This is a genomic window from Streptomyces sp. NBC_01707 (genome assembly GCF_041438805.1).
Lineage (GTDB): Bacteria > Actinomycetota > Actinomycetes > Streptomycetales > Streptomycetaceae > Streptomyces.
Genome location: NZ_CP109190.1, coordinates 2,352,894 through 2,583,579, shown reverse-complemented (window position 1 = coordinate 2,583,579; position 230,686 = coordinate 2,352,894). Strand labels below are relative to the sequence as shown.

The 230,686-nt window shown below is 70.0% G+C and carries 196 protein-coding genes and 2 pseudogenes (1 of these 198 running past the window's edge); 124 read left to right on the top strand and 74 right to left on the bottom strand.

Features of this window, described 5'->3' with window-relative positions; all coding sequences use genetic code 11:
• Window positions 1-63: 63 nt before the first annotated feature.
• From gcl to OG963_RS11595, 5 genes are all read left to right on the top strand, one after another.
• On the top strand, window positions 64-1,848 hold the full coding sequence (gcl, locus tag OG963_RS11615) for a glyoxylate carboligase (RefSeq protein WP_093775818.1): 1,785 nt from the start codon (window positions 64-66) through the stop codon (window positions 1,846-1,848).
• Between the two features lie 235 nt (window positions 1,849-2,083).
• A complete protein-coding gene (locus tag OG963_RS11610) occupies window positions 2,084-3,073 on the top strand; it encodes an alpha/beta hydrolase (RefSeq protein ID WP_093930153.1) in 990 nt (329 codons plus the stop codon).
• Window positions 3,066-4,229, top strand: coding sequence for an acyltransferase (locus OG963_RS11605; protein ID WP_371798852.1), 1,164 nt, complete (start codon window positions 3,066-3,068; stop codon window positions 4,227-4,229). Before OG963_RS11610 ends, OG963_RS11605 begins: the two co-directional genes overlap by 8 nt.
• Window positions 4,230-4,418: 189 nt before the next feature.
• Window positions 4,419-5,726 (top strand): sensor histidine kinase, encoded by a 1,308-nt coding sequence (locus OG963_RS11600; RefSeq protein WP_371798851.1) that lies wholly within the window; start codon window positions 4,419-4,421, stop codon window positions 5,724-5,726.
• Window positions 5,723-6,394, top strand: coding sequence for a response regulator transcription factor (locus OG963_RS11595; protein WP_093775826.1), 672 nt, complete (start codon window positions 5,723-5,725; stop codon window positions 6,392-6,394). The genes OG963_RS11600 and OG963_RS11595 overlap by 4 nt, the downstream gene beginning before the upstream one ends.
• A gap of 450 nt (window positions 6,395-6,844) precedes the next feature.
• On the opposite strand, the gene OG963_RS11590 is transcribed toward OG963_RS11595, so the two are convergent.
• The 3 genes from OG963_RS11590 to OG963_RS11580 all read right to left on the bottom strand — a co-directional run bounded on the left by OG963_RS11590 (window position 6,845) and on the right by OG963_RS11580 (window position 10,283).
• Window positions 6,845-8,302 carry a catalase gene (locus tag OG963_RS11590; RefSeq protein WP_319329694.1) on the bottom strand — a complete coding sequence of 486 codons (1,458 nt, stop codon included), beginning with the start codon at window positions 8,300-8,302 and terminating at the stop codon, window positions 6,845-6,847.
• Between the two features lie 196 nt (window positions 8,303-8,498).
• The gene (locus OG963_RS11585; protein WP_093775830.1) at window positions 8,499-9,398 is read right to left on the bottom strand and encodes a 2-hydroxy-3-oxopropionate reductase; all 900 of its coding nucleotides are present in this window, start codon (window positions 9,396-9,398) and stop codon (window positions 8,499-8,501) included.
• 45 nt (window positions 9,399-9,443) lie between these two features.
• Window positions 9,444-10,283 (bottom strand): TIM barrel protein, encoded by an 840-nt coding sequence (locus OG963_RS11580; RefSeq protein ID WP_093930157.1) that lies wholly within the window; start codon window positions 10,281-10,283, stop codon window positions 9,444-9,446.
• Between the two features lie 236 nt (window positions 10,284-10,519).
• On the opposite strand from OG963_RS11580, the gene OG963_RS11575 reads away from it, so the two are divergent.
• From OG963_RS11575 to OG963_RS11565, 3 genes are read left to right on the top strand one after another with little or no spacing between them, the layout of a single operon-like run.
• Entirely contained in the window at window positions 10,520-11,716 is a 1,197-nt protein-coding gene (locus OG963_RS11575) for a lactonase family protein (protein ID WP_319739292.1), read from the top strand.
• 55 nt (window positions 11,717-11,771) lie between these two features.
• Window positions 11,772-12,023: a hypothetical protein gene (locus OG963_RS11570; RefSeq protein ID WP_078878704.1), complete on the top strand. Its 252-nt coding sequence runs from the start codon at window positions 11,772-11,774 to the stop codon at window positions 12,021-12,023.
• A 53-nt stretch (window positions 12,024-12,076) separates the two neighbouring features.
• A complete protein-coding gene (locus OG963_RS11565; protein ID WP_176902270.1) occupies window positions 12,077-12,388 on the top strand; it encodes a helix-turn-helix domain-containing protein in 312 nt (103 codons plus the stop codon).
• Between the two features lie 172 nt (window positions 12,389-12,560).
• Here the strand turns inward: OG963_RS11565 and OG963_RS11560 are convergent, their stop codons facing one another.
• On the bottom strand, window positions 12,561-13,676 hold the full coding sequence (locus OG963_RS11560) for a chemotaxis protein (RefSeq protein ID WP_093775836.1): 1,116 nt from the start codon (window positions 13,674-13,676) through the stop codon (window positions 12,561-12,563).
• Between the two features lie 894 nt (window positions 13,677-14,570).
• On the opposite strand from OG963_RS11560, the gene uraD reads away from it, so the two are divergent.
• The 6 genes from uraD (at window position 14,571) to OG963_RS11530 (ending at window position 19,862) form a co-directional block, all read left to right on the top strand.
• The gene (gene uraD / locus OG963_RS11555) at window positions 14,571-15,080 is read left to right on the top strand and encodes a 2-oxo-4-hydroxy-4-carboxy-5-ureidoimidazoline decarboxylase (protein WP_030916901.1); all 510 of its coding nucleotides are present in this window, start codon (window positions 14,571-14,573) and stop codon (window positions 15,078-15,080) included.
• Between the two features lie 5 nt (window positions 15,081-15,085).
• A complete protein-coding gene (gene uraH, locus OG963_RS11550; protein WP_093776188.1) occupies window positions 15,086-15,478 on the top strand; it encodes a hydroxyisourate hydrolase in 393 nt (130 codons plus the stop codon).
• Window positions 15,479-15,485: 7 nt separating this feature from the next.
• On the top strand, window positions 15,486-16,409 hold the full coding sequence (pucL, locus tag OG963_RS11545) for a factor-independent urate hydroxylase (protein ID WP_093775838.1): 924 nt from the start codon (window positions 15,486-15,488) through the stop codon (window positions 16,407-16,409).
• Between the two features lie 66 nt (window positions 16,410-16,475).
• Window positions 16,476-16,748, top strand: a complete 273-nt coding sequence (locus OG963_RS11540; RefSeq protein ID WP_093775840.1) for a hypothetical protein — start codon at window positions 16,476-16,478, stop codon at window positions 16,746-16,748.
• A gap of 45 nt (window positions 16,749-16,793) precedes the next feature.
• Window positions 16,794-18,182 (top strand): 8-oxoguanine deaminase, encoded by a 1,389-nt coding sequence (locus OG963_RS11535; RefSeq protein ID WP_371798850.1) that lies wholly within the window; start codon window positions 16,794-16,796, stop codon window positions 18,180-18,182.
• Between the two features lie 237 nt (window positions 18,183-18,419).
• Window positions 18,420-19,862, top strand: a complete 1,443-nt coding sequence (locus OG963_RS11530) for a nucleobase:cation symporter-2 family protein (RefSeq protein WP_078878702.1) — start codon at window positions 18,420-18,422, stop codon at window positions 19,860-19,862.
• Window positions 19,863-19,932: 70 nt separating this feature from the next.
• Here the strand turns inward: OG963_RS11530 and OG963_RS11525 are convergent, their stop codons facing one another.
• Window positions 19,933-20,811 (bottom strand): chitosanase, encoded by an 879-nt coding sequence (locus tag OG963_RS11525; RefSeq protein ID WP_371798849.1) that lies wholly within the window; start codon window positions 20,809-20,811, stop codon window positions 19,933-19,935.
• A 255-nt stretch (window positions 20,812-21,066) separates the two neighbouring features.
• Window positions 21,067-21,840 carry a chitosanase gene (locus OG963_RS11520; RefSeq protein ID WP_093776190.1) on the bottom strand — a complete coding sequence of 258 codons (774 nt, stop codon included), beginning with the start codon at window positions 21,838-21,840 and terminating at the stop codon, window positions 21,067-21,069.
• 132 nt (window positions 21,841-21,972) lie between these two features.
• Between OG963_RS11520 and OG963_RS11515 the strand changes: the two genes are divergently transcribed.
• Window positions 21,973-22,656 carry an alpha/beta fold hydrolase gene (locus tag OG963_RS11515; RefSeq protein WP_093775846.1) on the top strand — a complete coding sequence of 228 codons (684 nt, stop codon included), beginning with the start codon at window positions 21,973-21,975 and terminating at the stop codon, window positions 22,654-22,656.
• 161 nt (window positions 22,657-22,817) lie between these two features.
• Entirely contained in the window at window positions 22,818-24,959 is a 2,142-nt protein-coding gene (locus tag OG963_RS11510; RefSeq protein WP_371798848.1) for a hypothetical protein, read from the top strand.
• 233 nt (window positions 24,960-25,192) lie between these two features.
• On the opposite strand, the gene OG963_RS11505 is transcribed toward OG963_RS11510, so the two are convergent.
• Entirely contained in the window at window positions 25,193-25,798 is a 606-nt protein-coding gene (locus OG963_RS11505; RefSeq protein ID WP_093775850.1) for a TIGR03086 family metal-binding protein, read from the bottom strand.
• A gap of 164 nt (window positions 25,799-25,962) precedes the next feature.
• Between OG963_RS11505 and OG963_RS11500 the strand changes: the two genes are divergently transcribed.
• Together OG963_RS11500 and OG963_RS11495 are read left to right on the top strand one after the other, a co-directional pair.
• On the top strand, window positions 25,963-26,943 hold the full coding sequence (locus tag OG963_RS11500) for a fibronectin type III domain-containing protein (protein WP_371798847.1): 981 nt from the start codon (window positions 25,963-25,965) through the stop codon (window positions 26,941-26,943).
• A gap of 104 nt (window positions 26,944-27,047) precedes the next feature.
• Window positions 27,048-28,412, top strand: coding sequence for a M20/M25/M40 family metallo-hydrolase (locus OG963_RS11495; RefSeq protein WP_371127927.1), 1,365 nt, complete (start codon window positions 27,048-27,050; stop codon window positions 28,410-28,412).
• 86 nt (window positions 28,413-28,498) lie between these two features.
• On the opposite strand, the gene aceB is transcribed toward OG963_RS11495, so the two are convergent.
• Window positions 28,499-30,118, bottom strand: coding sequence for a malate synthase A (gene aceB / locus OG963_RS11490; protein WP_093775854.1), 1,620 nt, complete (start codon window positions 30,116-30,118; stop codon window positions 28,499-28,501).
• Between the two features lie 246 nt (window positions 30,119-30,364).
• Window positions 30,365-30,934 carry an NTP transferase domain-containing protein gene (locus tag OG963_RS11485; RefSeq protein WP_256223641.1) on the bottom strand — a complete coding sequence of 190 codons (570 nt, stop codon included), beginning with the start codon at window positions 30,932-30,934 and terminating at the stop codon, window positions 30,365-30,367.
• A 305-nt stretch (window positions 30,935-31,239) separates the two neighbouring features.
• On the opposite strand from OG963_RS11485, the gene OG963_RS11480 reads away from it, so the two are divergent.
• Complete coding sequence (locus tag OG963_RS11480; protein WP_176902260.1) at window positions 31,240-31,542, top strand: DUF5955 family protein; 303 nt, start codon at window positions 31,240-31,242, stop codon at window positions 31,540-31,542.
• Between the two features lie 89 nt (window positions 31,543-31,631).
• Here the strand turns inward: OG963_RS11480 and OG963_RS11475 are convergent, their stop codons facing one another.
• Entirely contained in the window at window positions 31,632-32,432 is an 801-nt protein-coding gene (locus OG963_RS11475; protein WP_093775858.1) for an IclR family transcriptional regulator, read from the bottom strand.
• 332 nt (window positions 32,433-32,764) lie between these two features.
• On the opposite strand from OG963_RS11475, the gene allB reads away from it, so the two are divergent.
• The 3 genes from allB to OG963_RS11460 all read left to right on the top strand — a co-directional run bounded on the left by allB (window position 32,765) and on the right by OG963_RS11460 (window position 35,678).
• Window positions 32,765-34,108, top strand: a complete 1,344-nt coding sequence (gene allB, locus OG963_RS11470) for an allantoinase AllB (RefSeq protein WP_371798846.1) — start codon at window positions 32,765-32,767, stop codon at window positions 34,106-34,108.
• A gap of 2 nt (window positions 34,109-34,110) precedes the next feature.
• On the top strand, window positions 34,111-35,241 hold the full coding sequence (gene alc / locus OG963_RS11465; RefSeq protein ID WP_093775862.1) for an allantoicase: 1,131 nt from the start codon (window positions 34,111-34,113) through the stop codon (window positions 35,239-35,241).
• 107 nt (window positions 35,242-35,348) lie between these two features.
• The gene (locus OG963_RS11460; RefSeq protein WP_371798845.1) at window positions 35,349-35,678 is read left to right on the top strand and encodes a putative quinol monooxygenase; all 330 of its coding nucleotides are present in this window, start codon (window positions 35,349-35,351) and stop codon (window positions 35,676-35,678) included.
• 122 nt (window positions 35,679-35,800) lie between these two features.
• On the opposite strand, the gene OG963_RS11455 is transcribed toward OG963_RS11460, so the two are convergent.
• A complete protein-coding gene (locus OG963_RS11455) occupies window positions 35,801-36,631 on the bottom strand; it encodes an aldo/keto reductase (protein ID WP_093775864.1) in 831 nt (276 codons plus the stop codon).
• A 210-nt stretch (window positions 36,632-36,841) separates the two neighbouring features.
• On the opposite strand from OG963_RS11455, the gene OG963_RS11450 reads away from it, so the two are divergent.
• Window positions 36,842-37,765 carry a DMT family transporter gene (locus tag OG963_RS11450; RefSeq protein ID WP_319327791.1) on the top strand — a complete coding sequence of 308 codons (924 nt, stop codon included), beginning with the start codon at window positions 36,842-36,844 and terminating at the stop codon, window positions 37,763-37,765.
• 5 nt (window positions 37,766-37,770) lie between these two features.
• Here OG963_RS11450 and OG963_RS11445 read toward each other — a convergent pair whose 3' ends face one another.
• On the bottom strand, window positions 37,771-37,974 hold the full coding sequence (locus tag OG963_RS11445; RefSeq protein WP_030916835.1) for a hypothetical protein: 204 nt from the start codon (window positions 37,972-37,974) through the stop codon (window positions 37,771-37,773).
• A 168-nt stretch (window positions 37,975-38,142) separates the two neighbouring features.
• Between OG963_RS11445 and OG963_RS11440 the strand changes: the two genes are divergently transcribed.
• The 4 genes from OG963_RS11440 to OG963_RS11425 all read left to right on the top strand — a co-directional run bounded on the left by OG963_RS11440 (window position 38,143) and on the right by OG963_RS11425 (window position 41,746).
• On the top strand, window positions 38,143-39,369 hold the full coding sequence (locus tag OG963_RS11440) for a sensor histidine kinase (protein ID WP_371798844.1): 1,227 nt from the start codon (window positions 38,143-38,145) through the stop codon (window positions 39,367-39,369).
• Entirely contained in the window at window positions 39,366-40,085 is a 720-nt protein-coding gene (locus OG963_RS11435; RefSeq protein ID WP_093775868.1) for a response regulator transcription factor, read from the top strand. Before OG963_RS11440 ends, OG963_RS11435 begins: the two co-directional genes overlap by 4 nt.
• A gap of 121 nt (window positions 40,086-40,206) precedes the next feature.
• Window positions 40,207-41,313: a cytochrome P450 gene (locus tag OG963_RS11430; RefSeq protein WP_093776194.1), complete on the top strand. Its 1,107-nt coding sequence runs from the start codon at window positions 40,207-40,209 to the stop codon at window positions 41,311-41,313.
• Between the two features lie 16 nt (window positions 41,314-41,329).
• Complete coding sequence (locus OG963_RS11425) at window positions 41,330-41,746, top strand: PaaI family thioesterase (RefSeq protein ID WP_093775870.1); 417 nt, start codon at window positions 41,330-41,332, stop codon at window positions 41,744-41,746.
• Window positions 41,747-41,761: 15 nt separating this feature from the next.
• On the opposite strand, the gene OG963_RS11420 is transcribed toward OG963_RS11425, so the two are convergent.
• Window positions 41,762-42,766, bottom strand: coding sequence for a Gfo/Idh/MocA family oxidoreductase (locus tag OG963_RS11420; RefSeq protein WP_093775872.1), 1,005 nt, complete (start codon window positions 42,764-42,766; stop codon window positions 41,762-41,764).
• Between the two features lie 347 nt (window positions 42,767-43,113).
• Here OG963_RS11420 and OG963_RS11415 point away from each other — a divergent pair, with 347 nt between their 5' ends.
• On the top strand, window positions 43,114-44,244 hold the full coding sequence (locus OG963_RS11415) for an N-acetylmuramoyl-L-alanine amidase (protein WP_093775874.1): 1,131 nt from the start codon (window positions 43,114-43,116) through the stop codon (window positions 44,242-44,244).
• Between the two features lie 90 nt (window positions 44,245-44,334).
• Here OG963_RS11415 and OG963_RS11410 read toward each other — a convergent pair whose 3' ends face one another.
• The gene (locus OG963_RS11410) at window positions 44,335-44,754 is read right to left on the bottom strand and encodes a PPOX class F420-dependent oxidoreductase (RefSeq protein ID WP_093775876.1); all 420 of its coding nucleotides are present in this window, start codon (window positions 44,752-44,754) and stop codon (window positions 44,335-44,337) included.
• Window positions 44,755-44,970: 216 nt separating this feature from the next.
• On the opposite strand from OG963_RS11410, the gene OG963_RS11405 reads away from it, so the two are divergent.
• The 13 genes and pseudogenes from OG963_RS11405 to OG963_RS11345 form a co-directional block, all read left to right on the top strand.
• Window positions 44,971-45,729, top strand: coding sequence for a GntR family transcriptional regulator (locus OG963_RS11405; protein ID WP_093775878.1), 759 nt, complete (start codon window positions 44,971-44,973; stop codon window positions 45,727-45,729).
• Between the two features lie 92 nt (window positions 45,730-45,821).
• Complete coding sequence (locus OG963_RS11400; protein WP_093775880.1) at window positions 45,822-46,835, top strand: sugar ABC transporter substrate-binding protein; 1,014 nt, start codon at window positions 45,822-45,824, stop codon at window positions 46,833-46,835.
• A gap of 194 nt (window positions 46,836-47,029) precedes the next feature.
• Complete coding sequence (locus OG963_RS11395; RefSeq protein WP_093775882.1) at window positions 47,030-48,013, top strand: sugar ABC transporter substrate-binding protein; 984 nt, start codon at window positions 47,030-47,032, stop codon at window positions 48,011-48,013.
• Complete coding sequence (locus OG963_RS11390) at window positions 48,010-49,065, top strand: ABC transporter permease (protein WP_093775884.1); 1,056 nt, start codon at window positions 48,010-48,012, stop codon at window positions 49,063-49,065. The genes OG963_RS11395 and OG963_RS11390 overlap by 4 nt, the downstream gene beginning before the upstream one ends.
• Window positions 49,032-49,898 (top strand): ATP-binding cassette domain-containing protein, encoded by an 867-nt coding sequence (locus OG963_RS11385; protein ID WP_176902261.1) that lies wholly within the window; start codon window positions 49,032-49,034, stop codon window positions 49,896-49,898. Before OG963_RS11390 ends, OG963_RS11385 begins: the two co-directional genes overlap by 34 nt.
• Window positions 49,899-50,035: 137 nt before the next feature.
• Window positions 50,036-51,199 (top strand): ROK family glucokinase, encoded by a 1,164-nt coding sequence (locus OG963_RS11380; protein ID WP_030916796.1) that lies wholly within the window; start codon window positions 50,036-50,038, stop codon window positions 51,197-51,199.
• Window positions 51,200-51,212: 13 nt separating this feature from the next.
• Window positions 51,213-51,809 carry a hypothetical protein gene (locus tag OG963_RS11375; protein ID WP_093775886.1) on the top strand — a complete coding sequence of 199 codons (597 nt, stop codon included), beginning with the start codon at window positions 51,213-51,215 and terminating at the stop codon, window positions 51,807-51,809.
• A 336-nt stretch (window positions 51,810-52,145) separates the two neighbouring features.
• The gene (locus tag OG963_RS11370; protein ID WP_371800283.1) at window positions 52,146-53,408 is read left to right on the top strand and encodes an alpha/beta fold hydrolase; all 1,263 of its coding nucleotides are present in this window, start codon (window positions 52,146-52,148) and stop codon (window positions 53,406-53,408) included.
• 13 nt (window positions 53,409-53,421) lie between these two features.
• Entirely contained in the window at window positions 53,422-54,078 is a 657-nt protein-coding gene (locus OG963_RS11365; protein WP_093775888.1) for an MBL fold metallo-hydrolase, read from the top strand.
• 48 nt (window positions 54,079-54,126) lie between these two features.
• Window positions 54,127-54,906 (top strand): exodeoxyribonuclease III, encoded by a 780-nt coding sequence (locus tag OG963_RS11360; protein WP_093775890.1) that lies wholly within the window; start codon window positions 54,127-54,129, stop codon window positions 54,904-54,906.
• 222 nt (window positions 54,907-55,128) lie between these two features.
• Entirely contained in the window at window positions 55,129-56,535 is a 1,407-nt protein-coding gene (locus OG963_RS11355) for an amidase (protein ID WP_093776198.1), read from the top strand.
• Between the two features lie 290 nt (window positions 56,536-56,825).
• On the top strand, window positions 56,826-57,374 hold the full coding sequence (locus tag OG963_RS11350; RefSeq protein ID WP_371798843.1) for a hypothetical protein: 549 nt from the start codon (window positions 56,826-56,828) through the stop codon (window positions 57,372-57,374).
• 125 nt (window positions 57,375-57,499) lie between these two features.
• Window positions 57,500-57,867: pseudogene (locus OG963_RS11345) on the top strand (transposase); the annotation flags it as partial.
• A gap of 105 nt (window positions 57,868-57,972) precedes the next feature.
• Here OG963_RS11345 and OG963_RS11340 read toward each other — a convergent pair.
• Window positions 57,973-58,245 (bottom strand): mycoredoxin, encoded by a 273-nt coding sequence (locus OG963_RS11340; RefSeq protein WP_093775896.1) that lies wholly within the window; start codon window positions 58,243-58,245, stop codon window positions 57,973-57,975.
• A 291-nt stretch (window positions 58,246-58,536) separates the two neighbouring features.
• Here OG963_RS11340 and OG963_RS11335 point away from each other — a divergent pair, with 291 nt between their 5' ends.
• The 5 genes from OG963_RS11335 (at window position 58,537) to OG963_RS11315 (ending at window position 62,295) form a co-directional block, all read left to right on the top strand.
• Window positions 58,537-58,977, top strand: a complete 441-nt coding sequence (locus tag OG963_RS11335) for a DUF6278 family protein (protein ID WP_030978075.1) — start codon at window positions 58,537-58,539, stop codon at window positions 58,975-58,977.
• Window positions 58,978-59,099: 122 nt separating this feature from the next.
• Entirely contained in the window at window positions 59,100-59,843 is a 744-nt protein-coding gene (locus OG963_RS11330; RefSeq protein ID WP_030916773.1) for an amino acid ABC transporter ATP-binding protein, read from the top strand.
• A gap of 13 nt (window positions 59,844-59,856) precedes the next feature.
• Complete coding sequence (locus OG963_RS11325; RefSeq protein WP_030916770.1) at window positions 59,857-60,768, top strand: glutamate ABC transporter substrate-binding protein; 912 nt, start codon at window positions 59,857-59,859, stop codon at window positions 60,766-60,768.
• Window positions 60,769-60,784: 16 nt separating this feature from the next.
• Window positions 60,785-61,429 (top strand): amino acid ABC transporter permease, encoded by a 645-nt coding sequence (locus OG963_RS11320; protein ID WP_030916767.1) that lies wholly within the window; start codon window positions 60,785-60,787, stop codon window positions 61,427-61,429.
• A complete protein-coding gene (locus OG963_RS11315; protein WP_030916763.1) occupies window positions 61,426-62,295 on the top strand; it encodes an amino acid ABC transporter permease in 870 nt (289 codons plus the stop codon). Before OG963_RS11320 ends, OG963_RS11315 begins: the two co-directional genes overlap by 4 nt.
• A gap of 58 nt (window positions 62,296-62,353) precedes the next feature.
• Here OG963_RS11315 and OG963_RS11310 read toward each other — a convergent pair whose 3' ends face one another.
• Entirely contained in the window at window positions 62,354-63,949 is a 1,596-nt protein-coding gene (locus OG963_RS11310; RefSeq protein ID WP_371798842.1) for an alpha/beta fold hydrolase, read from the bottom strand.
• 169 nt (window positions 63,950-64,118) lie between these two features.
• Window positions 64,119-65,357 carry an Ig-like domain-containing protein gene (locus OG963_RS11305; protein ID WP_371798841.1) on the bottom strand — a complete coding sequence of 413 codons (1,239 nt, stop codon included), beginning with the start codon at window positions 65,355-65,357 and terminating at the stop codon, window positions 64,119-64,121.
• A 212-nt stretch (window positions 65,358-65,569) separates the two neighbouring features.
• On the opposite strand from OG963_RS11305, the gene OG963_RS11300 reads away from it, so the two are divergent.
• The 5 genes from OG963_RS11300 to OG963_RS11280 all read left to right on the top strand — a co-directional run bounded on the left by OG963_RS11300 (window position 65,570) and on the right by OG963_RS11280 (window position 71,161).
• A complete protein-coding gene (locus tag OG963_RS11300) occupies window positions 65,570-66,742 on the top strand; it encodes a lipid II:glycine glycyltransferase FemX (RefSeq protein WP_371798840.1) in 1,173 nt (390 codons plus the stop codon).
• Window positions 66,739-68,418 carry a murein biosynthesis integral membrane protein MurJ gene (murJ, locus tag OG963_RS11295; RefSeq protein WP_371798839.1) on the top strand — a complete coding sequence of 560 codons (1,680 nt, stop codon included), beginning with the start codon at window positions 66,739-66,741 and terminating at the stop codon, window positions 68,416-68,418. Before OG963_RS11300 ends, murJ begins: the two co-directional genes overlap by 4 nt.
• A 99-nt stretch (window positions 68,419-68,517) precedes the next feature.
• A complete protein-coding gene (locus OG963_RS11290) occupies window positions 68,518-69,201 on the top strand; it encodes a response regulator (RefSeq protein ID WP_371798838.1) in 684 nt (227 codons plus the stop codon).
• Window positions 69,198-70,634 carry a HAMP domain-containing sensor histidine kinase gene (locus OG963_RS11285; protein ID WP_319739243.1) on the top strand — a complete coding sequence of 479 codons (1,437 nt, stop codon included), beginning with the start codon at window positions 69,198-69,200 and terminating at the stop codon, window positions 70,632-70,634. The genes OG963_RS11290 and OG963_RS11285 overlap by 4 nt, the downstream gene beginning before the upstream one ends.
• Window positions 70,631-71,161: a hypothetical protein gene (locus tag OG963_RS11280; RefSeq protein ID WP_319327702.1), complete on the top strand. Its 531-nt coding sequence runs from the start codon at window positions 70,631-70,633 to the stop codon at window positions 71,159-71,161. Before OG963_RS11285 ends, OG963_RS11280 begins: the two co-directional genes overlap by 4 nt.
• A 70-nt stretch (window positions 71,162-71,231) precedes the next feature.
• On the opposite strand, the gene OG963_RS11275 is transcribed toward OG963_RS11280, so the two are convergent.
• Window positions 71,232-71,975, bottom strand: a complete 744-nt coding sequence (locus OG963_RS11275) for a hypothetical protein (RefSeq protein WP_319327704.1) — start codon at window positions 71,973-71,975, stop codon at window positions 71,232-71,234.
• A 103-nt stretch (window positions 71,976-72,078) separates the two neighbouring features.
• Between OG963_RS11275 and ggt the strand changes: the two genes are divergently transcribed.
• Window positions 72,079-73,887 carry a gamma-glutamyltransferase gene (ggt, locus tag OG963_RS11270; RefSeq protein ID WP_319327707.1) on the top strand — a complete coding sequence of 603 codons (1,809 nt, stop codon included), beginning with the start codon at window positions 72,079-72,081 and terminating at the stop codon, window positions 73,885-73,887.
• Between the two features lie 56 nt (window positions 73,888-73,943).
• On the opposite strand, the gene map is transcribed toward ggt, so the two are convergent.
• Window positions 73,944-74,711, bottom strand: coding sequence for a type I methionyl aminopeptidase (gene map / locus OG963_RS11265; protein ID WP_319739242.1), 768 nt, complete (start codon window positions 74,709-74,711; stop codon window positions 73,944-73,946).
• Window positions 74,712-74,786: 75 nt separating this feature from the next.
• Between map and OG963_RS11260 the strand changes: the two genes are divergently transcribed.
• The 8 genes from OG963_RS11260 (at window position 74,787) to OG963_RS11225 (ending at window position 84,016) form a co-directional block, all read left to right on the top strand.
• Window positions 74,787-75,059 carry a helix-turn-helix domain-containing protein gene (locus OG963_RS11260; RefSeq protein ID WP_030916728.1) on the top strand — a complete coding sequence of 91 codons (273 nt, stop codon included), beginning with the start codon at window positions 74,787-74,789 and terminating at the stop codon, window positions 75,057-75,059.
• A gap of 107 nt (window positions 75,060-75,166) precedes the next feature.
• Window positions 75,167-75,556 carry a PPOX class F420-dependent oxidoreductase gene (locus tag OG963_RS11255; protein ID WP_093930177.1) on the top strand — a complete coding sequence of 130 codons (390 nt, stop codon included), beginning with the start codon at window positions 75,167-75,169 and terminating at the stop codon, window positions 75,554-75,556.
• Window positions 75,557-75,701: 145 nt separating this feature from the next.
• Complete coding sequence (locus tag OG963_RS11250; protein ID WP_371798837.1) at window positions 75,702-77,087, top strand: hypothetical protein; 1,386 nt, start codon at window positions 75,702-75,704, stop codon at window positions 77,085-77,087.
• A gap of 276 nt (window positions 77,088-77,363) precedes the next feature.
• Window positions 77,364-78,206 carry a nitrilase-related carbon-nitrogen hydrolase gene (locus OG963_RS11245; protein WP_030916717.1) on the top strand — a complete coding sequence of 281 codons (843 nt, stop codon included), beginning with the start codon at window positions 77,364-77,366 and terminating at the stop codon, window positions 78,204-78,206.
• Window positions 78,203-79,486 carry an aspartate aminotransferase family protein gene (locus tag OG963_RS11240; protein WP_093775924.1) on the top strand — a complete coding sequence of 428 codons (1,284 nt, stop codon included), beginning with the start codon at window positions 78,203-78,205 and terminating at the stop codon, window positions 79,484-79,486. The genes OG963_RS11245 and OG963_RS11240 overlap by 4 nt, the downstream gene beginning before the upstream one ends.
• 464 nt (window positions 79,487-79,950) lie before the next feature.
• Window positions 79,951-81,351 (top strand): dihydropyrimidinase, encoded by a 1,401-nt coding sequence (gene hydA / locus OG963_RS11235; RefSeq protein WP_371798836.1) that lies wholly within the window; start codon window positions 79,951-79,953, stop codon window positions 81,349-81,351.
• 11 nt (window positions 81,352-81,362) lie between these two features.
• Window positions 81,363-82,361: a TIGR03842 family LLM class F420-dependent oxidoreductase gene (locus OG963_RS11230; protein WP_030916709.1), complete on the top strand. Its 999-nt coding sequence runs from the start codon at window positions 81,363-81,365 to the stop codon at window positions 82,359-82,361.
• Window positions 82,362-82,456: 95 nt separating this feature from the next.
• The gene (locus OG963_RS11225) at window positions 82,457-84,016 is read left to right on the top strand and encodes an NCS1 family nucleobase:cation symporter-1 (protein WP_371798835.1); all 1,560 of its coding nucleotides are present in this window, start codon (window positions 82,457-82,459) and stop codon (window positions 84,014-84,016) included.
• Here the strand turns inward: OG963_RS11225 and OG963_RS11220 are convergent.
• Entirely contained in the window at window positions 83,988-84,761 is a 774-nt protein-coding gene (locus OG963_RS11220; protein WP_093775930.1) for a hypothetical protein, read from the bottom strand. The genes OG963_RS11225 and OG963_RS11220 overlap by 29 nt on opposite strands.
• A 221-nt stretch (window positions 84,762-84,982) precedes the next feature.
• On the opposite strand from OG963_RS11220, the gene OG963_RS11215 reads away from it, so the two are divergent.
• A complete protein-coding gene (locus OG963_RS11215) occupies window positions 84,983-85,336 on the top strand; it encodes a hypothetical protein (protein ID WP_093776200.1) in 354 nt (117 codons plus the stop codon).
• A 101-nt stretch (window positions 85,337-85,437) separates the two neighbouring features.
• On the opposite strand, the gene OG963_RS11210 is transcribed toward OG963_RS11215, so the two are convergent.
• Entirely contained in the window at window positions 85,438-86,466 is a 1,029-nt protein-coding gene (locus tag OG963_RS11210; RefSeq protein ID WP_371798834.1) for a nucleotidyl transferase AbiEii/AbiGii toxin family protein, read from the bottom strand.
• Window positions 86,463-87,164 (bottom strand): hypothetical protein, encoded by a 702-nt coding sequence (locus OG963_RS11205; RefSeq protein WP_093930179.1) that lies wholly within the window; start codon window positions 87,162-87,164, stop codon window positions 86,463-86,465. The genes OG963_RS11210 and OG963_RS11205 overlap by 4 nt, the downstream gene beginning before the upstream one ends.
• Window positions 87,165-87,367: 203 nt before the next feature.
• Here OG963_RS11205 and OG963_RS11200 point away from each other — a divergent pair, with 203 nt between their 5' ends.
• Complete coding sequence (locus tag OG963_RS11200) at window positions 87,368-88,822, top strand: amidase (RefSeq protein ID WP_319327726.1); 1,455 nt, start codon at window positions 87,368-87,370, stop codon at window positions 88,820-88,822.
• Window positions 88,823-88,833: 11 nt separating this feature from the next.
• Here OG963_RS11200 and OG963_RS11195 read toward each other — a convergent pair whose 3' ends face one another.
• Together OG963_RS11195 and OG963_RS11190 are read right to left on the bottom strand one after the other, a co-directional pair.
• Complete coding sequence (locus tag OG963_RS11195; protein WP_362269079.1) at window positions 88,834-89,643, bottom strand: class I SAM-dependent methyltransferase; 810 nt, start codon at window positions 89,641-89,643, stop codon at window positions 88,834-88,836.
• Complete coding sequence (locus tag OG963_RS11190; protein WP_093775940.1) at window positions 89,640-90,623, bottom strand: carboxymuconolactone decarboxylase family protein; 984 nt, start codon at window positions 90,621-90,623, stop codon at window positions 89,640-89,642. Before OG963_RS11190 ends, OG963_RS11195 begins: the two co-directional genes overlap by 4 nt.
• A gap of 168 nt (window positions 90,624-90,791) precedes the next feature.
• Here OG963_RS11190 and OG963_RS11185 point away from each other — a divergent pair, with 168 nt between their 5' ends.
• Together OG963_RS11185 and OG963_RS11180 are read left to right on the top strand one after the other, a co-directional pair.
• Window positions 90,792-91,931 (top strand): sensor histidine kinase, encoded by a 1,140-nt coding sequence (locus OG963_RS11185; protein ID WP_371798833.1) that lies wholly within the window; start codon window positions 90,792-90,794, stop codon window positions 91,929-91,931.
• Complete coding sequence (locus OG963_RS11180) at window positions 91,928-92,608, top strand: response regulator transcription factor (RefSeq protein ID WP_319327736.1); 681 nt, start codon at window positions 91,928-91,930, stop codon at window positions 92,606-92,608. Before OG963_RS11185 ends, OG963_RS11180 begins: the two co-directional genes overlap by 4 nt.
• A gap of 210 nt (window positions 92,609-92,818) precedes the next feature.
• On the opposite strand, the gene OG963_RS11175 is transcribed toward OG963_RS11180, so the two are convergent.
• Both OG963_RS11175 and pyrE read right to left on the bottom strand, forming a co-directional pair.
• Entirely contained in the window at window positions 92,819-93,883 is a 1,065-nt protein-coding gene (locus OG963_RS11175; RefSeq protein ID WP_093776204.1) for a biotin/lipoate A/B protein ligase family protein, read from the bottom strand.
• 530 nt (window positions 93,884-94,413) lie between these two features.
• Window positions 94,414-95,016 (bottom strand): orotate phosphoribosyltransferase, encoded by a 603-nt coding sequence (pyrE, locus tag OG963_RS11170; protein ID WP_256223625.1) that lies wholly within the window; start codon window positions 95,014-95,016, stop codon window positions 94,414-94,416.
• A gap of 395 nt (window positions 95,017-95,411) precedes the next feature.
• Between pyrE and OG963_RS11165 the strand changes: the two genes are divergently transcribed.
• Entirely contained in the window at window positions 95,412-95,696 is a 285-nt protein-coding gene (locus tag OG963_RS11165; protein WP_093775944.1) for a hypothetical protein, read from the top strand.
• A gap of 624 nt (window positions 95,697-96,320) precedes the next feature.
• Here the strand turns inward: OG963_RS11165 and OG963_RS11160 are convergent.
• The 7 genes from OG963_RS11160 to OG963_RS11130 all read right to left on the bottom strand — a co-directional run bounded on the left by OG963_RS11160 (window position 96,321) and on the right by OG963_RS11130 (window position 106,989).
• Complete coding sequence (locus OG963_RS11160) at window positions 96,321-99,071, bottom strand: phosphoesterase (RefSeq protein ID WP_371798832.1); 2,751 nt, start codon at window positions 99,069-99,071, stop codon at window positions 96,321-96,323.
• Between the two features lie 4 nt (window positions 99,072-99,075).
• Window positions 99,076-100,431: an ABC transporter permease gene (locus OG963_RS11155; RefSeq protein WP_371798831.1), complete on the bottom strand. Its 1,356-nt coding sequence runs from the start codon at window positions 100,429-100,431 to the stop codon at window positions 99,076-99,078.
• Window positions 100,428-101,369: an ABC transporter ATP-binding protein gene (locus OG963_RS11150; RefSeq protein ID WP_371798830.1), complete on the bottom strand. Its 942-nt coding sequence runs from the start codon at window positions 101,367-101,369 to the stop codon at window positions 100,428-100,430. Before OG963_RS11150 ends, OG963_RS11155 begins: the two co-directional genes overlap by 4 nt.
• A 963-nt stretch (window positions 101,370-102,332) precedes the next feature.
• Window positions 102,333-102,767 (bottom strand): VOC family protein, encoded by a 435-nt coding sequence (locus tag OG963_RS11145; protein ID WP_030916660.1) that lies wholly within the window; start codon window positions 102,765-102,767, stop codon window positions 102,333-102,335.
• A 149-nt stretch (window positions 102,768-102,916) separates the two neighbouring features.
• A complete protein-coding gene (locus OG963_RS11140; protein WP_093775952.1) occupies window positions 102,917-104,884 on the bottom strand; it encodes a hypothetical protein in 1,968 nt (655 codons plus the stop codon).
• Window positions 104,885-105,271: 387 nt separating this feature from the next.
• Entirely contained in the window at window positions 105,272-105,802 is a 531-nt protein-coding gene (locus OG963_RS11135) for a nucleoside-triphosphatase (protein WP_093775954.1), read from the bottom strand.
• A gap of 89 nt (window positions 105,803-105,891) precedes the next feature.
• The gene (locus tag OG963_RS11130) at window positions 105,892-106,989 is read right to left on the bottom strand and encodes a hypothetical protein (RefSeq protein WP_093775956.1); all 1,098 of its coding nucleotides are present in this window, start codon (window positions 106,987-106,989) and stop codon (window positions 105,892-105,894) included.
• Between the two features lie 194 nt (window positions 106,990-107,183).
• Between OG963_RS11130 and OG963_RS11125 the strand changes: the two genes are divergently transcribed.
• The gene (locus OG963_RS11125; RefSeq protein ID WP_256223626.1) at window positions 107,184-108,446 is read left to right on the top strand and encodes an MFS transporter; all 1,263 of its coding nucleotides are present in this window, start codon (window positions 107,184-107,186) and stop codon (window positions 108,444-108,446) included.
• A gap of 584 nt (window positions 108,447-109,030) precedes the next feature.
• Complete coding sequence (locus OG963_RS11120) at window positions 109,031-110,035, top strand: helix-turn-helix domain-containing protein (protein ID WP_093775961.1); 1,005 nt, start codon at window positions 109,031-109,033, stop codon at window positions 110,033-110,035.
• A gap of 78 nt (window positions 110,036-110,113) precedes the next feature.
• On the opposite strand, the gene OG963_RS11115 is transcribed toward OG963_RS11120, so the two are convergent.
• Both OG963_RS11115 and OG963_RS11110 read right to left on the bottom strand, forming a co-directional pair.
• Window positions 110,114-110,551 (bottom strand): hypothetical protein, encoded by a 438-nt coding sequence (locus OG963_RS11115; protein WP_093775963.1) that lies wholly within the window; start codon window positions 110,549-110,551, stop codon window positions 110,114-110,116.
• Window positions 110,552-110,943: 392 nt separating this feature from the next.
• Complete coding sequence (locus tag OG963_RS11110) at window positions 110,944-111,597, bottom strand: response regulator transcription factor (protein ID WP_093775965.1); 654 nt, start codon at window positions 111,595-111,597, stop codon at window positions 110,944-110,946.
• A 506-nt stretch (window positions 111,598-112,103) separates the two neighbouring features.
• Between OG963_RS11110 and OG963_RS11105 the strand changes: the two genes are divergently transcribed.
• A complete protein-coding gene (locus OG963_RS11105) occupies window positions 112,104-112,490 on the top strand; it encodes an ATP-binding protein (RefSeq protein ID WP_176902262.1) in 387 nt (128 codons plus the stop codon).
• 131 nt (window positions 112,491-112,621) lie between these two features.
• On the opposite strand, the gene OG963_RS11100 is transcribed toward OG963_RS11105, so the two are convergent.
• Both OG963_RS11100 and OG963_RS11095 read right to left on the bottom strand, forming a co-directional pair.
• A complete protein-coding gene (locus OG963_RS11100; protein ID WP_371800282.1) occupies window positions 112,622-113,752 on the bottom strand; it encodes a PP2C family protein-serine/threonine phosphatase in 1,131 nt (376 codons plus the stop codon).
• A gap of 142 nt (window positions 113,753-113,894) precedes the next feature.
• Window positions 113,895-114,917 (bottom strand): LacI family DNA-binding transcriptional regulator, encoded by a 1,023-nt coding sequence (locus OG963_RS11095; protein WP_093776208.1) that lies wholly within the window; start codon window positions 114,915-114,917, stop codon window positions 113,895-113,897.
• A gap of 397 nt (window positions 114,918-115,314) precedes the next feature.
• Here OG963_RS11095 and OG963_RS11090 point away from each other — a divergent pair, with 397 nt between their 5' ends.
• The 12 genes from OG963_RS11090 to OG963_RS11035 all read left to right on the top strand — a co-directional run bounded on the left by OG963_RS11090 (window position 115,315) and on the right by OG963_RS11035 (window position 131,474).
• On the top strand, window positions 115,315-116,601 hold the full coding sequence (locus OG963_RS11090) for a sugar ABC transporter substrate-binding protein (protein ID WP_093776210.1): 1,287 nt from the start codon (window positions 115,315-115,317) through the stop codon (window positions 116,599-116,601).
• A gap of 34 nt (window positions 116,602-116,635) precedes the next feature.
• The gene (locus tag OG963_RS11085; protein WP_256223628.1) at window positions 116,636-117,604 is read left to right on the top strand and encodes a carbohydrate ABC transporter permease; all 969 of its coding nucleotides are present in this window, start codon (window positions 116,636-116,638) and stop codon (window positions 117,602-117,604) included.
• The gene (locus OG963_RS11080) at window positions 117,601-118,461 is read left to right on the top strand and encodes a carbohydrate ABC transporter permease (RefSeq protein ID WP_093775971.1); all 861 of its coding nucleotides are present in this window, start codon (window positions 117,601-117,603) and stop codon (window positions 118,459-118,461) included. Before OG963_RS11085 ends, OG963_RS11080 begins: the two co-directional genes overlap by 4 nt.
• Before the next feature lie 53 nt (window positions 118,462-118,514).
• Window positions 118,515-119,768 carry a glycosyl hydrolase gene (locus OG963_RS11075; RefSeq protein ID WP_371798829.1) on the top strand — a complete coding sequence of 418 codons (1,254 nt, stop codon included), beginning with the start codon at window positions 118,515-118,517 and terminating at the stop codon, window positions 119,766-119,768.
• A gap of 53 nt (window positions 119,769-119,821) precedes the next feature.
• On the top strand, window positions 119,822-122,851 hold the full coding sequence (locus tag OG963_RS11070) for a glycoside hydrolase family 38 C-terminal domain-containing protein (RefSeq protein WP_093930183.1): 3,030 nt from the start codon (window positions 119,822-119,824) through the stop codon (window positions 122,849-122,851).
• Window positions 122,852-123,101: 250 nt separating this feature from the next.
• A complete protein-coding gene (locus OG963_RS11065) occupies window positions 123,102-124,709 on the top strand; it encodes an ABC transporter substrate-binding protein (RefSeq protein WP_093775977.1) in 1,608 nt (535 codons plus the stop codon).
• Window positions 124,706-125,659: an ABC transporter permease gene (locus OG963_RS11060; RefSeq protein WP_030916611.1), complete on the top strand. Its 954-nt coding sequence runs from the start codon at window positions 124,706-124,708 to the stop codon at window positions 125,657-125,659. The genes OG963_RS11065 and OG963_RS11060 overlap by 4 nt, the downstream gene beginning before the upstream one ends.
• Entirely contained in the window at window positions 125,656-126,546 is an 891-nt protein-coding gene (locus tag OG963_RS11055) for an ABC transporter permease (RefSeq protein WP_093775979.1), read from the top strand. Before OG963_RS11060 ends, OG963_RS11055 begins: the two co-directional genes overlap by 4 nt.
• A complete protein-coding gene (locus OG963_RS11050; protein WP_093775981.1) occupies window positions 126,543-127,646 on the top strand; it encodes an ABC transporter ATP-binding protein in 1,104 nt (367 codons plus the stop codon). The genes OG963_RS11055 and OG963_RS11050 overlap by 4 nt, the downstream gene beginning before the upstream one ends.
• A gap of 80 nt (window positions 127,647-127,726) precedes the next feature.
• On the top strand, window positions 127,727-128,683 hold the full coding sequence (locus tag OG963_RS11045; protein WP_093776212.1) for an ABC transporter ATP-binding protein: 957 nt from the start codon (window positions 127,727-127,729) through the stop codon (window positions 128,681-128,683).
• 58 nt (window positions 128,684-128,741) lie between these two features.
• Window positions 128,742-130,583, top strand: coding sequence for a gamma-glutamyltransferase family protein (locus OG963_RS11040; RefSeq protein ID WP_371798828.1), 1,842 nt, complete (start codon window positions 128,742-128,744; stop codon window positions 130,581-130,583).
• 63 nt (window positions 130,584-130,646) lie between these two features.
• A complete protein-coding gene (locus tag OG963_RS11035) occupies window positions 130,647-131,474 on the top strand; it encodes an inositol monophosphatase family protein (protein WP_030916593.1) in 828 nt (275 codons plus the stop codon).
• Between the two features lie 69 nt (window positions 131,475-131,543).
• Here the strand turns inward: OG963_RS11035 and OG963_RS11030 are convergent, their stop codons facing one another.
• On the bottom strand, window positions 131,544-131,969 hold the full coding sequence (locus tag OG963_RS11030; protein WP_093775985.1) for a VOC family protein: 426 nt from the start codon (window positions 131,967-131,969) through the stop codon (window positions 131,544-131,546).
• A gap of 40 nt (window positions 131,970-132,009) precedes the next feature.
• Window positions 132,010-132,783 carry a nucleotidyltransferase domain-containing protein gene (locus OG963_RS11025; RefSeq protein WP_176902274.1) on the bottom strand — a complete coding sequence of 258 codons (774 nt, stop codon included), beginning with the start codon at window positions 132,781-132,783 and terminating at the stop codon, window positions 132,010-132,012.
• Window positions 132,784-132,909: 126 nt separating this feature from the next.
• Between OG963_RS11025 and OG963_RS11020 the strand changes: the two genes are divergently transcribed.
• The 12 genes from OG963_RS11020 to OG963_RS10965 all read left to right on the top strand — a co-directional run bounded on the left by OG963_RS11020 (window position 132,910) and on the right by OG963_RS10965 (window position 148,538).
• Window positions 132,910-134,325, top strand: a complete 1,416-nt coding sequence (locus OG963_RS11020; protein ID WP_030916585.1) for an NAD(P)/FAD-dependent oxidoreductase — start codon at window positions 132,910-132,912, stop codon at window positions 134,323-134,325.
• 490 nt (window positions 134,326-134,815) lie between these two features.
• A complete protein-coding gene (locus tag OG963_RS11015) occupies window positions 134,816-135,751 on the top strand; it encodes a sugar phosphate isomerase/epimerase family protein (protein ID WP_371798827.1) in 936 nt (311 codons plus the stop codon).
• Window positions 135,752-136,074: 323 nt separating this feature from the next.
• Window positions 136,075-137,787 carry a dihydroxyacetone kinase family protein gene (locus OG963_RS11010; RefSeq protein WP_371798826.1) on the top strand — a complete coding sequence of 571 codons (1,713 nt, stop codon included), beginning with the start codon at window positions 136,075-136,077 and terminating at the stop codon, window positions 137,785-137,787.
• 58 nt (window positions 137,788-137,845) lie between these two features.
• Window positions 137,846-138,358, top strand: coding sequence for a ribose-5-phosphate isomerase (locus OG963_RS11005; RefSeq protein WP_093775993.1), 513 nt, complete (start codon window positions 137,846-137,848; stop codon window positions 138,356-138,358).
• A 95-nt stretch (window positions 138,359-138,453) separates the two neighbouring features.
• On the top strand, window positions 138,454-139,878 hold the full coding sequence (locus OG963_RS11000) for a gluconate:H+ symporter (protein WP_371798825.1): 1,425 nt from the start codon (window positions 138,454-138,456) through the stop codon (window positions 139,876-139,878).
• Window positions 139,879-140,054: 176 nt separating this feature from the next.
• Window positions 140,055-140,993 carry an NAD(P)-dependent oxidoreductase gene (locus tag OG963_RS10995; RefSeq protein WP_093775997.1) on the top strand — a complete coding sequence of 313 codons (939 nt, stop codon included), beginning with the start codon at window positions 140,055-140,057 and terminating at the stop codon, window positions 140,991-140,993.
• A 91-nt stretch (window positions 140,994-141,084) separates the two neighbouring features.
• Complete coding sequence (locus OG963_RS10990; protein WP_093775999.1) at window positions 141,085-141,765, top strand: GntR family transcriptional regulator; 681 nt, start codon at window positions 141,085-141,087, stop codon at window positions 141,763-141,765.
• Window positions 141,766-142,031: 266 nt separating this feature from the next.
• Window positions 142,032-144,350: a glycoside hydrolase family 3 N-terminal domain-containing protein gene (locus OG963_RS10985; RefSeq protein ID WP_093776001.1), complete on the top strand. Its 2,319-nt coding sequence runs from the start codon at window positions 142,032-142,034 to the stop codon at window positions 144,348-144,350.
• Between the two features lie 166 nt (window positions 144,351-144,516).
• Complete coding sequence (locus OG963_RS10980; RefSeq protein WP_218133099.1) at window positions 144,517-145,803, top strand: MFS transporter; 1,287 nt, start codon at window positions 144,517-144,519, stop codon at window positions 145,801-145,803.
• 145 nt (window positions 145,804-145,948) lie between these two features.
• Complete coding sequence (locus OG963_RS10975; RefSeq protein ID WP_093776003.1) at window positions 145,949-146,485, top strand: O-acetyl-ADP-ribose deacetylase; 537 nt, start codon at window positions 145,949-145,951, stop codon at window positions 146,483-146,485.
• A 49-nt stretch (window positions 146,486-146,534) separates the two neighbouring features.
• Window positions 146,535-148,007, top strand: a complete 1,473-nt coding sequence (locus OG963_RS10970; RefSeq protein WP_093930185.1) for an AlkA N-terminal domain-containing protein — start codon at window positions 146,535-146,537, stop codon at window positions 148,005-148,007.
• A gap of 12 nt (window positions 148,008-148,019) precedes the next feature.
• Window positions 148,020-148,538, top strand: coding sequence for a methylated-DNA--[protein]-cysteine S-methyltransferase (locus tag OG963_RS10965; protein ID WP_362269047.1), 519 nt, complete (start codon window positions 148,020-148,022; stop codon window positions 148,536-148,538).
• Between the two features lie 87 nt (window positions 148,539-148,625).
• On the opposite strand, the gene OG963_RS10960 is transcribed toward OG963_RS10965, so the two are convergent.
• The gene (locus OG963_RS10960; RefSeq protein WP_030916578.1) at window positions 148,626-149,210 is read right to left on the bottom strand and encodes a TMEM165/GDT1 family protein; all 585 of its coding nucleotides are present in this window, start codon (window positions 149,208-149,210) and stop codon (window positions 148,626-148,628) included.
• A 361-nt stretch (window positions 149,211-149,571) separates the two neighbouring features.
• Here OG963_RS10960 and OG963_RS10955 point away from each other — a divergent pair, with 361 nt between their 5' ends.
• On the top strand, window positions 149,572-149,982 hold the full coding sequence (locus OG963_RS10955) for a (2Fe-2S) ferredoxin domain-containing protein (RefSeq protein WP_093776009.1): 411 nt from the start codon (window positions 149,572-149,574) through the stop codon (window positions 149,980-149,982).
• A gap of 110 nt (window positions 149,983-150,092) precedes the next feature.
• Here OG963_RS10955 and OG963_RS10950 read toward each other — a convergent pair whose 3' ends face one another.
• Together OG963_RS10950 and OG963_RS10945 are read right to left on the bottom strand one after the other, a co-directional pair.
• Window positions 150,093-150,836, bottom strand: coding sequence for a Sir2 family NAD-dependent protein deacetylase (locus tag OG963_RS10950; RefSeq protein ID WP_093776011.1), 744 nt, complete (start codon window positions 150,834-150,836; stop codon window positions 150,093-150,095).
• A 153-nt stretch (window positions 150,837-150,989) separates the two neighbouring features.
• Entirely contained in the window at window positions 150,990-151,484 is a 495-nt protein-coding gene (locus OG963_RS10945; protein ID WP_093776013.1) for an NUDIX hydrolase, read from the bottom strand.
• A 153-nt stretch (window positions 151,485-151,637) separates the two neighbouring features.
• Between OG963_RS10945 and OG963_RS10940 the strand changes: the two genes are divergently transcribed.
• Entirely contained in the window at window positions 151,638-152,753 is a 1,116-nt protein-coding gene (locus tag OG963_RS10940; RefSeq protein ID WP_371800281.1) for a glycerate kinase, read from the top strand.
• 111 nt (window positions 152,754-152,864) lie between these two features.
• Here the strand turns inward: OG963_RS10940 and OG963_RS10935 are convergent, their stop codons facing one another.
• Window positions 152,865-155,213 (bottom strand): discoidin domain-containing protein, encoded by a 2,349-nt coding sequence (locus tag OG963_RS10935; RefSeq protein ID WP_093930189.1) that lies wholly within the window; start codon window positions 155,211-155,213, stop codon window positions 152,865-152,867.
• Between the two features lie 416 nt (window positions 155,214-155,629).
• Here OG963_RS10935 and OG963_RS10930 point away from each other — a divergent pair, with 416 nt between their 5' ends.
• Entirely contained in the window at window positions 155,630-158,050 is a 2,421-nt protein-coding gene (locus OG963_RS10930) for a SpoIIE family protein phosphatase (protein ID WP_256223647.1), read from the top strand.
• Window positions 158,051-158,231: 181 nt separating this feature from the next.
• On the opposite strand, the gene pssA is transcribed toward OG963_RS10930, so the two are convergent.
• The 10 genes from pssA to OG963_RS10880 all read right to left on the bottom strand — a co-directional run bounded on the left by pssA (window position 158,232) and on the right by OG963_RS10880 (window position 170,078).
• Window positions 158,232-159,050, bottom strand: a complete 819-nt coding sequence (pssA, locus tag OG963_RS10925) for a CDP-diacylglycerol--serine O-phosphatidyltransferase (protein WP_176902275.1) — start codon at window positions 159,048-159,050, stop codon at window positions 158,232-158,234.
• Window positions 159,051-159,072: 22 nt separating this feature from the next.
• Window positions 159,073-159,720, bottom strand: coding sequence for a phosphatidylserine decarboxylase (locus OG963_RS10920; protein ID WP_030916556.1), 648 nt, complete (start codon window positions 159,718-159,720; stop codon window positions 159,073-159,075).
• Between the two features lie 181 nt (window positions 159,721-159,901).
• Window positions 159,902-161,107 carry an acyl-CoA dehydrogenase family protein gene (locus OG963_RS10915; RefSeq protein ID WP_030916553.1) on the bottom strand — a complete coding sequence of 402 codons (1,206 nt, stop codon included), beginning with the start codon at window positions 161,105-161,107 and terminating at the stop codon, window positions 159,902-159,904.
• 2 nt (window positions 161,108-161,109) lie between these two features.
• Entirely contained in the window at window positions 161,110-161,637 is a 528-nt protein-coding gene (locus tag OG963_RS10910; protein ID WP_030916550.1) for a MaoC family dehydratase, read from the bottom strand.
• A 2-nt stretch (window positions 161,638-161,639) separates the two neighbouring features.
• Complete coding sequence (locus OG963_RS10905; protein ID WP_030916547.1) at window positions 161,640-162,605, bottom strand: CoA ester lyase; 966 nt, start codon at window positions 162,603-162,605, stop codon at window positions 161,640-161,642.
• The gene (locus OG963_RS10900) at window positions 162,602-164,614 is read right to left on the bottom strand and encodes a protein meaA (protein ID WP_093930190.1); all 2,013 of its coding nucleotides are present in this window, start codon (window positions 164,612-164,614) and stop codon (window positions 162,602-162,604) included. Before OG963_RS10900 ends, OG963_RS10905 begins: the two co-directional genes overlap by 4 nt.
• Window position 164,615: 1 nt before the next feature.
• Window positions 164,616-165,953, bottom strand: a complete 1,338-nt coding sequence (gene ccrA / locus OG963_RS10895) for a crotonyl-CoA carboxylase/reductase (RefSeq protein ID WP_371798824.1) — start codon at window positions 165,951-165,953, stop codon at window positions 164,616-164,618.
• 391 nt (window positions 165,954-166,344) lie between these two features.
• Complete coding sequence (locus OG963_RS10890; protein ID WP_093776027.1) at window positions 166,345-167,142, bottom strand: GNAT family N-acetyltransferase; 798 nt, start codon at window positions 167,140-167,142, stop codon at window positions 166,345-166,347.
• Window positions 167,143-167,278: 136 nt separating this feature from the next.
• Window positions 167,279-168,097, bottom strand: a complete 819-nt coding sequence (locus OG963_RS10885; protein ID WP_093776216.1) for a TetR family transcriptional regulator — start codon at window positions 168,095-168,097, stop codon at window positions 167,279-167,281.
• Window positions 168,098-168,296: 199 nt separating this feature from the next.
• Window positions 168,297-170,078 (bottom strand): 3-hydroxyacyl-CoA dehydrogenase family protein, encoded by a 1,782-nt coding sequence (locus OG963_RS10880; protein ID WP_093776029.1) that lies wholly within the window; start codon window positions 170,076-170,078, stop codon window positions 168,297-168,299.
• A 356-nt stretch (window positions 170,079-170,434) separates the two neighbouring features.
• Between OG963_RS10880 and OG963_RS10875 the strand changes: the two genes are divergently transcribed.
• A complete protein-coding gene (locus OG963_RS10875; RefSeq protein ID WP_093776218.1) occupies window positions 170,435-171,007 on the top strand; it encodes an adenylosuccinate lyase in 573 nt (190 codons plus the stop codon).
• On the opposite strand, the gene OG963_RS10870 is transcribed toward OG963_RS10875, so the two are convergent.
• The 3 genes from OG963_RS10870 to OG963_RS10860 form a co-directional block, all read right to left on the bottom strand.
• A complete protein-coding gene (locus OG963_RS10870; protein ID WP_256223631.1) occupies window positions 170,985-171,548 on the bottom strand; it encodes a GNAT family N-acetyltransferase in 564 nt (187 codons plus the stop codon). The two genes, OG963_RS10875 and OG963_RS10870, sit on opposite strands and share 23 nt — an antisense overlap.
• Before the next feature lie 72 nt (window positions 171,549-171,620).
• Window positions 171,621-173,219, bottom strand: a complete 1,599-nt coding sequence (locus OG963_RS10865; protein ID WP_093930191.1) for an alpha/beta hydrolase — start codon at window positions 173,217-173,219, stop codon at window positions 171,621-171,623.
• A gap of 177 nt (window positions 173,220-173,396) precedes the next feature.
• Complete coding sequence (locus OG963_RS10860; RefSeq protein ID WP_093776035.1) at window positions 173,397-174,437, bottom strand: Rv2578c family radical SAM protein; 1,041 nt, start codon at window positions 174,435-174,437, stop codon at window positions 173,397-173,399.
• Window positions 174,438-174,585: 148 nt separating this feature from the next.
• Here OG963_RS10860 and OG963_RS10855 point away from each other — a divergent pair, with 148 nt between their 5' ends.
• The 4 genes from OG963_RS10855 (at window position 174,586) to OG963_RS10840 (ending at window position 181,190) form a co-directional block, all read left to right on the top strand.
• Window positions 174,586-175,029 (top strand): SRPBCC family protein, encoded by a 444-nt coding sequence (locus OG963_RS10855; RefSeq protein ID WP_093776037.1) that lies wholly within the window; start codon window positions 174,586-174,588, stop codon window positions 175,027-175,029.
• A 187-nt stretch (window positions 175,030-175,216) separates the two neighbouring features.
• Window positions 175,217-177,691 carry an MFS transporter gene (locus tag OG963_RS10850; RefSeq protein WP_093930192.1) on the top strand — a complete coding sequence of 825 codons (2,475 nt, stop codon included), beginning with the start codon at window positions 175,217-175,219 and terminating at the stop codon, window positions 177,689-177,691.
• 219 nt (window positions 177,692-177,910) lie between these two features.
• Window positions 177,911-180,358 (top strand): SpoIIE family protein phosphatase, encoded by a 2,448-nt coding sequence (locus tag OG963_RS10845; protein ID WP_319739226.1) that lies wholly within the window; start codon window positions 177,911-177,913, stop codon window positions 180,356-180,358.
• Between the two features lie 112 nt (window positions 180,359-180,470).
• Entirely contained in the window at window positions 180,471-181,190 is a 720-nt protein-coding gene (locus OG963_RS10840; protein ID WP_362269038.1) for a class I SAM-dependent methyltransferase, read from the top strand.
• A gap of 8 nt (window positions 181,191-181,198) precedes the next feature.
• On the opposite strand, the gene OG963_RS10835 is transcribed toward OG963_RS10840, so the two are convergent.
• Genes OG963_RS10835 through OG963_RS10825 form a run of 3 tightly spaced genes read right to left on the bottom strand, consistent with a single transcriptional unit; the run spans window position 181,199 to window position 184,980 of the window.
• Complete coding sequence (locus tag OG963_RS10835; protein WP_093776045.1) at window positions 181,199-182,305, bottom strand: acyltransferase; 1,107 nt, start codon at window positions 182,303-182,305, stop codon at window positions 181,199-181,201.
• Window positions 182,305-184,569 carry a bifunctional polysaccharide deacetylase/glycosyltransferase family 2 protein gene (locus OG963_RS10830; protein ID WP_371798823.1) on the bottom strand — a complete coding sequence of 755 codons (2,265 nt, stop codon included), beginning with the start codon at window positions 184,567-184,569 and terminating at the stop codon, window positions 182,305-182,307. Before OG963_RS10830 ends, OG963_RS10835 begins: the two co-directional genes overlap by 1 nt.
• A 6-nt stretch (window positions 184,570-184,575) precedes the next feature.
• Window positions 184,576-184,980, bottom strand: coding sequence for a hypothetical protein (locus OG963_RS10825; RefSeq protein ID WP_093776049.1), 405 nt, complete (start codon window positions 184,978-184,980; stop codon window positions 184,576-184,578).
• A gap of 309 nt (window positions 184,981-185,289) precedes the next feature.
• Here OG963_RS10825 and OG963_RS10820 point away from each other — a divergent pair, with 309 nt between their 5' ends.
• On the top strand, window positions 185,290-186,330 hold the full coding sequence (locus OG963_RS10820) for a hydrolase (RefSeq protein ID WP_362269034.1): 1,041 nt from the start codon (window positions 185,290-185,292) through the stop codon (window positions 186,328-186,330).
• 7 nt (window positions 186,331-186,337) lie between these two features.
• Here the strand turns inward: OG963_RS10820 and OG963_RS10815 are convergent, their stop codons facing one another.
• On the bottom strand, window positions 186,338-187,240 hold the full coding sequence (locus OG963_RS10815; RefSeq protein ID WP_093776053.1) for a LysR family transcriptional regulator: 903 nt from the start codon (window positions 187,238-187,240) through the stop codon (window positions 186,338-186,340).
• A gap of 118 nt (window positions 187,241-187,358) precedes the next feature.
• On the opposite strand from OG963_RS10815, the gene OG963_RS10810 reads away from it, so the two are divergent.
• The 9 genes from OG963_RS10810 to OG963_RS10770 all read left to right on the top strand — a co-directional run bounded on the left by OG963_RS10810 (window position 187,359) and on the right by OG963_RS10770 (window position 197,872).
• The gene (locus OG963_RS10810; protein WP_093776054.1) at window positions 187,359-188,351 is read left to right on the top strand and encodes an aldo/keto reductase; all 993 of its coding nucleotides are present in this window, start codon (window positions 187,359-187,361) and stop codon (window positions 188,349-188,351) included.
• Between the two features lie 230 nt (window positions 188,352-188,581).
• Window positions 188,582-189,583 carry an alpha/beta fold hydrolase gene (locus OG963_RS10805; protein ID WP_371798822.1) on the top strand — a complete coding sequence of 334 codons (1,002 nt, stop codon included), beginning with the start codon at window positions 188,582-188,584 and terminating at the stop codon, window positions 189,581-189,583.
• Window positions 189,584-189,796: 213 nt separating this feature from the next.
• The gene (locus OG963_RS10800; protein WP_030916488.1) at window positions 189,797-190,630 is read left to right on the top strand and encodes a M55 family metallopeptidase; all 834 of its coding nucleotides are present in this window, start codon (window positions 189,797-189,799) and stop codon (window positions 190,628-190,630) included.
• Window positions 190,623-191,966 (top strand): M20/M25/M40 family metallo-hydrolase, encoded by a 1,344-nt coding sequence (locus OG963_RS10795; RefSeq protein ID WP_093776059.1) that lies wholly within the window; start codon window positions 190,623-190,625, stop codon window positions 191,964-191,966. Before OG963_RS10800 ends, OG963_RS10795 begins: the two co-directional genes overlap by 8 nt.
• Window positions 191,967-191,988: 22 nt before the next feature.
• Entirely contained in the window at window positions 191,989-193,977 is a 1,989-nt protein-coding gene (locus tag OG963_RS10790) for a S9 family peptidase (protein WP_371798821.1), read from the top strand.
• On the top strand, window positions 193,974-194,918 hold the full coding sequence (locus OG963_RS10785; RefSeq protein ID WP_371798820.1) for an LD-carboxypeptidase: 945 nt from the start codon (window positions 193,974-193,976) through the stop codon (window positions 194,916-194,918). Before OG963_RS10790 ends, OG963_RS10785 begins: the two co-directional genes overlap by 4 nt.
• Window positions 194,919-195,057: 139 nt before the next feature.
• A complete protein-coding gene (locus OG963_RS10780) occupies window positions 195,058-196,860 on the top strand; it encodes a CocE/NonD family hydrolase (protein WP_371798819.1) in 1,803 nt (600 codons plus the stop codon).
• A 134-nt stretch (window positions 196,861-196,994) separates the two neighbouring features.
• Entirely contained in the window at window positions 196,995-197,234 is a 240-nt protein-coding gene (locus tag OG963_RS10775) for a lipopolysaccharide assembly protein LapA domain-containing protein (RefSeq protein WP_030916474.1), read from the top strand.
• A 17-nt stretch (window positions 197,235-197,251) separates the two neighbouring features.
• The gene (locus tag OG963_RS10770) at window positions 197,252-197,872 is read left to right on the top strand and encodes a GNAT family N-acetyltransferase (RefSeq protein WP_093776067.1); all 621 of its coding nucleotides are present in this window, start codon (window positions 197,252-197,254) and stop codon (window positions 197,870-197,872) included.
• Here the strand turns inward: OG963_RS10770 and OG963_RS10765 are convergent.
• The 4 genes from OG963_RS10765 to OG963_RS10750 all read right to left on the bottom strand — a co-directional run bounded on the left by OG963_RS10765 (window position 197,818) and on the right by OG963_RS10750 (window position 201,872).
• Window positions 197,818-198,531 (bottom strand): carbon-nitrogen hydrolase family protein, encoded by a 714-nt coding sequence (locus OG963_RS10765; RefSeq protein ID WP_093776069.1) that lies wholly within the window; start codon window positions 198,529-198,531, stop codon window positions 197,818-197,820. The genes OG963_RS10770 and OG963_RS10765 overlap by 55 nt on opposite strands.
• Window positions 198,532-198,808: 277 nt before the next feature.
• A complete protein-coding gene (locus OG963_RS10760) occupies window positions 198,809-201,031 on the bottom strand; it encodes an NADP-dependent isocitrate dehydrogenase (protein WP_093776071.1) in 2,223 nt (740 codons plus the stop codon).
• 97 nt (window positions 201,032-201,128) lie between these two features.
• Window positions 201,129-201,332 carry a hypothetical protein gene (locus OG963_RS10755; protein WP_177309261.1) on the bottom strand — a complete coding sequence of 68 codons (204 nt, stop codon included), beginning with the start codon at window positions 201,330-201,332 and terminating at the stop codon, window positions 201,129-201,131.
• A gap of 231 nt (window positions 201,333-201,563) precedes the next feature.
• Entirely contained in the window at window positions 201,564-201,872 is a 309-nt protein-coding gene (locus OG963_RS10750; RefSeq protein ID WP_030916460.1) for a hypothetical protein, read from the bottom strand.
• Between the two features lie 459 nt (window positions 201,873-202,331).
• On the opposite strand from OG963_RS10750, the gene OG963_RS10745 reads away from it, so the two are divergent.
• From OG963_RS10745 to OG963_RS10725, 5 genes are all read left to right on the top strand, one after another.
• Window positions 202,332-202,739, top strand: a complete 408-nt coding sequence (locus OG963_RS10745; protein WP_030916458.1) for a DUF2795 domain-containing protein — start codon at window positions 202,332-202,334, stop codon at window positions 202,737-202,739.
• A 220-nt stretch (window positions 202,740-202,959) separates the two neighbouring features.
• The gene (locus tag OG963_RS10740) at window positions 202,960-203,286 is read left to right on the top strand and encodes a hypothetical protein (protein WP_030916455.1); all 327 of its coding nucleotides are present in this window, start codon (window positions 202,960-202,962) and stop codon (window positions 203,284-203,286) included.
• A gap of 34 nt (window positions 203,287-203,320) precedes the next feature.
• Window positions 203,321-204,157 carry a VOC family protein gene (locus OG963_RS10735; RefSeq protein WP_093776073.1) on the top strand — a complete coding sequence of 279 codons (837 nt, stop codon included), beginning with the start codon at window positions 203,321-203,323 and terminating at the stop codon, window positions 204,155-204,157.
• Window positions 204,158-204,228: 71 nt separating this feature from the next.
• Window positions 204,229-206,682, top strand: a complete 2,454-nt coding sequence (locus OG963_RS10730) for a SpoIIE family protein phosphatase (protein WP_371798818.1) — start codon at window positions 204,229-204,231, stop codon at window positions 206,680-206,682.
• Between the two features lie 253 nt (window positions 206,683-206,935).
• Window positions 206,936-208,084, top strand: coding sequence for a PP2C family protein-serine/threonine phosphatase (locus OG963_RS10725; RefSeq protein WP_093776077.1), 1,149 nt, complete (start codon window positions 206,936-206,938; stop codon window positions 208,082-208,084).
• A gap of 157 nt (window positions 208,085-208,241) precedes the next feature.
• Here OG963_RS10725 and OG963_RS10720 read toward each other — a convergent pair whose 3' ends face one another.
• On the bottom strand, window positions 208,242-209,030 hold the full coding sequence (locus OG963_RS10720) for a VOC family protein (RefSeq protein ID WP_319739215.1): 789 nt from the start codon (window positions 209,028-209,030) through the stop codon (window positions 208,242-208,244).
• Window positions 209,031-209,516: 486 nt separating this feature from the next.
• Between OG963_RS10720 and OG963_RS10715 the strand changes: the two genes are divergently transcribed.
• A complete protein-coding gene (locus tag OG963_RS10715; protein WP_256223632.1) occupies window positions 209,517-211,604 on the top strand; it encodes a SpoIIE family protein phosphatase in 2,088 nt (695 codons plus the stop codon).
• A gap of 323 nt (window positions 211,605-211,927) precedes the next feature.
• On the opposite strand, the gene OG963_RS10710 is transcribed toward OG963_RS10715, so the two are convergent.
• The gene (locus tag OG963_RS10710; protein WP_371798817.1) at window positions 211,928-214,126 is read right to left on the bottom strand and encodes a phosphocholine-specific phospholipase C; all 2,199 of its coding nucleotides are present in this window, start codon (window positions 214,124-214,126) and stop codon (window positions 211,928-211,930) included.
• Between the two features lie 425 nt (window positions 214,127-214,551).
• Window positions 214,552-215,454, bottom strand: coding sequence for a DUF3626 domain-containing protein (locus tag OG963_RS10705; protein ID WP_371798816.1), 903 nt, complete (start codon window positions 215,452-215,454; stop codon window positions 214,552-214,554).
• A 1,208-nt stretch (window positions 215,455-216,662) separates the two neighbouring features.
• On the opposite strand from OG963_RS10705, the gene OG963_RS10700 reads away from it, so the two are divergent.
• The 3 genes from OG963_RS10700 (at window position 216,663) to OG963_RS10690 (ending at window position 218,161) form a co-directional block, all read left to right on the top strand.
• Window positions 216,663-217,211 (top strand): 2'-5' RNA ligase family protein, encoded by a 549-nt coding sequence (locus tag OG963_RS10700; protein WP_371798815.1) that lies wholly within the window; start codon window positions 216,663-216,665, stop codon window positions 217,209-217,211.
• An 81-nt stretch (window positions 217,212-217,292) separates the two neighbouring features.
• Entirely contained in the window at window positions 217,293-217,799 is a 507-nt protein-coding gene (locus OG963_RS10695; protein WP_093776089.1) for a hypothetical protein, read from the top strand.
• A gap of 77 nt (window positions 217,800-217,876) precedes the next feature.
• Entirely contained in the window at window positions 217,877-218,161 is a 285-nt protein-coding gene (locus OG963_RS10690; RefSeq protein WP_371798814.1) for a hypothetical protein, read from the top strand.
• A gap of 353 nt (window positions 218,162-218,514) precedes the next feature.
• On the opposite strand, the gene OG963_RS10685 is transcribed toward OG963_RS10690, so the two are convergent.
• From OG963_RS10685 to OG963_RS10670, 4 genes and pseudogenes are all read right to left on the bottom strand, one after another.
• Window positions 218,515-218,943 (bottom strand): DUF2750 domain-containing protein, encoded by a 429-nt coding sequence (locus OG963_RS10685; RefSeq protein WP_371798813.1) that lies wholly within the window; start codon window positions 218,941-218,943, stop codon window positions 218,515-218,517.
• A gap of 119 nt (window positions 218,944-219,062) precedes the next feature.
• Complete coding sequence (locus OG963_RS10680; protein WP_371798812.1) at window positions 219,063-219,521, bottom strand: hypothetical protein; 459 nt, start codon at window positions 219,519-219,521, stop codon at window positions 219,063-219,065.
• Between the two features lie 619 nt (window positions 219,522-220,140).
• A pseudogene (locus OG963_RS10675) lies at window positions 220,141-220,254 on the bottom strand (NUDIX hydrolase); the annotation flags it as partial.
• Window positions 220,255-220,698: 444 nt separating this feature from the next.
• Window positions 220,699-220,860, bottom strand: a complete 162-nt coding sequence (locus OG963_RS10670) for a hypothetical protein (protein WP_371798811.1) — start codon at window positions 220,858-220,860, stop codon at window positions 220,699-220,701.
• Between the two features lie 1,233 nt (window positions 220,861-222,093).
• Between OG963_RS10670 and OG963_RS10665 the strand changes: the two genes are divergently transcribed.
• The 5 genes from OG963_RS10665 to OG963_RS10645 all read left to right on the top strand — a co-directional run bounded on the left by OG963_RS10665 (window position 222,094) and on the right by OG963_RS10645 (window position 229,213).
• Window positions 222,094-223,578 (top strand): aldehyde dehydrogenase family protein, encoded by a 1,485-nt coding sequence (locus OG963_RS10665; RefSeq protein ID WP_093776104.1) that lies wholly within the window; start codon window positions 222,094-222,096, stop codon window positions 223,576-223,578.
• Between the two features lie 21 nt (window positions 223,579-223,599).
• Window positions 223,600-225,126: a GMC family oxidoreductase gene (locus tag OG963_RS10660; RefSeq protein WP_093776106.1), complete on the top strand. Its 1,527-nt coding sequence runs from the start codon at window positions 223,600-223,602 to the stop codon at window positions 225,124-225,126.
• Entirely contained in the window at window positions 225,126-226,175 is a 1,050-nt protein-coding gene (locus OG963_RS10655) for a glycine betaine/L-proline ABC transporter ATP-binding protein (protein ID WP_093930212.1), read from the top strand. The genes OG963_RS10660 and OG963_RS10655 overlap by 1 nt, the downstream gene beginning before the upstream one ends.
• A gap of 112 nt (window positions 226,176-226,287) precedes the next feature.
• On the top strand, window positions 226,288-228,246 hold the full coding sequence (locus tag OG963_RS10650) for a proline/glycine betaine ABC transporter permease (protein WP_093776222.1): 1,959 nt from the start codon (window positions 226,288-226,290) through the stop codon (window positions 228,244-228,246).
• Between the two features lies 1 nt (window position 228,247).
• Complete coding sequence (locus OG963_RS10645) at window positions 228,248-229,213, top strand: ABC transporter substrate-binding protein (RefSeq protein ID WP_093776110.1); 966 nt, start codon at window positions 228,248-228,250, stop codon at window positions 229,211-229,213.
• A 97-nt stretch (window positions 229,214-229,310) separates the two neighbouring features.
• On the opposite strand, the gene OG963_RS10640 is transcribed toward OG963_RS10645, so the two are convergent.
• The 3 genes from OG963_RS10640 to OG963_RS10630 all read right to left on the bottom strand — a co-directional run.
• The gene (locus tag OG963_RS10640; RefSeq protein ID WP_371798810.1) at window positions 229,311-229,982 is read right to left on the bottom strand and encodes a hypothetical protein; all 672 of its coding nucleotides are present in this window, start codon (window positions 229,980-229,982) and stop codon (window positions 229,311-229,313) included.
• Window positions 229,983-230,286: 304 nt separating this feature from the next.
• Window positions 230,287-230,478, bottom strand: a complete 192-nt coding sequence (locus OG963_RS10635; RefSeq protein ID WP_143020004.1) for a hypothetical protein — start codon at window positions 230,476-230,478, stop codon at window positions 230,287-230,289.
• Window positions 230,479-230,562: 84 nt separating this feature from the next.
• A protein-coding gene (locus OG963_RS10630; RefSeq protein WP_256223633.1) for a ferric reductase-like transmembrane domain-containing protein crosses the window boundary here: on the bottom strand, window positions 230,563-230,686 show its 3' end. The gene runs 1,232 nt beyond the window's last position; only the last 124 of its 1,356 coding nucleotides appear in the window; its start codon lies off the right edge, out of view — the gene reads right to left on this strand; its stop codon occupies window positions 230,563-230,565.

The window sequence follows — 230,686 nt, the reverse complement described above, 5'->3', positions numbered from 1 at the left end:
GGAATAGGTGCTCTCAGGTGGCGCGACAGAGCCCGACTCCACCCGTCCGAGCAGGAGTACTCCATGACTCGAATGACCGCTGCCCGAGCGGCAGTTGAGATCCTCAAGCTGGAAGGCGTCACCAACGCGTTCGGCGTGCCGGGCGCAGCGATCAACCCGTTCTACGCGGCGCTCAAGGCCGGCGGTGGCATCGACCACACGCTCGCCCGGCATGTCGAGGGCGCGTCCCACATGGCCGAGGGCTACACCCGGAGCAGGGCGGGGAACATCGGCGTCTGCATCGGTACGTCGGGGCCCGCCGGGACCGACATGATCACCGGGCTCTACTCGGCGATCGCCGACTCCGTGCCGATCCTCTGCATCACCGGCCAGGCGCCGGTGGCCAAGCTCCACAAGGAGGACTTCCAGGCCGTCGACATCGCCTCGATCGCCAAGCCGGTGACCAAGGCCGCGACGACCGTCCTGGAAGCCGCACAGGTGCCCGGCGTCTTTCAGCAGGCGTTCCATCTGATGCGGTCCGGCCGCCCCGGACCGGTCCTCATCGACCTGCCGATCGACGTCCAGCTGACGGAGATCGAATTCGACCCGGAGACGTACCAGCCGCTGCCGGTCTACAAGCCGGCCGCGTCCCGTGCCCAGATCGAGAAGGCGATCGGGCTCCTGCTGGCATCCGAGCGTCCGGTGATCGTCGCCGGTGGCGGCATCATCAACGCCGACGCCTGCGAACTCCTGGTCGAGTTCGCCGAGCTGACGGGCACCCCGGTCATCCCGACCCTGATGGGCTGGGGCGTCATCGCCGACGACCACGAGCTGAACGCCGGCATGGTCGGCCTGCAGACCTCGCATCGCTACGGCAACGCGAACTTCCTGGAGTCGGACCTGGTCCTGGGCATCGGCAACCGCTGGGCCAACCGGCACACCGGTGACCTGGCCGTCTACACCAAGGGCCGTACGTTCGTCCATGTCGACATCGAGCCCACCCAGCTCGGCAAGATCTTCGCGCCGGACCTCGGCATCGCCTCCGACGCCAAGGCCGCGCTGGAGCTCTTCGTCGAAGTGGCGAAGGAGCTCAAGGCCGCCGGCAGGCTCCCGGACCGCAGCGAGTGGGCCGCCTCCACCCAGGAGCGCAAGGCCCGGCTGCAGCGACGTACCCACTTCGACGACGTGCCGCTGAAGCCGCAGCGCGTGTACGAGGAGATGAACCGTGCCTTCGGGCCGGAGACGCGCTACGTCACCACGATCGGCCTCTCCCAGATCGCCGGTGCGCAGATGCTGCACGTCTACCGGCCGCGCCACTGGATCAACTGCGGCCAGGCCGGTCCGCTCGGCTGGACCATCCCGGCCGCGCTGGGCGTCGCCACCGCCGACCCCGAGGGCCAGGTCGTCGCGCTCTCCGGCGACTACGACTTCCAGTTCATGCTGGAGGAGCTGGCGGTCGGCGCACAGCACAACATCCCGTACGTGCATGTCCTGGTGAACAACTCCTACCTGGGGCTGATCCGCCAGGCGCAGCGCAACCTGGACATCAACTTCCAGGTCAACCTGGAGTTCGAGAACATCAACTCCCCGGAGCTGGGCGTCTACGGCGTCGACCACGTCAAGGTCGTCGAGGGCCTGGGGTGCAAGGCGATCCGGGTCACCGAGCCGGACCGGCTGCTGCCCGCGTTCGAGGAGGCCAAGAAGCTGGCCGCCGAGTTCCGGGTCCCGGTGGTCGTCGAGGCGATCCTGGAGCGTGTCACCAACATCTCGATGGGCGCCGCGGGCATCGACGCCGTCAACGAGTGGGAGGACATCGCCACCGAGCCGGGCCACGCCCCGACGTCGATCCGCCCCTTCGTCGCGAGCTGACGACCCTCTCCTGCGTCTCCTGTGCGGGGCGGACCGCCGGAACCCGGTGGTCCGCCCCCACATGTGTGTCCGGGCCCCGCGAAAGCGCCAACGCCCCCTACCCGTAGTACTTCAGGGTTAGCCGGAAGGTGACCTCCCCGGGTGGACGCCGACCACAGGGTCCGCTCCCTAGCTTCTGTACCGGAAGCACCACTGACCGTCTCCACGGACATCCGGTACGGAAGGAACATCCCTCATGGCGCCCAGTCCGCCCAGGAGCCACCCGCGCAGGAACCTTCCGCGCGCTGTCCGGACGCTGCTCGCCTCCCTCGTCATCACCGCGGTGGCCGTGCCCATGGCGGGTGCGGCCCGGCCCTCGGCCGTTCCGGCGCCGGCCCCGGCCGCCCTTGCCCCGCTGCGGGCTGCGACCGCCGCGGATCTTGCCGACCGGTACGCAGTCAACCGCGGCTCCGTCCTCGCGGCCGAGCGGATGGCCACCCGACACGGCGACGGCAAGCGGGCCGCATCGCTGCGCGGTCTCGCCGACCCGGCGCGCCACCTCTTCTCCTTCGACGGCCGCGACGGCGGCCGCAGCGTCGAGGTCTTCGGCGACCTCTCCAGGGCGCGCCGGATCGCCGTGCTGGTCCCGGGGGCGGGCATCAGCCTCGACCGGTACTGGCGGCTGCGGGCCGGTGCCGTCGCCCTGCGCCGGGAGCTGGGCGAGGGGTCGGCGGTCATCGGCTGGCTCGGCTACGAAACGCCGGACACCGTGAGCGGGGCATCGGTGACCACGGGCCGGGCCGACGGCGCCGCATCCGAACTGCGTACGTTTCTCGCAGAGTTGAAACGAGCCGAGCCGACCGCCCGGACCTCGCTGCTGTGCCACTCCTACGGATCCGTGGTCTGCGCCGAGGCGGCGCCAGGGCTGGCGGTCGCCGACATCGTCCTGTACGGCAGCCCCGGCACCGGATTCGACGACGTCGCCGCACTCCACACCCCGGCCACCGTCTGGGCGGGACGGGGCCGCGACGACTGGATCGCCGACGTGCCCCACATGCGGCTCCGACTGCCTTTCGTCACCCTCGGGTTCGGAACGGACCCGGTCTCCGTGGCGTTCGGCGCCCGGTACTTCGCGGCGGGCGGCGGTGGCCACAGCGACTACCTGAAGCCCGGCTCCCTGTCGCTGGAGAACATCGCCCGGATCGTCTCCGGCCGGGACCCCGCCGAGGAAGGCCGTCATGCGTGAACTCGTCCGGCGGATCGACGCCGCCACCCCGACCGACCGCGACCGCGCCGTCGACGCACTGCGTGCCCTTGCCATTCTGGGCGTGGTGCTCGGCCACTGGCTGGTGACCGCCCTGATCGCCGACACCGGCACGGTGCGCGCCGCGAGCCCTCTCCAGCACATGCCGCAACTGATACCGGTCTCCTGGCTGTTCCAGACACTCGCGGTGTTCTTCCTGGTGGGCGGTCAGGTCGGGGCGAAGAGTTACGCCTCCGCCCGCACCCGCGGCATCACCTACCGGAAGTGGCTCGTCGCCCGTGCGGGCCGGCTGTTCAGGCCGGTCGCCGCCGTGCTGGTGGTGTGGGCCGTGATCGCGGGCGCGCTGCTCGCCTCCGGGGTGGGCACGGAGACCGTGCACGCGCTGCTCAAGCTGGTGCTGTCACCGCTCTGGTTCCTGCTGGTCTTCGCGGCGCTGACGGCGGCGACCCCGCTGGTGACGAAGCTTCATCCGCTGTGGCCTCTCGCCGTCGTGCTGCATGTCGACCTGATCCGGTTCGGCCTGGGCGGTCCCGCCTGGCTCGGCTGGATCAATGTGGCGGCCGGCTGGCTGGTGCCGTACTGCCTGGGCGCCAGCTGGGCCCGCGGCGGCCTGAGGAGCCGGTCGACCGGATGGGCCCTGCTGCTCGTCGGCGTCGCCGGCACCGCCGGACTCGTGCTGTGGGCCGGCTACCCGGCGTCCATGGTCGGGGTGCCCGGCTCCAGGGTCTCCAACCTGGACCCGCCCACCCTCGCGGCCGTCACTTTCGGCCTCGCCCAGTGCGGCGCGGCCCGGCTGCTGCTCGGTCCGTTGCGGCGCGTCCTGCGACGCCCCTCGGCCTGGGCGGCGGTGGCGCTGGTCAACCTCTCCGCGATGACCGTCTTCCTCTGGCACCAGACCGCGATGATGGTGGTCACCGCCGTCGGACTCCTCGCGGGCGAGACGTTGCCCGGTCTGCACACCGTGCCCAGGGACTTCGGCTGGGTGTTCGCGCGGCTGGCCTGGCTGCCCGCCTTCGCCGTGGCGCTGCTCGTGTGCCGGGCGGCATTCCGTAAGCACGAGGAGGGACGGCCGCGGAAAGGCGGCCGTATCGTCCGTGAGGGGCGTCCTGCCCGGAAGTCGGTGATGCGCCGTGCCTAAGGGTTGCCCCGTAGTCCCTGGTGGATCGGCGCGCGGCGTCGGATGCAGTGCATCGCGAGGCGGAGGGGCGTCATCGTACCGGTCGTATTCGGGCGTTCCGACGACGCGGCGAGGTGTCGTAGCTGTCGTCGTGCGCCCGCCTGGGATCACGGGACAGCCCATAGTCTGGACCGGACGAGGGGGTCGGTGATGGGGGACGGACAGCGGTTGAGGGCCGCGCTGCGGAGGGCTCCGCGCGCCCTGTTCGAGGATCTGTCGGCGCCCGCCGATCCACTGCCTGCCATGGGGGCTCCCGGATGGCCGGTCTGGCGGCCGGTGTTCGGGATGATGCTGGTCATCTGCGCCATGACCCTCGCCGTGGTCCAGGTGAACGCCCTGGCGCCCGGCGACGGCGGCGCCGTTCCGGGGTACGCGGTGCTGCTCGGCATCGCCCAGGCGGCGGCGCTGATCGTCGCCATGTCCCGTCCGGTGTCCGCCTGGTGGGCGTCGACGGTGCTCATGGTCGTCACGGCGCGGATCACGGAACCCGGGTCGAGCCCGGACACACTCTTCCCCTGGACCGTCTCGGGGCTCCTGCTCCAGTGCGGGGTGCTGTTCCTGCTGGCACTGCGGGTCCGTCCCCGCCGGTCGGCCGGGGCGCTGGTGATCACCCTCCTCGCGGCACTGTCCTGCGCCGTCGCCACCACCCGGGCACACCACTACGCCCTCGACCGTGGCACCCCGGTGCTGATCGCAGCCGTGGTGATCGGCGCCTCGCTGCGCGGCCTGCGGGTGGCCCGCACCCAACTGGTCGTCCAGGAGGAACTCACCGCCGGTGAGCGGGCCAGGCGCACCCTGCTGGAGGAGCGCAACCGGATCGCCCGCGAGCTGCACGACGTGGTCGCCCACCACATGTCGGTGATCTCCATCCAGGCGCAGGTCGCCCCGCACCTCGTCGAGAACCCGTCCGACGAACTCAGGGAGAACCTCGCCGGCATCCGTCAGAACGCTGTCGAGGCACTCACCGAACTGCGCCATGTGCTCGGCGTACTGCGCTCCGAGGACGCCCTCTCGAAGGGGGCGAGACACGCGCCGCAGCCCACTCTCGACCGCCTGGACGAGCTGCTGGCCAATGTGCGTGGTGCCGGGCTCGTGGTCACCACCGCAACCACCGGCACACCGCGCCCGCTGCCGCCGAGTGTCGAGCTGTCGGCGTTCCGGATCGTCCAGGAGGCGCTCAGCAACGCGATGCGGCATGCGCCCGGTGCCCGGGTGCGGGTGGAGACGGCATACGGGACGGCCGGGCTCACCGTCCGGATCACCAACACCGCTCCGGACGGACCCGCTGCGCCATCGCGGGGCATGGGGCACGGACTGCTCGGAATGCGCGAGCGGGCGGCGATGCTGGGCGGCGAACTCGTCACCGGAGGGACCCCGGACGGCGGCTACGAGGTCACGGCTATCCTGCCGGTGAGCGCCCCTGATCCGGCCGCCCTACCTGCTGAGGACATCCTGTGACGACCATCCGCGTACTGATCGCCGACGACCAGGTGATGGTCCGTCAGGGATTCACGGTGCTGCTCGACGCCGAACCCGGCATCGAGGTCGTGGGGCAGGCGGTGGACGGCCTCGACGCCGTGTCCAAGGTCGCCGAACTCGGCCCGGACGTCGTCCTGATGGATGTCCGGATGCCCGCGCTCGGCGGTATCGAGGCGACCCGTCGCATCACGTCACCGCACGCCGCCCGGGTCAAGGTGCTCATCCTGACCACCTTCGATCTCGACGAGTACGTGTACGAGGCGCTGCGCGCGGGCGCGTCCGGCTTTCTGCTCAAGGACGCCTCGGTGGAGGAGCTGGCCCATGCGGTACGGGTGGTGGCGGCGGGTGACGCGCTGCTCGCCCCGAACATCACCAAGCGGCTGATCGCCGAGTTCTCCCGGATGACCGCCGCGCCCAGGGCTCCGCTCATGGAGCGCGTCGGCGATCTGACGGAACGCGAGACAGAGGTGCTGTCCCTGATCGCGCAGGGGCTGTCGAACGCGGAGATCGCCACACGCCTGGTGGTGGCCGAGCAGACGGCGAAGACCCATGTGAGCAGGATCCTGGCCAAGCTGGGGCTGCGCGACCGGACGCAGGCGGCGGTCTTCGCGTACGAGACGGGCCTCGTCCGCCCGGCCGGCTACTGACGCACGTGCGCAAGGGCGGGGAGCGCGGGACCGTCCGTACTCCCCGCCCTTGCGTGAGGGTGGTGACCGCCCGACGGCGAGAGGCCGGCGCGACCGATTCGTTCGCGCCGCCGGGCGGAGTCCTGTGTGCAGGTTGTGCCGGGACCGCGGCGACGGGCGATGGGCGGCCGGGTCCGCTCTCTCTCAGGTCGAGAGCGCTTGCCGGCTGCCTTCACCACCGCACTGGCTCGCACGCCGCCGCGGACCTCGGTTGCGTCCGTCCCGCCGGACACCCCTCAGGGCCGGCCGGACGGACAACGCAAGGAAAATGACCTCCCGTCACATCCCTTGCGCGGTCTGTGTTCCGACGTCGTTCGGTGGAAGCAGGCTGGATCGGGGAGTGGCCCCACCGCGGAGGGGCGCATGTGCGTGCCTGGCCGCGCGAGCCCAGCATGATCCGAACGAGAGGCCCTAGTCCTCGCGCAGGGCACGGACCGCTTCCTCGACGCGCTCGCCGTACTCGGTGTCCGCGGCGTGGAAGTGGGCGAGGTTCTTCTCGATCACGTCGTCACGCGTGACCCGGGAGAGGCCACCGGCGATGTTGGCGACCAGGCGGCTCCTCTCGTCCTCGGACATCAGCCGGTAGAGCTCGCCCGCCTGGAAGAAGTCGTCGTCCTTGGTGTGGGCGGGCGCCGCGTGGGTGCCGGTCCAGCCGTGGACGGCGAGCGGGGCGGAGAGCGTCGCGTCGGTCTGGGCGGGCCCGGCGTACGAGTTGGGCTCAAAGTTCTTGTCGTGCCGCGCACCGTTGCGGGTGGCGTGCAGACCGTCGCGGCCGTAGTTGTCGACGGCGGCGGTCCGTGGCGCGTTCACCGGGAGCTGGGTGTGGTTGACGCCGAGCCGGTAGCGGTGCGCGTCGGCGTAGGCGAACAGACGGCCCTGCAGCATCTTGTCCGGGGACGGGCCGATGCCGGGCACGAAGTTGTTCGGGGAGAAGGCGGCCTGCTCGACCTCGGCGAACACATTGTCCGGGTTACGGTCCAGGACCAGCCGGCCCACCCGCTGCAGCGGGTAGTCGCCGTGCGGCCACACCTTGGTGAGGTCGAACGGGTTGAAGCGGTAGTCCGCGGCCTCGGCGGCCGGCATGACCTGCACGTACAGGGTCCAGGACGGGTTCACGCCCCGCTCGATGGCCTGCAGCAGGTCCGTCTGGTGGGAGTTGCCGTCCCTGCCCGCGAGTTCGGCGGCCTGGTCACTGGAGAGGGAGCGGACACCCTGGTTCGTCTTGAAGTGGTACTTGACGAAGAAGGCCTCGCCCTCGGCGTTCGTCCACTGGTAGGTGTGCGAGCCGTAGCCGTTCATGTGACGGTACGAGGCGGGGATGCCGCGGTCGCCCATCAGCCAGGTCACCTGGTGGGTCGCCTCCGGGGAGTGCGCCCAGAAGTCCCAGACGTTGTCCGGCTCCTGACGACCCGTGAAGGGATCGCGCTTCTGCGAGTGGATGAAGTCGGGGAACTTGATCGGGTCCTTGATGAAGAACACCGGGGTGTTGTTGCCGACCAGGTCGTAATTGCCCTCGTCCGTGTAGAACTTGAGGGCGAAGCCGCGCGGATCACGCACGGCGTCGGCGCCGCCGAGCGAATCGGCGACCGTCGAGAACCGGATGAACGTCTCGGTGCGCTTGCCGACGGCGGAGAGGAAGTCGGCACGGGTGAAGCCGGTGACATCGTCCGTGACCTCGAAGTAGCCGTACGCGCCGGAGCCGCGGGCGTGGACCACGCGCTCCGGAATGCGCTCCCGGTTGAAGCGCGCGAGCTTCTCCAGCAGGTGCTGGTCCTGGAGGAGGATCGGGCCACCGACGCCTGCGGTGGCGGAGTTCTGGTTGTCGGCGACCGGGGCGCCTGACTCGGTCGTAAGCACACGCTGCGTCATGGTGTCGGGGCGACCTTCCGTACGGGAGTTGCTGAACTGCGACGCCCTGGGGGCTCCAGGAGCGTAAGTACGCTCCGAACCGAACGTCAACAGTTTGTTGAAATTGAGAGTGGGGTGTTCCGGATGGTGCCGACGCCTGGGCGCGACAGGACAGGTGTCGGCGCCGACACCATCCGGAAGTCTGGGGGCGGGTCGGTCAGGCCTGGACGGACTGACCCGAGAGGCGCTCGACCGCGCGCAGCAGCGCCGAGTGGTCCAGGCCGCCGTCGCCCTGTGCGCGCAGCGAGGCGACGAGTTGCGCGACAACGGCGCCGACGGGCAGCGCGGCACCGACATTGCGGGCGGCGTCGGTGACGATGCCCATGTCCTTGTGGTGCAGGTCGATCCGGAAGCCCGGCGCGAAGTCCCGCTTGAGGAAGTTGTCCTTCTTGCGGGTCAGCACGGTCGAGCCGGCCAGCCCGCCGTTCAGCACGTCGAGCGCGGCGGAGAGGTCCACCCCGGACTTCTCCAGGAAGACGACGGCCTCGGCGCAGGCCTGGATGTTCACCGCGACGATCAGCTGGTTGGCGGCCTTGACCGTCTGGCCGGAACCGTGCGGACCGCAGAGCACGATGGTCCTGCCGAGTGCCTGGAGGATCGGCTGCGCGGCGTCGAAATCGGCCTGCTCGCCGCCGACCATGATCGACAGTACGGCCTCGATCGCACCGGCCTCGCCACCGGACACCGGGGCGTCCAGCACGCGGATGCCTCGGTTCTTCGCCCTGTTCGCGAGGTCCACGGAGGTCTGCGGGGTGATCGAGGACATGTCGATCAGCAGGGCCCCGGACCTCGCGTTCTCCAGGATGCCGTCGGGGCCGTACGCGATGGCCTCGACCTGCGGGGAGGCCGGCACCATCGTGATCACGACATCGGCGTCCCGAACCGCCTCGGCGATCGAGCCCGCACCGTTCCCGCCGGCGGCGACCAGCCGGTCGATCTTGTCCTGCTCCAGGGTGTGACCGGTGACGTCGTAACCGGCCTTGATCAGGTTCTCGGACATGGGGGAGCCCATGATGCCGAGTCCGATCCACGCAACCTTGGGGAGGTTGTTGCTCATGAGGGTGCCTTCCTGAAAACGTGTCTACGAGGGGGGCCGACGCCCTCAGCGGGCCGCGCGCGCCTCGGCGGGAAGCCAGTCGAAGGACTCGGAGCTCGGTCGGTCGCCCGGCTTGTACTCCAGGCCGACCCAGCCGTCGTAACCGGCCTTCGTCAGCTCGTCGAGGAGTTGCTCGAGCGGCAGTGACCCGGTGCCGGGTGCGCCGCGCCCCGGGTTGTCGGCGATCTGGACGTGGCCGGTCCTCCCGGCGTACGCGGCGATCACCTGGCTGAGGTCCTCGCCGTTCATCGACAGGTGGTACAGGTCCAGCAGGAACCTGGCGTTGCCGAGGCCCGTCGCGGAGTTGACCTTGTCGACGACCTCGATCCCGGCCGGTGCGCTCACCAGCGGGTAGCGCGGCGACTCCGGCTCGTTCAAGGTCTCGATCAGCAGGACGGCCCCGATCCGGTCGGCCGCGCGGGCGGCCAGGACCAGGTTCTCCAGGGCGAGTTCGTCCTGTACGGCCGGGTCCACGCCGTCGACGCGGTTGCCGTAGAGCGCGTTCAGCGCCTTGCAGCCGACCGAGGCGGCGAAGTCGGCCGCCACGTCGATGTTGGCGCGGAACCGGTCCGACTCGGCGCCGGGTACGGAGAGCGCACCGCGGTCGGGGCCGGGCAGCTGTCCGGCGTAGAAGTTCAGCCCCACCAGCTGTGTGCCCGCGTCGTCGAGCGCCTTCTTGAGGGCGTCGAGTTCGGTCTGCGGCGGGGTGGGGGTCTCGATCCAGGGCCACCACAGCTCGACCGCCGTGAAGCCCGCTGCGGCGGCGGCCGCGGGGCGCTCCAGGAGCGGGAGTTCCGTGAAGAGGATCGAAAGGTTCACATCGAAGCGCTGGTCCGGGTGTCCCATGAGGTCAGGCGCTCCTTCCGTATTGCGGAAGTTAGTTTCTGCTTAACGGAAGATTGCATGGCTGACGGGAGGACTGTCAAGAGGGGGTCCGCACATCGGGCCGCCGGGAGCGGTGCGCGCGGTGCAGTGCATGGTGGTTGCGGAGGATGCAACCGGAATTGCGCCACTTGCGACTTCGTCAGCGGCGGGAGAGTGTGGCTGACATGTCCGACGCAGCCGACCCCGAGGTGCCGCGCATGACGACCCGCACCAGCCGACGCGCGCTTCTCGGAGCGCTACTGGCGGGCGCCGCAGCCTCCTTCTCGCCGGCCCCGCCCGCGCCGTCCGGCCCGACGGCCTGGCCGGACGCACCGGTTGCCCGTGACCGAAAGGCCGGGACGCTCTTCCTGGGGACGTATACCTCGACAGTCGGAGGGGGTACGGGAATCGGCGTCGCCGGGTACGCCCCGGCGACCGGGGTGATCACCGGGCGCACGACGATCACCGGTGTCGACAACCCCTCGTACCTCGCCCTGCACCCCTCGGGCACCACGCTGTACGCCGTCGACGAACAGGAACAGGGCGGTGTGACGGCCGTGGCGCTCGGCCCGGGCGGAACGTTCCGGGTGCTGGGCACCCGCTCCACCGGCGGCGCCGGCCCCTGCCATCTCTCGGTCCACCCGAGCGGCCGGTGGCTGCTGAGCGCCAACTACACCTCGGGCAGCGTTGCCGTGCACCCGATCGCAGCCGACGGTTCGCTGGGGGAGCGCACCGACCTGGTCGTCCAGACCGCCCCGGCCCCCGGCCCCGGCCAGGACGGGCCGCACGCCCACCAGATCGTCACCGCCCCCGACGGCGGCCATGTCCTCGCCGTCGACCTGGGCAACGACACCGTCTACACGTACCGGCTCGACACACGCCGGGGCACGCTCCGCCAGCTCTCCTACGCCAGGCTGCGGCCGGGCGCCGGACCGCGCCACCTCACCTTCCACCCGAGCGGCCGCTTCGCCTACCTCGCCTGCGAGGTCGACAACACCGTCGTCGTCTGCGGTTACGACCCCGCCACCGGCGCGGTGACCCCGGGGGCCGGACAGTCCACCGGAACCGGAACCGGCCCCAGCTACCCCGCCCAGCTCCTGGTCACCGGCGACGGCCGCTTCGCCTACCTCGCCAACCGAGGCCACAACAGCCTGACGCGCTACGCCGTCGAGGCCGGCGGGGCCGCGCTGCGGCTGATCGACACGGTGCCGGTGGGCGGTGACTTCCCCCGGCAGATCGCCTTCTCGCCGGGCGGGGCGCTGCTCTTCGCCGCCAATCAGCGGTCAGGCACGGTGACGGTCTTCGACGTCGACCGGGCGGACGGCGGCCTGCGCCTCACCGGAACCCCGTTCGCCGCCCCGATGGCCGCCTGTGTGCTGCCGCTCCCGCCGTCGGGCCCGGCGGCGGTCCGTTAGGGTCGGGGCCGAGCCGCGGGCCCCGGGTGCACGGCGAGCAGATGAGGGAGGCACAGTGCGCTTGAGAGTGGAGTTCACCACCGAGCCGTTCGATCTCGACGAGGCACCCGCACACGCGGTGGTGGCCCGCGAGGTCATCCAGTCGGCCGAACTGGACGCCGTGGACGTCGGCCCCTTCGGCAATACCGCGGAGGGCGGCGCGGACGCGGTGCTCACCGCGGTGGACTCCCTGCTTCGAAAGGCCCTGGCGTCGGGTGCCACCCGGATATCGCTCCAGGTCAACGTCGTCGGGGAGGACTCGAAGTGACCGAACCCGCGGACCACCCCCTCGTCACCGCGGTCAAGCCACTCGTCGACGCCATGGGTGCCGAGCTGGTCGGGCCCGAGCAGGCACGGGCCGACGACGTGTTGCTGGCCTGGGAGGGCGAGGACGTCATAGCCGTGCGCCTGCCGCAGTTGTCGGACTCGCTCGACCACATCCTGGCCGCCATGGAGCGACAGCACGGGATGCCACTCGCCGACCTCGACCGGAAGACGAAGCAGGCGGCCGTGCGGACCCTGGAGGCACGCGGTGCCTTCTCCGTACGGCATGGGGTGGAGACGGTGGCCGGGGCCCTCGGTGTCAGCCGCTTCACCGTCTACAACTATCTCAACCGGGAGAAGGACACCTGATGTGGAAGCGACATCCACACGAGTGAAAGGCTAGCGACTCGTAAAACCGCAGATCACCCCACATCGTGTCCCCTCGGATTCGGATGTGGAGTGATCTCGACGGATGTGCACGGCCGACATCGGAACCGTCCGGCAGCGGCTGCCGACTTCGGGTAGGCCTTCCCTGCGGGGTTCAGTAGCGCAGCACCGCGGCGATCCGGTCGTGTTCGGTGAGGCGGTCGTCGGGGAGGAAGACCACCTCGGTGCCGTGGTCCAGGGCGGTCTCCACGAGTTCGTCGACGATGTCCTCGCGAACGCCGGCCTCCCAGCCGCCCTCTGGTTCGCCGCCCACCGGGGTGAGGTGGCCGTCGGTCAGCCGAACGGTGGGTTGGAAGTGCTCCTCGACGGCGATGATCGCGGCACGACCGGCGTTGGCAGCTTCCCAGACCTCATCCAGCCCGGCGGCGAAGGTTCGCCGACTGCGGGCATCGTCCAGTGCCGTGTCGACCCGGCTGGTCTCCTGGGCCGCCAGTGCGGCGCGGGCGGGTTCGAGCTCCTGGAGAAGGACCCTTTCGGGGCCGTCGGTGAGGCCACCCTTGGCCACTGTGGCGGCCGGTGCGATGGCTGCGGTGCCGACCTCCTGCAGCAGGGCCACGGCCTCGGCGAGTCCGACCAGGAACAGTGGGCGGGGCTCGGCTGACAGCATCGCGGTGAGAGCGATGTCGACGGTGCGCATGAAGCGGCGGGTGTCCTCATCGCTGAAAGTGCTCGGCTGGTCGCCCACGCGTTCCTTGTGCTGGACGTCCCACTCGCCTTCCGGCGCCACGGCGGGGAATCCGTTCCCCTCGTGCTGCTGGAGGGAGTTACCTGTGCCGCTCCACAGGGTCGCCCTGTCGGCGGCGACGGCCAGCACCCAGTAGGGGTGGGCCTGGGCCTTGGCGGCGACCAGGTTGCGGGTCAGGAAGGTGTCGCTGAGGACTACTCGCTCCGGGACATGACGCGCCACGGTCCAGGTCTGGTGCTCGTCAGTGGTGGCGTACAGCACAAGGCCGTCCATGGCGTGGCGCAGATCGACGTCGGCCACTGCCCGCTCCAGCTGGGTGTGCAGGTCGATGCGGTCCTGGCGCGATGCCTGCGGGTCGGTGTCGATCCGGCGCTCGGCCTCCGCGAGGAGGTTGCGCAACTGCACCGCGTCCTGGGCGTTTTCCGGCTCGCGCCGGTGCGTCGGCATCGTCAGGGAGACCGCCGGGTAGGGCCTGTCAGCCCTCAGGTCTCGCAGCATGTCGGAAGTCAGGGCATCAGTTTCCATGAGGGTGCCTTCCTGGTGAGCCCTTTGCTGTTACGAACGCTTCCGCAACCTCGCCGTGTAGGGGACGCTCTTGGACCGCTTCGTGCAGATGGGACCGGCCTCCGCGCCATTCGATCCGGTGCGGATCATCGACGCAATGCTCGGCGTCATGGATTCCAGCCCCCCGGAGAGGGCCGATCAGGTCGCGGACGACGTCGGCCGTCTCATCATGGATCGTGACCACCCGGCCCCCGGGGAGCACCGGTGCACGACTGTCGGGGCGCTCATGGATCAAGCGTGCTCCCGTCCGGCTGCTCGTGCACGCCGCGCAACCCGCCGTCCGTCCCCACTGGAGCGGTCATCGACGGGAGAACCTCCCGATACCCGGCCTCATCCGGAGTGCGGTCGGGGAGAACAGGGACAGGCAATTGCCGAGTTCGGATCGGTGGCACCGGCGCGTATCGATCCGGGCGGCCCGGGCGGGTCTCGCCGGAGTCAAAGAATGTTCGAAGTGAGCGGCGAGGCCCCACCTTCTTGATCCGCTCTCCCCGTCGGGGTGAGTGCACACCCTTTCCACTGTGGCACTGGGAAGCGAGGGGTGCGAGGCAGAGAATTGCGTTACGAAGCCGCCTGAGGTCGGTCAAGGGGGAATCGTCGCGTCAGGGCACCATGCACCGTCTGTCGCTCTCCGGTCACTTCGAGGCGGAAGCATGCATCCCAACCGGGAAAATGCCGCCAAAGGTGAGTAGCGGAGCGAAGCGGATCACAAGCGCATGGAAGGCCGTTGTCCGGATCGTCCGGCGACGGACATTTCCGTTCAGGGAATTTCAACAAAGTGTTGACGTGGTGTTGCGGAAGGCGTTAGCTATCCGCAGCCCGACCAACGCACAGCGAAGAACAGCCACGGAGGTTCCCGTGACTTCGAGCTCCACACCGGGCCTTGCCCGGTTCAACATCCTGGCGGACGACGAGGCCATCACCGCGTTGCACGAGGTGTGTGCCAGCGGGGCATGGGGAAGAGCGATCCTCTCCCGGCGCCCGTACGCCACCGCAGAAGCCCTCCTCTCCGCCGGTGACGCCGCCACGGCCGAGCTGACCGAGGACGAACTGGCCGACGCGATGGCCGGACACCCCCCGATCGGCCGCCCGAAGCCCGGGGACCCCACCTCCTCACGCGAACAGCGGGGGATGGCCGGCGCCACCGAGGAGCTCAAGGCCGAGATGCTCGAACTGAACCTGGCCTACCAGGAGCGGTTCGGACATGTCTTCCTGATCTGCGCCACCGGTGCCACCGGTGAGCAGATGCGTGACGCGGTGAAGTCCCGGATCGGGAACTCGCCCGAGCAGGAGCGCGAGATCGTGCGCACCGAACTGGGCAAGATCAACCGCATCCGGCTGACCCGTCTCGTGACAGAAGGAGAGTGACGGTCTTGCGCACCGACACCACCGCATCGGTGTCCACGCACATCCTGGACACCAGCATCGGCCGCCCCGCCGAGGCCGTCCCCGTCTCGCTCGCCGCCCGCAGCGGCAGCGACGCGAAGTGGGTGACGCTCGGCGGCTCCGCTACCGACGCGGACGGGCGATGCAAGGACCTGCCGGCACCGCCGGTGGGCACCACCCACGTACGGCTCGACTTCGACACCGAGTCGTACTTCAGTTCCAAGAAGCAAGCCGAGGCGCAGCAGGACGCCCCCCGCGTAAGGGACAGCGGCGCGTTCTTCCCGGAGGTGGCGATCACCTTCGCCGTCGTACCGGGCGAGCACTATCACGTACCGCTGCTGCTCAACCCGTTCGGCTACTCCGTTTACCGAGGGAGCTAGCACCGACATGCCCACGATTCTCGGCCAGAACCAGTACGGCAAAGCAGAGAACCGCGTCGTCAGGATCACGCGGGACGGCGACACCCACCACATCAAGGACCTGAACGTCTCGGTCGCCCTCTCCGGCGACATGGACGACGTCCACTACTCCGGCTCCAACGCCAACGTCCTGCCGACCGACACCACCAAGAACACGGTGTACGCGTTCGCCAAGGAGCACGGCATCGAGTCCGCCGAGCAGTTCGGCATCCACCTCGCCCGTCACTTCGTGGCGTCGCAGGAGCCGATCAAGACCGCGCGGATCCGGATCGAGGAGTACGCCTGGGAGCGCATCGCCGCCTCCGACGACAACTCGCAGTTCATCGGCGCCGACGAGGTCAAGCACTCCTTCGTCCGCAAGGGCCAGGAGACGCGCACCACCCAGATCACCTTCGACGGCGAGAAGTGGCAGGTCATCTCAGGTCTCAAGGACCTCGTGGTGATGAATTCCACCAGCTCCGAGTTCTGGGGCTACGTCAAGGACAAGTACACGACGCTCAAGGAGGCGTACGACCGCATCCTCGCGACCGAGGTGTCCGCCAAGTGGCGGTACAACTGGACCAGCGACGATGTGCGCATGCCGAACTGGGAGAAGTCCTACGAGCAGACGCGCAAGCACATGCTCCAGGCCTTCGCCGAGACGTACTCCCTCTCGCTGCAGCAGACCCTCTACCAGATGGGTTCGCGCATCATCAACAGCCGCAGCGAGGTGGACGAGATCCGCTTCTCGCTGCCGAACAAGCACCACTTCCTGGTGGACCTGGAACCGTTCGGCCTCAAGAACGACAACGAGGTCTACTTCGCCGCGGACCGTCCGTACGGCCTGATCGAGGCGACTGTGCTGCGCGACGGCACGGAGCCGCAGATCCCGGTCGACATGACCAACCTCTGACGCGGCACCGAACCGGTTCCCGCCCACCGACGGGCGGGGACCGGCCGGACCGGAGGGAACCCCCCCATGGCACAGCACGCAACGGGGCCGGCCGCACAAGGCCCGTGCACCGCATCTCCGGAGAGCACCGCGCATCCGTCCGGCCTGCTGATCGCCGGACCCGCCACCGTCCTTCCGACGCCCGCAGGGCCCGGCCTCCGCGCCGGATCCCCGTCCCGGGTGCCGACCGTGCGGCGCCCCGGGACCGGGGCGGGAGCGATCGTCGCCGTCCCGCTCAACATGTTCTTCCGACATCTCGGCACCCACGGCCGCACGGCTGTGGCACTCAAATCCTCCTAGGGTCCTGCCGTGCCCACCTCCCCGCAGAGAGAAGAAGGAAGCGCCATGGCAGCCCCTGATCGTGTGGAACGCATCGTCATCGAGAACTGTTCGATCGCGACCGTCGACGCCGACGACACGGAGTACGCCTCGGGCCATGTGGTCGTCGCGGGCAACCGCATCGAGCACGTCGGCGCCGGCCGGGCCCCCGAAGGCCTGGAGAGTGTCGTACGACGCATCGACGGCGCCGGGCACCTCGTCACTCCCGGCCTCATCAACACCCACCACCACTTCTACCAGTGGATCACCAGGGGCCTGGCGACGGACCACAACCTATTCGACTGGCTGGTCGCGCTCTATCCGACATGGGCACGCATCGACGAGCCGATGGTTCGCGCGGCCGCGCAGGGATCGCTCGCGATGATGGCCCGCGGCGGCGTCACCACCGCCATGGACCACCATTACGTCTACCCGCAGGGCTCCGGCGACCTGTCCGGCGCCATCATCGGGGCAGCCCGCGACGTGGGCGTACGGTTCACCCTCGCCAGGGGCTCCATGGACCGCAGCCGGAAGGACGGCGGACTGCCGCCGGACTTCGCCGTCGAGACGCTCGACGGCGCGCTCGCCGCCACCGAGGCGACCATCGACGCGCACCACGACGGATCGTTCGACTCCATGACCCAGATCGCCGTCGCGCCCTGCTCGCCCTTCTCCATCTCCACCGAACTGCTCCGTCAGGGAGCCGAGCTGGCCCGCCGCCGCGGCGTCCGGATGCACACCCACGGCTCGGAGACCGTCGAGGAGGAGAAGTTCTGCCACGAGCTGTTCGGGATGGGCCCGACCGACTACTTCGAGTCGACGGGCTGGCTCGGCAACGACGTGTGGATGGCGCACTGCGTCCATATGAACGACTCCGACATCGCCGCGTTCGCCCGCACCGGAACGGGCGTCGCGCACTGCCCGTCCTCCAACGCCCGCCTCGCCGCAGGCATCGCCCGGGTCCCCGACATGCTTGCCGCGGGTGTCCCGGTGGGGCTCGGGGTCGACGGCACCGCCTCCAACGAGTCCGGTGAGCTCCACACCGAACTCCGCAACGCCCTCCTCATCAACCGCCTCGGAGCCCACCGCGAACGCGCCCTGAATGCCCGTCAGGCCCTGCGCCTGGGCACATACGGCGGAGCCCAGGTGCTCGGCCGCGCCGACCAGATCGGCTCCCTGGAGGTGGGCAAGCTCGCCGACCTGGTGCTCTGGAAGCTGGACACGCTCGCCCACTCCTCCATCGCCGACCCGGTCACCGCGCTCGTGTTCGGCGCGGCGGCCCCCGTCACCCTCTCCCTCGTCGACGGGAAGACGGTCGTCGAGAGCAACCACCTGACCACCGTGGACGAGGACGCCATCGCGCGTACCACCCGCGACGAGGCCCGCCGCCTCGCGCAGATCGCCGCCGGAGCCTGACGCTCCGGGGCGCCCCCGAGAACGGCCGGCCGAAGGGGGACGGCCCTTGGCCGGCCGCCGTGGGCCCGAGCGGGGTCCACGGCAGCCGGTCCGGCGGGCACGTACGCAGACGTACGCGCCCGCCGGACCGGTGACCGAAGCTGCCGCATCAGCTGCACGACCTGCCCCACCTGCACCAACGCACCACCTCCCAGACACCCGCGTCGCTTTGACGTGTAACCGACCGGAGGAACCGCCGTGGCAGCACAGCCCAGGTTTCGCAACGACGCAGTCGCAGTACCCGACCAGGAGCCGATACGGGACGACCCGCAGGTCGCCGACGGCGGGCATCCGGTCGACGAGACCCTCCCCCCACTGAAGATGTTCACCAGCGGACTGCAGCACGTGGCCGCGATGTACGCGGGTGTGGTGGCACCGCCCATGATCGTGGGACCGGCCGTGGGCCTCACCCCCAAGGAGACCGCCTTCCTGATGGGGGCGAGCCTCTTCACCGCCGGCATCGCCACGCTGCTCCAGACCCTCGGTTTCTGGCGCATCGGCGCCCGGCTGCCGTTCGTCAACGGCGTCTCGTTCGCCGGTGTGACACCGATGATCGCGATCGGCAAGGACCGCGGACACGACGGCATCGCCGTCATCTTCGGCGCGATCATCGTGGCCGGCCTGCTCGGCTTCGTCCTCGCCCCCTACTTCTGCAAACTGGTCCGCTTCTTCCCGCCCGTCGTCACCGGCACCGTCATCACCCTGATCGGCGTCTCCTTGCTGCCGGTCGCCTTCAACTGGTCCCAGGGCGGTAACGCCACGGCCGACGGGTACGGGTCGACGACGAACATCTCCATGGCGGCCCTCACCCTGGTGATCGTCCTCGCGCTGCGCAAACTGCTGCGCGGCTTCCTCCAGCAGATCGCGATCCTGCTCGGGCTGGTCGCCGGAACCCTGATCGCGATCCCGGTCGGCATCACCGACTTCGGCGCGATCAAGGACGCCGACCTGATCGGCTTCCCGACCCCGTTCCACTTCGGGGCGCCGCAGTTCGAGATCGCCGCCATCGTCTCCATGTGCGTCGTGATGCTGGTCTGCATGACCGAGTCCACCGCGGACATGCTGGCACTCGGAAAGATCGTCGGCCGTCCGGCGGACGAGCGGACCATCGAGGGCGGCCTGCGCGCCGACACCCTGGGCAGCGCGGTCAGCCCGCTCTTCAACGGATTCATGTGCAGCGCCTTCGCGCAGAACATCGGCCTCGTGGCGATGACCAAGGTGCGCAGCCGGTTCGTCGTCGCTGCGGGCGGGGGCATCCTCGTCGTGCTCGGCCTGGTCCCGGTCGGCGCGTCCGTCATCGCGCTCGTGCCACTGCCGGTGCTCGGCGGTGCGGGCATCGTGCTCTTCGGCTCGGTCGCCGCGAGCGGCATCCAGACGCTGGCCGGCGCCGCCCTGGAGAAGGGCGAGAACGCGCTGATCGTCGCGGCCGCCCTCGGAATCGGCCTCATCCCGATCGCCGCGCCGGAGTTCTACCACGCGTTCCCCAAAGATCTCCTCGTCGTGCTGGACTCGGGGATCTCCACCGGGTGCGTCGTGGCGATCGTCCTCAATCTGGCCTTCAACCACCTGGGCAGGAAGCCGGAACCGGTGGCGGAGGAACCTTCCTCGGCCGAGGCAGCGGCTCCCGTGGCCGCGCACTGAGCGCATCCGGTACGGCGCAGTGGCGCGTACGGCGAGTGCCGTACGCGCCACCGGTGCTTCGCGGCAGGGCTCAGCCGATGTGGAAGCTGTCGCCGTAGACCTTCCAGTCGAGCGGCGGATCCAGGTTCAGATTGCCCTTGTTCAGGAAGACCCGCTGGGCTGTGTCCACCCGGCTGGTGTCCGAGTGGGCCTCCTCCTGCTCCATCGCCCAGACCCGCGCGTCCAGGAAGGCGTGCAGGTAGGCGACCTCGTTGCCGCCCTGGGCAGGCGGCTTCGCCCTGGCGAGAGCGCGCTCACGAATGGCACCGAAGCTGGTGCTGTCGTCGCCGTCGCCGTGCATGACGATGGCGTCGTAGTACGCGAACTGGCCGAGCGTACCGACGCCGTCGGCCTTGGCCCGGCTGACCGCCGGATTGAAGTACACCCGGTCCCGCTCGTCGTTCTGCGCCTGCTTGAACGCCGGGTCCGACGCGGCGGTCACCCAGTCCCTGGTGAAGTTCGGGTCGAGGCCGTCGTGCGAGTCGGTGCCGTCCACCTCGCGCAGCGCGGGCAGATACTTCGCGAGGACGTTGCCCGGCTTGCGCTGGGTGTAGAGCTCGACGAGGTCGAGCATGTCGCCGGTGCCGGAGCAGAATCCGATGATGCCCGCGGTGTAGCCGCGGCCGTCGTCGATGTCCTCGATGTACTTGTACTGGGCCTTCCAGTCGAGGGTGGAGTTCTCCGCGCTGGAGACCAGCTGCATGGCGATCTCCTTCTTCGCCGCATCGTCGAGCCCGGTCGCGGCGGCCACCTGCCGGGTGGCGGACGCTTCCTGATGGACCGCCGGATGCGTGGGGGCACCGGCGTAGGCGGTGGCGGGGATCGCCGTGAGTGTCACCCCGAGTGCGACCAGCGCGAGCCGGACGGGGCGGGTGTTTCGACGTGCGGTGCGCTTATGGGGAGCGTGCACCAGTCCTCCAAAGGGAGTTCGTCGCTGGGCTGTTCTGTTAGGAAGCTTTCCTATCAGAGTCGAACGGGGATCGTACACCCCTTCGACACAGGCGAGTTCAGTTCCACTCCGGAGGCGGAGGGGACGGAGGGGGCGGAGGAGGCGGCGGCCTCAGGGTTCTGGCTGCGGGTCACCCGACCCGGTCCGGGGCACGCCGAACCCGATGGCGCACGTCGTCCGTCGCACGGGCGCCTCGCGCGCCCCTCGATCAGAGGTTCACGCGCGGTCGATGCGGTAGCTGTCGCCGTACACCTTCCACCGCAGTGGCGTCTCCAGCCGGAATCTGCCCTCGCGTACGAAGACCCGTTGGGCCGTCTCGATGCGGCTGGTGTCCGAGTGCGACGGCTCCTTGCGGATCGCGGTGACACGGGCGTCGAGGAAGGCGTTCAGATACGTCGTCTCGTCACCGCCCCGCGACGGCGGTTCGGCCGCGGCGAGAGCCTCGCGGCGCATCGTTCGGAACCCGACCGTGCCCTGCGAGTCGGCCGCGCCGTGCATCACGTAGGCGTCGTAGTAGATGAACTGTCCGAGAGCTCCCAGCCCGTCGTCCTTGGCCCGGCGCACCGCCGGATCGAAGTACGAGTGGTCCCGTTCCGCGTCCTGCGCCGACCGGAACGCGGCGTCGGCCGCCGCCTTCGCCCACGCTTCGGTGAACGGGGGGCCGAGACCGTCGTGCGCATCACTGCCCTTGACGGCTCGCAGCGCGGGCAGGAACCGTTCCAGCGGGTTGCCGGGGCGGGTCGCCGCGTACCGCTCGACGACCTTCAGCATGTCGCCGGTGCCGGAGCAGAATCCGATGATGCCCGCCGTGTAGCCGCGGCCGTCGCCGATGTCCTGGATGTACTTGTACTGGGCCTTCCAGTCGAGGGTGGAGTTCTCCGCACTGGCGACCAGTTGCATGGCGATCTCCTTCTTCGCCGGATCGTCGAGCCCGGGCCCCGCGGGTCCCTTTCCGGAACCGGTGCCCGACCCGGAGCATCCGGACAGCATGACGAGAGCCGTCAGGAGAACCGTGACGAGGGCCCTGGCGGGGGCGAGGCGGGAACGCGGAACGAGCTTCACCCCGCCAGCCTGCCAGGCGTGGAGAAGGATCTTGGTCCATTCGGCTGTAGCGTCAGGGGCATGGAAGATCAGTCTGTTGTGGATGTCGGTGACGTGCGGCTGGCGTACCGGACCTGGGGTGACCCGTTCGGCTCGCCCGTCGTGCTGCTGCACGGCCTCGGCGGTTCCGCCGCGAGCTGGGAGGCGGTCGGGAGCCTGCTCGGTGAGGAATGGCGGGTGTACGCCCTCGACCTGCGCGGGCACGGGGAGAGCGACTGGCCCGACGAGTACTCCTTCGAGCTGATGCGGGACGACGTCCTCGGCTTCCTCGACGAGTGCGATCTCGACCGCGTCGGCCTGGTGGGCCACTCCATGGGTGGCGTCGTCGCCCATCTGCTCGCCCAGGAGCACGCGGACCGGGTGGAGCGGCTGGTGCTGGTGGAGACCCCGCCGCCGTTCCCCAGTGAGCCGAGGCCTGCCGCTCAGCCCGAAGGTCCGGTCGACTACGACTGGAACGTCGTCGCACCCATCCGGGCCCAGGTCGCCGACCCCGACCCGCAGTGGGCGGACGGCCTCGGTGAGATCGTCGCACCCACGCTGATGATCGCCGGTGGCCCGGAGAGCACCATGCCGCAGGGGCGGCTGGCCGACATGGCCTCCCTGATCCCGGACTGCCGACTGATCACGCTCGGCGGCGGCCACCGGGTCCACGAGATCCACGCCGACCAGGTCGCCCAGCAGATCACCGAGTTCTTCACCAGCTGACCCGTGCGGGCCGCGGAATCCCCGCGGCGGCGCGCCATGGGCACGGCCAGAGGCTTGTCCTACGCGGCCACCGTCCGTCGACGTCGGGGGAAGGGGCCGGTCGTCACGGCCGGCGTGGCGCGGCCGGGGGCGTTGTCAGTGGCGGGTGCCAAGATCCTTTCATGGAACTCGCAGTGTTCTTCGCCGAGGTCGATGCCCAGCCGTGGGCAGAGCTGCAGCATGCGTACGGAAGTGCCGCCGATGTGCCCGGCTGCCTGCGGGCGCTCGCCGGGGACGAGGACGAGGCGTCCGAGGCGCTCTCCGAGTTGTACGGCAGCATCCTGCATCAGGGATCGGTCTACGAGGCCACGGCCCGCGCGGTGCCGTATCTGGCACGGCTCGCGGCGGCCGGGCACCACACCGAGGGCCTGCTGGTGATGCTCGGTGGGATCGCGGAGGGCGGCGAGGACCGGGGGGAGACGGACGAGGCCGCCTGCCGGGCGGCCGTCGTCGGCCAACTGCCGTTGGTCCTGGGCTGGGTTGCCGACGAGAAGCCCGGGTTGCGGCAGGCCGCCGCGTGGACCGCGGCCATGACGGGGGCGTCCGGCCAGGTGCTGCCGGCGCTCCGGAGTCGCTGGGCGCAGGAGACGGATCCCGTCGTCCGGGCCGAGCTCCTCGGTGCCATCGCTCATCTGGACCCGGCAGGGAGCGCCGCCGAGGCCACCGAGGGCATGAGGGCCGGAGAGCCGGGTGAGGTGAGGATCGCGGCCCTGCTGGCCGGGGTCGACGCCGGCCGGCCTTGGACCCCCGCTCACCACGAGGCGATGCTGACCCTCCTCCCGGCGGACGGGCTTGTCGCCCGGCGTCTCGACCACGAGCGCAACGAACCTCTGCAGTACGTGGTCGAATCGCTGTTGCTCCGGGACACCCCTGAGGACCGCGAAGCGGCGTACGCCCTGCTCGACGCCGCACTGCGCAGCCCCGGGCCCGACGCCCGTGCGGAGGCGCTGTGGGCGGCCGAGACCGCCTGCCGGCTCTCGCGCAGCGCTCCCGAACGGCTGGCCGCACCGGTGCGCGCACTGATCGCCGACCCGGCCGCCGTGCCCGCGGCGTACCCGCTCCTCACGAAGCTGGGCGCCCATGGAGCGGCCGCCGCCCCCGTGCTGGCGCGACTCGCCGCAGGGGAGGGCGATCCGGCGGACCGGGCTCTCGAAGCCCTCGTCGCGGTGGCACCCACGCAGGCCGCGCCGATCCTCGCCCGCGACCTGGGGCAGCGCCCACGCGCACTCGGTGCCGCGTGCGGCTTCCCGCCCCGAGCGGCGGTCGCCCCTTCGTTCCCGTACGACCCCGAACTGCTGGACGCGATCCGTGTCCGACTCGGAGCCGGCGATCTCGAAGGGAACGAGCCGATCTGGCTCACGGCCCTGCTCGGTGCCTGGGGGAGCCGGGCGTCCTCGGCCCTGCCCGAGCTCCGGTCCGTGCTGCCGAGATTCCCGAAAGTCGTACCCAAGGCGCTGGCGGCGGTGTGCCCGCCGGAACACCGCGCGAAGACGGCCGAACTGCTGACCGCCGCGGCCCGCTCCGGACCGAAGGCGGGCAGGCTCGCGGCAGCCAGGGCGGTACACGATCTGACCGGCGACACCGCACCGCTTCTGTCGGCGACGGCCGCGCAGCTCGCCGCGGGTGGTTTCGACGTACGGGAGGCCGCGGGCATCGCCGGTGAGCTGGGCCCCGAGGCGGTCGATCTGGTGCCCGCCCTGCGGTCCGCCCTCACCGCTCCCGGGGTGAACCGCACCATCCCGCAGCTGGACGGCGACGTCGAGATCGCCACCGCCCTGTGGCGGATCACCGGTGACGCGGCGGAGGCGGTGCCCGTGCTCGCCGGAGTGCTCGCGGCGGTCGAACCGGCCTGGATGCGCTGGACGTTCATCCATGCCGCGCGAGCGGCGGCCCTCATCGGAGAGGCCGCCCGCCCGCTGGTCCCTGCGCTGGAGGGTCTGCTGGCGGACCGGCAACAGACCCCTGCCGCGGTACTCGCCCTGCATGCGATCGCACCGGGATCCCTCGACGCCCCCAGGCTGGCCGGCCTGCTCCTGGACTCCGCGGAGGCGGACGCCGAACCGGTCACCGCCATCGAGGCCCTGGTCGCCCTCGGCCCCACCGCACTCACCGACGAGCACCTGAGCCGGCTGACCGCACTCGCCGAGCGGGATCTGCGGGTGACGGCGGCAGGACTCGAATCAGGCATCGCCCCGGCCGACGAACGACTCCGCGACCGGGCGCGCGAGGCGGTGCGAACGCTGCGACCGCACGGACCGCGCTGACGGTGCGTGCCGGCTCTGACCGCGTGCGCCCGCACCGACCGTGTGGGCCCGCACCGACCGTGTGGGCCCGCACCGACCGCGCGCTTGCATCGACCGCGTGTGCCCGCGCTGACCGCGCGTGCCGCACCGGCGGCAGGCGCGGCAGGACGGCGTGGTGTCGACGGACGCCATGAGCCGTCCTCCGGATCCGCCGAGGGCAGGGGCGGACCAGGAGCCGGCCGATGCCGTACGCGTCAGCGGTCCGGCTGCCAGTCCGGGTGTCGCCCGCTCATGGCGACCGCCCGGTCGACGAGAGGTGCGTCGGCCGGTACCGGGACCGGCGGCCCGAAGAGCCGTTCCGGCCGGGGGCCGTCGTCGCTCGGCGTCGTCATGACCAGGGAGACCCGCAGGCTCGCCTCGTCCGCCTCGTACTTCTGCCCGGTCGACCTGGCCAGGTCCCAGCCGTGGAGCACCAGCTCGTTCAGAGCGACCATCGCCGCCACCTCGCCCGGCAGATCCACACCACCGGCCCTGGTCATCCCCTGCCGGGCGGCGGGGTCGCGCCAGGCGGCCACCAGCTCGTCCAGCAGGGGCGGCAGTGCCTCGCGCCAGCCGTCCGGCAGGACCGGAAGCGCGGTGTCCGGAGAGGTGTCGGTCGTCGGTCCGAGGTTCTTGCGGCCGGCGTCGCGGAAGGCCGTGACCAGCCCGACCAGGTGGGCGAGCAGCTCCCGTACCGCATAGTCGGGGCAGGGCGTCGGGTCGGTCAGACGGCGGTCGTCGATGCCGTCGAGCAGTCCGGCGATCTGCCGTGCCGCGGGCTCGAGATCGAATGTGGGCGTCGTCCCGTTCTCTTTGTCCATACTTCTTCGGACCGCCGTGGCGGTCCGAACTCATCGCTCCGCGCACAACACATCCGCGGCGCAGACCGGCATATTGCGGAAGGCGCCGCTCCACGCTCTTGTCCGGGACCCGTCGGCCGTGGCATACAGGTCCAGACCATTGCTGCCGGACGGAAGGCAAAACCGTGCAACGCCCCCACGCACACGCCGCGTTGGCCACCTCCGCCGCCCTGCTCCTCTTCACGCTCACCGCATGCGGCGACACCGCCGACGCCGCCGACAAGCAGAAACCGACCGCCCCGGGCGGGGTGACGGCGCAGGCGAGCAGCGCCACCTCCGTCCACGTCATGTGGGACCCGGCCTCCGACAACAAGGCGATCACCGGCTACCAGGTGTACCGCAAGGGCGTGCGGGTCAAGTCCGTCACGGCGGCCCGGCAGATGATCGACATCGACGGACTGACCCCCTCCACCGCCTACACCTTCACCGTCCGGGCCAGGGACGCCGCCGGGAACCTCTCCGGGCCGAGCCGGGCCGTCGTCGTCACCACACCCGCGCCGACACCCGCCGACCACGAGCCGCCGACCCGCCCGGTCGGGCTGCGCGGCAAGGTGGACGGCAGCCGGGCGGCGACCCTGTCCTGGGGCGGCTCGACGGACGACGTGGGCGTCACCTCGTACGACATCTACCAGGAGGACTCCCACATCCACAGTGTGCCCGGCACGCAGACCACGGCCCGTCTGACCGGACTTCGCCCCGGCACCGTCTACACCTTCACCGTCCGGGCCCGGGATGCCGCCGACGCGTCCTCGCCCGACAGCGACGCCTTTGACCTCACCACGCCCTCCGCCCCGGGCGCGCCGGCGGGCACCGCCCCCACCGATCTGCGGATCACGATCAGGGCCCAGGGCAAGGAGTACGCGATCGACCTGGACTGGAAGCAGCCCGACACCGGCGGTGAGATCCCCGCGTACCAGCTCTTCCTCGACGGCCGGCTCACCACCACGATCGTGTGGGGCGGCAAGCCGCCGACGGGCCGGGCGAGCTACCGGCTCACCGTCGGTGACCCGCGCGGGACCCGTTACTCGATGAAGATCCGGGCCAGACTGCCGGACGGGAAGTGGGGCGACTTCTCCGCCCGGCGCACGATCGTCCTCGGCGACTGACTGGAGGTCGTGCCGTCAGGCATGGCGTGCGGGGAGACGCGCCGTATGGTCCATTGATCCCGGAAACCTCATGGATGAGCAGGATGAGGAAGAGGGGCTGAACGATGGCGATGGATCTGGGTTCCCGCGTCGACTCGCTGATGGACGGGCTCCGGACGGATCTGGAGCGGCTGACGGCCATCCCGTCGGTCTCGTTCCCCGGATTTCCGCCGGAGCCCCTGCATCAGGCCCACGACCTGCTCGTGGACCTCCTGCGCGACGCGGGCGTCGAGCGCATCGAGCGGCTCGACCTCCCCGACACCGCGCCGATCATCGTCGCCGAGGTGCCTCCACCGTCCCCGGACGCGCCGACCGTGCTGCTCTACGGCCACTACGACGTCCAGCCGCCCGGTGACGAGAGCCTGTGGCAGTCGCCTCCCTTCGAGCCCACGCCCATCGACGGGGGGCTCGGGCTGCGCGCCCGCGGCGTCGCCGACGACAAGGCGAACATCATCGTCCACCTGGGCGTGCTGCGGGCCTACGAGGGGAAGCCCCCGGTCGGCCTCAAGATCGTCCTGGAGGGGCAGGAGGAGTACGGGAGCGTGTTCGAAGACTACCCGCCGACCGACCCCGACCGCTTCGCCTGCGACGCCATGGTCATCGCCGACACGGGCAGCATCCGCCCCGGCAGCCCCACCCTCACCGCCGGTCTGCGTGGCGCCTCGGAGGTCTTCGTCGAGGTGCGGACCCTCGACGAGGCCCGCCACAGCGGTGAGTTCGGCGGCGCCGCCCCCGACGCCCTGCTCGTCCTGCTCACGGCTCTCGGAACCCTCCACGACGTGCATGGCGATGTCGCCGTCGAGGGGCTGCGCCGCGAGGAGTGGACCGGTAGCGCGTACACGCAGGAGGAGTTCCGCTCCCTTGCCGGGGTCCGGGACGGCCTGCCGCTGATGGGTACGGGAAGCCTCGGCGAGCGGCTGTGGAGCGGACCGGCGATCACCGTCGTCGGTATCGATGCCCCGGGCGTCGATCACGCCGCGTCCGCGGTCGTCCCGTACGCCAGGGCCAAGCTGAACCTCCGTTTCCACCCGCAGCAGGACCCGGAGGAGGCGCAGGGCCTGCTGGTCACCCATTTGCAGTCAATGCGCCCGTTCGGAATTCCGCTCGTCGTCACCTCGGGCGACGCCGGCCCCGGGTTCGAGCCCGCCACCGAGGGCCCGGCCTACCGGGCAGCCCGCACCGCGCTGCGCGAGGGCTGGGGCAAGGAACCTGAACTTGTCGCCAGCGGCGGCTCGATCCCGCTGGTCAACGGATTGTCCAAGGCGGCGCCGGTCGCCGAGGTGCTGCTCTTCGGCGCCCAGGACAGCATGTGCAATCTGCACGCCCCGAACGAGCGGCTGCTGTTCTCGGAGCTGCGCTCGGCAGTCGTCGCCGAGGCGGCCTTCCTGCGGGAGTACGCGGAGGCGTTCCGCGCCGGGCGCAGGTCCTGAGCACTCGGTGACTGAGCGGCCGTACGCAACCGCGCCCCCGGTCTGTGCGGTACCGGGGGCGCGAGGTGCTACGGGATCGGACGGACTCAGACCAGCTGTTCGTAGGCCGGCAGCGTCAGGAAGTCCGCGTAGTCCTGGTCCAGCGACACCTGGAGCAGCAGGTCGTGGGCCTGCTGCCACTTGCCGGACGCGAACGCCTCCTCGCCGATCTCCGCCCGGATCGCGGCGAGTTCCTCGGCCGCGACCTCGCGGGCCAGGTCCGCGGTGGCGTGCGCGCCGTTCTCGAAGACCACGTCCGCATTGATCCACTGCCAGATCTGCGAGCGGGAGATCTCCGCGGTGGCGGCGTCCTCCATCAGATTGAAGATGGCGACCGCGCCCATTCCGCGCAGCCACGCCTCGATGTAGCGGATGCCGACCGCGACGGCGTTGCGCAGTCCGTCGTACGTGGGCTTGGCGTCCAGGGTGTCGATCGCGATCAGGTCGCCCGCCGCCACGGCGACGTCCTCGCGCAGGCGTTCCTTCTGGTTCGGCTTCTCGCCCAGGACCGCGTCGAACGAGGCCATCGCGATCGGGACGAGATCCGGATGGGCGACCCAGGAGCCGTCGAAGCCGTCGTGCGCCTCGCGGTCCTTGTCCGCCTTGACCTTCTCGAAGGCGACCTTGTTGACCTCGGCGTCACGGCGCGACGGGATGAACGCCGCCATGCCGCCGATCGCGTGTGCTCCGCGCTTGTGGCAGGTGCGGACGAGGAGTTCGGTGTACGCGCGCATGAACGGGGCTGTCATCGTCACCGCGTTGCGGTCCGGCAGGACGAACTTCGAGCCGCCGTCGCGGAAGTTCTTGACGATCGAGAAGAGGTAGTCCCAGCGGCCCGCGTTCAGCCCGGAGGCGTGGTCGCGGAGCTCGTACAGGATCTCCTCCATCTCGTACGCGGCGGTGATCGTCTCGATCAGTACGGTCGCGCGGACGGTGCCCTGCGGGATGCCGACGTAGTCCTGGGCGAAGACGAAGATGTCGTTCCAGAGGCGGGCCTCCAGGTGCGACTCCGTCTTCGGAAGGTAGAAGTACGGGCCCTTGCCGAGGTCGATCAGACGCTGGGCGTTGTGGAAGAAGTAGAGGCCGAAGTCGACGAGCGCACCGGGCACCGGGGTTCCGTCGAGCTGGATGTGACGCTCGTTCAGGTGCCATCCGCGGGGGCGGGTGACCACGGTGGCGAGTTCGTCGGCGGGCTTCAGCGCGTAGGACTTGCCCGACGTGGGGTCGGTGAAGTCGATACGGCGCTCGTAGGCGTCGATGAGATTGAGCTGGCCGAGGATGACGTTCTCCCACGTGGGGGCGGACGCGTCCTCGAAGTCGGCGAGCCAGACCTTGGCGCCCGAGTTCAGGGCGTTGATGGTCATCTTGCGGTCGGTCGGACCGGTGATCTCCACCCGGCGGTCGTTCAGCGCGGCCGGGGCCGGCGCGACCTTCCAGGAGTCGTCCGCGCGGATCGCCGCCGTCTCGGGCAGGAAGTCCAGCGTGGAGGTGCGGGCGATCTCGGCGCGGCGCTCGCCGCGGCGGGCGAGCAGCTCGTCACGGCGGGGCGTGAACTGCCGGTGCAACTCGGCCACGAACGCGAGGGCCGCGTCGGTCAGGACCTCGTCCTGCCGGGGCAGGGGCTCGGCATCGACGATGGCCAGCGGGGACGGCGCTGGTGCGGACATGAGCTGTCACTCCTTCAGCGGGCGGTGCGGGCGGCGCCTCTGCGGCCGCCGGGCCGCCAGAAATGGCACGGCGTGCCAGGGCTCCGGAACGTGGCCGTGGGCGCCGTCTGGGATACAGAGCGCTTCTGACCAGTGGATAGTAGTTTCCTCATGGTGGAAGTTCAATGGTTTGTTGACGTCGAGATTCTCCGGGTCGACAGAAGTGGGGCGGGGCTGGCGCAGCGTGCCAGCGCGCGCACAACCCGTTCACTCGAGGTGCGTCAGGTCCTCCGCCGTGTCGATGTCGTACGCCTCCGCCACATCGGAACACTCGACGAGCGTGATCGCATCGCGGTGCGTCCGCAGGTACGTCCGGGCACCCTGGTCGCCCACGGCGCCCGCCGCGACATCCGCCCACCGGTCGGCCCCGAAAAGCACCGGATGGCCGCGTTCCCCGTCGTACGAGGCCGCCGCCAGACTCAGCCGGGAGCGGTACGCCGACCGCACCCGTGCCACCGCCTGCGCGCCGATGCCCGGCTGGTCCACCAGCAGGACGAGTGCCGCATCCGCCCCCGTGCCGGCGAGGGCCCCCAGACCGGCCCGCAGCGACGAACCCATGCCGTCCGGCCACTGCGGATTGACGGTCACCATGCAGCCGGAGAGGTCGGCCCGTGCCTGTACCGTCTCCGCCGCGGCGCCGAGCACCACATGGACGGGGCCGCAGCCGCCGTTCCGCAGCGTGCGCAGGGCATGTTCGACGAGCGGCCGTCCGCGGTGTTCCAACAGGGCTTTCGGGCGGCCGCCGAGCCGGCGGCCGCCACCCGCGGCCAGCAGCAGACCGGCGATCACCGGCTGCTGTCCCCCGTCGGAGGGACGGGACGATTGCGGAGCGGCGGAATTGGACAGGGTGTGGGGTGTATCAGCCATGAGGCCCTGAATACCTCACCGCACCGGTGATTTCCTATCGGACCGGCCAGTACGCTGCGTCCCCCGGTGGTCACCCTGATTTCTGTCCGTGGAGTGGCGCGCGGCACCTGTCATGGCGTTAACTTGCGCACACCCCCGGGCACTTGACCACGGCTCGGGACGTGGTCGAAACACCGGCACAAGGACGTGCGAGGGGGAGTGCTTTGTTGCGAAGCGTGGGGCAGACGCGGGTGACCAGCAGTGGCGAGGACCCAAGGGTGACGGAGCTGCGTACGGCCGTCTCCCGGCTCCGTCGCGAGCTGGCCGGGCATCCCGCGGAGTTCCCTGACCGGGGGATCGCCGAGGACGAGCTGGCCGCGCTGGACGCGATGGCGATCACCGGTGTGCCCGAGATCCCGCGGCTGCGCCGCTCACTGCTGCTGATCGCGGGGGCGATCGGCTCGGTCAGCGCACTGGCATCCGCACTCAGGGACGTGCGTATCGCCGTGGATCTCTTCGGTGAGCCGCCGCGCCGCTGACGGAACGCAAGAGGGTGTGTCGGACCACCCCGGACATGACGATGCCCGCCGGGCAGGGACCCGGCGGGCACTGTCGTGTCCGAGCTGCCTCAGCCGGTGGGGCCGCTGCTGGCCAGCGCCTGCGACAGTTCCTTCGCGACCTGCTGCAGGATCGGCACGATCCGCTCCGTCGCCGCCTCGGTGACCCGTCCCGCCGGGCCCGAGATCGAGATCGCGGCCGAGGTGGGGGAGTTCGGTACGGAGACGGCCAGGCAGCGGACCCCTATCTCCTGCTCGTTGTCGTCCACCGCATATCCCGTGCGGCGGACCTGGTCCAGCGCGTCCAGGAAGCCGTCCGGGGTGGTGATCGTCTTCTCGGTGGCGGCCGGCATCCCGGTGCGGGCCAGCAGCGCCCGTACCTCATCAGGCGAGGTGTGCGCGAGGAGCGCCTTGCCCACCCCCGTGGAGTGGGGGAGCACCCGCCGGCCCACCTCGGTGAACATCCGCATCGAGTGCTTCGACGGCACCTGTGCGACGTACACGACCTCGTCGCCGTCGAGCAGCGCCATGTTCGCGGTCTCGCCGGTCTCCTCGACCAGGCGCGCCAGATACGGCCGGGCCCAGGTCCCGAGGAGCCGGGACGCGGACTCGCCGAGCCGGATCAGGCGCGGGCCGAGCGCATAGCGCCGGTTGGGCTGCTGGCGCACGTATCCGCAGACGACCAGCGTGCGCATCAGCCGGTGAATGGTGGGCAGCGGGAGTCCGCTGCTCGCGGAGAGTTCGCTCAGCCCGACCTCGCCCCCGGCGTCGGCCATCCGCTCCAGCAGATCGAAGGCGCGCTCAAGTGACTGCACACCGCCGCTGGCACCGGCGGGCTTGGAGTCGGATGTGCTGGCGTGGGACGGCGGCACGTCAACGGTCCTTTCGAGGCGGAAGGGCAAGGCAGCAGCCTACCGGGAGGTTCCCGATCGGCCCACTGCTCCGGCACGGCGTCCTGGCCGGTCAGGGCCTGTCTGTCCGGGTGTCCGCGGTCCACGGGACGGTTCTGCGGAGCCGTACCTGACCCATGCTACGTTCCGCTCTCCGAAATTACCCTTCTACTTCGTGGAAATCTCCAGTCGCCCATGCGGGTGGTCGTTCCGCCGCCCGGGGAGGAGGGTGGGGTCTTGACGGGCTGGAATCCCCCATGAAGACTCCTTCAACAGTTCGTTGAATTTCCTGAGGCCGGAAGTGAGGAACACGGGTGTCCGGTGCGGACGTGAACCTGGTACTGCGCTCGACGCGCGTCGTCACCCCCGAGGGGACGCGCCCCGCAACGGTGGCGGTCGCCGACGGGACGATCGACGCCGTCCTGGCCTACGACACCGAGGCGCCGGCCGGCGCCCGGCTGGAGGACTTCGGTGACGACGTCCTGCTGCCGGGCCTCGTCGACACCCATGTCCATGTGAACGACCCCGGCCGCACCGAGTGGGAAGGCTTCTGGACCGCCACCCGCGCGGCCGCGGCGGGCGGCATCACCACCCTGCTCGACATGCCGCTCAACTCCCTCCCGCCGACCACCACCGTCGACCATCTGCGGACCAAACGGCAGGTGGCAGCCGCCAAGGCACACGTCGACACCGGTTTCTGGGGCGGTGCCGTGCCGTCCAACGTCAAGGATCTGCGGCCGTTGCACGAGGCCGGGGTCTTCGGCTTCAAGTGCTTCCTGTCGCCCTCCGGCGTCGAGGAGTTCCCCGAGCTCGACCAGGAGCAGCTGGCCCGCTCCATGGCCGAGATCGCCGGCTTCGGCGGGCTGCTGATCGTGCACGCCGAGGACCCGCGCCATCTGGCGGCCGCGCCGCAGCGGAGCGGACCCGCGTACGCCGACTTCCTGGCCTCCCGGCCACGCGACGCCGAGAACACCGCCATCGAGGGCCTCATCGCCCACGCCCGGCGGCTGAACGCGCGCGTCCATGTCCTGCATCTGTCGTCCGGCGACGCGTTGCCGCTGATCGCCGCCGCCAGGTGCGACGGCGTGCGGGTCACCGTCGAGTCCTGCCCGCACTTCCTCACTCTCACCGCCGAGGAAGTCCCGGATGGCGCCACAGAGTTCAAGTGCTGTCCGCCGATCCGTGAAGCCGCCAACCAGGACGCGCTCTGGGACGGACTCGCCGACGGCACGATCGACTGCATCGTCTCCGACCACTCGCCCTGCACCACCGACCTGAAGACGCCGGACTTCGCCTCCGCCTGGGGTGGCATCTCCTCCCTCCAGCTCGGTCTGCCCGCCATCTGGACCGAGGCGCGCCGACGCGGCCACTCGCTCGACGACGTGGCCCGCTGGATGTCCGCCGCCCCCGCCGCGTTGGCCGGTCTGACCCGCAAGGGCGCCGTCGAGGCCGGCCGCGACGCCGACTTCGCGGTCCTCGCGCCCGACGAGACCTTCACCGTCGACCCGGCCGAGCTGTTCCACCGAAACCAGGTCACCGCCTACGCGGGACGGACCCTGCACGGCGTGGTGAAGTCGACGTGGCTGCGCGGCCGGCGGATCGCGGCGGCCGGCGTCCTCACCGAACCCACCGGCCGCCTCCTCGAAAGGGACCACTGACCATGACGGCGACAGCGCACTTCACCGGCGACGCCGATCCGTACGGCGGCGGCGACCCGTACGCCGACTACCGCACCGCCGAATTCCCCTTCACCCACCTCGTCGACCTCGCAGACCGGCGGCTCGGCGCGGGGGTGATCGCCGCCAACGACGAGTTCTTCGCCGAGCGCGAGAACCTGCTGAAGCCCGGGCCCGCCGAATTCGACCCGGAGCACTTCGGGCACAAGGGCAAGATCATGGACGGCTGGGAGACGCGCCGCCGCCGAGGCGTCGGCGCCGCGCAGCCGCACCCCACGGACGAGGACCACGACTGGGCGCTGGTGCGGCTCGGCGCGCCCGGCGTCGTACGCGGCATCGTCGTCGACACCGCCCACTTCCGCGGCAACTACCCGCAGGCCGTCTCCGTCGAGGCGGCCTCCGTGGCCGGCTCCCCGTCCCCCGAGGAGCTCCTCGCGCCGGACGTGAAGTGGACAACGCTCGTACCCCGTACGGCCGTCGGGGGCCATGCGGCCAACGGGTTCGCGATCGACGTCGAACAGCGCGTCACCCATCTGCGGGTCAACCAGCACCCCGACGGAGGGATCGCCCGTCTCCGGGTCCACGGAGAGGTCGTCCCGGACCCCGCCTGGCTGGCCGCCCTGTCCACCTTCGACCTGGCGGCGCTGGAGAACGGCGGTCAGGTCGAGGACGCCTCCGACCGCTTCTACTCACCGGCCACCAACACGATCCAGCCCGGCCGCTCCCGGCAGATGGACGACGGCTGGGAGACCCGCCGCCGGCGCGACAAGGGCAACGACTGGATCCGCTACCGGCTCCCCGAGCAGTCGGAGATCCGGGCCGTCGAGATCGACACCGCGTACCTCAAGGGCAACTCGGCCGGGTGGGCGCGCCTTTCGGTACGGGACGGAGGGAGCGGAGGCAGCGACGGCGGCGAGTGGACCGAGATCCTGCCGCGGACCCGGTTGCAGCCCGACACGAACCACCGCTTCGTCCTGCCGGAGGCCGTGCGGGCCACCCATGTCCGGATCGACATCTTCCCGGACGGCGGCATCTCGCGGCTGCGGCTGTTCGGCTCACTCACGCCGGACGGCGCGACGCGACTGGCCGCACGCCACCGCGAGCTGGGCGGCTGACGAGGACGGGTGGACTCCGGCTCCATCCGGGTGCGCCCGGTGCGTCCGGATCCAGGGCTTGTGGGACGCTGGACGGATCGCATGTCCCGAGCAGGAGTCGATTCGCCATGATCTTCATCGCCGTCAAGTTCACCGTCCGCAGCGCCGAGCGCGACAACTGGCTTCCGGCCGTCGAGGCCTTCACCCTCGCCACTCGCCAGGAACCGGGCAATCTGTTCTTCGAGTGGTCGTACAGCGTCGAGAATCCGGACCAGTTCGTGCTCCTGGAGGCCTTCGCGTCACCGGAGGCGGGCGAGGCACATGTGAAGTCCGAGCACTTCGCGGCGGCGATGGAAGGCATGGCGGACCTCGTCGCCCGGACCCCGGAAATCATCAACGTCGATGTCCCGGGCGACGGTTGGTCCCTGATGGCGGAGCTCACGCCGCGCGGTGAGTGACCCGGGAACGGTGAGCTCAGGCCGGTGAGCCGGGAAGGACGAGATCCCACGGGCGAACCCCGTCCGGTGAGCCGGAAAGGGTGAGATCCCACGGGTGGCCCCGGCCGGTGAGTCACCGCCGGTCAGAACTCCTCGTGGGACTCCGGGTCGCCGCCGAACCGCCGCCGCGGGCCCGCGGAGATCCGGGCCAGTTCGTCCGCCGTCAGGTCGAAGCCGAACAGATCCAGATTCTCGCGCTGCCGCCCCGGATCGGCGGATTTCGGGATGGGCACCGCACCGAGCTGGGTGTGCCAGCGAAGCACGGCCTGACCGGGTGTCACACCGTGCGCCTCGGCGACGGCGACGATCTCCGGGTCCGCCAGCAGCCGGTGGCCGCGGCCCAGCGGGCTCCAGCTCTCGGTGACGATGCCCTTCGCCTCGTGCACGGCCCGCAGCTCCTCCTGCGGGAAGCGCGGATGCATCTCGATCTGGTTCACAGCGGGCAGCACCCCGGTCTCCTGCTCCAGCCGCTCGACATGGGCCGCGGTGAAGTTGGAGACACCGATCGACCGCACCAGACCGTCCTTGCGGAGCTGGATCATGGCCTTCCAGGTGTCGACGTACAGATCGACCCGGGGCAGCGGCCAGTGGATGAGATACAGGTCCACGTAGTCGAGCCCGAGATTGCGCCGGGACTCCTCGAACGACGCCAGCGTCTTCTCGTAACCGTGGTGCCGGCCCGGCACCTTGGTGGTGACGAAGACGTCCTCGCGCGGCACGCCGCTGCGGGCGATCCCGCGGCCGGTTCCCGTCTCGTTGCGGTAGTTGAGTGCGGTGTCGACGAGCCGGTATCCGAGGCCCAATGCCCCCGCGACGGCCTGCTCGGCCGCGTCGTCGTCCATCGGCCAGGTGCCGAGCCCGACGGAGGGAACGGTACGGCCGTCGTTGAGGGTGCGAGCCGGGGTCTCGATCATGATCTCCCTTTACGTTCGGAAACCTTCCTGGCCAGCGTAGGACGGACAGCGGTGGTCCACCCGTCCGGACGGCCACGGCGGGGATCGGTGACCTCGAGCGCTGAGACGGGTGTTCCCGCAGCCGTGGGCCGCCCGGTACCGTGATCGTTCCGCGTGTGAGCCGGTGAGGTCTCCACATCGTTTCCCGCTGTGGAGAATCAGGAGAACCAGGTGTCCGCTGTCGCCCTGCCCGCCCTCGCACCACCGCGCCGGGCCTGGCTCACCGATCTGCCCGTGCTGCTCGTCGCGGTCGTCTGGGGCGCCAGCTATCTCGCGGCCAAGGGCATCACCACGACGTCCACCGTGGTCGCGGTCCTCGTCCTGCGCTTCGTCATCGTGCTGCCCGTGCTGACCGTCGCCGGGTGGCGCAGGCTGCGGGCGCTCAGCGCGGCGCAGTGGCGCGGCGCGGGCCTGCTGGGGCTGGTCCTCAGCGGGATCTTCCTGGTGGAGACGTACGGCGTCGTGCACACCTCGGCGACCAACGCCGGGCTCATCATCAGTCTGACGATGATCTTCACACCGCTCGCCGAGGCCGCGGTGACCAGGGTCCGGCCGCCCAGAGCGTTCCTCGCCGCCGCCGCACTGTCCGTCGCCGGTGTCGTGCTGCTGACCCAGGGCGGCGGTTTCACCAGTCCGTCGGTGGGCGATCTGCTGATGCTGGTGGCGGCCCTCGCCCGCACCCTGCATGTGCTGATGATGGCCCGCATCAAGTCCGTCCAGGCGGCGGACTCGCTGTCGTTGACCACCGTGCAGCTCGGCAGCGCGGTCGCCGTCTTCGCCGTGCTCGCCGCCGTTCCCGGCACAGGGGAATCGCCCTGGACGGTGGCTGCGGGGTTCGGCGTCCGGGAGTGGGGCGGGCTGCTGTTCCTCTCCGTCTTCTGCACGCTGTTCGCCTTCTTCGTACAGATGTGGTCGGTACGCCGCACCTCACCGTCCCGGGTCAGTCTGCTGCTCGGTACGGAACCGTTGTGGGCGGCGGCCGCGGGCATCGCGATCGGCGGCGAACGGCTCTCCGCCCTCGGCGTACTGGGCGCGGTGCTCGTCCTTGCCGGAACCGGCTGGGGCCGCCGCGCGGCAACCCCCGCTGCTCCTTGAACCGGCTAGTCCTTGAGCCGGTCCGCCGCCACCATGACGGCGGCGCCCGTCATCACCAGCACGATGTTGACGAACATCGCGTACCCACCCAGGAACTCCAGTCTCCGCACCACCGTCCAGAGCCGGAACCACCCCGTCCATTCATGGAGCAGCCCGGCGACGCCCTGGATGAAGACGATGAAACCGATCGACTCGCAGAGTTTCTTCATCCCGTGAGCCTCGCGCGTACGGTCCCACCACCGCGTCGGCCGCCGGTCTGCCCCGTTGCGACTTAAGTATCCGGTCCGGCGCTACCGAAGTCTCCGGTCCCGCGACTTCGGTGGCCGCCCGCTCCCGTACGGCCGGTACCTGCCCGCCATCTGAGTAGTTTTGTCGATATGACGCGCACGGAGTACCCCTGGCTGCTGCCCTCGGCGATGGCCGATCCCGAGCTGCCCGGTGACCTGGGCCGCAGGGCACGCCGCACGGTACGGGACTGGGTCGTCGACGTCACGGCCTTCCTCTGCGCGGCGGCGATCGGCGTGGCCGCGGCCGGTGCCATCGACGCCGACCACACCACCCCCGACGGCGTCGTCTTCACCGACTCGCTGATCGGCGCCGCGGCCTGCTGCGCCCTGTGGACACGGCGGCGGTGGCCGGTCGGCCTGGCTGTGACCCTCACACTGGTCTCCGTCGTCGAACCGGTCGCCGCCGGGGCCCTGCTCGTGGCGCTGTTCAGCGTCGCGGTGCACCGGCCGTTCAGACCGGTGGCCGCCGTCGGCGTGCTCGCCCTGGCCGTCGCGCCCGTGCAGCCGTATCTACGCCCCGACCCGGCGACCTCGTTCCTCGCGTCCACCGTCGTCGGCGTGCTGCTGGTCCTGCTGGTGCTGAGCTGGGGCATGGTCGTACGGTCCAGACGCCAGCTCGTCGTCACGCTGCGCGAGCGCGCCCGCCGGGCCGAGGCGGAGGCGGGGCTCCGTGCCGAGCAGGCCCAGCGGCTGGCGCGCGAGGCCATCGCGCGCGAGATGCATGATGTGCTCGCCCACCGGCTGACCCTCCTCAGCGTCCACGCAGGCGCCCTCGAATTCCGCCCCGACGCGCCACCGGCCGAGGTCGCCCGGGCCGCAGGGGTCATCCGGGACAGCGCACACGAGGCGCTCCAGGACCTCCGCGAGATCATCGGAGTCCTCCGGAGCCCCGGCGACGGCGACAACGGGGACGGCAACCGGCCGCAGCCCACCCTCGCGACGCTGGACGCACTGATCGCCGAATCCCGGCTGGCGGGAATGAAGGTCACCCTCGACAACCACGTCACCGACCCGGCCACCGCCCCCGGCGCCACCGGACGCACCGTGTACCGCATCGCCCAGGAGGGCTTGACCAACGCCCGTAAGCACACCCCCGGCACCGGGGTCACCATCACCCTCACCGGCGGACCGGGCGACGGACTCACCATCGAGGTACGCAACCCGGCACCTGTCGAACCGTTCGAGCGGGTCCCCGGCTCCGGCCAGGGGCTCATCGGCCTGACCGAGCGCGCCACCCTCGCGGGCGGCCGCCTCCACCACGGCCCGGAACCCGACGGCGGTTTCGTCGTCCGGGCCTGGCTACCGTGGTCCGCATGACCACCCCCAGGGATCCCGCGGCGCCCCCCGTCCGGCTGCTCATCGTCGACGACGACCCGCTCGTACGGGCCGGGTTGACGTTCATGCTCGGCGGCGTCGACGACATCACCGTCGTGGGGGAGGGTGCGGACGGCTCCGAGGTCGCGGATCTCGTCGACCGGCACCGCCCCGATGTGGTGCTGATGGACATCAGGATGCCGACCATGGACGGGCTGACCGCGACCGAAGCGCTGCGCAGCAGACCCGACGCGCCCGAGGTCGTCGTTCTCACCACCTTCCACGCCGACGAGCAGGTGCTGCAGGCCATCCGCGCCGGAGCGGCAGGTTTCGTCCTGAAGGACACCCCTCCCGCGCAGATCGTCGACTCGGTGCGCCGGGTCGCGGCCGGTGACCCCGTGCTGTCGCCCGCCGTCACCCGGCAGCTCATGACTCGTGCCGCGGGCGGCGCCGACGGCCGGCCGGCCCGGGCCGAACGGGCCCGGCAGCGGATCGCCTCCCTCGCCGAGCGGGAGCGCGAGGTCGCGGTCGCCGTCGGACGCGGCCGGTCCAACGCGGAGATCGCCGCGACCCTGTACCTGAGCGTCGCCACCGTCAAGGCCCATGTGTCGCGCATCCTCGCGAGGTTCGGCTTCAACAACCGCGTCCAGATCGCGCTGTTGGTGCACGACGCGGGTCTGCTCGACGAGGAGGGCGACTCCACCGGCGACGTACGCTGAGGGGGTCGATCCGAGCAGGTCGACCGAACCGGCCGGGAGGGGGCGGACCGTGTCCGCAGTGGACGTCGATCTTCGCGGGATCCAGGACTTCACCGCGAATCCGTATCCGTACTACGCGAAGATGCGCGCCGAGGGACCGGTGCACACCATCCGTACCGACGATTTCGAGCGGGTCTGGCTGATCGTCGGTTACGAGGAGGGCCGCGCGGCCCTCGCCGACCAGCGGCTCGGCAAGGACTGGCGGACGACGCAGTACGCGACGGGCGCAGGCGATCCGATCAACGCCAACATGCTGGAGATGGACGCCCCCCACCACACCCGGCTGCGCAAGCTCGTCGCCCGCGAGTTCACCGCTCGCAGGATCGAGTCGCTGCGCCCGCGCGTCCAGCAGATCACCGATGAACTGCTCGACGCGATGGTGCCCGCCGGGCACGGCGACCTCGTCGACGCACTCGCCTTCCCGCTGCCCATGACGGTCATCTGTGAGCTGATCGGTGTGCCGGACCTGGACCGCAACGAGTTCCGCCGGCTGTCGAACGGCATCGTCGCCCCGAAGACGGCGCAGGAGGAGGGCGAGGCGGTCCGCTCGATGGGCGCCTATCTGGTCGAGCTCATCGAGGACAAGCGGTGCTCGCCCGGCGACGACCTGCTGAGTGCGCTGATCCGGGCGCGTGACGAGGAGGGCGACGGGCTGTCGTCCGACGAACTCGTCGGGATGGCCTTCCTGCTGCTCGTCGCCGGTCATGAGACCACGGTCAACCTGATCTCCAACGGGGTACGCGCACTGCTGACCCACCCCGATCAACTCGCGGCACTGCGAGCCGACTTCGGCTTGATCGACGGCGCGGTCGAGGAGATGCTCCGGTACGACGGGCCGGTGGAGACCGCCACCTTTCGCTTCACCCGTGAACCGGTCGGGATCGGCTCCCGGGTCATTCCGGCCGGCGAAGCGGTGCTGATCGCCCTGGCCGGAGCCGACCGCGACCCCGCCCGCTACCCGGAACCGGACCGCTTCGACATCCGCCGCGACACCCAGGGGCATCTGGCGTTCGGACACGGGATCCACTTCTGCATGGGCGCGCCGCTGGCCCGTATGGAGGGCCGGATCGCGATCCGCGCGCTGCTGGAGCGGTGCCCGGATCTCGAACTCGCTCCGGAGACCGGGGAACTCGACTGGCTGCCGGGAATGCTGATCCGGGGGGTGCGACGGTTGCCGGTGCGCTGGTGAGGTAGGAAGGCGTGTCATGACCGGACTTGATTTGCAGATGGCACAGAAGGTCCTCGACAGCCAGCCTTTCAGCCGGCTCGTCGGGGCGCGGATCACCGCTTTCGGGGACGGTTCGGCCACCCTCGAAGTGGACATCCGTCCGGAACTCCAGCAGCAGAACGGATTCGTGCACGGCGGGGTGCTCTCCTACGCTGCCGACAACTCGATCACGTTCGCCGCCGGGACGACCCTCGGAGCGGCCGTACTCACCGGCGGCTTCTCGATCCAGTACATCCGGCCCGCCACCGGCCGCACCCTGATCGCCCGCTCCGTCGTCGTCCACACCGGCCGCCGTCAGGCCGTCGTCCGCTGTGATCTGTTCGCCGCCGCGGACGACGGCACGGAAACCCTGTGCGCGGTAGCCCAGGGGACCGTGCTCCCCGCCCGGAACTGAAGGGGCCATGCCGCCTCAGTCGGCCGGGATCTCCGCCACCGCCACCGGCCGGTGTTCGCGCCGGGACAGTTCGCACGCCTCGGCGATCCGCAGCGCGTGCAGAGCTTCCCGGCCGTCGCACGGGTTGGCCTGCTCTCCCCGCACCACCCGTACGAACGCGTCCAGTTCCGCCTCGTACGCCGGGGCGAACCGCTCCAGGAACCCCGGCCAGGGCTTGGCCGGAGCGGCGGGGCCCTGTGGCTCCACCGATGTCAGCGGAGTGCGCTCGTCGAGACCGACCGCGATCTGGCCGAGTTCGCCCGCCAGTTCCATCCGTACGTCGTACCCGGCACCGTTGCACCGGGTCGCCGTTGCCGTCGCCAGTGTGGCGTCGTCGAGGGTCAGCAGGGCAGCCGCCGTGTCGACATCGCCCGCCGCGCGGAACATCGCGGGACCGGCATCCGATCCGGTGGCGTACACCTCCACCACCTCACGGCCCGTCACCCACCGCAGGATGTCGAAGTCATGGACCAGACAGTCCCGGAACAGACCGCCGGAGTGCGGCAGATACGCGGCGGGCGGCGGCGCCGGATCGGACGTCACGGCCCGCAGGGTGTGCAGCCTGCCCAGCGCACCGCCCCGCACGGCGGTGCGCGCCGCGGCGTACCCGGCGTCGAACCGCCGCATGAAGCCCAGCTGAAGCACGCTCCCGGCCCGCTCGACCTCGCGCAGCGCGCTGAGCGTCCCCGCGGGGTCCAGCGCGATCGGCTTCTCGCAGAACGCGGGCAGCCCCGCGCGCGCGGCCGTCGCGATCAGCTCCGCGTGCGCCGACGTGGCCGAGGCGATCACGACGGCGTCCACGCCCGCGCGCAGTACTTCGGCCACGGAACCGGCGACTGCGGCGCCCGTCCGGGCGGCGACCGCGGCCGCCCTCGCCCCGTCGGTGTCCGTCACCACCAGCGTGTCCACCGCGGGGTGGCGGGCCAGCACACCCGCGTGGAAGGAACCGATCCGGCCGGTGCCGATGAGTCCGATACGCATGGACCCAACGTGCCGCCCACCGGCTGCGCTGTCAACTATATGTCCTGACAAACGAGAGCGTGTTCGGGTGTCGACCCGAGAGGGTATGGGCTTCCGGCCGACCCGTCGTCGAACGGCCGGTCCTCCGGTGATGTGGGCCTGCCCGTGAGAGCTGTCGGCCCGTCATATCACCTTGGGTGTCCCGGGTCCGGAAGGGGGGCGGCGGCGACTTGCTCCCATTCGCCCCGCCCTGCCCCGTGAAGCTCGTAACGATCTTCAAGAAACTCTGGTTTTGCGTGCACGGGCCACATAATCTCCCGTTGCCGTCGGCAGTCGACGGAGGATTCTGTGACCCCTGGGGGGGCTGCATGGCCATGCACGAGTACGAAATCGATCGCCGCACGTTGTTCAGATTCGGCCTGGGGGGAGCGGTCGTCGCGGTCGTCGGCACCGAACTGGCGCTCCCCGCGGCGGCCCAGGCAGCGCCTTCGGCGGAATTCCCCTGGATCATCGACTGTGACAGCTGGGGCGCCAGGCCGCCGGCCAGTCCCGTGCAGATCACCGGCAACACCACCAACAAGATCATCCTGCACCACATGGCGTTCCCGAACGTCACCGACTACTCGCGCGAGCACGCCGTCCAACTGGCCAAGGACTGCCAGGACCTGCACATGGACACCAACGGCTGGGCGGACACCGGCCAGCACTTCACGGTGAGCCGGGGCGGCTACGTCCTGGAGGGGCGGCACCGGAGTCTGGAGACCCTGGAAGCCGGGGAACACCAGGTGACCGCCGCCCACTGTCCCGGCGAGAACGGCAACGCGATCGGCATCGAGAACGAGGGCACCTACATCACGGAGACCCCGCCCGAGGCCCTCCTCGACGCGTTGGTCGACCTGTGCATCGTCGTGTGCCGCAAGTTCGACCTGAACGCCTGGGATATCTTCGGCCACTGGGACTTCCGCGAGACCGACTGCCCGGGCATCGCCTTCTACGCACAGTTCCCGATGGTCCGCACGCGCGTCCTGAAGGCGCTGGGCACGCCGGCCGGTGCGATACCGGAGCGCCGCTGGCCGGACATCTGGCGGTTCGTCGGCGGCCCCGTCGTCAAGGTGGCGCAGTACCTGCTCGCCGACCTCGGATACGGACTGGCCGCCGACGGCGTCTTCGGCCAGGACACGATCTCGGTCGTGAACGACTTCCAGGCGAGGAACGGCCTGCCGGTCGACCCGGACTGCACGTTCGACCTTGCCACCTGGGAGGCGCTCGTCCCCACCCTCGACAAGCACGCCACCGGCCTGCCCGTCGTCGCGCTTCAGGAGATGCTGGTCCGCAAGGGATACACGGATGCGGTGCCGACGGGCACGTACGACCACGAGACCATGAAGGCCGTCCAGGACCTGCAGCGGCTCCATGGGCTCACTCCCAACGGCAAGGTCGGGACGAGCACATGGTGCGCTGTCGTCGGCGGCTCGGTACGGCAGGCGTTCCGGGCCTGAACCCGTCCGCGGCCGACCGGGAGTTGCGCGAAGGCCTGCGGGCCTTCGCTTCCCGGCCGGCCGTGGCAGGCCCGGCGCCCCGGCGGGTGGTCAGCCCGGTTGGCTGTTGTCCTTCAGGGTGCCCCAGCCGTGCCAGCGTTCGATCTCGATCCAGGCGCTCACCCGGTCGCGGTCCCGCATGGGGTAGTCGTTGCCCATGTACTGACGGGCCAGCCTGTCGATGTCGGCGAGGCCCTCGTCCGGACGCGTCTCGGAGACGCGGCCGATGATGCTGATGTGCGTGTACCAGCCCACCTCGTCCAGCACGGTGAGACTGACGCGCGGGTCCCGGCGGATGTGCTCCAGCCGCTTGCGGCCCTCGTCCATGTTCACCAGCACCCTGCCGTCGTCCCAGAGATACCAGGTCGGGGTGGACACCGGCTGGCCGTCCGGGCGGAGCGTGGTGATGACGGCCGGGTTCGCCTTCTTCAGCATGGCTACGGCTTCGTCCGGCAACGGTGGCTTGGACATCTGCTCTCCCTCACATCGACCCGTCGTACGGCACCGGTGGCGCGCCCTGGGCACCTCATCCGCAGACTACGATCACCCCGCCCAGGTCGCCCGCCGACCCGCCCGCGATCGGGTGTCCCAGGTCGTGTCGCATCTCCTGAGTGGAATTGTCAGGACAACCGGACGACGGGACGACCTGACTACCGGTGGTCCTGACATGAGGGCTACGCTCCTGCCGTGCCCAAACCCGTCGCCGACCCCGCCGCCCTCGAACTCGGTGTGGACCGCAGCAGCCCGGTCCCGCTCTACTACCAGCTCTCGCAGCAGTTGGAGGCGGCCATCGAACAGGGCCGCCTCGCCCCCGGCAGTCTCCTCGGCAACGAGATCGAGCTCGCGGCCCGGCTCGGCCTGTCCCGGCCCACCGTCCGCCAGGCCATCCAGTCGCTCGTCGACAAAGGCCTGATGGTGCGACGCCGCGGGGTGGGCACCCAGGTCGTCCACAGCCAGGTCAAGCGGCCCCTCGAACTGAGCAGCCTGTACGACGATCTGGAGGCGGCCGGTCAGCGCCCCGCCACCCGCGTCCTGTGCAACCGGATCGAGCCCGCCACTGCCAGGGTCGCCGCCGCCCTCGGTGTCCCGGAAGGCGCCGACGTCCACCTCGTGGAGCGGCTGCGGTCCGCCCACGACGAACCGATGGCGCTGCTGCGCAACCACGTGCCGGCCGGCCTGGTCGACCTGGGCACCGAACGGCTGGAGGCCACCGGTCTCTACCGGATCATGCGGGCCGCCGGAATCACTCTGCACAGCGCGCGCCAGAACGTCGGCGCCCGCCTCGCCACGGCCGAGGAGGCCGCCCAGCTCGCCGAGCCCGAGGGCGCGCCGCTGCTGACGATGGAGCGCACCACGTACGACGACACCGGGCGGGCGGTCGAATTCGCCTCCCATGTCTACCGAGCCTCGCGCTACGCCTTCGACTTCCAGCTCCTCGTACGCTGACGAGCCTCCGGAGGCCCCGTTGACGGCGCCGACGCACCCCGCTAGAACTCCCGAAGCCGCACTCCGGCGGCCGGGAGAGAGGGCGGACCTCCATGCGTACTCCTCGCAAGGCAACAACCCTGATCGCCATATGCACCATCGGCCTCGCGCTCACCACCTTGACCGGATGCAGCAGCTCCGGCGGCAAGAGCTCGGAGGACAAGCCCGGGAGCGGCAGCGGGCAGGGCGTCAAAGGCGTCTCCACACCCCGGATGAAGGTCGCCATGGTCACGCACGCGGGGGAGGGCGACACCTTCTGGGACATCGTCCGCAGCGGTGCGAAGCAGGCCGCGGCCAAGGACAACGTCGAGTTCCTCTACTCCGCCGACAAGGAGGGCAAGGAACAGGCCCAGCTCGTCCAGGCCGCCATCGACCAGAAGGTCGACGGCATCGTCGTCACGCTCGCCAAACCGGAAGCCGTCGAAGCGGTCGTCGCCAAGGCGGTGAAGGCCGGCATACCCGTCGTCACGATCAATTCGGGCGCGCAGTTCTCCGCGGAGGTCGGCGCGCTCGGCCACATCGGCCAGGACGAGAAGGTCGCCGGCGAGGCCGTCGGCGAGGAACTGAACAAGCGCGGCCGCAAGAAGGCCGTCTGCGTCATCCACGAACAGGGCAACGTGTCGCTCGAGGAGCGGTGCGCCGGGGTGAAGAAGACCTTCAAGGGCGCGGTGGAGAACCTCAACGTCGAGGGCACCAACATGCCCGCCTCCACCTCCTCCATCGAGGCGAAGCTCCAGGCCGATCAGGACATCGACACGATCGTCACCCTCGGCGCGCCGTTCGCCGCCGCCTCCGTCAAGGCCAAGGAGGGCTCCGGCTCCAAGGCCGAGGTCGACACGTTCGATCTGAACGCCGAGGTCGTCAAGCGCCTCAAGGCGTCGGAGGTCGGCTTCGCGGTCGACCAGCAGCCCTACCTCCAGGGCTATCTCGCCGTCGACGAACTGTGGCTCAACAAGACGAACGGCAACGTCATCGGTGGCGGCAAGCCGGTGCTCACCGGCCCGGCGATCGTCACCGCCGACGACGTCCCTCAGCTGGAGGAGTACACCGCGCGCGGCACCCGATGACCCCCGTACGTGCCACCGCGCACAGCCCCTCGCGACGCACGCGTCCCGCCCCTGCCGGGCGGCGCCGACTCGCCCTCGGGGATACTTGGCCAGTCGGACCGGGAGGCGATACCCCCAGGCGGCACCAAGCGGTACAGCGAGCAGCACAAGAAGGGCACGGCGTCGTGGCAAGGGTTCGGACAGGGGTACGTGCGATGGGTGCCGTGCTTGCGGCGGTGCTCGGGGCCTCCCTCGTGGGATGCAGCAGCACCGGTGGCAAGCGGGCGGAGGAGCGCGCGGCCCGGGCCGCCGCCGAGGGCCGGTCCGCGGTGGACACACCCCGCTGGACCTTCGCCATGGTCACCCACTCGGGCGACGGCGACACCTTCTGGGACATCGTCCAGCGGGGCGCCGAGCAGGCGGCCGTCAAGGACAACATCAAGTTCCTGTACTCGCACAACGACGAGGCGCAGCAGCAGGCCCAGCTCGTCCAGGCCGCGATCGACCAGAAGGTCGACGGACTGATCGTCTCGCTCGCCAAGCCCGACGCGATGAAGGACGTCGTCGCCAAGGCCACCAGGGCGGGGATCCCGGTGATCACGGTGAACTCGGGCTCCGCGGAGTCCAAGGCGTTCGGCGCGCTCACCCACATCGGCCAGGACGAGTCCATCGCCGGCGAGTCCGTCGGCGAGGAGCTCAACGCGCGGGGCCGGAAGAAGGCCCTGTGCATCCTGCACGAGCAGGGCAACGTCGGCCACGAGCAGCGCTGCGCCGGGGCGAAGAAGGCGTTCGACGGGCAGATGCAGAACCTGTACGTCGAGGGCACCAACATGCCCGACGTCCAGGCGTCCATCGAAGCGAAGCTCCAGGCCGACAAGAGCATCGACGCGGTCGTCACGCTCGGCGCGCCGTTCGCGGACGCCGCCGTGAAGGCGAAGCGGACCGCGGGCTCCAAGGCCGAGATCGACACGTTCGACCTGAACGCGAAGGTCGCCACCGCCCTGCAGGACAAGACCCTGGGCTTCGCCGTCGACCAGCAGCCGTACCTCCAGGGGTACGAGGCCGTCGACCTGCTCTGGCTCTACCGCTACAACCGCAATGTGCTCGGTGGCGGGCGCCCCGTCCTCACCGGCCCGCAGATCATCACCTCGAAGGACGCCGCCGAACTGGCGGAGTACACGAAGCGGGGGACCCGATGACCACGACGGCACAACCACCGGCCCCGGCGGCCGGGTCCGATGAACGGCTGCTGCACACCTCGGCGCTGCGCAGGCTGCTCGGCCGCCCGGAACTCGGTTCGGTCGTGGGCGCCGCGGCCGTCTTCATCTTCTTCTCGATCGTCGCCGACAGCTTCCTGCGCGCATCCAGCTTCGGCACGGTGCTGTACGCGGCCTCCACCATCGGGATCATGGCGGCGCCGGTGGCGCTGCTGATGATCGGCGGTGAGTTCGACCTGTCGGCCGGTGTCCTGGTCACCAGCTCCGCGCTGGTCTCGTCGATGTTCAGCTACCAGATGACGGCCAATGTCTGGGTCGGCGTCTTCGTGTCGCTGCTGGTGACGCTGGCCGTCGGCGCGTTCAACGGGTTCATGCTGACCCGTACCAAACTGCCGAGCTTCATCATCACGCTCGGTACGTTCCTGATGCTGACCGGTCTCAATCTCGGCTTCACCAAGCTGATCAGCGGAACCGTGTCGACCAAGTCCATCGCCGACATGGAGGGCTTCGACTCGGCCCGAAAGGTCTTCGCCTCGCAGTGGACCGTCGGCGGGGTCGAGCTCAAGGTCACCATTCTCTGGTGGGCGGTGCTCGTCGCGATCGCCACCTGGATCCTGCTCCGTACCCGCTTCGGCAACTGGATCTTCGCGGTCGGCGGCGAGGCCGACGCGGCCCGCGCCGTCGGTGTCCCGGTGATCCGCACCAAGGTCGGGCTCTACCTCGGCGTCGCCTTCGCCGCCTGGGTCTCCGGCCAGCACCTGCTGTTCTCGTTCGACGTCGTGCAGTCCGGCGAGGGCGTCGGCAACGAGCTGACGTACATCATCGCGGCCGTCATCGGCGGCTGCCTGATCACCGGCGGCTACGGCTCCGCGATCGGCTCGGCGATCGGCGCCTTCATCTTCGGCATGACCAGCAAGGGCATCGTGTACGCGGAGTGGAACCCGGACTGGTTCAAGTTCTTCCTCGGAGCCATGCTGCTCCTGGCCACCCTGCTCAACGCATGGGTACGCAAGCGCGCGGAGGCGACGAAATGACGACCGCGGCCCCCCGGGCGCTCATCGAGCTCGACCACGTCAGCAAGTTCTACGGGAACATCAAGGCGCTCCAGGACGTCTCGCTGGAGGTCCACGCGGGCGAGATCTCCTGCGTCCTCGGCGACAACGGCGCCGGCAAGTCCACCCTCATCAAGATCATCGCAGGGCTGCACCGGCACGATGAAGGCCGGTTCCTCGTCGACGGCGAGGAGACCGCTCTGGCCAACCCGCGCGAAGCCCTGGACCGGGGCATCGCCACGGTGTACCAGGACCTGGCCGTCGTTCCGCTGATGCCTGTCTGGCGAAACTTCTTCCTCGGCTCCGAGCCGACGACGGGCGTCGGACCGTTCAAGCGGCTCGACGTCCGGATGATGCGCGAGACGACCCGCTCCGAGCTGCTGCGCATGGGCATCGACCTGCGCGACGTCGACCAGCCGATCGGCACCCTGTCCGGCGGCGAGCGTCAGTGCGTCGCCATCGCGCGGGCCGTCTACTTCGGCGCCAAGGTCCTCGTCCTGGACGAGCCCACCGCCGCACTCGGCGTCAAGCAGTCCGGGGTCGTGCTGAAGTACGTGGCGGCCGCCCGGGACGCCGGGCTCGGCGTGGTTCTCATCACGCACAACCCGCACCACGCCTATCTGGTCGGCGACCGGTTCGTGCTGCTCAAGCGGGGCGCCATGTCCGGCAGCCACACCAAGGACTCCATCACCCTGGACGAGCTGACCCGCCAGATGGCCGGTGGCAGCGAGCTCGAGGAGCTCAGCCACGAGCTCGAGCGGGCCCCCTCGCCGACCCATCTGGGCGGCCATCCGGTCACCGACGACACCCCGTAGGAGAGGGCGCGGGCGGGGGGCCGTGGACCCCGACCGCCCGCCCCGACGCTCCGGCAGTGGCAGAATCGAGCCCGACGGGCGCCGTCCGCCGCCGGGAGCTGTCACCACACCCGGTCCCCCCAGACAACGCAGGGACGATGAGCACGTACCGCGACTTCACACACCGCGGCTCCGCCCGCGCCACCGTCCTGCGGACCGTCGGCACCCGCGAGCGGCGCTCGCACCTCACGGCGCCCCGGGTACCCACCGTCGGCATCGACATCGGGGGTACGAAGGTGATGGCCGGCGTCGTCGACGCCGACGGGAACATCCTGGAGCAGCTGCGCACCGAGACGCCGGACAAGTCCAAGAGCCCCAAGGTCGTCGAGGACACCATCGTCGAGCTGGTCCTCGACCTCTCCGACCGGCACGACGTGCACGCCGTCGGTATCGGCGCGGCGGGCTGGGTCGACGCCGACCGCTCCAAGGTGCTGTTCGCCCCGCACCTCGCCTGGCGCGACGAACCGCTCCGCGACGCCCTCGCCTCCCGCCTGGTCGTCCCCGTCATGGTGGACAACGACGCGAACACCGCGGCGTGGGCGGAGTGGCGGTTCGGCGCGGGCCGCGGCGAGGACCATCTCGTCATGATCACGCTCGGTACCGGCATCGGCGGCGCGATTCTGGAGGACGGTCAGGTCAAGCGCGGCAAGTACGGGGTCGCCGGTGAGTTCGGCCACATGCAGGTGGTGCCCGGCGGGCACCGCTGTCCGTGCGGCAACCGCGGCTGCTGGGAGCAGTACAGCTCCGGCAACGCCCTCGTCCGTGAGGCCAGGGAGCTGGCCGCCGCCGACTCGCCGGTGGCCCACGGCATCATCGAGCGGGTCAAGGGGAACATCCCCGAAATCACCGGGCCGCTCATCACCGAACTGGCCCGCGAGGGCGATGCGATGTGCATCGAGCTCCTCCAGGACATCGGCCAGTGGCTCGGTGTCGGCATCGCCAATCTGGCCGCCGCGCTCGACCCCTCCTGCTTCGTCATCGGAGGCGGTGTCAGCGCCGCCGACGACCTGCTCATCGGTCCCGCCAGGGACGCCTTCAAGCGTCACCTCACCGGTCGGGGCTACCGCCCCGAGGCCCGGATCGCGAAGGCGGAGCTCGGCCCGGAGGCAGGTATGGTCGGCGCCGCGGACCTGGCCCGGCTGGTCGCCCGCCGGTTCCGCCGCACCAATCGCCGTCGTGTCGAGCGGTACGAGCGGTACGCGCAGATCTACGACCAGGCCGCGAGCACCATCCGGTCCACCCGCAACACCCGCACCTCCTAGGGGCCCGCAGAACATGACCACAGCAGAGCATCCCGTCCTGCCGCGCCAGTCCTCGCCGCCCGACGAGGGCGGCGGACGGCCCCCGGAGGACCGGCGCCGGATGATCCGGCGGCGCCTGATCACGGCGACCATCATCGTCCTGCTGATCGGCGTCCCGGCCGGCTATCTGCTGATCTCCGCCGGGCAGAGCCGCCGCTCCGGGCAGGACAAGGAGGCCGAGGCCTCCGCGCAGGGGCTTCGCGAGGGCTGGCCGTCCCGGATGCAGCGCCGGATCTTCGAGGTGCCGATCCCCGGCGACGCGGTGGACGTCCAGTACTACGAGACGAACAACTGGAAGGCCAGCCGGATGTACGTGCAGTTCCGTACGTCGTCCGCCGGGCTCGACCGCTTCCTGTCCCGTCTGGGCTCCGGTCGCGCGGCCCTGACCGACGGCGACGTCACCGTCGGCGCCCGCGACACCAAGATCGCGGGCTGGTACTTCGGCCATGGTGTCGACTGGGCGGGTACCACCCACACCAACAAGGACCCGCGCCCCACCCAGGACATCACCGTCGACATGACCGATCCGGCATCTCCTGTCGTATATGTCGTATCCGCGGCGACCCCCTGACCGGAGGCCGACCGACCGCTCACTAACCTGGAGCGAGTGAGCGATGTGAGTGAGACGAAGACCCCGCAGCCCGCGCAGCCGTTCCCGGGCGCGCAGTCCGTACCTGCGGCGCAGCAGTTCCAGGGCCCGCAGACGCTGGAGCCGTTCCCGGGGCCGCAGGCAGCGCAGCCCGCGCACACCCTGCAGCCGGTGCCGCCGCTGTCGGCCGTGCAGACCGGGCAGGTACCGCCGCAGCCGTCGCACGCACAACCGGTGCAGCCTGCCCAGCCCGTGCCCCCGCAGCCGGCGCCGTCCGCCCAGCCCCGGCCGATCCCGCAGGGATCCCGCGCGCTGCCGATGCACACCCTGCAGTACCGGTTCGACGGCCCGCAGGATGCTCCCGTCCTCGTCATCGGCCCCTCGCTCGGCACCACCTGGCACATGTGGGACCGCCAGATACCGGAGCTCTCCCAGCACTGGCGGGTCCTCCGCTTCGACCTGCCCGGCCACGGCGGTGCCCCGGCCCACCCCGCCACCGCCGTCGGTGAACTGTCCGACCGGCTGCTGGCCACCCTCGACGGCCTCGGCGTCCAGCGCTTCGGGTACGCGGGTTGCTCCATCGGCGGCGCGATCGGCGCCGACCTCGCCCTGCGCCACCCGCACCGGGTCGCCGCGCTGGCCCTGGTCGCCGCCTCGCCCCGGTTCGGCAGTGCGGACGAGTTCCGGCAGCGCGGCGTGATCGTCCGCACCAACGGCCTGGAGCCGATGGCCCGCAGCGCGCCGGACCAGTGGTTCACGCACGGCTTCGCCGCCGCCCAGCCCGCCATCGTCGAGTGGGCCGTCCAGATGGTCCGCACCACCGACCCCGGCTGCTACATCGCGGCCTGCGAAGCTCTCGCCGCTTTCGACATCCGTCCCGAACTCGGCCGCATCAGCGTTCCGACCCTCGTCCTGGTCGGCGCCGAGGACCATGTCACCGGGCCGGCCGAGGCCCGCACCCTGGTCGCGGGCATACCGGACGCCCGGCTCGCGCTCGTCCCCGGCGCCTCGCACCTGGCCCCCGTCGAGCAGCCCGGAGCCGTCACCGATCTGCTCCTCACCCATTTCTCCACCAGCTGGCAGGACACCCTGGCCGCCATCCCCGTCCCGGGCACCGGCGCCACGCTCTCCGCCCCCGTCCTGCCCATCGCGGAGATCGCCCCCGCCACGGCAGGGCCCGACGGCGTGACCTCCGGCCGCCCGGACCCGTACGACCCGGGGATGAAGGTCCGCCGCGAAGTGCTCGGGGACGCCCACGTCGACCGGGTCATGGCCGGGTCCGACGACTTCACCGGCGAGTTCCAGGAGCTCGTCACGCGCTACGCCTGGGGTGAGACCTGGACCCGGGAGGGCCTGGACCGCCGTACCCGCAGCTGCGTCACGCTCACCGCACTGGTCACCTCCGGCCATCTGGAGGGCCTGGCCCCGCATATCAGGGCCGCCCTGCGCAACGGCCTGACCCCGGCCGAGATCAAGGAGGTATTGCTGCAGACCGCCGTGTACTGCGGCATACCGGCCGCGGGCGCCGCCTTCACCATCGCCCAGTCGGTGATTCAGGAGGAAACCACGCCCCGGCCGTAGCAGGATGAGCCTCATGAACGCTGCGAACCCTGTGCACCTGACCCTGACCAAGAAGTCGCACTCCTGCATCCGGCTGGAGAAGGACGGGCGGACGCTCGTCATCGACCCCGGCGGCTTCTCGGAGCAGGACGCGGCCCTGGGCGCCGACGCGATGCTCGTGACCCACGAGCACGCCGACCACTTCGACGAGGGCCGGCTGCGGGCCGGTCTGGAAGCAAACCCGGCCGCGGAGATCTGGACGCTGCGCAGCGTCGCGGAACAGCTCTCCGCGGCCTTCCCCGGCCGGGTGCACACCGTCGGTCACGGCGACACGTTCACCGCCGCGGGATTCGACGTGCAGGTGCACGGCGAACTGCACGCGGTGATCCACCCCGACATCCCGCAGATCACCAACATCGGCTTCCTGGTGGACGGTTCGCTCTTCCACCCGGGGGATGCGCTCACCGTCCCCGACCACCCCGTCGACACCCTGATGCTCCCGGTGATGGCCCCCTGGAACAAGATCTCCGAGGTCATCGACTACGTGCGCGAGGTCAAACCGCGCCGGGCGATCGACATCCACGACGCGCTGCTCACCGATCTCGCCCGCCCGATCTACGACCGGCAGATCGGCAGCCTCGGCGGCGCCGACCACGGCCGGCTGACTCCCGGGGACTCCACCGGTCTGTGACCGGCGCCGGTCCGCCGACTGTCAGTGGGAGCCGCTAGGTTTACGTATATGCGCATCGCCACGTGGAACGTCAATTCGATCACCGCCCGCCTCCCGCGGCTGCTGGCCTGGCTGGAGAGCACCGGCACGGACGTGCTGTGCATCCAGGAGACCAAGTGCACGGCCGAGCAGTTCCCGGCTGACGCCCTGCGCGAGCTCGGCTACGAGTCCGTGGTCAACGCCACGGGCCGGTGGAACGGCGTGGCGCTGGTCTCCCGGGTCGGCCTGTCCGACGTCGTCATGGGACTGCCCGGCGGCCCCGACTACGACGGCGTGCAGGAGCCCCGCGCGATCTCCGCGACCTGCGGCCCGGTCCGCCTCTGGTCGGTGTACGTGCCGAACGGGCGCGAGATCGAGCACCCGCACTATGCGTACAAGCTGCGCTGGTTCGAGGCCCTGCAGAAGGCGGTCGCCGCGGACGCCGCGGGCTCGCAGCCGTTCGCGGTGCTGGGCGATTTCAATGTGGCTCCGACCGACGAGGACGTCTGGGACCCGGCGCTGTTCGAGGGCGCCACCCATGTCACGCCCGCCGAGCGCGCCGCCCTCGCCACACTGCGCCAGGAGGGTCTGTCGGACGTCATGCCGCGCCCCCTCAAGTACGACCGTGCGTACACCTTCTGGGACTACCGCGAGCTGCGCTTCCCGAAGAACAAGGGCATGCGGATCGACCTGGTCTACGGCAACGCCCCGTTCACGGTCGCGGTCAAGGACAGCTACGTGGACCGCGAGGAGCGCAAGGGCAAGGGCGCGTCCGACCACGCGCCGGTGGTCGTCGACCTGGAGCTGTGAACCGTCGGCCGGTGACGAACGGCCTGGTACTGGCGCAGAATGGCCCCCTGATCATGCAAAGTCCTGGCGGGACCATGCGCAGCCGTACCCGCACCGCCGCAGCCGTCACCGGCGCCTCCGCCCTGCTCCTCGGATACGTGACGGGCGAGCAGCATCCGTGCACGAGTTCACCGCATCAAGGTGGCATAACAAGTAGTAGACCGGTCTATGAATGGGTTCATCATGACTACCGATCTCATTCACTCCGACGCGAGCGAGCTCGCTGAGCTGATCCGTACCAGGAAGGTCTCCTCCGCCGAGGTGGTGCAGGCGCACCTCGACCGCATCGAGGCTACGAATCCGAGGCTCAACGCCATCGTCACGCTCGCCGACGGTGCGCTGGAGGCCGCGAGGGCAGCGGACGAGGAACTCGCGGCGGCCGGGGAGGTGGGGCCGCTCCACGGCGTCCCCTTCACCGCCAAGGACTCGTTCGACACCGCCGGGGTGCTCACCCAGCGCGGTTCGCCGATCTTCGCGGGCCGGACCCCGGACACGGACGCCACTGCCGTAGCGCGGATGAAGCGTGCCGGCGGAATCCTCCTGGCCAAGACCAACCTTCCGGAGTTTTCGTTCTGGATCGAGTCCGACAATCTCCTGACGGGCAGGACAAACAACCCCTGGGACCTCAACCGCTCGTCCGGCGGTTCGAGCGGCGGGGAGTCCGCGGCGATCGCGGCCGGGATGTCGCCGCTCGGACTCGCGAGCGACCTGTCCATCTCGGTGCGCGGGCCGGCGGCCGACACGGGTGTCGTGTCCCTCAAGCCGACGCACGGGCGCATCCCGATGACGGGCATCTGGCCACGCGAACCCCGCCGTAACTGGCACGTCGGCCCCATGGCCCGCAGCATCCGCGACCTCGCACTGGCCTATTCGGTGTTGGCCGGTCCTGACGGCGCCGATGGCTTCGCCACCACCCCGCGCGAGTTCGACACCGGCCTGGGCGCCACCCCCGACCGACCGGTGCGCGTGGGCTGGCTGGTCGACTCGGGACTCGGCCCGACCGATCCGGAAGTCGCGGCAACCGTGCGGGCCGCCGCCGACGCCCTGCAGAACGCGGGGGCCCAGGTCGACGCCGTGAACATCCCCGCTCTCGAGCGGGACAACCCCCTGGAACTCTGGAACAAACTGATGGTCATGGAGGTGCGACCGGCCTTCCGGCAGGTCACCGCAGGGCATGAGGACCAGATGTTCAGCTACACGAAGTTCCTGGAAACCCTGCCCGACACATCGGTAGAGGACTTCGTCCAGGCCGAACAGGCCGTCGAACGGATCCGGGACGGCTTCGCCGAGTACTTCCACCAGTACGACGTCCTCCTGCTCCCGGTCACCACGATCCCCGCCCACAAGCACCAGTTGGAGGAATTCACCCTCGGCGGCCAGGCGATGGGCGCTTTCCACGTCTCGTCCACGACCGTCCCGTTCAACCTGACGGGACATCCGGCCCTGTCGATGCGATTCGGAACCAGCAGCGACGGCATGCCCATCGGCGTGCAGCTGGCGGCCAACCCGTACGCGGAGTCGACGATCCTGCACATCGCCTCACTCCTGGAGACACTCAGCCCCGTGCGCGACCAGCACCCCGACCTCTGACAACCGGGAATCGGAACCACAACACGTCGGCGCCCATCGCGAGGATGCCCGGGCGTCGGCCGGGAGCCGCGCCAGCCCCCTCACACTCACCTCCGAGGGAGCATGCGCGCAGGGCAGCGGATACATGGCCACGAAGCGCCTTCCGGGCATGAGGGGCCGCCCCCGCAACGGCGACGGGCCCGCCCGCCGGTCCCCCCACTTACCAACTTGCAAGGACATGCCGGGTAGGTCGGCCGCCCGTAGGGTGGGAGAAGCCGCGTTAAGGACTGACGACGAGATCGGGGGACGCCATGACCCTGACTGCACCGCACACCATGACCCGCCTTTCCATTCCGACAGGAATAGGATTCGACGAGTTCCGGCGCCGCTTCGAACAGGCGGCCCCACTCTTCGATGCCGCCGCCACGGTGCGTATCACCGAGAGGGGCGGCACTTGGGACGACGTGCGGGCCGCTATCGCCGCCCAGGCGCCGAATGGCTTGTTGATTTTCCACACCATTGACGCCACTCCGCTCATGGCGGCTGCAGGACACCGGACCAAGGTCGTCGAGTACCTGCTCGGCAATCATGTGACTGCGGAGAAAATGTTCCAGCATGACCACACGGCCCTGCTGTACGCGCCGCTGCGGATCCTGATCAGCGGCGATGACTCTGACATGGCGGTCTTCACGATCGACCAGCCCAGCACGGTCTTCGGCGGCATCGGGATTCAGGAAGTCGCCGAGGTAGGTGTCCAGCTCGACCGCGACGTAGCAGGACTTCTCCAGGAAATCGGAGTCGAACCACCCTCGGAGCTCACCGACTCGGTAGCCTCTTCCTCTTCCTCTTCCTCTTCCTGATTTTCCGAGGAGTTTGCCCTCCGCGTAGTCGAGGCTGGGCGTGTGTCCATGAGGATCGAGAAGACGGGCTTCTTCGCGTCGCCCTCGTAGTCGGCGAGGACCTCCATCGCGACGCTCAGGATTCTGACGATCAACGTGGTCACGGAGCTCTGTATGGCGGGCTCAACCAGGGGCGGATCGATGTCGGCCGACTGCGTCGGGCTCTGGCCGGGATGCCGCTGCCGAGGGCGGCGGACGGCCGGATCGTGCTGGCTGCGGCCGGACGCCAGCACCTTTGCTGACCGGGCCTTTTGCCACACATTCGGGCCGGGGTGAAGGCAAACACCAAATGGTGCCCGGCTGGCCGTACTCGGTCGTGGCAGCGTTGGAGACGGGCCGAACGTCGTGGACCGCGGTGCTGGACGCGGTCCGCCCGGCGCCCGGCGCCGACGTCGCCGCGGCGACTACCGAGCAGATCCGCGAGGTCGTGGAGCGGCTTGTCGCCGCCGGCCGGCCAGTGGAAACCGGCTGCCTGACGTGCCGATTCCAGCAGTGTGGCCGCAGCGGTCTGCTCGGCGGGCATCACGGTCCGATACGCGGTGGTGAGCGATTCCAGGACCTACGACGCCTCCAGGTGCGGCGCGTGGGTCCGGACCGCGGCCAGCACCTGCCTCCTGGAGGGGTTGACCATGGAGTGGCCGGCCACGGACACCGTGGGCACGGTCTCGTTCCCGTCGGCGACCGAGCGTACGAACGCCGCCGCCTCGGGGTCCCGCCAGATGTTCACCTCGGTGTAGGTGAGGCGGCTGAACCGCAGCCGTAGCCGCAGCTTCATGCAGTACGGGCAGCCGGGCCGCCAGTAGACGACCATGCCGTCGTGGTCCTCGGCCATGCGGGTCCCCCTGTCGCGTAGGCGTGGGGTGGATCGTAACCGGCCCGGCCCGGCCGGAGCCCGGGAGGGCGGCGCTGTCAGTGGCCGCCGATACGGTGGTTCCTGTCATTGTCCCGCTTGCTGGCTGCTTGCGAAGACGCGGACCGCACCCCGCCCGTTCAGCGCCGGGCGGGGCGTGCGGACGGCGCGTGCGGCGGCGCACGGCGGGGTGCGTGCGCCGGATTCAGTCCTCGAACGACAGGCCGCGCGCCCTGTGGTGCGTATCCCGGCCGGGATGCGACCCTGAGTGGTATGAACATCCCTTTCTTGGACAACTGGCGTAAGCGTCACGACGGTACGCGCGGGGCGGGCCTCGCGGCCGCCGTCGAGGTCGACCCGGAGGGCGTCGCCGAGCTGCTCGCCGAGTGTGAGCTGCTGCGGGTCCGAGTGGGGCAGCGCGGGCTGGAACTCGACGACACCCCGGCCTCGTTGACGGCGCTCGACCAGCTGCCGCCGCGCTGGCGCGACGACCCCGAGGAGCTGCCCTGGCTGGGCAACGACGCCGGGCTGTATCTCGGCACCGTCCTCGTACGCAATGTCCCGGGCGCTGCCTGGCACATCTGGCCGAGCGGTCAGCCCGTGGTGCGGCTCGCCTCCGGGCGGGAGATCGATGTCGTCGAGGCCGGGCTCGACTGGGCGATGACGGGCAGCCCCGAGCTCTCGCAGGTGTACGCGGAGTCGGCCGAAGGGTAGTCGATCACCAAAACCAAATAAAACGCCTTATGCCCTATTTATGCGTGTCGGGGGCGAAGTCCCTTATCGGGATGGATAGTTTGCGCTGACCTCGACACAGCGATAAGTGGGTAGGGCAGCGTATGGCCGTCGATCCGTTGATCGAGCTGCGGGACGTCAACAAGTACTACGGAGCGTTGCACGTACTGCAGGACATCAATCTCACCGTCGGCCGCGGGGAGGTGGTGGTGGTCATCGGCCCCTCCGGCTCCGGTAAATCAACGCTCTGCCGGACCATCAACAGGCTCGAGACGATCGAGTCGGGTCGGATCGCGATCGACGGCAGACCCCTCCCGGAGGAAGGGAAGGGGCTCGCGCAGCTGCGCGCCGAAGTCGGCATGGTCTTCCAGTCGTTCAATCTCTTCGCGCACAAGACCGTGCTGGCCAATGTCTCGCTGGCCCAGCTCAAGGTCCGCAGACGCAAGAAGGACGAAGCCGACGCTCGGTCCCGGGAGCTCCTGGAGCGGGTCGGGCTCGCCTCGCAGGCCGACAAGTATCCCGCCCAGCTGTCCGGCGGCCAGCAGCAGCGGGTGGCCATCGCCCGCGCATTGGCCATGGACCCCAAGGCCCTCCTCTTCGACGAGCCGACCTCGGCGCTCGACCCGGAGATGATCAATGAGGTGCTCGAGGTCATGCAGCAGCTCGCCAGGGATGGCATGACCATGGTCGTCGTCACGCACGAGATGGGGTTCGCCAGATCCGCCGCCAACCGCGTGGTCTTCATGGCGGACGGCCGCATCGTCGAGGACCGCACCCCGGAAGCGTTCTTCACCGCCCCGGAGAGCGACCGCGCCAAGGACTTCCTGTCCAAGATCCTCAAGCACTGACAGGAGGCCCCAGTTGCGTACGAGAAAAGTTCTGGCCGCCTGCGCGGGGCTCCTGCTGGCCGTCCTTGCGGTCGGCTGCGGCAAGGAGGGCAGCCCTCCGGTGAAGGGGCCGAGGGCCGCGCAGCTGCCCGTGTACAAGGTCGACACCAGCTTCCGGCTGCCCGAGTCGAAAACCTGGACGAAGGCGAAGAAGCGTGGCTACCTCAGAGTCGGGGCCAAGGAGGACCAGCCGTACCTGGGGGAGAAGGACCCGGCCACCGGCCTCTACTCCGGTTTCGACATCGAGATCGCCAGAATGATGGCCGCCTCGCTCGGCTTCGACCCGAAGACGATCCGCTTCAGGACGATCGCCTCGGCCAACCGCGAGACTGCGCTGCAGAACGGTCAGATCGACTACTACGTCGGCACCTACACCATCAACGAGATGCGCAAGAAGCTCGTCGGCTTCGCCGGGCCGTACTTCATGGCCGGGCAGTCGCTGCTCGTCCGCACGGACGAGCACGACATCAACGGCCCGCAGGACCTGGCCGGCCGGACGGTCTGCTCGGCGGCCGGATCGACCCCGTATCAGCGGATCGCGGCCGACTACCCGAAGGCGATCCTGGTCTCCTACGACACGTACTCGATCTGTGTCGACAACCTGCTGACCTACCAGGTCGACGCCGTCACCACCGACGACGCCATCCTGCTGGGCTTCGCCGCCAAGGCACCCAAGGAACTGAAGGTGGTCGGCAAGCCGTTCTCCGAGGAGCCGTACGGCATCGGGGTACCGCGCAGCGACAACGCCCTGCGGTTCGCACTCAACGACGCCCTCGAAGCCAACGAGAAGAACGGCAACTGGAAGAAGGCGTTCGAGGCCACGCTCGGCCTGTCCGGAGTGCCCGCACCGACTCCGCCGCCCATCGACCGCTACCCGGCGACCTGAGGGGACGGGCCACACCATGGACGTACTGACAGAGAACTTCTCGACCTACGCCGAAGGCTTCCTCGGCACCCTCGAACTCACCGTCTTCGCCTCGATCCTGGCGCTGGTGCTCGGCTTCGTGATGGCCTCGTTCCGGGTGGCGCCCGTCGGCTCGCTCCGGGTGTTCGGCACCGTCTGGGTGATGGTGCTCCGCAACACGCCGCTGACGCTGCTCTTCTTCGCGGTCCTCCTCGGCCTGCCGCGCTTCGGCCTGGTCCTGCCGTTCAAGGTCTTCGCGGTCCTCGCGCTCGGCTGCTACACCTCCGCGTTCATCTGCGAGGCGCTGCGCTCCGGCATCAACACCGTGCCACGGGGGCAGGGCGAAGCCGCCCGCAGCCTCGGTATGACCTTCGGGCAGACGCTGGGCTCCGTGGTGCTGCCCCAGGCGTTCCGCTCGGTGATCCCGCCGGTCGGCTCGACGCTCATCGCGCTCGCCAAGAACTCGGCGATCGCCGGCGCGTTCAGCGTCATCGAACTGCTCGGCACCTACAAGACACTCAACGAGCTGGGCTACAACATCATCTGGACCTTCGTCTGGATCGCCGTCGGTTACCTGATCATCACCCTGTCCATCAGTGCGCTCTTCAATGTGATGGAGAAGCGCTGGGGAGTCGCCCGATGACCACCCGCGCCCCCGAAGTCACCGCGCTCTACGACATCCCGGGTCCGGTCACGCGCAAACGCCACCGGGTGTACGGGATCGTCGCCACGGTCGTGATTCTCGCCCTGGTCGGCTGGGTCGTCTATCTGCTCTTCGCCACCGAGCAGTTCACCAGCGCCAAGTGGACACCCTTCGTGTACAAGGGCATCCAGGAACTGCTGCTGCGCGGTCTCGGCAACACGCTGAAGGCGTTCGCGTACGCCGCGGTGCTCTCGCTGGCACTAGGGGCTGTCCTGGCCGTCGGGCGGCTCTCCGAACACCGGCCGGTGCGCTGGCTCGCCACGCTCCTCGTCGAGTTCTTCCGGGCCATGCCCGTTCTGGTGATGATCTTCTTCATCTTCGTGGCGCTCAAGGTGCAGCCGCTGCCCGCGCTGGTCGCCGGACTGACCCTGTACAACGGCTCGGTGCTCGCCGAGGTGTTCCGCACCGGCATCAACTCGGTGGACCGTGGCCAGCGCGAGGCCGCGTACGCCCTCGGCATGCGCAAGACGCAGGTGATGACCTTCGTGCTGGCACCGCAGGCGGTGCGCGCCATGCTGCCCGCCATCATCAGCCAGCTGGTGGTGGCGCTGAAGGACACCTCGCTCGGATTCTTGATCACGTACGAGGAGTTCCTCCACGCCGGCAAACTCATCGCGTCCAACCTCGACTACGATCTTCCCTTCATCCCCGTGGTGATGGTGATCTCGCCGATCTACATCGGGATGTGCATGCTGCTCTCCTGGCTCGCCACCTGGGTGGCCAAGCGGGAGCGGCGCAACCCGAAGACGAAGGCGGTGGAAGTCGCACCGGCCGAACCAGAAACGCTGCTGCCGGGAGTGCAGTAGCCCAGACCGGCCGTACAGCGCTCTGGAGGAGCGGTGCCCGCCCGGCAGCAGCCGGTGATCACTTCTCGCGCAACGGAACGGACAGGTACGAGGGGTCCGTGTCCGGCGAGGAGAAGGTCAGCTGTGAGCCCGGCGGGTTGTGCTCGATGTAGAGCGGGTCGACCGTGTCGACGACCAGGGCGAGTCGGTGACCGGCCGGAAGGTCGTAGGCCGTGGAGAACAACTCCAGGTCCACGCCGAACGGCCGCCCCGGCGTCCGTCCGTGGAAGGTATAGGGGGCGTTACTGACCAGCTTGCCGAGACCGAGCGGCCCCTCGTCGTAGAGATAGGCGACGAGGGTGCCGCTCTCCTTGTTTCCGGTGACCGTGGTGTGGAGTTTCGCGGTGCCGCGGATGTGCTGTGCCGAGCCGTACCGCTCGGACTGCCAGACACCCGCGAAGGTGCGCGGCAGCAGGGGGATCGAGGCGACCGGAGGCAGCTTCACGAATTGGTCGAGGGCGTTCGACAGCATCACGATGCCACCGTCGGCGCCCGAGTCGACGTTCGCGTGGATCTTCTTCGTACCGCTCAGCGCGATCCGTTTCCGGTCGGCGCCGACCGACTTCCAGTCCGGATAGCCCTCGTAGCCGCTGTCCGTACGGGACTTGAGCTGGACCGGCTGCGCCTGGTCGATGCCGTTGCGCTCGCCCTTGAGGTAGCGGTCGAACCAGCGGTGGGCGTCGGTCCAGGTGTCGTTGGGCAGGCCGAGGAGACCTGTGGCTTCGGCGGTGGCGTGGTCGCCGGGGCGGAATTCCAGGCGCTTGGGGCCGCTGAGCTTCTCGTAGAACGAGGCGTACTGGTTGGGTGGGAAGATGGTGTCGCCCCACGCGTTGCCCATCATGACGGCAGCGCCGTTGGCGTTGATCGCGTCCAGATACGTGACGGGGGAACGCTTCTTCCCCCAGGCGATCATGTCCGGCTCCTTGGCCAGGTCGGACCCGAGGAAGTCGGCGAGCGTCGTGTTCAGCTCGTCGCTCGGTCGGCCGGTGAGCAGACCGGCCCCACCGAGCAGCGCGGCGGCCTGGAGGTGCTGGGTACGGCCGCTGTAGATGGAGTCGATGAGGTCGGCCCAACCGCTCAGCGCGACCACGGCCTTGATCCGCTTGTCGTGGCCGGCCGCGAGCAGGCTGATACCCGCTCCGTACGACACGCCGCCCATACCGATGCGCTGCGGATCGGCGGGAGTGTGGGCGAGGGCCCAGTCGATGACGGCGGAGACATCGGCGATGTCCGGCGGACCGGCGACCTCGATCCTCCCGCCGGAGAGCCAGAAGCCGCGTGAGGTGTAACTGACCACCACGTAACCGGAGTCGGCCAGTTGCTGTGCCTGCGCGAGATACTCGATCTGCGGCGTCGCCCAGCTGGAGGGCAGCACGATCAGGGGGTGCCTGTCGCCCGGCTCCGCGCCGGCGGGGGTGAAGACATTGCCCTTGAGTGTGATCCCGCCGGAGCCGGGAATGTCGTGGAACTTCAGGCCAGGGGCCGACGCCGCCGCGGGTGCGGCGGGGGGCCGGGCGACGGCCACCGGAGCCGCGCCGAGGGCGGCTCCGGCGATCAGGACGGCGGCGGTTCCGATGGATGCGGTGGTGCGCAGAGCCGGGTACGGACGTCCCACGAGTCATTCCTCACGCGTGTCGGTGCAAAGTGACCCGACGGTAACCCTGGCCATTTACCGTTGGTAACTCCCCGGTAAGTTTCGTGAGCGTAACGATTGTTGGACATGGTGTCAGCGGCGACGCGAAGTCAGGACGGCGGAGGTGTCAGGGGCGTCGCGGCCTCGCGGATCAGCCGAGGGCGCTCTTCGCCTGCCAGTCGGACCAGGACACATTCCACGCCCCGTAGCCGTTGCCCTCCGCGACCGTGCCCTTGGCGTCCGCACCGGTGATCTCGAACGGGTCGCCGACCTGCGCCTTTTGGTACAGCTCCGCGGCGTTCGCGTCGCTCATGCCCACACAGCCGGAACTGTGGTTGGCGACCCCGAAGTACGCCGCGTTCCACGGGGCGGCATGGGCGTACATCCCCGACCAGGTCAGCCGCATCGACGAGTCGACCATCTTGTCGTACGCGTCGCCCAGACCGACCGTCTCGGAGCGCATGTTGATCGTGCCCTCCTTCGCCATCAGTACGGCCGTGCCCCGCCAGGACGCCTTGTCCCCGCCCGGGGTGCCCGCCGACATGGGCACGTCCATGACGGTCCGCCCGTCCCGGTGCAACGCCAGCCGGTGCCGGTCGAGGTCGACCTTGACCACCTGGTCGCGGCCGATCGTGAAGGTCGTCGCGTAGTCGCGCACGAACCAGCCGCCCGCCGGTCCCGAGTCGATGCCGTTCAGATCGGCGTCGAGCGTGACGCGCGTACCGGACTTCCAGTACTCCTTGGGCCGCCAGTCGATCCTGTCCTTGCCGGAGTAGTCCTGCAGCCAGCCCCAGGACCCCTCGGTGTTGTTCGACGTGGTGACCTTCAGCCCTTTCTCGACCGCTGCCTTGTCCTTCACCGGGTTGTCGAAGACGATCGACAGCGGCTGGGCGATGCCGACCGTCGTGTTCTTTCCGGGGGCGAGCGTCAGCTTGTTGACCTTGTCGGCCGCGGCGGTCGAGAAGCCCGCGCGGTCGGTGCCGCCGCCGGTGTCCGTGGCCTCGACGCTGTACTCGGTACCGGGTGCCGCGACCCGGTCCGACGTCCAGGTCCGGCCGTCGCCCGATACCCGGCCGGTGAGCGCGTCACCCTCGGCGGCGGTCACCTTCACCGTCTTCAGCTTCCCGTCGGCCAGCGTGACCGTCACCGGCTTGCCCGCGGCGGCCTTCGTGCCCCGGAGGTTCACCGTGATCCTGGTGTCCGGAGTCCTGGTGGACTTGGCACCGTCATCGGACCCGGAACCCGAGTCCGATGCGGCGGCACCGGAGCACGCGGTGAGGGCGGCGCCGAGTACCGCCGTACCGGCGATCAGGGTCAGCCGGGCCGGGCGGGCGAGCGAGTTGGTGCGGCGTATGCGCCGGCATACAGAGATCAACGGAAAAACCTCCATGGCAGTGCTTCTCATCGGTGGAGAGGCATGGACTCGACCATAGGTTCCGCAAATACCTGGAAAACCATGGATTCCTTTGTGTGACAAGGAACGCAGCACAACGGTCATCGTCCGGTCACATTCGCCGCGCGAACCCGTCATAGGACGCTGTGAGCATCTTGTGCAGCCCCGCCGAGCCGTCGGCCGGGAGGGACCAGGGGAGGGCCACGGACATGTCAGCGCTGCTCGCGACCGGTGATCACAGGGGTGAACAGGGGCTACGGATACGCGGTCTCACCGCTGCCGAGCACCGGGCATGTGTGACCGAGCGCGCCGGGGCGAGCTTTCTGCAGTATCCGTCCTGGGCCGGCGTGAAGGATCAATGGAAGTCGGAAATGGTCGGATGGCACGGCGACAGCAATGAATTGACCGGCAGCGCGCTCGTTCTCTACCGGCAATTCCCCGGTACCCGTAAATACTTTGCCTATCTGCCGGAAGGGCCGGTGGCGGACTGGGCGGACCCCGAAATCGACCGCTGGCTCCTGCCATTGATGGCGCATCTGCGGAAGACCGGTGCCTTCGCCGTACGGATCGGCCCGTCGCCGGCCTACCGCCGCTGGGACGCCGCCCGCCTCAAGGCGGCCACCGGGCCCTGCCGGAAGATCGGCGACGTCCTGGCGACCGAGGTGGACCCGCTCGGCACCGCCGTCGCCGAACGGCTCCGGGCACGCGGCTGGCACCGGTGCGGCGGGGACGGCGACGCCGGCAACGACGCCGACGCCCAGCCGCGCCACGTCTTCCAGGTGCCGCTCGCCGGCCGCACCCCCGACGACCTGTGGGCGGGGCTCAACCAGGAGTGGCGCCGCAACGTGCGCAAGGCCCAGAAGTGCGGCGTCCGGATCGTCGTCGGCGGTGCGGCCGAACTTCCCGAGTTCCACCGGCTGCTGCGGGTGACCGAGGCGCGGGACGGCTTCCGCCTCGGCCGTTCCCTCGCCTACTACCAGCGGCAGTACGCCGTGCTCAACGCCGAGCAGCCCGGCCGGATGCAGCTCTACCTCGCCGTCCATGAGGGCGAGATCCTTGCCGCGCACACCATGATCAGCACCGGGCGGCGGGTCTGGTACCAGACGGGCGCGTCCGCCGACCACCGCCGTGAGGTCCGCCCCAGCAACGCCCTCCAGTGGCGGATGATGCTTGACGCACTGGCTCTCGGCGCCGAGGTGTACGACATGCGCGGGGTACCCTCCACCCTCGACCCCGACGATCGCGGCTTCGGACTGCTGCGCTGGAAGCTCGGCACCGGTGGACAGGTCGTCGAGACGCTCGGAGAGTGGGAGACATCGGTGGGCGGAGCCGCCAACAACACGCTGTACCGGGCGTTCCAGGCGTACCTGGCGCGCCGGTGACCGCCACCGAGGCGACCGGTGAGGTCGCAGGGGGTGAGCGGCGGAAGGCGACGGACAGGTCGAGGGCGGTGCTGCGCAGCGGCGCCGTCATGGCAGCCGGCTCGGTCGTCTCACGGGCCACCGGGTTCATACGCTCGGCGGTCGTCGTCGCCGCGCTCGGCACCGGACTCCAGGCCGACGGGTACGCGGTCGCCAACACCGTCCCCAACATCCTCTACATGCTCCTCATCGGCGGCGCCCTCAACGCGGTGTTCGTCCCCGAACTGGTGCGGGCCGCCAAGCAGCACGCCGACGGCGGTGCCGCGTACACCGACCGGCTGCTCACCGCCTGCGCGGTCGGCCTCGTCGCCCTCACCGGGCTCGCCGTCGCCGGCGCCCCCCTGATCGTCGCCGTCTACACCCCCTACTCGGGTGACCGGGCAGAGCTCACGATCGCGCTGGCCCGCTACTGCCTGCCGCAGATCCTCTTCTACGGGCTGTTCACGCTCCTCGGTCAAGTACTGAACGCCCGCAACCGGTTCGGCGCGATGATGTGGACCCCGGTCCTCAACAACCTGGTGATCATTGCCGTGTTCGGGCTGTACCTGGGCGTCGCGGCAGGCTCCGACACCACGCTGACCTCGGCGCAGGCCCGACTGCTGGGCTGGGGGACGACGGCCGGGATCGCCGTGCAGACGCTGGCCCTGGTGCCCGCGCTGCGGGCCGCGAAGTTCCGCTGGCGGCTCCGGTTCGACTGGCGGGGGAGCGGCCTCACCCGGCCGCTGAGATCGGCCGGCTGGCTCGTGATGCTGGTACTGACGAACCAGGTCGCCTACTGGCTGGTGACCCGGCTCTCCACTCTCACCGGGCAGCACGCCGTGGAGCAGGGCGTGGCGGGCGGCGTGGGCTATACCGCGTACAGCTACGCGTACCAGCTGTGGGTGGTGCCGCAGGGCATCGTGACCGTCTCGCTCGTCACCGCACTGATGCCGCGGATGAGCCGGGCGGCGGCCGAGGGCGATCTCGCCGGGGTGCGCCGCGACGTCTCGTACGCGCTACGGACGACGGCTGCGGTGGTGGTGCCCGCGGCGGGTGCGCTGTTCGCGCTCGCGCCGTGGGTGATGGGGGCCGTGTTCGGCTACGGACGTACCGGTGCCGCCGACATCACGGTGATGGCGGGGATGATGATGGCGTTCGCGCCGGGACTGATCGCGTTCTCCGGGCAGTACGTGCTGTCGCGGGGGTTCTACGCGATGGGCGACACCCGTACCCCGTTCCTGCTGAACCTGGTGATCGCGGGGTTCAACGCGGGGCTGTCCGGTGTCGCGTATCTGATGCTGCCCGCGCGCTGGGCGGTGACGGGGATGGCCGCGGCATACTCGGTGGCGCTGTTCGCGGGGTTCGCGGTCACCGCGTATGTGCTGCATCGCAGGGTGTCGGGCGGATCCGGCGAGCGGCGGCCCGCGCTGCGGCGGTCGCCCGGGCTGTGGGCGCATGCGCGGCTGGTGGTGGCGTGCGTGCCCGCGGGGGCGCTCGGTTACGGGGTGGCCCGCGCGTGCGACGGGGCAGGGGACGTGGTGGCAGCGGCGGCAGGGGTGATGGTGCTACTGGCGGTGGTGGGGGTGCTGGCCCGGCCGCTGCGGCTCGCCGAGGTCAGTGCCGTGCTGGCTGCGGGACGGAGCCGGCTGCGGCGTTAGCGGGCGCCGGGGCCTGTCCGGTGGCCGTCCTGTTCTTGTGGTGCCGGACGGCTCGTCCGGGCCGGTCGGCTTGATAGTGATCGTTGGGATACTGGTGCCATGCCGCGTGTGCTGTTGATCGAAGACGATCCCTCCGTACGTGAAGGGGTCGAGCTCGGGCTGCGAAGGCGCGGTCATGAGCTCCGGGCCGTGGAGACCGGCGAGGCGGGACTCGGTGCGCTGGCGGAGTTCCGGCCCGATATCGTCCTCCTCGACCTGATGCTGCCCGGCATGAACGGGGTCCAGGTCTGCCGTCGTATAAGGGAGTCCAGCCAGCTGCCGATCATCATGCTGACCGCCCGAGGAGACGACTTCGATGTGGTGGTCGGGCTCGAGGCCGGCGCGGACGACTACATCGTCAAGCCGGCCCGCACCGAAGTGATCGAGGCCAGGATCCGGGCCGTGCTGCGACGGCTCGCCGAACCCGCCGGACGCAGCGGCATCGAGTTCCACGGCGCACTGGCCGTGGACCGTGCCGGGCTGTCCGTCGCCAAGGCGGGGGAGCGGATCCTGCTCGCCCCGTCCGAACTGAAGCTGCTGCTGCATCTTTCGGCCTCTCCCGAGCAGGTCTTCAGCAGGCAGCAGCTGCTCGAGTACGTCTGGGAGCACAGTTACCACGGCGACGCGCGACTGGTCGACGCATGTGTACGGCGATTGCGGCAGAAGATCGAGGATGTGGCGGGCAGCCCCCGGTACATCCAGACCGTCCGCGGTTTCGGCTACCGGTTCGGACCGCTCGTATGAAGCTTCTCGGCGCCCGGTTCGGTCTGCGGACCCGTCTCATATCGGCGTTTCTTCTGGTCGCGGCGATCAGTGCGATCACGACTGCGACGCTGACCTACCGCGAGGCCCGGTCAGCGATCCTTCAGCAGACACAGGACACCGCGGTCGCCCAGTTCCGCGACCGGGTCACCGCGCAGCAGGTGACCCTCCCGCTGGACGCGGCCCAGCTGCAGCAGGTGTGCCAGACCCTCGCCCGGGAAGGCAAGCCGCACACCTGGTTCGTCTTCGCCGAATACGCGGACCTGCGGGTCTCCTCGTCGGACCGGTCCACCTCGAACGTGATCACATCCCAACTGCGCGCCGCTGCCCGCACCAACGCACACGCCTCGTTCCAGCGGGTCGTCAAGAACGGTGAGCCCTGGCTGACGATCGGGATGCCGGCCATGTTCGACCTGGGACAAGGCCCGCGGCGCACCGGGCTCGTCCTCTTCGCGGTGATGCCGCTCCGCCCCGAGGAGGCCAATGTCAACGCCATGGTCACCGCGGCCCGCGACGGCGCGCTGCCCGCCCTTCTCATCGCGCTGGTGCCGGCCCTGCTGGCCGCCCGCAGTGTGCTGCGCCCGGTTCGTGACCTGCGCCGGGCTGCCGCAGGGATCGGACGGGGCGAGCTCGACACCCGTATCGAGGTGAAGGGATCCGACGAACTCGCCGAACTGGCATGGACGTTCAACGAATCGTCCACCAAGCTCCAGCAGTCCGTGGAGGAGCTCCAACGGGCGGAGGCACGGGCCCGGCGCTTCGCCTCCGACGTCTCGCACGAGCTGCGCACCCCGCTCGCGGGGATGCTCGCCGTCACCGAAGTCCTCGACGAGGACGCCGCCCATCTGAACGCCGACACCGCGGCAGCCGTCCGGCTGATCAGTGCGGAGACGGGCAAGCTGGCCACGCTCGTCGACGACCTGATGGAGATCTCCCGCTTCGACGCGAAGGCGGCGGGCCTGCATCTCGACGAGGTCGACGTCGGTGAGACGATCCGCAAGACGCTGCAGGCCAGACGCTGGGAGGGACAGGTCGCCACCGAACTCCCGGACGGAGTGCGGGGAGTGCTCGACCCGCCCCGTTTCGATGTGATCGTCGCCAACCTGGTCGGCAACGCCCTGCGGCACGGCGCGGAGCCCGTCCGGGTACGGCTGCGGACCGAGCGGCGGGACGGGAAGGACTGGCTGGTGACGGAGGTCGAGGACAGCGGTCCCGGGATCGATCCGGCCGCCCTTCCGCACATCTTCGACCGGTTCTACAAGGCCGACGAGGCGCGGACCAGGTCGGCGGGCAGCGGACTCGGACTGGCTATCACGCAGGAAAACGTAAGGTTGCACGGCGGCACCGTCGACGGCGCCAACAGGCCTGGCGGCGGTGCTGTGTTCACGGTCGAGCTTCCGCTGGAGGGGGCATGATGCGAGGGCGGGTCCTCGGCGCTCTGCTGCCCTTCGTGTTGCTGGCAACCGGGTGCGGCATCCGGTCCACGGACGTGGTCGAGGTCGGCGACGCGGCGACCGTGGAGGTGGCCGCCCCGGCCGCCCGGCAGAGCACGGTGCTGTACTTCATCTCGTCGTCGTCCCCGGGCGGACTGCTCCCTGTCGTACGGCGGGTCGACATGCCGTCGGACAACGCGTCCTCGGGAACAGGGGATGACGGGCCGAGCCGCGGCAAGCAGCTCTCCATGCTGTTCAACGGTCCTTCACCGGCGGAGAGGAAGGCCGGCCTGCGCACCGAACTCCCCATGATCAGTGATCGGGTGAGCGTGACCACCGGCCAGGACGGGGTACGGGTCCGGCTCGCTTCGGGCGTCAACCAGCTCTCCGAACTCGCCCGGCAGCAGCTGATCTGTACCGTCGCGTTCGAGCGTGGCGCCCAGCAGGGCATGACGGTGACGGTGCTCGGAACCGATGGAACCATCGGGCCGGCCCGCTGCTCCGTCTGATCGCCGGGCCACCCCCGCGCAGGGGGGAAGCGTGGGCGGCCGGACGGGCGCGGCCCGGGCCCGCGGCGGATCAGCTCGACGCGCGGTGCGAAGTGCGCTGTGCGGGTACAGGTGTCTGCGCGGCCCGCGTCACATCGGCGACCAGCTCCACCACATCGGGGCCGTACGCCTGCGAGTTGACCACCTTGAGCAGCAGGCAGAACGTGTTGTTGCCGTGCTTGCGGGACAGTTTCTCGTAGTTGCGGGCCAGGTAGCGGGACGCCGCCTGGTTGGTGATCGCCTGCTGTCCGCAGAACAGGAAGACCGGGCGGGCGTCCTGACCGGCCGTCAGTCTGGCGAGCAGGACGTGCTCGGCGATGCCCTTCTCCGCCCGGTAGCGCTCCGTTCCGATCTGGAAGGCTCCACGGTCCGGGCCCGGCTCCGGCTCGGTGTTCACCTTCACGCCGGGCAGCATGGAATGCAGATGGGCGGCCATCCGGCGGTTGGAGACCGGCCCGCCCACGCAGAACTCGGTGCGCTCGCCGAAGCCCTGCTGGGCGGTGTCGTGGGACACGATCTGGGCGTGCGCCGAGCAGTCCTTGATCAGCGCCGAGAGTTCGAGCAGGGCGAAGACGTCGTGGCGGTGCACGGCGCCGTCCCCGCCCGCGTCTCGGTTGACGACGAGGAGGCACTCGGAGTTCCCCGGCAGCCCGAAGAACGCCTGCTTCCGTCGGAGTCTGCGGCGCCAGAGATAAGTGCGAGCCGCCCAGCCGAGGGCGGCGCTGATGCCGGCGGCTATCACGCCCAGCACGATGTTGCGTACGTCGTCAGTCATGGGCGGGCATGTTAGCGGTCATCCGGACCATGTTCACGGGGGCCCTGACGGGACAGGTGAGGCGGCGTTACCCTGCGCGGACGATCCTTCACTGGAGGTGCGCATGCGACGTTCAGTCGCACGGAATGTGTCGTTCTTAAGTGTGCTCGCCGCTGTTGTCACGGTCGGCGCGGCCGCACCGTCCTCCTCGTCGCCATCGGCCGTGCCACCGCCCAAGTCCCCCGTCGCGGTGGGATACGGCGGCGCGGTCGCCAGCGTCGACGCGGATGCGACGGCCGCCGGGATCGAGGTGCTCCGGGCGGGCGGCAACGCCGTCGACGCCGCCGTGGCGACCGCGGCCGCGCTCGGCGTGACCGAGCCGTACTCGGCGGGCATCGGCGGGGGCGGCTACTTCGTCTACTACAACGCCAAGAAGCACACCGTGGAGACCATCGACGGCCGCGAGACCGCCCCGCGCAGCGCGGACTCCTCGCTCTTCCTGGAGGACGGGAAGCCTCTCGCCTTCGCAGACGCCGTCACCAGCGGTCTGAGCGTGGGCACGCCCGGCACTCCGGCCACCTGGGGCACCGCCCTCGACGCCTGGGGCAGCAAGTCGCTGGGCAGGCTGCTGAAGCCGGCCGAACGTCTCGCCCGGGACGGCTTCGTCGTCGATTCCACGTTCCGTTCGCAGACGGAGGGCAACCAGGCCAGGTTCGCCGACTTCCCGGACACCGCGAAGCTCTTCCTGCCGGGCGGGCAACTGCCCGTGGTCGGTTCCGTCTTCAAGAACCCCGATCTCGCCCGTACGTACGAGAAGGTGGGCCGCGAGGGCATCGACGAGCTGTACCGCGGTGAGCTGGCCGACGATGTCGTACGGACTGTGCGCAACCCGCCCGTCGACCCGGAGGCGACCCGGGTGGTGCGTCCCGGCGATCTCACGGCGAGGGACCTGCGGTCCTACCGGGCAGTGCGGCAGGCGCCTACGAAGGTCGGCTACCGCGGCCTCGACGTGTACGGCATGGCGCCGTCCTCGTCCGGCGGGACGAGCGTGGGTGAGGCCCTCAACATCCTTGAGTCCACGGACCTCTCGCGGGCGACCGAGGCGCAGTATCTGCACCGCTACATCGAGGCGAGCCGGATCGCGTTCGCGGACCGTGGGCGGTGGGTCGGCGACCCGGCGTTCGAGGACGTACCGACGCGCGGCCTGCTCAGTCAGCGGTACGCCGACTCGCGGGAGTGCCTGATCAAGGACGACGCGGTGCTGACCAGCCCGCTCGCTCCCGGTGACCCGCGACACCCGGCCGACTGCGCGAACCGTGGAACGGCCGCCCCGACGACGTACGAAGGAGAGAACACCACGCATCTGACGGCCGCGGACAAGTGGGGCAACGTCGTCGCGTACACCCTGACCATCGAGCAGACCGGCGGCAGTGCCATCACCGTGCCGGGGCGCGGCTACCTGCTCAACAACGAGCTGACGGACTTCTCGTTCGCACCCGCCGACCCGGCGGTGCACGACCCGAATCTGCCGGGTCCGGGCAAGCGGCCTCGGTCGTCGATCTCGCCGACGATCGTGCTGAAGCACGGGCAGCCGGTGCTGGCTCTGGGATCGCCGGGCGGTGCCACGATCATCACCACCGTGCTCCAGTCGCTCATCGGCACGGTCGACCGGGGCCTTCCACTGGTCGACGCGATCGCGGCGCCGCGTGCCAGCCAGCGCAACTCGCCGACGACGGAGCTCGAACCGGGCCTGTGGAACAGCCCGCTACGGAGCGAGCTCGAGTCGCTGGGGCATGCCTTCAAGCTCAACCCCGAGATCGGGGCGGCCACCGGTGTGCAACGGCTGCCGGACGGTCGGTGGCTCGCCGCGGCGGAGAAGGTCCGGCGGGGAGGTGGTGCGGCGATGGTCGTGAAGCCGAGCGCGAGGCCGTGACAGCACGTCAACAGTAGGACTCCCGAGGCCGGTTCATGGCGCGATGTCCGGCGATGTCAGAGCGCGGTGAGGATGCGGGGCCCCGCGTCCGTGATCGCCACCGTGTGCTCGGCGTGCGCCGCCCGGCTGCCGTCCGACGTGCGTAGCGTCCAGCCGTCCCTGTCGGGGTGGAACGCGTCCTGGCCGCTGCCGATCAGCATCGGTTCGATCGCCAGCACCATCCCGTGCCGCAGCGGCATGCCGCGACCCGGTCGTCCCTCGTTGGGGACGGCCGGGTCCTCGTGCATGGACCGGCCGATGCCGTGGCCGCCGAAGCCTTCCGGGATGCCGTATCCGGCCGTCCGGCAGACCGTGCCGATCGCATGCGCGATGTCACCGATCCGGTTGCCGACGACTGCCGCCGCGATCCCCGCCTCCAGCGCCCGGAAGGCCGTGTCGACCAGCCGGGTGTCGGCAGGCCGGGCACGGCCGACGGTGAAGCTGATCGCCGAGTCGCCGACCCAGCCGCCGAGCGTCGCGCCCGCGTCGATGCTCACCAGATCACCGTCGCGCAGCCGCTGGTCGCCCGGGATGCCGTGCACGATCGCGTCGTTGACGGACGCGCAGATCACGCCGGGGAACGGGGTGGGCGCGAAATGCGGCTTGTAGTTCAGGAACGGCGACCCGGCGCCCGCCTCGCGCAGCACTTCGCGCGCCACCTCGTCGAGCTCGCGCAGCGACACACCGACCGCCGCCGCCTCTCGTACGGTCGCCAGCAACAGGGCCACGACGCGGCCCGCCTCGCGCATGGCCTCTATGGATGTATCCGTCTTGAGCTCAACCATGCCAATTACTATACCGGTGAAAGCGGTATGAGAATAACGGCGGTATGAGAATAACGGCAGTACTAGACTGTCGGCATGGTACGAACGCCTCTGACCCCGGAAGAACGCCTGCGCGGCGAACGGCTCGGCCGACTGCTCCGCGAGGCGCGAGGCGCCCGCAGCATGGTCGAGATCGCAGCGAGCGCCGGCATCTCCGCCGAGACGCTGCGCAAGATCGAGACGGGGCGCGCCCCGACCCCTGCGTTCTTCACCGTCGCGGCACTGGCCGGGGCGCTCGGCCTCTCCATGGACGAGCTGCTGATCCGCTGCGCCCCGGAACCGGACGTGGCGGTCCCGCTGGCCGGCTGACCGCGGACCCGTGGCGGTGCCGTCCGGCCGGCCGCTGCCCCTGTCCGTCGAGCGGTCGGTACCCACGGGGGGTGCGTACCCGGTGCCGGGCGCGTAGGGTCACCGCCGTGACTTCCCGGACTCTGCAGGACTTCGCCCGCAGCGAGTACGTCAGCCTGACCACGTACCGGAAGGACGGCACCACCGTTGCCACGCCCGTGTGGGCGGCGGCCGACGGCGAGGAGCTGTTCATCTGGACCCGCGCCGACTCATGGAAGGTGAAACGGCTGGGCAACGACAGCCGGGTCGTCGTCACCGTCTGCGACGTGCGCGGCCGGATCGCGGAGGGCGCGCCGAGTGCCGAGGGAACGGCGCGGCTGCTCGACGAGGCGGGGACACGTGCGGTGCGCCGGTTGCTCGCCCGCAAGTACACCTGGAAGTTCTGGCTGGTCGACTGGCCGGCGACCGTCGTCCGGCTCGGTAAGCGCCCGCACACCGGGATCGCCGTCACCTTCTGACCCGGCCGGCCGCGGGGGGAGTGCGGGGCGCGGGGTTGCGCCGGCCGCACCCTCGCCGAAAAGTACGCGTAGCCGTCCCGTAACACGCCTGCGGTCGAATGCCTGCGGACTGGAGTGCTCCAGTCGACGGTGGGTGAGGGCGACGATGACGGTGCATCAACTTGCTGGTGAAGTAGCCGAGTTCGCGCAGTACCTGCGCAACCTCACGGCCCTGCTCGACCCGGGGCGCGGGTGGTACGGGGTGTTCTGCCGACGCGATCCCGCCGGCATGCGGGCCTGCCTCGACGGTGCGGAGATACCGCCGTGGGACGTGGTGGAGTCGCTGCTGCGGGACCTGGCCGACGAGCGGGGCGCCGCGTTCGCGGCACGTGAGTCGGTACGCGCCGCCGCGCTGTACTCCGCATCGGCCGCCGCCCACGACCGGCGGCCGGGCGGGCGGCAGTCACTCGTCGAGCGGCTGGAGCTGATGCTCCGCGAGCAGGCGTACGCCGCCCAGCGGGTACGTGCCGGCGGGGTGGACGACGGCGCGCAGCCGCCGGACCCGGACGCGCTGGCATGGGCCCAGGACGACCATGCGCGCGCCTCGGCCCGCTGCGCGGAACTGCGCAAGCGGCTGTCGGCCGTGACCGCGCCCCAGGGGTGGTTCCGGGCGGAGGAGGAGTTCCCCGCCGACCCCGCCGGGCCACGGGTGTCCGGCCCGCGCACCGCACCCGGCCTTGCGGTCGGAAGCGAGCGGGCCGCCGCCGCCCGGTCGTCGTCCTCCGCCCCCGGGCCGCCCCAACCCCCGGCTCCCAAGCGCAAGAAGCCGCGCGGCGCCCGCTTCGCCGGACTCGAGGTGGACGACGACACCGGCGTCGGCGCCCCCCTCGCCGTCCCCGTGCTCCCCGTCCCGCCGACGAACGCCGCCGTCCCGCGCGGCGCCCGTTTCGGTGGCGCCCCCACCGCCGCGGAGCCCGGCGCCCGGGGGCGTGGGGCGGCCCGGTCCGCCGCGGACCCCGTCGCGCAACGCGCTGCCACCGAGGCCGTGGACATGCTCGTCCGACTGCGTACGCAGGGCCGCAGCGGCGAGGCTCACGGTGTGCTGTGCGAGGCAGCCGGCTGGCCTGCCGACCGACTGCCCCTGCTCGCCGTGGAACTGCACAGGTCGGGTCTGGCCGCCGACTGGGCGACCCTGCTGTGGGAGGTGTCCTCGCTGCCGCCCGTCGAGCTGGCCGCCGCGGCCGGGGCACTGGCCGCGGCGGGCCGCACCGACGACTGCGGACAACTGCTGCGCCAGGGGGTGGCGCGGCCCGCGGCGGAGATCGCCGACGCGGTGCTCGCTCTGGACCGGGCCGGTCTCGAACCGGAGGCGCAGGCGCTGATGGGAGCCTTCGTCCGCGTACGTACCCCGGAGGATGCGGCCCTGATCGCGGCAGGCGATCCGCGCCAACTCGTTCCGCAACTGCTGGCCGCGGCCCGTGCGGTGTCACCTGAGCGGGAGTGGGACGTGGTGCACGCCCTGCGCGTCGCGGGCATCGCGGACATCCCTTAGAGCATCCGGTGAGGGCGCAGTCCGTCGAATCGGCGTCACGGGGCCCGGACGCGGGGTGGCGGCGCCGCGCTGCCTGTGGGGCTCGAGAGTGCACCCGGGGCGCGAGGTGAGGAGAAGTGTGGACCGCACGGGTATGAAACATGATCGACTCAGCCGGTTCACGGCGATGGTCTTGCCCCACCGTGTGGCGGGGCTTACGTTCTCCTCCTATGCACCGAGTCTACGTGCGTAGAAAACGCGTAGAGGCTCTCTGACGCCGCGTCGAAGGAGCAGCTCATGTCCCACGTCGTACGCGCCGCACTCGTCCAGGCGACCTGGACCGGCGACACCGAATCCATGATCGCCAAGCATGAGGAGCATGCTCGCGAGGCCGCCCGGCAGGGTGCGAAGATCATCGGCTTCCAGGAGGTGTTCAACGCCCCTTACTTCTGCCAGGTCCAGGAGCCCGAGCACTACCGCTGGGCCGAGGCCGTCCCGGACGGGCCGACCGTCCGGCGGATGCAGGATCTCGCCCGTGAGACGGGCATGGTGATCGTCGTGCCGGTCTTCGAGATCGAGCAGTCCGGCTTCTATTTCAACACCGCCGCTGTGATCGACGCCGACGGCACGTATCTCGGCAAGTACCGCAAGCACCACATCCCGCAGGTCAAGGGGTTCTGGGAGAAGTACTACTTCAAGCCCGGAAACGCCGGTTGGCCGGTCTTCGACACCGCCGTCGGCAAGGTCGGCGTCTATATCTGCTACGACCGGCACTTCCCCGAGGGGTGGCGTCAACTCGGGCTCAACGGAGCCCAGTTGGTCTACAACCCGTCAGCCACCTCGCGGGGCCTGTCCAGCTACCTCTGGCAGCTGGAACAGCCGGCTTCCGCCGTCGCCAACGAATACTTCATCGCCGCGATCAACCGCGTCGGTCAGGAGGAGTACGGCGACAACGACTTCTACGGAACCAGCTACTTCGTCGACCCGCGCGGCCAGTTCGTCGGGGAGGTCGCCAGCGACAAGCAGGAGGAACTCCTGGTCCGTGACCTCGACTTCGGTCTCATCGAGGAGGTGCGCCGGCAGTGGGCGTTCTACCGGGACCGCCGCCCCGACGCGTACGAAGGACTGGTCGAGCCGTGAACAGTCTCCACCACCGCCATCTCGCCGTCAGCCCCGACTGGCTCGCGCTCTACTACCGGCACCCCCTGGAGCTCACCCACGGCGAGGGCCGCCATGTCTGGGACGCCGACGGCAACCGCTACCTCGACTTCTTCGGCGGCATCCTCACCACGATGACCGCACACGCCCTGCCCGAAGTGACCAAGGCGGTCAGTGAGCAGGCCGGGCGGCTGATCCACTCCTCGACGCTGTACCTCAACCGGCCGATGGTCGAACTCGCCGAGCGCATCGCCACGCTCTCCGGCATCCCGGACGCCCGGGTCTTCTTCACCACCTCCGGCACCGAGGCGAACGACACCGCCCTGCTGCTCGCCACCACGTACCGCAGCTCGAACCAGATCCTCGCGATGCGCAACAGCTACCACGGCAGGTCGTTCTCGGCGGTCTCCATCACCGGCAACAAGGCCTGGTCGCCCACGAGTCTGTCCCCGCTGCAGACTCTGTACGTCCACGGCGGCGTCCGCACCCGGGGCCCGTACGCGGAGCTCAGCGACGCACAGTTCATCAAGGCGTGCGTGGCCGACCTCGAGGATCTGCTCGGGCACACCCGCGGCGCCGCTGCGCTGATCGCCGAACCCATCCAGGGCGTCGGCGGATTCACCTCCCCGCCCGACGGCCTCTTCGCGGCGTTCCGCGAAGTGCTCAGTCGGCACGGCATCCTGTGGATCTCCGACGAGGTGCAGACCGGCTGGGGCCGTACCGGCGAACACTTCTGGGGCTGGCAGGCGCACGATCGGAACGGACCGCCGGACATGCTCACTTTCGCCAAGGGCATCGGCAACGGCATGTCGATCGGTGGTGTCGTGGCCCGCGCCGAGGTCATGAACTGCCTGGACGCCAACTCCATTTCGACGTTCGGCGGCTCTCCGGTCACCATGGCGGCCGGCCTGGCCAACCTCTCGTACCTCCTGGAGCACGACCTCCAGCGCAACGCGCGACGCGTCGGCGGACTGCTCATCGAGCGGCTGCGGGCGATCGGAGCCGGAGTGGAGTGCGTACGCGAAGTGCGCGGCCGGGGCCTGATGATCGGCATCGAGCTGGTGAAGCCCGGCACCGACGAGGCCGACCCGGAGGCGGCGACCGCCGTACTCGAAGCGGCCCGCGAGGGCGGGCTTCTCATCGGCAAGGGCGGCGGGCACAACACCAGCGTGCTGCGGATCGCCCCGCCGCTGTCACTGTCCATCGCCGAGGCGGAGGAGGGCGCGAGGATCCTCGCCGACGCGCTGCACGCGGTGGGGTGAGGTGCCCGACCCACCGGCACATCCCCGAGTCACGGCGGGTGGGTGTCCGGCCCCGGTCCGGCGGACAGCCCCGAAGGGGGACGCCTGAAACCGGCGTCCCCCGGGGCCGCACGCCGCGGCCGAGGCGATGAATCCGTTTCCGGTCACGGGCCGGGGCCGGGACGCCGTCCCTTTCCGTTCGTGGCGCCCCGGCACGCCTCGCCCCGTGGGGCGCGGCGGATCCGCTCACCCGGATCCGGACCGTCGCGCCGGACGGTTCGCCTGCCTCCTCATCCACGCACCGACGTATACGACGTGACGTGGTGTCGGCTTTGGGCCGACGGTGTACGCCATGCCCGGAAACGGAATCGTCTTCAGCGGTTGACCGCAGTGGTATTGCCACAGTGGGTAGCCCACTTCTACGTTCTTCACCACGCACCATGTCTACGTGCGTAGACCCATTCCGCCACAGTGAGGAGGGGTACATGAGCCGCACCGTCATCCACGGCGGCCTCGTCGTCACCGCGTCCGACGAACTCCATGCAGACGTACTCATCGAGGGCGGCCGCATCGCCGCACTCGCCGCGCACGGTACCGACGCGGCCGAGAGCTGGACCGCCGACCGGTCCATCGACGCCACCGGCAAGTACGTCATCCCCGGCGGCGTCGACGCGCATACGCACATGGAGATGCCGTTCGGCGGCACCTATGCGGCCGACACCTTCGAGACAGGGACCAGGGCGGCCGCCTGGGGCGGCACCACCACCATCGTCGACTTCGCCATCCAGTCCGTGGGCCACGCGGTCCGTGAAGGGCTCGACGCCTGGTACGCGAAGGCCGACGGCAAGTGCGCCATCGACTACGCCTTCCACATGATCCTCTCCGACGTGAACGAGTCCTCTCTGAAGGAGATGGACCTGCTGGTCTCGGAGGGCGTCACCTCCTTCAAGCTGTTCATGGCCTACCCCGGTGTCTTCTACAGCGACGACGGCCAGATCCTGCGTGCCATGCAGAGGGCCGCCGGCAACGGCGGGCTGATCATGATGCACGCCGAGAACGGCATCGCGATCGACGTCCTCGTCGAGCAGGCACTGGCCGCGGGCCGCACCGCCCCGCGCTACCACGGCGATGTCCGCAAGGTGGCGCTGGAGGCCGAGGCCACCCACCGCGCCATCCAGCTCGCCCGCGTCGCCGGGTCCCCGCTGTACGTCGTGCATGTCTCCGCCGACGAGGCCGTCGCCGAGCTGGCGGCCGCCCGCCACAAGGGACTTCCGGTCTTCGGCGAGACATGTCCGCAGTACCTCTTCCTCTCCACCGACAACCTCGCCGAGCCGGACTTCGAGGGCGCCAAGTACGTCTGCTCCACCCCGTTGCGGCCCAAGGAGCACCAGGAGGCGCTCTGGCGGGGCCTGCGGAACAACGAGCTCCAGGTCGTCTCCACCGACCACTGCCCGTTCTGTTTCTCCGGTCAGAAGGAGATGGGCCGCGGCGACTTCTCGAAGATCCCGAACGGGATGCCCGGTGTGGAGAACAGGATGGACCTGCTGCATCAGGCGGTCGTGGAGGGCCGGATCTCCCGCCGCCGCTGGATCGAGATCGCCTGCGCCTCCCCGGCCCGGATGTTCGGTCTCTACCCGAAGAAGGGCACCATCGCCCCGGGTGCCGACGCCGATGTCGTCATCTACGACCCGCACGCCGAGCAGACCATCTCCGCCGAGACCCATCACATGAACGTCGACTACTCGGCGTACGAGGGGAAGCGGCTCACCGGACAGGTCGAGACCGTCCTCTCGCGCGGCGAAGTCGTCATCGACCAGCGAAAGTTCACCGGCCGCGCCGGCCACGGCATGTACACCCCGCGCGCCACCAGCCAGTATCTGGACTAGGAGCACCTGTCATGGACTTCGGACTCGTCCTCCAGGCCGACCCGCCCGCCTCCGCCGTCGTCGGCCTGATGCGCCGTGCCGAGCGCAACGGGTTCCGCTACGGGTGGACCTTCGACTCGGCGGTGCTCTGGCAGGAACCGTTCGTCATCTACAGCCGCATCCTCGAACACACCGAACGCCTCGTCGTCGGGCCCATGGTCACCAACCCGGGCACCCGCACCTGGGAGGTGACCGCGTCCACCTTCGCCACCCTCAACGACATGTACGGCAACCGCACCGTCTGCGGCATCGGCCGGGGCGATTCGGCGATGCGGGTCGCCGGACGCAAGCCCAACACCCTGGCCCGCCTCGGCGAGGCCATCGACGTCATCCGCGACCTCGCCGAGGGCCGGGAGGCGACCGTCGACGGCCAGAGCGTCCAGATCCCGTGGATCAAGGACGGCAAACTGCCGGTCTGGATGGCCGCGTACGGTCCGAAGGCACTCGCCCTGGCCGGACAGAAGGCCGACGGATTCATCCTCCAGCTCGCCGATCCGTACCTCACCGAATGGATGATCAAGGCGGTACGGGACGCGGCGGCGGAGGCGGGCCGCGACCCGGATGCCGTGACCATCTGCGTCGCGGCCCCCGCCTATGTCGGCAACGACCTCGACCATGCCCGCGAGCAGTGCCGCTGGTTCGGCGGGATGGTCGGCAATCATGTCGCGGACCTGGTGTCCCGGTACGGAGCGCACTCCGGGCTGGTCCCGGAGGCCCTCACCGAGTACATCGCCGGGCGGTCGGGTTACGACTACAGCCACCACGGCCGCACCGGCAACCCGGACACCGCCTTCGTGCCGGACGAGATCGTCGACCGGTTCTGCCTGCTGGGCCCTGCCGAGGCGCACATCGAGAAGCTCCAGGCACTGCGCGACCTGGGCGTGGACCAGTTCGCGGTCTACAACATGCACGACGCGCGAGAGGCGACCATCGACGCCTACGGCTCCGAGATCATCCCCGCGCTGTCCTGACCCGTCTCTCCGTCTCTCCGTATCCCCGCGTCGCCACACCCCCCGCGCCCCACAGCCCCGCACGGCACCGCTCCCGAGCGAAGGGTCCAGCCGCCATGGCATCGACAGCCCCACCCACCCCGCCGACTCCGCCGACCCCATCGCAGGACCTGATAGCCGACCTGTCAGGACGCGTGGAACTCGCACCCGGCGCCGTCCCCGCCGACAACCGCTTCACCAACGACGACCTGCTGCCCGTTCCTCTGGAACGGCGCAAGTGGACGACGTACAACTTCGCCGCGCTCTGGGTCGGGATGGCCCACAACATCCCGTCCTGGCTCCTCGCCTCCGGTCTCGTCGCCCTCGGCATGGACTGGAAACAGGCCGTGTTCACCATCGCGCTGGCCAACCTGATCGTGCTGGGTCCGATGCTGCTCACCGGCCACGCCGGGCCCAAGTACGGCATCCCGTTCCCCGTTCTCGCCCGCGCGTCGTTCGGCCTGCGCGGCGCCAATCTGCCCGCGCTGATCCGCGCCGCGGTGGCTTGCGCCTGGTTCGGCATCCAGACCTGGATCGGCGGCGTCGGCATCTTCACCCTGCTCGGGAAGATCTTCGGCGGCTGGGCGAGCGCGTCCGAGATCGGCGGGCAGCCCTGGACGCTCTGGCTCTGCTTCGTCCTCTTCTGGGCGCTCGAACTCGCCATCATCTACCGCGGGATGGACACCCTGCGCCGGTTCGAGAACTGGGCGGCGCCGTTCGTCATCGTCGGCGCCGTGGTACTGCTGATCTGGGTCGCCGTCAAGGCCGGTGGCTTCGGCCCGCTGCTCGACCAGCCCTCGAAGCTGGGCTGGGGCGCGGACTTCTGGCCCGTCTTCTTCCCGTCCCTGATGGGCATGATCGCCTTCTGGGCCACGCTCTCGCTCAACATCCCCGACTTCACCCGCTTCGGCGCCGGCCAACGCGCCCAGGTCTGGGGTCAGTCGCTGGGCCTGCCGACCACGATGACCCTCTTCGCGCTCCTCTCGGTCCTCGTCACCTCCGGCTCGCAGGCCGTGTACGGCGAGGCGATCTGGGACCCGGTCCAGCTCGTCGCCAGGACCGACAACGTCTTCGGTCTGCTCTACGCCCTGGTGACGGTGCTGGTCGCGACGATCTCCGTCAACATCGCGGCGAACGTGGTGTCACCCGCGTACGACCTGGCCAACCTGGCCCCCAAACTCATCAACTTCCGTACGGGAGCGCTGATCACCGGGGTCGTCGGTGTCCTGATCATGCCGTGGAAGCTCACCGAGACCCCCGAGCTGTACATCTTCACGTGGCTCGGCCTGGTCGGAGGTCTGCTCGGTACGGTCGCGGGCATCCTGATCGCCGACTACTGGATCGTCCGCCGCACCGTCCTCGATCTCGCCGACCTCTACCGCCCCGGCGGCCGCTACTGGTACACGCAGGGCTGGAACTGGCGCGCCGTCGTGGCCTTCGCCGTGGGTGGCATCCTCGCGATCGGCGGCTCCCACTCGGCCCCCGGCAAGGGCCCGTTCCCGGCGGACGGCCTGATCCCGTTCCTGAAGCCGCTCGCGGACTACGGCTGGGCGGTCGGCCTGGCCTCCTCACTGCTGCTGTACGTGCTGCTCAGCGGTCGGCCGGCCGTCAGGTCGCACGGGTCTCCTGCGCGTTGATGCCGACAGTCTCGTCCGGCGGCGGCGTGGTCGTGGGCACCGGCTTGTCGAAGGCGGAGAAGGCCACGGTCGCGTCCGCCTTCGGCGAGCCGCCCGTCACATCGATCCTCAGCGGATACGGCTTGCCCGTGGCCGCGACGTACATCGTCACCTTCTGACCGTGCCATGTCCGGACCAGCGGGACGACCGGAGTCCCCGCGAGTGTGGTCTTCCTGCCCTTCGTCAGCGTCCCCTTGTCGGTTTTGGCGTTGTCGCTGACCACCTTCTGGAACGTGGCCAGGTCGCAGGCGCTCGCCAGGTTGCTCAGCCGCGGGTCCGAGGCCGAGCCCTTCATGTAGCGCCCGGCGAGAATCGACGCGAGGGCGGAGCCGACGCGTGAGTCCCGGCTCTTCCAGAACTGGGCATCCGGTTTGACCCAGACGGTGTCGCCCCGCTTCACGATCCGCACGGACCCCTGCTTCCCGCCGAGACCCAGCGATCCCGTGCAGTTGCCGGCCCGGTCCACGATGAGATCCAGGGTCGTCGGCGTACCGCCGTCGGCCGGTGTACTGCGGGTGCTGAGGTGCATGGAATGCGCGCCCCGCAGGGCGTCGCTGGAGCGGTCGGCGATCTGCCGGGCGGAGAGGGAGTCGATGGGGTCGTCCGCCCGCGCCGTACCTGCGCCGAGCACGCCGACGCCCGAGAGACCGAGCACGACGGTCGCCGTCCAGGCGGTCGCGTGGATGCCGATGTGTGGGCCGGTCACGTCGCCTCCCTCGGCAGGGGCTGCCGGACCGTTCAGGGCCGCGGTCCGACTTTTTGAGCGTACGCCGCGGCGGGATGGGCCGCGATTTCGGCTCGGCCCCCACCCGCGTACACAGGGTGAGGTCCTGCCTTGTTTTCGGTCACGGACGGTGGGGGACGGTGTCGGGGCACCGAGTTCGTGACCGCGAAGGGGAAAACCGAAACATGAAGCCGTTCATGTCGATGTCCATGTCCATGGGGAGTGTGTCCAGGGCCGTGCTGCGAGGCGCCGCGGTCGCGGGGGCGACCGCCGCCCTCGCGGTCCCCGCGACCGCGGCCACCGCCGTCACGCCCAGGGCGACGCCGCCCGGTCTGTCCTGCGACACCGGAAAGCATGAGATCGACGACTACACGGGATACGCGCTGTGCCGGAACAACGGCACCACGGCGCAGACCTTCTGGGTGCACCTGGTCTGCGGCTGGTCGCCGGACGTGGATGGTGAACACGTCACCCTCAACCCCGGCCAGTCCGGCCAGTCCACCGCGCACTGCGCCGGCCTCGGCACCGGGATCGGCGAGATCAGCGTCCAGCCGTAGGTGCGTACGGGACAAGGCGCGTCCGGTACCTGTGGTGGCCGATGTCGTGTGCCGCCGCAGGTGTCGGCCCCGAGGACGCACCCTTCCCGTCGACCGGGTCATCAGCGCTCGGGAGCCCGATCCGGTAGTGCGGCGAGCGCACCGGCCAACCGGGCCCGCAACCCGTCCGGACCGTCGTTCACCCAACGGTGTTCCGCGTGGAACGCCGACCAGTCCACCAACCAGTCCAGTACCGTCTCCGGGCTGAAGCCGGCCGCGTGCGGGCCCAGCACCGTGCGCACCAGCCGCGGCGACAACCGGGTCCGCGGGTGCTCTGCCAGCAGCACCGCGTCGTACAGATCCTTGGCCGCCGAACGCCCCTCGGCCTGCTGGTCCTCGGAGAGCCACAACAGCTTCCAGGCGAGCGAAAGCCCCTGACTCGCCGTGCGCACCGGTAGGGGCGGCCCGCCGTCCATGCGCGGGCAGGCAGTCCACACCGGCGCTTCGGGCAGCCGCTCGTCCTGGGCGAAGTCCATCCGCAGCTCACCCGGCGGCAGCCCGTCCGCCTGCCACGGGACGACGACGCGCACGCCGGGCGTCTCGTACGTCCGGTACATCCACACGCCGTCCGACGTCACCGTGCCCGGATCGATCCGGATGCCCTCCGGCGGCGGCGGACCCGCCTTGAGCGCTGTGGCGACCTCGTCCTGCGGGTCGGGACTCGGTTCCAGGGCGTCGGAACCGATCCAGTGCAGTCCGTCGGGTGCGAGCGCGGGCCGGGCCCCGCCGGTGGCGTGGCAGTCTCCGTCCGTCCACAGCTCGGGGGCGGCCGCACCGTCCGCGGCTTCCGGCCACTGCTGGACGGCCTCGATCCCGTCGACGTACGGATAGGGGTCGAGACGGTCGACGAAGTCGTCCGCCGACGGCTCCAGCACGATCCAGTCCAGGTCGCCAGGCTCCCGGGCGGCAGCGCCCACCCAGGCCTGGAGGGGCAGGCTGCCGCGCAGGATCAGGCCGTCGCCCCACGACGACTCGGTGATCACCCGGAGCAGATGGTCCTGAACGGTGCGCCGGGCGATTCGCCAGTGCGGTGCGAGGGAGGGGTCGCGAAATGCCGGCTCGCCGGGGAACGGCCGGTCCGCCACGCTCATGCGGTCACCTCGGGCCGTCGCTCGCCCCGCTCCTCGGCCGGTCGCTCGGTCCGTTCGTCGATCCAGCCCGCGTCCACCGCCGGATGGTCGTCGTGCACCACGAACTCCTCCTCGACCTCCGCCACTTCGAGACCGGCGGCGGCCAGCGCACCGAGAAGGTCGTCGAGCCGGGCACGGGCCTCCGGGCGGCCGACCCCGCGGCAGCGCTGGGTGACGAACCGTTCGTGGCGCCCGTGCAGGGCGGCGCGGCGGGCGTTCCGGGAGAGGTGCGCGCTGTGCCGCTCGGCCACGTCCCGCGCCGAGGTGACCTCCGGCTCACCCGTCAGCAGCAGCTTGATGTGGTGCTCGAAGTGGCAGACAGACGACAGTTCGGCCGCGTCGTCCGCCGTCCGCGGTATGTCCTCGTTCCATGGAGCCGCTTCGATCTTCACCCGTACGACGGAGAACCCCGCCGCCCGCAGTTCGGCGGACCGGAGCCGGGCGGTGGCCCGCTGCTCGGTGAGGGTGCCCCGGCCCCGCTCGGTCAGCATGGGTTGGTCGCGCACGGCGCCGCGGTCCAGGAGGATGCGGGTGAGCTTCAGGCCGTGCTGACCGGCCCAGCGCTCCAGGCGCGCGTCGCTGACGGTGCGGTCATCGGGACGCACCGTCAGATGCGTCTCGAACTCTCCCCGGAAGTCCCTCTCGACGACTGCTCCCACTGGCCCCACCTGCCCCGTTGTGTGCTGCGCGCGCCGCCTCGGCCCGCCGTCGGAGAACGTAGCAACCGGCACTGACACTCAGCGCCACGCCCCGACTCCGCGTGGATCGGTTGAGTGGACCGCCCCCACTCGTTACCCTCCAGTAAGTCTGTACGGGCCGTTCAGGTGCGGGCACGCACCGATATCGGGGAGGCGGGCACCCCATGTCCTCAGCAGAAGCCGTGGAACTCACCGAGCCGACCGATTCGACCGGACTGGCCGACACCGCACGGGCGTTGGCCGACGGCCGCACCACCTCGACACAGCAGGTGTCCGCCGCCCTCGCACGGATCGAAGCGAGCCAGAGCACTCTCAACGCGTTCCGTCACCTGCGTGCCACGGCCGCGCTGGCCGAGGCCGCGGAAGCAGACCGACGGCTCGCCGCCGGTGAGCGGCTGCCGTTGCTCGGGGTGCCGGTCGCGGTCAAGGACGACACCGATATCGAGGGAATGCCCACCCACTTCGGCTGTGACGGCGATCTGCCGGCGGCCGCCGAGGACAGCGAGGCCGTGCGCCGGCTGCGCGCCGCCGGGGCCGTGATCGTAGGGAAGACCAACTCCTGCGAGCTCGGCCAGTGGCCCTTCACCGAAGGGCCCGCCTTCGGCGCCACCCGTAACCCGTGGCACACCGGGCACACCCCGGGCGGTTCGTCCGGAGGTTCGGCGGCGGCCGTCGCCGCCGGGCTGGTGCCCGCCGCGCTCGGTTCGGATGGTGCCGGGTCCGTCCGGATCCCCGCCGCCTGGACCCATCTCATCGGTATCAAACCGCAGCGCGGCCGGATCTCCGTCCACCCCCACCACGACGCCTTCCAGGGCCTCACCGTCAACGGCCCGCTGGCCCGGACCGTCGCCGATGCCGCACTGCTGCTCGACGCCGTAGCCGGAGCGCACCCCGACGACCTGCACCGGCCGCCGCCCGTCGCCGCCTCGGCCGCTGCCGGTCGCGACCCGGGCAGGCTGCGGATCGCCCTCGCCTGGCGGCCCCCGCTCACCCTCACCGGCTCGGCCCCCCACCCGGCTGTACGACGGGCCGTCACCGCGCTCGCCGAGGCCCTGGCCCGGCTCGGCCACCATGTCGAGGAGGCCAGGCCGCGCTACGGGCTGATCGGTCTCGGCTTCGTCCCCCGCGCCACCGCCGGGATCGCCGAACTCGCCGCGCTCCACCCCGAACCGGCTCTCCTCGACCCGCGCACCCGCAGCGCCCTGCGAACCGGCACCCGGCTCGGCGGCCGGGTGGTGCGAGCGGCCAGGGCACGGGAGGTGCGCCAGCACCGCAGGATCGGCAGGCTCTTCCGGACCACCCCGGCCGGGGCCGGGTACGACGTGCTGCTCACCCCGACCACCGCCGCGCCCCCACCCCGGATCGGCGCCTTCGACGGCCTGAGCGCCTGGCGTACCGACGTGGCGATCACCGAGGCGTGCCCGTACGCCTGGCCGTGGAACGTGCTGGGCTGGCCCGGCATCAATGTCCCGGCCGGTTTCACGGCCGACGGACTTCCCGTCGGTGCCCAGTTGCTCGGCCCGTCCCGCAGCGAGGAGCTGCTGATCTCCCTGGCGGCCCAGCTGGAGGCCGACCAGCGGTGGTACGAGCACCGGCCGCCGGCCTCCGCGGGCTCCTGACACACCGCCGGTCAGAGCGGCAGGCGGGCGCCGACCACCCACACCCCCGCCCTCAGCAGCACGCCCTCCGCGGTCTCGTACGGCAGCAGGGCGTCCATCATCGAGGCCCGGGTCTCGTCGGAGACGGTGAGACCCGGTGTCCGGGAGACGAAGAAGTCCACCGCGTCCGCCGCGTCCCGCCCCCAGCAGGTCGTGGCCGTCACGGGCACGATGCCGATCTCCTCGAAGCCCGCCGCGCCCAGCACCTTCCGCAGGCGTTCCGGGTCCGAGAGCGAGGCCATGGCCACCGCCACGTCGTTCTCCACCGCGTGTTCCTGCCCCAGCAGGGAAGCCAGCAGCCCGAGCGCCTTGCGCTCCTCGCCGTCCGGTGACGGGGGCTGCGGGCATATGAACGCCAGCCGGCCACCGGGGCGCAGGGCGTGCCCGATATTGGTGAACGCCGCGATGTGGTCGGCGAAGAACATCACGCCGCCCCGGCTGATCGCCACGTCATAGCCGGCCGGCTCGAAGGGGTGGACCTGCGCGTCCCCCAACTCGTAGGAGACGGAGGGGAACTCTCCGGCGTCGGTGCGGGCCCTGGCGCGTTCGAGGAGCGGCACGGAGACATCCACGCCGGTGACCCGGCCCCGTGGGGCGCGCCGCGCCGCGATCCGGGTCGAGAACCCGCTGCCGCAGCCGATGTCGAGGACCCTGTCCTCCGTGCCGATCGCCGCGGCGTCGAACAGCGGCTCGTCGAAGCGGGCCACCATGGCGTTGTAGCGGTCGGGATGGTCGGCCCAGTGTCGGCCGAGCTGTCCGTTCCACGCGTCGGTGACGGTCATGCGTGCTCCTCGGTCCGTGCGGTCAGGTTGGCCTCGATGCGCTCGACGGCGCAGATCGCGCCGAACGCGATCAGATGGACCAGACAGTGATCGGTGAACGGCGGTGCCAGCCAGGCCGCCACGTCCTCGTCCGTGATCCGGTACGGGGCACGCGCCGCGAGCAGCGCCAGCCGTGCACCCGGCCGCTCCGCCCGGTCCGGCAGCCCCTCGCCCTGCAGGGGCAGCGGTGTGACGCCGTCCCAGGCCGCCACCGATGTCCGTACCAGTGCCGCGTCCTCGTCACCGAGCAGCCCCGCACCCAGGTGCGCCGCCGTACGCAGCGCGCCGAACGCGGTGCCGATCGGGGTGTCCGCCGCCCACCCGGGCGACGCCCCCTCCGTCTCCAGCAGGGCGAGGCTCTCGCCGGGAACGAGCTCGCGGCGGACCGTACGGGCCAGCGAGCGGCCCGCCACGCTCCGTACCAGGCGGAATCTCTGGGCGCCCCCGGGCAGCATGTCCTCCGTCAGCAGGGACGACACGATTCGGTTGATGAAGTGGAAGGCGAGCGCCGTCCCGATGTACTCCGGTGCCTGCCCGGACGGGAACGGCTGCGACGTACTCATGTCCTTTCCCCACGCCAGCAGTTGACGATGTCCTGGGTCCTCGGGCTGCTCGCCACGGGCGATTCTCTCGGCCAGCGCGTGGTCGCCGGTGGCATGCAGGAGCACGGTGTGCGCGGTGACGCAGTACGGGCACCGGTTGGCGATCGACACCCCCGCCGCCACCACCTCCTTGTCGGTGCGCGACGTGGGTCCGGCCAGCAGGGACTCCCGCATGACGGCCCAGGTGCCGGTCAGCAGGGGCGGCGAGGCGGACAGCACGACGAAGGTCGTGGCGCGTTCGATACCGAAGTCGGTCGCCAGTTGCGCGTACACGTCGGCGACCACTCCGGTCGCTGCTCCCGGCGGTGCGGGTGAGGTGTATCGGAAGGTTTCGGTCATGGCGACGATGCTCGCTCGCCGCACCGTGCCCGGTCGTCGTACCCGCGAAGGCAGTCGAGGGTGATTCCGGACGACCGGAGTCGTCCGCGACTACTACTCCGGGAGTAGCGCGGAGCCCGTCCGGCAGGATGATGACGGGGCTGTTGCGCGGGAGTTAGTGTGCGGCTCATGCAGGGGGACATCGACCGGCGGATTCGCCTGCTGGACGCGGCGCTCGCCGTCGCCATCGGGGCGGCGGTCCTCGCCGCGGCCTGTGCCGCATCGAGGCCGGACGTACTCGACCTGCTGCTCATCGCAGTTGGCGCACTGTCCCTCGCCGGTCACCGGTGGGCTCCGCGTGCCGTGCTCGCCGTCACCACCGTCTCCATGCTGGGGTACGTCCTTCACGCGCACCCGGGCAGCTGGGCTGCGTTCCCCGTGCTGGCGGCCGTGCACACCGCGGCGCGCGCTGGACGGCGGGCTTGGGGCGTCGCCGCGGGCGCCCTCTTCCTCGCCGGATACTTCACGGTCCTGATCGTCGCCGCTCCGGGCGTGCAGTACACCGTCGAGCGGACGCTGCTGCTGCTCGGCTGGTTCCTCTGCGCCGGGGTCACCGGACTCATCGACAGGAACTGGCAGGCGTATCTCCGCCAGGCCGAGCAGCGGGCGCTCGACGCCGAACGCAACCGGGAGGAGACGGCGCTGCGCCGGGCCGGTGAGGAGCGGCTGCGGATCGCCCGCGAACTGCACGACTCGCTGACCCACTCCATCTCGATCGTCAAGCTCCAGGCGGGAGTCGCTGTCCACCTGGCGCGCAAGCGGGGCAGCGAGGTGGAGCCGGCACTGCTCGCGATTCAGGAGGCGAGCGGCGAGGCGATGCGGGAGCTGCGGGCGACCCTTGAGGTACTGCGCACGGATGTGGTGGAGCCGGGTACGGGGCTGGACCGCATCGACGAGCTGGTAGGCCGGGCCCGTGCCGCGGGCATCGAACTCTCCGTCACCGTGACCGGCGTGGAACGCCCGCTGCCGGCGGACGTCGACCGGGCCGTGTACCGCGTCGTGCAGGAGGCACTCACCAATGTGGCCCGGCACGCCGACCGCGCCAGGACGACCATCGAACTGATCTACGGCGAACACGTGCTGACGGTACGCGTCGACGATCAGGGGCCCGGTTCCCCCGGCGAAGCCGTCACCGCCGGCACCGGACTCACCGGCATGGGCGAACGTGTCAGGGCCCTCGGCGGCACCCTTGCCGCCGCACCGCGCCCGGACGGCGGCTTCTCCGTACGTGTCGAACTTCCCCTGCAGACATCGGGAACCACCGTATGAACCATCAGGACACGATCCGGGTGCTGATCGTCGACGACCAGGCCCTGATGCGTGCAGGGTTCCGCGCCCTGCTGGAAGCCGAGGACGGCATCGAAGTGATCGGCGAGGCGGCCGACGGCCGTCAGGGAGTGGAACTGGCCCGCCTCCACATCCCGGACGTGGTCCTCGTCGACGTGCAGATGCCCCTGATGAGCGGCATCGAGGCCACCCGCCGGATCGCCGCCGACCCGCAACTGGCCGGTGTCCACGTCGTCATCCTCACCAACTACGGGCTCGACGCGTACGTGTTCGACGCGCTGCGCGCCGGGGCCGCCGGGTTCCTTCTCAAGGACACCGAACCCGCTGAACTCCTCCAGGCCATCCGTGTGGCGGCCCGCGGCGACGCCCTGCTGTCGCCTGCCGTCACCCGCCGGCTGATCGGCGAGTTCGTCTCCCGGCCGCCCGACCGGGCCACGGCCCCCGGCTTCGAGACCCTGACCCGCCGCGAACGCGAGGTGAGTGCGCTGGCCGCACGGGGGCTGACCAACGAGGAGATCGCCGCGCACATGGTGATCAGCCCGTTCACCGCGAAGACCCACATCAGCCGGGCGATGACGAAGCTCGGCGCCCGCGACCGGGCCCAACTCGTGGTCTTCGCCTACGAGTCGGGTCTCGTCTCACCACGGGACCCGCGCTGAGGATTCCGGGTCGACCGACGGCGATCAACGGTCCGGAAGTCCCGCGGCCGACCACCGGTCTCACGGCGGAGATCGCATACCTGAGAGTGCTGCCGGGCTCCACGAAGGTTGTACGTGGAAGACACCGGAATGCTTCTCCGGCATCAGCAAATGGATCCGACGCGTGGGCACCTGCCCGGAGCGACACGCCTCCGGGCAGGTCAGTGACTGCTACGGCACACGTGCCGTCCACTCGGGAGTGCCGAACTTGGTGCGTACGAGTTCTTCCGCCTGTGCCAGCTCTTCAGCGGTCACTGCGCCCTGGGTGAGGCCGTGGCGCTTGCGGAAGGAGTCGATCATGTTGTCGATGACGGCCTCGCGTGGCAGGCCGGTCTGCCGACGCAGGGGATCGACGCGCTTCTTGGCGCTCCGGGTCCCCTTGTCGGACATCTTTTCCTTGCCGATGCGCAGGACATCGAGCATCTTGTCGGCGTCGATGTCGTAGGACATCGTGACGTGATGCAGCACGGCGCCGGGTCCGCCGCCGGGGCCCACGACGCGCTTCTGGGCTGCTCCGGCGATCTTCCCGATGTCGGTCGCGATGTCGTTGAGCGGTTGGTACCAGGCCTTGATGCCCATGTCGCCGAGCGCCGCGAGCACCCAGTCGTCCAGGTAGGCGTAACTGTCCGCGAAGGAGAGCCCGGAGACGAGGGCGTCCGGGACGGAGAGCGAGTACGTGATGGTGTTGCCCGGTTCCACGAACATGGCGCCGCCGCCGGAGATACGCCGGACGACGGTGACGCCGTGACGCTCGGCGCCCGCCGGGTCGACCTCGTTCCGCAGTGACTGGAAGCTGCCGATGATCACGGCGGGGGAGGCCCACTCCCAGACCCGCAGAGTAGGGGGCCGGCGGCCCGCGGCGACCTCGGCGGTGATGACCTCGTCCAGTGCCATGTGGAGAGCGGGGGACTGCGGGGTCTCGTGGATGAGCTGCCAGTCGTAGTCGCTCCACTCGGTGGCTTGGGCGAGGGCCCGGCGTACGGCGACGGCGACGCCTTCGGAGGTGAGTCCGAGCATCACGGTGGAGGCGGGCAGTGCCGCGTCGATGCGGGCAGTGAGCCCGGCGGTGTCGGTGTTGGCCGGGGCCCCCGCCAGGGCCCCGTCGATCGCGAGGATGGCTTCGTCGGGTTCGAGGAAGAAGTCCCCGGCGACCCGTACGTTACGCAAGGCACCGCCTTCGACGTCCAGGTCCACCACGACGAGCTTGCCGCCGGGGACCTTGTACTCACCGTGCACAGCCATGCCTCCGCTTCCGCCCGACTCTCATCTCCACGAATCGGCTCGCGCAGGGGGTAACGCCACCGCCATGCGGTTTAATCCGCACGTTCACCGTTCCGTGGCGAGATCGTGGAGACGGGCGACGCCGAGCAGGTCACCACATCACCCCGGCACCCTGCACCCGCACGCTGCTGAGTCCGCTCCTGTCGCGGACGTCGCCGAACCGGGCAGGCGCAGGGAACGACGCATGACATCCGCCGGACAGCCGCCGGTCTGACGAACAGCAGATCCGAATCCGACACTCGTATGTGGCCCTGTTGATCCAGAAGTGGGCAGTCACCTCAGGTGCCTCGGCGCGTCCTCGAAACCTGCCCTGCCCGGCATTGCCCTGGGGCGCGCCCGCTCCCGGAGCGTGAGCACCGTCGGCGCCGCGCGCCGGCGAGGAGCGCCCACCCAGGGAGACGGTGAGGTCATGCGGAGGGCGTCGTCGAGATCTCCCCGCCCGGTCATGCTCCGGTCGACGCGTCAAGGTGGCGGGCGGACACGGCCTACCGATCGGACGCCACAGCAGTCCGCAGTTCCTCGGCCGTCAGCAGTGACAGAAGCTCGATGCCCTCGGCCGCGAGAGCACCGGCGCCGCCTTGCTCGCGGTCGATCACGCACAGAGCTTCGCCTACTTGAGCGCCCAGGCCCCGCAGGTCCGCGGTCGACAGCACGACCTGCCCACCGCTGGTGACCACGTCCTCGACGACCAGCACACGGCGGCCCTGGATCTCGGCGCCCTCGGCGAGACGGCAAGTACCGTACGGCTTGGCCCGCTTGCGCACGAACACGCAGGGCAGCCCCGTGTGCCGGCCGAGCGCGGTCACCACGGGGATGCCACCCATCTCCAGGCCGGCCAGCACCTCCGTGCCGGACGGCACCAGCTGGGCCATGTGCCGGGCGATCTCGTCCAGCAGAACCGGATCCGCCTCGAACCGGTACTTGTCGAAGTACTCCGTGGCCGTGCGTCCGGACCGGAGCGTGAACCTGCCGGTGAGGTGAGAGGCGGCATGGATACGGAGGGCAAGATCGGAATGCGTCACAGGCAACCAGTCTCCCAGGAACTGGCTCAACCCGTCGAATCCCGGCTTGCCCAACACAATGGCCATACCCCGATCACACACCACCACTCCGACGGTCCGCAGCGGAGACGCCGGATTCGCCCTGCCACGGTCGAGGGTGCCGCTGAACCTGTCCTCCTTCAGGCCGGCGAACAACTCGTCGATGTCCCCTGGAGGTCGTCAGGTCGAGGGTAGGCCGGCCCACTTCAGCAGCACCTCGACCAATGCCCGGAGCGGGTCGCAGTCGTCCGGGGCGGATGCCTCGTGGACCATCTGCTCACCGTTGACCGGGCGAGCGGCTCCAGGTGCCGGAAGCCGCCGTTCGGATCACGGACAGGGGGTCCTTCCGGTGAATGCGGCACGCCTCGCGCACGCCGTACCACCCGCGGCGGGTAGGCCGTCCCCGCAGAGGACGGCCCATCGATCCAGCGAGGAGATCAGCCATGTATGCAGTGGTTCGGCGGTACGAAGGGGTGACCGATCCGGCCGAGGCGGGACGCCAGGTGAACGAGGGGTTCCTGCCGCTCCTTCGCCAGGTCCAAGGTTTCGTGGCCTATTACTGGGTCGATACCGGGGGCGGGGTGATGGTCTCGATGAGTGTCTTCCAGGACCCGGCCGGCGCCGAGGAGTCGACCGACAGGGCGGGGGAGTTCGTACGGGAGCGCCTCGCCTCCCTGCTCCCCAACCCTCCCCAGGTCACGGCCGGTGAGGTTGTGGCCCACTCGTAGCGGTCTGCCGGAAGGCGGCGCGGTTGTGACGCCGAGAACCGTGCGGGTCGCCGCGTAGGAGCAGCGCGCCCAGCACGGCCTGTCCACGCTGCCCCGGACCTCGCAGCCGCTGTCGCTCTCGTGGCGATGCCCTGGCCGGTGGCGGCAGGGTGCAGCCAGTACCCCATGCGACGGCCCCGGGGGTTCGGCTCCGCGGTAGGTCTGGCACATGCCGACCAGGGTGGCGTCCTTGGCGATGGCGTAGTTGTACACGTCACCGCTTGCCCACTTCGACTCGGACTTCGAGAGGAAGTCTCTGGTGGTCTCCTCGCTGTGAAAGGCGGCCCGCGGCTCCCAGGGGCGCAAGTGGTCCAGAGACTCCTCGATCAGCCTGAATGCCGGAGCGAAGTCACTCTGCCCCCGCCGGCCTCGCAGAACGAAGTCTCCGCAGTCGATGGTCCGCCTCGGTCGCTCCATGGCGGCCATGATTGTTCGCGGATCGGCTCGCTGCAACGGGATACGGAAGAACTGGTGGGCCGTCCACCCGGGAAGAGACGGCAGCTGTGTTCCGGTTCGACTTCCGCGAGGGGCCCGCGGCCGGCGGTGTCGCCGGCCACGGGCCCCGTCTGACGTGATCTGCCTGGGTCAGCCGTCGGATTCGGCCGACGGGATGTAGGCGCCGGGCACGTCCTTCGGCGCGAAGATCTTCTTCTCGCCTGGGTACGGCTGCTTCCAGTTGTGCGTCTGGTACCACGTGAAGTGGTTCATCTGTGCGGGGTTCGCGTAGTCGGGCACAGCCTTGGGGCCGGTCAGGCGCTGGTGGGACTTCCACTCGTCCCACTGCGACGCGAGCGGCTGCATGTCCGTCGGTACCTTCGCCGACGGCACCGCCGCCGCATCGGGGTTCTGCGGCGCCGGTGTGTCCAGGCCGCAGGCAGGCGGGGTCGCCAGACCGTCGGTCAGCGGGGTCCGGTTGGCCAGGGCGTTGAACGGCTTGAAGTTCGCCTTCTTGGTGAACGCCCCGGTCATCGGGGTGGCCGCGCTGTCCTTCTGGTTCATCGGGTGGATCCCGAGGATCTGCTCGATGGTGCGGATCATCGTGATCTGCGAGTAGTAGTGACTGTCGACCACGCCGTGCTGGGCGTAGGGGCTGATGATCTGGATCGGCGCACGGTGGCCGTCGATGTGGTCGAGGCCCGCCTGGGAGTCGTCCTCGACAACGAAGATCGCCGAGTCCTTCCAGTACTTGCTGTGCGAGATCTCGTCGACCATCTTGCCGACCGCGAGGTCATTGTCCGCGACCTGGGCGGCCGCGTTGGCCGGGCCACCGGTGTGGTCGCTGGAGAGCCAGAACATGTTCAGGTTCGCCGGCCCGTTCTTCTCGAAGTCCTGCTTCCAGATCTCCTGCCGGTAGATGTCCGGGACGCTGGTGTCGAACTTCGGGAAGGCGGATACCGAGACACTGTTGAGCGACGGGATCGGCGAGGACGAGACCAGGGAGTACGCGGACTTCTGCTCGGTCGCGTCCATGTTCTTGGCGTCGCAGTACAGGTTCTGCCAGCTCGAGCCCGTCGGCTTGGTCAAGAACTGGTGGAACTCGCCGAAGTCGCGGACCGACTTGTCGGCCGCCTGCGCGCCGGTCCAGAGGAAGCCGGTCCGCTGGTGGCCGAGGGCGTCGTCCTCGGTGTCGTAGCTGCGCAGGTACTCGCCGGCCGAGGACTCGGTGTACTCGGGGTTGTCGGCCTGCATCAGCCAGTTGTGCCCCTCGGCGGAGTTCGTGCCGATGTCGTACGTGTTGTCGTACAGGCCGAACTGCTTGGCGAGCGCGTGCTGGTTCGGCGTCACGTTCTCGCCGAACTGTGTCAGCGAGGGGTCGCCGTTGCCCTGCGGGATGTCACCGAGGACCTGGTCGTAGGTCCGGTTCTCCTTGACGATCATGAAGACGTGCTTGATCGTCGAGGGATCACCGAGCCGCGCCGGGACCGGCACCGGCTTCGCCTTGCTCTTCCCCTTGGCGATCTTGACCGAGTTGTCCGTCCAGCCGTTCTGCTTGAAGACCTTGTCCGTCTCGGACTTGATGGTCCTGTCGCTGGGCAGCGTGAAACGTGTCAGGCTCGACGTCGTGTCGTGGGTGCCGTGCTCGGCGCCGGCGGTGGAACGACGGGCGTCGATGCCCCGGGTGTTGGACACCACCACCTGGTTGCCCACGGTGGCGATCTCCGCGGGGAAGTAGTCAGTCGGGAGCAGACCGACGTAACTGACCGGCTCCTGCGAGCTCGTGTACCGGTAGACGGCCACCGCGTTCGCCCGGCCGAGCGTCACGAGCAGGTGACCGTCGTCGGTGAGCGTCACCGCGTCGGGCTCGTAGCCCACCGACGCCTCCGGCCACGGCCGGGTGGCGATCGTCTGCACGACCTTGTCAACAGCGGTCTTGATGACCGACACGTCGTTGGTGGCGGTGTTGGTCACGAACACCGCCCCCTTCTTCGCGTACAGAGCGGTCGGGTGCAGTCCGACGCTGATGCTCGAGACGGCGGCAGTCGGCTTCTTCAGGTTGATGACGCTGACCGTGCCGGTGGTCGTGGCGCCGGTCACCGGGTCGGCCGGCACCTGGGTGTTGTAGGAGTTGATCGTGGTCTCGCCCGGCCTCGCCGGACGCCCGCCCTCGTTGCTGACATACAGCTTGTCGCCGACCACGACCATGTCGCGCGGGGCGTTGCCCACGGCCCAGCTCTGCTGAATGGCTCCGGTCGCCGCATTGATGGCGACCACCCGGTTCTGGCCGTTGACCGCGGAGTACACGGTGGCGCCGTCGGACGAGAACACCGCCTCGCCCACCAGCGCGTGCTTGGGCCCGTCCGCCGGGATCGTGATGCTGACCGGATTCGCGACGCTGCCGTCCGGGTTCACGGTGAACCTGGTGTAGCCGTCGGTCTGGCCCAGCCACAGCTGCGAGCCGTCGGGCGAGTAGGTCGGGCCTTCCTGGCCCACGGAGTTGCTACTGATGCGCGGGCTGGACGACGCCGAGGTGCCGACGAGTTGCTGCACCTTCCAGCTCTTCAGGTCCACGATGGACAGCGCCGACCCACCGTCGGTGACCGAGGCCGCGAGGTGGGTGCCGTCCGGGCTGACCGAGGACGACATGATCTTGCCGTTGTCGATGACGAGGCGGTCGCCGTACGGGGCGATGTACTGGTCACTGGAAATGACCTGACCCCGGGGGGTGGTCTGGCCGACCTGGTCGGTGCCGAACTGCTGCGTCTGAGCGAAAGCGGTGCCGGCGGCGGCGACGGCGACGGCGGTGATGCCGACCGTTGCCAGGGGTATCCGGCCGATGCGTCTGCCGAGAAGTCCCGAACGCTGCTTCCCGACACGCCTGTGGCGTGTTACCTGCATGGAGTCATCCCTTCGTGGTGCCGAGTAGTTGGACATTGCCGTCGAACTGCCACAGTGGGTTCGGTGCATCTCCGATCGGGGTGCGCACCAGGAAGTAGCCGTTCACTTCTTTCGGCCCGTCGCCGTCGGCTATGTACCGTCCGTCCGGCGTGACGTCGAGTTGGTAGATGGCTGTGCCGGTGGCCGCTACGTCGGGGAGATGCCAGGAGACGACGCAGCGCCAGTCGTTGCCCGGTCCTTCGGCGCCGTCCGAGACGTTGCCCTTGGTGCACGCCGCCGTGGCCTCGAGCTGCTTCTCGGTGACGGCCGGGCGGTTCAGTTCCTCGGTCTGCCGGCGATAGAGGTGGGCGAACGCCGTGGCGACCGAGCGCTGCACCTTGGTCTGCTCGATTCCGGAGCCCCTGGCCTCGGTCGCCCCGGCGACGACGCCGACCGTCACGACGAGCAGTCCGGCCAGCGGCAGGACGCCGACAATGAGCGAGCGGCGCGGCGAGCCGTCATCGGCGCGGTTGGTGAAGTCGCGCCGCAGAAAAAGCAGGTAGGCCAGCGCTGTCGCCAGCCCGGCCCACACCAGGCTCACCGCGATGCCGATCAGAAGCGGGCCGAGCTGCGCGGTGCTGGTGAACAGGCCGTTCCAGGAGATGAAGGCGTACCCGGGCAGGGCGAGGCGCACGGCGACGGGCAGCGGCAGCATCTGGGCGAGCTGCATGGTGAGCGCGACGAGCGCGGGCAGCAGCAGTCCCATCGGGGAGCGCCCCAGCGTGACGGACCCGAGGAGCCCGATCGCCGCGAGGGCCAAGGTGGGTGCGAGTGCACAGGCCCAGGCGAGGAAGACGTTGCCCGCGGCGTCGCCCGCGGTCAGCAGGTGGCCGTCGAGGCCGACCAGCGGCTGATTGCCGACCGCCACCACCCCGCCGACCGCGCTGGAGCAGACCAGCCCGGCCACGAGCAGCAGGATGACCGTGAGACTGGCCAGTGCCTTCGCTGCAAAGATCCGTCGAGGTGACCGGACCGCCACGAGCAGATGGCGCCAGGTGCCGAGCCGGTCCTCGGAGGCGAACACGTCGCCGGCGACCAGTGAGGTCAGCAGCGGGAGCGCCCAGGTCCCCGCGAATCCGAGTACCACCAGCGGTCCGGCCCACCCCGTGGCGTGCATCCAGCGGCCGAAGAGGGTGTCGACGGGGAGCGAGCCCTGCTGGCTCACGGCAGCGACGAAGAGTGCGGGAGCGATCCAGCAGGCGAGGATCACCAGGCGGATACGCCATTGCGAGATGAGTTTGACCAGTTCGAAGCGGTAGCCGCGCGCCACTGAGACGGGACGGGCAGCGGTTTCGTGGACGGGGGTCATGGTCGCGGTCATCGGACGGTCTCCTGCTGCTCGGTGAGGGCGAGGAACGCGGCCTCCAGTGGCGACACGACGGGCGCGAGCTCGCGCAACGCGATGCCCGCGTGTACGAGCTGCACCACCAGGTCGTCGAGGGCGGGCACGAGGGCGCGCACGACGAGCACCTCGGCGTCGCGCCGTGCCGTGGCGTCGTCGACGACCTGGATGCCGGCCGTCTCGGCGGCCAGCCGGCGGGCGGCCTGCGGATCGGAGGTCAGCACCCGGTAGTCGAGTTCCTGGTTCTCGGCGGACAGCTTGCCCAGCGGGCCGGAGAAGACGCCCCGTCCGGTGGCGAGGATGGTGACCTCGGAGCAGAGTGCCTCGAGGTCGTCCATGCGGTGGCTTGAGAGCACCACGCAGGTTCCCTCCGCCGCAAGCCGCGCGAGGACACCGTGGACGTGCTTCTTTCCGGCCGGGTCGAGGCCGTTGGACGGCTCGTCGAGCACGAGAAGGCGGGGCTTGGTGAGCAGGGCGGCGGCGAGACCGAGCCGCTGACGCATACCGAGGGAGAAGCCGCGGGCCCGGTCGTCGGCGACATCGGTGAGCCCGACCTCGTCGAGCACATCGTCGATCCCGGCCGTACGCGCGTCGCGGCCGCGGAGAGCGGCCAGCGAGGCGAGGTTCTGCCGGGCGGTGAGAGAGGGGTAGAGGCCCGGCCCGTCAACGAAGCCGGCGACACCCTCGGGAGCGGCGAGCGCCCTCCCGACCGGCGTACCCAGGATCTCGAGGCGGCCGCTGTCGGCGACGGCCAGGCCCAGCAGAAGTCCGAGCAACGTCGTCTTGCCCGCACCGTTCGGTCCGACCAAGCCGTGGACCTGGCCCTGGGCCACATCCAGATCGATGCCGTCGAGTGCGACGACGTCGCCGAAAGACTTGGTGATCCCGCGGGCCCGGATCGCGAGGAGAGTGTCCATGAGTCCCTTCCTTGGAAAGCCCTTCAGGACTCTAGGTGCGGCATACATCCAAGTCAGGGGGTGGAAAGCTGAACGGTCGCGGAACGGGAGACGACGGGCGTCGGCCGCGCCGACGGCATGCGTCCGATTGTCCATTTCGCACTCCGTCAGGCCTTTGGCGTAAAGGAATCTGACTGAACGTCACATAAAAAGTGGCCTCGGAGGGCTTCCGCATTCCGGCCGTGATCGGTCGGTTCGGGGGGCCTGAACTTCGGCTGGTGACGGGAGAGACGGGTGCGTTTCGTCCGGGCTTCTCGTTCGTGGAGGCGGCCGATGCCGTCGGCGACCGGTCTGCCGGATGTCCGGGCGAGGGCTTCCGGGGTACTGGCTGAGCCGCCTTGCGCGGTCGCGGAGCCGGCCCGGAGTGCGGTGGCGGTTTCGGCGGGCCGATGGCATGGAGGCATCGGTCCAGGCGCCGGACGGTAGCGGATCATGTCGGTGCCGGACTCCCGAGCAGGCCCGGGAGGGCACACGTTGTCACCAGTCGGCTGTGGCCCTGGGGTCGGAGGTGTCCCGGCGGAGGTGGCGAAGGACTGCGGTCGAAGGCGAAGCTCCGGGTGGAGCGGGGGCAGACCTTGCAGGTGGGCCCGGGGCGTTCACGGTGCTCGCGGCACCTGCCGGCTGAAGGCGGCTGGGTGGCGTCCAGCCGGTCGTTCATGAGCGGCCGGCCGGTCTGCCGCGCTGCCGAACCGGGTGCGCGAGGCGGCCACACGACGGGGAAGGCGAGTCGGACTCCGCGCGCGAGCGCGAAGGACCACGGCAGCAGGGCTCCTGGCACTCGGTTCGGTTCGCACCACCGAGCTGCCAAGAGGCCCTGCGGCCGTGCGCCGGCTCTCGCGCGATCACCCGATCAGGAACCCGGTTCGGCCGGATCAACCGCGTGATCGAGGAACGGAGTTCTTCTCAGGGCCGGCACCCCTGCCCTCAATCCAGGCAGAATTCGTTTCCCTCCGGGTCGGTCATCACGATGATCCCCTCGTCCAGGCCATTGGGCTCGAGCCGGTACAGCCGCTTCGCTCCCAGCCCCTCCAGCCTGGTGGCCTCCACCTCCAGCGTGGCCATCCGTTCGTCCCCGGTCAGGCCGGGTGCTGCGCGCACGTCCAGATGCAAGCGGTTCTTGGCCGTCTTTCCCTCCGGGACCTTCTGGAAGAACACCCGAGGCCCCTTGCTGTCCGGATCCGTGATGGCCGACCGGTCGTTGTGGTGCTCAGGCGGCACGCCCCACGCCGTCAGCGCAGCCGTCCAGTCGGGGAAGCCCTCGGGCGGCGGCTGGACCCGATAACCCAGCGCCTGAGCCCAGAACACCGCCTGCGCACCCGGATCGGCGCAGTCGTAAGTCACTTGGAATTCCTTGGCCATGTCGCCTCCGACCGCTAGAAAACCTGCCCATGTCCTCGCTCCGGTCGCCTCCCGGAACACCCGCCATCCTCGCACCGACCTCTGACAAGGCGGCCACACCGCGGAAGGACCCCACATCCGTGGAGCCCTTCCGCGCCTGCTGAGGCGTACTACTTCGTGAAGTAGAAGTACTTCCAGGCGCCGTAGGTGGTGGAGTTCACGTTGTCGCCGGACGAGCCGTTGATGTACGAGGCGCGCATGCGCATCCGGTAGCCGGTGTCGTGGGTACCGGTCAGTGTCACGACGGACTTGCCGTTGGTCCCGAGCTTGAAGTACTGCGAGCCCGCGTCGTACCACTTGCCCTGGTAGTAGACCTCCAGGTTCAGCCTGTGCGAGCGGTTCTTGTAGTACGTCATGGTCGTGGTGAACACGGGGTCGGTCTTCTTGTGGAAGTACGCGTACGACGTGGAGCCGATCTTCGCCGTCTTGTACTGCTTGGAGACGGAGGTCGAGACCTTCACCTTGGCGTAGGCGGTGGCCTTCACCGTCTTGGAGGCCGAACGGGCGTCACCGGCGAAGACCGCCGTGACCGTGGTGTCCCGGGTCATGTCGACCGTGGTCGACAAGTTGCCGCTGGAGTTGACCTTGCCGGTCCTGACCAGCTTGTTCGGCTTGTCCGAGCCGAACGGGTTCACCCACAGTTCGACGGTGCGGTTCTTGTACGTGGATCCGAGGTGCGCGGTGAACGAGACATCGGTGCCGTAGGAGTACAGCGCGCCGTTGTGGTTGAGGGTGAGGGAGGTGGAGGTGCGCGACACGGCGACCGTGTCCTTGCCCGACGCCGGTGCGTGGGTGGCGTCGCCACCGTACGTCGCGGTGTAGGTGACGTTGCCGCCGGCGGGCGGCACGTCCGTGAAGGAGAAGGTGCCGGAGGAGTTGACCGTCCTGGTACCGAGCGACTTGCCCTTGGGCGAGTCGATGTCGGTGCGGGTGATGGTGACCGTCGAACCGGACGGGAAGGACTTGCCGGAGGCCAGCTTGCCGGTGGCACTGAGCTTCTTGCCGCGGGTCGCCTTGGCCGGTGCGGAAACGCTCGCCTTGACCGGGTAGCGAGTGGCGTTGTCGAGCACACGCAGATAGGTGCCGCTGTTGCCGGACGCGATGGCGAACAGCTTGCTTCCATCAGGGGCCCAGGTGAGCCCCTGGCTGGCGATGGTGTCGCCGCCCGACGCGTTCAAGTCGTACGTATAGGTGCGGTACGGCGTCTCCGCGCCCGGCTTGAAGATGAAGATGTCCTTGTCGTACCAACTGAACGTGGACAGCGCGATCGTCCCGTCCGGTGCGATCGCGGCGGAGTTGGGGTTTCCCGCCTCGACCGGGTAGCCGCCGGTGCGGCTGAGGTCATCGGTATCGATCGCGGTCGCCGCGTAGGGCGATTCGCCGGAGGCGGCGACGATCTTCTTGGCGTCGGAGCTGAGCGCGAAGTCGTTCATGTAGTTCGCGGCTTCGGCCGGCATGCCCTGCTTGCGCAGCACGGGCGTTCCGGAAGACACGTCGTACACGGCGAGACCCGACCAGGTTCCGTGGACGCCGACCACGAGGGTGTTCCCGGCCGACTCCAACTCGGGGGCGTCGTAGAAGCCCAGGTCGGGCAGTTGGTCAAGAACCATCTCGGGAGTGCCCTGCGCGGGGTCGAACGATCCCAGGTGGTGCGACGGCTGTTGCCCGTACATGAACCAGACCCGGCCGCCGGCGACCGCCAGGGTCTGCGGGTCGGTGTTCTCCCCGGTCGAGTAGCGTGCGGCCGCGGTCGAGGTGGACGTCTCGATGGCCACGACGGCGTCCTCACCCGGGACGGCCGCGTAGACGGTACGGGAGTCGGGCGTGATCGCCAGGTCCCGTACCCCGGAGAGATCCGGGACGGTCGCCACGAGCTTGCCCGCGTAGTCGGTGACGACGACCTTGTTGCCGGTCGGGTCGCTGATGTACACGCGCTTGTGGACACCGTCCACGGCGATGTCGCCGTACGAGGCGATCGGCAGAGCCATGCTGGAGTCCGCCGCAGCAGGACCCACGGTGCCCGCGGCCAGGGCCGTCGAGCTGAAGAGGACCGCAAGCGCGGTCGACGCGGTGCGCATGCGCACGTTGATTCGTACCCCCACAGAGAAGCCCGGTGGACAGACCGGGTGATGAGTCGGGCCGCGCGACACCCGGATGCCGTCCTTGTGAAGACGACGTGAAGGGCGCGGCCGCAGGCGCAGCGTAAGCCATTGCAGTGACGGTTGGGGAGCGGGTTTTCCGGATCTTCCGCGTCCTTCCCGTCGTCCGCGTACTTCGCGTGCTGCGTGCCCGGCCTCGAAGTTCGCCTGCCGGCCTCGAAGAGCGTGTTCATGCACGCCGGAGGTGCCACACGCGCGAGCGCGGAGGACAGCCGGCGCAGGGTGGTGGCCGCCGGCCGGTGGGGTGGCATTCCTCCGGGAGGCCGTGATGCTGCTGGTGGTGGTCCCGCGGAACTGTCGAGCCCGTCACCGGTGTTCCAGCCGTGTCGCCAGTCCCTCCGGGAGAGCGTTCCGGTTCGCCCGGGTCACGGCGATGAGTTCGATGTCGGGGCGCTGTTTCAGGGCGTCGGTGAACGGGTCGCTGTGCGCATGAACGGTTGCGACCACGTCGACGTCGGCCTCGAAGAGGGACCGGACGGCCTCCCTGAACGGGGCCGAGGCCAACTCCATCCGCCCGAGCTCATCGATGAGCACGAGCTGTCCGGGGGCGAGATCCGCCGAAGCCGCCATCAGTGCCGGCAGCGCCAGCCGGTCCATGACGCCCGGGTCGACACCGTACCGCCCCACCTTCGGCGGCCCCGGGAAGCCGGCATGGGCGAGCACGGCACGGCGTCCCGCCGCCGTCTCCAGAGCGAAGCCGACCCGGGCGCCGCCTTGCCGGATCTCCTCCGTGGTGAAGCCGACGATGTCACGGCCGTGCAGAAGCGCGGCCAGCCGACGGACCGCGGTCGTCTTGCCGACCCCGGGGCGCCCCTCCAACAGGATCCTTGTCGCCATGTCGTACTCCGTTCCAGGCGTCGGTGGTACGGGAAACACCGCTACTTCATTCGCCTGTACGCCGTGTCCGAGCCGGTCCCACATCCGCGTCAGGACGGTGTACCCGGGTCGGCGTACCGCAGCAGTGCACCCACCCCCTCGTCCAGTTTCAGCTCGCTCTCGGCTACGACGACGAGTTCGGCACCGGTGCCCACGAGGGTCCGCACCAGGGCCTCGTCGGCGGGCTCCTCTCGTGGTGCCCGCACGCCGAAGGAGATCAACTCCTCCTCCGTCAGGGTGAGCAGGGTGGGTTGAGGGCCCGCCCAGAGCCGCTGGGAGCGACCGGGCAGGTGGTTGAGCAGCAACGCCGCGACCTGGCCGCGCTGGAGGGCGGCAACGGTGGCGGACAGCCCCTCCGTCGCGGCCCCGTGCAGTGCGTGCCGGCCGATGAAGATGTCGACGAGAGCCCGGTCGTGCGCGGCCATGCGGCCGTGGAAGACAGTGTTCAGCTGCGGCTCCAGGAGGGCGCGTCCGGTGTCCGACGCCGTGCTGCCCCCTACGCGTACGACCCTGTCCCGCAGGGCGTGCGGGAGGCGGCGGATCAGTACGTTGGACGCCCACTTGTCCCCACCCATGACGACCGCGTCGGCGTGGACGCGCCGCGCCCATTCGTCCAGTTGATGGCCCAGCCGGACCGCGGTGCGGTGCCAGGTCGCCACCGCGACCCTGAGGTGCAGCCGGTCACCCGGGGTGACGTTGGATGCCGGCCAGTTCCCGGCCTCCGCGTCCAGCGTCACCCAGCCGTGGGTCTCGGCGGTGGGCAGCCCGCCGTAGTGCACGGTCACGGCCAGGTAAGGGATCTCCGGGACGTGCTGGGTGACCAGGGGCATCGCGTCCGGCAGCGTGCTGTAGTGCGCGGAGTCGTGCGCGGGCGGTCTGGGCAGTTCCCCGTCCAGGACGAGCGTTCCGTGCGCGGCGAAGACGGCCTGCCCGTGCGTCCCCGGTACCTCCGTATCGGCACCCACCACCTCCTCCAGAACCTCGAGCAGTGCAGGGTCCACGCCCTGACGGGTCAGGCGGTCCCGCAGCCGTTGCCAGCGCAGCGCGATCGCCCGTTCCGGATGTTCTACGTCACGCGAGGTGTCCAGATACACGGAGACGAACGGGCCGGGCTCCGCGTACAGGGGCTCCAGGAACGACAGCTTCATTGCCACTCCTTGTCGACGGTCTCCCCACGTTCGATGATGCGCGCTCCTCCTGGGGTTTTTATCGAATGCCATTCGAGTCGCCTCGATCGCCGACGTTGCTGGACGACTCCAGGTGCCCATCATGTGAGACGTAACGTCTTGCATGATGGATTCGCTGCCATAGTTGTAACCCACATACAGCGGGGAGGACTGCTGTGCGCCGTTGGATGATGCTGGCTCTCGGGACCGCGGCGCAGACGGTCGCGTGCACCTTCCTCTACGGACTGCCCTACACCTCGGAGACGTTGAGACGGGACAACGGGCTGACGCTCGGCCACGTCGGACTGCTGATCGCCTGCCCGACCGTCGGCCTCGTGTTGACTCTCGTCGCCTGGGGAGCTCTGGCCGACCGTTTCGGTGAGCGGGGCGTCATCACCTCCGGTCTGGCCATGACGACCGTCCTCCTCGCCCTGGGGGTCGCGGTGAATGGTCTGGTACCCCTGGGCGTGCTCCTGGCGCTGGCGGGGGCGGCGAGCGCATCGGTCTCCGCGGCAAGCGGCCGACTCGTCGTCGGATGGTTCTCCGCCCGGGAGCGCGGGCTGGCCATGGGAATCCGGCAGACGTCGACCCCGCTGGGCATGGGCATCGCCGCTCTGGTCGTTCCCACGCTCGCCGCGCGCAGCGGCATGAAGGGGACCGTGTTGTTCTTCGCGGCGTTGTGCGGTGTCGTCGCCGTGCTCGTCGGCGCGCTGGCCTCGGATCCGCCTCGCACCGCGCAGTCCGCGGCGCAGGAGCCGGCCGCCAACCCTTACCGTGACTCCAGTCTGTGGCGCATCCATGCCTCCAGTGCGCTGCTGTGCGTTCCGCAGTTCGCGGCGAACGCCTTCGCGATGGTTTTCCTGATCGACGTCCGAGGCTGGAGCGCCGTGCACGCGGGCCAACTCCTGGTGGTGTCGCAGGTGCTGGGGGCTGCCTCGCGTGTGGTGGCGGGCCGTTGGTCCGACCGGGTCGGCAGCCGGGTGCGGCCGATGCGGCAGCTGTCCGTGTGCATCGCCGTCGTCATGGGCGCGACTGCGCTGGGTGCCCTCTGGCCCTCGCCGGTGACGGATCTCGCCATGATCGTCGCTTGCGGTATCACGGCAAGCACCAACGGCCTGGCGTTCACCGCCACCGCCGAGCTCGCGGGGCGTGCCTGGTCGGGACGCGCCATGGGCGTCCAGAACACCGGTCAGAACCTTGCCGCATCGCTGACACCGCCGCTGCTGGGCGGGCTGATCGGCTCGGCGGGCTATGCGTGGGGCTTCACGCTGGCCGCAGTCCTGGCCGGCGCGGCTTGCTTCTTGATCCCCACCCTCGAGAGCAGGGCGCTGTCGGACTCGCGCCAGGAAGTCGCGATCGGGCCGGCCGAGCTCGTGCAGGCCGCCCGGCGGAAGGGCAAGGGCGAGTCTTCCGATGCGGATCGGGTGCAGGGCGGTTAGCGCGGTCCGGACAACAAGGAAGCGCTGGGGGTGTGGCCTGCTGTCGGAGCGGGTGACGGCAATGGAACTCGCGCTCCGAGCCCGGAGCCGACCGGCACCCGGTCGCCGGACGCGTTCCGGACCCGGCGTGCGGGTCCTGCGAGTGGACGCGTCCACGGTTGGGCCGGAGAGCGTCGCCCACGCCGTCGTCGAGGCGATGGGATGCGTCGACGACAAGCCGCTCCTGGCCCGCGGATGCCGACCCGCTCGCGATGTCGCGATTGCGACATGTCTCACCTGCGACACCGATAATCGGGGACATCGCGCCCGCCGTCACCGGATTCTGTGCAGCAACCCATGAACAATGGCCGTGAAGTCATGGAAAGGTGCCGATCGGATGAGATGGATCCGCCTTGCTGCTGTCTCTGCAGGCCCCGGCTTCCGGCAGACCGTGGAGCACGCCTACATGCACGGAGGGTGGTCACGTCAGCCTGCCAGTGCCTGGCGGGTGCGCGGCCGTTGAACATGTCCGGGCGGCCGCCGCCGCGCCGGAGGGTTGTAGTACGGTATTCAACCGTTGGTCGGCTGGTACCAAGGAGAACACCGTGACACTGGAAGCCGCCGGAGTCAGCGATGCCGAGGAGTCCGCCTACCGGATTCTGGTGACGATGGGACGTGCTTCCGCGCACGACTTCGCGGTACGAGCCGGTCTCGACTCCAGGGACGCCGAACAGACACTCACGGCACTGACCGCCAAGGGACTGGCCAGCCACACCGATGCGGTACCGAGGCTCTACCGTGCAACGCCTCCCGACGTGGCCCTCATGCCCCGGCTCAAACAGCAGGCCGACGCCCTCGACCATGCCCGCGCCACGGCCACCGGACTGCTGGAGATCTACCGGGACACCATGCGCCGCAGCGACGCCGACCAGCTCATCGAGGTGATCACCGGGGCCGACGCACTGCGCCAGCACCTGCGCCGTATCCAGGCGGACACCCGCGACGAAATGCTCTGGTTCTGCAAGGCGCAGTACGTGGCCATGCCCTCGGGCAGCAACAGCGAGGAGTTCGACGCCCTGGCGCGTGGTGTGCGCTATCGCGTCCTCTACGAGAAGGCGTTCTTCGACGACGAAGGCGCCGTGGACAACGTCATCGAGGGGGTGCGGGCAGGTGAAGTCGCCCGCGCCGTCGCCCACTTGCCGCTGCGCCTCGCCGTGTCCGATCGTGCCATCGCGATCTGCCCCCTCGTGCCGGGAGGCCCGTACGGCAGCCCCGAGGAACCCACCACGGCCCTGGTACGCGACAGCAGCCTGCTGGCGGCGCTCGTCGCGCTCTTCGAGCGCTACTGGGACGACGCGGTCCCCCTGCACGTCGACGATTCAGGAACGGTCAGCGGCACCGACGGAGTGGTCGGCGCCGACCCCCTCTCGGCAACGGACCGTCGGCTGCTCTCCCTGCTCGTCGCAGGGGTCGCGGACAAGGCGATCGCCTCCCAGATGGGTCTGAGCCGACGCACGGTCCAACGCCACATACAGCAGCTGATGACGTTCGCCGACGCCGCAACACGCATGCAACTGGCATGGCAGGCGGCTCGCCGGGGCTGGGTGTAGCGGGGCGCGCCCGTACCGACGCTCGCTCAGGGACTGTCCTGAACCAACTTCGCGTAGGCCGAGTCACCCGCGGTGTGCTCAGCCTGTACCCCCGGGCCGCCGTGCATGCCGGTGCTCGCCTCCGCGGTCGGCTTCGGTGCACCCGTCACCTGCACCGATACCACCGCCGTCTCCGACAGGGAGCGTCCCCCTGCCATCGCGGTCGGTGGGGAGGAGGACGGTCCCGGTCGTGTCGGTGATGGGGCCGATGGCCTTGGTGCCCATGTGGAGCCTGACGTTCTGGTTCCCTGTGGGGACCCCGCCGTCGTCGACCGTCCCGAACGCGAAGGGACGGTCGTGCGTCGCGGCGGTGCCACGGGTGCCGGCCGCGGCTGTCACTCCTGCCGGGGGTGTTCCGGGTCGGGCCGAGAGGGCGATTGCGGCGGGGGTCAGGAGACCGGCGCCGACGGCGGCGACGATGCTCGTGGCGAGGGTGAGACGGCGGGCACGGCCGCGCACGGCGGTGGAGAACGGCATGCTGAGAACAACGCCCTTCCTGGAGGGGACGACTCGGACTGTCGGAAAATCGGTGGGGACGTGCAGCGCGCTCGGGCGATGCGTCGTCCGCCGCCGCGCCACGGTGATGGCAGCAAGACGCGGCCACCGCGCTCATGGACGGGTCCGTCCCGTTCCTCGCGCAGCGGCCGTGTACCAACGTATGGAGCCGCACCGTCACTGCGAGACGGCCGAGGGGGCACACCACACCCCGACGAAAGTCGGTCGCCACTCGCACGGCGCGGCGGACGAAGGCGCGCCGGCGAAGTCGGGCAGGAAGCAGGATGCCGTCCGGCGTCTGGGACTCTCCCCGGGGCGGTGTTCGGAGCCTCGGTCAGCGGCTTGTGGCAATCGGCTCGCTGCGTGGGGGTGTGTCAGTCCTGGCCCAGGTCCGCGTTGCGGGCGAGCAGCGCGGCCTGGACCCGGTTCTCCAGCGCCAGCTTGGCCAGGATTCGGCTGACGTGCATCTTGACGGTGCTCTCGCTGGCGAAGAGGTGCTTGGCGATGTCGGCGTTGGACATGCCCTGGGCGAGGAGGACCAGGACCTCCCGCTCGCGCGGTGTCAGCGAGGCCAGCCTCGTGCGCTCGTCCGAGCTGACGGAGTGCTGCACGCGGCGCACGGTGTCCAGGAGCTGCCGGGTCACCTCGGGGGAGAGCATCGCATCGCCGCCCGCCACGGTGTGCACCGCACGAACCAGTTCGGTGGGCGGGGTGTCCTTGAGAAGGAACCCCGCGGCGCCCGCCTGCACCGCCTCCGCCACGTACTCGTCCAGCCGGAACGTCGTCAGGATCACCACGGCCGGCGGGGCGGGGAGTGCCAGCAGGGCGCGGGTGGCGGCCAGACCGTCCATGTGCGGCATGCGGATGTCGACCAGGGCGACATCGCACGCGTGGGCGCGGGCGGCCTCGACGCCCTGGCGCCCGTCGCCGGCCTCGGCGGTGACCTCGATGTCCGGGTCGCTCTGCAGGATGGTCCGCAGCCCATGACGGACGTAGGGGTCGTCGTCCACGAGCAGCACCTTGATCACGTCGTCTCCGTTCCCTGGAGTCCTTGGTTTCCTGCCCGGCCGGCAGGGCCGTCGGCCACCTCGCCACCACCTCGCCGCAATGGTCCGCCTCAGCTCGAAGCGGGGCTCCCGGAGCGTGCTCGAGCGCGTTGATCACAGCCTCCCTGACGACCCGCTCGGCGGCACTCCGGACCACACGGGCAAGGTCGTCCGACCGGCCGTGGACGCTGCGCGTCCGGATGGTCCTCGTGTGTGGCGCGGTGGGCGTCCTGCCCGGGGCACTTCCCTGGCGAGGCCGACTCGGGACGGCCGTGCCGTGGGAGGGCTCGCCGGTCGGCGGCGGGTGCGACGTACTTTCGTCTGCCTTCGGAGCAGCCGAACGACCGATCCGCCGGGAAGGGCCCGGCTCCTACCGTGGAGAGCGGATGGGGGACGCACCACATGCCGGGGGCCGCTTATCAGGCGCAGCGGCGCGGTCACAGACCTTCGGACCGCTCCCTCGCCCGAAGATCACTGGAGTGTTCTTGATGCGTGTCCGACGCTTTGCCCACCTGTACCTCCCCGCCTGCAAGCGCTCCGTCGGCCAGGCCCGCCGCGCCCTGGCCGCTCTGGTGCCCGCAGGCGACGTCGCCGACAACGGGAAGCTGTTGGTCTCCGAAGCGGTGGCCAACGCCGTCGAGCACACCGACGGCGACCAGGTTCGGGTCCTCTTCGACCACGACGACGCCTCCGGCGAACTCGTCTGTGCCGTCCGCGACAGCAGCACCCACACCCCCGTTGCCACCGGTGCCGTCGGCATGGATGCCGAGCACGGCCGCGGCCTGCACCTCATCGACACACTCGCGGACGCCTGGGGCTACCTCCCCGACAGTCACGGGAAATGGGTCTGGTTCAGTCTCACCACCGCCGCGTGAACCCGACCGCGACAGCGACCACGGGCGGTTCGGAGCCTGCCGGGCCGGCATCGGGGTCGACACCACGAGGACTCGGCAGCGCGCCGCCTCGGTCGTGGCCCGCCGCTGTCGCTGGGGCCGGCGAGCCGCGCCTACGGCCTCCGGACGCCTGTACGGGGTGTTCCCGGAGTCCGGGTACGCGGGCACCGCACGGCGAGAGCCGCGATGTCGTCGTTGAGCCTTCCGCCGCTGTGGTGGAGCAGGGCCCGGTGAAGCCGGTCGAGCAGCTCGCGGGGCGGTGTCGGGCCTTGCCGTCGCATCCATTCCGGCAGGGGGAAGAAGGCGCCGGCGCGGTCCCGGGTCTCCGTTACGCCGTCGGTGTAGAGCAGCAGCTGGTCGCCCGGCGCGAAGGCGACGGTGTCGACGTAGTAGTGGTCCCCGATCAGTGTCGCGAGGTTGAGGGGCGGTGAGGGAGTGGTGGGCTCCAGGACGCGGATCTCGCCGAGGTGCACGATGAGCGGCGGGGGATGCCCGCAGTTGAGAAGCCTGACGTGGCCGCCGCCGTGCGGGATCTCGGCGATGAGAGCGGTGGCGAAGCGCTCCGGCAGGTCGTGGGCGGGGAACGTGGCGCTGTGGCGGGTGATGCTGGTGTCCAGGCGGTGGGTGATGCCCCTCAGGTCCGGCTCGTCGTATGCGGCCTCCCGGAAGCAGCTGATCACCGCCGAGGCCGCCCCCACCGCGGACAGGCCCTTGCCGCGTACGTCGCCGATGAGCAGTCGGACTCCGTACGGTGTGTCGGCCGCCTCGTAGAAGTCGCCGCCGATCCGGGCCTGCTCCTGGGCCGCCAGATACAGCGACTCGATCTCGATGTTCTTGATGCGGCGCGGCAGTGGGCGCAACAGCACCTTCTGGGCTGTGTCGGCGACGAGCCGGACCTGGAAGAGCGCCTCCTCCCGTTGGAGTCGGACATGGCTTGCGTATGCGGCCGCCAAGGTGACCGCGACGATCGCGGCCGCCGTGTAGGGCGTCCCCAGATCGGTGTACACGAGGCTGAGGCCGATCATGACCAGCAGGCAGAACGTCCCCAGCAGGATCGTGGGGAGCACGGGCCACATCGCGGCGGCCAGGGCGGGTGCGGCGGGCAGGAGGCGGCTGACGGCGATCTCCCGCGGTGTGGAGAACGCCAGGCAGGCGATGAGGACGGTAAGGATCACCGGTGCCAGCGGAGCAGCTTCCCGTCGGCCGCCGTAGGGGGGACGACGGCGCCGCAGCTGTCCGGGCATGATCACAAAACGCATCATATCGTGACGAAGCGCTCATCGACCTCGATGGTACGCAGGCGGTCGGTGGGCTCGGGCATTGCGCCGCAGGGCTATGAGGCACCCGTGGGGGAGGGGCGTCGGTCGTCGGCCACGCCCGCCCGGCTCATGGGCCGACGCGGGGCCGTGCCGTACTCCCGCGTTCGATCAGCCCGGGCAGCGGTACCTGCACGGTGCGGGCCGCGCCGCCGTCGAGCAGTGCGGTCAGCTCCCGTGCGGCGATCCGGCCGAACGCGACCGTGTCCCGGGACAGCGCGGTCAGCCAGGGGACCGTCAGCCGGCACAGCGCGGAGTCCTCCCACGACACGATCGAGACATCACCTGGAACGGAGCGGCCGAGTCCTGCGACGACCGTGGCCCCGGCCGCGGCCATCACATCGTTGTCGTAGATGATCGCGGTCGGCGGCGTGGACTGTTCCAGCACTCTGCGGGTGACGGCCGCACCCTCCGTGTCGGAGTAGTCCGTGGTCACCGAGTGGGCCTCGGCCAGCCCTCGCCGGTCGGCCTCGATGCGCAGGGAGCGGATGCGCCGGTCGGTGTGGGCGAGGGAAGGCAGCCCCGCGATGTGCACGATGCGCCGATGGCCCAGCTCGTGCAGGCGGCCGACGATCGCCGCCATGGCGCCCGCATCGTCCGCGCGTACCTGCGAGAGCCCCGGGTGGGGACCCGTGTCGCTGCCGGGCAGTGCGCCGATCACGACTCCCGGCAGCCCGAGTTCGTCGAGCAGGCCGGGGCGGGGGTCGTCCGTACGGGGATCGACGACGAGCACCCCGTCGACGCGGTGCTCCGCCCACCAGCGCCGGTATACGGCGCACTCGGCCTCCACATCCTCCACCACCTGGAAGAGCAGCCCCAGTTGACGCTCGGCCAGCACCTCCTGGATGCCGGAGATCAGCTGGAGGAAGAACGAGTCCACGCCCAGGCTCGCCGCCGGACGCGCCACCACCAGCCCCACGGTGGCCGACCCCTCGCCCGACAGTGCGCGGGCTGCGGTGCTCGGCCGCCAGCCCAACTGCTCGGCGACGCGCCGGATCCGGTCCCGGGTGATCTCCGAGACGCCGGGACGGTCGTTGAGCGCGAAGGAGACGGCGCTCTCCGACACTCCGGCGCGCTGGGCGATGTCCTTCATGGTCGGCCGCCGCGCGGGTGTGCGCCTGGCCGGCCGGGTCTCCTCGGCCGGCGCCCCCTTCGGTGTCACCCGGTGCCCCTCTTCCTGCGTTCCTGGGCGGCGCAGTGCTCGCTCGCCCCCGCTGCATCGTAAGCCTTACCGGCGCATTGGTCGACCGAAGTGGTCGGTGGACTAATGCGCTTGAGTGCCGAGCTCTAAAGCGCATTAGTTGAACTTCTCCAATAGCTTCGTATACCGCTCTGACCTGCGGATATATGGAAACTTGAGGCTAACTTCAAGCGAATGTATTGACTTTGCGCCGCGTGCATTGGAAGGTCTGCTGGGCGTACGCAGCCGGAGCGTCATCGACCCCGGCCCGCCGTCCGCACGCCTGGTCCGAGCAAAGGAGCCGTTCACCGTGCGTATCTCCCGCAGAGCAGTAGCCGCTGCCGCCGTACTCGCCACCGTCCTGCCGCTGAGCGCGTGCGGAGGAGGATCCGGCGACAGCTCGTCCGACGCCTCCGGCAAGGTCGAAGGGAAGATCACCTTCCAGACCTGGAACCTGCAGGCGAACTTCAAGGACTACTTCAACGGGGTGATCGCGGACTTCGAGAAGAAGTACCCCGGGACCGAGGTCAAGTGGGTCGACCGGCCGGCCGAGGGCTACGCGGACAAGATCAGCGCCGACGCGGCCGGCGGCACGTTGCCGGATGTCGTCAATGTCTCGCCCGACCTGGTCGCGCCCCTGGCCAAGGCCGGGCTCGCACTGGACCTCGACAAGGCGGCGGCGAAGTACCGCAAGGAGTACCTGCCCGGCGCCTGGCAGAGCCATCAAATACCGGGCATGGAAGGGACCTACGCCTTCCCCTGGTACCTCAACACCGGACCGCTCTTCTACAACAAGTCCCTCTTCAAGGACGCCGGACTCGACCCCGAGAAGCCGCCGACCACCTATGACGAACTCTTCGACGAAGGTCTGTCGCTGGCCACGAAGAGCAAGGGCAAGGTCGCCACGCTGGCCAACGTGCCCACCATCGAGGACTTCGGCCGCTACGGCGGACAGCTGATGAACAAGGAAGGCACGGGCTTCGCCTTCAACGACGCCAAGGGTGTCGAAATGCTCACCCGCTACAAGGAGCTGTACGACGCCAAGGCGCTCGACCCGCAGGCGCTGACCGCGACCCCCGAGTCGTCCGGCCACAAGTTCCTCACCGGGTCCGTGGCGATGAACCCGGGCAGCGCACTGGATCTGGAGAACTTCAAGAAGCAGGCCCCGAGTCTCTACAAGAACATCGGGATCACCGACCAGATCAGCAGCACCGGCAAGGCCAACATGTACGTCATGGGCGTCATGGTGAACGCGCAGACGAAGCAGAAGCCGGCAGCCGTGGCCTTCGCCCACTACGTGACCGACGCGACGCGGCAGATGGACTTCGCGAAGCAGGTCGCCATCTTCCCGAGTACCGCCGGATCCCTCGACGACCCGTACTTCACCGAGGAGGACGGCACCGACGTGACCCGGGTCCGGATCGCCGCCGCCAAGTCCCTGAAGACGGCGGTAAATTACACGCCGGTGCTCTTCAGTGACCAGATGAAGACCGAGCTGCGCAACCAGGTGGCCAAGGCGCTGCAGGGCAAGCAGAGCCCCAAGGAAGCTCTTGACAACGCTGTCAAGGCCTGCGACCGGCTGCTGCAGCAGAGCTGAGCCCCCGGTGAAGACCCCCCTCGTGAAATCGGCCATGGCAACCGCGCCGATCCGGGGCTCCGGCACAGCGGTACCGGCGGCCCGGGGCGCACGTCCCGGCGACCGCCGGTCCGCCCCGCTCCCCGGCCACCGGATACGCCGCCATCTCCCGTTCAGCCCGTGGCTGTTCGCAGCCCCCGGCCTGCTCGTCGTCGGGATGTTCAGCCTGTTCCCGTTCTTCAGCACCCTGGTCAACGCCTTCACGGACCGCCGGACGCTGATGCCGGGGAAGTTCGTCGGCCTGGCGAACTTCCAGGAGCTGATCCACGACGAGATGTTCTGGATCGGGCTGCGGAACAGCACGCTGTACGTGGTCGGAGTCGTCCCCGCCCTCGTTCTCCTGCCGCTGCTGCTGGCGATGCTCGTCCAGCGGAACATCCCCGGCATCACGTTCTTCCGGTCCGCCTTCTACACCCCCGTCGTCGCCTCCATCGTCGTGGTGGGGCTGATCTGGGTGTGGATGCTGGACGACCGGGGGCTCGTCAACGCGGTACTGGAGGCGGTGGGGATCGGCAGGGTCGGCTTCCTGAGCGACCAGTGGCTGCTGCTGCTCAGCGCGATGACGGTCACGGTCTGGAAGGGCCTCGGCTACTACATGATCATCTATCTGGCCGCGCTGGCCAACGTCCCCAGGGAACTCCACGAGGCGGCCTCCGTGGACGGCGCCGGCGCCGTCCGCAGGTTCTTCACCGTGACCGTTCCCGCCGTCCGCTCCACCATGGTCCTCGTCGGGGCGCTGGCTTCGGTCGCCGCTTTCAAGGCGTTCTCCGAGGTCTACCTGATGGCAGGTCCATCCGGCGGCCCGGCCGGTGAGGACACCACCCTGGTGATGCTCGTCCAGCGCGTCGGCACCGGACTGACCGGGCGGGTCGGCTATGCCTCCGCGATCTCCGTCGTCATCTTCGTCGTGACGGTCGCCCTGATGCTCCTGGTGCTCCGCGCCGACCGCAAGGAGGACACATGAGCATCCTGGCCCTCACCGACGCGGACGGCCGACGCATCCCGGTCTGGCAACTCGTGCTGCGCTACGTCCTGCTGCTCGCCGTACTCGGACTGACCGTAGGACCGTTCCTGTGGCAGCTCTCGACCTCCCTCAAGGGGCCCGGCGAGGACATCTTCAGCTCCCCGCCGAAGTTCTTCCCCGGCCACCCCACCCTGGACAACTACACGCGGGTCGCCGAGACCATCCCGGTCTGGGACTACGCGCTGAACTCCGTCAAGGTGGCGACCGCCAATGTGGTCACCAACTGCGTCGGCTCAGCACTGGCCGGCTACGCGCTGGCCAGGATGCGGTACCGGGGGCGCAGGGCCGCGACGCTGGCGTTCATCCTCGCCATGCTCGTACCCGTCGAGGGCATCATCATCGCCCAGTTCACCACCATGCGTGAGCTCGGTCTGAACAACACCCTGATCGGTGTGCTGCTGCCGGGATCCGTCGCCGCGATGAACGTCCTGCTGATGCGCAACGCATTCCTCAACCTTCCGCAGGAGGTGGAGGAGGCGGCGTTCGTCGACGGCGCCAATGTCTGGCAGCGGTTCCTCTGGATCGCCCTGCCCTCGGTCAGAGGGACCCTTGCCGTCGTGGCGATCTTCGCCTTCATGGGGGCCTGGGACGACTTCCTGTGGCCGCTGATCGTGCTGAGCGACCCGGCGAACTTCACCCTGACCATCGGGCTGAACTATCTGCACGGCACGTTCGCGAACGACGAGCGACTAGTCGCCGCGGGCACGATCATCGCCGTACTCCCGCTGATCGTGCTCTTCGCCTGCCTGCAGCGTTTCTTCTTCCGGGGCGTCGGCGAAGGCGCCGTCAAGGGCTGACCGCCCCGCCTGCCCCGCCCTTTCGCACCACAGAACCAGGACACCCGTACCGTATGCCTCCCTCCCCGCTGCGCTTCGGCGTCAACTACACACCCAGCCAGGGCTGGTTCCACCACTGGCTGGACTTCGACCTCGACGCCGTGCGCGCCGACCTGGACTCGATCGCGGGTCTCGGCCTCGACCACATCCGGGTCTTCCCGCTCTGGCCGCTCTTCCAGCCGAACCGCACCCTGATCCGGCCGCGCGCCGTCGAGCAACTCGTCCAGCTCGCGGACGCCGCGGCCGAGCGCGGCCTCGACGTCAATGTCGACGGACTGCAGGGCCACCTGTCGAGCTTCGACTTCCTGCCCGCGTGGACGCAGACCTGGCACCGGCGCAACATCTTCACCGACCCGGACGTCGTGGCGGGCCAGGCCGAATACCTGCGTACGCTCGCCGCAGCCCTCGCCGACCGGCCGAACTTCCTCGGTATGACCCTGGGCAACGAGATCAATCAGTTCTCCGGCCCCCCGCACCCCGACCCGGACCCCATCACCCCCGAACAGGCGGACCGTTGGCTGCGCACCCTGCTCGACGCCTGCGAGGAGGGAGCGCCGGGCAGACTCCATCTGCACGCCGAGTACGACGCCGCCTGGTATCAGGACGACCACGCGTTCACACCCGCCCACGCGGCCCGGATCGGCGCGGTCACCGCCGTGCACTCCTGGGTCTTCAACGGCACCGCTCAACGGCACGGCCGCACCGGAACCGCCACCGAGCACCACGCCGCGTATCTGATCGAACTGTCCAAGGCGTGGGCCACCGACCCGCACCGGCCGGTCTGGCTGCAGGAGGTCGGCGCCCCGGCTCCGCTCGTTCCCGCCGAGCACGCGGCCGCGTTCACCGAGGCGACCGTGGCGAACGCACTGGACTGCGAGGACGTGTGGGGTGTCACCTGGTGGTGCTCCCACGACGTGTCCCGGTCGCTGGCCGACTTCCCCGAACTCGAATACAGCCTCGGCCTGTTGACCAACGACCGGCAGGTCAAGCCGGCCGGCGAGGCCATCGCCGGGATCGTCGCGGACCGGCGGGGCACGGAGTACCGCCCGGCGCCCCGCACCACCGCACTCGTCGTCGACACCGGAGACGACGAGACCGCGCCCCGGCGCTCCACATGTGCCCCCGGCGGCGCGTTCTTCGAGGCGTTCGCCCGGCTCACCGCGGACGGTGCCCGGCCCGCCGCCGTCCTCGCGAGCCAGGCCGGGAACAAGGAACACCTGGCCGCCCGCGGGATCACCGATGTCCTCACCCCGGACCAGGTCCGCTGACGCACACCGGCAACGCAACCGGACCCGCACCCCAACCCCACGGAGTCACCCTCATGCATGACGACCGCACCCTGGTCGAAGCCCGCCTCAAGCGCGTTCTCGACGAGCGCATCCGGCCCGCCGTCCACCCCGAGTCCGTACCGCTGGACGTCGCCGTCTGGACCGCGCCGGGTGAGCCCGTCCCCGTCGCCGAGGGCCTCGCGGCCCCGGCCGCGTCCATCGCGGTCGGCGACCGCTGGGGCGCACCCTGGGGCACCAGTTGGTTCCGGGTCTCCGGAACCGTCCCACAGGCATGGGCGGGCCGCACCGTCGAGGCGCTCCTCGACCTGGGCTTCGACGAGAACATGCCCGGCTTCCAGTGCGAGGGCCTGGTCTACCTGCCCGACGGCACTCCGGTGAAGGGCCTCAACCCGCGCAATCAGTGGGTGCGCATCGGCGCTCCCGTCGCGGGCGGTGAGGACGTGCTGCTGCACATCGAGGCCGCCTCCAACCCGGTCGTACTCGACTACCACCCCTTCCTGCCGACGCAGCTCGGTGACAAGGAGACCGCGGGCAGCGAACCGCAGTACACCCTCGCCCGGATGGACCTCGCCGTCTTCGACGAGAACGTGTGGAACCTCGTCCAGGACCTGGAGGTGCTCGGCGAACTCATGGCGGAACTGCCGGTCGAGGGCGCCCGCCGCTGGGACGTCCTGCGTGCCGTCGGCCGCGCTCTCGACAGGATCGACCTGCAGGACGTCAACGGCACCGCGGCCGCCGCCCGCGCCGAACTCGCCACCGTCCTTGCGGCCCCCGCCGAGCCGTCCGCCCACCGGATCAGCGCCGTCGGCCACGCACACATCGACTCGGCCTGGCTGTGGCCGCTGCGTGAGACGGTCCGCAAGGTCGCCCGTACGACGTCCAACATGACGGCCCTGCTGGAGGACGAGCCCGACTTCGTCTTCGCGATGTCGCAGGCCCAGCAGTTCGCCTGGATCAAGGAGCACCGCCCCGAGGTCTACGCCAAGGTCAAGAAGGCCGTGTCGGAAGGACGGTTCGTGCCGTCCGGTGGCATGTGGGTCGAGTCCGACACGAACATGCCGGGCTCCGAGGCGATGGCCCGTCAGTTCGTGCACGGGAAGAGGTTCTTCCTCGACGAGTTCGGTGTCGAGAACGACGAGGCATGGCTGCCCGACACCTTCGGCTTCGCCGCCGGTCTGCCGCAGATCATCAAGGCCGCGGGCTCCAAGTGGCTGCTGACCCAGAAGATCTCGTGGAGCCAGACCAACAAGTTCCCGCACCACACCTTCCGGTGGGAAGGCATCGACGGCACCCGGATCTTCACCCACTTCCCGCCCGTCGACACCTACAACTGCTCGATGAAGGGCAGCGAGATCGCCCACGCGGCGAAGAACTTCAAGGACAAGGGCGTCGCCCGGCACTCCCTCGCACCGACCGGCTGGGGCGACGGAGGCGGCGGCACCACACGTGAGATGGTCGCGAAGGCCGCCAGGATGCGCAGCCTCGAAGGGTCGGCCACCGTGACCTGGGAGACGCCCGCCGAGTTCTTCACCAAGGCGGAGGCGGAGTACCCGAACGCCCCCGTGTGGGTCGGCGAGCTCTACCTGGAGCTGCACCGCGCCACCCTCACCAGCCAGGCGAAGACCAAGCAGGGCAACCGCCGCAGCGAGCACCTCCTGCGCGAGGCCGAACTGTGGGCCACCACCGCCGCGGTGCGCACCGGGTTCCCCTACCCGTACGCGGAGCTGGACCGGATCTGGAAGACGGTGCTGCTGCATCAGTTCCACGACATCCTGCCCGGTTCGTCGATCGCCTGGGTGCATCGCGAGGCCGAGAAGACGTACGCGGCCGTCGCCGATGAACTGAACGCCATCGTCGCCGCCGCGCAGCGCGCCCTGGCGGGCGACCCCGAGTCGCGGGAGCTGCTCGTCTTCAACTCCGCGCCGCACACCCGCGGCGGGGTTCCGGCCGGTGGCGCCGGGGCCGTCGCGGTGGTCAGCCCGGGCCGGCTCGCGCCGCGCGAGGGCGGCGGCTACGTACTCGACAACGGCCTGCTCCAGGTGGAGATCGACGGCCGCGGTCTGGTGGTGTCGGCGTACGACATCGGTGCCGAGCGCGAGACCGTGGCGCCCGGGCAGGCCGCGAACCTGCTGCAGATCCACCCCGACTTCCCGAACATGTGGGACGCCTGGGACGTCGACGCGTTCTACCGCAACACCGTCACGGATCTGACGGAGCTCGACGAGCTCACCCCCGTCGAGGACGGGGGCGCGGTCGGCGCCCGTATCGTCCGCAGCTTCGGCGACTCCCGGGTCACCCAGGTGCTGACGCTCGCCCCGGGCGCCAAGCGGCTCGACATCGACACCGAGGTCGACTGGCACGAGACGGAGAAGTTCCTGAAGGCCGCGTTCCCGCTGGACATCCGCGCCGAGCGGTACGCCTCCGAGACGCAGTTCGGGCACTTCTACCGGGCCACCCACACCAACACCAGCTGGGAGGCCGCCAAGTTCGAGGCCTGCAACCACCGCTTCGTCCATCTGGAGGAGCCGGGCTGGGGCGTCGCGCTCGTCAACGACTCTACGTACGGCCACGACGTGACCCGTACCGTACGCGACTCGACCGCCGGGACGACCACCACCGTGCGGGTCTCGCTGCTGCGCGCCCCGCGCTTCCCCGACCCGGAGACCGACCAGGGCGTGCACCGCTTCCGCCACGCGCTCGCGCCGGGCGCCGCGATCGGCGACGCGGTCCGTGAAGGCTTCCGGATCAACCTGCCGGAGCGCCGGGTCGCCGGCGACCGTGCGGTGGCGCCGCTGGTGACCGTGGACGACGACGCGGTCGTGGTCAGCGCGGTCAAGCTGGCGGACGACGCGAGCGGCGATGTCGTCGTACGGCTCTACGAGTCGACGGGCGGCCGTGCCAGGGTCCGGCTCGGCATCGACTTCGAGTTCGCCGATCCGAGGGTGACCGACCTGTTGGAGCGGCCGCTCGCCGAGGGGAACGTACCGGTGCGGGTGGACGGGGGCGTACAGCTGTCGCTGCGCCCGTTCGAGCTGGTCACGGTGCGTCTGACGCGCAGCTGAGCCGGGCCGGGACGGGGCGGGGGCCGGGCTCCGCCCCGTCCCGGCGGAATCAGGCCGGGCGGACCGGCCTCGATGTCGTAACAGGGCATCCAGGTCAATTCGCCCGGCCCGTGTGCGTCCTACACCTTTCCGTTATCCGATCGTCAGTAAAAACCGTCCGCTATGTGGGAACCCCTCTTGCCCTGCGGACTGTATGCGAAATACGGTCGGCGGTATTCCTTGATCACCCTCTGGCAGGAGGTAGGCCCCCGTGCGCCGAAAAGCGGTTGCCCTGGTGGCAGTTGCATTGGTGTCCCTCACCTCGGGCTGCGCGTCGTTGCAGTCCTCGGCGACCGAGGTCGGCGGTGTACGGAAAACCGATGAACGGTCCGTACGCGACGGCGGGACACTCACTGTCGCTCTCAACTCCGACCCGGACAAACTCGACCCCTCCCTGGCGCAGACCCTCGTCGGCCGGACGGTCTTCGCGGGCATGTGCGAGAAGCTCTACGACATCGACGAGGACGGTGCGGTCGTACCGCAGCTCGCCGCCGCACTGCCCGCCACCTCGGCCGACGGTCGCACCGTCACCGTCCGGCTGCGGCACGACCTGAAATTCAGCGACGGCACGAGGCTCGACGCCGACGCCGTCGTCACCTCGCTGGTGCGCCACCGCGATCTGCCCGGATCCGCGCGCGGCACCGAACTCGCCCCGGTCAAGTCCGTCCGGGCCACCGGCCCGTACACCGTGCGGATGGAACTCGACCACCCGTACGTCCCGCTCACCGGTGTGCTCGCCGACCGGGCCGGGATGGTGATGTCACCGACCGCGCTCAAGAAGTACGGGAAGAACTTCACGAACCACCCGTCCTGCGTCGGGCCGTTCCGGTTCGTCGAGCGGGTCGGCGGCGACCGGATCGTGCTGAAGAAGGACCCCAACTACTACGACGCGGACAAGGTCCACCTCGACGGGGTCGTCTACAAGCCGATCCCCGACGGCAACGTCCGGCTCGCCAACCTGCGCTCCGGCGACCTCCAGGTCGGCGACCAGATGGGCCCCATCGACGTCCAGAGCGCGTTGACCGAGCCCAAGCTCCAGCTCTTCAACTCACCGTCGCTCGGCTACCAGGGCATCGGACTCAACGTCGGCAACGTGAACGGCCTCGGCAAGAAGCCGGGCAAGCTCGACACCCCGATAGCCCGGGACGTCCGGGTCCGCGAGGCGTTCGAGCTCGCCATCGACCGCGAGACGCTCAACAAGGTCGTCTTCCAGGGCATGTACGAGCCGGCCTGCAGCCCGATCTCCCCGCAGTCCGCCATCGCCCCCGGCGTCAAGCCGCAGGACTGTCCGAGGCGTGATGTCGCCAAGGCGAAGAAGCTGCTGAAGGAGGCCGGGGTGAAGACCCCGGTGAAGATCGAGCTGAAGACCTCCACCACCCCCGAACAGGGGCGCGTCGGGCAGGTGCTCCAGGCCATGGTCAAGGAGGCCGGCTTCGACCTCTCCCTGCGGCCCACCGAGTACGCCACCATGCTCTCGGAGACCGACGCCGGGCACTACGACGTCTTCACGAGCGGCTGGTCAGGCCGGCTCGACCCGGACGGCAACGTCTCCAACTTCCTCAAGACAGCAGGCGCCATGAACGCCTACGGCCTCGGCGACCCCGAGATCGACCGGCTGATCGACGAGGGTCGCGCCGTCGCCGACCCGGCCCGGCGCACCAAGATCTACAACGAGCTGACCCGGCGCGTTCAGGACGCCCACACGATGATCTACCTCTACCGGCAGAAGAACTACGTCGTCGCCACCAAGTCCGTCGCGGGCATCCGCGTCTACGGCGACGGTCTGGTCCGGGTCAAGACTGCGGGGTACACCCGATGACGAAATACCTGCTGACGCGCCTTCGTCAGTCACTCATCACGCTCTTCCTCGTCTCCATCGTGGTGTTCGCCGGAATCCGGGCCCTGCCCGGCGACCCGGCGCTCGCCCTCGCCGGCGAGGAACGCAGCCCCCAGGCACTCGCCGCGATCCGCGAGGCGTACGGGCTCAACGACAACATCGTCGTGCAGTACGGGCGGTTCATCGGCCACGCCCTCACCGGCGACCTCGGCACCTCCTCCCGTACCGGACTCCCGGTCGCCGACGCGATCGGCCAGGCCCTGCCCGTCACCCTCGAGTTGGCGGCGCTCTCCCTGCTGCTCGCGGTCGTCCTCGGTATCGGCGCCGGAGTCGTCGCCGCCGTGCGGCGCGGCAAGCCGGAGGAATGGCTCGCCAACGTCATCGCGCTGATCGGCCTCTCCGTCCCGACCTTCTGGCTCGGCATCGTGCTGGTCCTCGGATTCGCCATCGCCGTCCCGGTGTTCGCCGCCTCCGGGTACGTACCGTTCGGCACCGACCCGATCGACAACCTGCGCCGCATGGTGCTGCCCGCGATCGTCCTCGGCTCCGGACTCGCCGCCGTCGTGATGCGGCAGACCCGGGCCGCGATGCTCGACTCGCTCTCCGCCGACTACGTCCGTACCGCCCGTGCGAAGGGGCTGTCGAAGCGGTCCGTCGTCGGCGGGCACGCGTTGCGCAACTCGCTCGTCACCGTTGTGACCGTCCTGGGTCTCCAGCTCGGCCACCTGATCTCCGGCGCCGTCGTCACCGAGCAGATCTTCGTCCTGCCCGGCTTCGGCAAGCTCACCATCGACGCCGTCTTCACCCGCGACTACGCGACACTCCAGGCCGTGGTGCTCTGCACCTCCGCCGCGTACATCCTCATCAATCTGCTGGTCGACGTGGTCTATTCGGTCATCGACCCGCGCATCCGGCTCGGAGGTGCCCGGTGACCACCGCGACCACAGCGCTCCCCACCACCCCAGAGGCCACCAGGAAGCGGCCGAGCAGCGGCCGGCTCCGCGCCCTGCGCAAGAACCGGCTCGCCCTCACCGGCGGCATCATCGCCGCCGTCTTCGTCCTCGCCGCGCTCCTCGCGCCACTGATCGCCCCGTACGACCCCGCCCAGCCGAACTTCGGGAACGTACTCGCCGAACCCAGCTGGGCCCACTGGCTGGGCACCGACGACCTCGGACGCGACCAGCTCTCCCGCATCGTGTACGGGGCACGTGCCTCCATGCAGGTCGGCCTCGTCGCCGTCGTGCTGGCCTTCGTCATCGGCGTTCCCCTCGGCCTGGTCGGCGGCTACTACGGCCGGTTCGCGGACAGCACCATCTCCCGGCTCACCGACACCATGCTGGCGTTCCCGTTCCTGGTGCTCGCCGTCGGCCTGGCCGCGATCCTCGGCCCGTCGCTGACCAACGCCACCATCGCCATCGGCATCTCGCAGATCCCCGCAGTCATCCGCATCACCCGGGCCGAGACCCTGCGGCTCAAGCACGTCGACTACGTCGCCGCGGCCATCGCCAACGGCGGTGGCGACGGCACCGTGCTCTTCCGGCACATCCTGCCCAACGCCACCTCGGCACTCATCGTGCAGGCGACCGTCGGCATCCCCGCCGCGATCATCGGCGAGGCGCTGCTCAGCTTCCTCGGCCTCGGCGTCCAGCCGCCCGCCCCGTCGCTCGGCGTGATGCTCTCCGGTGCCCAGTCCTTCCTGGCGCCCGCCCCCTGGCTCGCCGTCTTCCCCGGCCTGGCGATCGTCGCGGCGACGCTGGCCTTCAACCTGCTCGGCGACGGACTGCGTGACGTCCTCGACCCCCGCGGAGGCACCCGATGACCGAGACCGTCCTCGAACCCGTACGGGAACCGGTGCGTGAGCCGGTCCTGAGCGTCCGCGACCTGTCGGTGTCGTTCCGCTCCGACACCCGGACCGTGCACGCCGTCGACGGTGTCTCCTACGACCTCGCCCCCGGCGAAGTCCTCGCCGTGGTGGGGGAGTCGGGGTGCGGCAAGTCCGTCACCTCCATGGCCGTGATGGGCCTGCTCCCGCCGACCGCGCACATCGGCGGTTCCATCAGGCTCGGCGGCCGGGAACTGGTCGGCGCCCACGAGAAGGAGCTCCAGAAGGTCCGCGGCAAGGACATCGCGATGATCTTCCAGGAGCCGATGACCTCCCTCAACCCGGTCCTCACCATCGGCCGGCAGATCGGCGAAGTGCTGCGCAGGCACCAGGGGCTGAGCAGGAAGGACGCCAGGACGAGGGCCGTCGAACTCCTCGAACTGGTCGGCATCCCGGCCCCGCAGCGCCGTGTCGACGAGTACCCGCACCAGCTCTCCGGTGGCATGCGGCAGCGCGTGATGATCGCGATCGCCGTCGCCTGCGACCCGTCCGTACTCATCGCGGACGAGCCGACCACCGCACTCGACGTCACCGTGCAGGCCGGCATCCTCGAAGTCCTCCAGTCGCTGCGCGAACGGCTGGGCACGGCGATCGTCCTGGTCACCCACGACCTCGGCGTGGTGGCGGACGCCGCCGACCGGGTGCTGGTGATGTACGCCGGACGCTCCGTCGAACAGGCACCGGTCCACGACCTGTTCGGCACCGCGCGGCACCCGTACACCCGAGGTCTGCTCGGCGCCGTCCTGCGGCCCGGCGGCGAGGGCAAGCGGCGGCTGCCCGAGATCCCCGGCCTGGTGCCGAGCCTCGACAGCCAGCCGGACGCCTGCACCTTCGCCCCGCGGTGCAGCCGCGCCGACGACACCTGCACCGGTGGCCGTCCCGGCTTCAAGGCCATCGACCCGAAGGCGGGCGCGGACGCCCTCCACCGGGCGGCCTGCTGGCACCCCTACGGCGCCGACGCCGCGGACACCACCCCCGCGGACACCACCCCCGCACCCGACACGACCGACACACTTGACCAGGAGGCCGGAGAGTGACCACCGCACAGACGGTCCCCGCACCCGGCGGCACCGACGGAGCCGCCGGGCAGAACGTACCGGTGCTCGAAATCACCGCCATGGAAAGGCATTTCGACGCCTCGGGCGGTGGCACCGTCCGCGCCGTCGACGGCGTCTCGATCACCATCGGCCGCGGCGAGGTCGTCGGCCTCGTCGGCGAGTCCGGCAGTGGCAAGTCGACCGTCGGCCGCTGCGCCGTACGCCTCGACGAACCGACCGGTGGCACCGTCCGCATCAACGGCACGGACGTCACCCACCTCTCGCGCCGCGCCGTGCGCCCCCTGCGCAAGGACTTCCACCTGGTCTTCCAGGACCCGTCGTCCTCGCTCGACCCGCGCATGACCATCGGCCAGATCATCGCCGAACCGATCAAGCTGCACCGCCAGGCCCGGGGCGAGGAGGTGCGCGCCCGGGTCGAGCAGCTCCTCGCCCAGGTCGGACTGCGCCCCGAGCACGCCGACCGGCATCCGCACGAGCTCTCCGGCGGCCAGCGTCAGCGCATCTCCATCGCCCGTGCGCTCTCCTGCGACCCCGATCTGGTCGTCGCCGACGAACCGACTTCCGCGCTCGACGTCTCCGTACAGGCGTCCGTCCTCAATCTGCTGGCCGACCTGCAGCGCGACCGCGGGTTCGGCTGCCTGTTCATCACCCACGACCTGGCCGCCGTCGAGTTCCTCGCCGACCGGATCGCCGTGATGTACCTCGGGCAGATCGTCGAGCAGGCCCCGACGGCCGAACTGTTCGCCTCCCCGAAGCACCCCTACACCCAGGCGCTGCTCTCCGCCGCGCCCGTCCCCGACCCGGTCGAGCAGCGCTCCCGCGAACGCATCGTGCTCCACGGCGACCTGCCCAGCCCGCTCGATCCCCCGGCAGGCTGCCGCTTCCACACCCGCTGCCCGCTCGCCACCGACCGCTGCCGCAACGAGGTGCCGGTCCTGCGCGAGCTGCCCGGCGGCCGGCAGGTCTCCTGTCACCTCGTCGGGGAGGACGGGACCGCCCCGGACGCGGCCTCCTGACCTCCCGTACATACGATCCGAACCACACACAAGTACGTCGCAGCTAGGAGCCACATCCGTGTTCACCACCCGGCCGACCCTTCAGGGCACCTTCGGCATGGTGTCCTCCACCCACTGGCTCGCCTCGCAGTCCGCGATGGCCGTCCTGGAGGACGGCGGCAACGCCTATGACGCCGCCGTCGCCGCCGGATTCGTCCTGCACGTCGTCGAACCGCACCTCAACGGCCCGGCCGGTGAGGTGCCGATGATCCTGGCGACGAGCGACGGCGACGTGCAGGTCCTCTGCGGCCAGGGCCCGGCCCCCGCGGGGGCCACCGTCGCCCACTACCGCTCCCTCGGTCTGGACCTCGTCCCCGGTACCGGGCCCCTCGCCGCCGCGGTCCCCGGTGCGTTCGACGCCTGGATGCTGCTGCTGCGCGACCACGGCACCAAGTCCGTCGCCGAGGTTCTGCGGTACGCGATCGGCTACGCGGAGGACGGTCACGCACCCGTCGAGCGGATAGGCCAGACGGTCGAGACCGTCCGTGAACTCTTCGAGACCGAGTGGCAGTCCTCCGCCGACGTCTACCTCCCCGGCGGCAAGTCCCCCAAGCCGGGCGAGCTGTTCCGCAATCCCGCCCTTGCCGCGACCTGGCGCCGTCTGATCGCCGAGGCCGAGAAGACCGGCGGCGACGACCGCGCCGCCCAGATCGACGCCGCACGGAAGATCTGGAGCGAGGGCTTCATCGCCGAAGCCCTGGTCCGCCAGGCCGCCCGCCCCACCATGGACACCAGCGGCAACCGCCACACCGGCACCCTGACCGCCGCCGACCTGGCCGGCTGGTCCGCGTCGTACGAGGCGCCCGCCACGTACGACTGGAACGGCTGGACGCTCGCCAAGGCCGGCGGCTGGAGCCAGGGGCCCGCCTTCCTCCAGCAGCTCGCCCTGCTCCCCGCCGAGCTCCCGCAGTACGGCTCCACGGAGTACGTACACCTGCTCATCGAGGGCTGCAAGCTCGCCATGGCCGACCGTGAGGCCTGGTACGGCGACGCCGCCGACGTGCCCCTCGACGTGCTGCTCTCGGATTCCTACAACGCCGAGCGGCGCGCACTGATCACCGACGAGGCGTCGCGCGAGCTGCGCCCCGGCAGCCCTGGCGGCCGCACCCCCGTACTCAGCGAGCACGCGCACGCCGTCGCCTCCGGCGAGGGCGGGTTCGACGCCATGGGCATCCCGGCGGCGGGCGTCGGCGAGCCGACCGTCGCGAAGGACGGCGCCGCTGCCGGAGAGCCGACCGTCGCCGAGGACGGTACGACCCGTGGCGACACCTGCCACGTCGACGTCGTCGACCGCTGGGGCAACATGGTCTCCGCCACCCCCAGCGGCGGCTGGCTCCAGTCCAACCCGGTCGTGCCCGAGCTCGGCTTCCCGCTCGGCACCCGCCTCCAGATGGCCTGGCTCGACGAGGGTCTGCCGAACTCCCTCACGCCCGGCCGCCGCCCCCGCACCACCCTCACCCCGTCCCTCGCGCTGCGCGACGGCGTCCCGGTGATGGCGTTCGGGACGCCCGGCGGCGACCAGCAGGACCAGTGGCAGGTCCACTTCTTCCTCGCCGTCGCGCTGCGCGCCGAGGTCCGCGGCGGGCTCGACCTCCAGGGCGCCATCGACGCCCCGAACTGGCACAACGACAGTTTCCCCGGCTCGTTCTTCCCGCGCGGCATGCGGCCGGGCAGCGTCACCGTCGAGGAGCGCATGGCCCCGGAGGTAGTCGAGGAGCTGCGGCGCCGCGGCCATGACGTCACGGTCGGCGATCCGTGGTCCGAGGGCCGGATGTGCGCCGTCGCCCGCGACCCGGAGACCGGGGTGCTGTCCGCCGCCGCGAACCCGCGCGGCATGCAGGGGTACGCAGTAGGCCGCTGACCGGCCATCTTCACGTCATGACCAGGTCGTCGGGGACCCGGTGGACCGTGCTTAGCTGGGGTCATGTTCGATGACTTCCTTGCCGGGGACCTGACCGAGGTCGAGGAGGCGGTCCGCGCAGCGGCCGCCGCCGAGATCATGCCGCGCTACCGGCAGCTCGCCGCACACGAGATCGTCGAGAAGAGCGGTCCGCACGACCTCGTCACCACCGCCGACCGCCTTGCCGAGGAACACCTCACCGCGTCCCTGACCCGGCTCCTGCCCGGCTCGGTGGTCGTCGGTGAGGAGTCGGTCCACGCCGATCCGAAGGTGTACGACGCCCTGGGCGGCGAGGCACCGGTCTGGATCGTCGACCCGGTCGACGGCACCCGCCAGTTCGTCCGGGGCGAACCCGGCTTCTGCACGCTCGTCGCCCTCGCCCACCACGGCGAACTCCTCGCCTCGTGGACGTACGCCGCTGCCCTGGACGAGATGGCGGTCGCGGTCCGCGGCCGGGGCGCCACGCTGAACGGCGTCCCCGTACATTCCGGATCACCCGCGCCGGGCGCCGTGCTCGAGGTGGCCATGTCACACCCCGACTACACCTCCGACGCCCAGAAGCGAGCCCTGCTCGGCCTGCGGACCGAGGGCATCAACGCGCGCCCGTGCGGCTCGGCGGGCCTCGAATACCTGGCCGTCGCCCGCGGCGACCAGGACGCGGTCGCCTTCAACTGGGAGTTCGCCTGGGACCACGCGGCGGGCCTGCTCCTGGTCACCGAGGCGGGCGGCGCCCAGGCCACGCTCTCGGGCGCCCCGTTCCGCATCATCGGCGGCAACGCCCTGCCCTTCACCGCCGCCCGTGACGAGGCGACGGCTGAACGGATCCTGGAGGCACTGCGCGCCGGAGGGTGACCTGGCCCCGCGGCGCTCGCGGCGGCCGGCCGTCCGCGACGGTCCGGGACCTCGTCCGCGAAGACCGGGCTACGGCTGCTCCGCCCGGTGCAGGACCAGGCAGAACGGATGCCCCGCCGGATCGGCATAGATCCGCCACGGCCGCTCGGCCCGCTCCGGGTCCGTCTCCCCGGCCCCGTCCGTGCTCCCGTCGTCGAGCACGGAAGCGCCGGCAGCGACGACCTCCGCCTGCGCCGCGTCCAGGTCCGGCACACCGAAGTCCAGATGGAACTGCTGGGGCCGGGCCGGGTCCGGCCACTGCGGCGGCCGATGATCCGCCGCCCGCTGGAAGGCCAGGACGAGACCGGCGTCGGTGTGCAGCGTCGCCCAGTTCTCGTCGAGCCCCCACCGCCGGTCCGGCTCGTTGACCCGGCCGCCCACGACCGAGCGGTAGAACTCGGCGAGACGTACGGGGTCGGGACAGTCGAGCACCACGCACTGAAGTTCGGCGATCATGAACGGATCCTAAGCCGGACCCGCTCACCGGCGGTTCCGGTCACCGGAGCACTGCCCGCACATCGCGCACCACGGCCCCTGCCGTCTCCACCGCCGCCACGTCCAGCCCCCGCAGCGCCACGCCCACCCGCTCCGCGAAGTCCGCCGGAGTCCGCGGCAGCAGCGCGGCCGCCGCCAGCGCACCCTTCTCGTTCAGACACCAGGTGCGGTGATGGGCGTGAAGGGACTGGGCGAGGATGCCGAACGCCCTCGACAGGCACAGTGCGACATGCAGGGTGTCGCCGGAGGTAACCGATTTTCGTGCTGCGGCCACCGAGAACTCCGCCTCCCAGGCGGCGTCGGCGAGTGCCTTGCGCAGTGGCTCCGGATAACTGCGGGTCTCGTGTTGAAGTTCCGTCAGTTCACCGTACGGATCGGCGAGTACGCGGCCGAGCGCCACCTCGCCCGGATAGCAGGGGGACCAGAACCCGAGCGGGTGACCGGGCTGGACGCCCACCTCGAAGCGGCCCTCACGGCAGTCGGACCAGACCTGCTCGACCCGGTCCAGGTCGCGCAGGATCCAGTCCACCGGCGTGCCGTCGACCCGCAGCCACGCACCGCCGTTGACCCACGGCCCCCAGCCGCCCGCCCCCGCCACCTCCACCGGGGAGCCCTGCGCTTCGCACGCCAGCGCGGTCAGTGCGGCCAGGTCGGGAGCGCCCCGGTAGTAGACGCCGAGATCCCAGTCGGAGTCCGGGCGGTGCGTGCCACGGGCACGGCTGCCGCCGAGGACGACGGCCCGGACACCGGGCAGTTCGGCCAGTCGCGCCGCCATGTCGCCGATGAGTGATACTTCCACCGAATCCCTTTTCATCGGCAGGGACGTTACCCGCGGCCCGGCTGTCGGCGCTGCGGAATATCCTTGAGTCTCTTGGCCGTCGGCTGACAAAGGAGTCCGCAGGTGCCGTCGATGCTCGATGCCGTCGTCGTGGGGGCGGGACCCAACGGACTGACCGCCGCCGCAGAACTGGCCCGCCGTGGCTTCTCGGTGGAGGTGTTCGAGGCGGCTGAGACCATCGGAGGCGGCGCCCGCACCGAGGAACTCACCCTCCCCGGCTTCCGCCACGACCCGTGTTCCGCCGTGCACCCGCTGGGCATCGGCTCGCCCGCGTTCGCGGCGATGCCGCTCGCCCGGCACGGCCTGGAGTGGCTCCAGCCGGAACTGGCGCTCGCCCACCCCTTCCCGGACGGCTCCGCCGCGATCCTCACCGGTTCGGTGGGGGAGAGCGCGATGTCGCTGGGGCCGCAGGACGCGGGGGCGTACCGCAGACTGCTCGCCCCGTACCTCGGCCACTGGGACACGCTCGCCCAGGACTTCCTGCGGACCCCGTGGGACGGCCTGCCGCGCGATCCGTACCACTGGGCGCGGTTCGGAATGAGCGCCATCCAGCCCGCCACACTGCTCGCCCGCCGGTTCCGGGGCGCGAAGGCGCGCGGCCTGTTCGCCGGGCTCGCCGCCCATGCCATAGCTCCCACCAGCGGTATCGCCACCGGCGGTATCGCCCTGCTCTTCGCACTGGCCGCGCACGAGAACGGCTGGCCGGTGCCGCGCGGCGGCTCACAGGCGATCTCGGACGCCCTCGCCTCGTACGTACGCGAGCTGGGCGGCGCGATCCGAACCGGCACGGAGGTCAAGCGCCTCGACGAGCTCCCGCCCGCGCGCGCCTATGTCTTCGACACCTCGCCGACCGCTCTCGCGCGGATCGCCGGACTGGGACACGCCTACCGCGGCTACCGGTACGGCGCGTCCTGTTTCAAGATCGACTATGCGCTGTCGGGCCCCGTCCCCTGGACCGCGAAGGAGGCGCGGCGGGCCGGCACCGTCCATGTCGGCCCCACGGCCGGTGAGATCGAGGGCGCGCTGCGCGCCGCGGTGGCCGGCCGCGACCCGAGCGTGCCGTTCCTGATCACCGCGCAGCCCAGCCTCTTCGACCCGTCGCGCGCGCCTGAGGGCCGCCATGTCTTCTGGGCGTACGGGCATGTCCCGGCAGGCTGGGAGGGCGACGCCACCGAAGTCATCGAACGGCAGTTGGAGCGCTTCGCGCCCGGCTTCCGCGATCTGGTGCTGGCCCGCGCCGTCGCGGGTCCGCCACAACTCGCCGTGCGCAACGCCAATTACGTCGGAGGTGACATCGCCTGCGGCGCGTTCGCCGGACTGCAGACGGTGATCCGGCCGAAGCTCGCCCGCGTGCCGTACGCGACGGCTCACCCGGCGGTGTTCCTGTGCTCCTCGGCCACCCCTCCAGGGCCCGGGGTGCACGGGATGTCCGGTCACCACGCGGCGAAGGCGGTCTGGCGCAGACTCCGGGCGGCCTGAGTACTTCGACGCAGTCCGGTGTGCCGAGGCCGTCCGGCCGGCAGGGGTGCGGGCCGGACGCCGGCCCCTCGCCCCCGGAGGGTGACCTGCGTCTTGATCCGGGCGCGGTGGCCGGGCTCGGGGCTGTCCCGTACTCCCTGCTGGGCGCGCGACGACAGCTACGGCGCCTCGCCGCGTTGTCGGAACGCCCGAGACGTCCAGTATGCGGACGTCCCTCCGCCTTGCGATGCACCGCATCCGACGCCGCGCGCTGATCCGCCAGGGAGTACGGGACAGCCCTTCGTCGGCCGGCCGCAGGTGTGCAGCGTCTTGACGATCCTCCCGTGGTGCGCGGTGTGTACGCGAAGCCGGTGAGCGTGAGCAGGCCGAAGGCGATGTCGGATGACGAGGCGGTTTCGCCCGGGCCGCCGCCCGATCGTGCGTGAGATGGACCACATTGACAGGCTCTACGATTCTAGATCCTATAGGAAATAGAGAAAGGGAGCCGTTGATGACTCACACCGCAGAAACCTGGCCGATCGCCGCCGCCCTCCTGCAGTTCCCGAACGTGGGGCCCGATGGTGTCTCCACTCAGGAGCAGACCGCCCAGCAGTGGGCCGAGAGTCTGCAGGAGGTCGTGGACGCCGGGTTCACGGAGGTCGACCTCACGGACGGCTGGCTGCGCCCCGGCGACCTCGTCCCCGCCCGACTCGAGGAACTGCGGGACACGCTCTCCAAGGTCGGCCTGAGCGCCCCGGCCATCTCCGCGATCCGCCGCAGCGTCATCGACCCCGTCGACGGTGACGCCAACCTCGCCTATTCGCACCGCACCATCGAGGCGGCCGCCGCTCTCGGCGTTCCGCTCGTCTCGGTCGGCCTGCACCGGCCGCTCACTCCCGAACAGCAGGCCGTGCTCTGGTTCTGGACGGTACCGGGCCCCAAGGACCCGGTCGGCGATCGCGAGACCTGGGACAAAGCCGTCACCCGCCTGCGCGAACTCGCCGACCACGCCGCCTCGGTGGGCGTCGAGCTGTCCCTGGAGATGTACGAGGACACGTACCTCGGCACCGCCGACTCCTCCGTCGCCCTGCTCACCGACATCGGCCGCGACAATGTCGGCCTCAATCCGGACCTGGGGAACCTCATCCGGATGCAGCGCCCCATCGAGTCCTGGGAGTCGATGGTCACCAAGACGCTGCCACACGCCAACTACTGGCATGTGAAGAGCTACTACCGAGTCGAGGACCCCGCCACGGGGACCGTACTGACGTCCCCGGCCCCCATGGAGTCCGGCTTCGTCAGTTACCGCCAGGCCGTCAGGATCGCCCTTGCCCACGGTTACACGGGCGCCTTCTGTGTCGAGCACTACGGTGGCGACGGCCTGAGCGTGGCTGCCTCCAACCGCGAGTACCTCAGGCGCATCCTTCCGCGCCGAGCCGGGGCCTGAGCAGGCTCCGCGTCGCCACGATGCAAGGAGGACGCGGCGTCGTCCTGCGACGCCGTGACGCCATGCCGTATCGCGTCCGCGTGGCAACGGTGGTGGGGCCTGCCCGAGGAGCAGACCCGGACCGGCCCTTCCTTGCCCCACGTCCGTGCGGCGCCCCGGGACGTCCGTGCGGCGCCCCGGGTCTGCGCTCGCCCCTGGACCCGCCCGCGCCTCTGTGCGTGGAGTGCCCGGCGCCGCACGGCCCTTGCCCCACAGGCTGCCACCCGGCGCAACCACGAAATCCCGCACCCGCCAGTACCTCCCCGACAAGGAGTTCACCCGCCATGACCCGGCTCTTCGACGACCCCGACCGCTTCAGCGAGGACCAGCTGCGAGGCTTCGCCGTGGCCTATCCGGAGCACGTCACCGTGGTGCCCGGCGGAGTCGTCCGCACCCGGCCGCAGGGCACGGGCCGCGTCGCCGTCGTCGTCGGTGGCGGCTCGGGTCACTACCCCGCGTTCAGCGGACTGGTGGGTGAGGGGCTCGCGGCGGGCGCCGTGGTCGGCAACATATTCACCTCGCCCTCCGCCCGGCAGGCCGAATCCGTGGCGCGGGCCGCCGACACCGGAGCGGGAGTCCTCTTCTCCTTCGGCAACTACGCGGGCGACCGGATGAACTTCGGCATGGCCCAGGCCCGTCTGCGCGACGTCGGCATCGACACCCGCACCGTCCTGGTCACCGACGATCTGGCCAGCGCCCCCGTCGAGCGGCGCCACGAACGCCGAGGCATCGCAGGTGACTTCACCGTCTTCAAGGTCGCCGGTGCAGCGGCCGAGGAAGGCCTCGACCTGGACGGCGTCGAAGCCGCGGCCCACCGCGCCAACGACCGTACATACTCCTTCGGCATCGCTTTCGATGGCTGCACCCTGCCCGGCGCGGACTCTCCGCTGTTCACCGTTCCCGAGGGCAAGATGGCCATCGGCCTCGGCATCCACGGCGAACCCGGCGTGCGTGACGCAGACATGGCCGATGCTCCGGCGATCGCCCGCACCCTTGTCGAGCAGCTCCTCGCCGAGCGCCCGGAAGGGGCAGGCCCGCGCGTGGCCGCGATCCTCAACGGGCTGGGGGCCACCAAGTACGAGGAACTGTTCCTGCTGTGGGGCCACGTCGCCGACGCTCTGGCCGAAGCCGGACTCACCGTGGTGCGGCCCGAGGTCGGTGAACTCGTCACCAGCCTCGACATGGCCGCCTGCTCCCTCACCCTGATGTGGCTCGACCAGGACCTGGAGCGCTGGTGGTGCGCCCCTGCCGACGCCCCGGGCTTCAGCCGCCTGCCGTTGCCGGAGGTCTCGGACCGGCCGCGCGCCCTGCCCGACGCGATACCCGGGGCCCCGGTCACCGAGGGGGACGCCGATTCGCGCGCTGTCGCGGCCACCGCCCTCACCGCCCTGCGCACGTTGCGCACCGTGCTGCACGAGGCCGCCACGGAACTCGGCCGCATCGACGCGGTCGCCGGCGACGGCGACCACGGGCGCGGCATGACCAAGGGCGTCGACGCGGCCGTACGGGCTGCTGAGGACGCCGACTCACGCAAGGCGGGGGCCCGATCGCTGCTGAGCGCCGCCGCCGATGGCTGGGCCGACGAGGCCGGTGGCACCTCCGGCGTGCTGTGGGGAGTCGCGCTGCGCGCCCTGGCCCAGGAGCTCGGTGACACGGGCCGGGCGGGCGGCGTACGCGCCGCCGCGGGTGCCCGCGCAGCCCTCGACGCCGTCACCTCGCTCGGCGGCGCCAAGCCCGGCGACAAGACCCTCGTCGACGCACTCGCCCCCCTCGTCGACACCTTCACCGCCGGGGTCGCACGTGGCGAGGACCCCCGCTCGGCCTTCGCGAAGGCCGCCGACGCGGCCACCGAGGCCGCCGACGCCACCGCCGGGCTCACCCCGCGCCTGGGCCGCGCCCGGCCGCTGGCGGAACGCAGCATCGGCACCCCCGACGCCGGAGCCCTCTCCCTGGCCCTGTGCGCCCGCACCGTCGCGGCCCTGCTCGGTAACGGCTGACCGGCCGCTCCGGCGTGCACGACCCCAACGATCCCCACCACCCCACGGGAAACCCGACATGACGCAGAACCAGCACCCCGCTCCGCTCCGCATCGTCATCGGCTGCGACGACGCCGGATACGCGTACAAGGAAGCACTCAAGGCCGACCTGGAGGCCGACCCGCGCGTCGTGTCCGTCACCGACGTCGGCGTGGCCGAGGGAGAGCACACCGCCTACCCGCACATCGGGGTGGCCGCCGCCCGGGCGGTCGCGGACGGGGCGGCCGACCGGGCTCTGCTGCTGTGCGGCACCGGACTGGGCGTCGCGATCAGCGCCAACAAGGTGCGTGGCATCCGCGCCGTCACCGCCCACGACAGCTTCTCCGTCGAGCGCGCGGTGCTGAGCAACAACGCGCAGGTCCTCACCATGGGCCAGCGCGTCATCGGCCTCGAACTCGCCCGCAGGCTGGTGCGTGAATGGCTCGGCTACCACTTCGACGAGTCCTCGCCCTCGGGCGAGAAGGTCGCCGTCCTCGACGCGTACGACACGACTCCCCCCGGCATCGAGGGCGAGGCCGGGGCCGGCTGCTGACGCCTGACTCGGCGACATCCGCCCCGTCGAGTCGGAACACCCCCGCCACGAAACACCCCCTGCCACGACTTACAACGACGTAAGGATGCACCCGCATGTCTCCGCTCGTTCTGTCTCGGGCCGACGTCCTGGCCACGGCGGCCGCGCCCTGGACCGGGCACGACACCCGACTCATCGTCATGGTCGCCATCGCCATCGGCGTGATCATCTCGCTGATCGCGGTCCTCGACTTCCATCCGTTCGTCGCCCTCATCGGCGGTTCGGTCGTCCTCGGCATCGGCTCGGGCACCGAACTCTCGAAGGTCGTCGACTCGTTCAGCACCGGCATGGGCGCCACGCTCGGGTCCACCGGCGCCTTGATCGCACTCGGCGCGATCCTCGGCAAAATCCTCGCCGACTCCGGAGGTGTCGACCGCATAGTCGACACCATCGGCTCGCGCTCCGGACCCCGGCTGCTTCCCTGGTCGATGGCGCTGATCGCCGCGGTCATCGGCCTGCCGATGTTCTTCGAGGTGGGCCTCGTCCTGCTTGTTCCGATCATCGTGGTCATGGCCAAGCGGACGAACACCCCGCTGGTGCTGCTCGCCGTGCCCGCTCTCGCCGCCCTGGGAACCATGCACGCGTTCGTGCCGCCGCACCCCGGCCCGCTGGTCGCCGTCAGCGCACTCAACGCCGATGTCGGCACCACGCTCGGCCTGGGCCTGCTCGCGGCCATACCCACCGTGATGATCGCTGGTCCGCTGTACGGGAAGTTCATCTCGCGCCATGTGCGCAGTGAGGCCCCGGCCGAGCTCGTCGCCTCCTTGGTCAAGGAGGCCGACCGGGCGCGGGAAGGCGGCGCGGCCCGTCGCCTGCCGAGCTTCGCCGCCTCCGTCGGAGCGGTCGCCCTGCCCGTCGTGCTGATGCTCGCCAGGTCGATCGTCGACATCGCCTTCCCCGGTGACGCCTGGTACAACCACCTGCTGGACTTCGTGGGTACGCCGCTCGTCGCGATGTTCATCGCCGGTCTCGTCGCCATGGTCGTCTTCGGTTTTCGGCTGGGCCGTAACCGTGCGGAGGTCCGCACCACCGTCTCGGCGGGCCTGCCCGCCGTTGCCGGCATCCTGCTTGTCGTCGGTGCGGGCGGCGGCTTCAAGCAGCTCATCGTCGACACCGGCGTCGCCGACGCCATCGGCAAGTTCGCCGCGGAGGCGCACATGCCGATGCTCGCCCTCGGCTGGTTGCTCGCCGTCCTGATCCGCCTGGCCACTGGCTCGGCCACCGTCGCCACCACCGCCGCTGCAGGCATCATGGCTCCGATGGTGGCGGGCACCCCGCCGGTCGAGGCCTCCCTGATCGCCCTCGCCGTGGGTGCGGGGTCGCTCTTCTTCTCGCATGTCAACGACGCCGGTTTCTGGCTGGCGAAGGAGTACTTCGGGATGAGCGTCTCCCAGAACATCAAGACCTGGTCGGTCCTCTCGACGATCGTCGCCGTGATGGGCCTGGCCATGTCCCTGCTCATGTACGCGGTCTTCGTCTGACGTCCGTCCTGCCTGAGACATCCGTCCTGCCTGTGACGCCCGCGATGCCGGCGGCCTGCCCGGTTCCGGTACGGGAGCCCGTACCGGAACCGGCCCGGCCAGGACAGCAGTGGTCCCGTAAGAGAATCTGTTGACGCGCCCCCTCACGACCGCGTCCTGCAAGGAAGAAGCATCCGATGCCCGCTGAGAACTCCCCCTCCACCCCCACCGCCGCCGTCCTCGGTCTCGGCGCCATGGGCCTGCCCATGGCCACCCGCCTCGCCGGTGTCTTCCCGGTCCGGGCTTTCGATGTCTTCGAGGAGCGCCGTGCCCTCGCCGCGAAGGCAGGTGCCACCCCCGCTGCCACCCCGGCCGACGCTGCGCAGGGCGCCGATGTGGTCGTCATCGCCGTACGCGACCAGGAACAGCTGGATTCATGCCTGTTCGGTGGCGGGATCGTCGAGCACGGCGCCGCCGAATCGCTGCGCGAGGGTGCGGTCGTCGTGGTCACCTCGACCGTCGGCGTCGACGGCGTCCAGTACGTCGCGGCGCGCCTCGCAGAGCAGGGCGTACGGCTGGTCGATGCCCCAGTCAGCGGTGGTTCCGTGCGCGCAGGGACCGGTGATCTGCTGATCATGGTCGGCGCGGACGACGCGGCCCTCGCCGCCGCCCAGCCGGTTCTTGGCCGGCTCGCCTCCACACTGCACGTCGTCGGCCCGCGCATCGGTGACGGCCAGATCATGAAGACCGTCAACCAGCTCCTGTGCGGCATCCACACCGCGGCTGCCGCAGAGTCCCTCGCGCTCGCCCGTGCCCTCGGCATCGACCTGGACCGCGCCGTCGACGTCCTGGGCCAGGGCGCCGCCGCGTCCTTCATGCTCGCCGACCGGGGTCCGCGCATGGTCCAGCAGTACGAGGTGAAGGGGGACGGCACCGGCGGACCCGAACTGCGCTCCCGTCTGGACATCATCCGCAAGGACATGAACATCGTGGTGTCCCTTGCCAAGAAGGCCGGCGTCGCCACCTCCGTCGCCGCCGCGGCCGACCAGCTCTACCAGCTCGCCATCAGCCAGGGGCTGGCCGCCGCGGACGACTCGGCGCTGATCACACTGCTTTCCCCGCGTACCGCGCTCTGAACGCGGCCCCTTGGGGAGAGGGACAGCCGTTCCGACTAGGCTGAAAGCCGGTCCGCCGGAAGCATCCGGCACGTCACAGGGAGAGTCAACGATGGGACCAGTCGGCAGGCAGGTGCGTCCGGCCGGGCTCGGCAGGACCGTCCTGATGGACGAGGCGTACGACGCGTTGCTCGCCCTGATCCTCGACGAGGGCCTGGAACCGGGCACCCCCCTGCGCATCGACAGCATCGCCAAGGACTGGGGCGTCTCGCCGACGCCGCTGCGTGAGGCTCTCGCCAAACTGGAGAACACCGGCCTGGTCGTCCGTGTCCCGCACCGCGGCTACACGGTCGCACCGCTCCTGGACGACGGAGGGTTCCGTGAACTGATGGGCGCCCGGCTGCTCATCGAGCCCTATAGCGCCCGCCAGGCCTGTGAGCGGGACGCAGCGGGCACGGCGCGCGCGCTGGCCGAGAGTCACCGGATGATGGAAGCGGCGGCGGCACAGCGCGCGGCGGACGACTTCCGCGCCTACCTCCAGGCCGATTCCGCCTTCCACGCCACCATCGCGCGCGCCGCCGGCAACCGGTTCCTCTCCGCTGCGATCGACCCGCTGGGCGCCCACATCCAACGCTTCCGCCGTTTCACCGGGGGCCGCGTCACGGACACACAGGAGGCGCTCGCCGAACACGCCGCGGTCCTGGGCGCGTTCGAGGCAGCGGACGCGGAAGCCTGCGAGGCGGCGATGCGCGCGCATCTGGAGGGCGTGGCGCACCGGTCGTTCGGCCACTGACGCCTGCCTTCTCCGCGGCTTCATCTCTCGGCGTGCCTGAGGTCCCAAGCGGCTGCGCACTCTTCCCGAAAGGGGCCGCAGCCGCACTTCGGCATGCCCGGAATCATCTCCTCCAGATTATTCAAGAGCGTGCGCAGAACCCCTTGACCTGGCCCTTTCATCCCGTGCATGCTGCACGCACCCTTTTTGTCAACGGCGTGAACTTATCTGGCCGGCCCGATTCCCGAAGCGGCGCCGCAGGTTTGCAGCCCGGGAGCAGGAGCCCCATGAACCACTGGAACGACACCTCGCTCGGCGCCGACGAGCGGGTCAAGGCCCTCATGGCCGAGATGACGCAGGCCGAGAAACTCGCGCAGCTGGGCAGCTACTGGGCCAAGGCGAACGTCGGCAGCGGCGACGCCCGGGTCGCGCCGATCGAGGAGGCCCTCGCTGCCCGCTCGGGCGAGTCCGCGGCCCTTGCCCACGGCATCGGCCACCTCACCCGCCCCTACGGCACCCGCCCCCTCACACCCGAGGAGGGTCGTGCCGAACTCGTACGCCTGCAGCGGCACTTGATCGACTCCACCCGCCTCGGCATCCCCGCCATCGCCCACGAGGAGTGCCTCACCGGCTTTGCCGCCTTCGGTGCCACCGTCTACCCCACGCCCCTGGCCTGGGCCGCGACCTTCGATACGGGACTCATCGAGGAGATGGGTGCCGCGATCGGCCGCGACATGGCGTCCGTCGGCGTCCATCAGGGGCTCGCCCCGGTCCTGGACGTCGTACGCGACTACCGCTGGGGCCGTGTCGAGGAGACTCTGGGCGAGGACCCGTACCTGACCGGGCTCATCGGTACCGCCTATGTGCGTGGCGTGCAGTCCCAGGGTGTGATCGCCACCCTCAAGCACTTTGCCGGGCACGCCGCCTCGCGGGGGGCCCGCAACCACGCGCCGGTCTCCATCGGCGCCCGCGAGATGGCCGATGTGATCCTGCCGCCGTTCGAGATGGCTGTGCGCGAAGGTGCCGTGGGCTCGGTGATGAACACCTACACCGACCAGGACGGTGTCCCGGCCTGCGCTGACGAGTCGCTCCTGACGACCGTGCTGCGCGAGCAGTGGGGCTTCACCGGCACGGTCGTCTCCGACTACGGGTCGATCGCGTTCCTGCGCACCATGCACCGCGTCGCCGCCACCGAGGGCGACGCGGCCCGCCTCGCCCTGAGCGCCGGCATGGACATCGAACTACCCAACACCCGCTGCTACGGCGAACCTCTCTCCCAGGAACTCGACGCAGGCCAGGTCGCGCCCGAGCTGCTGGACCGCGCCGTCGAGCGCGTCCTGCGCCAGAAGCTCCGGCTCGGCCTCCTGGACGCCGGATACACCCCGGAGGCGGACGCCGGCGTCGGCACCTCCGTCGACCTGGACTCCCCGGCCAACCGCGCGCTCGCCCGCACCATCGCCGAACGCTCCGTCGTCCTGCTCGCCAACGAGGGCGCCGCCCTGCCCCTGGACAGCGCCCGCACGCCCGCCGTCGCCCTGATCGGGCCCGGCGCAGACGATTCGGGTACCTTCCTGGGCTGCTACTCCTTCCCCAACCACGTCCTGCCCAAATACCCCGGTCACCCGGCGGGACTCGCCCTGCCCAGCCTGCGCGAGGCGCTCACCGCCGAGCTGCCGGACATCACCTTCAGCTTCGAGCAGGGCTGTACGGTCAGCGGCAACGACCGCTCCGGCCTGCCCGCTGCCGCCCGTGCCGCCGCCTCGGCCGATCTGGCTCTGGTCGTCGTCGGCGACCGTTCCGGCATGTTCGGCAACGGCACCTCGGGGGAGGGCTGTGACGCCCCTGACCTCCGACTGCCCGGTGTGCAGGTGCAGTTGGTCGAGGAAGTGCTCGCCACCGGCACCCCGGTCGTTCTGCTCGTCGTCTCCGGCCGCCCGTACGCGCTCGGCGGCCTCGCCGAGCGCTGTGCGGCCGTCGTGCAGTCGTTCATGCCCGGCGAGGAGGGCGGCCCCGCGCTGGCCCGCGTACTGTCGGGCCGGGTCACTCCGAGCGGCAAGCTGCCCGTACAGGTCCCCGCCGCTCCGGGGAGCAATCCCGGCACCTACCTGAACCCGCCGCTCGGCCGCTACAGCGAGGGCATCAGCGTCCTCGACAACACGCCCCTGTACCCGTTCGGGCACGGCCTCTCGTACACCACCTTCGACTACGAGGACCTGCGGGTCGCCGGTGACAACGGCGTCCCCACCGACGCGTTCATCGAAGTCTCCTGCCTCGTGCGCAACACGGGCGAATCTGCGGGCCGGGAGACGGTCCAGCTGTACTACGACGACCCGGTCGCCCAGGTCGCCCGCCCCACCCAGCAGCTGGCGGCCTTCGGCACCGTCCATCTCGAACCCGGTGCACAGACCCGGGTGTCCTTCCGAGTGCACGCCGACCAGACCTCGTACACCAAGGACGCCTCGGGCGACGGACAGCGCATCGTCGAACCCGGCACCATCCGCCTCATGCTCGGCTCCTCCAGCGGCGACATCCGGCTGAGCGCCGACATCGAACTCACCGGCCCGCAGCGCCGGGTGGGCGCGGACCGCCACCTCACCCACCTGTAGCCGGCCCCCTGTGGCCTTCCCGGAGCCCTGGTGCGGCCGGGCAGGGCCGCCTGCCTGCCTGCCGCCGCGTCCCCAGCCGTACCCGGCGGCGGGCGGGCCCCACCTCGCCCCTTGCCTCCACCCGTCTCCGCACGTCCTGCCCGCTCACAAGGAAGCAGCCCTCACCGTGACCACGGACACCCTCCGCAGCGCCCCCGACGCGCCCCCGCCCGGCGAGACCGTCGCCACCCTTCAGGTGGACCCCCGGCCCCGACTGGTGGTCGGCATGGCGGCAGGCCAGCTCGGCCTGTTCCTGGCCCTTTTGACACCCATCCTGGTCAGCCTGCAGCTCAAGGTGCAGTCGATCGTCCCCGAGGACGACCAGGTCACCTCGCTCGGCATCGTCACCACAACGGGCTCGGTGGCCGCGATGCTGGCCAACCCGTTCTTCGGTCGCCTGAGCGACCGCACCACCAGCCGCTTCGGCCGCCGCAGGCCCTGGCTCGTCCTCGGCATGATGGGCCTGCTCCTCGGACTGGTGATCATCGCGACGGCGAGCAGCGTCGCCGTCATCACTGTCGGCTTCGTCATCGCCTCCGCGTCCGCCAACGCGGCACTCGCAGCCTTCGTCGCGACCGTCGCCGACAACGTCCCCGAGCGCAAGCGCGGCAAGATCAGCGGGCTGCTCGGCATCATGCAGAACCTGGCCCCCACCGCGGGCACCTGGATCGCCAAGTCCTTCACCGACCAGATGCTGCTGCTCTTCCTGGTCCCCAGCGTCATCGGCGTTCTTCTGGTGATCGGCTACGTCCTGGTCCTGCCGGACAAGCCGCTGGACCAGAAGCCCGCGCGGGAGGGGTTCAAGGCCGTCCTGCGCACGTACTGGGTCAACCCCAGGCAACACCCGGACTTCGCCTGGGCCTGGCTCTCACGCTTCCTGCTGACCCTTGCCAACTGGATGTTCACCACCTTCCGCCTCATCTACCTTCAGCACGAGATGCGGCTCACCGCCGCCGAGGCGACCGAGACGCTCGCCACCGGCGTCCTCATCTACGGGGTGTGCGTGATGGGTTCCGCTCAGTCTGCGGGCTGGCTCTCGGACCGCTTCGGACGCCGCAAGCCGTTCATCGCGGTCGCCGCGGTGCTGTTCGGCCTCGGCATGCTGATCCTCAGCCGGTCCGACACCATTGCCATGTTCTACGGCGCGGAGATCGTCCTGGGCCTGGGCTTCGGCGTCTACCTCGGCGTCGATCTCGCGCTGGTCATCGACGTGCTGCCGGATCCGGAGAACCCCTCCAAGGACCTCGGCATCTTCAACATCGCGATGTCGGCCCCGCAGATCTTCGCCCCCGCACTCGGAGCGCTGCTCATCTCTCTCGGCGGCGGCCACAACTACTCGATCCTGCTGATCACTTCCTCACTGGTGTGCCTCGGCGGCGCGCTGGCGATCCTGCCGGTGCGTACGGTGCGCTGACAGCCTCGTACGGCGGGCAGACGTGCTGCCGAACGACACGGCGGGGGCCCGGCGGCCGGAGACGGCCGATACGGCCCGGCCGTCCTCACCTACGGCCGGGCCCCCAAGGGCCGTCCCGCCGACGGGGGCACGGCATCATGGACACATGCGCACACCTGAGGCCGTCACCGTCACCCTGGTACGCGGTGACATCACCCAGCAGTCCGTCGATGTCGTCGTCAACGCGGCGAACTCCTCGCTGCTCGGCGGCGGCGGGGTCGACGGAGCGATCCACCGGCAAGGCGGTCCTGAGATCCTCGCCGCGTGCCGGAAGCTGCGCGCCTCGCATTACGGAAAGGGGCTGCCCACCGGCCAGGCGGTCGCCACGACCGCCGGCAGGCTCGACGCGCGATGGGTGGTCCACACCGTGGGACCGGTCTGGAGCAGCGCCGAGGACCGGTCCTCGCTACTGGCCTCCTGTTACCGCGAATCGCTGCGGGTGGCCGCCGAGCTGGGCGCGCGTACCGTGGCCTTTCCCGCCATCTCGACCGGCATCTACGGCTGGCCCATGGACGACGGCGCGCGCATCGCCGTCCGTACCGTGTTGGCGGAGGCCGCCGCGCCGGTCGAGGAGGTGCGGTTCGTGCTCTTCGACGCACACGCGTTCGTGGAGTTCGAAGAGGTCCTGGCAGCACAAGGTTGATGTCGGATTCTCGCCAGCCCCCACGGGTCCGGTGACCCATGCTTGAAGCATGTACACCGACACCGAGCGCTGCGTACGGGCCGTCCGGTCCAAGGACGCCCGCTTCGACGGCTGGTTCTTCACGGCGGTCCTGACCACCCGGATCTACTGCCGTCCGAGCTGCCCCGTCGTGCCGCCCAAGGTCGAGAACATGACCTTCTACCCCAGCGCCGCCGCCTGCCAGCAGGCCGGATTCCGCGCCTGCAAGCGGTGCCGGCCCGACACCAGCCCCGGCTCCCCGGAGTGGAACGCCCGCGCCGACTCGGTCGCCCGCGCGATGCGCCTCATCAGGGACGGGGTCGTCGACCGCGAGGGTGTGCCGGGGCTGGCCGCCCGGCTCGGCTACTCCGCCCGCCAGGTCGAACGCCAGCTTCTCGCCGAGCTGGGCGCGGGCCCGTTGGCCCTGGCCCGCGCCCAGCGCGCGCAGACCGCCCGGCTGCTCATCGAGACGACCGAACTCCCCATGGCCGACGTGGCGTTCGCGGCCGGGTTCTCGTCCGTCCGCACCTTCAACGACACGGTTCGTGAGGTCTTCGCCCTCGCGCCCGGCGAGCTGCGCACCCGCGCCGCCCGGTCCGTGAAGACGCCGGCGACACCGGGCGTGATCGCGCTGAGGCTGCCGTACCGGGCCCCGCTCAACCCGTCCAACCTCTTCGGCCACCTCGCCGCGACAGCGGTACCCGGCGTCGAGGAGTGGCGCGACGGCGCCTACCGCCGCACGCTCACCCTTCCGTACGGGCACGGCATCGTCGCCCTCACCCCGCACCCCGACCACATCGCGTGCCGGCTCTTCCTCACCGATCCGCGCGACCTCACCCGCGCCATCAGCCGCTGCCGCTGGCTGCTCGACCTGGACGCCGACCCGGTCGCCGTCGACGACCAGTTGCGGGCCGATCCGCTGCTCGCGCCGCTGATCGACAAGGCCCCGGGGCGGCGGGTGCCGCGTACCGTCGACGGGGCCGAGTTCGCCGTACGGGCGGTGCTGGGCCAGCAGGTCTCGACGGCCGCCGCCCGCACCCACGCGGCCCGCCTGGTCACCGCGCACGGCATCCCCGTCGACGACCCGGAGGGCGGCCTCACCCACCTTTTCCCGACCCCTGAGGCGCTGGCCTGCCTCGATCCCGAGCAGCTCGCCCTGCCCCGCAGCCGCCGCACCACCCTCACCACACTTGTCGGTGCGCTCGCCGACGGCTCGTTGCGGCTCGGCACCGACAGCGACTGGGAGAGGGCCAGGGCCGAACTGATCGCACTGCCCGGCTTCGGCCCGTGGACCGTCGAGGTCATCGCCATGCGGGCGCTCGGCGACCCGGACAGCTTCATTCCCACCGACCTCGGCATCCGCCGGGCGGCACAGGAGCTCGGCCTCCCGTCCACGCCCGCGGCGCTCACCGCACGCGCGGCGGCCTGGCGTCCCTGGCGGGCGTACGCGGTCCAGTACCTGTGGACCGTCGACGACCACCCCATCAACCACCTGCCCGTATAGGGGAGTTCTCGCATGACCACGACACATCTCGCGGCCCGTCGGCACACGGTCGTCGACAGCCCGTACGGCCCGCTCACCCTCGTCGCCACCGACGGCGTGCTCTCGGGCCTCTACATGACCGAACAGCGGCACCGTCCGACCGAGGAGACCTTCGGCGACCCCGATCCACGCCCCTTCGCGGAGACGATCCGCCAGTTGGACGCCTACTTCGCGGGCGATCTGCGGGAGTTCGATCTGCCACTGCATCTGGACGGTACGCCGTTCCAGCGCAGCGTGTGGGAGCAGCTCCGGCAGATCCCGTACGGGGAGACACGCTCGTACGGAGAACTCGCCGACCGGCTGGGCAAGCCGGGCGCCTCACGCGCGGTGGGCCTCGCCAACGGCAAGAACCCGGTGGGGATCATCGTTCCGTGCCACCGGGTCATCGGAGCCTCCGGCAGCCTCACCGGATACGGCGGCGGTCTCGACCGGAAGCATCGGCTGCTGGCCTTCGAGTACGGCACAGGGGACGACACCCCGATGCTCTTCTGAGATCTGTGAGCCGGACACGGCGAAGCCCGACGGCCGCACGGGGCGACCGTCGGGCTTCGCCGTGTCCGGCTGCGTCAGGGAACCGGCTCAGGCCGTGAAGATCTCGACCACCGACCAGATCGCCAGCCCCAGCATGCACAGACCGCCGATGCGCTGGACCGTGCCCAGCGGAACCCGCTTCGCGATGAACCGTCCCGCGAGCAGTGCCAGCGCGGAGACGGACATCAGCGCGGCCAGGGATCCGATGGCCGTGGACCATGTGCCGTTGCCGGCGGCCAGGTTGGCCGTGGTGATCTGGGTGAGGTCGCCCCATTCACTGATGAAGACCGCCATGAACGCGGTCGAGTAGACAGGCCAGAAGCCGGTCACGGTCTTGACTTCGCTCTCCTCGTCGCCGTCGCCGGCCCCGCCGCGCAGCAGCATGAACGCGCCGAACGCGAAGAGGACCGCCGAGACGAGCTTGACTATCCAGTCGGGCAGCAGCCCGATCAGACCGCCGGCGCCGACGGCGATCGCGACATGCACGAGGAACGCGGACGAGGTGCCGAACCAGACATAGAGCGGCCGCATGCGTGTGCCCATGGCCAGCGACGCGAACATGGTCTTGTCGGGGAGCTCCGCGAGGAAGATCAGCCCGAAGGCGGTGACGATCGCCAGGGGGTCGAGATGCATTCCGGGTGGCTTTCTGTGAGAGCCGGGCCCCGGGTCTTTCCGCGAAGCGCCACTCGGGCTTTTCGGAGGACCACTCGGCCCGGCATGACTGCAGCGCCCACAGGGCGCGGGCGTGTCATACCTGACCGAAGGTCTCGCCCGCCCGTAAGGATCTACGGGCCCGGCCACCGGGAACCCGAGGGTTCCAGTGTGTCGACGACCGGTTTGCGGGGCTACTCCCCTTCGCAGCCACCAACTTTACCTCACCGAGGCGCAGCCACCGGCGCCGGAGGGGCTCAAGTGTTCGACATCACTGTGCTCGGTAGAGTCCCACGGTGATCATCCGCGCCCTCGCCCGCGTCACGACCGGAAGCGTCCCCGTATGAGCCGCCGCACCCGCAAGGCCACCACGTCCGACCCGGGCGCCCCCCGGCCCACCGTCAGTGTCTGCCGGGGCTGCTGCTGCGGTACGCCGAAGATCCCGGACGTGGACCATGCCGGCCAGCTCGCAGCTCTGCGCCGGTCCCTCGGCGAGATCGCCGTGGTGCGTGCCGTGGAGTGCCTGGACGCCTGCGAGCAGGCCGATGTCATCGTCGTGCAGCCCTCGGCCGAGGGGAGAAGGGCGGGGGGCCGTCCGGTCTGGCTCGGCCTCGTCAACGACCCGGATGCCGTCGCCGACATCATCGCCTGGGTCGAAGCGGGTGGCCCCGGCCTCGCGGACGCCCCCGACATCCTCGACCTCTACACCTTCCGCCCCTCGCGCCGCGTACAGCAGGAACTCGGTCCGTCCTGAGGGCGGTCCCGTGATCCCTGCCGGATCAGCGGGCGGAGGTGCCGCAACTGTCGTCGTGCGCTCGCCGGTGCTCGATCGCCCTCGGAGGCGAGCCCGCCGTCCCCCGCAGGTCAGCCGCTCGCCCCCGCGTCCGCTTCGGCGGACAGCCGCGCGAGCAGTGACGGCAGCGCGGTTCCGATGGGCTCCCGGATCGTCTCCTCGGCCAGTTCGTCGTACGGCGTCGGCTCGGCGTTCACAACGATCAGCCGCGCACCGTACTCCGCCGCGATCCCGGCCAGCGACGCGGCGGGCTGCACCTGCAGCGTCGTACCGACTGCGATGAACACCTCGCACGCCTTCGCGATCGACATCGCCTCGCCCAGCACCACCGGATCGAGCCGCTCACCGAACATGACCGTCGCCGACTTCAGGATGCCGCCGCAGACGGTGCACGCCGGGTCCGCCTCGCCCGCCTCGACCCTGGTGAGTGCCTGAGCCATGGGCGACCGGGCGTGGCATCGGGTGCAGACCACCTCGCGGGCGGTGCCGTGCAGTTCGAGGACCTTGCGGGCGGAGACACCGGCCAGCTGGTGCAGCCCGTCGACGTTCTGCGTGATCACCCGCACCGGAACCCCGGCCCGCTCCAGGTCCGCCACGGCCCGGTGGGCGGCGTTCGGCTCGGCATGCCAGGTGGCGCTGGTGCGGCGCATCTGCCAGGAGCGGCGCCGGATCTCCGGATCGGTCATGTAGAAGTCGTACGTGACGAGCTTCTCGGCCTCGGGGTCCTTCCGCCAGAGGCCGTTCGGCCCGCGGTAGTCGGGGATGCCGGAGTCCGTGGAGATGCCGGCGCCGCTGAGGATCGCGACGAGAGTCATACGGCGAGCGTACGCAGCTGTGGCCGCCGCCCGCGAGGCGTTTTGGCCGCGCTGTCGGTGCCTCCCACGGCCGATGTCACCGTCGGTCCCGATGCGGCACTCGCGGCGGAAGCGATGGTTGCCGCAGGCCCGGGACGCCGTCGAAGCGGACGGTCAGGGGGCGACGGGCCTGCCGTCCTCCAGTTCCACGGCGCCTGATCCGGCGTCGCGCACCTCAAGTGCCGCCCGCACCCGGTCTCCGAGCGAGCCGAGCAGATACTGGTCGAGCGCGACGCGCTCCACCAGCTTCCAGGACAGGAGTTCCTCCTCCTGCAGCCGGATCGCCTTCAACTGGACGTCGTCCAGGACTCCGCCGTCGTACAGATACGCGGCGATCGGCGGACGTGCGGGGCTGCGCGCCCAGTCGACCGCGAGCAGCCGTCCCGGTTCCAGATCGAGCCCGATCTCCTCGGCCGTCTCACGGCGCGCGGCCCGGCGCGGGGTCTCGCCCTCGTCGGACTCGATCGTTCCGCCGGGCAGCGCCCAACCGTCCCGGTAGTTCGGCTCGACGAGCAGGACCCGTCCTTCCGCGTCCTGGAAGACGGTTGCGGCGGCGGCCAGCACCCTGGGCAGTCCCGCGATGTACGTGGCGTAGTCAGTGGTGGTCACGTGCGCAGCGTAGTGGGGGCGCCGGGCCGGCCACCGGAGCCCGGGTCCAGGGCCCGGACACCCATGGGCACAGGGGCCGCGCTCCGGATAGGGTCGGGGCGGCGCGACTGCCTGTTCGAAAGCAAGGGATGCAAGGTGACGGACGGAGCAGTGATGGAGACCGCCCGCGTGCTCGTCGCGGCGGACAAGTTCAAGGGCTCGCTGACCGCGGTACAGGTCGCGGAGCGGGTGACAGCCGGGCTGCGGCGCATCGTCCCCGAGGTGCAGGTCGAGACCCTGCCTGTGGCGGACGGCGGCGACGGCACGGTGGCGGCGGCGGTGGCCGCCGGCTTCGAGCGGCGCGAAGCGCGTGTGACCGGGCCGCGTGGGGAGACCGTGACCGCCGCGTACGCGCTGCGGGACACCACCGCGGTGGTGGAGATGGCCGAGGCGTCAGGCCTCCAGCACCTTCCCGCAGGGGTCTTCGCCCCGCTCACGGCCACCACGTACGGCTCCGGCGAGCTGCTTGCCGCGGCGTTGGACGCCGGCGCCCGGACCATTGTGTTCGGGGTCGGCGGCAGCGCGACGACCGACGGCGGCGCGGGCATGCTGGCCGCGCTCGGCGCCCGCTTCCTGGACGCGGACGGCAAGTCCGTCGGTCCCGGTGGCGGCGGCCTCGCGAAGCTGGCCGAGGCGGATCTGTCCGGCCTCGACCCGCGGCTGGCCGACGTGGACCTGATCCTCGCCAGCGACGTGGACAACCCGCTGACCGGTCCGATGGGCGCGCCGGAGGTATACGGGCGACAGAAGGGCGCGACCGAGGACGACATCGCGACCCTGGACGCGGCGCTCGCCCACTACGCGTCCATCCTGGGACCGGACCACGCGAAGCTCCCCGGAGCGGGTGCGGCGGGCGGCATCGGCTACGGGGCGCTGGTAGCGCTCGGTGCCCGGTTCCGCCCCGGCATCGAGGTCATGCTCGACGTACTCGGCTTCGCTCCGGCCCTGGCCCGTGCCACGCTGGTGATCACGGGCGAGGGTTCCCTCGACGAGCAGACCCTGCACGGCAAGGCCCCGGCAGGGGTCGCGGCGGCGGCCCGCGCGGCGGGACTGGAGGTGGTGGCGGTCTGCGGCCGCCTGGCACTGCCTCCGGAGGCGCTGGGCAGGGCCGGTATCCGGCGCGCGTACGCCCTCACGGAGCTGGAGCCGGACCCGGCCGTGTGCATGGCACAGGCGGGCCCGCTGCTGGAGCGGGTGGCGGAAGGGATCGCCCGCGACTTCCTGTCGTGAGCTGAGCTGAGCTGAGTAGAGTCGGATCGAGCCGGGACGGGCCTTGGCCCGCCCGGAACGTCCGACCGGTTGCCGGACGGGTCCGAACCCGTCCGGCGACCGGTCGCGTCGTCAGCTGGTGTACGCCTCCAGTTCCGAGAGCTGACCCGCGGGCCACCCCGTGTTCGCGGTGAAGGTCAGCCGCAGATAGCGGGCCGACGTGCCGGGCAGAGTGACCGTCGCGGTATTGCCGTGGGCCGGGTCGAAGACATAGTCGGCCGACCCCTTGAGCGAGCTGTACGAGGAGTTGTCGGCGCTGCCCGACACGCTCAGCGTCTGCGTGCGGGTCGCCCATGCCGTCGCCGGGGGCAGTTTCAGGACCACGCGTTTGACGGCCCGGGGAGCGCCCAGGTCCACGGTGATGGTCTGCGGGAAGGCGTGGTTGGTGCTCTCCCAGTAGCTGCTCGCATTGCCGTCCACGGCGTTGGCGGCACCATAGACGTCCGCGTGCCCCGACTCGGTGACCGGCCGGCCCAGCGCAAGGTTGCCGGGATCGCTCGGTGGGTCGGTGGGCGGGTCGGTCGGATCGGTCGGGTCGGTGCCGCCCCCCGGCACCCCGCCGTTGGTCCACACCGGGTCCGGCCAGGTGCCGGTGCAGGCCGGCGGGTCGGCGTACCAGCCGGAGTTTCCGCTGCCTCGGGTGATCTGGAAGCCACTGCCGACACAGTTGTGGATCGGGTTCGACTGGGCGATGTGCGTGGCGACGACATCGGTGAACGTGGCCGTCCCCGGAGCCTGGATCTGCAGGGCGTAGGTACCCGCGCCGTCGATCCTGACGTTGTCGAAATGCAGCCCGTTGGTGGCCCCCTCGATCAGATGGATCGCGGCGTACGAGCTGTCGAGCACCTCGGTGTCGGTGATGTTGATCGTGGCGTTGATGGGTTCGTTGAGTCCGCTGAACCAGATCGCGCCGACCCCGAATCGCCAGTTGAAGTCGTTGTTCCCGGTACGGATCAGAGTGTTCCGGGCGGCTGTCGTGATACCGGAGACCGCAGTGCCCTGACCCGAATTCACCCCGGGATAGCGATTGGCGACATGAAGGCCGCCGCCATTGGTGATCGTGTCGGACATGACGTTGTCGGAGATGGTGATGTCCTTGCCGCCGTACGTCACGATGTTGTTCGCGAGGATCGGCAGGATCACGGTGTTGAACGTGAACTTGTTCTTCACATTCGGTACGTTCTCCGCCCACATCGCCAGGCCGTCGTCACCGGTGTTGCGGACGAATGTGTTGGTGACGGTGGAGTTCGTGACGCCGTAGTGGAAATTCACGCCGTCGGCGGTCTGGTCGAGAATGCGGCTGTTCTTGACCGTGAAATTGTCCATCGGCCCGTCCATCCAGGCGCCGCACTTGGTGTGCTGCATCCAGATGTTGTCGACGACCGAATTGGACATCGCTCCGCCGATGGCGTTGACCTGGTCGTTGTCCACCCGTTCACGGATGTCGCCGATGATGGCGAAGTCCTTGAGGGTGACATTGCTGCTGCCGCCGTCCGCGGCGTACTTGCCGTAGACACCGACCGCCTTGCTGCGGTTCGACGGATCGCGCCCGGTCAGCACGCTGTACCAGGGACCGGCCCCGCGCAGTGTCACCTTGTCGACGACGATGTGATCGCGGACCTGGAAGGTTCCCTGCGGGATGTACACCTCCTTGCCCTGGGCCCGGCCGGCGTCGACGGCCGCCTGGATCCTGCCGGTGGAGTCGGTGGCACCCGTCGGGTCGGCGCCGAAGTCGCCCACCACGTCCAGCGCCCCCGACGGCCTGCCGACCGGGGCGTCGACCTGCTCGAAGTCGGCCAGGTCGATGGTGAACGTGGGCGATGCGGCGGTGGAGGAGACCTGGAGCCGCACCTTCGTGCCGATGGGGAGCGTCGACCCGAACATGGTCCGGGCCTCGTCGTAGAAGTGGTGTGGGTTGGTGTCGCCCGGGTTGTTGTTGAACGGGTAACCGCCGTAGTACCAGCCGTACTTCGATGTGACCGGGACGCTCTTCGGCGCCCCGCCGCTCACGCGCACGTCGATGGAGGCGTCCCGGCCCGTTCCGTCCGGACTGTCCGGCAGGGAGTAGCGGAAGGACATCGCGTTCGCCGGGGCGGTGAGGGTGAACTCCACGTACTCGCCGACGGCGTCCAGCGTCACGGCCTGCCGGCCGGAGGCCTCGGAGGGCAGCGTGCCGTACAGCCGGTTCGGCCCGATCAGCGTGCCGTTCGTGGCCGCGTACTCGGCTTCCTGTTCCTTGAACGGAACGGTCGCACCGCGGCCGGGGACCGCGAGGGGGGAGGGCGCGGGGACACCCGCGGCCCGGGCGGGCGGGGCGCTGGACAGTACGACCGCGGCGGCGGTGCCGAACGCGGCGAGGGCCAGGGAGAGGGAGGCGGACAGAGAGCGTCTGAGCAGGAGGCGTTTCGGTGGTGGGGTCACGTGATCGTCGTCCTTGCGGCTCGTGGGGGCTCTTCGGACGCCCCACAGGCTAGGAGCGGACCGCAAGGACGTCCATGCTGTTTGCAAAATATCGCTATGATCACTCAAAATTAAGACTTTGTTCGGGGGACTTTGCGAAGAACATCCAGAAAAATCGTTGTGCGAAGCGGTGGTCTCCAGCTGCCGCGCGGAATGTTTCGCCTCCAGGCGTCCGACGCGGCGCCCTTCCGACGCAAAAGACTCACATGGTGTTGGAAGATGTCATTCATCGCCGTGGGCGGGTCCACCGGGTGCGCTGCAGTGCCGCCGGGGCGCATCCTGACTGTGTGACCTGGTACGGCGCTACCCGGCACAGTCCGCAGGATGAAGGTGGGTCCGTGCCCGGGGCGGTGAGAGGCAGCCTGAACGGCGGCCGGGTGCCGGGCGAACTGTCCCTGGTGCTCGCGCAGGCCGCAGTGAGCGCGGTCGAGTCCGCCGACGGGTACGCAGGCGGCGTATATCTGCGCTCCGGGAACCCTGAACTGCTGCGGCTCGCGGTGCTTGCCGGCCTGCCGGGTCGACTGTTCCGCCCCTGGTGGCGCATGCATGTGAACCGGCCCTTCCCGGTGTGTGAGTCCTACCGCTCGCACCGGTCGATCCTGCTTCCCGACGCCGAGGAGGCCATGCGCCGGTTCCCGCAGTTGATGGCCGGCCTGCCGTTCCCGTTCGGTTCGCTGTTCGTGCCCGTCGGCGGCGGCCACGAGAAGTTCGGGGTCCTGGCGGTGCTGCGCCCGGCCACTCCCGGGAAGCCGATATCGCGGGCCCACCGGCACAGCCTTCAGAAGGTGGCCCACCAGCTCGGCTCCGACCTCGCGGAGCTGGCGGGCGAGGGCACCCAGGTCGTGTGGGACGGCGAGCCGGTACCCGTCCAGCTGCCCTCGGCCTCCGGTCCACCGGTCAGGATCGGACACTTCGAGTGGGACCTGGACACCGGCGCCGTCGAAGCCGACCGGGAGCTGTGCGCGATCCTCGCCACGGAGCACGCACAGTTCGGGGGCACCATCGACGCGCTGACTGCGCTACTGGCCCCGGAGGACGTGTGCGGGCTGTGCGCCGTCGCCCGCCGGGCGGCCGGATCGTCGGGCCCGGTCGTACGCCGGTTGCGGCTGCGCGGCCCCGACGGCCGGACGAACCTCCTCGAACTCTCCAGCCGCCGGACCCGACCGCCCGGTGACGGCGCGGCCGGTCGTCTCACCGGCTTCCTCGTCGACCTCGGTGCCGGGGCGGTCGTCGCGGAGGCGGCCGACCGGCTCCCGCGCGGCATCTTCTCGCTCGACCGGCTCGGACGGATCACCTACGTCAACGATCTCGCGGAGGAGCTGCTCGACCGGGCACGCGCCGACCTGGTCGGCCGCGTCGTGTGGGAGGTCCTGCCGTGGTTCGGACACCCCGCGTACGACGACGATCACCGGGCCGCGCTGCTCTCCCACGACCCGGTGCACTTCCTCGCGAGGCGCGCCGACGACGACTGGCTGTCCGTGTCCCTGTACCCGGGCCACGACGGAGTGACGGTCACGCTCGCCGCCACGGAACCGGCCTACACGCCGGGGTCCGTCGTCACACCCGGCGTGGGGATCGGCTCCCCGGCCGACCGGGCGTCCGCGCTCTACCGGCCGGTCGCCCTCGCCATCGCGCTGACGGAGGCCGTCACGGCACGCCAGGTCTCGGTGGTGGTCACGGAGGAGCTGCTGCCCGCGTTCGGCGGCAGGCAACTGGCGATCTACCTGCTGAACGAGCGGCACCTCTACCTGGCCTGGGAGACCGGCTTCCCGAAGGGCTTCCTGGACCGTTTCGACGGCGTGTCCCTCACCGCCCACCTGCCCGGCGTCGAGACGCTCACCACCGGCCGCCCGATCTTCTTCGAGTCCATGCAGCATCTGGCCGCCGCCTACCCCGGCATCCCCCTGGACGCCGACGTCGGCGCCCGCGCCTTCCTGCCGCTGATCGCCTCCGGTCGGCCCGTCGGCTCCTGCATCCTCGGCTTCGACCACCCGCGCGGTTTCACCCCCGAGGAACGCACGGTCCTCACCGCGCTCGCCGGCCTCATCGCCCAGTCCCTCCAGCGGGCCCAGCGGTACGACACGGAATCCGCCCTGGCCCGCGGCCTGCAGAACGCCCTGCTGCCGCACCGGCTGCCCGTACTCGAGCACGTCGAGACCGCCGGGCGGTATCTCGCCGGCACCCAGGGCATGGACGTCGGGGGCGACTGGTACGACGTCATCGAGACGGAGCGCGGACTGGCCCTGGTCATCGGGGACGTCCAGGGGCACGGAGTCGCCGCCGCCGCGACCATGGGCCAACTACGGAGCGCGGTAAGGGCTTTCGCCCTCAGCGGGCATGATCCGCAGGAGGTGGTGAGCGGCACCAACCGGCTGCTCATCGACCTCGACCCCGGCCAGATCGCCAGCTGCTGCTACGTCGTCCTCGACCCCGTCACCGGCCGCACCCAGGCGGTCCGCGCCGGGCACCCGCAGCCCTTGCTCCGCCACCCCGACCACACGACCGAGGTCCTGGACCTGCCGGGCGGCATCGTGCTCGGTGTCGCCCCCCGTGCCTCCTACCCGGTCAACGACCTCCTCCTGGACCCCGGCGCGATCCTGACGCTGTTCACCGACGGACTGGTCGAGCACACAGGGACCGACATCGATCTGGGCATCGAGCGGCTGCGCTCCACGATCGAGCGAGCAGACCTGCCGTCGCTCGCCGACATGGCGGATCTGGTGATCCGGGAGGCGAAGCAGGAGTCCGACCGGCCCGACGACATCGCGCTCCTGCTCGCCGCCCGCTGGGAGGCGTAGCGGTCGCCGGGCAGACCCGCGGAGCCGGCCGGGAGAGCGCACTCCCGACCGGCTCTGTGACGTCGGCGTCCGCCGAACGATGATCGCGAAGACCGCACCGGGAAGGTGCGCCACCACGACATGCAGGAGGGCCCGGGTGCTGGGGAAGCACCCGGGCCCTCGTACGTCTTGTGCTGTACCGCTAGGGCAGCTGAGCCGCCCGTGCCTCGCGCCGGTTGTCGCGGAAGGTGTTCACCCGCCGCGCCGTCGCGAAGAGCGGGATGACCGCGCCCAGGACCACCTGCAGCGCGCAGCCGGTCTGGAGGAGCAGCTGACCACCGGGGGCGTCGAACGCCCAGGCGGCGAGCAGTCCCATGGCGCCGACGATCCAGCTGAGCATCGCCACCGCGAGGACACCCCGCGGCTTCGGGTACTCGACCCGGCTGACCATCAGCCACGCCACTCCGACGATCGCGAGCAGCGTCGGTACGAAGGGCAGCTCCAGGAGGACGATCGAGACGACCGTGAGCGCTCCGAAGGGGCTCGGCATGCCCTGGAACATGCCGTCCTTCATGGTCACACAGGAGAATCTGGCCAGTCTCAGCACCACGGCCAGCAGCACGACGATCGCCGCGAGCGCCGACACCCTCTGGTGCGCGTCGTCCGCGACCATGCCGTACACGAGTACGAAGTACGCCGGGGCGAGGCCGAAGCTGATCAGGTCCGAGAGGTTGTCCAGCTCCGCGCCCATCGGCGAGCTGCGGAGCTTGCGCGCCACCAGCCCGTCGAAGAGGTCGAAGACCGCGGCGAGGAGCATCAGGATCACGGCGGTGGCCGCCGAGTGCCGGGCCATGCCGCTCTCGTCGCTGCCCGTGAGGTGCGGGATGAGGATCCCCGTGGTGGTGAAGTACACCGCCATGAAACCGCACGTGGCATTACCGAGAGTGAGGGTGTCCGCTATCGACAGCCGCAGAGACAGCGGCATGTCCTCGACGTCGTCCTCGGACTCGGCCTCCGGCACCCAGCCGGCCTGTGTGTCGGGATCAATCACGGTCAATTCGAGTCACCCCCGCGGTGGTGGCCTGGCCGACCTCGACCGCGACATCGATACCTTCCGGAAGGTAGATGTCGACCCGGGAGCCGAAGCGGATCAGGCCGATGCGCTCGCCCTGCTCCACCTTCGTGCCCTGCGGGATGTACGGGACGATGCGACGGGCAACCGCACCCGCGATCTGCACCATCTCGATGTCACCGAGCTCGGTGTCGAAGTGCCAGACAACGCGCTCGTTGTTCTCGCTCTCCTTGTTGAACGCCGGGACGAACCCACCAGGGATGTGCTCGACCGATGTCACCGTGCCCGCCAGAGGCGCACGGTTGACGTGGACATTCAGCGGGCTCATGAAGATCGCGACGCGGGTGCGCCCGTCCTTCCACGGCATGATGCTCTGCACCACGCCGTCGGCCGGAGAGATGACTCGGCCCTGGGTGATCTCGCGCTCGGGGTCGCGGAAGAACCACAGCATGCCCGCCGCGAGTGCGGTGGTGGGCACGGCCACGGCGGCCCAGCGTCCGGACTTGCGGGCCCGGGTGAGGCTGAGCGCCGCGGTGGCGACGGTCGGGAGGAGCCACGGCGAAGCTCCGCGCGCAAGGCGGACTCCGCCGCGTGATGCAGAGGTTTGGCTGTCGGGCATGGATGACCTTCGTAGCGGATGATGCCGCGCTGGCAACGGGGGACGGCGGCTTTTCCGGCGATGCTATCGGTTGCGGGCCGCAACTGGGCAAGCCAGCAGCCGAGTCGGACGGCTGGAAGGCACCGGCTGAGGATGACAGGGTGTGATCTTCTTCGCGGCTAAATCACCTCGAAGGGGACAATCAGCCCTGGAACCGGTACTCCTCGAGGAGTCGGCGCCCAATGATCATTTTCTGGATTTCGGCGGTACCTTCACCGATCAACAGCATCGGGGCCTCCCGGTAGAGGCGCTCGATCTCGTACTCCTTGGAGAAGCCGTAACCGCCGTGGATGCGGAAGGCGTCCTCGACGACTTCCTTGCAGTATTCGGAGGCGAGGTACTTCGCCATCCCTGCCTCCAGGTCGTTTCGTTCCCCGGAGTCCTTTTTGCGCGCTGCATTCACCATCATCGCATGCGCCGCTTCGACCTTGGTGGCCATTTCGGCCAGCTTGAACTGGATCGCCTGGTGCTGGGCGATCGGCTTTCCGAAGGTGTGGCGTTGCTGAGCGTAGGAAACGCCCAGTTCGAATGCACGCTGAGCGACGCCGCAACCACGCGCGGCCACATTCACCCGGCCGACCTCGACACCGTCCATCATTTGGTAAAACCCTCGGCCGGTGGTGCCGCCTAGTACACGATTGGCCGGAATGCGCAGTCCGTCCATGATGAGTTCCGTCGTGTCGACGCCCTTGTAACCCATCTTGTCGATCTTCCCGGGAATGGTGAGCCCCGGACGGACCTCACCGAAGCCCGGCTCCTTCTCGACCAGGAAGGTCGTCATCGACTTGTGCGGGGCCGTCCCCTCGGGGTGGCCTTCGTCACTTCGGCACAGCACGGCGACGAGCGAGGACGTGCCGCCGTTCGTCAGCCACATCTTCTGGCCGTTCAGGACGTACTCGTCGCCGTCCCTGACGCCCTTGGAGGTGATGGCCGAGACGTCGGAGCCCAGCGCCGGCTCGGACATCGAGAACGCGCCCCGGACCTCGCCCAGCGCCATCCGCGGCAGGAACGTGTCCTTCTGCTCCTGGGTGCCGTGCTGCTTGAGCATGTACGCCACGATGAAGTGCGTGTTGATGATTCCCGACACGCTCATCCAGCCGCGTGCGATCTCCTCGACGCAGAGCGCGTATGTGAGAAGCGACTCACCCAGGCCGCCGTACTCCTCGGGGATCATCAGCCCGAACAGACCCAGTTCCTTGAGCCCCTCGACGATCTCCGTCGGGTACTCGTCGCGGTGCTCCAACTGGGTCGCGACCGGAATGATCTCCTTGTCGACGAAATCCCGGACCGTGGAGAGGATTTCCTGCTGGATGTCGTTCAGGCCGGCGGTCTGGGCGAGTCGCGTCATGGCTACTTCTCCACGTTCTTCTGCGAAGGCTGGTTCAGCTCCGGGCGGCCGGGCTGCTCGCCGCCGCGCTCCTTGATGTACGTCTCGGTGGGGACCATCACCTTGCGGCGGAACACGCAGACGAGCGTCCCGTCCTGCTTGTAGCCCTTGGTCTCCACGTAGACGATTCCGCGGTCACTCTTGGACTTTGACGGAGTCTTGTCGAGGACGGTCGTCTCGCCGTAGATCGTGTCGCCGTGGAAGGTCGGCGCGACATGCTTCAGGGATTCGACCTCCAGGTTGGCGATCGCCTTCCCGGAGACGTCGGGGACGGACATGCCGAGCAACAGCGAGTAGATGTAGTTGCCGACTACAACGTTCTTCCCGAAATCGGTCGTCTTTTCCGCGTAGTTGCTGTCCATGTGCAGCGGGTGGTGATTCATGGTGAGCAGACAGAAAAGGTGGTCGTCGTACTCCGTGACCGTCTTTCCGGGCCAGTGCTTGTACACCGCACCGACCTCGAACTCCTCATAGGTGCGTCCGAACTGCATGGTCAGGCCTCCGGAGCTTCGAACTTGGAGGTGCGCTGCATGCCGGCCGCGCGGCCCTTGCCCGCGATGACCAGGGCCATCTTCCGGCTGGCCTCGTCGATCATCTCGTCGCCGAGCATCGCCGAACCCTTCTTGCCGCCCGCCTCCGAGGTGCACCACTCGTACGCGTCGAGGATCAGCTCGGCGTGGTCGTAGTCCTCCTGCGACGGCGAGAACACCTCGTTGGCCGCGTCGACCTGGCCGGGGTGCAGTACCCACTTGCCGTCGAAGCCCAGCGCCGCCGCACGGCCGGCGACCTCGCGGTAGGCGTCCACGTCACGGATCTGCAGGAAGGGACCGTCGATCGCCTGGAGGTCGTACGTACGGGCCGCCATCAGGATGCGCATGAGGATGTAGTGGTAGGCGTCCGCACCGTAGCCGGGCGGCTGCTGGCCGACGACCAGGGTCTTCATGTTGATCGACGCCATGAAGTCGGCCGGGCCGAAGATCAGCGTCTCCAGACGCGGTGAGGCGGCGGCGATGTCGTCGATGTTCACCAGGCCCTTGGCGTTCTCGATCTGCGCCTCGATGCCGATCCTGCCGACCTCGAAGCCCATGGTCTTCTCGATCTGGGTGAGCAGCAGATCGAGGGCGACGACCTGCTGGGCGTCCTGGACCTTCGGCAGCATGATGCAGTCGAGGTTCTGGCCGGCACCCTCGACCACCGTGATCACATCGCGGTACGTCCAGTGCGTCGTCCAGTCGTTGACGCGCACGACCCGGGTCTTGCCCGTCCAGTCGCCGTTGTTCAGCGCGTCGACGATGTGGTGCCGGGCGCCTTCCTTGGCGAGCGGGGCGCAGGCGTCCTCGAGGTCCAGGAAGACCTGGTCGGCCGGGAGGCCCTGGGCCTTCTCCAGGAACCGCGGGTTCGAGCCCGGCACGGCCAGGCAGGAGCGACGCGGACGCAGACGGTTCACAGGCTGGGTCATGCGGGGACCTCCAGAGGGTCGAGCTTGTTCGCTTTCCGGATCTCGTCGACGATACGGCCGATGATCTCCGTGATGCCGAAGTCCTTCGGGGTGAATACTGCGGCGACGCCCGCATCGATCAGCGCGGTGGCGTCGGCGGGCGGAATGATCCCGCCAGCGATGACGGGTATGTCGTTGGCGCCGGCCTCACGCAGCCGGTTCAGCACGTCCGGCACCAGCTCGGCGTGCGAGCCGGACAGGATCGACAGACCGACGCAGTGCACGTCCTCGGCCAGCGCGGCCGAGACGATCTGTTCGGGGGTCAGCCTGATCCCCTGGTACACGACCTCGAACCCGGCGTCACGGGCGCGTACGGCAATCTGCTCGGCGCCGTTGGAGTGCCCGTCCAGGCCCGGCTTGCCGACCAGCAGCCGCAGCCGTCCGGTGCCGAGGTCGCCGGCGGTGCGGGCGACCTTCTCGCGGACCAGGGCGAGCGGCGTGCCCGCCTCCGCGGTCACCGCGACCGGCGCGGACGACACGCCCGTCGGGGCCCGGAACTCGCCGAACACATCGCGCAGCGCCCACGACCATTCGCCGGTGGTGACACCCGCGCGGGCGCACTCCACGGTCGCTTCCATCATGTTGTCGGTGCCGGCCGCGGCCTTCTTCAGCGCCGCCAGCGCCTCGGAGGCGCGGGCCTCGTCACGGTTGTCGCGCCACTCGTGGAGCGCCGCGACCACCCTGGCCTCGTTGGCCGGGTCGACCGTCATGATGGCGCCGTCGAGGTCCGAGGTGAGCGGGTTCGGCTCGGTCGTCTCGTAGATGTTGACGCCGACGATCTTCTCCTCGCCGCCCTCGATCCGGGCCCGCCGTTGCGCGTGCGAGGAGACCAGCTCCGACTTCAGGTAGCCGGACTCGACGGCCGCCATGGCCCCGCCCATCTGCTGGATCCGGTCGATCTCCGCGAGCGACTCGGTGACCAGGGCGTCCACCTTGGCCTCGATCACATGCGACCCGGCGAAGATGTCCTCGTACTCCAGCAGATCGCTCTCGTGCGCGAGGACCTGCTGGATCCGAAGCGACCACTGCTGGTCCCAGGGCCGCGGGAGTCCCAGCGCCTCGTTCCAGGCGGGCAGCTGGACGGCCCGGGCGCGGGCGTCCTTGGAGAGCGTGACCGCCAGCATCTCCAGGACGATGCGCTGGACGTTGTTCTCCGGCTGCGCCTCGGTCAGCCCGAGGGAGTTGACCTGGACGCCGTAGCGGAACCGGCGCTGCTTGGCGTCGGTGATGCCGTACCGCTCGCGGGTGACCTGGTCCCAGATGCGGCCGAAGGCGCGCATCTTGCACATCTCCTCGATGAAGCGGACGCCCGCGTTCACGAAGAAGGAGATGCGGGCGACGACATCGCCGAACTTCTCCTCGGGCACCTGCCCGGAGTCGCGGACCGCGTCGAGCACGGCGATTGCCGTCGACATGGCGTACGCGATCTCCTGGACCGGAGTGGCCCCCGCCTCCTGCAGGTGATAGCTGCAGATGTTGATCGGATTCCACTTCGGTATGTGGTTGACCGTGTACGTGATCATGTCGGTGGTCAGCCGCAGCGAGGGACCGGGCGGGAAGACATGCGTCCCGCGCGAGAGGTACTCCTTGACGATGTCGTTCTGCGTCGTGCCCTGGAGCTTCGCTGCGTCGGCGCCCTGCTCCTCGGCGACCACCTGATAGAGCGCCAGCAGCCACATCGCGGTGGCGTTGATCGTCATCGAGGTGTTCATCTGCTCGAGCGGGATGTCCTGGAACAGCCGCCGCATGTCGCCGAGGTGCGAGACGGGCACGCCGACCCGCCCGACCTCGCCGCGGGCGAGGATGTGGTCGGGGTCGTAACCCGTCTGGGTCGGCAGGTCGAACGCGACCGACAGACCGGTCTGGCCCTTGGCGAGGTTGCGCCGGTAGAGCTCGTTGGACGCCTCGGCGGTCGAGTGACCGGCGTACGTCCTCATGAGCCACGGGCGGTCCTTCTGACGGCCACTCATGTCAGATGTCCCGGAAGCGATTGATGGCGTCGATGTGCTGCTCGCGGAGCTCCTCGTTGCGCACACCCAGACCCTCGCGCGGGGCCAGCGCCAGAACGCCGACCTTGCCCTGGTGAAGGTTGCGGTGCACGTCGTAGGCGGCCTGGCCGGTCTCCTCCAGGGAGTAGACCTTCGACAGCGTGGGGTGGATCTTGCCCTTGGCGATCAGCCGGTTGGCCTCCCACGCCTCGCGGTAGTTCGCGAAGTGCGAGCCCACGATCTTCTTCAGCGACATCCACAGGTAGCGGTTGTCGTACTCGTGGTTGTAGCCCGACGTCGACGCGCAGGTGACGATCGTGCCGCCCTTGCGGGTCACGTACACCGAGGCACCGAACGTCTCGCGGCCCGGGTGCTCGAAGACGATGTCCACGTCCTCGCCGCCGGTCAGCTCGCGGATGCGCTTGCCGAACCGCTTCCACTCGCGCGGGTCCTGGTTGTGCTCGTCCTTCCAGAACTTGTAGTCCTCGGCGTTGCGGTCGATGATCGCCTCGGCGCCCATCTTCCGGCAGATGTCCGCCTTCTGCTCGCTGGAGACGACGCAGATCGGGTTGGCGCCGCCGGCCAGCGCGAACTGCGTGGCGTATGAACCGAGTCCGCCGCTGGCACCCCAGATCAGCACGTTGTCGCCCTGCTTCATGCCGGCGCCGTTGCGCGAGACGAGCTGGCGGTACGCGGTGGAGTTGACCAGGCCGGGAGCGGCGGCCTCCTCCCAGCTGAGGTGCTGCGGCTTCGGCATCAGCTGGTTGGACTTGACGAGCGCGATCTCGGCGAGGCCGCCGAAGTTGGTCTCGAAGCCCCAGATCCGCTGCTCGGGGTCGAGCATCGTGTCGTTGTGGCCGTCCGAGGACTCCAGTTCGACCGAGAGGCAGTGCGCGACGACCTCGTCGCCGGGGTGCCAGGCGTTGACGCCGGGGCCGGTGCGCAGGACGACGCCCGCCAGGTCGGAGCCGATGACGTGATGCGGCAGGTCGTGGCGCTTGGTGAGCTCGCTGAGCCTTCCGTAGCGCTCCAGGAAGCCGAAGGTGGACATCGGCTCGAAGATCGAGGTCCAGACCGAGTTGTAGTTCACCGAGCTGGCCATGACGGCGACCAGCGCCTCGCCGGGCCCGAGCTCGGGCACCGGGACGTCGTCGACGTGCAGCGACTTGCGGGGGTCCTTGTCGCGGGTGTCGAGCCCGGCGAACATCTCCGTCTCGTCCTTGTGCACGGTCACCGCGCGGTACGACTCGGGGATGGACAGGGCCGCGAAATCTGCGGCGGTGCTGTCCTGCGATTGGATCGCGTCCAGGATTTCCTTCACGGTGTGCCTCCGAGATGGTGTCTCCCCGGCTCGACCGGGGCCGAGTGCTCGGGGAATGCGTCGAGGGACGCCTGAGGGTCCCTGCCAACGGGGGTGCGGTGCGTTGTGGAGGTGCTGCCGTCGGTTCGGCTGGTAAGGCTTCGGCCTGCTCTGGTGGAGCAGAAGGGTTTGCCTGTGACGCAGGCGTCCGGGCGCGCAGGCACATGGCTTGCGGGGACAGCCGGCGTACGTGAGGTCTCTGCACGCCGGCCGCCCGGACAACTTCAACGTATGGCACTCCGTGACACCTGGCAAGGCACTGCGTGCCAACAATTTCTCTCACATGTCATCCGCCCGGCACGCATGAGCGACATGAGAGGTGGTTCGGGGTGTTCCGTCCCGCTCGGTGCCGTCAGGACTTGCGTCGGTAGACGTACGGCGTGGTGCTGCTCAGCGCGGTGAAACCGAGCCGCTGGAGGATCGGACGGCTCTGTTCGGTCGCGTCGACCTGCAGATATGTGTAGCCACGCTCGGTGGCGATCGCGGCACGGAAGGCCACCAGCGCTCGGTAGATGCCCTTCCCGCGCCACGGCTCTACGGTCCCGCCGCCCCAGAGTCCCGCGAAGCCGGTGCCCGGGTACAGCTCCATGCGGGCCGAGCTCACCGGCTCGTCGCCCACCATCGCCAGGACCCCGACGAAGCTGTCCGGGGCCTCGGAGAGCCGGGCCAGCACCTGATGGCGCAGCCGCGACCAGTCCGAGCCGAACGCCCGCTCATGGGCCCGGGCCATCAGCTCCACATCGGCCGCGTCGGTCACCGTACGCAGTCGGACGCCATCGGGGAGCTCCACCGCGGTCGGAAGGTCCGCGACCGGGGCGACCAACAGGGTCTCCGGTTCCTCCGCGACGAAGCCGGCCGCCCGCAGCCGCTGCCCCAGGTCCGCCGGCCGGTCGTGCGCGTACAGTTTCCACTCGAACTCGTCGAGGCCGAGCTCGGTGAAGCGCTCCACCTGGGCCGCGATCGCCGCATCCGCCCGGGCGGCGTCCAGATCCGGCGCCGACCAGACGACGCCGTTCCAGTCGGAGGCCGCGCCGACCTGACGTACGACATCCGCGGTGCGCTCGATCCGGACACCGGGGCCGTCGGGTCGGGCCTGCTCGCGCATCTCGTGGTCGAAGAGGGACAGCAGGGCGTCGTGATCATGAGTCATGGGCCCACCACAACACCGGCGGGTCCGGGCCGCAACCAGTTTCGGCGCCCGAGCACGCGGATGCCGGACGGGCTCGGAAGCGAGCCCGTCCGGCATGCGGGGTGTCGTCGGAGCGGTTCGGCCAACAGGCCCCCGCTCAGTGGTCCTTGAGCGCCTGCTGGATCGTGCGCATCACTTCGTCGAGCGGTGCGTCGGTGCGCGCCACTGCGACCAGCACCTCGCCCTCCGTGCTCACCGAAGCGGCGGCCGGCGGGGACGCGGGCTCGGTCCCGGCGATCCGGCCCGCGCCGATCCCGGTCCCGAACGTGTCCCGGACGATCGCGAACGCGTGGTCGAGCTGTGCCTCCACGTCGCCCTGGCCGCCCGCCCGCAGCCAGCGGCGCAGCACATGGTTGTGCGCGGTGACGACGGCGGACGCCGCGACCTCCGCCAGCAGCGGATCGTCATTGCCGACATGGTGGTCGCGCTCGTCGAAATGGCCCAGGAGATAGCGCGTGAACAGCCGCTCGTAGCGGGCCACCGAGGCGATCTCGGCCTCCCGCAGGGTGGGGACCTCGCGGGTCAGCTTGTAGCGGGCCACGGAGACCGCAGGCTTGGCCGCGTACATCTTCATGACTTCCTTGATGCCGCGGCAGACGGTGTCGAGCGGGTGCTCGTGCGCGGGGGCGGCATTGAGGACGGCCTCGGCCCGGACGAGGGTGTCGTCATGGTCCGGGAAGATCGCCTCTTCCTTGGAGCGGAAGTGCCGGAAGAAGGTCCGCCGGGCGACGCCCGCGGCGCCCGCGATCTCGTCGACCGTCGTCGCCTCGTACCCCTTCGTGGCGAAGAGCTCCATCGCTGCGGCGGCCAGTTCACGGCGCATCTTGAGCCGTTGGGCGGCGGCGCGCGTGCCTGCGGCACTCTCCGGGGCGTCGGGTGCGGTGGAGACACGGGGGGACCTGGCGGGCTGGGACATGGTGTGAACGTACTGCATCGGCGCAGGAGAGCGCGCCTGCGGGGGCGGGCCGCCGGGCGGCGCCTCCCACGCCGAAGGCGGTGGTGGCGGGTCGAGGAGCCCTCCCCAGCCGGCGCCCGGCCCGGGAACCGGCGGGGAGCCGGCGGAGCGCTCCCGCCCGGCCGGAGACCTCGCCGGCCGGGCGGGAGCCCGCCGTCCCTCAGCGCCGGGCATATTCGCGGAAGCCACGCCCCGTCTTGCGGCCGAGGCAGCCGGCGGCCACCAGGTGCTCCAGCAGTGGCGCCGGGGCCAGGCCCGGGTCGCGGAACTCGCTGTGCAGCACCTTCTCGATGGCGAGCGAGACATCGAGCCCGACGACGTCGAGGAGCTCGAACGGGCCCATCGGGTAACCGCCGCCCAGCTTCATCGCGGCGTCGATGTCGTCGAGGGTCGCGTAGTGCTCCCCGACCATCTTGATCGCGTTGTTGAGGTACGGGAACAGCAGCGCGTTCACGATGAAGCCGGCCCGGTCCCCGCAGTCCACCGGGTGCTTGCGGATCTTCCCGCACACCTCACGGACGGTGGCGTGGACGTCGTCGTCCGTGAGCACCGTACGGACCACCTCGACCAGCTTCATCGCGGGCGCCGGGTTGAAGAAGTGCATCCCGATGACGTCCTGCGGACGCGAGGTGGCCCGTGCGCACGCCACGACCGGCAGCGACGACGTGGTGGTGGCGAGGACCGCACCCGGCTTGCAGACCTTGTCCAGCGTGGTGAACAGCTGCTGCTTGACCGCCAGGTCCTCGGCGACCGCCTCGACCGCGAGATCGACGTCTTCGAACGAGTCCAGCGAACCGGCCGCGGTGACGCGGGCGAGGGTCTCGTCCCGGGCCTCGGCCGTCAGCCGCCCCTTGGTGACGGAACGCTCCAGCGACTTGGCGATCCGGCCCTTGGCCGTGTCGGCCTTCTCCTGGCTGCGCGCGGCGAGCACCACGTCGTAACCGGCCTTCGCGAAGACCTCAGCGATGCCCGAGGCCATCGTGCCGGAACCGGCGACACCCACGGACCGCACGGTGCGTCCGGTCGCCGCTCCACCGCTCTCCAGCGGCGTCTTCGTGTCCGGCACCACGGTCTGGCCGCCCGGCGCAGCGTACGTGTAGAAGCCGCGGCCCGACTTGCGGCCGGTCAGCCCGGCCTCGCTGAGCTGCTTGAGGATCGGCGCCGGGGCGTGCAGCCGGTCGTGCGACTCGGAGTACATCGCCTCCAGGACGGTACGGGCGGTGTCGACCCCGATCAGGTCGAGCAGCGCGAGCGGGCCCATCGGCAGCCCGCAGCCCAGCTTCATGGCCGCGTCGATGTCCTCACGGGAGGCGTAGCTCGCCTCGTACATCGCGGCGGCCTGGTTCAGGTAGCCGAACAGCAGCCCGTCGGCGACGAACCCGGGCCGGTCTCCCACCGCGACCGGCTCCTTGCCCAGCTCACGGGCGAGCGCGGTGACCGCCTCGACGGCCGGCGGCGCCGTCAGCACCGAGGAGACCACCTCGACCAGCTTCATCGCGGGCGCCGGGTTGAAGAAGTGCAGACCGAGCACGCGCTCGGGGTGCTGCGACTCGGCGGCCAGCCGGGTCACCGAGAGGGCGTTGGTGCCGGTCGCCAGGATCGCGGAGGGGGAGGTGATCGCGTCGAGCTCCCGGAAGAGCTGCTGCTTGATCTCGTACGACTCGGGCACGACCTCGATGACGAGCTGCGCGTCCGCGGCGGCCTGCAGATCGGAGAAGGTACGGAACCGGGCGAGGACATCGTGCCGCTCGCCCTCGGTGATCCGCCCCTTCTGCACGGCGCGGGCGGTGGAGGCTTCGAGGGCGGCAACGGCCTGACGCGCGGCCGCCTCGCTGATGTCGATACCGATGACCTCGCGACCGGCCCGGGCGAGGACCTCGGCGATGCCGGTGCCCATGGTGCCGAGGCCGACGACGGCGATGGTGGAGAGCGGGATGTCCATCACGGGACTCCAGGGATGAGTGACGACTGTGTGGGCGCACGACGCGCACGGATCTGGTGGGGCCGAGGGGCCCGACCGACGCATGGCGTGCGGGAATTGCGTGTCGTGGTGCTCAGGGCCGGGGGTGTACCGAACACACCCGGACCCGGGATGGGGTGACGGACTCTGTCCCGGAGTCACGTCGCGCAAAGCTGCCGAACCGACAAGCACTCCGGGTGGCTGCGTCACCAGGCCACTGGAGTCGGCGGGGAGTGTGTCCCGCTCATATGAGGTTAACCGGCGAGTAACGAGCGCGCCAGTCCCGAGTTGTTGTGTGCCCGCTCACACTCGTCGTGTCCGCCGATACGCTGACGGTCATGGACGAGGAGTTCCGGTCGCTGGCCGACCGGCTGGGGGACGAGGCGGGGGAGTCGGCGGCGTACCGCAGGCTGCTCGCCACCGACGACGACGAGGAGCTGGCGCAGGTCCTCGTCGAACGCGAACGCCCGCTCTGGGCGCGCGAGATCGCCGCGTTCCGGCTCGGCTGCGGCGGCGACAGACGGGCCTTCGAGGCGCTGATCCTGTTGCTGAACCACCGCGACCCGGAGCGCTGCGTCTCCGCCGCCCATGCCCTGGTGTGCCTCGGCGACCCACGTACGTCCCGGGCCGCCGCCGCCCTCGCGACCAACACGCTGCGCACCGCCTACGCCCTGCACCCGGTACGGCTGCTCACCGCGCTGCGGGCCCCCGAGTCCGTCCCGACGCTGATCAGCACCCTGGAACGGCTGCTGGCACCGGACGAGCCGCACTGGCGGGTCGCGCTGGCCTGTGTGGAAGGGCTGGGGCAGCTCGGCGACGCGCAGGCCCGCCCGGTCCTGCGGGCGGCGTTGCCGCACCCGAGGCTCGGCGGCGCGGCCGAGGAGGCGATCAGTCGGCTGCCGACGGGCTGAGAGTACGTACGTAACGCACCTCGGGCACCAGGACGCCGCCGACCTGGAACGGCTCCTCGGCGCCGTCCGGGGCGAAGCCCGCACGCTCGTAGAAACGGCGGGCCGGCGCGTTCTCCTTGAGGACCCAGAGCGACAGATCGGGGAACCCGTCCGCTGCGGAGCGCGCCAGGATCTCAGCCATCAGGGCGCGACCGACCCCGGTCCCGCGCTGCTCGGGCAGCACATAGATGGCGTACAGCTCGGCGCGGGCGAGCCGCCTGCCGTCCGCGCGGTACGGGCCGTAGCAGGCCCAGCCGATCACACCCGGGCCCGGCCGCTCGGCCACCACATTGACGACCGTGTTGCGTTCGGCGAAGAAGCCGCGCCGCCGCTGCGCGTCCTCGGCGATGTCCATCGCGTCCAGATACGCCTGCGGGATCAGCCCGGTGTACGCGGCCTGCCAGCCGCGCACCCGGATTGTCGCGACAGCCTCGCAGTCCTCGATGGCCATGGCTCTGACGGACAGGTCGGGGGCGTACGCGGAGGTGGGCCGTGTCGTCATACGGACCATGGTGGCGTACGCCCCCGAGAGCGTGCGATCGGGTCACCGGGTCCGTGGTCCGGCCCCCTCCCCTCAGCCGCGGAAGCCGAGCATCCCGTGCAGTACGGCGCCTCCGTCCGCCGTCGCGCTCCGCAGCGTCTTGGCCGATGTCCCGGCGGCCGGCGGCTCCGGGTCGGGAGACTTCGGGCAGACCGCGTCCGTGTCGGCGCCGCTGCCGTTGCCGCGCGGGACGGTGCCCTTGTCGAGGTAGTCCACCAAGTACCGGTCCAGACACTTGTTGCCGCTCAGCGTGATGCCGTGGTTGCCGCCGCCCTGTTCGACGACCAGGCTGGAGCCGCGGAGTCTGCGGTGCATGGTGACTCCGCCCTCGTACGGCGTGGCCGCGTCCTCCGTGGCCTGGAAGAGCAGCGCCGGCGGGAGTGCGTCGTTGGAGACCTGCACCGGGCTGAGCGGCGCCACCGGCCAGGATGCGCACGGTGCGTTGTACCAGGTGTTGTTCCAGGTGTAGAAGGGTGCCTTGCCGTGCACCTTCCAGCTGTCACTGCGCCAGGTGTTCCAGTCGCGCGTCCACTCGGCGTCGTGGCACTGCACGGCCGCGTAGACCGAGTAGCCGTTGTCGCCCTTGTCGTCGACGGCGCCGAGCTTCTTGTATGCGCGGACCAGCGCGTCCTGGTCCTTGTGGTTCACGTACGCGGCGAACGCATCGGCCAGGTAGGGCCAGTACCCGTTGTTGTAGCCGCCCGGCAGGAACGTGTCCTGCAGCTCGCTCATACCGACCGTCCCGCCCGCGGGTTCCTTCCTGACCGCTTCGCTCATCCCGTACCAGGCGGCCTCGACCTTCGCCGGATCGCTGCCGAGTCCGTACGTCGAGTCGTGCTTCGCGATCCAGGCTGCGAAGGCCTTCTGGCGGGCGTCGAACGCGTAGTCCTGACCGATGTTGTCGTCGTACCAGACCCCGTCCGGGTCGACGTTCGAGTCGAGCACCAGACGCCGCACCCGCTGCGGGAAGAGCTTGGCGTACACCGCGCCCAGATAGGTGCCGTACGAATATCCGAAGTAGTTGATCTGCGGGGAGCCGAGGGCCTGCCGGATCACATCGAGATCCTTGGCGGTGCTCACCGTGTCCATGTACGGCAGCAGATCCGGGTACTTCGCGCCGCACGCGGCGGCGAAGGACGCGGCGCGGTCCCGGTTGGCCTGCTCGGTCCGGAGGTCCAGCGGCACCGGGTCGGGGCGCCGCGGCCCGAAGTATTTCGGTACGCAGTTCAGGGCCGGTGAACTCTTCCCGACCCCGCGCGGGTCGAACCCGATCACGTCGTACTGCGCGGCTGTCTCCTTCGGCAGCGAGGCCGCCACGAAGCCGGCCATCGCCAGCCCGCTGCCGCCGGGGCCGCCGGGGTTGACGAGCAGAGGGCCCTGCGAGGCCTTCGCGGTGTGCGGGATCCGTGACAGGGCGAGGGTGATGCTCCTGCCCGACGGATCGTCATGATTGAGCGGGGTGCGCACGGTTGAGCACTGCAGCGTCGGATACGACTTCGTGGCGCAGCCGGTCCATGTGAGCTGCGCGGCAGACGGCGCGACTCCGTCGGCTGCCGCCGGGGACGGAACACCGGTCATCAGACCGGCGACTGTCGCACCGACAGCGAACAGAATTCCTGAACGATTCGTCATATGGCCTCCCGTGGTGGAGGGAACGCGGCTGCGGGTGGGTGCAGCCCCCGCGGCATGCTCCCCACATTCGGACACGGAAGGACATGTTCTGATGAGAGTTGACCCATTTGCCCGACCGGGCTCGCGCAGGCCCACGGCAGCTGCCGGGCTATGTCCGGGACAGGGCTCGGGCCGAGGTCAGAGCAGGGTGAGCTGGGTGGGACCGGGACTGTCGAGCGGCGACTGCTGCTCCTGCTGTTCGGGGATCCGGCGGGGCTCTCCGCGACGCGCCGGACCGATGCCGTACTCGGCGGCCAGCTCGTGCACCCGGCGGGTGACGGTGCGCTGGTACCACGTGGGCGCGTACGACCCGTCCGCATACATCCGCTCGTACCGCCGCACCAGTTGTGGGTGGTGTCGGCCGAGCCACTGCATGAACCACTCGCGGGCGCCCGGCCGTAGATGGAGCACGAGCGGTGTCACCGAGGTCGCCCCGGCGGCGGCGATCGCGCGGACCGTGGCCCGCAGCTGGTCCGGGTGGTCACCGAGGAACGGGATGACCGGCGCCATCAGTACGCCGCAGTCGATGCCGTTCTCGCTCAGTGTGCGCACGACGTCGAGGCGGCGCTCGGGGGACGGGGTGCCGGGTTCGACCGTGCGCCACAGCTCGGGATCGACGAAGCCGACCGAGACGGAGATGCCGACTTCGGTGACTTCCGCGGCCTGCCGCAGCAGCTCCAGGTCGCGCAGGACGATCGTGCCCTTGGTGAGGATCGAGAACGGGTTGGCGTGGTCGCGCAGGGCCTCGATGATGCCGGGCATCAGCCGGTAGCGGCCCTCGGCCCGCTGGTAGCAGTCGACGTTGGTGCCCATCGCGATGTGCGCCCCGTGCCAGCGGCTGGAGGCGAGATGGCGGCGGAGCAGCTCCGGGGCGTTTGTCTTGACGACGATCTGCGAGTCGAAGCCGAGCCCGGTGTCGAGGTCCAGATAGCTGTGGGTCTTGCGGGCGAAGCAGTAGACGCAGGCATGCGTACAGCCCCGGTACGGGTTCACGGTCCATTCGAACGGCATCCGGGATGCGCCCGGCACCCGGTTCACGATCGAGCGGGCCCGGATCTCATGGAAGGTGATTCCCCGGAATTCAGGGGTGTCGAAGGTGCGCGTGGTCACCGCGTCCGCGGCGAAGAGCGCGCCGGTCCCGGTCTCCCGGGTGTTCTCGACCAGATTGTCCCAGCGCATGGACGCCTCCTCGGTAGCGCTGGGCACAGAATAGAACACTTGTTCCCTTGATCGTTTTCTCCCCTTCGTCCCGGCCCGGATTTTGAGCGGCGTGCCGGAGGTGATTGGCTCAGCACACCCCGAACAACCGAGTGGTGGAGGAGCAGCCATGGCGCAGGTCGAGGCCACGACAGAGCGGATCATCGCGGCGGACGCGGAGACGGTGTTCGACGCGCTGGCCGACTACAAGGAGGTCCGGGGCAAGGTGCTGCCCGGCCAGTTCAGCGAGTACGAGGTGCGCGAGGGCGGTGACGGCGAGGGCACCCTCGTCCACTGGAAGCTGCAGGCCACCAGCAAGCGGATCCGCGACTGCCTGCTGGAGGTCAGCGAGCCGATCGAGGGTCAGCTCGTCGAGAAGGACCGCAACTCGTCGATGGTCACCACCTGGATCGTCACCCCGGCCGGCGAGGGCAAGTCCAAGGCCGTCGTGTCGACCGTCTGGAACGGTGCGGGCGGCATCGGTGGATTCTTCGAGAAGACCTTTGCGCCGAAGGGACTTGGGCGCATCTACGACGAGCTGCTGCACAACCTCGCGACCGAGGTCGAGAAGTAGCACCTGGCGTCCCCGGCCGGCCTCACCGGTTCGGGTGGTTTTCCCGGCCCGCCGGTTGCGCGCCGTAGTGGCTCCCACCGGGGCATAAGCCCCCCGAGTGCGCCGTCAGCGCCCCCCGTCGCGTTTGCCTCTCTATGTCGCGCAATGCGAGAAATGGGCGGCGCAGATGCGACGAGGGGAGCGGCACGTGGTGGGCGGTATCACTCTGGTGAAGGACGAGCCGGACGGTGCGGGCGGCGCCGGGGAGCAGACAGGCGCCCCTCCCGGCGCGGCGACCGTACCCCCGTCCGCATCGGCTTCCACGGATCCCACCGCCACGGATCCCGCCACCACCGATCCCGCCGCCCAGGAGATCAGCCGCCGAGGGATCCGGCTGGTCTTCCTCGGGCTGATGCTCACCCTGCTGCTCGCGGCACTCGACCAGATGATCGTCGCCACCGCGCTGCCCAAGATCGTCGGTGAGCTGCACGGCCTGGAGAAGATGTCCTGGGCGGTCACCGCCTATCTCCTCGCCTCCACCATCGGACTGCCGATCTACGGCAAGCTCGGGGATCTCTTCGGCCGCAAGAGCGTCTTCCAGTTCGCGATCGTCGTCTTCGTCGTCGGCTCCGCGCTGGCCGGCTGGTCCCGCACCATGGACGAGCTGATCGCCTTCCGGGCGGTGCAGGGCGTCGGCGGCGGCGGGCTCATGATCGGGGTCCAGGCGATCATCGCGGACGTCGTACCGCCTCGTGAACGCGGCCGCTTCATGGGGTTGATCGGCGCCGCGTTCGGTCTCGCGTCCGTCGCGGGCCCGCTGCTCGGCGGCTTCTTCACCGACCACGCCTCGTGGCGCTGGTGTTTCTACATCAACGTCCCGTTCGGCCTCGTCACCCTCGCGGTCATCACCGTCGTACTGAAGCTCCCCAAGCCCACGGTCCGGCCCCGCCTCGACGTGCTCGGCGCCCTGCTGCTGGCCGCCGCCTCCACCTGCGTGGTTCTGCTGACCAGTTGGGGCGGAACGGAGTACGCCTGGGGCTCGCGCACCATCCTCGGACTGGCCGCCGGAGCAGCCGGAACGACACTGCTCTTCCTCGTGGTCGAGCGCCACGCACCCGAACCCGTCATCCCGCTGCGGCTGTTCCGCGACTCGATCTTCAATGTCACCGCGCTCGTCGGCGCGGTCGTCGGTGTCGCCCTGTTCGGCGCCGCCAGCTATCTGCCGACGTTCCTGCAGATGGTCGACGGCGCCACAGCCACCGAGTCGGGGCTGCTGATGCTCCCGATGATGGGTGGCATCGTCGGGGCGTCCGTCGTCTCCGGCCAGCTGATCTCCCGTACCGGCCGCTACCGCATCTACCCGATCCTCGGCAGTGCGATCTCGGTGGTCGGCATGTGGCTGCTCTCGCGCCTCGAAACCGACACTCCGCGCATCGAGTACAGCATCGCGCAGGCCGTGCTGGGCATCGGGATCGGCCTGATCATGCCGGTGCTCGTCCTGGCCGTGCAGAACTCCGTGCCGCCCGCCGACCTCGGCACCGCCACCAGCGCGAACAACTACTTCCGGCAGATCGGCGGCAGCGTCGGCGCCGCCGTGTTCGGGACGCTGTTCGCGGGCCGGCTCGCGGACGCTCTCGCCGTCCGCCTCCCGTCCGGAGCCGATCTCCCCGACCCCGAGTCGATCACCCCTCAGCTGGTCCATGCCATGGAGCCCGCGCTCCGCGACAGCTACATCCAGGCGTACGCCGACGCGATGCCCCGGATCTTCCTCTACCTCGTGCCGGTGCTCGCGCTCGGCCTCGTCATCGCCTTCTTCCTCAAGGAGAAACCGCTGGTGTCCCACCACAGCCCCGATTCAGCTGCCGAGTCCGCCTCGATCCCCGGCGCACGTGCCACCGCCGCCCCGCCGCCGCCCGTCCACCTCTCGGGCGTGCCGGTGTGCGGCAGCGTCCAGCACGCCGACGGCTCGAAGGTCCCGCGCGCCGCCCTCACCCTCATCGACGTACAGGGACAGCAGGTGGGAAGGGGCGCGAGCGGTGACGACGGGCGGTACGCGCTGAGCGTGCCCGGCTCCGGCAGCTACGTCCTGATCGCGGCGGCCGGCGGGCACCAGCCGCAGGCCGTCAGTGTCACCGTCGGCGAACGGCCCGTCGAGCTCGATGTGGTGCTCGGCGGCGCGGGCAGGCTGGCCGGAACCGTCGTCACGGCCGACGGGATCCCGGTGCGGGACGCCGCCGTCACCCTCACCGATGTGCGCGGCGAGGTCGTCGCGTCCACCCGCAGCGGCCGCGAGGGCGGCTATGTGATCTCGGAGTTGGTGGCCGGGGAGTACACCCTCGCCGCGAGCGCCCCCGCCTTCCGGCCCGCGGCGCTTCCGGTCAGCGTGCAGGCGGCCAGAGAGACCCGGCAGGACATCGAACTTGCCGGTGGCGCCGTGCTGCGCGGCATCGTACGGGCGAGCGGGGGACGGCCCGTCGAGGACGCCCGGGTCACGCTCCTCGACGCGGCGGGCAATGTCGTCGACACCCTGACCACCGGGCCCGACGGGGCGTTCCGCTTCGTGGATCTGTCGACCGGCGAGTACACGGTGATCGCGGCCGGGTATCCGCCGGTGGCGACCGTCCTGCAGGTCGCGGGCGGCGGACGCACCGAACGCGACCTCCAGCTCGGTCACGCGGACTGATGGAGAGGGCCATGGTCGGCGCCCTGGGGGGCAGGCTCCAGTGGCAGGACCCGGTTCCGGTCGCCCCGAGGCCTCTCGTCGGATCGTGCGCGGTGGGGCGCGCGGGGCGCACGACCCCCTGGGGTCGATTCCGCCGATGACCGGCGGGGGCCGGACACGGAGCCGTACCGTGGAGTCACAAGCCGCAGAACCTTGCGGTGGGGAAGGAGCCTTCCACCCATGGACCTTGGTGTACCGCCGCAGAGGACACCACAGCCGCGCGACACCACTGCCGGACGGGTGCCGCTCGCCGTGGTCGTCGTCGACGCGGCCGGACTCGTGTCGCACTGGTCCACCGGGGCCAGACGGCTGTTCGGCGTCGCCAGGGAGGAGGCCATCGGCTGCCCGGCCGGTGAACTCCTGCCGGTCTCAGGGGCGTTGCGGCAGGACGGGGAGACCGGGCCGGACGGAACGTACGCCGGCTTCGGCCACGGACTCGACAGTTCGCTCAGCGGGAGCGTCGCCTATCCGGCGGCGGGACGGGCCCGTGTCGACGAGCCGCGGCGCGGCCGGATCGACGTTCTGTGGTGGGCCTACCCGCTGGTCGGCCCCGGTCCCGAACGGCTCCTCGTCCTCGCCGCGGACGCCGGGCAGTTGCGCGACGCCGGGGTGAACGGCAGCCGGGACAGCGAGACGATCGCCCCGGGCTTCGCGCTCCACACCGACTTCCCCGGCTATCAGGACCTGGCCGGCCGGCTCCCCGAGATCCTGCCCAACATGAGCGTCCACCAGGCCACCCGGATCGTCTCGCAGGTCCTCGAACTGGGCTATCCGATCCTGGAGTTCAGCCACCGCGACCGGGTCCCGGTCACTCCCGACTGGGGTGTGCCGCGCCGGACGCCGCGCCGCCCGGCCGAGGATCCGGAGGCCACCGCCGACGGTTCGCCGGTAACCCGCGCCGCGCCGCGCCCCGAACTCGACCTCGAGTACGGGGCGGTCCGTGAACGGCTGGAGTTCCTCAACGAGGTCAGCGGCCGCATCGGCACCTCCCTCGATCTCGAACGCACCATCCGCGAGGTCACCAGTGCCGCCGTCCCCCGCTTCACCGACTTCGCGGGTACGCATCTGCGCGCCGCGGTCCTCGCCGGTGAGGGCTTCCCGGACGGGCCGCCCGACGTCACCACCGTCTGGCACCGGGTGTGGGTCGAGCACAACGACGAACCCGGCCGCTGGGACGACACCGTCCCGGTCGGCGAGTCCATCGCCTTCCCGGAGCACACACCGTTCTTCCAGTGCATGGTCACCGGTGAGCCGGTCCTCATCCCGTACGTCAGCGACGAGATGAGCAACCGGATCTCGGGCGAGTTCGAGAAGCGCGACCTGCGCCCCCTGATCACCCACCGGTCGCTGCTCATCGTGCCGCTCAAGGCCCGTGACGTGGTGCTCGGCTTCATGGTCCTGATGCGCCGTCCCGGCCGTGAGCCCTTCGACGACATGGACCGCACCACGGGGGCCGAACTCGCCGCCCGTGCCGGGCTCGTACTCGACAACGCCCGCATGTACACGTACCAGGAGAATGTCGCCGACACCCTCCAGGACAGCATGCTGCCCCAGGTCGAACCGCGCATGGCGGGCTGCGACATCGCCACCCGCTATCTGCCCGGCGCCCGGCTCGGCCGGATCGGCGGAGACTGGTTCGACTCGGTGAAACTGCCGGGCTCCCGGACCGCGTTCGTCGTCGGCGACGTCATGGGGCACGGACTCAACTCGGCGGCGATGATGGGCCAGTTGCGTACCGCCGTACTGACGATGGCCACCATGGAGATGCCCCCCGCCCAGCTGCTGCGCAACCTCGACGACCTGGCACAGCGCCTCGGCGAGCAGTATCTGGCGACCTGCCTCTACGCCGTCTACGACCCGATCCACTCCGAGCTCCAGATCGCCAACGCCGGGCACATCCCGCCCGTGCTGGTCCGCGCCGAGGACGGCCGGGCGGAGCTCCTCGACCTGCCGACCGGTGCGCCCGTCGGCGTCGGCGGTGTCGCCTTCGAGACCGCGACCGTGCAGGTGCGGCCCGGCGACCGGCTGGTTCTGTGCACCGACGGTCTGGTCGAGGTGCGCGGCCAGGACATCGGCGCGGGACTCGCCGCACTCTGCGCATCCGCCGCGCATCCCGCCGCCTCCATGGACGACGCCTGCGACACGATCATCCGCGCTCTGAACCCGAAGGGTGGCCGCAAGGACGACGTGGCGCTGCTGATGGCCCGGCTGAACGGCATCCCGGACGGCGACGTCGCCGAGTGGCAACTCGCCCTGGATCCACGCGAAGTGGCCCGTGCCCGGCGGCTCGTCCGCGGCAAGCTCCTCGACTGGGATCTGCCGGAGGCGGTGGAGTCGGCCGAGCTGATGGTCAGCGAGCTCGTCACCAACGCGGTGAAGCACGGGCGCACCCACCACATCGGGCTGCGTCTCGTCCGGACCGGCGCCCTGCTCTGCGAGGTCAGCGACGACGAACCGGCCCCGGCCGCGCTCCTCAACGCCTCCGCCCACGACGAGTTCGGCCGCGGACTGCTGGTGGTGAGCGGCCTCGCCCGGGAGTGGGGGACGAGCACCACGGCACGGGGCAAGACCGTCTGGTTCGAACAGGCACTCACCCGTTTTCCACGTCCCCGGTCGAACATCAGGTGAAAGACGCCGTCCCGCACGACGGATGATGCGCACCCCCTTGCCCCGGGGCGCTCCGGGGCGGTAGTCCGTTGCTGAGCAGACAGCGGTGGACACAACGGATTCGGGAGTGCGTATGGACGTGTCGCAGGGCTACCGCGAGTCGTGGGAAGGCTTCTGGTCGGCCACCTCCGACGCCCCCGGCGAGGCGATCTGGGACTCCGACCCGTCCCTCACCTCCGTCCCCGACAGCAAGCTGCTGCTTGCGTACGCCGACGCCTCGCTGCCCGTCGTCGACCTCGGCTGCGGCAACGGCACCCAGACCCGCTACCTCGCCACCTGCTTCGCCCGCGCCATCGGCGTGGATCTGTCGCACGCGGCGATCGAGCACGCACGCCGCGCGGACAGGGCGGGTGTCGCGGAGTTCGCCCAGCTCAACCTCGTCGACGGTGACGCGGTGCGGGCTCTCCACGAGCGGATCGGCGACACGAACGTCTACATGCGCGCGGTGATCCATCAGAGCGAGCCACCGGCCCGGCCGGTGGTCGCCGCAGCCGTGGCCACGCTGATCGGGGCGCGCGGCCGGGCCTTCGTCGCCGAGCTGACCCCCGCCTCCAAGACCGTGCTCCAGCAGGCCGCCCAGGCGCCGGGCGGACCGCCCGAGAAGCTGCGGCGGGTCTTCGAGTACGGGCTCAAGCCGGCGAGCGCCACCGAGGAGGAGGTTCCGGAGCTGCTGCGGGCGGCAGGGCTGACGACGCTGGCCACCGGGGACACCGCACTCGCCCAGACCGAGTACCTGCCCGACGGCACCCGCATCGACCTGCCGGCCCGCTGGTTCGTCCTCGCCGGCGGCTGACACGGGGATCACGGCAGCAGTCGTGGCCCCCGTTTCGCCGCGATGTCCTCGACCCAGCCGAACAGGGCCACGGCCGCCGCGATCAGCACCCAGGCGATCGTGAACTGGAACCACATGCTGTCCAGCGGCAGATCCCGCTCGAACGCGGGAACGTTCCACATGATGTCGATCAGCGGGACGCTCGCCATCAGCGCGACCTCGTGCCACAGATAGATCGTCACGGCACGGGCATTGAAGATCTTCACGATCCGGTCGGCCAGGCGATGCCGGGCAAGGCCGCCGAAGTCGGGCCGGAAGCGGAGCAGCAGCAGGACGAATCCCGCGGACCACAGTGCCTGGGCGAGCGGGATGTCGTCGAGATCGTAGGAACCGTCGACCCGGTGGTGGAAGGCCCACCAGGCTCCTGCCGCCAGAAGGGCCGGCGCCACGGTGACGACGGGTGCGGGGCGCATCCGGTCGAGCACACCGTCGCGGTGGGCGAAGCCGAGCAGCCAGCAGAACAGGAAGACCGACACGTCGCTGAGGGCACTGCCGAGGCGCCCGTCCGGCACACTCGTCACGGTCTCCAGGACCACGACAGGGAGCAGGGACAGCGCGAGCACGGGCAGCGGGGCCAGGCGGAAGGCGCGCAGCAGCACCGGCGACAGCAGCACGAACCACAGATAGGTGCGCAGGTACCAGAGCACCGCCCAGGCCTGCTCGCCCCACGCATTGCCGGGGGGATCGCCGACCGGCAGCACCCAGTACAGGACATCGGGCCCCGGCAGCCAGCCGTGCAGCAGCATCGCCGTACCGATGACCGGCGCGAACACCCAGAGGGGGATCAGCAGTCTGCGCAGCCGGCCGCGGATGACGCGCGGCGCGGGCCGCTCCAGCGAACGAGCCATGAGCGATCCGGCGAGTGCGAACATCACGCCCATGGACGGGAAGACCAGCCCCAGCCAGGGCCACTCGAACGTGTGGTAGGTGATGACACGGACCAGTGCGAAGGCCCGCAGCGCGTCGAAGTAGCGGTCGCGGGCGCCTTTCTGGGCGGCCGGCACCACGGGCCCGGCCGCCCCCTCTTCCGTACGGACCGTGACCTGCGGTCCACCCTTGCGGTGTGCGCCTCCCATCAGCGCGCCCCCGTGCCCGGGGCCGGTGAACCGACCTCGCCGGTGCGCTTCAGCTTCTGCCAGCGCAGCCGGCCGCCGGTCGCGGCGGTGACGCACGAGTGGATCAGCACCAGATACATCAGCTGCCGGTACGCGATCTGCTGCAACGGCAGCATGAGCAGATACCGGTACCGTTCGCGGTCGAGACGGAACGCGTAGGCGGCGCAGACCAGTTGGACGAGCAGCACCGCCAGCCAGGCGAGCAGCGACGCCTTGAAGTCCACAAAGATCATCGCGTAGACCGTGAACACGTCGATGAGCGGCGCGAAGACGGGTGTGACGATCTGGAAGAGGACCACCAGCGGCATCCCGACCCGGCCGAAGCGGCCGGACGGCCCCCGGTCGGTGACCGATCTCCGGTGCTTCCACAGGGCCTGCATCGTGCCGTAGCTCCAGCGGTAGCGCTGCCGCCACAGCTGCCCCAGCGAGGCGGGCGCCTCGGTCCAGGCGCGCGCGTGCTCGGCGTAGACGACCCGCCATCCGGCACGGTGCAGCGCGATCGTGATGTCGGTGTCCTCGGCGAGGGTGTCCTCGCTCATCCCGCCGACCGCCAGCACCGCATCGCGGCGGAACGCCCCGATCGCCCCCGGGATGGTGGGCATGCAGCGCAGGAGGTCGTACATCCGGCGGTCGAGGTTGAAGCCCATCACGTACTCGATGTGCTGCCAGGCGCCGATCACGGTGGAGCGGTTGCCGACCTTGGCATTGCCGGCGACCGCACCGACCCCCGGGTCGCCGAACGGCTGCACGAGTCGCTGAACGGTGTCGGGTTCGAAGACGGTGTCGCCGTCCATCATCACCACGATGTCGTAACGCGCGTGCCGCACACCGTTGTTGAGCGCGGCGGGCTTGCCCGCGTTCGGCTGGCGGATCACCCGCACGTTCGGCAGTCCGAGGGACTCGGCGATCTCGGCGGTGCCGTCGGTCGAGCCGTCGTCGACGACCACGATCTCGATGGGGTGGGTGCTGGCGGCCAGCGAGTTGAGGGTGTTGGCGATGCACTCCTTCTCGTTGTACGCGGGCACGATCACGCTGACCGGTGCGGTGACCGAGGGCCCCCAGGAGAATCTGCGTCTGTTGCGTTGCCGGTAGTGGCGCCGCGCGAGGACGAGCATTATCGCGAACCTGCCCAGCACGGCCACGCCCACGACCGCCAGCACCGCGGCCAGACCGGGCACGGTCCACTCCGCGACGGCGACCGCACCGAGGAGGGCGCGGCCCTCCCAGAGCGTGGCGGTGTCGGCCGTGCGGTGCGCGGCCTGCTCCGGGTTGCTCTGCCGGGTGTCGCCGGCGGTGGCGGGGGTGCCCTGCGGTGCCTGTGCCTGCTGCCCTTGCGCCTGCTGTCCCTGTGCCTGTTGCTGCGCGCCGCTGACCGTGGTGAAGGTGTAGCCCTTCGCCTTCATCTTCTTGATGTACCGGGGCAGCGCTTCGAGTGTCTGGGCGCGGTTGCCGCCCGCGTCGTGGAAGAGCACGGAGGCGCCCTTTCCGCTCTTCGGCGTGGCCCACTTGATGATCTTGGAGACGCCCGGTTGCTGCCAGTCCTCGCTGTCCGTGTCGATGAAGACACTGGTGTAGCCCATCGCGCCGAGCTTCTTGTAGACGGGCCAGCTGTAGTTGTCGATCGCGTCGTTCGTCGACGAGTACGGGGCGCGGAAGAGTGTCGTCGTGATGCCCGCGGCTCCCGCCAGCGCGAGCTGTGTCTGTGCGATCTCCCGGGTGACGCGGGCCGCGCTCTGGTACGAGAGATCGACATGGGTGAAGGTGTGGACGCCCACCTCGTTGCCGTCGTCGACCATCCTGCGCACCACATCCGGGTACCGCGAGATCATCGAGCCGACGAGGAAGAACGTGCCGGGCACATCGTTGTCGTCCAGGATGTCGAGCACCTTCTGGGTCCACTCGGGGTCCGGCCCGTCGTCGAAGGTGAGCACGATCGTCTTGTCCGGCACGGACCGGGTCCGCGCCGTGCCGCCCTGGAAGCTGAGGAACGGCCCGCCGTCGAGGACGCTGTCGGGCACCTTGCTCGCGCTCGCGTCGGAGCGGACGCGCTGGTCGTTTCCGACCTCGGCCCGCAGATAGCCGTCGAGCAGCATCACGGAGACGAGGCCGAGCAGGAGCAGCAGGGCGATGATCACCCGCGGCTTGGGAACCGCCTGCCGGCGGACGCGTTCGATCCGGCTCGGCGTGGCATGCCGTCGCTGGGGTCGTACCTGATTCCGGTTCATCAAGGATCAGCCGGTCCCCGTGGTCGCGGACACCGACACGGACACGGATGCCGAGGGCGACGGGCCCGCCCCGTCGGCGGGAGGGCCGCTCGGGGGTGCGCCGGTGACTCCCGGAGGTGTGATCCCGTCGGGGCCGCCCTGGGCGAAGGGTGCGCCGTCGAAGGGAAGCAGCTCCGAGGGCGACATGGAGATGCCACCCATGAAGGCCAGACACAGCACGGCGGCGTAACCGACACAGGCGATGCCCAGGGCGATTCCCGCACGGCGGAGCAGCCGGGCCCGGCGCCCGGAGCTGTCCACGAAGACGGGACCTTCCTGTGCTGCGGTGCCGGCCGGGGGCCTGCGCAGGCCGGCGTGTCTGCGTCGGCCGTGTCCGGTCGGATTTTTCTCGATGGCGGTGTCGGAATGCATTTGCGCATGCTGACGAACTGCTATGTGCGAAGTCTGAGCCATTCCTGGCCGAACGCTGTGAGAACGCGGCAAGTCTGTGGATGGACTGAGAACGCCGTCGCGGTCCGGGCACCTTCCCGAGCAGGTGAGGGATCGTCACATCCCCATGTCGCAAAGGGGTAATGGGTAACCTTGAGGTGGCTCTTCGGTGGGTCCTCGGGAAAGTCGTCCAGGTTCGGACACATGGTGATGTGTGAGAGGTTTTCGGTGTTCCCCGTTCTTCATTGTTGCTGTTTCGGGACACTTCTCACGAGAGCAGGTGCAAACTTTATGCGCATTTCACCGAAGGGCTCTCCGAAGGGTGCGGCGAGGCGGGCGACCGCCGTCGTCGCCGGACTCGTCGCGCTCGGGCTCGCCTGCTCGGCCTGTACGACGGGTGCGGCGGCGAACCAGGGCGGGGACTCCCGCTCCCGCCCGGGCGGCCCCACGGCCTCGGCCGCCACGACCGCCTACACCCCGTACGTCAGCGCCACGACGGCGGCCGATACGGACACCGTCGGTTCCCCGGACACGTACAACCTGGCTTTCGTCGTCGCCGACGACGACAGCTGCGCGCCGCTCTGGGGCGGCACCGCCGAGCCCACCAGCAGTGCGGTGGCCGCACGCGTCGCCGCACTCACCGCCACCGGAGCGGACATCCGGGTCTCGTTCGGCGGGGCCGCCGGGACCGAGCTGGCGCTCGCCTGCGACAGTGCCGAGGACCTGGCCGACGCCTACGCCCGGGTGCTCGACGCCGTGGGCGCCACCAAGGCCGACTTCGACATCGAGGGCGAGGCGCTGACCGACCGGGCGTCGATCACCCTCCGGGACAAGGCGCTCCGCCTGCTCCAGAAGAAGCGGCACCTTGACGTCACGTACACCCTGCCCGTGATGCCGGACGGCCTGGAGACCAGCGGGACGGACCTGCTGAGCGACGCCGCCGAGCAGAAGGTCGACCTCTCCGCGGTGAACATCATGGCCATGAACTACGGCACGTCCCACGAAGGCGACATGAGCGACTATGCGCAGCAGGCCGCCGAAGCCACCCACGACCAGCTCACCGACGTACTCGGCCTGTCGGACTCCGAGGCCTGGCGGGCGCTGCACCTCACGGTGATGCTCGGTGTCAACGACACGGCCGGAGAGACGTTCACCCTCGCCGACGCCGCCGCCCTGCGCGCCTTCGCCCGGCGGACCGGCGTCGGTGCGCTCTCCATGTGGGCCACCTTCCGTGACCGGGAATGCACCGACGAGGACACCACGAAGGCGAGCGACACGTGCAGCGGGGTCGAGCAGGAACCGGGAGCCTTCGCGACGGCGCTGGGCGGGTGACCGCCGGTCAGCGCGTGGCGCCGTCGCGTACGTCGCTGCGTACCAAGGTCATCAGCGAGCGGGCGCCGGGGCTCATGGCCCCGGCGGCCGGAAGCACCACGACACTCTCGTAGAAAGGCTGGTCGGCGCCGTCCAGCTCCACCGCGACCAGCCCGCGGGCCTCGGGCTTGCGCGAGAAGTGGTGCGGCACCACGGCGATCCCCAGCCCCTCGTGCACCAGCTCCAGCAGGCTGTGCACGTCGTTCACCTCAAGGCCGACCGTGCGGCGCACCCGCGCCGTCGCGAACGCCTCGTCGGCGGCGCGGCGCGGCCCCCAGTCCGGATGGAAGTCGATGAACGACTCACCGGGAAGCTCGTCGAACGGGACGCGGAGCGCGTGTGCGAACCGGTGGCCGGGGGCGCACAGGACGACCATGCGCTCCCGCGCCAGCGGGATCAGCTCGCCGCGCCACTCCCCGGCGCTCACCGTCGCGGCGAACGCGACGTCGAGCCGCCCGCCCGCCACCCCGTCCACCAGACTCGACGTGCCCTCCTGGCGGAGCCGGATCTCCATCTGCGGGTGTATGCGACGGAATGCCGCGAGCAGCCGCGGCACCCCCACACCGGCCACACACTGCTCGAACCCCACCGTCAGTGTGCCGCGCAGCAGTCCCCGTACCGCATCGACGGCGTCCTTCGCCGCCCGTGCGCCCGCCAGCGTGCGCTCCGCCTCCACGAGCAGTGCGCGGCCCGCCTCGGTCAGCCGCACGGTGCGGGTGGTCCGGCTGAACAGCGGGGTCTTCAACTCCTGCTCCAGGGAGCGGATGGAGGCCGACAGCCCGGACTGCGACACGGCGACCCGTTCGGCGGCACGGGTGAAGTGTTGCTCCTCGGCGACGGCGATGAAATGTTCCAGTTGGCGCAACTCCATGATTGAGAAACATAGACGATAAATCCAACCTGAATCTTCTGTTGGACTGCTGGATCGATGTCGGGGAGCCTGGAGACCCAGGCATTCCCGCACCCCTCCCCCTCTCCGTGGAGCCCGCATGTACCTCCCGTCCCCCGACCGCTACCAGGCCATGCCGTACCGGCGCACCGGACGCAGCGGACTGCTGCTTCCCGCGCTCTCGCTCGGCCTCTGGCACAACTTCGGACGCGACCGGACCGCGGACACCCAGGGGCAGATCCTGCGCCGGGCGTTCGACCTCGGCATCACACACTTCGATCTCGCCAACAACTACGGCCCACCGCCCGGCGCCGCCGAGAGCGCGATGGGACGTGCCCTGAGGACGGACTTCGCCCGGCTCCGGGACGAGATCGTCATCTCCACCAAGGCGGGCTACCTGATGTGGGACGGGCCGTACGGGGAGTGGGGATCGCGCAAGTCCGTGCTCTCGTCGCTCGACCGGAGCCTCACCAGGCTGGGCCTCGACTACGTCGACATCTTCTACTCCCACCGGCCCGACCCGGACACTCCGCTCGAGGAGACCATGGGGGCGCTGGACTCGGCGGTACGGCAGGGCAAGGCGCTCTATGTCGGCCTCTCCAACTACTCGCCGGAACAGACCCGGGAGGCGGCCAGGATCCTCAAGGACCTCGGCACCCCGCTGCTGATCCACCAGCCGCGCTACTCGATGCTGGACCGCTGGGTCGAGGACGGCCTGCTCACGGCGCTGGACGAGCTGGGCGTCGGTTCCATCGCCTACTCGCCGCTGGAACAGGGCATTCTCTCCGACCGCTATCTGCAGGGGATCCCGGCCGGCTCGCGCGCGGCGGGCGACAGCCCGTTCCTGACGCCCGAGTCGGTCACCCCGGAGCTGATCAGCCGGCTGCGCGCGCTGGACAAGGTCGCCTCCGAGCGCGGGCAGTCCCTGGCGCAGATGGCGCTGGCCTGGGTGCTGCGGGGCGGACGGGTCACGTCGGCCGTGGTCGGGGCGAGCAGCGTCGCTCAGTTGGAGAACAGCGTCGACGCGGTGCGGCACCTGGAGTTCAGCGACGAGGAACTGGCCCGGATCGAGGAACTCCTCAAGACCCCCTGAGGGGGCTGCTGCCCTTCGGAGGAGGGGACGGACCGGGCAGCCCGGCCGGGAACGGAGCCGTACGACGGGCCGGCGAACGGTGACCCGATCCGCCGGTCGTCACGCGGTCAGGGGCGGTCTTCACCCGGACGGTCGGCCGATGTCACTCGGCTGCTTCCCGGGCCGCGCCGTACCGGTCGGCTCCGGAAACGCTGGATGCGTCGCCCCCCTCCTCCCGAAGAGAGAACCGCATGGCTGTGTCACCCGTTCTCGCGCCGCGGCACCGGCGAACACGTCCGGCACGTTCCCGTCGTGGTCGTGCGATCGCCGCGGCGCTGACCGCGACGGTCCTCACCGGAGCCGCCGGATCGGCAGCGGCCGACACGGATACCACAGTCGTCACGAAACCGACCGTCGTGCTGGTGCACGGGGCGTTCGCCGACGCCTCCAGCTGGAACGCCGTCGTCGAGCGGCTGCAGCGCGACGGATACAGCGTCGTCGCACCGGCCAATCCGCTCCGGGGCCTGGCGGGGGACTCCGCGTACATAGCCGGCTTCCTCAAGAGCATCAAGGGACCGATCGTGCTGGTCGGGCACTCCTACGGCGGCGCGGTGATCAGCACCGCCGCCGCCGGGAACTCCCAGGTGAAGTCGCTGGTGTTCGTCAACGCGTTCATGCCGGACAAGGGAGAGGCCCTCGGCGCGTTGGGCGACAGGTTCCCGGGCAGCGAACTCGCCGCGGCCCTCGAGCCCGTACCGTTCCGCAACGCGGACGGCACCACCGGTACCGATCTCTACCTGCAGGCCGCGAAGTTCCACCAGGCCTTTGCCGCGGACCTCCCGGCGGCCGTGTCGGCCGTGATGGCTGCCGCCCAACGCCCCCTCGTCGCCTCCGCGTTCATGGAAAAGGCTGCCGAAGCCGCGTGGAAGACCATCCCGTCGTGGGCCCTGGTCTCCACCCGGGACAAGGCCATCTCCCCGGCCCTCGAGCGCTTCGAGGCGCGGCGCGCCCACGCGCAGACGGTCGAGGTCGACGCGTCCCACGTCGCCCTGGTGTCGCATCCGGACGCGGTCACCGATCTCATCCGTCAGGCCGCCGCCGGCGGCGGCGGGTCGTACGCACAGCCGGCCCTGGCCGGCACGGGCCTGAACACCCTGGTCCTGGCAGGCCTCGGTGTTCTCGCGGGTGGGACCGTACTGACGGGCTGCGGCCTCTTCGGGGCAGCCCGCAAGCGACGCGAACCACCGCGCTGACCCGCACCGCCGATGCCCGCCGCCGGCCCGTTCCGCGACCGCTCACCTCCGGCGCCGACATCGCCGCACGCCCGGCTCGGAGATGTCACCGATGCTGCAGTGGACTGGACCTCTGGAGCTGAAAACACCTCTGGCCTGGGACTCCGCCGCCGCGTACGGTGTTGCGGCAGGAAGATCGCAACGACTTCTGACCTGTGAGAGGACCGGTACATCGTGAAGATCCTCATCAGCGCGGACATGGAGGGCGCCACGGGGGTGACCTGGCCGGCCGACGTGCTGCCCGGCACCCCGCAGTGGGAGCGCTGCCGCTCGATGTTCACCTCCGATGTGAACGCGGCGGCCCTCGGCTTCTACGACGGGGGCGCCGACGAGGTGCTCGTCAACGAGGCGCACTGGTCCATGCGCAACCTCCTGCTGGAGCGGCTCGACGACCGGGTCCAGATGCTCACCGGCAAGCACAAGTCCCTCAGCATGGTGGAGGGCATCCAGCACGGGGACGTCGACGCGATCGCGTTCGTCGGCTACCACACGGGAGCCGGTACGGAGGGCGTGCTCGCACACACCTACCTCGCCAACTCCATCACCGGGGTCTGGCTGAACGGCGTCCGTGCCAGCGAGGGGCTGCTCAACGCCCATGTCGCCGCCGAGTACGGCGTGCCCGTCGTCCTCGTCACCGGCGACAACCTGACCTGCGTGGACGCGGACGGATATGCCCCCGAGGCCCGCAAGGTCGCCGTCAAGGACTACGTGTCCCGTTACGCGGCGGTGTGCCGGACCCCGGCCCGCACCGCGGCCGACATCCGTGCCGCCGCCAAGGAGGCGACCGCGCTCGCCGGGCGCCGTGATCCGGTGCCGGGCGGCTCGTTCACCGTGGAGCTGGAGTTCGACGCCGAGCACCTTGCGGCGGCCGCGACCGTCGTCCCCGGCGTGGCGCCGAGCGGTGAGCGGCGTGTCGCCTACACCAGTACGACGATGTACGAAGGCATTCGCACGTTCAAGGCGGTGACGACGATCGTGTCGTCCGCCGTGGAGGAGCAGTATGGCTGAGGTGGCCACCCCCCAGGACTCCGTCGACGATCTGGCGCTCGACGAATCGGTGACGTTCACCTCCGAACTGATCCGGATCGACACGACGAACCGGGGCGCCGGCGACTGCAGGGAACGTCCGGCGGCCGAGTACGTGGCCGAACGGCTGGCCGCCGCCGGACTGACACCCGCGCTGCTCGAACGCACCCCGGGCCGCACCAACGTGGTCGCCAGGATCGAGGGCACCGACCCGTCCGCCGACGCGCTCCTGGTGCACGGGCATCTCGACGTCGTGCCCGCTGAGGCCGACGACTGGACCGTGCACCCCTTCTCCGGAGAGGTCCGCGACGGGGTCGTCTGGGGCCGTGGCGCGATCGACATGAAGAACATGGACGCGATGGTCCTCGCCGTCGTCCGGGCCTGGGCCCGGGCCGGCATCCGGCCCCGCCGGGACATCGTGATCGCGTACACCGCCGACGAGGAGGCCAGCGCCGCCGACGGCTCCGGCTTCCTCGCCGACCAGCACCCCGACCTCTTCGAAGGGTGTACGGAGGGCATCAGCGAGTCCGGTGCCTTCACCTTCCACGCCGGACCGGCGATGCCGCTCTACCCGATCGCCGCGGGCGAGCGCGGCACCGGATGGCTGAAGCTCACCGCACACGGCAAGGCGGGCCACGGCTCCAAGGTCAACAAGGCGAACGCGGTCAGCGCACTCGCCGCCGCGGTCGCCCGGATCGGCGCGCACGAGTGGCCGGTGCGACTCACCCCGACCGTACGCGCGGCGCTCACCGAGATCGCCGCCCTGCACGGGATCCAGGTGGATGTCCACGCTCCCGGATTCGACGTGGACGAACTCCTCGGCAAGCTCGGACCGGCCGCCGCACTGGTCGAACCCACCGTCAGGAACAGCGCCAACCCGACGATGCTGGAGGCCGGCTACAAGGTCAACGTGATCCCGGGCCGCGCCGTCGCCTACATCGACGGCCGGATGGTGCCCGGTGGCGAGGAGGAGTTCCACGCCACCCTGGACCGGCTGACCGGACCCGATGTCGACTGGGAGTTCCACCACCGCGAGGTCGCCCTGCAGGCCCCGGTGGACTCGCCGACGTACGCGAAGATGCGCGCCGCCGTCGAACGCTTCGACCCGGACGGCCATGTCGTCCCGTACTGCATGTCGGGCGGTACGGATGCCAAGCAGTTCTCCCGCCTCGGTATCACCGGCTACGGCTTCTCACCGCTCAAGCTCCCGGTGGGCTTCGACTACCAGGCGCTCTTCCACGGCGTCGACGAACGCGTGCCCGTCGAGGCGCTGCACTTCGGCGTCCGCGTACTCGACCACTATCTGCGCACGGCCTGACCCGCGCTGGGGGGATTTGATCATGGTGTCCACAGGGGCCTACGGAACATGGCCGTCACCGGTCGACGCACGGCTGGCCGCGTCGCACGACGGCCGCCCTGAATACGTCGGCGTGATCGGCGACGAGGTGTGGTGGACGGAGCCGCGCCCGGCCGAGGCGGGCCGCCGCGCCCTGGTCCGCCGCCGGGTGGACGGGACCACCGAGTCCGTGCTGCCCGTTCCGTGGAATGTCCGCAGCCGCGTCATCGAGTACGGCGGACGGCCCTGGGCCGGCGCCGGGCGTGCCGACGGCGGACCGCTCGTCGTCTTCGTGAACTTCACCGACCAGCGGCTGTACGCGTATGCGCCGGACGGGTCCGGCGAGCCGTGGCCGCTCACCCCGCTGTCGGACGTCGGCGGCGGACTGCGCTGGGTCGACCCGCAACTGCACCTCGACCGGGGAGAACGGGGCGAAGTGTGGTGTGTCCTGGAGGAGTTCACCGGCGAGGCGCCCACCGAGGTGCGACGGGTGATCGCTGCCGTGCCGCTGGACGGATCGGCGGCCGAGGACCGTGGCGCGGTGCGCGAACTCTCCGACGACCGGCACCGCTTCGTCACCGGACCTAAGGTCTCGCCCGACGGGCTGCGGGCGGCGTGGATCGCCTGGGACCATCCGCGGATGCCGTGGGACGGCACCGAGGTGATGCTCGCCGACATCACCGCCGACGGCACGTTCCACAGCACCCGGAGCTTCGGCGGCGGACCCGAGGAATCGGTGCCCCAGATCGAATGGACCACCGACGGACAGCTCCTCTTCGCGAGCGACCGCAGCGGCTGGTGGAACCTGTACCGTGCCGATCCGCACCGGGGCACGGTGGCGCTCTGCACACGGGAGCAGGAATTCGCCGGACCGCTCTGGAAGATCGGGCTCGGCTGGTTCCGGCCACTGGAGAACGGACTGATCGCCACCATCCACGGCAAGGGCACCACCACCCTCGGCATCCTTGATCCCGAGACCGGCGAGCTCGCCGACATCGCCGGGCCCTGGACCGCATGGGCCGAGACGCTCGCCGTGCACGGCAGCCGGGTCATCGGTGTCGCCGCGAGCCCGCGGAGCGCGTACGAGATCGTGGAGCTGGACACCACGACCGGCCGCAGCCGGATCATCGGCGCCCGGCACCGGGACGACGTCGATCCCGCGTACTACCCCGAGCCTCACCAGCGCACCTTCACCGGGCCCGACGGCCGCGGCATCCACACCCACATCTACCCGCCGCGCAACCCCGAACGGGTCGGTCCAGAGGGCGAGTTGCCGCCTTACGTGGTGTGGGCGCACGGCGGTCCCACCGGGCATGCCGCGCTCGTACTCGACCTGGAGATCGCCTACTTCACCTCACGCGGCATCGGCGTCGTCGAGGTCAACTACGGCGGCTCCACCGGCTACGGCAGGACGTACCGCAACCGGTTGCGCCGGCAGTGGGGTGTCGTCGACGTGGAGGACTGCGCCGCCGTCGCCCAGGCACTGGCGGCCGAGGGCGCGGCCGATCCCGACCGGCTCGCCATCCGCGGCGGCAGCGCCGGTGGCTGGACCACCGCCGCCTCGCTGACCAGCACCGATGTCTACGCATGCGGCACCATCAGCTACCCCATCCTGGACCTGAACGGCTGGGGCACCGACGAGACCCATGACTTCGAGTCGCAGTACCTGGAGTCCCTGATCGGCCCACTCGCCGAGGTCCCGGACCGCTACCGCGAACGGTCGCCGATCAACCGGACGGACCGGCTGACCACCCCGTTCCTGCTCCTCCAGGGGCTCGACGACGTGATCTGCCCGCCGGCCCAGTGCGAGCGGTTCCTGGCCGCGATCGAAGGCCGAGGCATCCCGCACGCGTATCTCGCGTTCGAGGGGGAGAGCCATGGATTCCGGCGTGCCGACACCATGATCGCCGCGCTGGAGGCCGAACTCTCCCTCTATGCGCAGACCTTCGGGATCGACCGCCCCGACGTGCCGCAGCTGGAGCTGAAGAAGTGACGCTGACGCCGCTGACCCGAGCCGCCCGGCTGCGACCCGGTGCCAGGGTCGCCGTCGTGTCGCCCAGCGGACCGGTGTCCGCCGACCGCCTGGAAGCAGGCCTCGATGTGCTGCGCGGATGGGGCCTGGAGCCCTTCGAGATGCCTCATGTCCGCTCCGTGCACCCGGAGTTGGACTATCTCGCGGGCGCGGACGAGGAGCGTGCCCGGGACCTGCAGGAGGCGTGGTGCGATCCGTCGGTCGAAGCGGTGCTGTGCGCCCGCGGGGGGTACGGGGCGCACCGCATGGTCGACCTGGTCGACTGGGCGGCGATGCGCGCGGCCGGACCCAAGGTGTTCGTCGGCTACAGCGACATCACCGTGCTGCACGAGGCGTTCGCCCGGTACATGGGGCTCTCGACACTGCACGGGCCGATGGCCGCCACGGAGACCTTCCTCAAGGACCCGGACACCCAGGAGTCGCTGCGGGCCACCCTGTTCGAGCCGGAGTCGGTACGGACCCTCGGGCTTCGCACGGCCGGGGTGCTGGTGCCCGGCCGGGCCCGGGGCATCACGTACGGCGGCTGTGTGAGCCTGCTCGCCGCCGACATCGGGACCCGGCACGCACGGACGTCCGCGCGGGGCGGGCTGCTGATGATCGAGGACACGACGGAGGATGCGTACCGCCTCGACCGCATCCTCACCCAACTCCTCAGGGCCGGGGCGCTGTCCGGGATATCCGGGGTCGCCTGCGGCTCCTGGCAGGGCTGCGAACCGTACGAGGAGGTGCGTACGGTCCTCGCCGACCGGCTCGGCGGGCTCGGCGTGCCCGTCGTCGAGGAGCTGGGCTTCGGGCACGGCCCGACGGCGCTCACGATCCCGCTCGGTGTGCCCGCAGTGCTGGACGCGCCGGAGGGCGGCGGTCCGGGCACGCTCACGGTCGAGGTGCCCGCGCTGCTCTGAACGCAGTCCGGATGCGAAGAAGTTGAACATCCTTCAGGAAACGCGGTCGTGAGCGTTGACACCGCTATGACGCGTATCACAGCATGAGCGCGCCCCAGTACCTACTGGTCGGTAAGCTGCCGTCGCTGTGGAGGTCTTCGTGTCACGCGCTGTTCGCAGATCCCGGTCCCGTAAGTCCTTCGCCTGCGTGGCCGGGGTGGCGCTCGCCGCACCTCTGGCCCTCACCGGCGCTGCGCACGCCGCCACCACGGCCGCCGCTTCCCACTACAGCGTCACCGCACTGCAGTTCACCGTCACGGCGGGCGGTCGTTCCTGCACGGTCGACGCCGACCTCTACCGCCCGGCCGGGGCCGACGCCGCTCACCCCGCCCCCGCCGTCCTCGCCACCAACGGCTTCGGTGGCAGCAAGTCCGACGGCTCGACCGACGCCATCGGCAAGGCCTTCGCCTCCCGCGGCTATGTCGGACTCGTCTACTCCGGCCTCGGCTTCGGTAAGTCCGGCTGTCTGATCACGCTCGACGACCCGGCGATCGACGGCAGGGCCGCCACCGGACTCGTCGACTTCCTCGCCGGGACCCGCGCCGCCGACGACGGGACGAAGGCCGACTTCGTCACCAAGGACGGCAAGGGCGACCCACGCGTCGGCATGATCGGCGGCTCGTACGGCGGCGCCATCCAGATGGCCACGGCGGCCGTCGACCGCCGCGTGGACGCCCTCGTCCCGCTGATCACCTGGAACGACCTGTCGTACGCGCTCGACCCCAACAACACGGCCACGAGCAAGGGCGTCTCGTCGGACACCCCAGGTGTCTTCAAGTGGCAGTGGACCAACGGCTTCTACCTGATGGGGGAGGGGCAGCCGATCCTCGCTCCCGGCCTCGACCCGTCCCGGTTCGGCGACCTCACCTGTCTGCACTTCTCCCCGCAGGCCTGTGACACGATCCGGCTGCTCAACTCCGGCCGCTACCCGACCGACCGGGCCGGCGCCATGCTCGACTACGCGCGCAGCGTCTCCCCGGTCTCCTACCTCGGCAAGGTCAAGGCACCCACCCTGCTGGTCCAGGGCCAGACCGACAGCCTGTTCAACCTGAACGAGGCAACCGCTACGTACCGGACGCTCAAGTCACAGGGCACCACGGCAAAAATGATCTGGCAGTCCTGGGGCCACAGCGGCGGCCAGGTGCCCGGTGAACTCGACCTGAACGAAGGCAACCTGGAGACCAGTTACGTCGGACAGCGCGTGCTCGCCTGGTTCGACCGCTACCTCCGGCACAGCGGGAGCACCGACACCGGACCCGAGTTCGCCTACTACCGTGACTGGGAGAGCGGCTACGGCACCGCGGCCGCCGTGCCCGCCCTGTCGCAGAAGGTCTACCTCTCCGGCGACGGCAAGCTCGTCGACAGCCGCTCCGAGGTCACCCGGGGCAGCCGCCGGTACGCCAACTGGCCGGTGCCGACGAGTCACTCGGAGAGCTCGCTCGCCGGCATCGTCGGACTGCCCGACCCCGAGCCGTACGACACCCACGGCACCTACCTCGGCTGGACCAGTGCCCCGCTGACCTCCGCCGTCGATGTCGTCGGCGCACCGAGGGCCACCCTGAAGGTCGTCTCGCCGAAGACGGAGCGCGTGCAGAACAGCGGAGACGCCGCCGACAAGCTGGTCCTGTTCGCCAAGGTGTACGACGTGGCGCCGGACGGCTCCAGGACACTGGTGAACCGCCTCGTGTCCCCGGTGCGGGTACCGGACGTCACCCGGAAGTTCACCGTGCAGCTGCCGGGCATCGTGCACCGGTACCGGGCGGGGCACCGGCTCGAGCTCGTGATCGCGTCCAGCGACAGCGCGTACTTCGGCAACCGTGGCATCAAGCCGGTCACGGTCGCCAGCGCCCCGGACGACACGGGGGTGCTGGAGCTGCCCGTGGTCGCCGGCCGGGTGAACTGAAACCGAGACCGGGCGGAGCGACGCGGGCCGGACCGTCACCCGTACGGCTGCTCACCACCGCCCCCGGGCGCCGGATGGAGACATCCTGGTACCGGGGGCGGTGGCGTTCCAGGAACCAGAGAAAGGGCCGGACCATGAGCCCGAAAGACGTGTCGAGCGGCGGCAAGGGTTCCACCGGACCGTTCTCACCGTCCCGCATCGTCGTCCTCGTCATCGCGATCCTGTCGCTCGTCTTCGTCGTCGAGAACACCGGCGAAGTCACCATCCGTCTGTTCATCCCGCTGGTGACGATGCCACTCGCGATCGCGCTGCTGGCGATGTTCGTCGCCGGGATGGTGTGCGGCGGCTATCTCTTCCGCCGCCGGGCGAAGTGAGCACATAGGCTGTCCCGATGTCTCAGAACGCCTACCTGGCCGAGGGCGCGCGCACGGCGATCCGCCCCTTCACCCCTGCGGACGCCGAAGAGTTCACCACCCGGGCCAAGGAGAGCCACGGCATGCACCACCCGTGGCTGTTCCCGCCCGACGACGCGCGCGCCTACGCCGCGTACGCGGGCCGGCTGACGGAGGACGGCACTAAAGCGGGCTTCCTCGTCTGCGAACGCGCGGTCGACGACGGCAACGGGACCGCGGCCGCGAGCGGCGCCATCGCAGGCTTCATCAACATCAACAACATCGTCGGCGGCGCCTTCCGCTGCGGCGCGTTGGGATACGGAGCGTTCGCCCACGCGGCCGGGCGCGGCCTGATGAGCGAGGGGCTCGACCTGGTCGTGCGGTACGCCTTCGGCCCGTTGGGCCTGCATCGCCTGGAAGCGAACATCCAGCCCGCCAACGCGGGCTCGATCGCCCTGGTGCGCAGGGCCGGTTTCCGCCTCGAAGGCTTCTCCCCGGACTTCCTCTTCATCGACGGGGCGTGGCGCGATCACGAGCGGTGGGCGATCACGGCCGAGATGGTGCGTCAGGGCCCGCCGAGGGACGCCGACACGATGGCCCGTGGCTCCGGTCCGGCCTGAACGACCACCGCACCGCCCGGAGCCCAGATTCCGGAGCCGCCCGACGTCCCCGGATAGGTTCCGCTGGCCCCCGCAGAGGTGGACAGGACCACCCAGACACCGTGCGTGGCGGCCCGCTCGCTCATGTGCCCGTCGCGCCGGGCGGCCGATTCGGGACCCGCACCGTAGAGGGTGCTCGCCACATACGCGTCGATGCCCAGGGCGGCGGTGTCGGCGGCATGGTCGGGGACAGCCGCGTCGTAACAGATGGCAAGCCCCAGCCGCACCCCGTCGACAACCAGGACCTCCGGCTTCTCGCCCGGGCCGAAGCGGTCGAACTCCTCGCCGTGCAGCCACATCTTCCGGTAGACGACACGCGCGCCCTCTCCCGTGACGGCGAGCGTGGCGATGTGCTCGCGCCCGTCGGCGTCGCGCACCGGGGCCCCGGCCAGCGCCGTCGCCCCGGTGGCGCGGCACGCGGAGACGATCGGGCCGAGGCGGGCGTCGTCGGGGGAGACGGCCGGGGCGGTGAGGTCGTAGCCGGTCAGCGACAGTTCCGGGAAGACGACCAGCCGAGCCCGGGCTTCGGTGACTGCCGCCGCGTGGGCGGTGGCGTTCGCGGCTACATCGCGGTGGAGACAGGCGGGCTGGGCGACGGCGACGGTCAAGGGTGCGGACACGTGCTGCTCCGGGTCGGTCGGCGGGGCGTCGACAGAGCTGTCGGACGTGCACAGGCCTCTTCATAGGCGCAGGTCACGGGTATGAACAGCGTCGTCCACAGCCTAGACGGAGGTCGGCCGGGAAGCCGAACCGGGACCGGCTCGCCCGCGAACACGCCGACGGACGGTGTCCCCGGCGGATCCGAGCCGGCGCTGTGCCCGGATACGGGTCCGCCCCGGCCGCACGGAAGCGCGGCCGGGGCGGAACGAGTGCCGCAGCAGTCGGATGGCCCGGAGGTCAGCCGAGTGTCGAGATGGCCTCGTTGAACGTCGCCGACGGACGCATGGCGGCCGAAGCCTTGGCGGCGTCGGGGTGGTAGTAGCCACCGATGTCGACCGGCGAGCCCTGCACGGCGATGAGCTCGTCGACGATGGTCCGCTCCTGCTCGGTCAGCGTCTTGGCGAGACCGGCGAACGCCTCAGCGAGCTGCGCGTCGTCCGTCTGCTTCGCCAGCTCCTGGGCCCAGTACATCGCCAGGTAGAAGTGGCTGCCACGGTTGTCGATGCCACCCAGCTTCCGGCTCGGCGACTTGTCCTCGTTGAGGAACGTGCCGGTGGCGCGGTCGAGGGTGTCCGCCAGGACCTGGGCGCGCGCGTTACCCGTGCTGGTGGCCAGGTGCTCGAAGCTGGCGGCCAGGGCGAAGAACTCGCCGAGGCTGTCCCAGCGCAGGTAGTTCTCCTTGACGAGCTGCTGGACGTGCTTCGGGGCGGAGCCGCCGGCGCCCGTCTCGAAGAGGCCACCGCCGGCCATCAGCGGGACGATCGAGAGCATCTTGGCGCTGGTGCCCAGCTCCAGAATCGGGAACAGGTCCGTCAGGTAGTCACGCAGGACGTTGCCGGTGACGGAGATGGTGTCCTCGCCACGGCGGATGCGTTCCAGGGAGAACGCGGTGGCCTCGACCGGCGACATGATCTCGATCTGCAGACCATCGGTGTCGTGGTCGGCGAGGTACGTCTTGACCTTGGCGATCACCTGCGCGTCGTGGGCGCGGCTCTCGTCGAGCCAGAACACGGCCGGGACACCGGTCGCGCGGGCGCGGGTGACCGCGAGCTTGACCCAGTCCTGGATCGGCAGGTCCTTCACCTGGCAGGCACGGAAGATGTCGCCCTGGGAGACCTGCTGCTCCAGCACGGCGTTGCCGGCCTGGTCGACCAGGCGCACCGTGCCCGTGACGGGGATCTCGAAGGTCTTGTCGTGGCTGCCGTACTCCTCGGCCTTCTGCGCCATGAGGCCGACGTTCGAGACCGAGCCCATGGTGGACGGGTCGTACGCACCGTGCGCCCGGCAGTCGTCGATGACGACCTGGTACACGCCGGAGTAGCTGCTGTCCGGGAGGACGGCGAGCGTGTCGGCCTCGTTGCCGTCCGGGCCCCACATGTGGCCGGAGGTGCGGATCATGGCCGGCATGGAGGCGTCGACGATGACGTCGCTCGGGACGTGCAGGTTGGTGATGCCCTTGTCGGAGTCGACCATCGCGAGGGCCGGGCCCTCGGCCAGCTCGGCGTCGAAGGACGCCTTGATCTCGGCGCCGAGGTCCGGCACCGAGTCCAGGCCCTTGAGGATGCCGCCGAGACCGTCGTTCGGGGTCAGGCCTGCGGCGGCCAGCGTCTCGCCGTACTTGGCGAACGTCTTCGGGAAGAAGGCGCGGACCACGTGGCCGAAGATGATCGGGTCGGAGACCTTCATCATGGTGGCCTTGAGGTGCACGGAGAACAGCACGCCCTCCGCCTTGGCCCGGGCGATCTGTGCGGTCAGGAACTCGCGCAGCGGTGCGGCGCGCAGGACGGAGGCGTCCACGATCTCGCCCGCGAGGACCGGTACCGACTCGCGCAGCACGGTGGTGGTGCCGTCGTCGCCCACGAGTTCGATGCGCAGCGTGTCCGGCTCGGAGATCACCACGGACTTCTCGGTGGAGCGGAAGTCGTCGACACCCATCGTCGCGACGTTCGTCTTCGAGTCGGCCGTCCAGGCGCCCATGCGGTGCGGGTGCGCCTTGGCGTAGTTCTTCACGGACGCGGGGGCGCGGCGGTCGGAGTTGCCCTCGCGCAGCACCGGGTTGACGGCGCTGCCCTTGATCTTGTCGTAGCGCGCGCGGACGTCCTTGTCCTCGTCGGTCTGCGGGTCGTCCGGGTAGTCCGGCAGTGCGTAACCCTGCTGCTGCAGCTCGGCGATGGCCGCCTTCATCTGCGGGATCGACGCCGAGACGTTCGGCAGCTTGATGATGTTCGCGCCGGGCGTCTTGGCCAGCGCGCCGAGCTCGGCGAGAGCGTCATCGATGCGCTGGTTCTCGTCGAGGCGCTCGGGGAACGCGGCGATGATCCGTCCCGACAGGGAGATGTCGCGGTTCTCCACGGTGACCCCGGCCGTAGAGGCGTACGCCTCGATCACGGGCAGGAACGAATACGTGGCCAGCGCCGGGGCCTCGTCGGTGTGCGTATAGATGATGGTCGAGTCAGTCACCGGGTGCTCCGCTCCACGTCTGCAACATTGCTTGACATCAAGATATCCCGTGACGCCCGCCCGTTCGACAGGGCCCTGCCCCGACCGGTGGCAGAAATCACCGACGAGGGCTGTCGGCGCGCAGGACCAGTTCGACGCGACCGGGGCAGCGTGCGTCGAACTCCTCCCGCCGCCGTCGGCCGACCCGCTCGCGCCCTTGATCGTGCCGTGCGACCGGGCCGGCGTCGCGCAGCACTGGGGAGTGGTGGCTGAGCGCGGCCTTGCCGACCGGCACTCGAAGCCGCCGCAACTGCGCGTCCACTCCGGGGAGCCGGGGAGCCGGGGAGCCGGGGAGCCCGGGAGCCGGGGAGCCGGGTAGCGATGCCCGTGCCTGCGGCCCGTTGCCTCAGAGGCCCGGGACGAACGGCGGGGGTCCCGCCGCTGCCGGGAGGAAACCGCCGATGCACGCACCACCGTGGCCCGCCACCTCGTGCGGCGGGCGCGGGAACGCGACCGGCGGGTGCACGCTCTGCGATGCAGGGGTTGCAGGCGATCACGTCGTCCGGCTCACGGCCGGGCCCGCGCCCCTGACCTCGGTCCAGTTCGGGGAGTGAGGTCCGGACGACGGGTGCGAGCGGGTCACCTCGGCCGGCCAGCGGGAACCGGAGTCGAGGATCAGGGTCACGCGGCCCCGGAGCAGCAGTGCTTCGCCGCCGGGGGCCGTCAGCCGGGCGGTCCATCGAGGCGTGTCGATGGGGCCGGGGGTGTCGTCGGGGTTCTCATCGAGCGAGACTTCGGCCCACACGCGGACTGTCGAGTCGTCCGACCGCATCACCGTTGCCAGTCCCTCGTACGGGTTCATGGAACCAGTTTCGGCCGACATCCGTAGCGTTGCCCCTCGGGATCGGCCCGCCCGAGCCCGGTACGCCTGCTGCGGCGGTCGAGGCCGGGCGGGATGACGGTCGCGGCTGCGGTGTCCGCAGCCGGACGGGCTCGTTCAGGCGTCCTTGCGCCGGACCGTGGCGTTCCGGCGCAGTTGATCGGTGTGGTGGGTGATCGAGTCGATCCGGTCCGTGGGTCAGGGTGGCCGGCCTCGTCGTCGGTGCGGGCGCCGCGCACGGCCGCGTCGAGCCTCCGGCGCCGCTGCGGTGGCGGGGAAGAAGACCGCGCCCGGATCCGGGTCCCGGAACGCGGGGCGTGAAAGGCATCGAGCCCACAAGATCGCAAGATCGCCATCGACGGACACCCAGAGCACAATGAGATCCAAGGCTGAGCGAGGCCGCGCCCGTGTCAGCGACGGAGGCGTAGGAGGTGCTTGACCATGGAGCGAGGAAGCAGCCAGGTCAGTCCGTGGGTGGACGACGAGAGAAAGCACGCGCTCAAGGACTATCTGAGGTCCGGACACCCCACCCACACGGTGGAGTCGTACGACCCCGAGCCCGCGGCCGACGACGATGTGACGGTGGACGTCGGCGGTCCCGTCCCGCCGCCCGGTGCAGGCAGGGACCGGGCGCGTGCCGAGGCCGAGGCCGGACGGCTCAGGTCCGACCTGGCACGTCATCTGAACCGCAGCGACTTCCCCGCCGACCGCACGTCACTCCTGCGGACCCTGACCGAGGAGCATGTGCCGGACCCACTGCTGGAAGCCGTACGGGACCTGCCCGCGGACGAGCGGTACGGGAACGCCGGGCAGATCGTCCGGGCGCTCGGCTACCGGCCCCGCGTGTGAACGCGCACGGCGGAATGCGCTCGTAGGGCCCGTGCGGCCCTCGGCACCTCTCCGTGCGTGAACACACCGGGACCGGCGACCGGAGTCCGGTGGCGTACGGGGTGTGGTGGGCGTATGGGTGGAGTGCGTGCGACGGCCCCGTGGGGGACGTCGCACGGCGCGATGGAATCGCCACCCGGGCTGCCGCGCGCAGGGTCGGATGCAGGGAAGGAACGATGTGATGCCGGCAGGATCGAGCCGTAAGCGGGAGCGGCAGTACGAGCACATCAAGGAGAGCGCCGAGAAGCGTGGCGCCTCCGAGGAGCGTGCGAAGGAACTCGCCGCACGCACCGTCAACAAGGAGCGGGCCCGCTCGGGAGAGGCGAAAACGGCGAGCAGGACTTCCCTGCGCGATCCGAAATCCGCCTCACAGCGTGGCGGTGAGCGGTCCCATCGCGGAGCGCAGGGACCCACGAAGGACCAGCTCTACGAAGAGGCGAAGAAGAAGCACGTGGAGGGCCGCTCGACCATGAACAAACAGGAGTTGCGCGAGGCGCTCGGCCGCTGACAGCAGATCGTGCGGGGGCGAGGAGACAACGCTGATGACGCCCACAGGGCACGTCATGCCGGTGTGCGGAACACCGTGCTGGGTCAATCTCATGACCCGTAACCTGCACGCCACGCAGGACTTCTACTCGGCCGTTCTGGGATGGGAGTTCCGGCCGGGCAGCCTGGGAACGGGCTTCTCGGTCGCCTCCGCCCACGGGCAGCCGGTGGCCGGGCTGGGTGAGGTGGCGCCCGGCCGGCCGGTGGCCGGGTCGTGGACCCCGTACTTCGCCGTGGCGGACGTGGACGTCACCGCGGCCCGGGTGCGTGAGCGCGGCGGCACCGTCGCCGTCGGCCCGGTGCGATTCGGCCTGGGCCGGGGCGCGGTGGCAGCCGACCGCGACGGGGCCGTCTTCGGCTTCTGGCAAGGCCGCGCCCTTCGCTGGTCGGACGAGCACGGCAACCCGCCGGCCTTTCTCGAGCTACGTACCCGGGACGCCTTCGACGCCGCCATGTTCTACGCCCAGATCTTCGACTGGGCCTCCGGCGACCCCGGCGGTTGCGAGGTCGCCTACGCCTACGAGAACGACACCGTCACCGTGCGGCAGGTCAAGAACACCGTGGCCACCGTGCGCGGCGGCGGCGTCGGGGAATCTCCCGACCCCCGCGTGCGGCCACGCTGGCACGTGCACTTCCGGGTCGACGACGTGGAACCGGCCATCGCCGCCGCACGCGAGGCAGGAGGAACCGCCACCCCTCCGGCTCCGTCCCCGGGCGGCGGGACCGAGTCCGTCATCAGCGACCCCGGCGGAGGTCTCTTCACCGTTTCCACCGGGTCGGTGCCGGCCGGGCCGGTGACCAGGAAGGGCCCCGTCGGACACGGCGGACGATAATCGGGAGGGCGTCGGCGCAGCAGGACTGTCTTGCAAAGGTCTCCGAGGACGACACGGCAAGGACGGGGTGCATGGCACCGGACACACACCACACCGAGGTCGGCAGTCCGTCCGGCAGTCCGTTCGCTGCGACTCGGGCGGCCGCAGCGGTGATGGACGCCTGCGGGGTGCTCGTCGGGTGGAGTGCGGGTGCAGAGGAGCTGCTGGGCTACGAAGCCGCCGAGGTTCTGGGGCGGCCTGCCGCGTCCCTGCTCGCCGCCGCCGGGCGCGCAGCGGTCCTCACGGCAGCCGCCGACATGCGCCACGAGGCGGCACAGGGGTGGCAGGTCGGTGCCGCACTGCGCCGCAAGGACGGGCGGGACCTGGCCGTGGCCCTGCGAGCACACCCGTGGGTGGGCCCCGACGACGCACGGTTCTGGCTGCTGCTGGCCGCCGAGGAGGCCGAGACACGGCGCTGGGAGGAAGACCTCGCGGTACTGTCCGGCCTGTTCAACCAGTCGCCGGTCGGCCTGTTGGTCTCCGACACCGATCTGCGCTGCACCCGGCGCAATCGGGCACTGGAGCGGATGACCGGTGTGCCGATCGGGCAGCGGCTGGGCAAACGGATCGGCGAGGCGCTGCCCGACCTGAACGCCGCCGAGATCGAGGCGACGATGAAACGCGTCCTGGCCACCGGCGAGCCGGTGCTCGACTTCATCCAACGCGGCCTCACTCCGGCCGATCCCGGCCGTGAGCACGTCTGGTCCACCGGGATCTTCCGGCTGCAGGACTCCGAGGGAACGGTGCTCGGACTGTGCCACGCGGTCGTCGACATCACCGATGCCCACCGGGCCAGGGAGCGGATGCAGCTGATCAACGAGGCGAGCATACGTATCGGCACCACCCTGGATGTGGGGCGGACCGCGAAGGAGCTGGCGGAGGTGGCGCTCCACCGGCTGGCGGACAGCGTGACGGTGGATCTGCTGGACTCGGTGCTCCGCGGCGACACGCCCACGCCCGGCCCGGCCGACCAGGGCCTCACATTGCGTCGGGCGGCCCACGAGACCGCTTTCGAGTCGGTGCGGCCACCGAAGGTGTTGGCCGTGGGCGAACTGAGCCGATTCGCTCCGGCCTCGCCGCAGGCCCGGTGCATGGCCGATCTCGAGGCGAAATTCATCGCTTGCCTGGACCTCACTGCGCCCTGGCTGGACGAGGATCCCACTCGAGCTGCGATCATCCGTGCCATCAAGGTCCACTCGCTCATCGCCGTACCCCTGACCGCGCGGAACGTCCTGATGGGCGTGGCCACGTTCTACCGGTGGCGGGATCCCGAGCACTTCGACGACGACGACGTCACCCTGGCCGCCGAACTTGTCTCCCGGGCCGCCCTCTCCATGGACAACGCCCGCCGCTACACGCGCGAACACAACACCGCCCTGGCCCTGCAGCGCAGCCTGCTCCCGCAACGCCTGCCGGTGCTCAACGCGGTGGAGGTCGCAGGCCGCTACCAGCCCGCCGGCTCGGGCACCGATCTGGGCGGTGACTGGTTCGATGTGATCCCGCTGTCCGGGGCCCGGGTCGCCCTGGTGGTGGGGGACGTGCCCGGGCACGGTGTACAGGCCTCCGCCACCATGGGGCGGCTGCGCGCCGCGGTTCACACCCTGGCCGACCTGGACCTGCCGCCCGACGAGCTGCTCACCCACCTCGACGACCTGGTGGCCCGCCTCACCGAGGAGGAAGGCGGGGGCCGCGACGAACCCCACGCCGACGGGCCCGCGATCGGGGCAACCTGTCTGTACGCGGTGTACGACCCCGCCGAGCGGCGCTGCACGCTCGCCAGTGCCGGCCACTATCCGCCCGCTGTGGCGGGCCCCGGCGGCGGCGTCGACTTCCCGGAGGTTCCCGCAGGGCCTCCGCTGGGTCTGGGGGGACTGCCGTTCGAGACGACCGAACTGGACCTTGCCGAGGGCAGCCTGCTCGTCCTGTACACCAACGGGCTGCTCATGGCCCGGGACCAGGACATCGACATCGGCCTGGACTCGCTGCGCCACATCCTGTCCCGGCCGGAGCCCGCGCTCGAGGACGTCTGCGACGAGCTGACCACGGCGCTGCTGCCGTTCCGGCCTCCGGACGATGTCGCGCTGCTGGTCGCCCGTACCCGCGCACTCGGCCCGGACCGCGTGGCCTCCTGGGATCTGCCGCCGGATCCCGCCGTCGTCGTGGACGCGCGGGCAGCGGCCACCCGGCAGCTGGACCTGTGGGGGCTGCAGGAGCTGGCGTACGTCGCCGAACTGGTCGTCAGCGAGCTGGTCACCAACGCCATCCGCTACGGCAAGCCGCCCATCCGGCTACGTCTGATCCACGATCAGAACCTCATCTGCGAAGTGTCCGACGGCAACAGCACGGCCCCGCATCTGCGCCGGGCCCAGAACGACGACGAGGGCGGTCGCGGCCTGTTCCTCGTCGCCCAGCTCACCGACCACTGGGGCACCCGCTACGTGGCACGCGGCAAGATCATCTGGGCCGAGCTGTCCCTTCCTCGATGAGCTGCGGGACTCGGGACGCGGGCGTGCAATCGCTCCGGAGGAAGGACCGCGGACAAGGCGGCGGAGGCCGGAGGCCGAAGGGCTGTCCCGTGATCCCTGACGGGCGCACGACGCGGCGACGGCACCTCGCTGCGTCGTCGGAGCGCGTATACACCTGCTCGACGGCTGCCGCGAGGCCTCTCCCCCCGTCCGGGCAGGTCTTCATGGTGTGCCCAACTCGTCAGCCTCCCTCGGACGGTGCACTGTGGAAGATATGGGAGGTGGGCAGCCCTTTGCCGGTTGGCGGCCATGGCAGTCGAGCCGTGCGTTGCTGGTGATCCCGTTCGCGCTCATCGTGGTGATCACGGTCGTGGACATCCTGGTCCCGGCCGACGTACACCTCGGTCCGCTGCTGGTCATCGCACCCGCGATCACCGCCTCGTTCGCCGGTCCCCGGCTGACCGGAGCGGTCGGGCTCCTCGCCGTGGCGGCCCAGGTGTACATCGGTTGGCACTTCGGCGCGCACTTCTCCCGCAACGTGGTCGTGCAGATCGTCGCGCTGGCGGTGCTCTCGTTTCTGATCGTGTGCTTCTGCGTGGTGCGGGAGCGGCGCGAAAGGAAGCTGGCGCAGGTGCGGTCGGTGGCCGAGGCCGCGCAGCACGTGCTGCTGTGGCCGCTCCCGGACCGGATCGGTCCACTGCGCACCGCCTGCCTGTACCTGGCCGCCGAGGAGGAGGCCGAGATCGGCGGTGACCTGTACGCGGCGACCCGTACCGAAGGCGGTACCCGAGTGATGATCGGGGACGTACGGGGCAAGGGCCTGGCGGCCATCGGAGAGGCCGCACTGCTCCTCGGCGCCTTCCGCGAGGCCGCCCACCAGCACACGTCCCTGCCCGCACTGGCCGACGCCCTGGATCAGAGCGTGGACCGCTACCAGGCAGAATTCTCCGAGCCGGAGGGGGAGGTCGGGGAACGTTTCGTCACCGCCCTGCTGCTGGAGATCTCCGACGACGACCACATCACCAGGATGACCAGCTGCGGGCACCCCCCGCCCCTGCTGCTCAGCCCCGGCCACTCCGTGACCGTCCCGAGCCTGCACCCCGCGCCTCCGCTGGGGCTCGGCCTGATGAGACCGGCCCACACCCTTGACGTGTTCACCTTCCAGGACGGCGACACCCTCGTCCTGTACACCGACGGCGTCGTCGAGGCCCGTGACCGGGCCGGTGAGTTCTATCCGTTCGCACAACGCGCGGCACAGTGGACCGAGTGCAACCCCAAGGCGCTCCTGCACCACATCCGGCGTGATCTCCTCGCTCACGCCGGCGGACGCCTCGGTGACGACGCCGCCCTCATTGCGATCCACCTACCACCCGCCCACCACCGGGACCGCACCCACGGAAAGCTCATCCACGCCGACGACTGACGCCTCGGCTCCGTAACCGAACCACGGGACGTGCGCGGCGAGCCACGACCGGAGCAGCAGTGGTGCGGATCCTGCCGCTCGGCGTCATTCGCAGTCGGTCCGCGGCCGACGAGCGGCCGCGGACCGGAGCAGGGAGGGGGCGGTGGTTCCCCGGCGCTCAGGTGATCGTGGGCATCTCACCCTTCGTCGTCTTGAGATCGATCACGGAAAAGGCCGCGCCCTGCGGGTCGGAGACGGCCGCGAATCGGCCGAACGGGCTGTCGTGCGGGCCGAAGTGCACCTGGCCGCCGTGCTTGGTGACGGTGGCGATAGCGTCGTCGCAGCTGTCGACGGCGAAGTAGAGGTTGAGGTACGGAGGGACCTCGGCCGGCCAGTCCTTCGTCATCTTCATCCGGCCGAGCACGGTGTCGTCATCGAGGTCGTACAGCTTGAAGTCGATGGCGTCGTCCTGCATGGCCCTCACGCGGTAACCGAAGACAGCGGGGAAGAAACCGTCGGCCTTCTCGACCTCGCGTGTGGTGACCTCGGCCCAGCAGAACGCGCCGGGCTCGTCCTGCTTCTCGAAGCCCTCGTGCGTGCCCGCCTGCCAGACGCCGAACACGACGCCGCTCGGGTCCTTGGCCATCAGCATCCTGCCGAACTCACCGACGGACATGGGCTCCATCATCAACTCGCCGCCATTGTCACGGATCTTGGCGGCGGCGGCGTCGACGTCCGGCGAGGCGAGATAGATGCTCCAGGCCGGCGGGCCTTCCCAGCCGGGCATCTGGGGGGAGAGGGCGGCGACATTCCTGCCGCCCGAGTACGCCTGCGTGTAGTTGCCGTACTCCTCCGACGACTCGCCGAAGGTCCAGCCCAGCAGTTCACCGTAGAAGCTCTTGGCGGCCTCCAGGTCGGGAAACATCGCGTCGGCCCAACAGGGCGCGCCTTCAGGTTTTGCGGCCATGGTCTGACTGCCTCCTGGTCGAGGGACATGACTGGTGTCTGGCCGGCCACGCTATTCGTTGTCCGTGCACCCTGACCGGCAAAGAATTCGAACATATGGTCAATTCTTTTGTGGCGGGCGGGCGCGGTGTCGTGGCCGCCTCGGCCGCGACGGTGATGTGCCACCGATGGCGATCAGGAGGGCTGCATCCCGGTCCTCCGTAAGGGCTGTCCGGTGAGAGTCGCCGTGCCGGTGGCGGGCGCCTTCGTGTCGGTCGGGGCGCCTTCGGTGGAACCCGCGGGGCCACCGCGCAGCCGCCGGACGGAGGGTGCATCGACCAGGCCCGGTCCGGCAGCCCCGTATGCACGGATGTGTGTTCGATCGATCCGGGGGACCATGGAAGCTGAAGCAATCGGGGAACAGGGGGACAGGCCGCAGGCACGTGGTCGGGCCACGGACCGGGGCGTGACAGGGTCCACGCGGCCGGCCGGCGGAAGGAGTGCCCGGGTGAGCGAGGCCGAAGAGGGCGTGGCCGACGCCGGTCGTCCGGAGGCGCCGTCGTCGCAGCCGAGCGGGTTGGTGGACCTGCTCGGTCTCGCCGCGCTGCTGCTGGACGGCGACGGGCGGATCGTCCTGTGGAGCCCGCAGGCCGAGAAGGTGTTCGGCTATGCCGCTGATGAGGTGCTCGGGCGGTACGCGATGCAGGTGCTCGTCCATGAACAGCACCGGGAACTGATGATCAAGCTGTTCGCCCACGTCATGGAGTCCGGTGAGAGCTGGGCCGGAGCCTTCCCCATCCGGCACAAGGACGGCGGCGCCCGTCTGGTGGAGTTCCGTAACACGAGGCTGCTGGACGACCGGGGCGACTTCTACGCCCTCGGGATCGCCACCGACGAGTCGACGTTGCGTGAGGTGGAGCGGGACGTCGCATTGTCCACCCGGCTGATCTCCCAGTCCCCCATGGGGCTGGCGATACTCGACACCGACCTGAGGTACGTGTCCGTCAACCCTGCCCTGGAGCGGATACACGGCATACCCGCGGACGACCACCTCGGCCGGGACTACCGCGACATCATGACCGCTGCGAAGTTCGAGGTGGTCGAGGCCGCGATGTGGCAGGTCCTGGAGACCGGGATCCCCATGGTCGAGCGGTCCACCATTGTCGGCCGCAGCCCCGCCGACCCGGAGCACGAGCATGCCTGGTCGATCTCGTTGTACCGGCTGGAGGACCCCCAGGGGCGGGTTCTCGGGGTGGCCGAACTGGTGGTGGATGTCACCGACCGGCATCAGGCGGCCATGGAGGCCGCCAAGGCCCGGGGGCGTCTGGCCCTGATAGCCGACAGCTCAGTGCGCATCGGCACCACCTTGGAGGTGGGAAAGACCGCCCGGGAGCTGGCCGAGGTCGCCGTTCCCGAGCTGGCCGACGTGGTCGCGGTCGACCTCCTGGACTCCGTCCTGGAGGACTGTCACGTAGCAGTGCGCGACGGCCCCGCGCTCTTTCGCGCCCTCGCGGTCAAAGCCGCATACCCGACCGAAGCCGCTGAGGCCGCCGACCCACCCGGCCACCTGGCCGCTTACGGTCCCGGCCGAGTGGCCACCGAATGCGTACGCACCGGCCGCCCGATCCTGATCACCCGGGCGGATGACGACGACCTGGCGCGCATCGCCCGCGACGACCGCGCCGCCGCCCTGCTGGCCCGCGCCGGCGTGCACTCCTACGTCGCGGTCCCGCTCACCGCTCGCGGCCAGATCCTCGGCTTCCTGGGTCTCACCCGTGCGCGCAACCCGCTGCCCTTCGACGAGGACGACCTCGCCCTCGCCGGTGAGCTGGCCTCTCGTACCGCCATGTGCATCGACAACGCCTGCTCGCACCAGAGGGTGCGCAACGCCGCCGAGACCTTGCAGCGCAGCCTCCTTCCGGAACACCCGCCCCGCCTGCCCGGCCTGGAGGTCGCCTCCCGGTACCGGCCCGCACAGGCCGCATTCGAGGTCGGCGGCGACTGGTACGACGTCCTGCCGCTCGAGGGCGACAGGACCGCGCTCGTTGTGGGCGACGTCATGGGCAGCGGCATCGGCGCCGCCGCCACCATGGGCCGTCTGCGTGCCGCCACCAGTGCCTTCGCCGACCTCGACCTCGACCCGGCCGAGGTTCTCCAGCACCTGGACAAGATCACCTCGGGACTGGGGCACCCCATCGCCACCTGCGTGTACGCCGTGTACGACCCACACCGCGTCGCGTGCCACATCGCCACCGCCGGCCACCTTCCCCCCGTCCTCGTGCGCAGCGGCAGGCATCCGGAACTGCTCGACCTGCCGACCGGCATCCCGTTGGGAGTGGGCGGTGTCCCCTTCGAGACCACCACCTTCGACCTCGACCCCGGCGACCAGCTGGTCCTGTACACGGACGGACTGGTCGAAACGCGCCACGACCCGATCGACAAACGCCTCAAGGCTCTCCTCCGCGTGCTGGACGCGCCCGAACGTCCTTTGGAGAAGACCTGCGACCGGCTCCTTCAGGAGCTACGGCGTCCCGACGGCCCCGATGACGTCGCCCTGCTCATCGCCCGGACGCAGCCCTTCGGGCCCACAGCGTGAAACGTGCGCCCACCGGCCGTCGGAGCTGCAGGGAGGGAGCCTCGAAGCGTCGGAGCGATGCCTTGAGGGCCGACCTGTTGGCCGCAAGGACCACACGACTCCGGCGGGCGACCGCGCGGCCGCGGCCGACGCTCGGCGTGGGGGTGGTGTCCGGCCCCGCCGGACACCACCCCCGTTGCCACTCGGCCCGGCTCGGGCAGCTCGGTCACGACGTCGATCTCCACCAGGACGTCGTGGGGATCTGAGTCCCCGTGGTGCGCGTCGGTTGCGCTGCGAGCTGCCCGGGTGCCGTAGGCGGTGTCGCTGCGACGCCCGGGCCGGCATCAGTTGGCGGCTACGACACCCTCCGCCTGCTGGATGTGGGCTGCCATGGCCGGGTCGCTGATGCCGTCCTTGCCGGTTTCCACGCGGCCGGCGAAGCGGCGCTCGAGCGACGAGCCGTCCACGGTGACGGTGAAGTCGTACCAGTGACCGCTCGGGTTCAGCGACCAGCGCCGCTCGACTTCCTTGTGGGACGGCACATGGATCGTCCGGGGCTCGGTGAAGCGGTAGGCGTGGGGCTCGACGTGCAGGGTGACCGCCTTCGGCCCGGGATTGTGCACGGTGAGGATGACGGACTTGCCGTGGCGGTCGTACCGGACCCGGAGCTCCGGGTCGGCCTTCGAAGCCGTACTCCCGGTGAAGGAACGGAAGAAGCCGCCCGGACCGTGGACCTCGAGGTCGTACGCGCCCGAGTCCGTCGCCGAGGCGTCCCACACGTCGGCGAGCCGCTTCCCGGCCTCGACGGTGTAGCGCCGCGGGATCCGGTCGAGATGGAGCCTGTCGTACGCGTGGAAGACGGCACCCTTGTGACCGGAGTTGAGGAACCGGAGGGTGACCGTGCCCGCGCCGTGGTCGGTGGAGGCGTCGGTGTGGAGTTCGTACGGCAGCGCGCGGGAGTAGCGCGTCCCGCGCTCCTGGAACAGCGGTTCCGGTGCCGTCGGCGCCTTCGGCGACGGCAGGGTTCGCTGGTGGGCGTCGGAGGTGGCCCAGTCGCTCTGGTCGGGGAGTTCCGGGAACCGCTGCCTGTTCGGGTGCTTGAAGTCGAACGCGGAGGTGAGGTCACCGGAGACGGCGCGGTGCCACGGGCTGATGGCGTCGATCTGGACGCCGAAGCGCTGCTCGAGGAACATGCCGACGGAGGTGTGATCGAACACCTCGGAGTCGACCCAGCCGCCCCGGCTCCACGGGGAGACGACGTAGAGCGGCACGCGCGGGCCCATGCCCCACGGGCGGGTCGTCCCGGTGACCGTGTCGTCGGCCTTGAGCCACGACGACGGCTCGCCGGAAGCGTCGAAGTACTCGCCGTCCACCGGGACCGTCGACTTGCCGGCGAGGCTGCCGTCGAGGTTGTACGACGGGACTGCCGGTGCGGGGACGTGGTCGAAGAGGCCGTCGTTCTCGTCGAAGGTGAGCAGGAAGACGGTCTTGCTCCACACCTCCGGGTTGGCGGTCAGCGCGTCGAGCACGTCTGCGGTGAAGTTGCCGCCGTGCGTCGGACTGGAACCCGCCCCGGGGTGCTCGGAGTTGGAGGCTGTCGTCAGCACCCAGGAGACCTGCGGCAGGGTGCCGTCGAGCACGTCCTGGCGGAGCCGGTCCAGGAAGTCGGGGCCACCGGTCATGCCGTGCTCGTACACCGGCGTGCCCGGCTGGGCGTTGCGGAAGCTCTCGAACGCCAGGCAGCCGTTCATCGCGCCGGTCCAGTTGTCGTTCATGTCCTGGTAGATGTGCCAGCTGATGCCGGCGCGCTCCAGCACATCCGGGATGGTGTCCCAGGCGAACGCGTTGCTCGCGTACTTGTAGGTCTGCGGCCACGCGTCCGGCACCCACTTGCCGGTGATCCAGCACCGGAGGTTGTTGGGCTCGGACTGGTCGGGGCCGGAGTTGACGCCCTGGCGGCCGAGTTCGGGGTTGAAGTTGGAACCCGACCAGAAGGTGATGCGGTTGGGGTCGGTTCCGGTGGTGATGGAGCAGTGGTAGGAGTCGCAAATGGTGAACGCCTCGGCGAGGGCGAACTGGAAGGGGATGTCGTCGCGCCGGTAGTAACCCATGGAGTACTCGGTCTTGTACTTCGGCCACTGGCCGAGCTTGCCCTGGTTCCACGCGGCCTGGGCGTCGGCGAAGGAGTGCGGCGTCGAGGGGATGAGCAGGGCGCTGGAGCGCTCGGGGTCGAGGTGGTACGGCGGGATCTCCCGCGCGCCATCGGACTGGTACCAGACCGGCTTGCCGCTCTCGAGCGGGATCGGGAACCGGTCACCGAAGCCGCGCACACCACGCATCGTGCCGAAGTAGTGGTTGAAGCCGCGGTTCTCCTGCATCAGGATCACGACGTGCTCGACGTCCTTGACGGTTCCCGTGCGGACGGCCGCGTCGACGGCGAGGGCCCGGCTGATGGATCCGGGGAGCACGGACGCGGCGGTCGCCGCCCCCAGAGTCGTGGCCGACCGGCGGAGAAAGTCGCGTCTACTGGTTGGTGAGGGCATGACACGTTCCTTCGCTCAGTGGAGGGGCTGCACCCGGACAGGGACCGTCGCCGGAAACACTTCGGCCTCCGGGGTCGGGTGTTTCTCGTGTGGTGACGGCTGCAGCCAGCACAGGCTAGGAAGGCATGATGAACCCGGACCGACCGTGCGGAAGATCGGCATGAACAGCGCCGAACACGGCGCCGGGCTCGCGGCGGTGGGGGTGTTGGGCCCAGCAGGGGGGATTTCACACCGGGCATGAGGTCGAGTGCTCGGCGGCCGGAGGCATGGGCGGCGTCGGCATCGCCTGTCCTGCGGTCTCGTCGAACTCGGCATCCTCACCGAGGTCGACGCCGGCCCCGGGCCGGCCGCCCGCCTACGGCCGCGTAGCCGTGCTCGGTCCGACGGCCGGGGAGAGCTGCCGGTGCCGCTCGGGCACCAGCCGGTCAGTGAAGGCCATGGAACGTGACCTTCTCTGCCTGCACCCGGCTCACCGCCTCGCCGCTCGGCCGCGGCGGCGCCCCGAAGCGCGCGAGATAGTGCCACACCTTCTTGACGGCCTGCGGGTCATGGCGGCCGGTACCGGCGGCATCGCCGACAATGCGCGGATCGAGCCTCCCACCGTCGGCGATCCGCGCGCCCAAGGCGACGTACTCCTGGCCCCGGTAGGCGGGATACCGGCGTAGCTCCTCGACCGTGAGCCGGAATCCGGGGTGCCATTCCACCGGGCACGGAAGACATCGGGCGGCATCCTCGACGGCCGTGCCCCGATAGCAAGGATCCAGAACCAGCGCCTCGATATCGCGATCCAGCCGGACCGGCCCGTGTATCTGCGCCTCGATGTAGTCGTCGAGATCGTCTCGGTCATCGGCCAGGGCGAGTTCGATCAGGCCCATGCAATCCGCCGTACCGAAGTCCGAGGGCTCCAGGAAGCTGTCCGGGTAGCAGAACGTGGTCCGCGCCAGCGCCGCGGCAGTGAGCCGGAAATGCGCGGAACCGAAGCGCGGCGCCGCGCCGACCGGCTTGCGGCGGAAGTTCAGCGCGCCGTAGACGGGCCGCTCGTGAGCAGCCGCGTTGTCGTAAGCGCCATCGAAGATCCGGCTTTCCCACCGCCACCGGTCGCCGCCCGGGTGGGCGGTCGGTCCACCATTGCTCGTCCCGGTGACGAACTGCGAGAGATAGACGCCGCCCTCTGCCAGGGCCTCCAGGATCGGCTTGCCCTGTGCCGGACGGTCCGGATGGAAGTTGAGGGTCACCCGCAACCTCGGTTCCAGGGGCGGCCCGGAGGACAGCGCGGCCACATGCCCAAGGGCCCGTCCCTGCGCAGTCCGGGGGGCGTCGGAGCTCATTGCCGCAGTGTCCCCCGAGCCGATCCCCCCGCGCACGCGGGTTTCCACACGCCCCGCCCGCGCAGCACACGCCGATGATCGCAAGCGAGACGACCTCTGAAGACCAGCGGTGCGGGGACCCCGTCTCCCTACCTGCCTGGCCTGTCCGTCCGGGATACGCGGATGCGGCCTGAGCCACGAGGCGTTGACCTGCGGAGGAATCATCGATCGCCGTTGTTCGCGCCTGTTGGTGTCAGCTGCCGATGTCAGGAACCGGGGCGCTCGACGAGTTCGGGTTACTGGCACGCCGGATCATCTGCACAACGTGCACCGCCTGCTCCGGGTAGGCCCATAGACGTACGAGCCCCGCGGACGATTCACACTCGATCACCAGCGGTCTGGTCGGGAGCCACAACATTTCACGGAATGTCGTTTGGCGTGCGCGGATGTAGCGCAGATCTGTGGGGAGTTCACGCAGCCGTGTCCACGACCGGCGAGGCTTCCATCGGAACTCGCCTCCTGCTCGTCCCCGGCCGGGGCTGTATCGGCGCCCCTCGTACGGCAGATTGGCCCCGACCTGGAAGAAGACCACTTCCCCGGCTTCGGTCTGAACGGCTTTTCGCCGCGCTCGCCGTGCCACGAGAAGCCTCCCGATCACCCCACCGAGGAAGGCACAGAGCACCGTAATCATGCGCGAAGTAAAACAGGCGGCCTACTCGTCGATAATGGGTTGGGCGCGCCTCGGACCTGACATGGCCCACCACGCGCCCCAGCTTCCATCCCGTCTGTAGACGTCGTCTTCCTGTGGTCGCCCGACGTCTCTACGCGCAGTCTGAGCACTGCTCGCGGGACCGTTGATCGCGACGCTCAGACCGGTCCGGACAACAAGGAAGCCCCGGGCCAATGGCCCGGGGCTCTTGCGTGGAGCGGGTGACGAGAATCGAACTCGCGCTCTGAGCTTGGGAATCACCGGCACATACCCAAAGAGTTCGCTGCTGACCTGCGAAAATGCCCCTTGATGGCACTGGCCCGCGGGATTCAAGACACTCCCTTTGGCCGTGGCTGACCGCCGCATCTGGTCCGCTCCGGGCGAGGTTCGAGAGCGGTGTCCTGGTTGAACGCGAGGAGGTTACTGCTGTCCGAAACCGGTGGTGCAAACGGAAGCCGTCCGAGATCATCCAGCCATGTCCCAAGACGAGTCTGGACGTTACCGAGCAGGTCGGACCGCCTTGCTCGCCACCGTGGCAGAAGCCGAACCGCTGGTTGAGCACTGGCGTCGGCGATTCGACGCCTCCGCAGCAGCCGGGGTTCCCGCCCACGTGACGGTACTCTTCCCGTTCCTCGACATCAGTCTCGTCAATGCCGCGGTCGTCGGTGATCTCGCAACCCTGATCGCCGGCCATGATCCCTTCACGGTCCGGTTCGACGAGTGCGGCCGCTTCCCTGACGTGCTTTATCTGGCGCCGGCCCCGGACCGGCCGCTTCGCGCGCTGACCGAGTCAATTGCCGCGCGATGGCCGGAGACGCCGCCCTACGGGGGACAGTTCGCCGAGGTCATCCCGCACCTGACCGTCGCCCATGGGCAGCCGCCCCGAGTGCTCGACGAGGTGGAGGCAGAGCTGACCCACCGGCTACCCGCCACCGCGACGATCTCGTCGGTGAGTCTGTTCGTGAGTGACGGACAAAGTTGGCGGCACCACACGGAGTTTCCGATGCTCGGCGCATCGGGCATCACCTCACTTCGCCGGCCCAGCAGCGAGTCGATCCACAACTCCTGACAATTGCTCGTCAGCACGGTTGCCGTGCCTCTCTGCTGTGCCGCATCTCCGGCTGTCGGTGCTGCATGGCACTGTGCCGCCATGACGACAACGACAGAGCTCACCCTCTTCGCCGACTACTTTCAGATACACGTATCCGACGCGGATTCGGACGGTGATCTGAGCGACGCATGGACGGACCAGGCCGTTGTCGATGACCTCGCGGTTGCACAGGATGCGCTGGGCATCGGCACGGCGGTCAACGTCAACGTGTCCGTCACTGTTGTCGTCCTGTCTCAGGAGCCGAGTGATGACAGCTCGGAATTCGATCACGTGGTTGAGGCCAGTCTCGACGTGTCGTTGGGTCGCCTGATGATTCTGGGCTGCATGGACTACGCCCCCGATGCGGCTACGTTCGAGGTCCCACCAGGCTGGAATCGCGTCCGCGTGTCCCGGAGCAACTTGGCTCGGGCGGCTCAGGCCGACGTCGACTCCGACGAGAGCCCTGAAACCAGTGAGAAGATCCGTATTCAGGTGTGGCGAGCCCCGGAATTTCCATCAAGGATCATCAAGCGATGGTCGCAGCGCGGCGCTGATCTCGAGGTATAGGTCGGCCGAGTCTTCATGGCTGGCTGTGGCAGCACCCAACGGTTGACTCGGGCACCTTCGTACGTCACGATCGCCGCGTGATCACCATCGCCGCCGGGTCAGCTCCCTTTGTGTCGGCCTTCATACTCGTTGTCAGCATGGTGTTCCTCTGCCTCGGCGTCTTCTTTCTCTCCGAGCGGGGTTCTGCCTGGGCTCGCAACCGGGTCGAGAAGCAGCGCGTACACCAACCCGGGTCGGGCCCCGGTCCGTTGGCATGGGCACACGGCCACGAAGCGCGACTCACTCGACTCCTCGCGATCATTTGGGTAGTTGCTGGCTCCGTCATCGCCCTCGTCTGCATCGCCGTGCTCGCCCTCGGTTGAGTGGGCTTCTTGGGCCAGAACTCACTTCGTCGCTGCTTCTACGTCGGCCGACGTCACGGCCGGAGAGCACTACTGCACCTGAACTCGTGATGTCGGCACGGCGGGCCTGACCTCCGAGTGGGTCAGGTCCGCCAGACGGTGAGCCGCCCACCCGGGCAGGCGCCTTCCCAGGCATCCGGATCCTGAAGGGGACGGGTCAAGCAGCGGTGCCGCGCCAGGTCCGATCGCTCGGCCGGAGTCAACTTCCTCGTCTCGCAGAGGAGGTCCTGGTCTGAGTCGGGCTCCTCGTCGACGTCGAAGTGGAAGGCGGCATCGTAGCGGCTACGCCGCCGTGGTTCCCCGTTGTTCCCCGCTCATCTCCAACCGATCGGGCACGGATGGGGCACGCCGGGGTCGCTCGCCTGACCGGAGGCCGGTGCTGGCCCGGCGGAAGATTCGCCGAGCGCGTGGGTAAGGCGGTTGATCACCTCGGGGACGGTGAAGCTCCATCCGACCAACCGCGGGCCCGACCAATTGATCCCGACGAGCAACTGTTCGTCGGCCAGGTCCGTATGGTCGACATTGCGCCAGTAATCCAACGTCAGAGACTCGACTCGAAGGTTTCCACCCCAGAGCTCGGCTGCTCGTCTCGCGCGTGCGGCTGTGGACCAGAACGGAGCTGATCGCCGTCCGCTGGAGTCCATCGGGGCAGGGCTGCCGGCATCGTCGCGTACGAACCAAACTGTCCGCTCTCGCGCGACGTCTCGGAAGAATGCAGCTGCTTGGGCACCGCTCTGGCTCACGGCTCCAGAGAGTAGCAAGCGCACGAGAGGGCGCGTGATCAGTACTTCTGGGTCTTGATACCGAATCTCGCGACCTGGGTTTTCGCTGGTCGCTGCGGGAAGGGTCGGTCACTTGGTGATCATTCGCAGCGTTCGACAGCGTCGGGTTGCAGTCGTACCTCCTGCACTTGATAGCAATCCGAGTAGAGGGTGGCGATGATCGCGCCGCATTTGCACACAAGGTTGGGACCCCACTCGCCGTCCATCCCGCAGCAGTAGCCGCGGCGCATCGAGATGCCGGGGTGCTCTTCCAGACCGAGGCCATCGTCGGGGTTGAGCACTATGGTGCCGCTCGGACCGGACTCCACCAGGAAGCCGGACGACTCATCCAGCACGTACGGCGGGCCGGACGGTTCGGGATCGACCGCAAATGTCCCCGGAGGCATCCGCACGATCGGTTCAGTGGAATGCCCGCCTGCGTCCGGTGACGACGCCTCCGGCCGGTACCACCCTTCATCTACGTCAGAGTCCGGTAGAGAGCGCTCAGTGACCGACGGCGTTACCGCACGGTGGCAGCTACGGCACTGGAAAACCGTCATCAAGGCACTCGTTTCTTCGATTGCTATCGGCGCAGGTGCCCACGCGGTCGGTGAAGTCTCAATAGCTGAGTCAAACCAGAGACGCCCTGCTCTGCCAAGCCGAGGCCCGTATTGAGACGCGACTGTCGTCAAATGATGCCGTCAAAAGGCCCCGGACCATGATCGGCCCGGGGTCTTTTGCCTGGTGCTCCGGCAGGATTCGAACCCTGCGGCACCCGCTTTAGGAGTTCTACCAACTGAACGGGCCGCCTGGGTGCCAAGCCCGTGGCAGGGCACGGCGAGTGTTCTGGGAGGCGCTGAGGACCGGGTCAGTGTGCTGACGCTGCCGTCAGAAACCGCCGTCGCCCTTCATCTCGTCTGTGGCTGTGTCGACTTGCTCGATGGATTCGACCTCTGCGCGGAGGTGGTCGAGGCGGGTCTCCTGCCCGGGTTCGGCCTGAAGCCGACTTGCGGGCCCGGGCGGCGGCCTGCGCCGTCAGTCGGCCTCGGTCAGTCCGTGCGGTGCTGCGGTTCGCACTGCCCGGAGTCGCTCTTGGTGAGAGCTGTGCGCGCGGCCTGCAGCAGTTCTTCGGAGATCGGGCTGCCATCGTCGCGGCTCATTTGGGGTGAGGCTCCACGATCACTGAGTCCTGGCCAGTCGGTGGTCGTCATGGCTCCGGACATGGGGGCCGGCCCCGTCGAGAGCGTCCAGGAGGCGGATCGCGTAGACCTCGGACATCCGCCCAGTGATCTCTTTACGGCTTGCAGTTGGCAGTCCTGCGCGCAGCAGCATCCGGTGTTCCGGGGCGAACCGGAACTCCCAGCGCTCCTCGACCTGATCGAGTTCCCGCTCGCTCATGCCTCGTTTGACCTCGACTCGGGCAGGAAGCGTGGCAGGCAATGCGGGGGCGTTTTCTGAGGTCGGCGGGTTCCCGGGAATGGTCGGAGCCATGCGTGGAACGGTAGGACACCTGTGGGACAGGTGCCAGGGGGATTGCACGGAGACCTCAGCTTGCGAAGCGGTGTTGCCGGGAGGTGCGTTTTACCTGGGCGAACGCCTGGCACGCGGCTCCGACGGGCGCGATTGCCTTCACCGTGAGTTCCCGCTGTTGCCCGCTCTATCTGGTGCGGTTGTGGTGCGCGGTCTCGTCAGCGGCCTCGGTTCGACATGACTGCGCGGGCACGCTGGCCGGGTGTTTCAGATACGCTGCTTGGCCGCGAGCACCAAGTGGGCGATGCCGTCGCGAGTGCGCTGTCTGCGCTCGTCGAGTTCGCTTCGGCTATCCGTCTTGTAGAGGTCCGTCACGTCAGTGAGTACGGCTTCCGCGGATTGGCTCAGAGCCTGGTCCTCCGTGAGCATCTGCAGGCGAAACAACGCCTCTTGGGCGCGCGATCGGAGGTCGTAGGCGCGGATTCGTACCTGGTCTGCGTCTTCGGGTGGCGGCTGCTCGTGGACGCAGAACCACAGGTGCACCAGACATCGCCGGTAGTTGACCAGGCGCCGGCGTAGGCCGAGTAGGCATCGAGACGTTCCTGTCTGAGCCTCTCGCGGCCTGTGAACTCGTGGTTCTTCTCGGCTGTGCGCTGCTGAAATGCAAGGGTGATCCCTGAGCCAAGCAGGGTGCCCAGGACGGCTATGGCGCTCGCGATGATGGCTTCCACACCACAAGCTGATCACGTGTCGCCTATGTCGGTGGGCCGTTGGCCCAAGTCAGGTGCTGCCAACGGGCCTCGCCATCCGCAGCGCGGTCGCCAGGTCGAGCCGCGGAACGCCTACCGGTCCTTCAACCGCATCGCTGACTCCGCCGGCGTCAGGGGCGTCCGGCTGCACGACTGGTGGCCTGCACTGCCGTACGGCGGGCGAGTAATTGTCCATACAGCCGACGGGCTCGGACGCGATGGCGGCAAGCCTGCGGACCGGCAAGGAATACTGGCGCTACGGGCGAGACAGACGCTCGTCGCCGCATCAGGGCCGACCTGCTCGTCCTCGACGCGGGCACCGGACGTCTGCTCCACACCCTGCGTCTGCCGACCATGGCCGTGCCCGATGGCGATGACTACGACGTGAAGCTCGATGTCGGTGCGTTCGCCGACGGGGCGGGGTGGCCATCAGCCGGCGAGGCGAAGAAGGGGACCTGCTGATCGCCACGGACTGACCCCTCCCGCGTGGCGGGTACCTCGCCATCACCCTGCGGACCGGGCTTGGTGGCGCGCGGCAGCATTCTGGATGAGGTCAGCGGAGTCTTGACGGTGAGGTATGGCTGTCCACGGTCTTGAGAGCCGTCGCGACGGCGATGTCACCGTAGGTCCAAATCCCACATCCACCGCAGGTGAGCGGCCCCCGACCAGGTGAAGCGGTCGGGGGCCGTACTCATGTGCGCTGTCCGTCGATCCCCGTGGTTCCCCTTGAGTTCCCGGTCGATCGGCCCGGCAGGGGCACGGTCACGTCGGCGCCTCCGCAGCAGCCCACACGCGTGAGCCGAGTCACTTTCGGTCAATCGTTGCGCATGGCTTTCACCTTCCGGGGAAGAGGACCAGATCACTGGGATGCCCCCTTATCAGACAAACCAGCTCAAGAAGGTCGAGGATCAACGTGTCTGCACAAAAGACCATCCACGTGGGTGGGGAGTGGCGAGAAGCCGCTTCCGGCGCCACGCGCGAGATTCTCGACCCTGTCGACGCGACGGCGTTCGCCGTCGTCGCGGAGGGTGGCGTCGCGGACACGGACGCCGCCGTCGCCGCAGCCAGAGCGGCCTTCGACAAGGGGCCCTGGCCGCACACGCCTGTCGCGGAGCGGGCGGCACTGCTCAGACGGGTGGCCGACCTGCTGGAGCGCGACCGGGAGAAGATCGGCGCTCTGGAGTGCCGGGACGCCGGCAAGACGCTCGAAGAGGGACGCGTCGACGTGGACTGCGTGCGCGACGCCTTCCGCTACTTCGCCGACCTCGTCATGAACGAGAGCGGCGGACGCGTCGTCGACGCCGGATCCGACGAGATTCACAGCGTAGTCGTGCACGAGCCCGTCGGAGTCTGCGGACTCATCACTCCATGGAACTACCCTCTGCTCCAGGCCAGTTGGAAGATCGCTCCCGCACTGGCCGCGGGCAACACTTTTGTGATCAAGCCCAGTGAGATCACGCCGCTGACCACCGTCGCCCTCGTCGCGCTGCTCGTCGAGGCCGGACTGCCCGCAGGTGTGGCCAACATCGTCACCGGTGCGGGCGCCACCGTCGGTGCCCGGATCGCCGACCACCCCGACGTCGACCTCGTCTCCTTCACGGGCGGACTCGCCAGCGGTACGAAGGTGATGCGGGCCGCCGCGGACACCGTCAAGAAGGTCGCGCTCGAACTCGGCGGCAAGAACCCCAACGTGGTGTTCGCGGACGCGTGCGCCACCGACGACGGCTTCGACACCGCCGTCGACCAGGCACTGAACGCCGCCTTCATCCACAGCGGGCAGGTCTGCTCCGCCGGTTCCCGGCTGATCATCGAGGAGTCGGTCCGCGACCGCTTCGTCACCGAACTCGCCCGGCGGGCAGCGAGGATCCGTATCGGCCGGGGCACCGACGACGGTGTCGAATGCGGTCCTCTCGTCTCCGAGCAGCAACTCGTCAGGACCGAGGAGTTCGTGGCCTCCGCTCTGAAGGAGGGTGCGGTGCTGCGGGCCGGCGGCGAGCGTCCCGAAGGCCCCGGATACTTCTATCGGCCCACGGTTCTGGACCACTGCGACCGGTCCATGCGCGTCGTGCGCGAGGAGATCTTCGGGCCGGTCCTGACCGTCGAGACCTTCCGTACCGAGGACGAGGCCGTCGCCCTCGCGAACGACACCCAGTACGGACTCGCCGGTGCCGTGTGGACTGCGGACACGGGCCGCGGGCGCCGGGTCGCGGGCCGACTGCGCCACGGCACCGTCTGGATCAACGACTTCCACCCCTACCTTCCGCAGGCGGAGTGGGGCGGCTTCGGGAAGTCCGGCATCGGCCGGGAGCTGGGCCCGACAGGGCTGGCCGAGTACCGCGAGGCCAAGCACATCTACCAGAACCTCGCCCCACGCCCTGTGCGCTGGTTCGCGGGCTGAACGGGAGCAGAGGCGGAGAACATGACCGACTACGACTACGTCATCGTCGGGGGCGGCACCGCAGGTTCGGTGATCGCCTCCCGGCTCACCGAGAACCCGGACATCACCGTTGCCCTCATCGAGGGCGGACCGAGCGACGTGGGTCGGGACGACGTCCTGACCCTGCGCCGCTGGATGGGCCTCCTCGGCGGTGAGCTGGACTACGACTACCCCACCACCGAGCAGCCCCGCGGCAACTCGAACATCCGCCACAGCCGGGCCCGGGTGCTCGGCGGCTGTTCGTCCCACAACACCCTCATCGCCTTCAAGCCGCTGCCGTCCGACTGGGACGAGTGGGCCGAGGCGGGCGCGGCCGGCTGGGACGCGGCGTCGATGGACCCGTACTTCCACAAGCTGCGTAACAACATCGTCCCCGTCGACGAGGCCGACCGGAACGCCATCGCCCGCGACTTCGTCGACGCGGCGCAGACCACGCTCGGGGTGCCGCGTGTCGAGGGCTTCAACAAGGCGGCCTTCCGGGACGGCGTCGGCTTCTTCGACCTCGCCTACCATCCTGAGAACAACAAGCGTTCCTCGGCGTCGGTGGCGTATCTGCACCCCTTCCTCGACCGCCCGAACCTCCATATCGCCCTGGAGACCTGGGCGTTCCGGCTGGAGCTGGAAGGAACGCGCGCGACCGGTGTGCACGTGCGGACCAAGGACGGTGCGGAGCGGCTCGTGCGGGCACGGCGGGAAGTGGTGGTGTGCGCCGGTGCGGTGGACACCCCGCGGCTGCTGATGCACTCCGGCATCGGGCACCGCGAGGAGCTGGAGAAGCTCGGCATCCCCGTGGTGCACGACCTGCCGGGTGTCGGCGAGAACCTGCTCGACCATCCCGAGTCCGTCATCGTCTGGGAGACGCACGGGCCGATCCCCGAGAACTCGGCGATGGACAGCGACGCCGGGCTCTTCGTACGGCGGGATCCGAACAGCCAGGGCCCCGACCTGATGTTCCACTTCTACCAGATCCCGTTCACCGACAATCCCGAGCGCCTCGGCTACGAGCGGCCCGCGCACGGCGTGTCGATGACGCCGAACATCCCGAAGCCGAAGAGCCGCGGGCGGCTGTACCTGACCAGTCCCGACCCCGAGGTCAAACCCGCACTCGACTTCCGGTACTTCACCGACGAGGACGACTACGACGGCCGCACGCTCGTCGACGGGATCAGGATCGCCCGCGAGATCGCAGCGCAGGAGCCGCTGGCCGGCTGGCTGAAGCGCGAGGTCTGCCCCGGGCCCGAGATCACCTCCGACGAGGACATCAGCGAGTACGCGCGCAAGGTCGCGCACACCGTCTACCACCCCGCCGGAACCTGCCGCATGGGCTCGGCCGACGACGAACTCGCCGTCGTCGAACCCGACTTGAGCATCCGAGGCCTCGACGGCATCCGGATAGCCGACGCGTCCGTCTTCCCGACGATGACGACCGTCAACCCGATGATCTGCGTGCTGATGGTCGGGGAGAAATGCGCAGATCTGCTCGGTGCCACTCCTGGGGGTCATGCCTGATGAACACGCCGCCGCACGTTTTCTCCGTACGCGACCTGTGGAAGGTGTTCGGTCCCAAGGCCGACCGCGTCCCGGGTGACACCGAACTCGGTGCACTCACCCCGGCTGAGCTGCGAGAGCGCACCGGCTGCACCGCAGCTGTGCGCGACGTCTCGTTCGACGTCCGCAAGGGCGAGGTATTCGTCGTGATGGGCCTGTCCGGGTCCGGCAAGTCCACGCTCGTGCGCTGCCTCACCCGGCTCATCGAGCCGACGTCCGGTGAGATCACCATCGACGGCGAGGACGTACTGTCGATGGACGCCGGCCGGCTGCGCGAACTGCGCCGCCACCGCGCCGCCATGGTCTTCCAGCACTTCGGCCTGCTGCCGCACCGCTCGGTCATCGACAACGTGGCCTACGGGCTCGAGATCCAGGGCATGGGTCGCACGCAGCGGCGCGAACGGGCAGCCGAGTTCATTGCCAAGGTCGGCCTCGACGGCATGGAGAACCGCCGTCCCGGACAGCTCTCCGGCGGTCAGCAGCAGCGGGTCGGACTTGCGCGTGCGCTCGCCGTCGACCCCGAAGTGCTCCTGTTCGACGAGCCGTTCAGCGCGCTCGACCCACTGATCCGCCGCGACATGCAGGAGGAAGTCGTACGCCTGCACCGCGAGGAGGGCCGCACGATGGTCTTCATCACCCATGACCTGAACGAGGCGCTCAAGCTCGGCGACCGCATCGCGCTCATGCGCGACGGACGGATCGTGCAGCTGGGCACTCCGGAGGAGATCGTGGGGACGCCCGCCGACGACTACGTACGGGACTTCGTGCGCGACGTGCCACGTGAACAGGTCCTGACGGTGCAGACAGCCATGCGTCCCGCCGACGGTGAGGAGAGCACCTCGGGCCCGGCGCTTGCACCCGGTACCACGGTCTCCGAGGCGATCGAGGCGGTCGTCCGCACCGGCAGGACGGCACGTGTGGTCGACGACGGCCGCTGCCTGGGCGTGGTCGACCACGCCTGCCTGCTCGGCGTCGTAGCCGGGATACCGGCCGTGAAGGAGGCTGCGTGATGCATGTCAGTACCTCCCCGGCTCCGCCGGGTCATACGTCAGCCGGCCCGTCCGCGCCGGAATGCCGGGCCGCCGCACCGGCCTCCCGGCCCACGAGCGGGGGGTGGCCGCGATGACCGCCACCGTCACCACCGCGCGTACCGCCGGGCTGGACGCCTCCACGACGGCCTCCTCCTTCGCGCGGCACCGCACCGGCGTCGTGCTGGTCGGCGCCCTCGCACTGCTGATACTCGGCGCCTTCCTCATCGGCGGCGGGACATGGCCCGCGAGCCTCACCGTCGATCTGACCGGTCCGCTCGGCGACGTCAGCGACTGGATCATCGACAACCGCGACACCCACCCGCTGTTCCTCTACTTCTTCGGGCACATCAGCAACGCCGTCGTGCTGTCCGTACGCGGCGTCTACCTGGTCCTGCTCGCGGCCGGCTGGGCCGGTGTCACAGCCGCCGCCGGTCTGATCGCCTGGCGGGTCGCAGGCATCCGGCTCGCACTCACCGCCGTCGCCGCGTTCATCCTCTGCGCACTGCTCGGCATGTGGGTGCCCACGATGCAGACCCTCGCGCTGATGGTCGTCGCCGTGCTGGCCTCGGTGATCCTCGGAGCGCTGCTCGGCCTGGCCGCCGGTCTGTCCGACCGGGTCTTCCGCTCTCTGCGCCCGGTACTCGACACCATGCAGGTCATGCCGGCCTTCGCGTACCTGCTGCCGGTCGTGCTGGTCTTCGGTATCGGGGTGCCCGCCGCCGTCCTCGCGACCGTCATCTACGCGGCACCTCCGATGGCCCGGCTGACCGCGCTCGGACTGCGTGACGCCGACGCCGGCGTCATGGAGGCAGCGGCCTCGCTCGGCGCGACGGGACGGCAGCGACTCCTCACCGCCCGGCTTCCGCTCGCCCGCAAGGAACTGCTGCTCGGCCTCAACCAGACGATCATGATGGCCCTGTCGATGGCCGTCATCGCCTCCGTGATCGGCGCGGGCGGCCTCGGTGACCGCGTCTACCAGGCCCTCGCCTCCGTCGATGTCGGCGCCGCGCTCGCCGCAGGAATTCCGATCGTGCTGCTCGCCGTCGTCCTCGACCGGGTCACCGCCGCGGCCGGCAACCGCATCGGCACCGCCCCGCAGGCCGGGCCCGCCTGGTCAGGCTGGGCCGTCGTGGTGGCCGGCACCGTTGGCGCCGCCGTCGTGGCACGGCTCGCCTCCAAGCCGACCTGGCCCGATGCCTGGACCGTCGGCATCGCCGAGCCGGTCAATGAGGCCGTCGGCTGGATGACCGACCACCTCTACTCCGGCGTGCCCGTCATCGGCGGCACGGCGGACTGGGCCGCCCACTTCACCACCTGGATCCTCGATCCGGTACGTGACGGGCTCCAGTGGCTGCCCTGGTGGGCACTGCTCCTGCTGGTCGCCGTACTCGCCATGATGATCGGCACATGGCGCACCACGCTGACCGCCGTCCTCGCGATGGCCGCGATCGGCGTACTCGGCGTCTGGGACCCGGCGCTCAACACGCTCTCCCAGGTGCTGGCCGGCGTCGCCGTCACCCTGGTGATCGGTTTCGCCGTCGGTATCGCCGCTTCCCGGAGCGAGCGGGTGGAACGCCTGCTGCGTCCGGTGCTCGACGTGTTCCAGACGATGCCGCAGTTCGTCTACCTCATCCCTGTGGTCGCTCTGTTCGGCGTCGGCCGCGCACCGGCGGTGGCCGCCGCCGTCATCTACGCGCTGCCCGCCGTCGTCCGCATCACCACGCAGGGGATGAACAGCGTCGACCCCGTCGTCATGGAGTCCTCGCGTTCGCTCGGCGCCACCGGGATGCAGCAGCTGCGCAAGGTCCAGCTGCCGTTGGCCCGCCCGGCACTGCTGCTCGCCGTCAACCAGGGAGTCGTCCTCGTACTCGCCGTCGTCGTCATCGGTGGTCTCGTCGGCGGAGGCGCTCTCGGCTACGACGTCGTGTTCGGCCTCGCCCAGGGCGACCTCGCGACCGGACTGGTCGCAGGTGCCGCGATCGTCTGCCTCGGCCTGATGCTCGACCGTGTCACGCAGCCGACACAGCGCCGCACCGGAAAGGGGGCCTGACATGGCTCGTCTGCGCACACCTCTGATCGCGCTCGTCAGCGCCGCCGGTCTCGTCGCCGTTGCCGGCTGCGGGGCGGCGGACATGACGCGCCAGCCCTCTCCGTTCGCCAACGCGCAGGGCGCCAAGACCGTGACGCTCTCGGTCCAGTCGTGGGTCGGCGCCCAGGCGAACACCGCCGTGGCCCAATACCTCCTCGAACACGAGCTGGGCTACCGCGTCGACACCGTTCAGATCGACGAGGTGCCCGCCTGGGACGCCCTCAGTCAAGGCCGGGTGGACGCCATCCTGGAGGACTGGGGCCATCCGGACCAGGAGGCCCGGTACGTCAAGGACAAGAAGACGATCACGCCCGGCGGGGACCTCGGGGTCACCGGGCACATCGGCTGGTTCGTCCCCACGTACTTCGCCAAGGCGCACCCCGACGTCACCGACTGGAAGAACCTCAACAAGTACGCGGACCAGTTCCGCACCGCCGAGAGCGGCGGCAAGGGCCAGTTGCTGGACGGCTCTCCGTCGTACGTCACCAACGACAAGGCGCTCGTGCGGAATCTCGGCCTGGACTATCAGGTCGTGTTCTCGGGCTCCGAGGCGGCGCAGATCACCCAGATCAAGCAGTTCGCCAAGGAGAAGAAGCCGTTCCTCACCTACTGGTACAAGCCGCAGTGGCTGTTCGAGAAGGTGCCGATGACGGAGATCGAACTGCCTCCGTACAAGGACGGCTGCGACGCCGACGCGGAGAAGGTCGAGTGCGCCTATCCGCACACGCCGCTGAAGAAGTACCTCAACGCGCGCTTCGCCGGCGACGGCGGCAAGGCGGCGCAGTTCCTCAAGAACTTCTCCTGGGGCACCGAGGAGCAGAACGAGGTGGCTCTGATGATCGCCGATCAGAAGCTCACACCTCAGGAGGCGGCAAAGAAGTGGGTCGACAAGCACGAGTCGACGTGGCGCGCCTGGCTGCCCAAGTGACCTCTCCGGGCAGGGCGTCGCCGCTCGACCAGCCGTCCCTCACCTGCGGGCAGGTGGCTTCCTCCGAACTGTTGGTCGCAACGCGCGGTCTGCCCCTCTACAGGAGGCAGACGTCCGGAAGCAGCGGGAGGTGGAGGTCGACGAGGCCGTCGCACTTGTCCGGCTTCTGAGGCGCTGTCGGCTTCGGCGTGGGAGGCGGTGGCGTCGGGGTGGGGGACGGGTTCGGGCCGGGTGCGGTGGTCCCGGGCGGACCGGGTACAACCGTGTTGCCCGGGGCCGGGCTGTCCTCGGTGGGCTCGGCTCGGTCCTCGCCGCCGGAGGCGGGCGCGCTGCTGGTCCCAGGGGCGGGCTCCCCATCGACGGGGGTAACCGATTCGGGGCCGGAGAACGGGCGCGCGTCGCCGTCGTCATCAGGGTCAGCTGTGCCGCCTCCCTCTTCGCCGGGGCTGTGCTCCGCATCCTGACCGTCCCCCTTCCCGTCCTGGCCGGCGTCCGGAACGGAGCCGGAGGCAGTGGCGGGCGGAGCGGCGGTGGCTGTACGGGGCGTGCTCCCGCCTGACGTCAGGGCGAGCGCGCCGGCGACGGCGACAGCGGCGGCGGTCACTGTGATGGTGGCCGTGCGATATCCCCTCCAGGCGGACCGGGCTCGGTCGCCCCGCAGTCGGGTGAGGCTCTCGCGATTTCTCTGATGCATCCAGTGGAGGAGGAATACCGCCAGGGCGACGGCCCCCAGGATTCCGGCCAGTACGTCTGCCACAGCTGCCCCCAAGACACTGAATGGTGACTTGGGGTACATGCTTGTTTTCCGAGGGTAATTTTTCTGGGCATATTCGAATCCGTGACCCTACCGTGACATAGGGTCACCCGGCCGCTGCTGCGGCGGCATCGGTGCCGAGCGCGGATCGAGACCAGCCGTGGGCGGTCCCGAGTGTCGGGTGAGCCGGTCGGCTCCCCTCCTTCGAACTCTCCACCGGACGCCGGCCGGCCGCAGCCCACCATGTGGTCCTGGCCCACCTTCGGGCCTGACCACTGGCGCGGCGAGCACGTTCCGGGAGGACGCGTGCACCCGCCGGTCATTCCCGGGATGGCTGAGCTACGTCTGTGGTCCCGCCGGTGGCCGTCCGGTCGGGGGAGGGCGGGGCGGCCGGCTGGACCACCACGGTGAGCAGGGTGGCGGTGAGCGCGCTCGCGACGGCGAGCGCGGTGGCAAGGCGGCGACGCGCCTCTTCGTCGGTACGGCGGCTCGGTCTGCGATGGCGTGCCACGGGGGTGGGCTCCTGGGAGTACTCGTACGCGGGATTTCGGCCGGGGTCCGGCTGGGAGACCGGGGCACGGGCGTGGGACAGCCCTTAGACGAACGTGAAGCATTCGCTGTGGATCCGGCTCACCGGTACCCCCGCCCGCAGCAGCGCCGCGGTCGCCGCTTCGGACATGCCGGGGGGCCCGCACAGATACACATCGTGCTCCGTGAGT

Coding starts and splice junctions, on each gene's coding strand:
- OG963_RS11160 (WP_371798832.1), bottom strand. CDS start 99,071: ATGCAGGTAACACGCCACAGGCGTGTCGGGAAGCAGCGTTCGGGACTT.
- OG963_RS11085 (WP_256223628.1), top strand. CDS start 116,636: ATGGCAACCGCGCCGATCCGGGGCTCCGGCACAGCGGTACCGGCGGCC.
- OG963_RS10880 (WP_093776029.1), bottom strand. CDS start 170,078: ATGGACATCCCGCTCTCCACCATCGCCGTCGTCGGCCTCGGCACCATG.
- ggt (WP_319327707.1), top strand. CDS start 72,079: ATGCGACGTTCAGTCGCACGGAATGTGTCGTTCTTAAGTGTGCTCGCC.
- OG963_RS10795 (WP_093776059.1), top strand. CDS start 190,623: ATGGCTGAGGTGGCCACCCCCCAGGACTCCGTCGACGATCTGGCGCTC.
- OG963_RS11135 (WP_093775954.1), bottom strand. CDS start 105,802: ATGGCGACAAGGATCCTGTTGGAGGGGCGCCCCGGGGTCGGCAAGACG.
- OG963_RS10750 (WP_030916460.1), bottom strand. CDS start 201,872: ATGAACCCGTACGAGGGACTGGCAACGGTGATGCGGTCGGACGACTCG.
- OG963_RS11375 (WP_093775886.1), top strand. CDS start 51,213: ATGACCACAGCAGAGCATCCCGTCCTGCCGCGCCAGTCCTCGCCGCCC.
- OG963_RS10960 (WP_030916578.1), bottom strand. CDS start 149,210: ATGCATCTCGACCCCCTGGCGATCGTCACCGCCTTCGGGCTGATCTTC.
- OG963_RS11415 (WP_093775874.1), top strand. CDS start 43,114: ATGGCCATGCACGAGTACGAAATCGATCGCCGCACGTTGTTCAGATTC.
- OG963_RS10660 (WP_093776106.1), top strand. CDS start 223,600: ATGACCGACTACGACTACGTCATCGTCGGGGGCGGCACCGCAGGTTCG.
- OG963_RS11410 (WP_093775876.1), bottom strand. CDS start 44,754: ATGTCCAAGCCACCGTTGCCGGACGAAGCCGTAGCCATGCTGAAGAAG.
- OG963_RS11420 (WP_093775872.1), bottom strand. CDS start 42,766: ATGCGTATCGGACTCATCGGCACCGGCCGGATCGGTTCCTTCCACGCG.
- OG963_RS11460 (WP_371798845.1), top strand. CDS start 35,349: ATGATCTTCATCGCCGTCAAGTTCACCGTCCGCAGCGCCGAGCGCGAC.
- OG963_RS10670 (WP_371798811.1), bottom strand. CDS start 220,860: ATGCTCACGGAGGACCAGGCTCTGAGCCAATCCGCGGAAGCCGTACTC.
- OG963_RS10775 (WP_030916474.1), top strand. CDS start 196,995: ATGAGCCCGAAAGACGTGTCGAGCGGCGGCAAGGGTTCCACCGGACCG.
- OG963_RS11230 (WP_030916709.1), top strand. CDS start 81,363: ATGGACTTCGGACTCGTCCTCCAGGCCGACCCGCCCGCCTCCGCCGTC.
- OG963_RS11050 (WP_093775981.1), top strand. CDS start 126,543: ATGACCGAGACCGTCCTCGAACCCGTACGGGAACCGGTGCGTGAGCCG.
- OG963_RS10940 (WP_371800281.1), top strand. CDS start 151,638: ATGGAGACCGCCCGCGTGCTCGTCGCGGCGGACAAGTTCAAGGGCTCG.
- OG963_RS10985 (WP_093776001.1), top strand. CDS start 142,032: ATGAACCACTGGAACGACACCTCGCTCGGCGCCGACGAGCGGGTCAAG.
- OG963_RS11340 (WP_093775896.1), bottom strand. CDS start 58,245: ATGGCCGAGGACCACGACGGCATGGTCGTCTACTGGCGGCCCGGCTGC.
- OG963_RS11520 (WP_093776190.1), bottom strand. CDS start 21,840: ATGCTGTCCGGATGCTCCGGGTCGGGCACCGGTTCCGGAAAGGGACCC.
- OG963_RS10835 (WP_093776045.1), bottom strand. CDS start 182,305: ATGGGAGGCGCACACCGCAAGGGTGGACCGCAGGTCACGGTCCGTACG.
- OG963_RS11515 (WP_093775846.1), top strand. CDS start 21,973: ATGGAAGATCAGTCTGTTGTGGATGTCGGTGACGTGCGGCTGGCGTAC.
- OG963_RS11285 (WP_319739243.1), top strand. CDS start 69,198: ATGAAGCTTCTCGGCGCCCGGTTCGGTCTGCGGACCCGTCTCATATCG.
- hydA (WP_371798836.1), top strand. CDS start 79,951: ATGAGCCGCACCGTCATCCACGGCGGCCTCGTCGTCACCGCGTCCGAC.
- OG963_RS11610 (WP_093930153.1), top strand. CDS start 2,084: ATGGCGCCCAGTCCGCCCAGGAGCCACCCGCGCAGGAACCTTCCGCGC.
- OG963_RS10965 (WP_362269047.1), top strand. CDS start 148,020: ATGACCACGACACATCTCGCGGCCCGTCGGCACACGGTCGTCGACAGC.
- OG963_RS10860 (WP_093776035.1), bottom strand. CDS start 174,437: ATGCGCTGGGACAATCTGGTCGAGAACACCCGGGAGACCGGGACCGGC.
- OG963_RS11445 (WP_030916835.1), bottom strand. CDS start 37,974: ATGAAGAAACTCTGCGAGTCGATCGGTTTCATCGTCTTCATCCAGGGC.
- OG963_RS10845 (WP_319739226.1), top strand. CDS start 177,911: ATGGACCTTGGTGTACCGCCGCAGAGGACACCACAGCCGCGCGACACC.
- OG963_RS11540 (WP_093775840.1), top strand. CDS start 16,476: ATGGCACAGCACGCAACGGGGCCGGCCGCACAAGGCCCGTGCACCGCA.
- OG963_RS11030 (WP_093775985.1), bottom strand. CDS start 131,969: ATGATCGCCGAACTTCAGTGCGTGGTGCTCGACTGTCCCGACCCCGTA.
- OG963_RS11015 (WP_371798827.1), top strand. CDS start 134,816: ATGACTCACACCGCAGAAACCTGGCCGATCGCCGCCGCCCTCCTGCAG.
- OG963_RS11210 (WP_371798834.1), bottom strand. CDS start 86,466: ATGAGCGTGGCGGACCGGCCGTTCCCCGGCGAGCCGGCATTTCGCGAC.
- OG963_RS11180 (WP_319327736.1), top strand. CDS start 91,928: ATGAACCATCAGGACACGATCCGGGTGCTGATCGTCGACGACCAGGCC.
- OG963_RS11010 (WP_371798826.1), top strand. CDS start 136,075: ATGACCCGGCTCTTCGACGACCCCGACCGCTTCAGCGAGGACCAGCTG.
- OG963_RS11250 (WP_371798837.1), top strand. CDS start 75,702: ATGACGGTGCATCAACTTGCTGGTGAAGTAGCCGAGTTCGCGCAGTAC.
- OG963_RS11600 (WP_371798851.1), top strand. CDS start 4,419: ATGGGGGACGGACAGCGGTTGAGGGCCGCGCTGCGGAGGGCTCCGCGC.
- OG963_RS11280 (WP_319327702.1), top strand. CDS start 70,631: ATGATGCGAGGGCGGGTCCTCGGCGCTCTGCTGCCCTTCGTGTTGCTG.
- aceB (WP_093775854.1), bottom strand. CDS start 30,118: ATGTCCGCACCAGCGCCGTCCCCGCTGGCCATCGTCGATGCCGAGCCC.
- OG963_RS11455 (WP_093775864.1), bottom strand. CDS start 36,631: ATGATCGAGACCCCGGCTCGCACCCTCAACGACGGCCGTACCGTTCCC.
- OG963_RS10870 (WP_256223631.1), bottom strand. CDS start 171,548: ATGACGACACGGCCCACCTCCGCGTACGCCCCCGACCTGTCCGTCAGA.
- OG963_RS11150 (WP_371798830.1), bottom strand. CDS start 101,369: ATGGACACTCTCCTCGCGATCCGGGCCCGCGGGATCACCAAGTCTTTC.
- OG963_RS11115 (WP_093775963.1), bottom strand. CDS start 110,551: ATGCCGTTCTCCACCGCCGTGCGCGGCCGTGCCCGCCGTCTCACCCTC.
- OG963_RS10875 (WP_093776218.1), top strand. CDS start 170,435: ATGGACGAGGAGTTCCGGTCGCTGGCCGACCGGCTGGGGGACGAGGCG.
- OG963_RS10910 (WP_030916550.1), bottom strand. CDS start 161,637: ATGCAGTTCGGACGCACCTATGAGGAGTTCGAGGTCGGTGCGGTGTAC.
- OG963_RS10855 (WP_093776037.1), top strand. CDS start 174,586: ATGGCGCAGGTCGAGGCCACGACAGAGCGGATCATCGCGGCGGACGCG.
- OG963_RS10805 (WP_371798822.1), top strand. CDS start 188,582: ATGGCTGTGTCACCCGTTCTCGCGCCGCGGCACCGGCGAACACGTCCG.
- OG963_RS11430 (WP_093776194.1), top strand. CDS start 40,207: ATGCGCGCCGAGGGACCGGTGCACACCATCCGTACCGACGATTTCGAG.
- OG963_RS11395 (WP_093775882.1), top strand. CDS start 47,030: ATGGGTGCCGTGCTTGCGGCGGTGCTCGGGGCCTCCCTCGTGGGATGC.
- OG963_RS11100 (WP_371800282.1), bottom strand. CDS start 113,752: ATGCCCGGACAGCTGCGGCGCCGTCGTCCCCCCTACGGCGGCCGACGG.
- OG963_RS10975 (WP_093776003.1), top strand. CDS start 145,949: ATGCGCACACCTGAGGCCGTCACCGTCACCCTGGTACGCGGTGACATC.
- OG963_RS11560 (WP_093775836.1), bottom strand. CDS start 13,676: ATGGAAACTGATGCCCTGACTTCCGACATGCTGCGAGACCTGAGGGCT.
- OG963_RS11320 (WP_030916767.1), top strand. CDS start 60,785: ATGGACGTACTGACAGAGAACTTCTCGACCTACGCCGAAGGCTTCCTC.
- OG963_RS11000 (WP_371798825.1), top strand. CDS start 138,454: ATGTCTCCGCTCGTTCTGTCTCGGGCCGACGTCCTGGCCACGGCGGCC.
- OG963_RS10820 (WP_362269034.1), top strand. CDS start 185,290: ATGCGCATTTCACCGAAGGGCTCTCCGAAGGGTGCGGCGAGGCGGGCG.
- OG963_RS11060 (WP_030916611.1), top strand. CDS start 124,706: ATGACGAAATACCTGCTGACGCGCCTTCGTCAGTCACTCATCACGCTC.
- OG963_RS11575 (WP_319739292.1), top strand. CDS start 10,520: ATGACGACCCGCACCAGCCGACGCGCGCTTCTCGGAGCGCTACTGGCG.
- OG963_RS10830 (WP_371798823.1), bottom strand. CDS start 184,569: ATGAACCGGAATCAGGTACGACCCCAGCGACGGCATGCCACGCCGAGC.
- OG963_RS11505 (WP_093775850.1), bottom strand. CDS start 25,798: ATGGACAAAGAGAACGGGACGACGCCCACATTCGATCTCGAGCCCGCG.
- OG963_RS11495 (WP_371127927.1), top strand. CDS start 27,048: ATGGCGATGGATCTGGGTTCCCGCGTCGACTCGCTGATGGACGGGCTC.
- OG963_RS11195 (WP_362269079.1), bottom strand. CDS start 89,643: ATGACCGTCACCGACGCGTGGAACGGACAGCTCGGCCGACACTGGGCC.
- OG963_RS10865 (WP_093930191.1), bottom strand. CDS start 173,219: ATGACGAATCGTTCAGGAATTCTGTTCGCTGTCGGTGCGACAGTCGCC.
- OG963_RS11350 (WP_371798843.1), top strand. CDS start 56,826: ATGACCCTGACTGCACCGCACACCATGACCCGCCTTTCCATTCCGACA.
- OG963_RS11225 (WP_371798835.1), top strand. CDS start 82,457: ATGGCATCGACAGCCCCACCCACCCCGCCGACTCCGCCGACCCCATCG.
- OG963_RS11145 (WP_030916660.1), bottom strand. CDS start 102,767: ATGGCCAAGGAATTCCAAGTGACTTACGACTGCGCCGATCCGGGTGCG.
- OG963_RS11155 (WP_371798831.1), bottom strand. CDS start 100,431: ATGACCGCGACCATGACCCCCGTCCACGAAACCGCTGCCCGTCCCGTC.
- OG963_RS11105 (WP_176902262.1), top strand. CDS start 112,104: ATGCGTGTCCGACGCTTTGCCCACCTGTACCTCCCCGCCTGCAAGCGC.
- OG963_RS11590 (WP_319329694.1), bottom strand. CDS start 8,302: ATGACGCAGCGTGTGCTTACGACCGAGTCAGGCGCCCCGGTCGCCGAC.
- OG963_RS11390 (WP_093775884.1), top strand. CDS start 48,010: ATGACCACGACGGCACAACCACCGGCCCCGGCGGCCGGGTCCGATGAA.
- OG963_RS11025 (WP_176902274.1), bottom strand. CDS start 132,783: ATGGCGGCGCGACTGGCCGAACTGCCCGGTGTCCGGGCCGTCGTCCTC.
- OG963_RS11435 (WP_093775868.1), top strand. CDS start 39,366: ATGACCACCCCCAGGGATCCCGCGGCGCCCCCCGTCCGGCTGCTCATC.
- OG963_RS10915 (WP_030916553.1), bottom strand. CDS start 161,107: ATGACGCGACTCGCCCAGACCGCCGGCCTGAACGACATCCAGCAGGAA.
- pucL (WP_093775838.1), top strand. CDS start 15,486: ATGCCCACGATTCTCGGCCAGAACCAGTACGGCAAAGCAGAGAACCGC.
- OG963_RS11215 (WP_093776200.1), top strand. CDS start 84,983: ATGTCCATGTCCATGGGGAGTGTGTCCAGGGCCGTGCTGCGAGGCGCC.
- OG963_RS10740 (WP_030916455.1), top strand. CDS start 202,960: ATGCCGGCAGGATCGAGCCGTAAGCGGGAGCGGCAGTACGAGCACATC.
- OG963_RS10840 (WP_362269038.1), top strand. CDS start 180,471: ATGGACGTGTCGCAGGGCTACCGCGAGTCGTGGGAAGGCTTCTGGTCG.
- OG963_RS10725 (WP_093776077.1), top strand. CDS start 206,936: ATGGGAGGTGGGCAGCCCTTTGCCGGTTGGCGGCCATGGCAGTCGAGC.
- OG963_RS11005 (WP_093775993.1), top strand. CDS start 137,846: ATGACGCAGAACCAGCACCCCGCTCCGCTCCGCATCGTCATCGGCTGC.
- OG963_RS11260 (WP_030916728.1), top strand. CDS start 74,787: ATGGTACGAACGCCTCTGACCCCGGAAGAACGCCTGCGCGGCGAACGG.
- OG963_RS10905 (WP_030916547.1), bottom strand. CDS start 162,605: ATGACCCAGCCTGTGAACCGTCTGCGTCCGCGTCGCTCCTGCCTGGCC.
- OG963_RS11140 (WP_093775952.1), bottom strand. CDS start 104,884: ATGCGCACCGCGTCGACCGCGCTTGCGGTCCTCTTCAGCTCGACGGCC.
- OG963_RS11305 (WP_371798841.1), bottom strand. CDS start 65,357: ATGGAGGTTTTTCCGTTGATCTCTGTATGCCGGCGCATACGCCGCACC.
- OG963_RS11075 (WP_371798829.1), top strand. CDS start 118,515: ATGCCTCCCTCCCCGCTGCGCTTCGGCGTCAACTACACACCCAGCCAG.
- alc (WP_093775862.1), top strand. CDS start 34,111: ATGACGGCGACAGCGCACTTCACCGGCGACGCCGATCCGTACGGCGGC.
- OG963_RS10680 (WP_371798812.1), bottom strand. CDS start 219,521: ATGACGGTTTTCCAGTGCCGTAGCTGCCACCGTGCGGTAACGCCGTCG.
- OG963_RS10885 (WP_093776216.1), bottom strand. CDS start 168,097: ATGTCCCAGCCCGCCAGGTCCCCCCGTGTCTCCACCGCACCCGACGCC.
- OG963_RS11165 (WP_093775944.1), top strand. CDS start 95,412: ATGTATGCAGTGGTTCGGCGGTACGAAGGGGTGACCGATCCGGCCGAG.
- OG963_RS11585 (WP_093775830.1), bottom strand. CDS start 9,398: ATGAGCAACAACCTCCCCAAGGTTGCGTGGATCGGACTCGGCATCATG.
- OG963_RS10730 (WP_371798818.1), top strand. CDS start 204,229: ATGGCACCGGACACACACCACACCGAGGTCGGCAGTCCGTCCGGCAGT.
- OG963_RS10900 (WP_093930190.1), bottom strand. CDS start 164,614: ATGAGTGGCCGTCAGAAGGACCGCCCGTGGCTCATGAGGACGTACGCC.
- OG963_RS10720 (WP_319739215.1), bottom strand. CDS start 209,030: ATGGCCGCAAAACCTGAAGGCGCGCCCTGTTGGGCCGACGCGATGTTT.
- OG963_RS10890 (WP_093776027.1), bottom strand. CDS start 167,142: ATGACTCATGATCACGACGCCCTGCTGTCCCTCTTCGACCACGAGATG.
- OG963_RS10950 (WP_093776011.1), bottom strand. CDS start 150,836: ATGACTCTCGTCGCGATCCTCAGCGGCGCCGGCATCTCCACGGACTCC.
- OG963_RS11290 (WP_371798838.1), top strand. CDS start 68,518: ATGCCGCGTGTGCTGTTGATCGAAGACGATCCCTCCGTACGTGAAGGG.
- OG963_RS10645 (WP_093776110.1), top strand. CDS start 228,248: ATGGCTCGTCTGCGCACACCTCTGATCGCGCTCGTCAGCGCCGCCGGT.
- OG963_RS11080 (WP_093775971.1), top strand. CDS start 117,601: ATGAGCATCCTGGCCCTCACCGACGCGGACGGCCGACGCATCCCGGTC.
- OG963_RS11425 (WP_093775870.1), top strand. CDS start 41,330: ATGACCGGACTTGATTTGCAGATGGCACAGAAGGTCCTCGACAGCCAG.
- OG963_RS11185 (WP_371798833.1), top strand. CDS start 90,792: ATGCAGGGGGACATCGACCGGCGGATTCGCCTGCTGGACGCGGCGCTC.
- OG963_RS11335 (WP_030978075.1), top strand. CDS start 58,537: ATGAACATCCCTTTCTTGGACAACTGGCGTAAGCGTCACGACGGTACG.
- OG963_RS11095 (WP_093776208.1), bottom strand. CDS start 114,917: ATGAAGGACATCGCCCAGCGCGCCGGAGTGTCGGAGAGCGCCGTCTCC.
- OG963_RS11440 (WP_371798844.1), top strand. CDS start 38,143: ATGACGCGCACGGAGTACCCCTGGCTGCTGCCCTCGGCGATGGCCGAT.
- OG963_RS11190 (WP_093775940.1), bottom strand. CDS start 90,623: ATGACCGAAACCTTCCGATACACCTCACCCGCACCGCCGGGAGCAGCG.
- gcl (WP_093775818.1), top strand. CDS start 64: ATGACTCGAATGACCGCTGCCCGAGCGGCAGTTGAGATCCTCAAGCTG.
- map (WP_319739242.1), bottom strand. CDS start 74,711: ATGGTTGAGCTCAAGACGGATACATCCATAGAGGCCATGCGCGAGGCG.
- OG963_RS10735 (WP_093776073.1), top strand. CDS start 203,321: ATGACGCCCACAGGGCACGTCATGCCGGTGTGCGGAACACCGTGCTGG.
- OG963_RS10770 (WP_093776067.1), top strand. CDS start 197,252: ATGTCTCAGAACGCCTACCTGGCCGAGGGCGCGCGCACGGCGATCCGC.
- OG963_RS10790 (WP_371798821.1), top strand. CDS start 191,989: ATGGTGTCCACAGGGGCCTACGGAACATGGCCGTCACCGGTCGACGCA.
- OG963_RS11300 (WP_371798840.1), top strand. CDS start 65,570: ATGTCAGCGCTGCTCGCGACCGGTGATCACAGGGGTGAACAGGGGCTA.
- OG963_RS11045 (WP_093776212.1), top strand. CDS start 127,727: ATGGAAAGGCATTTCGACGCCTCGGGCGGTGGCACCGTCCGCGCCGTC.
- OG963_RS10970 (WP_093930185.1), top strand. CDS start 146,535: ATGTACACCGACACCGAGCGCTGCGTACGGGCCGTCCGGTCCAAGGAC.
- OG963_RS10995 (WP_093775997.1), top strand. CDS start 140,055: ATGCCCGCTGAGAACTCCCCCTCCACCCCCACCGCCGCCGTCCTCGGT.
- OG963_RS10710 (WP_371798817.1), bottom strand. CDS start 214,126: ATGCCCTCACCAACCAGTAGACGCGACTTTCTCCGCCGGTCGGCCACG.
- OG963_RS11355 (WP_093776198.1), top strand. CDS start 55,129: ATGACTACCGATCTCATTCACTCCGACGCGAGCGAGCTCGCTGAGCTG.
- OG963_RS11385 (WP_176902261.1), top strand. CDS start 49,032: ATGGGTACGCAAGCGCGCGGAGGCGACGAAATGACGACCGCGGCCCCC.
- OG963_RS11245 (WP_030916717.1), top strand. CDS start 77,364: ATGTCCCACGTCGTACGCGCCGCACTCGTCCAGGCGACCTGGACCGGC.
- OG963_RS10990 (WP_093775999.1), top strand. CDS start 141,085: ATGGGACCAGTCGGCAGGCAGGTGCGTCCGGCCGGGCTCGGCAGGACC.
- OG963_RS11400 (WP_093775880.1), top strand. CDS start 45,822: ATGCGTACTCCTCGCAAGGCAACAACCCTGATCGCCATATGCACCATC.
- OG963_RS11365 (WP_093775888.1), top strand. CDS start 53,422: ATGAACGCTGCGAACCCTGTGCACCTGACCCTGACCAAGAAGTCGCAC.
- OG963_RS11315 (WP_030916763.1), top strand. CDS start 61,426: ATGACCACCCGCGCCCCCGAAGTCACCGCGCTCTACGACATCCCGGGT.
- OG963_RS10955 (WP_093776009.1), top strand. CDS start 149,572: ATGAGCCGCCGCACCCGCAAGGCCACCACGTCCGACCCGGGCGCCCCC.
- OG963_RS11535 (WP_371798850.1), top strand. CDS start 16,794: ATGGCAGCCCCTGATCGTGTGGAACGCATCGTCATCGAGAACTGTTCG.
- OG963_RS11580 (WP_093930157.1), bottom strand. CDS start 10,283: ATGGGACACCCGGACCAGCGCTTCGATGTGAACCTTTCGATCCTCTTC.
- OG963_RS11380 (WP_030916796.1), top strand. CDS start 50,036: ATGAGCACGTACCGCGACTTCACACACCGCGGCTCCGCCCGCGCCACC.
- OG963_RS10815 (WP_093776053.1), bottom strand. CDS start 187,240: ATGGAGTTGCGCCAACTGGAACATTTCATCGCCGTCGCCGAGGAGCAA.
- pyrE (WP_256223625.1), bottom strand. CDS start 95,016: ATGGCCATTGTGTTGGGCAAGCCGGGATTCGACGGGTTGAGCCAGTTC.
- OG963_RS11070 (WP_093930183.1), top strand. CDS start 119,822: ATGCATGACGACCGCACCCTGGTCGAAGCCCGCCTCAAGCGCGTTCTC.
- OG963_RS11130 (WP_093775956.1), bottom strand. CDS start 106,989: ATGAAGCTGTCGTTCCTGGAGCCCCTGTACGCGGAGCCCGGCCCGTTC.
- OG963_RS11565 (WP_176902270.1), top strand. CDS start 12,077: ATGGGTGCCGAGCTGGTCGGGCCCGAGCAGGCACGGGCCGACGACGTG.
- OG963_RS10825 (WP_093776049.1), bottom strand. CDS start 184,980: ATGCATTCCGACACCGCCATCGAGAAAAATCCGACCGGACACGGCCGA.
- OG963_RS11360 (WP_093775890.1), top strand. CDS start 54,127: ATGCGCATCGCCACGTGGAACGTCAATTCGATCACCGCCCGCCTCCCG.
- OG963_RS11370 (WP_371800283.1), top strand. CDS start 52,146: ATGCACACCCTGCAGTACCGGTTCGACGGCCCGCAGGATGCTCCCGTC.
- OG963_RS11200 (WP_319327726.1), top strand. CDS start 87,368: ATGTCCTCAGCAGAAGCCGTGGAACTCACCGAGCCGACCGATTCGACC.
- OG963_RS10655 (WP_093930212.1), top strand. CDS start 225,126: ATGAACACGCCGCCGCACGTTTTCTCCGTACGCGACCTGTGGAAGGTG.
- OG963_RS10705 (WP_371798816.1), bottom strand. CDS start 215,454: ATGAGCTCCGACGCCCCCCGGACTGCGCAGGGACGGGCCCTTGGGCAT.
- OG963_RS10650 (WP_093776222.1), top strand. CDS start 226,288: ATGACCGCCACCGTCACCACCGCGCGTACCGCCGGGCTGGACGCCTCC.
- OG963_RS10810 (WP_093776054.1), top strand. CDS start 187,359: ATGTACCTCCCGTCCCCCGACCGCTACCAGGCCATGCCGTACCGGCGC.
- OG963_RS11035 (WP_030916593.1), top strand. CDS start 130,647: ATGTTCGATGACTTCCTTGCCGGGGACCTGACCGAGGTCGAGGAGGCG.
- OG963_RS11510 (WP_371798848.1), top strand. CDS start 22,818: ATGGAACTCGCAGTGTTCTTCGCCGAGGTCGATGCCCAGCCGTGGGCA.
- OG963_RS11605 (WP_371798852.1), top strand. CDS start 3,066: ATGCGTGAACTCGTCCGGCGGATCGACGCCGCCACCCCGACCGACCGC.
- OG963_RS11330 (WP_030916773.1), top strand. CDS start 59,100: ATGGCCGTCGATCCGTTGATCGAGCTGCGGGACGTCAACAAGTACTAC.
- OG963_RS11275 (WP_319327704.1), bottom strand. CDS start 71,975: ATGACTGACGACGTACGCAACATCGTGCTGGGCGTGATAGCCGCCGGC.
- OG963_RS10695 (WP_093776089.1), top strand. CDS start 217,293: ATGACGACAACGACAGAGCTCACCCTCTTCGCCGACTACTTTCAGATA.
- OG963_RS10745 (WP_030916458.1), top strand. CDS start 202,332: ATGGAGCGAGGAAGCAGCCAGGTCAGTCCGTGGGTGGACGACGAGAGA.
- OG963_RS10920 (WP_030916556.1), bottom strand. CDS start 159,720: ATGCCCGACAGCCAAACCTCTGCATCACGCGGCGGAGTCCGCCTTGCG.